Genomic DNA, 224,863 nt, shown 5'->3' with positions numbered 1-224,863 from the left:
CGCTCGCAATGTCTTCATAACTAAGACCATCAAATTCGCGCAGTGTTAGAGCCGTACGCAAATCTTCTGGCAAAAGTTGAATGGTTCGATGAACGGTATCTTCTATCTCATCCCTGAGCAGCGAGCGTTCCGGTGACTCGATGTCCTTGAGGGCGTGATCGCCTTCGTAGAACTCGGCATCCTCAGAGCTCACATCACTGTCCGGCGGACGCCTTCCGCGCGCCACCAGATGATTCTTCGCCGTGTTGATGGCGATGCGGTACAGCCATGTATAAAAGGCGCTGTCCCCGCGAAAATTGGCGAGTGCGCGATAGGCTTTGATAAACGCCTCTTGCGCGACGTCCTGAGCTTCGTGGGAGTCATGTACGAACCGTACGATCAACCCAAGGATCTTGTGCTGGTACTTCATTACCAGCAGATCAAACGCCCGCTTGTCCCCACGCTGCACTCGTTCAACCAGTTGCTGGTCCTGCTCCTGAGTCAGCATGAACGCTCCTCCTTGTCGGAGCAGCGTCGCTCACACCAGTGAACCGACCTGCCAGAATAGACCCGGGCTTTACGCAAAAGTTCTCCCCCCCTCCTAGCAAGCTATCCTGCAATACCTGACGGCGATTGCACCACAGCGTTGCGCCAGATTTGCTGACGACGCCGTCCTGGTGTCCATAGCAAACTCGCACCGCCCATTCACGATGGCCAGCTGGTTTGCATTCATAACTGCCTATTGAGCTGTCCGCAGAGGAAAAAGTTCCGCTCGTTAGAAGACAACTGCACAGTCATCTATTTTGGCGCTACATCCCGTCTATATACTAGGGTTCGTTTTTCCGCGGAAATGGACATGAACCAGGTTCTTCGATACGACGTGCTGGTCATCGGCAGCGGTGCCGCCGGCCTTACCCTCGCGCTCAATCTTCCGTCCGACCTGCGCATTGCGGTACTGAGCAAGGGTGACCTGTCCAATGGCTCCACCTATTGGGCTCAGGGCGGAGTCGCTGCGGTCCTGGACACCACCGACACCGTGGAATCCCATGTCGCCGATACGCTGGTGGCTGGCGGCGGACTGTGCCGTGAAGACGCCGTACGCTTCACCGTCGAACACAGCAACGAGGCGATCCAGTGGCTGATCGAGCAGGGCGTACCCTTCACACGCGACGAGGGCCCTGACCGCGAGGATGGCGGATTCGAGTTCCACCTGACTCGCGAAGGCGGCCATAGTCACCGGCGGATCATCCATGCCGCCGACGCCACTGGTGCCGCCATCTTCAACACCCTGCTCGGCCAGGCCAGGCAGAAGGACAACATCGAACTGCTGCAGCAGCGTGTCGCGGTCGATCTGATTACCGAGCACAAGCTGGGCCTGCCGGGCAGGCGTTGCCTGGGTGCCTATGTGCTCAACCGCAACACGGGCGAGGTCGAAACCTTTCAGTCTCGCTTCGTCGTGCTGGCCACGGGCGGTGCCGCGAAGGTCTACCTGTACACCAGCAACCCCGACAGCGCTTGCGGCGACGGCATCGCCATGGCCTGGCGCGCAGGTTGCCGAGTAGGCAACCTGGAATTCAACCAGTTCCATCCCACCTGTCTCTATCACCCACAGGCCAAGAGCTTCCTGGTTACCGAAGCGCTGCGCGGCGAAGGCGCACTGCTCAGGCTGCCCAATGGCGAGCGCTTCATGCCCCGCTTCGACCCCCGCGAAGAACTGGCTCCGCGCGACATCGTCGCGCGCGCAATCGACCACGAGATGAAACGGCTAGGTATCGACTGCGTCTATCTGGACATCAGCCACAAGCCCGCCGACTTCGTCAAAAGCCACTTCCCCACCGTCTACGAACGGTGCCTGGAATATGGTATCGACATCACCACCCAGCCGATCCCGGTCGTTCCGGCGGCGCACTACACCTGCGGCGGCGTGGTCGTGGATCAGGCCGGCCGCACCGACATTCCCGGGCTCTACGCGATCGGCGAAACCAGTTTCACCGGCCTGCATGGCGCCAATCGGATGGCCAGCAACTCGCTGCTCGAGTGCTTCGTCTACGGCCGCGCCGCGGCGCAGGACATCGTGCGCGAGCTGCCCCAGATCACCAGCACGGCGACCCTGCCCGCCTGGGATGCCAGCCAGGTCACCGATTCCGACGAAGACGTGATCATCGCGCACAACTGGGATGAGCTGCGGCGCTTCATGTGGGACTACGTCGGCATCGTGCGCACCACCAAACGCCTGATGCGTGCCCAGCATCGCGTGCGCCTGCTGCTGAGCGAGATCGACGAGTTCTATAGCAACTACAAGGTCAGCCGCGACCTGCTCGAGCTGCGCAACCTGGCGCTGGTGGCGGACCTGATGATCCGTTCGGCGATGGAGCGCAAGGAAAGCCGCGGCCTGCATTACACCCTCGACTACCCCAACCTGCTTCCCGAAGCCATCGACACTATTCTGGTGCCGCCCACCTACGTCGACTGAATTTCAGACACAGCCGCAGGCGGCGATGCTGCTCGTGCGGCAGTGCATCACAAGGCACGCAGACACTGCTGGCAAGGCGTCGCCCAGGCAAACGAAAGCGCAACACCACCACCAACGGCAGCGCCAGGCTGTCGGGCAGTAACTGAACAGCCTGCCAGCCGTGCCGCTCGCTCCAGAGATGCCAGCCTTGCCCATCATGACGCAGACCGCGCCAGGCATTCGGGTCGGACAACAGGATGTGGCGCGGCAGCGCGAACCAGGCATGCGTCAGACACAGCAGCAGGCAGACCAGCCGTACCGCAGGCGGCGCGCCAGACAGCAGAATGGCCGTGAGCGCGCATGCCTGAACGGCCTGATAGAACGCCAGCAGCAGACCGGACGGCCGCCAGTGGCACTCGAAAGGCGGATTACTTGGGCTGGACACGATCGAGGATCATGCGAACCATGCGGCGCAGATCCTCGTCCTCGGGCTCTTCGCGCTGCATGAACCAGCCGAACATGTCCTGATCCTCGCAGCTGAGCAGCTTGCGATAACGACGCTGGTCTTCTTCGTCGAGGCCCGGATACACCTCCTTGACGAAAGGCACCAGCAGGACATCCAGCTCCAGCATGCCGCGACGGCTTTGCCAGAACAGACGATTGAGTTCGGATTGCTCGGCCATACATCGGCTCCTTTTGAGAAGGCGCGCATTATAACGACTGCGTTGCGCTGATCAGCCGCTTTTTTCGCCCCGCGGCGAACCCGCCCCACGCAACCGTTTTCGCCAGCCTGCTATGATGCCCACCCGGATTCTGACGACGACTGATCATGACCGACACAGCTTATTTCTGCGTTCTGTCGCATGAAGGCGTCCTTGCCGTACGCGGCCCGGATGCCAGCAAGTTCCTCCAGGGTCAGCTGACCTGCAATCTCAACTACCTCGATGCGCACACCTCCAGCCTGGGAGCACGCTGCACGCCCAAAGGCCGCATGCAGTCGAGTTTCCGCATCGTGCCGGAGGGTGACGGGTACCTGCTGGCGATGGCCGGCGAACTGCTGCAACCGCAGCTGGCCGACCTCGCCAAGTACGCGGTTTTTTCCAAGTCTCGCCTGAGCGACGAAAGCGCTGACTGGTGCCGATTCGGCATCGCTGGCGGAGATGGCTCGCTGGTCAGCCTGGGGCTGGATCTATCCCAGGCAGCGGACAGCATCGTGCGCGGCAATGGCCTGATCGCCATCCGACTGCCCGATGGCCGGGCCGAACTCTGGGCACCGAAAGCAGAAGCCGAGCAGGTTCGCACCCGCCTGAGCGCGCAGCTTGGCGAGGTGCCGGTCAACCGCTGGCTGCTCGATCAGGTCCGCGCCGGGATTGGCCAGGTCTTCGGCAGCACGCGCGAGCTGTTCATCCCGCAAATGATCAATCTGCAGGCACTCGGCGGCGTGAGCTTCAAGAAGGGCTGTTATACGGGCCAGGAAATCGTGGCTCGCATGCAGTATCTCGGCAAACTCAAACGACGCCTGCAGCACCTGGCCGTCGAAGGTGAACCGGGTGAGCTGCCGGCGCCGGGTGTGGAACTGTTCTCACCTGTCCATAACTCCAGCGTCGGCGAGGTGGTACTGGCGGCGACCAGTGCCGATGGCATCGAATTGCTCGCCGTGGTGCAGGAAGACGCTGCCGCTGACGGCCGACTCTACCTCGGCTCGCCGGATGGCTTGCCGCTGAGCCTGCTCGAGCTGCCCTACAGCCTGAATCCCGACCAGGAAATCCAGCGCTAGTGCGAACCGGAGCCAGAAAGCATTCACCAAAGAGGCGCACCATAGCGGCATGCCAGCCGACAGACAGAAGCGCCCAAGCGACACTGACCGACACATAAAGGAATGACATGAGCACCCTTGCCGAGAAAGTCCAGCGTGAGCTGACCCTTGCGATCGAGAACGATGAACTGGTCCTGCCTACGCTGCCGGAAGTGGCGTTGCGCGTGCGCGAGGCTGCCGAAGACCCCAACATCAGCATTCCCGCGCTGAGCAAGGTGATCGGGAACGATGCCGCCGTTACCGCGCGCATCATCAAGGTGGTCAACAGTCCGCTGCTGCGCAGCAGCCGAGAAATCGACGACCTGCAGATGGCCATCAGCCGTCTGGGCATTAACTACACCTGCAACCTCGCCACGGGCCTGGCGATGGAGCAGATGTTCCAGGCCACCACCGACGTGGTCGACCGAAAGATGCGCGAAGTCTGGAACAAGAGCACCGAGGTCGCGGCGATCAGCCATGTGCTCTGCCGCCACTACACCCGCCTGATGCCAGACCAGGCGACGCTCGCCGGCCTTGTCCACCAGATCGGCATCCTGCCCATCCTGACCTACGCAGAAGAGCACAGCGCGCTGCTGGCGGATTCCTTCAGCCTCAACCATGTGATCGACAAGATCCATCCCAGCGTCGGTGAGAAAATTCTGCGCACCTGGGATTTTCCGGATGCCATCGCCTCGGTCGCCGGCCAGTACACGAATTTCCAGCGCGACTCGGACAAGGTCGATTACGTCGACATCGTGCAGGTGGCCACCCTGCAGAGCTACATGGGTACGCAGCATCCCTATGCGCAGCTGGACTGGAGTAGCGTCCCGGCGTTTTCCAAGCTGGGGCTCGACCCAAGCGAGCTGATGCAGGAAGACGAGGACCTGTCCGCGGCCATGGATGCGGCAATGACCATGCTGCAGTAACTCTCTTCACCGCGCCGTTCGCCTGAAAGCGAGGAACCGTCCCCTAGGCACCTAGTCACAAAAAGGGACGGCAATTTCGCCGCATCGCGCCTTGTGCCCCGCCTGCCGGCGGGCATGAGCCAGGTGACGTAGGAGAACGGCAATGAACAAAACAACCAAGACAATCTTCTCAGGCGCTTTCGCCTTGCTCGTCGGGCTGGCAGCCAACATGGCTCTGGCTGCGGAAGGCGACAACTTCGTCGATGAAGCCTCTGCCAAAGGCATCGCGGAAATCGAGACAGCCAAGATGGCGCTGGAAAAAGGCACATCGGAGGATGTGAAGCAGTTTGCCCAGAAGATGATCGACGACCACACCAAAGCCAATCAGCAGCTCGCACAACTGGCGCAGCAGAAAGATCTCGAAATGTCGGACGAGGCCACGCTCATGGACAAGGCCAAGGCCATGATCCTGAAACTGCGCGACGGCGAGAATTTCGACAAGGCCTACGCCAACAACCAGGTCGTCGCCCACGAGCAAACCATCGAGCTGTATCGGGACTATGTAGAGAGCGGCGAGAACGCCGATCTGAAACAGTTCGCTCAGCAGACGCTGCCCAAACTGGAAGAACACCTGACGCACGCCAAGGAGCTGCAGGCCAAGCACGGCGAGCGCAACTGACCCGTCAGACCCGGTGCCCGCCGTGCAGGCATCGGGTCACACCTGCGCCGGAAGCTGCCAATCGATAGGCTGCATGCCCTGCTGCCGAAGGAACTGATTGGCGCGACTGAAGTGACCGTTGCCGATGAAGCCGCGGTGCGCCGATAGCGGCGACGGATGCACGGATTTCAACATCAGATGCCGAGTCGCATCGATCAGCTTCGCCTTCGACTGAGCGTGCGCTCCCCAAAGCATGAACACCAGGTGCGGTCGCCGTTCGCCGACTACCTCGATGATGCGATCAGTGAACTGCTGCCACCCCGCCTTGGCATGCGATCCCGCCAAACCCCGCTCCACCGTGAGCGAGGTGTTGAGCATTAGCACTCCCTGTTCTGCCCAGCGCTGCAGGTAGCCATGCTGCGGAATGTCCAGATTCAGGTCGCGCTTGAGTTCCTTGAAGATGTTCTGCAGTGACGGCGGCGGCGCCACTCCGGGCTGCACGGAAAAGCACAGGCCATGCGCCTGCCCCGGCCCGTGATAGGGATCCTGACCCAGGATGACCACCTTGACCTGCTCGAGCGGCGTCGAATTGAGCGCGTTGAAGATCATCGGCCCCGGTGGATAGATCGTCTTGCCAGCGGCTTTCTCGCGCCTGAGAAAGGCACCGAGTTCGACCATGTAGGGCTTGTCGAACTCCTCGCGCAGCGCATCCTTCCAGCCTGCCTCGAGCCTGATGCGATCGTCTTGAGTCATGGTCGATTTCCGGTTGGCCAAGCCGCCGAACCCTAAGAAAGCTCGGGGGGGGTTGTCAACGACAAAACCGCTCAATCGTTGCGTTGCCGCAATATCAGCCCCCCTCCTTTAGTCATAATCGCGCCTGGCTCACGTACTGACGCAGGCATGGCTTTCGAGCCTCACATAAAGAGTGACGCAAGCCCCAGCCGCAAGGTAAAAAAGCCCACTGCCAATAAACCAATAACAAAAGCGATAACAAGGAACATGCTATGAACCGGATTACCCTTCTGGCACTAGGGCTGGGGTTCTGTCTTGCGGCTCAGGCAGCCGACCCCATCACGCTTGGTCTCAACTATCCCCGTACCGGAAGCTACAAGGAAGAAGGCCTGGCGCAGATGCGCGGTGCGCTGCTGGCCATCGACGAGATCAACCAGGCCGGCGGCGTGTTGGGTCGCCCGCTGCAGTTGATCAGCCGGAACACTGCCTCGCGCCCGGACAAGGCCATCGCCAACGTCGACAAGATGGCTGATGAAGGCGTTGCGATGCTGTTCGGAGGCGTATCCAGCGCGGTGGCAATTGCCGCCAGCAAGCGCGCCAAGGAGCGGGGCCTCCTCTATTTCGGCACGCTGACCTACTCCAACGATACCACCGGCAAGGATGGGCACCGCTACATGTTCCGCGAGTGCAACAACGCCTGGATGAGTGCACGGGTGCTGGGGCAATACCTGAACGAGAACATGCCGGGCAAGACCTACTTCTACATCACCTCCGACTACACCTGGGGCCACACCAGCGAGAGCTCGCTGCGCCAGGCCACCGGCACCGTCGATACCAGCAAGCACCAGGGTGTGCGCACCGCCTTCCCAGGCGCACGCCTGTCGGACTACCGCGCCGCGCTCGAGAAGGCTGCCAACAGCGGCGCCGAGGTTCTGGTGCTGGTACTGTTCGGCGAGGACATGGTGCGCGCCATGCGCATCGCCGACGAACTCGGCCTGAACAAGAAGATGCAGATTGCCGTCCCCAACCTGACCTTGTCCATGGTCGAACTGGCCGGCCCGGACATCATGCGCGGCGTGCTCGGCACCGAGCCCTGGACCTGGCGAGTGCCCGAGCTGGAAGGCTCCGAGCGCGGCAAGGCCTTCGTGCGCAACTTCGGCGAGCGCTACCAGACGCACCCCTCCAGCTCGGCCGCATCGGCCTACAGCATCGTCTACCAATGGGCGGATGCGGTCAGCCGCGCCAGGACCATCGCCAGTGAGCCGGTCATCGCAGCCCTGGAAAACCACAGCTACAGCCTGCTCAAGGGCCAACAGCAGTGGCGAGCGTTCGATCATCAGAACGTCCAGACGGTCTACGCCGTGCGCGTGAAGCCCCGTGAGGAAGTACTCAAGGATCGCTTCAAGCAGGACTACTTCGAGATCGTCCATCGCCTGTCCGGCGAACAGGCGGCGCCTACGCTGGCCGAATGGCAGGAAGAGCGCCGCGCGGCCGGCCAGCCAGCTAGGCTACAGTGAGAGAACCACGGTGCGCACTGGCCCCGCCCAGGCGCACCGTGCCGGTTTCGTGACCGCCCGGAACGCTGCAACCTCGCTGCACTGAAGGACTCTGAAGAGGTGCGACGTACTCCGTCGCCTGTCAGCGGAGCCCAGAACCGCCACGAGGATTCGACCATGAGCACTGCCGTAGAGCCCTACCAGGCTGGCGTCTTCGACCTGACCCACAAGCTGACCGTGGAAAAGCACGGCCACACCGCGCTCATCACCATCAACCATCCGCCCGCCAATACCTGGGACCGCGAGTCGCTGATCGGACTCAAGCAGGTCATCGACCATCTCAACCATGATGACGACATCTACGCACTGGTGATCTGCGGCCAGGGTGAGAAGTTCTTCAGCGCGGGGGCGGATCTCAAACTGTTTGCCGACGGGGATCGCAACCGGGCCCGCGAAATGGCCCGGCGCTTCGGCGAGGCATTCGAAGCGCTACGCGACTTCCGCGGCGTGTCGATTGCCGCGATCAACGGTTTCGCCCTCGGCGGAGGCCTGGAATGCGCGCTGGCTTGCGACCTGCGGATCGCCGAACAGCAAGCGCAGATGGGGCTTCCGGAAGCCTCGGTCGGACTGCTGCCCTGTGCCGGTGGCACCCAGGCATTGGCCTGGCTGGTGGGCGAAGGCTGGGCCAAACGCATGATTCTCTGCGGCGAGCGCATCACTGCGGACACCGCACTGCGCATCGGTCTGGTGGAACAGGTGGTGGAGCAAGGGCAGTCACGCGGCCACGCCCTGCTGCTCGCCTCCCGTGTCGCTCGGCAGAGTCCGGTGGCCGTACGCGCGATCAAGCCCCTGATCAATGGCGCACGCCAACGCATCCCGGACACCTTCGCCGCCGCCGAGCGGGAAGCCTTCGTCGAGCTGTTCGAAGCCGAGGACACGCTTGAGGGAGTCAATGCCTTCCTGGAAAAGCGCGACCCACGCTGGCGCAACCGATAATCCACGGCAACCCCGCAGGCGACGAGGATCCCCATGAAGGTCACGTTCGAAGATCGCCCGGCGCTGCACGGAACGCGGATCGCCATCGCCACTCTGGACGCCCCACGGCAACTCAACGCGCTGAGTCTGCCGATGATCGAAGCCCTGCTCGACCAGTTCCATCGCTGGGCAACCGACCCCGCCGTGGTCTGTGTACTGCTGCGTGGCAACGGCCCGAAAGCCTTCTGCGCCGGTGGCGATGTGCGCAAGCTGGCGGAGGCATGCCGATCCGAGCCCGGCACGATACCGTCGCTCGCCGAACGCTTCTTCGCCGACGAGTACCGTCTGATCCATCGAATGCATGACTACCCCAAGCCGCTGATCTGTTGGGGCCATGGCTATGTCATGGGCGGCGGCATGGGCCTGCTACAGGCCGGCACCTTTCGCATCGTCACACCGGACAGCCGCCTGGCGATGCCGGAGGTTTCCATCGGCCTGCACACGGATGTCGGCGCCAGCTGGTTCCTGCCACGCCTGCCCGGCCGGCTGGGCCTGTTTGTCGCCCTCACCGGTACACAGATCAACGCGCGCGATGCGCTGGACCTCGACCTCGCCGATCGCTGTCTGCGCGAAGATCAGCAGACCGAGCTGCTGGACGGCCTGGTGCAGATCAATTGGCAAGAGCAGGCCGACAGCCAGCTGCACAGCCTGCTGCGAGCACTCGGCCGACAGGCCGCCGAGCGGCTGCCGGATGCCCGTTTGCTGCCACGGCGCACACGGATCGACGAGCTGCTGGACGTGGCTGAACTACCCCATGCGTGGCAGGCATTGACCGCCCTCCAGAGCGACCCCGACGAGCTGCTCGCCGAATCCGCCCATGCTCTCAGCACGGGCTGCCCCCTTAGTGCTCATATTGTCTGGCAGCAACAGCGGCGTGCCCGGAAACTGTCGCTGAGCCAGGCGCTGCAAATGGAATATGCACTCAGCCTCAACTGCTGCCGTCACCCCGAGTTCGCCGAAGGCGTTCGGGCGCGCCTGATCGACAAGGACCGGCAACCGCACTGGCGCTGGCCAGACGTCCACCAGGTGCCGCAGGCAGCGGTCGACGCCCACTTCGAGCCGACATGGAGCGGTGCGCACCCGCTCCTGGATCTGCCCTGAAGCACACTCAGCGCCGATACTGCTGGTAGCGCCCGTCCCGCTCGTAGTGCGGCCGCAGCCGATAGTCGCGGCCATCACGAATGACGTGTGGCCGCTGATGGCGATGCTCCTGACGCCAGTGGTCGCGGCGCTCGAAGCCGCGATGACGGTCGTAATACTGCGGTGGCAGCTGGCTCTGATAGCGCGGCGGCAGGTTGCGCGGGTACTGCGGATAGTGCGAATAGGGGCTGCGCGGATCGTACTGATGCGGACGGCTTTCGTGCCGATAGCCACGGCTGTACCCCTGGCCGTAACCCGCACTGTAACCCTGGTTGTAATAGCGGGGGCTTTCGGCCTGGAACACCCAGACGCCGCCTCGCCGATCCGCCTGTGCCTGCAGGCTCGTCCCAAGGCCGAGGCACAGCAGGACCAACAGCGATCGAATGCTCATGAGAACACCTCCGATGGTGTCGCGGGCTTCAGCTCATCAGACCACAACCAGCGGCCAGCTGCTGAAACGGCGGACAACCGGCAGTCATGTCCTGCCCTTGGACTGCTCCGGATGTCGCCGGATCAGCGCGACCGGCTGCCGCAGCTTGTATGCCCGCCGCCGCTTCCCGATAATAGCGGCCCTTTAGCCCCACGGCTCTCGCAGAGCGCGACGGAACGGGAACAGACCCTAGATGACCGAACTCGCCCTGATCATGGTTAGCGCCATTCTGGTCAACAATTTCGTGCTGGTGCAGTTCCTCGGTCTGTGCCCGTTCATGGGCGTGTCGAAGAAGATCGAGACGGCCATCGGCCTGTCGCTGGCGACCACCTTCGTGTTGACCCTGGCAGCGATGTGCAGCTATCTCGTTCAACAGTACGTGCTCAAGCCGCTGGACCTGGAATTCCTGCGCACCATCAGCTTCATTCTGGTGATCGCCGTAACCGTTCAGTTCACCGAGATGGTGGTAAACAAGACCAGCCCGCTGCTCTATCGCGTGCTCGGTATCTTCCTGCCGCTGATCACCACCAACTGCATCGTCCTAGGCGTGGCCCTGCTCAACGCCAACAAGGCCGAGTTCACCTTCCTAACCGCCACCGTGAATGGCTTCGCCGCGGGACTGGGCTTTTCCCTGGTGCTGGTGCTGTTCGCCGCCATGCGTGAGCGCATCGCCATTGCCGATGTGCCCAGATCGTTCCAGGGCGCGGCGATCGGCATGATCACCGCCGGCCTCATGTCGCTGGCCTTCATGGGCTTCACCGGACTGATCAAGCTATGAGTGCGGTTCTCATCGCAGTGCTTGCACTGCTCGCCCTGTGCCTGCTTGGCGGTGCCATCCTCGGTTTCGCCGCCGTGCGCTTTCGCGTCGAGGGCGACCCCATCGCCGAGCAGATCAATGCCTTGCTGCCGCAGACCCAGTGCGGCCAATGCGGCTACCCGGGCTGCAAGCCCTACGCCGAGGCCATCGCCGGCGGCGACAAAATCAACAAGTGCCCGCCGGGCGGCGAAGCGACCATCCAGGCGCTGGCCGACCTGCTCGATGTCGAGCCGGAACCGCTGGATGCCGAAGGCGGCGAGAAACCGCAGATGGTCGCCTATATCCGCGAAGCCGAATGCATCGGTTGCACCAAGTGCATCCAGGCCTGCCCGGTGGACGCCATCGTCGGCGCCGCACGGCAGATGCACACCGTCATCATCTCCGAGTGCACCGGCTGCGACCTCTGCGTCGAGCCCTGCCCGGTGGATTGCATCGACATGATCGAGGTCGGCAGCAACCTGCAGAGCTGGAAGTGGAACCGGCCGCTGGCGCCCGGCCAGCTGATCGCGACTGACCGGGAGCAGGCGGCATGACCTCACTAAAGGTATGGGACATCCACGGCGGCATCCATCCGCCGGAGCACAAGGAGCTGTCCAACCGCACCCCGATCCAGCCGGCGCCACTGCCCAAGCGCCTGATTCTGCCGCTGGCGCAGCACCTTGGCGCGCCCGCCGAACCCTGTGTGGCGCTCGGCGAGCACGTGCTCAAGGGCCAGCAGATCGCCGTCGCCAGCGGCTTCGTCAGCGCCGCGCTCCATGCGCCGACATCCGGCGTGGTCAGCTTCATCGGCCCGCAGCCCTACCCACACGTTTCAGGCATGCTCGCCAATGCGATCGTCATCGATAGCGATGGCGAGGACCGCTGGATCGAGCTCGAGCCCCACCTCGATTATCGTGCGCTGGAGCGTCCGGCGCTGCTCGAGCTGATTCGTCAGGCTGGTATCAGCGGCCTCGGCGGTGCAGGCTTTCCGACGGCAGTCAAGCTGACCCCGCCACCGACACAGCGCATCCGCACGCTGATCATCAACGGTACCGAGTGCGAGCCGTACATCACCGCCGACGATCTGCTGATGCGCGAGAAAGCCGCCGAACTGGTGGCGGGTATCGAAATCCTCGCGCACCTGATCCAACCGCAGGACGTGCTGATCGGCATCGAGGACAACAAACCCGAGGCCATCGCCGCGGTGCGCGCCGCCATCGGGGAGCGCCCCTTCGTGCTCAAGGTCTTTCCGACCAAGTACCCCTCCGGCGGCGAGAAGCAGCTGATCCAGATCCTCACGGGTGAAGAGGTGCCCAGCGGTGGCCTGCCGGCGGACATCGGCATGCTCTGCCAGAACGTTGGCACCTGCGTTGCCATCCATGACGCCGTGCTGCTCGGCAAGCCGCTGATCTCGCGAATCACCACCCTCACCGGCGAAGCATTGGCACGCCCGATGAACGTCGAGGCGCTGATCGGTACACCGGCCGGAGAACTGCTGGCGTTCGCCGGACTCGAGCAGAACAGGCTCAACCGTCTGATCATGGGGGGGCCGATGATGGGCTTTACCCTGCCGTCCCTCGACGTGCCGGTGATCAAGACCACCAACTGCTTGCTCGCCAGCACGCTCGAGGAGCTGCCTCCGCCGCCACCAGCGCTGCCCTGCATCCGCTGCGGCGAGTGCGCCGAGGCCTGTCCGGTGAGCCTGCTGCCGCAGCAGTTGCATTTCTTTGCACTGGGCCAGGAGCATGAGCAACTCAAGGCCCACCATCTGTTCGACTGCATCGAGTGTGGTGCCTGCGCCTACGTCTGCCCGTCGAGCATCCCGCTGGTGCAGTACTACCGCGCCGCCAAGGCCGAGATCCGCGAGCTGGAGCAGAAGCAGCAGAAGGCCGAGCATTCCAAGCAGCGCTTCGAACTGCGCCAGGAGCGTCTGCGCCGTGCCGAGGAACAGAAGGAAGCCGAGCGCAAGGCCCGCGCCGAGCGCGCCGCACGCGCCAAGGCGGCGCAGGGCGAAAGCGCGCAGGTGGTCTCTGATACCACCGCTGCGACCCCGAGCGCAGCGCCCAAGTCGGGGCTCTCGGAGACCCAGAAGAAACTGAAGATCGAAGCCAGCATGGCTCAGGTCGCACTGAAGAAGGCCGAAAAGCAGCTCGCCGCACACGACACGCCCGAACTGCAAGCCCAGGTCGCCGATCTGCGCAAAGCCGCCGAAGCGGCGCAGCAGGCACTCGATGCCGTCATGCAGGAGAATGCCAGCGCAGCACCTACCGTCAGCCCAGCGGACGACGAGGCGCTGAAAAAGGCCAAGATCGAAGCCGCCATGCTCAAGGCGCAGATCCGCAAGCTGGAAAAGCTCGAAGCGCCGGACGACGACCAGCAGGCCGAGCTCGCTCGTCTGCGTCAGCAGCTGCACGAAGCCGAACAGGCCTTGGCAGCCGCGCAGAGCGCCGCGCCCGCTCCCGCCGCCAAGCCAGCGGATGACGAGGCGCTGAAAAAGGCCAAGATCGAATTGGCGATGAAGCGCGCCGAATTGAAGAAGGCCGAGAAGGCCGGCGCGCAAGAGGCGGAACTCAGCCGCCTGCGCGACGCGCTGCAGGCGGCCGAACAAGCCCTGCATGCGGCCGAAGACGCATCGCACAAGCCCGCTCCGGAATTGGTGCGTACCAGCAAGCCCGGTATCGATGAGCGCCAGCGTGAACTGAAGACCGAGGTTGCCTTCGCCCGCGCCGATCTGCGCAAGCTGGAGCGAGATGAACAGACCGAGCCTACGACACTGGAAGCCGCTCGCCTGCGACTCAGCGAAGCCGAACGGCAGCTGGCGGACTATCAGCAATCGTGAGAAATGACCGCTGCACCGGTGTGCTGGTGTAGTCGCTCGACAAGTCAGAGAGATTCGAGGAAGTGGCCCAGGCCACGCCCCAAGACAACGCCTTCACCGGAGAGCCAATGGCCCTGCCCCGCATCACCTCGCCCCACGCCAAGGGCGCCAACCGTACCCAGCGAGTCATGCTGCTGGTGCTCGCGGCCACCCTGCCCGGCGTGGTCGTGCTGACCTGGCTCTACGGCGCCGGCACGCTGATCAACCTCGCCTGGGCATCGCTCGCCGCACTTGCCTTCGAAGCGGCGATTCTCCACCTGCGGCAGCGGCCGGTGGGCTTCTTTCTGCGCGACGGCAGCGTGCTGGTCACCGCGGTGTTGTTGGCCTTGGCGCTGCCGCCCTATTCGCCCTGGTGGCTGACGCTGATCGCCACCGGCTGCGCTGTGGTGTTCGGCAAGCAGCTGTATGGCGGCCTGGGCCAGAACCCCTTCAACCCGGCGATGATCGGGTACGTGGTGGTACTTATCTCCTTCCCGGTGGAGATGACCACCTGGCCGGTGCCGCACAGTGTCGGGCTGAGCGCCGGTCTGCAGCATATCCTCGGTATCGCTTCGCTTCCCGACGGCTGGACCCAGGCCACCGCCCTGGATGTGCTCAAGGTGAACAAGAGCCTGACCATCGACGAACTCTGGCGCAACCCGGCCTTCGGCCACTTCGGCGGCATCGGCTCGGAAGTGGTGAACCTGGCGTTTCTCGCTGGCGGCCTGTTCCTGCTGCATAAGCGGCTGTTCAGCTGGCACGCGCCAGTCGGCATGCTCGGCGCGCTGATGCTGATGAGCCTGGTGTTCTGGAACGGCTCGGGTTCGGATAGCAACGGTTCGCCGCTGTTCCATCTGCTCAGCGGCGCCACCATGCTCGGCGCTTTCTTCATTGTCACCGACCCCGTCAGCAGCGCCACCAGCCCACGTGGACGCCTGATCTTCGGTGCTGGTGTCGGTGTGCTGGTATACGTCATCCGCGCCTGGGGCGGCTATCCGGACGGTGTCGCCTTTGGCGTGCTGTTGATGAACCTTGCCGCTCCCACCATCGATTACTACACCCGCCCGCGCACATACGGCCATCGCAAGGCCGAGCGCGGCTTCAAGCTGGGCGAATGACATGATAGTTCCGGAAATCAGCCGTTCGATGCTGAAGAACGCCACGGTGCTGGGCTTGTTCGCCATCGTCACCGTGGGCGCGGTGACTCTGCTGCAACAGGGCACTGCCGAGCGCATCCAGGCCGCTGAACGCGCCGCCCAGGTACGTGCGCTGGGCGAGATCCTCCCGACTGGCAGCTATGACAACCATCTGCTCGATGACAGCGTGCTGGTTCAGGATCGCCTGCTTGGCAACCGAAGCCCGTTGCCCGCCTATATCGCCATCAAGGATGGGCGCCCCTCCGCAGTGATCCTCCAGGCCATCGCTCCGGACGGCTACAGCGGCGCCATTCATCTGCTGGTGGGCATCCATGCCGACGGCCGGGTGGCTGGCGTGCGAGTCATCGGCCACAGGGAAACACCCGGGCTGGGCGACAAGATCGAGCTCGCAAAGAGCCCCTGGATTCGAAGTTTCGACGGCAAGTCGCTAACGAACCCGGCGGCCGATGGCTGGGCGGTGAAGAAGGATCGCGGTGAGTTCGACCAGTTCGCGGGCGCCACCATCACACCACGCGCGGTGGTCGGCGCAGTGCATCGTGCCTTGCAGTACTTCGATGCACACAAGGCCGAACTACTGGCAGCCGAAGGAGCGACGGCCGACGCGGCCGGGAACGCCCTGGAAGGTCGCAGCGAACCAGACGAAGCCACCGTGCATTCGCGGGCCGGCAGCGCCGCCACGCGCGACGAATTGCGCACCACCGAGCCGGCCGCCAAGCCGCAAGGGGATCAGCCATGAGCACACCCAGCTACCGCGAACTGACCGTCAACGGCCTGTGGAAGAACAATCCGGCGCTGGTGCAGCTGCTCGGTCTCTGCCCGCTGCTCGGCGTCAGCAACTCGGCGGTCAACGCCCTCGGCCTTGGCCTGGCGACCATGCTGGTACTGACCTGTTCGAATATCGGTGTCTCGCTGGTGCGAGGCGTGGTCAACACCGCGGTGCGCCTGCCGGCGTTCGTGATGATCATCGCCGCGCTGACCACCTGCATCGAGCTGCTGATGCAGGCCTTCACCTATGAGCTGTACCAGATTCTCGGCATCTTCATCCCGCTGATCACCACTAACTGCGTGATCCTCGGCCGCGCCGACGGCTTCGCTGCGAAGCACAATCCGCTGATCGCCGGCTTCGACGGCCTGGTGATGGGTATCGGCTTCTGTCTGGTGCTGGTGGTGCTGGGCGGTCTGCGCGAGCTGTTCGGCACCGGCGCGCTGTTCGCCAACATGCACCTGCTGTTCGGGCCGGTCGCCAGCGACTGGCAGATCACCCTGTTCAGCGACTACAAGGGCTTTCTGCTGGCCATCCTGCCGCCTGGCGCCTTCATTGTGCTCGGCCTGCTGATCGCCCTGAAGAACCGTATCGACCAGCACCTCGCCGAACGCGCTAGCGCCGCGCAGCCAGTCGCGCCTGCGGCCAGCCGCCGAGTGCGGGTGACCGGTGTGATCGAGTGAGTGCACCGCGATGAATGCCGAGAAACGCCGGGAAATCTTTCGCCGCTTTCATGAAGACAATCCGGAGCCGAAGACCGAGCTGGCCTACAGCACACCCTTCGAACTGCTGATCGCGGTGATCCTCTCGGCTCAGGCCACCGACGTCGGCGTGAACAAGGCCACCGCCAGGCTGTTCCCGGTGGCCAATACCCCGGAAGCCATCTATGCCCTCGGCTACGATGGCCTGTGCGAGTACATCCGCACCATCGGCCTGTACCCGAGCAAGGCGAAGAATGTCATCGAAACCTGCCGCATCCTGATCGAGCAGCATGGCAGCCAGGTACCGGACACCCGCGAGGCACTGGAAGCGCTGCCAGGGGTGGGTCGCAAGACCGCCAACGTGGTACTGAACACCGCCTTCCGCCAGTTCACCATGGCGGTGGATACGCATATCTTCCGGGTCAGCAACCGCACCGGCATCGCGCCCGGCAAGAACGTGCTGGAGGTCGAGCGCAAGCTGATCCGCTTCGTGCCAAAGGAATATCTGCTGGACGCGCATCACTGGCTGATTCTGCATGGTCGCTATGTCTGCAAGGCGCGCAAACCACAGTGTGGCAGCTGCAGGATCGAAGACCTCTGCGAGTACAAGCACAAGACATCTGACGATTGAGCGGATAGCAGAAAAGCTCGCCCCGTGATTGAAAAAAACTTTTTTACCGGCCCCGAATTTGCCGCTATAAGGTGCGCCAAGAGCGCCCCGTAGCCTTGGAGTGAACAAGTGGCCGAGAAAGAAGATATCCAGATCGAAGACGATTTCATCGCCGAAGATGACGACGAGAGCAGCGAAGCCCCTGTCGAGGTCGCCAAGACCAATCTGACCAAGCGCCGGATCATCGACAACCTGCTCGAGGAACGACGTCTGCAGAAAGAGTTGAACGACTTCGACTTCGATCTGTAAAAAGAAAAAGCCCCGAAAGGGGCTTTTTCATGCTTGCCGCTCAGTCGGCCCGAGTCGGCGATAGAAGCTCGATCTTGTAGCCGTCCGGGTCCTCGACGAAGGCCAGGATGCTGGAGCCATGCTTCATCGGCCCAGGCTCACGGGTGATCTTGCCGCCACGTGCGCGGATGTCTTCGCAGGCTTTGTAGACATCTTCGACTTCCAGGGCGATATGTCCGTAGCCGTCGCCCAGCTCGTACTTTTCCACGCCCCAGTTGTGGGTCAGCTCGATCACGCTGTTGTGCGCCTCGTCGCCGTAACCGACGAAGGCCAGGGTGAATTTGCCTTCCGGATAATCCTTGCGGCGCAGCAGGGTCATGCCCAGCACTTCGGTGTAGAAGGCGATGGACTTCTCCATATCGCCGACACGCAGCATGGTATGCAGCAGTCTCATGATTCAGGTCTCCTCGTTCGGCAGCGCTTGTGGCAGTGCAGAAAGTACAACCCCGGCACATGGCCGGGGTCGGTTGGCTCAGGCGCGTCAGCTTATCAGAACTGGGTGCGGCCCTTGCCCGCGGCGATGCGCATGCGCAACGCATTGAGCTTGATGAAGCCGCCAGCGTCGGCCTGGTTGTAGGCGCCGCCGTCTTCTTCGAAGGTCGCGATGTTGGCATCGAACAGCGAATCGTCCGACTTGCGGCCGACCACGATGACGTTGCCCTTGTACAGCTTCAGGCGCACCACACCGTTCACGTTGACCTGGGAGGCATCGATCATCTGCTGCAGCATGCTGCGCTCGGGGCTCCACCAGTAGCCGTTGTAGATCAGGCTGGCGTACTTGGGCATCAGCTCGTCTTTGAGGTGCGCCACTTCGCGGTCGAGGGTGATCGACTCGATGGCGCGGTGGGCCTTGAGCATGATGGTGCCGCCAGGGGTCTCGTAGCAGCCACGGGACTTCATGCCGACATAGCGGTTCTCGACGATGTCCAGGCGGCCGATGCCGTTCTCGCCACCGATACGGTTCAGCTCGGCCAGAACCTGAGCTGGCGTCATGTCCTTGCCGTCGATGGCGACGATGTCACCCTTGCGGTAGGTCAGCTCGATGTAGGTCGGGGTGTCCGGCGCGGCTTCCGGGGACTTGGTCCAGCGCCACATGTCCTCTTCGTGCTCGGTCCAGGTGTCTTCCAGCACGCCACCCTCGTAGGAGATGTGCAGCAGGTTGGCATCCATGGAGTACGGCGACTTCTTCTTGCCGTGGCGCTCGATCGGGATGGCGTGCTTCTCGGCGTAGTCCATCAGCTTCTCGCGGGACAGCAGGTCCCACTCGCGCCACGGAGCGATTACCTTTACGCCGGGCTTGAGTGCATAGGCGCCCAGCTCGAAACGCACCTGGTCGTTGCCCTTGCCGGTCGCACCGTGGGAGATGGCATCGGCGCCGGTCTCGTTGGCGATCTCGATCAGTCGCTTGGCGATCAACGGACGGGCGATGGAGGTACCCAGCAGATACTCGCCTTCATAGACGGTGTTGGCACGGAACATCGGGAAGACGAAATCGCGGACGAACTCTTCGCGCAGGTCATCGATGTAGATTTCCTTGACGCCCAGGGCTTGAGCCTTGGCGCGGGCCGGCTCGACCTCCTCGCCCTGGCCGAGGTCGGCGGTGAAGGTCACCACTTCGCAGTTGTAGGTGTCTTGCAGCCACTTGAGAATCACCGAGGTGTCCAGGCCACCGGAATAGGCCAGAACTACCTTCTTAACGTCCGCCATGCCATCAGCTCCACGGGTTATACGGAAAACCTGCGATTCTACCGGTCGCGGGGCTGCTTTTACAGGGGCGCGGCGGTCGCGCGGTCAGGAAGATGGCGCCGCTGTTTCGGTCGAGTTCGCCGCGGCCGCTGCCTCGCGCTCCAGACGCAGGGTGACTCGCCGGTTCTTGGCCCGGCTGGCTTCGCTGCTGTTGGCCACCAGCGGATAGCGCTCGCCATGGAAGCGCACGGTGATCTGCTGCTCCGGCACGCCATTGGCGATCAGGTACTCCTGCACCGCCAGCGCCCGGCGTCTCGACAGGTCACGATTGACCAGCCGATTGCCGCTGTTGTCGGAATGGCCGTCCAGCTGGATACGATTCACGCTGGGATCGGCACGCAGGTACTGCAGGATGATGTCCAGCTTGGCACGCCCCAGCGCATCGAGCGCTACGTCGCTGCTGGGGAAGCCGATCTGCGATTGGCGCACCTGATCGAAGTTGACCGGCAGCAATTTCGCCGTGCAGGCGCGGTAGTCTTCGTAGGCCTTGGCGAAACGCGCCGGCAGCAGGCGGATCTCCAGCGCATCGCCGCGATGCAGCGTGCGATGGCGCACCACCGGGCTACGACCTTCGAGCAACCCGCTGAGCAGCCGTCCGGCCTGCGCCTGGGTGCTGTTGAACGGGATATCGCCACCGCCCACCGACACAACCCCCAGATTGATATCGCTGCGTGAAGGCTGCCACGGCGCGGCAGCGGCCAGCAGCGTCGCCGAACCGGTACTCAGCCAGCGTTCCGGGGAATGCAGGCGGAAAATTGCCTGCTCGCCGGCCCGACGCACGAACTGGCCGCTGCCAAAACCGGCGATGGGCTGGATCAGCCGACACTCGAACTGATCGCCCTCCACCTGCCACTGCACCCGCTCCAGCCGAGTCTGGAATGTCAGGGCGTTGGCCGGTGAAGCGAGCAGGCACAACAGTACGAGGGGGCGCAGGCGCACGGTGGGCTCCGGGAGGATGCTGGTTCCATCTAGGTATCGGTGCCCGGTCAGCAAACTTGAGCGTTGGGCGGTGAGGGTCGACCGCCGCAGACGAAGGCAAGGTGCCCCGCCCGGGCTTTTCCGGTAGCATTCGCGCACGTTTCACCCGCCTGGAAAGCCCCGCATGTCCGACCGACTCACCCTGCTGCGCCCCGACGACTGGCACATCCACCTGCGCGACGGAGCCGCCCTGCCCCATACCGTCGCGGATGCGGCTCGCCAGTTCGCCCGCGCCATCATCATGCCGAACCTGGTGCCGCCGGTGCGCAATGCCGACGAGGCAGAGGCCTATCGCCAGCGCATTCTCGCGGCCCGCCCCGCGGGTAGTCGCTTCGAACCGCTGATGGTGCTCTACCTCACCGACAGTACAACTCCGGACGACATCCGCCGCGCCAAGGCCAGCGGCTTCGTCCACGCAGCCAAGCTGTACCCGGCGGGCGCCACCACCAACTCGGCCTCCGGCGTCACCGCCATCGACAATATCTTCGGCGTGCTGGAAACCATGGCCGAAGTCGGTCTGCCGCTGCTGGTGCACGGCGAAGTCACCCGCAGCGAGATCGACATTTTCGATCGCGAGAAGTACTTCATCGACGAGCAGCTGAGCCGCGTCACCGCTCGCTTCCCGACCCTGAAGGTGGTCTTCGAGCACATCACCACGCGTGATGCCGTGCAGTTCGTGCAGGCGGCCGGAGCCAACGTCGGCGCCACCATCACCGCGCACCATCTGCTCTACAACCGCAACCACATGCTGGTGGGCGGAATCCGCCCGCACCTGTTCTGTCTGCCGGTGCTCAAGCGCAACCTGCACCAGGAAGCCCTGCTGGACGCCGCCACCAGCGGCAGCCCGAAGTTCTTTCTCGGAACCGACTCGGCACCCCATGCGCAGCATGCCAAGGAAGCCGCCTGCGGCTGCGCCGGCTGCTACACCGCGTTCGCGGCCATCGAGCTGTATGCCGAAGCCTTCGAGCAGCGCCAGGCGCTGGACAAGCTGGAACCCTTCGCCAGCCATTTCGGTCCTGATTTCTATGGCCTGCCGCGCAATACGGATGAGATCACGCTGGTGCGCACGGAGTGGAACGTCCCGGCCAGCCTGCCGTTCGGCGAACAGGTCGTGGTCCCGTTGCGCGCGGGCGAACGCCTGCACTGGCGCCTGGAGAGCAATGCATGAGCGAGGAACACTTCGAAGACGAACTCGAGGAGCACCTGCCCGGCAAGCCCCGCTCGCCCATGGCGCGGCGCTTCCGCGGCTTCCTGCCGGTGGTGATCGATGTCGAGTGCGGTGGATTCAACTGCGCGACCGATGCACTGTTGGAGATCGCCGCAGTCACCATCGGTATGGACGAACAAGGCCTGCTTTACCCGCAGGACACGCTGTTCTACCGGGTCGAGCCCTTCGCCGGCGCCAATATCGAACCGGCCGCGCTGGAGTTCACCGGCATCAAGCTCGATCACCCGTTGCGCATGGCGGTACCCGAACAGCAGGCGCTGACCGACATCTTCCGCAGCGTGCGCAAGGCGGTGAAGTCCGCCGGCTGCAAGCGTGCCATTTTGGTCGGGCATAACAGCAGCTTCGACCTGGGCTTCCTGAACGCTGCCATTGCCCGCTGCGAGATCAAGCGCAACCCCTTCCACCCCTTTTCCAGCTTCGATACCGCCACCCTCGCCGGCCTCGCCTACGGCCAGACCGTGCTGGCCAAGGCCTGCCAGGCCGCGGGCATCGATTTCGACGGTCGCGAGGCGCATTCGGCCCGCTACGACACCGAGAAGACCGCCGAGCTGTTCTGCGGGATCGTCAATCGCTGGAAGGAAATGGGCGGCTGGGAAGAGTTCGACGACTAGCACCGCCCGATGCCGATGTGCGAGGCGACGTTTGTCGCTCGCCCCACTCTAGAACGAAAAAGGCCAGTCACATGACTGGCCTTTTTTACATCACCGTCCCTTAGAGCGGCTTGCCGCGATTGCCGTGCTGGCCGACGAAGGCCTGCACCGCCTTGAGCTCGTTTGGCAACACCGTGCACCGCTCGCTGCGCTCGAACAGGTCGGCAAGGTGCGCCGGCAGCGCCAGCGCCTGACCGATACCGGCCTTCTCCACCGCATCCGGGAATTTCACCGGATGCGCGGTGCCCAGCGTGACCATCGGGATGCTCAGGCTACGACGGCATTCACGAGCGGCGTGCACGCCGATGGCGGTATGCGGATCGAGCACCTCACCGGTCTCCTTGAACACCCGGGCGATGGTCGCGCAAGTCTGCTCGTCGTCCACCGCCAGCGAATCGAAGAGTCGACGCGCTTCGGCCCAGCGATCCTCTTCCACCGAAAGTCTGCCGCTGGCGCGGAAGCCATCCAGCAGATCGGCTACGGCCTTGCCGTTGCGACCGTGCAGGTCGAACAGCAGGCGTTCGAAGTTGGAGGACACCATGATGTCCATGGACGGCGACAGCGAGGGATGCAGCGTGTCCTTGTCGTAGTGATTGCCGGACATGAAACGGTGCAGGATGTCGTTGCGGTTGGTGGCAACGATCAGCTGATTGATCGGCAGCCCCATGTTGCGCGCCAGGTAGCCGGCGAAGATGTCACCGAAATTGCCGGTCGGGACCGAGAAGGCGACCGAACGCGCCGGGCCGCCCAGCTGCAGTGCGGCATGGAAGTAGTAGACGATCTGGGCCATGATCCGCGCCCAGTTGATCGAGTTGACTGCCACCAGGCGGGTGCCCTTGAGGAACCCCTGGTCGGCGAAGCTGGCCTTGACCATCTCCTGGCAGTCATCGAAATTGCCTTCGATGGCGATGTTATGGATGTTGTCGCCGAGGATAGTGGTCATCTGCCGGCGCTGCACTTCCGACACGCGCTGATGCGGGTGCAAGATGAAGATATCGACGTTCTCGCAACGGCGGCAGCCTTCGATGGCTGCCGAACCGGTGTCACCGGAGGTGGCTCCCATGATCACCACGCGCTCGCCACGCTTGGCCAGCACGTAGTCGAGCAGACGGCCGAGCAGCTGCAGGGCGAAATCCTTGAAGGCCAAGGTCGGACCGTGGAACAGCTCGAGTACCCACTCGTTGCCGTTCAGCTGGCGCAGCGGGGCAATGGCGCCATGGGCGAAAACGCCATAGGTCTCTTCCAGGATTTTCTTGAAGTCGGCATCCGGAATGCTGCCGGCAACGAATGGTCGCATGACCCGGAACGCCAGTTCGTGATACGGCAGGCCGGCCCAGGAAGCGATTTCCTCTACGGTGAAGCGCGGCAGGTTCTCCGGCACGTAGAGGCCGCCGTCGCTGGCCAGACCGGCCAGCAGCACATCTTCGAAATTCAGGGCCGGTGCCTGGCCGCGGGTGCTGATGTAGCGCATTTTTCTCAACCTTCGATTTGGGCCTGGACGCCTGAAGCCGCTGGGCCTCCCGGCGCTCGCTCGGCTCCTGTTAATTCAGCTGTTCGACGCGGATGCGTACGACCTTGTCCACCACGTCATCGAGCCGCTCGAGCGCAGCGATGGCGTCGTCAATGCGCTGCTCCACGACCCGATGGGTCACGAGGATCACCGGAACCAGGCCGTCCTGGACCTCGGCTTCCTTCTGCATGATCGACTCGATATTGATGCCGCGCTCGGAAAGGATGGTCGCCACCTGTGCCAGCACGCCCGGATGATCCTTGGCCTGGATACGCAGGTAATAAGCGCTTTCGCAGGCGGTGATCGGCAGGATCGGATGATCGGAAAGCGAGTCCGGCTGGAAGGCCAGGTGCGGCACGCGATTGTTCGGGTCGGTGGTCAGCGCACGAGTGACATCGACGACGTCAGCAACAACGGCCGAGGCAGTCGGCTCCATACCGGCTCCGGCGCCATAGTAGAGAGTACTGCCGACGGCATCGCCATTGACCATCACGGCGTTCATCACGCCATTGACATTGGCGATCAGGCGGTCTGCCGGGATCAGCGTGGGATGCACGCGCAGCTCGATACCTGCCTCAGTGCGACGAGCGACGCCCAAGTGCTTGATGCGATAGCCCAGGGCCTCGGCGTAGTTCACATCGGCGGTGGTCAGGCGTGCAATGCCCTCGGTATAGGCCTTGTCGAACTGCAGCGGAATGCCGAAGGCGATGGATGCCAGGATGGTGAGTTTGTGGGCAGCGTCGATGCCTTCCACGTCGAACGTCGGATCGGCCTCGGCATAGCCGAGCTCCTGGGCTTCCTTGAGCACGTCCTCGAAGGTGCGGCCCTTCTCTCGCATCTCGGTGAGAATGAAATTGCCGGTGCCGTTGATGATGCCCGCCAGCCAGTTGATGCGGTTGCCGGCAAGGCCTTCGCGAATCGCCTTGATCACCGGGATACCGCCAGCCACCGAAGCCTCGAACGCGACGATGACGCCCTTTTCGCGCGCCTTGGCGAAGATCTCGTTGCCGTGCACAGCGATCAGTGCCTTGTTCGCAGTGACCACATGCTTGCCATTCTCGATGGCCTTGAGCACCAGTTCCTTGGCTACCGTGTAGCCGCCGATCAGCTCGACAACGATGTCGATTTCCGGGTTGTTCACGATATCGAAGATGTCGGCGGTGATAGGGGTCGAACCGGTGTCGCACTTGGAATTAGGGTGACGAGTGGCAATCTGCGCAACCTCGATTCCACGCCCGGCACGGCGGGCAATCTCCTCGGCGTTGCGTTTGAGCACATTGAAGGTACCGCCACCGACGGTTCCCAGCCCACAGATGCCAACTTTCACCGGTTTCAAGCTGAACTCCCCATTCACAGCGAAACGACCGGACCTGCCGATCGACAAAAGAGTCGCACATTACGAAGGGAGCAGCTTTTAGTCAATCAGCCACGGCTAGCGCTACGGCCGTCCAAGCCCCAGCCGCTCATGCCACTGCGCGAGGGATTCGTCCGGGTACTCGGCGAAACAGCGGTCCCCGGCCTGTATATGGGGCTCGACCCAGCCAGCCTTGGAATCGAGCATCAGATGCGTATGCTCCGGCGGCACCGGCAAGTCGCTGTCGATGGCCGAGGCGAACGGATGCACCAGGTCCGGCCAGCTCGGGTCCCACAACCACAGTGCGCTACCACAAAGGCGGCAGAAATGCCGGCGCCCTTCGCTGACGCGCGTTCCGCCGTCCGCATCGGTCAGCCTCGCCCGATAGATGCCGAGGTGTTCACGCCCTTCGATCTGGAGCGTGCGATAGTCGCCACCCAGATTGATGGCGAAGCCGCCGCCTCCTGCCGTCTTGCGGCAGATCGAGCAATAGCAGCGCATGAAAGGATAGGGCTGTGCGGATTCGAGCGTGAACCGCACGGCCTGACAGTGACAGGAACCTTCGAGCTTCATCGCGACCACCTTCGTTCAGTACCGAAGGGTTTGAACGCGGTCAGCTGCTCAGTTCCGCTGCCGATCGTCGGACCGGCGCAACCGGACCGATGGGTGGGATCGATTACTTGGCCGCAGCGAGCGCCACCTCTGCAAGCTGCGCCGCTGGCTGGTAGCCGGGGATCATTTGACCGTTGGCGAGAATGATGGCCGGCGTACCCTGCACACCGATCATCTGCCCCAACTGGTATTGCTTGGCGATCGGGGTATCGCAACTGGCTGCCGGCAGATCTTCACGAGCCTTGGCCTTGTTCATGGCATCCTGACGGTCCTTGGCGCACCACACACTGGTCAGGGTATTGGCACCGTGGCTGCCCATCCCCTGGCGCGGGAACGCCACATAGCGCACCTCCACACCGAGACGGTTGAGCTGAGGCACTTCGCTGTGCAGCTTCTGGCAATAGCCACAATCGGTGTCGGTGAACACGGTGATATGGGTTTTCGGCGCCTTGGGTGCGAACACCACCATCTCACTCGCCGGAATGGCGTTGATCTGCTTGGCCACCGATCGGCTCTGCGCCTGCTCGGTTAGGTTGACCGCCTGCCCATCCTTGAACTGGTAGAGATAACCCTGAATGACAAACTGACCGTCAGCACTGGCATACAGCTGCCGCCCGCCTTCCAGCTGAACCTGATACACCCCCGGCATCGGGCTCTCGGCTACCGCCTCGATCGGCATGTCGGGCTGAATTTTCTGCAGCGATTGACGTATTGCCTGATCCGGATCGGCGGCCATTGCAACGGTGCTGACCAGACCAACTGTGGCGGCAGCGAACATACGAATCACGCCCATGGGAACTCCTGGCAGCGACGATCAAGGAAAGGCGCAAAGCCTACCATAGCCAAGTGCTGCAAACTGCCACAGGCCTCTCCACTACGTTGTGCAGCCGATCGTTCGATGCGACTGCTCCGGCGGCATCATGAGCAGCCAATCCACCGCTGGCTAGCCTCGCGGATGATGCGTCGCATGCAGCTCCTGCAGCCGCGCGCGTGCGATGTGCGTGTAGATCTGTGTCGTAGACAGGTCGCTGTGGCCAAGCAGCATTTGCACGGTACGCAAGTCCGCCCCATGGTTTAGCAGGTGCGTTGCGAACGCGTGACGCAGGGTGTGGGGCGAAATGCCGGTCGCGATACCTGCGACCCGGGCGTGCAGCTTGATACGGTGCCAGAAGGTCTGGCGGGTCATCTGCTCGCCGCGCTGGCTCGGAAAAAGCACGTCACTGGGCCGACCTGCCAGCAGTTGATCTCGAGCATCCCGCTGGTAACGCTGCAGCCAGTGCAGCGCTTCTTCGCCGAGCGGAACCAGACGCTCCTTGTTGCCCTTGCCGAAGGTTCGCAACACGCCCTGGCGCATGCTCACCTGCTCCAGGGTCAGACTGATCAGCTCGGTGACCCGCAAGCCGCAGGCATAGAGCACCTCGAGCATTGCCCGATCCCGCAACCCAAGCGGATCACCCGTATCGGGCGCCGCCAGCAAGGCCTCCACGTCCGCTTCGGACAATGCCTTGGGTAGCGGCCGCCCCAGGCGGGGCAAGTCGACACGCAATGTCGGATCGAGCGAAATCTCACCCTCACGCAATAGGTAGCGGTAAAAGCCGCGCAGCCCGGAAAGAAAGCGCGCCGTGGAGCGCGCCTTGTAGCCATTGTTCAGGCGCCAGGCGAGGTGATCGAGAATGATCTCCCGCCCCGCCGCCGCCAACCGAACGCCTCGCTCCTGCAACCAACCGTTGAATGAGGCGAGGTCGTTGCGATAGGCCTCCCGACTGTTATCGGCCAGGCCCTTTTCCAGCCAGAGGGCATCGAGGTAACGGTCTATTACGGGATCGTCGAGCGTGGGCATGGCGGTACGAATCGGATCGGGCCCGACAGTGTTCCACAGCCGGCCGAGGCGGGCCAGGGCCTCGGCAAGCGCAACCCGGCCTGCGTTGACCGCCTGTAGTCACCGCAGCGCGATGCTTCGAGGCTGCAGAAACGAAAAAAGCAGCCCGAGGGCTGCTTTTTCGATTCGCGGAAAGGAGGTCTTAGACCAGCTTTTCCTTGATGCGGGCGGCCTTGCCGGACAGCGCGCGGAGGTAGTACAGCTTGGCCTTGCGCACGTCACCGCGACGCTTGACGCTGATGCTGTCAACCATCGGGCTGTAGCTCTGGAACGTACGCTCGACGCCAACGCCGTTGGAGATCTTACGAACGGTGAAAGCGCTGTTCAGGCCGCGGTTACGCTTGCCGATTACCACGCCCTCGAAGGCCTGCAGACGCTGACGGTCGCCTTCCTTCACCTTCACCTGAACGATGACGGTATCGCCCGGCGCGAACGGCGGGATTTCTTTGGTCATCTGCTCGGCTTCGAGCTGCTGAATGATCTTGTTGGTCATGCTGTTTGCTCCTAAGGTCAACCCGCCGGGTTGCCATCGATACGTTAACTATCGTTCCGCTGACGGATGTATTCCGCCAGCAGCTTTTGTTCTTCTCCAGAAAGCGAGCGGCTATCCAGAAGATCAGCGCGTCGCTCCCAGGTCCGCCCAAGGGACTGCTGCAAGCGCCAACGCCGGATGTGTTCATGGTTGCCGCTGAGCAGCACCTCAGGAACACATTTACCCTCATACACCTCAGGACGCGTGTAATGCGGGCAGTCGAGCAGGCCGTCGGTAAACGAATCCTCCTCGGCGGAACCAGCATGCCCCAGGGCGCCCGGAAGCAACCTGGTCACGGCATCGATCAGCACCATTGCCGGCAGCTCGCCGCCGGACAGCACGTAGTCACCGATCGACCATTCCTCATCCACGTGCGCTTCGATGAAGCGCTCGTCGATACCTTCGTAACGACCGGCAATGAGGATCAACGCCTCCTCATTCGCCAGCTCGCGGACGTCGGCCTGTTTCAGCTGACGCCCTTGTGGCGAAAGGTAGATGACCTTCGCCTTCCCGCCCGCGGCACGCTTGGCATCAGCCAGCGCCAGCTCGAGCGGCTTGATCTTCATCACCATGCCGGGGCCACCGCCGAACGGGCGGTCATCCACCGTCTGATGACGGTCCTCGGTGTAGCTCCTGGGATTCCAGCAATTCAACTGGAGCAACCCCTGCTTCACCGCACGACTGGTAATCCCATATTCGCTGATGGCTGCGAACATATCCGGGAACAGACTGATGACCTCGACGCGCAAGCCGGCCATGCCGTTCAGAAATCCGCGTCCCAGTCGACCTGCATCTCGCCCGACTCCAGGTCCACTTTCAAGACACAGTGATCCGTATAGGGCAGCAGTCGCTCGCGATCATCCAGACTTCCGGCGCAAGGCTTTACGACCAGAACATCATTGGCTCCGGTCTCGAGCAGGTGATCGACCTGACCGAGCAACTGCCCGGCCTGATTGAGCACCTTCAAACCCTGAAGCTGGTACCAGTAGTATTCGCCGTCATCCAGCGCGGGCAGTTCGCTGCGTGGAACGCAGATCTCGAAGTCGGCGTACGTACGCGCCACCTCGCGATCGGTCAGTCCTTTCAGCGAAGCCACCAGGATCTTGCCCTGGAGGCGCCCTTTGACCAACTCGACCTGCTTGACCTCATCACCTCGCCTCAGCGTCCAGCGACGATAGTCCAGCAGGTTGTCGATTGGATCGGTGAAGGAATAGACCTTCACGTCACCGCGCACGCCATGCACCGAAACGATCTTGCCGATGACGACCAGCTCATCGCTCGGGGCGGACATTGCGCTCATAGGGTTCAGGCAGCGGCCTTGGCAGCTTCCTTCAGCAGCTGAGCAACGCGCTCAGACGGCTGTGCGCCCTGGCTCAGCCAGTAAGCAGCGCGCTCCTGATTCACAGAGAGCTTCACTTCCGCACCAGTGGCGATCGGATTGAAGAAACCGATGCGCTCGACGAAGCGACCATCACGCGGATTGCGGCTGTTGGTCACGGTCAGGTGGTAGAAAGGGCGCTTCTTGGAGCCGCCACGGGCGAGACGAATAGTTACCATGTGAACATCGTTCCTGTAGTCGGTGCTAACTTAAGGCACACACTTAAAATGGGCCTAGGCCCGAAAGGCCGCACATTTTAAGGGATGCCGGGGATTTTGCAAACTCTTTTGCTAGAGGCGCGCAGCCGTCCAGCGCGCCGGACACAGGCGCGCGCCCGTCCTGGCGCCAAACCTGTGCAATCGCAGCCGCGGGACTAGAACTTGGGCATCCCGCCACCCGGGAACATGCCGCCCATACCGCGCATCATCTTGGCCATGCCACCCTTGCCGGTGACCTTCTTCATCATCTTCTGCATCTGCTTGTGCTGCTTGATCAACCGCCCGATATCCTGCACCTGGGTGCCTGAGCCCATGGCGATACGCCGCTTGCGCGAGCCGCTGATGATATCGGGGTTGCGTCGCTCGGCTGGCGTCATCGAATTGATGATCGCTTCCATCTGCTTGAACTGCTTTTCCGCCGCGCCTTGCGCGTGCCCCATCTGCGACAGGTTGACGCCACCGATGGAGGGCAGCTTGTCCATCAGGCCGCCAAGACCGCCCATATTCTTCATCTGCTGCAGTTGATCGCGGAAGTCTTCGAGATCGAAGCCCTTGCCCTTCTTAAGCTTCTTGGTGAGCTTCTCGGCCTTTTCACGGTCGAGGGTCTGTTCGGCCTGCTCGATAAGGCTGAGCACGTCGCCCATACCAAGGATACGGGAGGCGATTCGGTCCGGATGGAAGGGCTCCAGCGCATCGCTCTTCTCACCCATGCCGAGGAACTTGATCGGCTTGCCGGTGACATGCCGCACCGAAAGCGCCGCACCACCCCGGGCGTCGCCATCGACCTTGGTCAGCACCACGCCGGTCAGAGGCAGTGCATCGCCGAACGCACGGGCGGTGTTCGCCGCATCCTGACCGGTCATGGCGTCGACCACGAACAGCGTTTCCGCCGGCTTGATCGCCGCGTGAACAGCCTGAATCTCGGCCATCATCTCGGCGTCGATCGCCAGCCGACCAGCGGTATCGACCAGTACCACGTCAATGAACTTGAGCTTGGCTTCGCGGATCGCGGCCTGAGCGATATCCACCGGTTTCTGGCTGGTGTCGGAGGGGAAGAAGGTCACGCCGACTTCGCCGGCCAGCGTCTCGAGCTGCTTGATCGCCGCTGGACGATAGACGTCGGCAGACACCACCAGCACCGTTTTCTTCTTGCGCTCTTTGAGGAAGCGCGCCAGCTTGCCCACGGTCGTGGTCTTACCCGCACCCTGCAGGCCCGCCATCAGCACCACGGCCGGAGGCGTGACATTGAGCGCCAGATCCTCGTTGGCGGCGCCCATCAGCTCTTCCAGCTCGGCGCGAACGATCTTCACAAACGCCTGGCCCGGGGTCAGACTCTTCGACACCTCGGTACCAACCGCGCGCTCCTTGACCCGATTGACGAAATCCTTCACCACCGGCAGCGCGACGTCGGCCTCGAGCAGCGCCATCCGCACTTCACGAAGGGTGTCCTTGATATTGTCCTCGGTCAGCTTGGCCTTGCCGGTGACATGACGAAGCGTTTGAGAGAGACGATCGGTTAGGTTTTCGAACATGAGCCATTCCACGCTGGATGTGCTGAGGGGCGCGATTATAGAAGGTGCGGACGCCCCGCCGGTACCCCGCACACGTCGCTTTTCTCAGCAGACGCGATCCATGCCGCCGATCCGCCCTGCCGAAGGTGCGGCGACAGCCTTCCCACACGAAGCAGTTCCCAACCACGAGCCGCGTAACCTTGCCGCAGCTTTTGTGCCTCGGGCGTTTGTGCCACACTCACGACCTTTCGAGCCCGTTAGCGGAACCTATGCACCCTCTGTTACCCAGCCTTGCCGCCGCCATTCTCTACGCTGGCGTCACGGGTTACCAAAGCTTGCGACTGGCACAACGCACCGTGCCGGACAAACGCCTGCTGCTGGCCGTGGGCCTGCTCGCATTGCTTGCCCACGGGGTCAGCCTCTTCATTCAGCTGCTGTCGCCCAGCGGCCTGCACCTGGACTTCTTCAACGCATCGAGCCTGATCGCCGCCGCCGTCATCCTGCTGATACTGCTGGCGCTGTACCGCATGCCCGTGGAAAACCTGCTGCTGCTTCTGTTTCCCCTGGGCTGCCTGACGGTGCTCTTCGCAGAATTCGCCCCATCCGGCACCGCACCGGCTATCACCGAGGAGCCGGGCATCCTCGCGCATATCCTGCTGTCGATCCTGGCCTACGGCATGCTAACCATTGCGGTATTCCAGGCGCTGCTGCTGTTGCTGCAGGACCACCACCTCAAGCACAAGCACCCTTCGGGGCTGATCCGCAACTTCCCGCCGTTGCAGACCATGGAAAGCCTGCTGTTCGGCTTCCTCTGGGCAGGCTGGGCACTGCTCTCCGCATCGCTGCTGTCGGGCTGGCTGTTCCTCGATGACCTTTTCGCCCAGCATCTGGTCCACAAGACACTGCTCTCGGTGGTCGCCTGGGTCGTATTCGGCTTGCTGCTGTGGGGCCGGCACCAACTCGGCTGGCGCGGTTACAAGGCCATCCGCTGGACGCTGGCTGGTTTCTGCCTGCTGATGCTGGCGTACTTCGGCAGCAAGCTGGTCCGCGAATTCATCCTGCATATCTGAAGCGAACAGGCTAACTCGTGGAAAATCTACACCCCGGCTTTCTCGTCGGCCTGCTGGTCTTTCTGCTGCTGTGCTCGGCGTTCTTTTCCAGCTCCGAGACCGGCATGCTCAGCCTCAATCGCTACCGCCTCAGACATCAGGCCAAGGAGGGCCATCGTGGCGCCCGCCGTGCCAGCGAGCTGCTGGCGCACCCCGACCGCCTGCTGGGCACCATTCTGGTCGGCAACAACTTCGTCAACATCCTTGCTTCATCCATTGCCACAGTGCTGGCGATGCAGCTGTGGGGCGAAGCAGGCATCGCCATCGCAACCATCGGCCTGACGATCATCCTGCTGATATTCGGCGAGATCACACCCAAGACGCTGGCGGCGCTGCGCCCGGAGATCATCGCCTACCCGGTCAGTCTGCCACTGAAGATGCTGCAGAAGGTGCTCTACCCCCTGGTCGCCATGCTCAGCTGGGTGAGCAACGGTCTGCTCGGGTTGCTCGGCGTCGACCTGTCCAACAAGGGCAATGACAGCCTGTCCACCGAGGAACTGCGCAGCGTGGTGCGCGAATCGGGCAGCGACCTGCCCCTCAATCGCCAGAGTATGCTGCTGGGCATTCTCGACCTGGAACGAGTGACGGTCGACGACATCATGATTCCGCGCAACGAGGTCGCCGGTATCGACCTCGATGACGATCTGGAAGCGATCATCAGCCAGTTGCGCACCACTCCGCACACGCGCCTGCCGGTGTTCCGCAACGACATCAACCAGATCGAGGGCATCGTCCACATGCGACAGATCGCCCGCCTGCTCAGTCACGACCAGCTGACCAAGGAAAGCCTGCTTGCCGCCTGTACCGAGCCCTACTTCGTGCCGGAAAACACGCCGCTTTCCACCCAGCTGCTGAACTTCCAGAAACAGAAGCGCAGGATCGGCATCGTCGTGGACGAGTACGGCGACGTTCGCGGCGTCGTCACGCTCGAGGACATTCTCGAAGAGATCGTCGGCGAATTCAGCAATCAGGATACCCTGCGCAGCCCCGACATCCACCCGCAGGAAGACGGCACGCTGGTCATCGATGGCGCGGCCTATATCCGCGAGGTGAACCGTGCGCTGGACTGGCACCTCCCCTGCGACGGGCCCAAGACGCTCAACGGGCTGATCACCGAGGCCCTGGAGCATATCCCCGATAGCGGCATCTGCCTGCAGATCGGCAACTATCGCCTGGAGATCCTCCAGGCAGCCGACAATCGGGTAAAAAGCGTGCGTGCCTGGACCGTGAGCGCGACGCCATCGACTGAGCAGCAAGTGGGCTAGAGCCGACCCAGAGCCGGCTCCGCTGCACTCAGAGCTCGATCTTCACCGCTGCCGCGGCGCGTAGCGCCTTCTGCCGCGCAGCATCAATGGAAGTGTCTCGTGCCAGCGCCACGCCCATGCGCCGCTGACCGCTGACGCCAGGCTTGCCGAACAGGCGCAGCGCGGTATCGGGCTCGGCCAGCACTTCCGCGAGGTTGCCAAAGCTCACCTGAGTCGACTCCCCCTCCACCAGCACCACGGCCGACGCCGCGGGCCCCAGCTGGCGAATGACCGGAATCGGCAGGCCAAGGATGGCCCGCGCATGCAAGGCGAATTCCGACAGATCCTGCGAGACCAGCGTGACCAGACCGGTGTCGTGCGGCCGCGGCGATATCTCGCAGAACCAGACCTGTTCGCCCTTGACGAACAGTTCGACCCCGAAGATGCCACGCCCGCCCAGCGCATCGGTGACCGCCAGCGCGATGCGCTTCGCCTCGGCCAGCGCCGCCGGTGCCATGGGCTGCGGCTGCCAGGACTCCTGATAGTCGCCTTTCTCCTGGCGATGCCCTACCGGCTCGCAGAAGCTGGTTCCGCCGGCATGACGCACCGTCAACAGAGTGATCTCGTAATCGAAATCGATGAAGCCTTCGACGATGACCCGCCCGCGACCGGCGCGGCCACCGGCCTGCGCATATTCCCAGGCCGCATCGATGTCCGCGTCGCTGCGCAGCACCGACTGCCCCTTGCCAGAGGAACTCATTACCGGCTTGACCAGACACGGGAAGCCCAGCGCCATGGCGGCGGCGCGGCACTCGTCCAGCGTGTCGGCAAAGCGATAGGGTGAGGTCGGCAACCCCAGCTCCTCAGCAGCCAGGCGGCGGATGCCTTCGCGATTCATGGTCAGTTGGGCAGCCCTGGCGGTCGGGATCACCGTATAGCCTTCACGCTCCAGCTCGACGAGGGTCGCAGTGGCGATCGCCTCGATCTCCGGCACGATGTAGTGCGGACGCTCCTGCTCGATGACGGCACGCAGCGCGGCGCCGTCGAGCATGTCGAGCACATGGCTGCGGTGCGCCACCTGCATGGCTGGCGCATTGGCATAACGGTCCACGGCGATCAATTCGACGCCGAAGCGCTGCAGCTCGATGACCAGTTCCTTGCCCAACTCGCCGCAGCCGCAGAGCAGGATACGGGTCGCACTGGGCGACAGCGGAGTGCCTATTCTTGGCATGGGATTCCTCGTTACGGTTGAAAACACGAACCGGGTAAGGCTACGTCTTACATCAGCTGGCCGCCGAGACGGGCCCTTTCGCCGCAACGCTGCAGTACCAGGCGACGCTCCTCGTTGTTCATCTGGCCCCAGCGGCGAATCTCGTCAGCACTGCGCTGGCAGCCGACGCACAGGTCGTCTTCGTCCAGCGCGCAGAGGCTGACACAGGGGGAAGCGACAGGTTTTTCCGCGACACTCACTCGTCTGGCTCCAGATCACGCGCGTAGCGCTGGGCGTTGTGCACGTAGTGAGCGGCGCTGGCCTCGAGCATTTTCTTCTGCTCCTCGCTCAACTCGCGGACCACCTTGCCGGGCGAGCCCACCACCAGCGAGCCATCGGGAATTTCCTTGCCTTCGGCAATCAGCGTATTGGCGCCGATGATGCAGTGCTTGCCGATCTTCGCCCCGTTGAGCACCACCGCATTGATGCCGATCAGGCTGTAGTCACCCACCGTGCAGCCATGCAGCATGGCGTTGTGACCCACCGTCACGCCAGTTCCCAGCGTCAGCGGATGGCCCATATCGGTGTGCATCACGCTACCGTCCTGCACATTGCTGTTCTCGCCGATATGAATCAGCTCGTTGTCGCCGCGCAGCACCGCACCGAACCACACACTGGCACCAGCATCGAGACGAATCTTGCCGACCAGCGTGGCATTGGGCGCCACCCAGCTTTGCGGATGTGCATCGACTCGCGACTCTCCCAGACGGTATTTCACGCAGACACCTCTTGTTGTCGGATGATGGACGCCGGGACGCCGACGGCGTCACCGGCGTGGCTCAGGGTTTGCCGCGCCCGGACAGGTCGACGAACGCAGCGGGTGCACGGCGCATTTCGATGCCGGCGTCGTACACCACGTTGACCAGCTCGACGATCATGATCGCCGTCAGTCCCCATATCTGGTATTCGCCATAACGGTAAGACGGGATGTACCAGCTCTGGCCCTGGTAGTCGATGCGATGGGTGACCTCACGCGGGTCCTGGCAGAAGAACTCCAGCGGCACCGAAAACACCGAGGCGATCTCGGCGTCATTGGCGCGGTACTCCACGTAGTCGGGAACCAGTCCGACATAGGGCGTGACTTGGATCCCATGCACCGATACCAGACTGCTGAGCGGGCCGACGACCTCTACCATGCCAGGCGCTAGCCCGACCTCCTCCTCGGCCTCGCGCAGCGCAGTCTGCAGCAGATCGCGGTCTTCCGGATCGCGGCGACCGCCAGGGAATGCGACCTCCCCGCCATGGGTGGACAGGCCGGCCGCTCGGAGTGTGAGTACCAGTTCCGGCGACTCGCTGCGAGTGATCGGCATCAACACGGCCGCCTCGGGCAGGCGGTCCTCCGGCGCCAGGAGATGCGGGCAATGGCCGCGCACCCGTCGGAGTATTGTGTCCAGCATGAATTTTCTCGTTTCGTCTTTGACCGGCATCATGGCATGAAAGGCGCAGTCGCCCAAGACCTCGGAAAGCCATAAGAAGCGGACGAACACCGACATGCGCGGTCGGTCTCACTGAGGTCCGCGGCTTCCTTGCCGAATCATCGCGAACGGACCAAGATTTGCCGGAATCGACAGGAATTCGTCCATGAAGTACTGCAACCAGTGTGGCAACCCGGTACTGATCCGCATCCCGGACGGTGACAACCGCCCGCGCTTCGTCTGCGGCAGTTGCCACACTGTGCACTATGAAAACCCGCGAATAGTCGCCGGGTGCGTGCCAATCTGGGGCGACCAGGTGCTGCTCTGCCGACGGGCCATCGAGCCACGTCGTGGTTACTGGACCTTGCCGGCAGGCTTCATGGAGAACGGCGAAACCCTGCAGCAGGCAGCGGAACGCGAGACGCTCGAAGAAGCCTGCGCCCGTGTCACGGACCTGCAGCTCTACACCTTGTTCGATCTGCCACACATCAATCAGGTGTACATGTTCTTTCGCGCTCAGCTGGTGGATCTGGAGTTCTGTGCCGGTGCCGAGAGCCTGGAGGTGAAGCTCTTCGAACAACAGAGCATCCCTTGGTCCGAGCTGGCTTTTCCGACCATCGGCCGTACCCTAGAATGCTTCTTCGCCGACCGGGTGCAGCAGACCTTCCCGGTGCGCACCGAGGCCGTGACGAGCTATCGGAACCGCCAGCCGCAAAACGCTCGGGCAGACTGAGGCGGCGACGGGTCACAGGTCTGATGAAGTTCGACAGGAAAGCCCCATGCGTTGGCTGCTCGCTCTGCTCTGCCTCACTTTTACCGCCTTCTCCCACGCCAATGCCACACCCAGCCTGGGCGGTTCGCCCATCGACAAGGTGCTGGTCATCAAATCCGAGCGCAAGCTCCATCTGGTCAGCGCCGGGCAGACGCTCAAGAGCTATCGCATCTCCCTCGGAAAACAGCCGAACGGTGCCAAGCAGCGCGAGGGCGACATGCGCACGCCGGAAGGCTTCTACTGGATCGACTGGCGCAAGACCAGCGACAAGTACAACCTTTCGGTGCACATCTCCTATCCCAACGCGCGCGACCTGGCGCGCGCGCAACAGGAAGGCGTGGCCCCGGGAAGCATGATCATGCTGCACGGCACGCCAGTGGATGAAGAGTATCCCGAATGGTTCTTCCATACCCTCGACTGGACGGAGGGCTGCATCGCGCTCACCAACAGCGACATGCGGGAAATCTGGGGATTGGTGAAGGACGGAACCCTGATCGAGATACGCCCCTAAGCCGGGAAGCGCCTGCCGGCCACGCCAGCAGGCCATCGAATCAGAACTGCATGTCCGATAGACGCCAGACGTCGAAGGCCGGCGTTTCGTAGGGGTGGGCCTTTTTCATCGCCTTGACGCTGTCATGAATCAGCTCGTCGGCAACCACCATCTCCACTTTCCACTCCGGCACGTGTTGCACCTGCCCGGTTTGCCCGAGAAAGGGCTGACTGCCTTCCAGCGGACGATACTGTCCCTGCCCCAGCACCTGCCAGCAGCAGCTGTCGTAGGCACCGATCCGGCCAGCGCCAATCGCAAACACTGCTTTCTTGACCGCTTCCAGATGGCTGTCCGGAACATAGAAACACAGCTTGTACATCGAACTCTCCATGCAGGTGAACCCGGCGGGCGCCAGGCAGTGAGGTGGCAGCTTGCCATCAACGCAACTACCAAACGGTGCGGTGCGTCATAGCTGAGACGACAGCCGAGGCGCGCGGTTCATGGAACGGGTTCACAAAGGAAAAAGCCCGCTGACGCATGCGTCGAGCGGGCTATCTGGTAGCGCTCAGCAGGACGCTCAGTCGACCCAGACCCGGGCGTTGCGGAACATGCGCATCCAGCCGCCGTCTTCCTGCCACTCGTCAGGGCGCCAGGAGTTGGTCACGGCGCGGAACACCCGCTCCGGGTGCGGCATCATGATGGTCACGCGACCGTCACGACTGCACAGACCGGTGATACCGCGCGGCGAGCCGTTCGGGTTGGCCGGGTAACGCTCGGTGACCTTGCCGTGGTTATCCACGAAACGCAGCGCCACGGTGCCGGACAGATCGGCCTGTAGCATGGCTTCCTCGCTCTCGAACTCGGCATGACCTTCGCCATGGGCGATGGCGATCGGCAGGCGCGATCCGGCCATGCCCTGCAGGAAGACCGACGGCGAGTCCTGCACCTGCACCATCGCCACGCGCGCCTCGAACTGCTCGGAGCGGTTACGCACGAAGTGCGGCCAGTTCTCCGTACCCGGGATCAGCTCGTGCAGGTTGCTCATCATCTGGCAGCCATTGCACACGCCGAGGGCGAAGCTGTCCTTGCGTTCGAAGAACGCCTGGAAACCGTCCCGCGCGCGGGCATTGAACAGAATCGACTTGGCCCAGCCCTCGCCAGCGCCGAGCACGTCGCCGTAGGAGAAGCCGCCGCAGGCGACGATACCCTTGAATTCGTCCAGATTGACGCGGCCGGAAAGGATGTCGCTCATGTGCACGTCGACCGCTGCGAAGCCGGCGCGATCGAACGCGGCGGCCATCTCCACCTGGCCGTTGACGCCCTGCTCGCGCAGCACCGCCACCTGGGGGCGCACGCCGCGCTTGATGAAGGGCGCGGCGATGTTCTCGTTGACGTCGAAGCTGAGCTTGGCGCTCAGGCCTGGGTTGTCCTCTTCCAGCAGTGCATCGAACTCCTGATCGGCGCACTCGGCGTTGTCGCGCAGACGCTGGATCTGATAGCTGGTCTCGGCCCACTGGCGCTGCAGCAGACGGCGCTCGCCAGCGAACACTTCATTCTCGCCGTGCCTGATCGACACATGGCCATTGTTCACCGGCTGCCCGATCACCGCGACGCAATCGCCCAATCCGGCCGCGCTGAACTGCGCCAGCACGATCTCGGTGTCATCCTGGCGCACCTGGAGCACCGCACCGAGTTCCTCGTTGAAGAGCAAGGCGGCGATGTCGTCGGCGCTGTCCAGCAGGCCGTCGAGATTCAGGTTCAAGCCACAATGACCGGCGAAGGCCATCTCCAGCACGGTGGTCAGCAGACCACCGTCGGAGCGGTCGTGATAGGCCAGCAGCAGACCGTCGGCATTCAGGCCCTGGACCACGGCGAAGAACGCCTGCAGATCCTCGGCGTCATCGACGTCGGGCGCCTGACGGCCGATCTGGCCGTACACCTGAGCGAGGATCGAGGCACCCATGCGGTTCTGACCACGGCCCAGATCGACCAGGATCAGGTCAGTGGCGCCCTTGTCCAGGCGCAGCTGCGGAGTCAGTGTCTGGCGGATGTCGGCGACCGGAGCGAAACCGGAGACGATCAGCGACAGTGGCGAGGTGACGCTCTTCTCGCCCCCCTCCTCCGACCAGCGCGTCTTCATCGACATCGAGTCCTTGCCCACCGGAACGGTGATGCCCAGTTGCGGGCAAAGCTCCATGCCGACGGCGCGAACGGTGTCGTACAGCCGCGCATCCTCGCCCGGATGACCGGCTGCGGCCATCCAGTTGGCCGACAGCTTGATGTCGGAAATCTTCTCGATCCGCGCAGCGGCAAGGTTGGTCAGCGTTTCACCAATGGCCATGCGGCCCGATGCCGGGGCGTCCAGCAGTGCCAGCGGCGTGCGCTCGCCCATCGCCATGGCTTCGCCGGTATAGACGTCATAACTGGTCGCGGTGACGGCACAGTCGGCCACCGGCACCTGCCACGGACCGACCATCTGATCGCGCGCCACCTGACCGGTAATGCTGCGATCGCCAATGGTGATCAGGAAGCTCTTGCTGGCCACGGCGGGATGGCGCAGCACGCGAGTCACGGCCTCGGCCAGATCGACCGAAGCGGCGCTGAAGTCGTCACCCAGCTCGGCTTCGCGGCTGGCAGTGCGGTGCATGCGCGGCGCCTTGCCGAGCAGCACGTTGAGCGGCATGTCCACCGGCTTGTTGCCGAAATGGCTGTCGGCAACGGTCAGATGCGGCTCCTCGGTGGCCTCGCCGACCACCGCGAACGGGCAGCGCTCACGCTCGCAGATGGCCTTGAAGCGCTCGAAATCGGCCGCATCGACGGAGAGCACGTAACGCTCCTGGGACTCGTTGCACCAGATCTCCAGCGGCGCCATGCCCGGTTCGTCGTTGGGGATGTTGCGCAGTTCGAAACGACCGCCACGGGCACCATCGTTGACCAGCTCCGGAAACGCATTGGACAGGCCGCCGGCACCGACGTCGTGGATGAACTTGATCGGGTTGTGCTCGCCCAGCTGCCAGCAGCGGTCGATGACCTCCTGACAGCGACGTTCCATTTCCGGGTTGTCGCGCTGTACCGAGGCGAAGTCCAGGTCCGCCGAACTGGTGCCGGTGGCCATCGAGGATGCCGCGCCACCACCCAGACCGATCAGCATGGCCGGGCCGCCGAGCACGATCAGCTTGGCGCCGACCGAGATCTCGCCCTTCTGCACATGCTCCTCGCGGATGTTACCCATGCCGCCGGCGAGCATGATCGGCTTGTGATAGCCCCGTACTTCCTCGCCACGCGGCGTGTTGATCGCCTGTTCGAAGGTACGGAAGTAGCCAGTCAGCGCCGGACGGCCGAATTCGTTGTTGAACGCGGCGCCACCCAGCGGGCCCTCGATCATGATGTCCAGCGGCGTGACGATGCGCTCGGGCTTGCCGTACGGCTTCTCCCAGGGCTGCTCGAAGCCGGGAATGTTCAGGTTGGATACGGTGAAACCGGTCAGGCCAGCCTTCGGCTTGGCGCCGCGCCCGGTCGCACCTTCGTCGCGGATCTCGCCGCCCGAGCCGGTGGAAGCACCAGGGAACGGAGCGATGGCGGTCGGGTGGTTGTGGGTTTCCACCTTCATCAGAATGTGCACCGGCTCCTGGCTCGCGGCGTACTCGCGCGTCTCGGGATTCGGATAGAAGCGACCGGCGACGTTGCCGACGATGACCGCGGCATTGTCCTTGTAGGCCGACAGCACGCCTTCGCTGTGCAGCTGGTAGGTGTTCTTGATCATGCCGAACAGGGATTTTTCCTGGCTCTCGCCATCGATATCCCAGCTGGCATTGAAGATCTTGTGCCGGCAGTGTTCGGAGTTGGCCTGGGCGAACATCATCAGTTCGATGTCGTGCGGGTTGCGTCCCAGCCCGCTGAAGGCCTGCACCAGGTAGTCGATCTCGTCCTCGGCCAGGGCCAGGCCCAGCTCGACGTTGGCCTTATCCAGCGCGGCGCGACCGCCGCCGAGTACGTCCACCGCCGTGAGCGGCTTCGGTTCGGCATGACTGAACAGGTTGGCGGCTTCCTCGAACCGACCCAGCACCAGCTGCGTCATGCGGTCATGCAGCGCGGCAGCGACAAGCTGAGCATCGCTGTCGGACAACTCGCCCTGCACGTAGTAGGCGATACCCCGCTCCAGCCGCTGGATCTTCTCCAGGCCGCAGTTATGCGCGATGTCGCTGGCCTTGCTCGACCAGGGCGAGATGGTGCCGAAGCGCGGCACCACCAGGAACAGCCGACCGGCCGGCTCCTGCACCGGTACGCTGGGGCCATACTTCAGCAGACGGGTCAGTACGTTCTGCTCATCCGCGCCAAGCGTGCCGGAAACCTCGGCGAAATGGGCGAACTCGGCATACAACCCGCTGACGGCGGGAACCTTTTCGGTCAGTTGTGCCAGGAGCTTGCCGTGACGGAAGGCGGAAAGAGCGGGAGCACCGCGCAGGATCAACATCGTCGGAACAGCCTCGGAGGGGGGAGCAGTCGGGGCGCGTATTCTAGCCCATGACGGCCAGCCGAAGACAGCCGAACGCCTTCCGCCCCGACGGTCTCCCCTTCGGCCTCGCTCAATGCAGGATCTGACTGAGGAACAGCTTGGTCCTGTCGTTCACCGGGCTGGTGAAGAACACCTCCGGCTCGGCCTGCTCGACGATTTCACCCTTGTCCATGAAGATCACCCGGTCGGCCACCGTTCGGGCGAAGCCCATCTCGTGGGTCACACAGAGCATGGTCATGCCGCTTTCGGCAAGGCTGACCATGGTGTCCAGCACTTCCTTGACCATTTCCGGATCGAGGGCCGAGGTCGGCTCGTCGAACAGCATGATCTTCGGCTTCATGCACAGGGCGCGGGCGATCGCCACGCGCTGCTGCTGGCCACCGGAAAGCTGCCCGGGATACTTGTTGGCCTGCTCAGGAATGCGTACCCGCTCCAGATAATGCATGGCGACCTCCTCGGCCTGCCGGCGTGGCAGCTTGCGCACCCACATGGGCGCCAGCGTGCAGTTCTGCAGCACTGTCAGGTGCGGGAACAGGTTGAAATGCTGAAAGACCATGCCGACTTCGCTGCGAATCGCCTCGATCTGCTTGAGGTCGCCGGTCAGCTCGACGCCGTTGATGACGATGCGCCCCTGCTGATGCTCCTCCAGGCGGTTCAGACAGCGGATGGTGGTGGACTTGCCCGACCCGGACGGCCCGCACAACACGATGCGCTCGCCCTGCCGCACGGACAGGTTGATGTCCTTGAGCACGTGGAACTGCCCGAACCACTTGTGCACGCCCTGCATGCGGATGACCGGCTCGCTTGCCTGCCCGGCCTGCGCGATTGAATCATTCATATCTCACTCCTAACGCTTGTGGCCGGTGTCCAGCTTGCGCTCCAGGCGCATGGAATAGCGGGACATGCCGAAACAGAACATCCAGTACACCAGCGCGGCGAAGACATAGCCTTCGGTGGACATACCCAGCCAGGCCGGGTCCGCCGTAGCGCGCTTGATGCTGTTGAGGAAGTCGAACAGGCCGATGATGATCACCAGGCTGGTGTCCTTGAACAGGGCGATAAAGGTATTGACGATGCCCGGAATCACCAGCTTCAGGGCCTGCGGGAGAATCACCAGCAGCGTGCTGCGCCAGTAGCCCAGACCCATGGCGGCCGCCGCCTCGTACTGCCCTTTGGGGATCGCCTGCAGGCCGCCGCGTACCACTTCGGCGATGTAGGCGGCCTCGAAGAACACCACCATCAGCATCGCCCGCAACAGCTTGTCGAGGTTCATGCCTTCGGGCAGGAACAGCGGCAGCATCACAGACGACATGAACAGCACGGTGATCAGCGGTACGCCGCGCCAGAACTCGATGAAGGTCACGCAGAGCACCCGGATGGCCGGCATGTCCGAGCGTCGTCCGAGCGCCAGCAGGATGCCCAAAGGCAAGGCGCCGGCAATGCCCACCGCGGCGATCACCACCGTCAGCATCAAGCCGCCCCACTGACTGGTCGGCACCGTCTGCAACCCGAGGAATCCGCCATGCAACAGCCAGTAGGCCAGCAGCGGATAGACCAGCAGGTAACCGATGCCGTAGCGCAGCTTGTGCGGCATCTGCCGCAGAAACAGTGGCGCCGCGCCGATGATCGCCAACCATGCCGCCGCATCGACCCGCCAGCGCAGCTCCGTGGGGTAGAAGCCGTACATGAACTGGCCGAAGCGAACCTGCACGAACACCCAGCAGGCGCCTTCGCGGCTGCAATCGGCGCGGGTGTCGCCGGTCCAGTCAGCCTTGAAGATCGCCCATTCCAGTACCGGAGGCACGATCAGCCAGAGCAGATAGAGCCCGACCAGGGTCAGCAGCGTATTGATCCAACTGGAGAAGAGATTGGCCCGCAGCCAGCCGAGCGCACCGATGCTGATCGTCGGCGGCGGCAGGTCGGGCTTGAAGGAATGAATGGTCATGCGCTCACCGCTCGATCAGCGCAATGCGCTTGTTGTACCAGTTCATCAGCAGCGAGATGCTGATGCTGATGGCCAGATAGACACTCATGGTGATGGCCATGGTTTCGATGGCCTGCCCGGTCTGGTTGAGCACCGTACCGGCGAACAGCGAAACCATGTCCGGATAGCCGATCGCCGCTGCGAGCGACGAGTTCTTCGCCAGGTTCAGGTACTGGCTGGTCAGCGGCGGCACGATCACTCGCAAAGCCTGCGGCACGATGACCAGCCGCAGGACCTGCCCCGGACGCAGGCCGAGCGATGCGGCCGCCTCGGTCTGGCCGTGGCTGACCGACTGGATGCCCGAACGCACGGTCTCTCCGATGAAGGCGGCGGTATAGACCGAAAGCGCCACCACGATCGACACCAGCTCCGGTATCACCACCCAGCCGCCGCGGATGTTGAAGCGTTGCAGCTCCGGTACCTCCCAGCTGAACGGTGCCCCGGCAACGAGCGTCACCAACCAGGGTATGGCGATGAACAGCCCGAGGCTCGTCCAGAACACCGGGAACATGCGTCCCGTTGCATGCCGTCGCGCCCGCGCCCAGCGGTGCAGCATTACCACGGCGACCAGAGCGACCAGCAGCGCCAGCCAGAACGCCCAGAAGCCATCAGCGGCACTGGGCGCCGGCATCTGCACGCCACGATTGTTGACGAACACCGCATCCCACAGGCTCAGGCTGTTGCGCGGCCCCGGCAGCGGGCTGATTACGGCGAAATAGACGAAGAAGATCAGCAGCAGCGGCGGGATATTGCGGAAGATCTCAATGTAAAGCGTCGCCAGCTGGCGGATCAGCCAGTTGCTGGAGAGGCGCCCCACGCCGAGGATGAAGCCCATGATGGTGGCCAGGACGATCCCAATTACGCTGACCAGCAGGGTGTTGAGCAGACCGACCCAGAAAACGCGCCCGTAGCTGTCGCTTTCGCTGTAGTCGATCAGATGCTGGGAAATGCCGAAGCCGGCGGCGTTGTTGAGAAAGCCGAATCCGGACGTGATGCCGCGATGGGCAAGATTGTTCTGGGTGTTATGAAACAGGTACCAGCCGAACGCCACCACTGCCAACACTGCAATCACTTGGAAGACCCAGGCGCGTACTCGTGGATCGGTCAGCAGCGAACGTCGGGGCGCGGTGCCTCTGGCGATCGAACGCATCGAAAATCCTCATACCGCACGGCCGACCCTCGCGGATCGGCCGTACTCATCCATGAAACGAGCCGGCACGAGGCCGGCCACGGAGGCTCAACGCACCGGCGGCGCGTACTGCAAACCACCTTTGTTCCACAGGGCATTGAGGCCACGCTCGATCTTCAGCTCACTGCCGGCACCCACGTTGCGATCGAAGATCTCGCCATAGTTGCCTACCTGCTTGACGATCTGGACGGCCCAATCCTTCGGCAGTCTGAGATCCTTGCCGTATTCGCCTTCGGCACCCAGCAGACGCGCCACGTCAGGATTCTTGGTGCTCTTAGCCATCTCCTCGACGTTGGCCGAGGTCACGCCGAGCTCTTCGGCATTGAGCATGGCGAACAGCGTCCAGCGCACGATATCGAACCACTCCTCGTCACCCTGGCGAACGGCCGGGCCGAGCGGCTCCTTGGAAATCACTTCAGGCAATACGACGTAGTCGTCAGGCTTGGCCAGCTTGATGCGCTGTGCGTAGAGCTGGGACTGGTCCGAGGTTAGCACGTCGCAGCGGCCGGACTCCAGCGACTTGGCGCTTTCGTCCGAGGTGTCGTAGGTGATGGGGGTGTACTTGTGGCCATTGGCGCGGAAATAGTCGGACAGGTTCAGCTCCGTGGTGGTGCCGGCCTGGATGCACACCGTGGCACCGTCCAGCTCCTTGGCCGAGGACACCCCAAGCTCCTTGTTCACCAGGAAGCCCTGTCCGTCGTAGTAGGTCACGCCGGTGAAGTTCAGCCCCATCGCGGCGTCCCGCGAGCTGGTCCAGGTGGTATTGCGCGACAGCACATCCACTTCCCCCGACTGCAGCGCGGTGAAGCGCTCCTTGGCGGTCAGCGGGCTGTACTTGACCTTGGTAGCATCGCCGAACACGGCTGCGGCGACCGCGCGGCACACGTCCACGTCGATCCCCTGGAATTGCCCCTTGGCATCGGCGAACGAGAAGCCCGGAAGGCCATCGCTGATACCGCACTGCACGAATCCTTTCTTCTGCACCGCATCCAGGGTCGCCCCTGCCTGCGCCAGCCCGCTGATGCCCAGCAGTGACGCAGCACCCAGCGCAGCCAGTGTGGATTTCACCCTAATCATCGAAACCTCCAGTTTGCTTTCTTATTCTCGGGTTCGGGCCTGGCGCTTCGATGCCTTGACCAGCGAAGCGGCCGCAGCCTGACCTGAGTCTAGTCGTCCGTTTATGATCGGCAATGTTCTTTATTTCACTGCCTCGGCCCCGCTCGCCAGGGCCGTTCCGTTCAGAGCCAGGCAGCCAAAGCAAGCGGCATACCAGCTCGATGCGACGCCGCCCGCCACGCTCTAGGGCGGGTTCAATCCGGTCGCAGGAGCGAGTACCCTCGCGCTATTTCCTCGCCCGCCTGCCCCAAGACGAGGCGACTTGCCCTGAACTGGAGCCGATCCATGAGCGAACCGCTGATCCTCGAACCCACCGCCAGCGCAGACGCCTGCGTCATCTGGCTGCATGGCCTGGGCGCAGACCGTTATGACTTCCTGCCGGTGGCCGAGGCCCTGCAGCAGCGCCTGCACAGCACACGCTTCGTGCTACCCCAGGCGCCGACACGGCCGGTGACCATCAACGGCGGATGGAGCATGCCGAGCTGGTACGACATCCTCGCCATGAGCCCAGCCCGCGCGATCGATCGCGAGCAGCTGGAGGCTTCGGCACAGCAGGTCATCTCGCTGATCGAGGCGCAACGTGACGCAGGAATCGATCCGGCACGCATCTTCCTAGCCGGCTTCTCCCAAGGGGGCGCGGTTGTGCTGCACACCGCGTTTCTGCGCTGGCAGGGGCCGCTGGGTGGCGTCATCGCGCTTTCGACCTATGCGCCTACCTTTACCGAGCCGCCGGCGTTCTCCCCGACCGCGCTGCGGTATCCGGTGCTATGCCTGCACGGCAGCCGCGACGATGTCGTGCCCATGGTGATGGGCCATGCGGCCTATCAGGCTCTGCAGGGCGCCGGCGTCGCCGCGACCTGGCGCGATTACCCGATGGGCCATGAGGTACTGCCGGAGGAAATCCGTGACATCGGCGCCTGGCTCACCGAACGCCTTGGCTGACCCGGCGCATCGAGCGCAAGCCAGGCGTGCGGCAATCGTGGCAGGCGGCGCGCCGCGCCACGCCTGCCTTCGTCGACCGGTGCCACCGCGCCGGCCGACCCCGCCGGGGCGGGAGGCTTCGCCAGGTTTGCGTCTTGCATTACACTGACGCGCGATTCTTTCCCAATTCGACGACGAGAAGACCGTGCTCAAAGCACTCAAGAAAATCTTTGGCAAGGCCCCGGACGAGCGGGCCGGCATACCCACCGGCGCCCCATCTGCCACTACCGAACGGCAACCCGACCCCGTGACGCAGCCGGGCGCGACGGACGAAACCCAGTCCAAGCCGCAACCCTCCCAGCGCAGCGCCGACAAACCGCGTCGCCAGCGCAGCAGCAAACCGCCGAAACCCGCCGCGCCGGCCTGGAAGCTGGAAGACTTCGTGGTCGAGCCGGCCGAAGGCAAGACCCGCTTTCATGACTTCAAGCTCGCACCGGAGCTGATGCACGCGATCCATGACCTGGGCTTCCCCTATTGCACACCGATCCAGGCACAGGTGCTGGGCTACACGCTCAAGGGCCGCGATGCCATCGGCCGTGCACAGACCGGCACAGGCAAGACGGCGGCCTTCCTGATCTCGACCATCACCCAGCTGCTGGAAACACCACCGCCCAAGGAACGCTACATGGGCGAGCCGCGTGCCCTGATCATCGCTCCGACTCGCGAACTGGTGGTGCAGATCGCAAACGATGCGCTGGACCTGACCAAGTACACCGGACTCAACGTGATGAGCTTTGTCGGCGGCATGGATTTCGACAAGCAGCTCAAGCAGCTGGAGTCGCGCTACTGCGACATCCTGGTGGCCACCCCCGGCCGGTTGCTGGACTTCAACCAGCGCGGCGAAGTCCACCTGGACATGGTCGAGGTGATGGTTCTCGACGAAGCCGACCGCATGCTCGACATGGGCTTCATCCCGCAGGTCCGCCAGATCATCAGGCAGACGCCACCCAAGAGCGAACGCCAGACCCTGCTCTTTTCCGCCACCTTCACCGACGACGTGATGAACCTGGCGCAGCAGTGGACAACCAACCCCGCCGTGGTCGAGATCGAACCGGAGAACGTGGCCAGCGATACCGTCGAGCAGCACGTCTATGCCGTTGCCGGCAGCGACAAGTACAAGCTGCTGTACAACCTGATCACCCAGAACGACTGGACGCGGGTAATGGTCTTCGCCAATCGCAAGGACGAAGTACGACGCATCGAAGAGCGCCTGACCAAGGATGGCATCAGTGCAGCGCAGATGTCCGGCGACGTCCCGCAGCACAAGCGCATCCGCACGCTGGAGGGCTTTCGCGAGGGCAAGATTCGCGTGCTGGTCGCCACCGACGTCGCCGGTCGCGGCATTCACGTCGATGGCATCAGCCATGTGATCAACTTCACCCTGCCAGAAGACCCGGACGATTACGTGCACCGCATCGGTCGGACCGGCCGCGCCGGCACCAGCGGCACCTCCATCAGCTTCGCTGGCGAGGACGACGCCTTCGCTCTGCCGCCCATCGAGGCACTGATCGGCCGCAAGATCCAGTGCGAGATGCCGCCGGCGGAACTGCTTGCGCCCGTCCCTCGCTCGCGCTGAACCCCTTGCTGCCCGGAGCCTGCCCAGGCGCGCCGGTCGACTGGCACCGATGACCTGGGTCAAGCCGCTTCTGACTCGAAGCGACTAAAGTAGTACCCAGGTATCGAATCAGGAGGATCACCGATGGACAGCATGCACTGGTTATTGACCCTCATCGTCGTCGGTTTTGTCCTGCTCTGCGTGGGCTTCAACTACCGGGACAAACAATGGGGCGTCGGACTGCTGAGCCTAGGCATCCTCACCATGTTCTCGACGCTGGCCTTCAAGATGTACATCACCTTCTATTGAAGGCTCAGCTCTTCTCGTTCCAGCGCTCGACTGCCAGCTGATCGCTGGCACGGCCCTCGACCCAGCGTGGCCCGGCTGCGGTGCTTTCCTTCTTCCAGAACGGCGCGCGCGTTTTCAGGTAGTCCATGACGAAGCGACAGGCATCGAAGGCGGCATCGCGATGGGCACTGGCCGCACCGACGAACACGATCGGCTCGCCAGGCTCCAGCGATCCAACGCGGTGCAGCACATCCAGGCGCAGCAGTGGCCAGCGATGCTCGGCCTCCTGCACGATCTTCTCCAGCGCCCTCTCCGTCATGCCGGGGGCATGTTCGAGAAACATGCCGGCCACGTCCTGTCCGTCATTGAAGTCCCGCACATAGCCGACGAAGCCGGCCACCGCACCGATGCCCAGGTTGGCGGCGTGCAGCGCGTTAAGCTCCGCGCCCGGGTCAAACGAGGCCTGTTGAACACGAACCGCCATGCTCAACCTCCGGTCACGGTAGGAAAGAACGCCACCTCGTCGCCATCGGCAACGGCTTCTTCTAGGCCACACAGTTCCTGATTGCGCGCGCACATCAGGTTCTGCTCGCCGAGCACCTCCCAGACGCCGCCGCGCGCCAACAAATGTCGGCGGACGTCATCCACGCTGCCGAGCGACTCATCCCATTGGATGCGCTCGCCATCGCTGCCGAGGGTTTCCCGATATCGGGCGAAGAACTGAATCGAAATCATGCCTGCACCTGCCAATGTCCGCTCTTGCCGCCGAGTTTTTCCAACAACCGCACCCCTTCGATCACCATGCCGCGGTCCACGGCCTTGCACATGTCATAGATGGTCAATGCGGCGACGCTCGCAGCGGTCAGCGCCTCCATCTCCACGCCCGTCTGGCCCGCCAGCTTGCATACCGCTCGGATCAGGACGCTGTCTTCGCCATCGGCCTGGAGCTCGACCTTGATGCTGGTCAGCAGCAGCGGGTGACAGAGCGGAATCAGTTCATGGGTTTTCTTCGCCGCCTGGATGCCGGCGACGCGTGCCACGGCGAATACGTCGCCCTTGGGATGGCCACCCTGCTGAATCATCTGCAGGGTCTGCGGCAGCATGCGCACGCGTGCCTCCGCCACGGCCTCGCGCGCCGTCACGGCCTTGTCGGTGACGTCGACCATGCTGGCGCGGCCTTGGGAATCGAGATGGGTGAGCATTTGGCGCTCCTGAGCTGAAAATCAGGAGTCTACCCCAGCCGCTGGCGATGGACCCGCCTCGTAAGAGGTACTCCGGGCATCGCCAGCCTCGAGCCCTCTACATGTGCGCTTCGGCGTATTCAGCCAGTACCGAGCGCGGCACGCCCTGCAGGGTGATATGCACGCCGTGGGAGAAGTCCTTGAAGCGTTCGGTGAGGTAGGTCAATCCGGAACTGGTCGCGGACAGATAGGGCGTATCGATCTGCGCCAGGTTGCCCAGACACACCACCTTCGAACCGTTGCCCGCACGGGTGATGATGGTCTTCATCTGGTGCGGCGTCAGGTTCTGGCACTCGTCGATCAGAATCAGGCTCTGCTGGAAGCTACGGCCGCGGATGTAGTTCAGCGATTTGAACTGCAACGGTACCTTCTGCAGGATGTAATCGATGCTGCCGTGGGTGTTCTCGTCGTCCATGTGCAGCGCTTCGAGATTGTCAGTGATCGCCCCCAGCCAGGGCTCCATCTTCTCGGCCTCGGTGCCGGGCAAGAAGCCGATGTCTTCGTCCAGCCCCTGCACGCTGCGGGTGGCAATGATGCGCCGGTAGCGCTTGCTGACCACGGTCTGCTCGATGGCCGCCGCCAGCGCCAGAATGGTCTTGCCCGAGCCGGCAGCGCCGGACAGGTTGACCAGATGGATATCCGGATCGAGCAAGGCGAACAATGCCAGCGCCTGATGGATATCACGCGGGCGCAACCCCCAGGCTTCCTGGTGCAGCAATGGCTCCTGATGCAGGTCGAGCAGCAGCAGCTCATCGGCCTTGATGCCCTTGATCCAACCCACGAAGCCCTGCTCGTCGATGATGAATTCGTTGATGTGCACCGCCGGCAGGTTGTCGATCAGCTGGACGCGATGCCAGGTGCGCCCATGGCCCTGGTGGGTCTCCACCTTGCTCACCCGGTCCCAGAAGGAGCCACTAACACTGTGATAGCCCCGCGACAGCTGGCCGATGTCGTCGACCAGTTGATCGGTATGGTAATCCTCGGCCGCCACCCCGCAGGCTCGCGCCTTCAGGCGCATGTTGATGTCCTTGGTCACCAACACCACGGGGACCTCGGGCCGCTGTTTGCTGAGCCTGACCACCTGATTGATGATCTTGTTGTCGTTCAGGTCTTCCGGGAGTGCGATGGAGTCGCCGCCCTTGCTCATCAGGATCGAAAGGCTTCCGGATGGGCCGCTCTTGCCACGTTGGATCGGCACACCCAACTCGACTTCTTCCGGCGTGGCATCGCCCAGTAGCTTGTCGATCAGGCGGATCGCCTGGCGGCACTCGGCCGCCACGCTGTGCTTGCCGGTCTTGAGCTGATCGAGCTCCTCCAGCACGGTCATGGGAATGGCGACCTGGTGTTCCTGGAAATTCAGCAAGGCGTTGGGATCGTGTATCAGGACGTTCGTGTCGAGGACGTAGAGCGTGGGCTGGGTGGCGCGAGATCTGCCGTAGTCATCCATACCGATCACCTTCTTCTAGGGTCAGAAGCGAAGCGGATAAGCGCTCCGCCGCAGAGTGACCGCCGTGCGATTGGGGGTGAGCGGACGAGGGAAGCCGGTGGATTCGGGGCTGCCCAGGAGCCGCCACCTGTGTCGCAGGGTTCGGCGGTCTGAACTTGGTAATACCGTAAAACTTATGACAGGCAAAAGACTTTTCCGTTGAACACGGCTTTTTTTCACGAATCGACCACAGGGCCTTGGCTCGCGGCTTTCCTGCGCGTTATTGTCGAGAATCAAGGTGCGCGCTTTCGCCGCAGCGATTCACTTCGGCGGTGATGTGCACCAGCTGCGCAAAGGGTTGCAGCGCCGCCTTGTAGCGGTCGGCCGTGTGGGGCTGATGCGTCACCACGCTCAGGATGCAGCTGTACTGCGATCGCCCCACACGCCACAGATGCAGGTCGGTGACCTCCGTGTCGGGCACCCGCTCAAGCGCCTCGCGCACCTTGCCCACCAGCGGGTCATCCATCTCACGGTCCAGCAGCGCCTTGGCCGTATCGCGCAACAGACCGCGGGCCCAGACGAGAATCACCAGGGCGCCGATGATGCCCATCGCCGGGTCAAGCCAGCCCCAGCCGAAGAGCTTGCCGCCCAGCAAGGCGATGATGGCCGCCACCGAGGTCAGGGCATCGGTCAACACATGGATGAAGGCTGCATGGCGGTTGAGGTCCTTGCCTGGCGCACCGTGTGCGTGCGCATGACCCCGCTCAGCATGGCTATGGGCATCATCGCCGTGGCCGTGGCCGTGGCCGTGGCCGTGGCCGTGATCATGCTGGTCCCGCAGCAACCAGGCCGATAACAGATTCACCAGCAGGCCGACGACCGCAACCACCAGCGCCTCATCGAAGCCGATCGCCGCCGGCGCCCAGAAGCGCAGCAACGACTCACCGATCATGAACAGCGCCACCACCACCAGCAGCAGCGCGCTGGCGAAACCGGCCAGCACCTCGATCTTCCAGGTGCCGAACGCGAAACGATGGTCCGCCGCATAGCGCCGCGCCAACAGATACGCGAGCGCGGCGAGGCCTATGGCGACCATGTGCGAGGCCATGTGCCAGCCATCGGCGAGCAATGCCATGGAGTTGAACCAGTAACCGGCGACGATCTCCAGCAGCATCGTCAGACCGGTGAGAATCACCACCGCCCATGTTCGCCGTTCCGAGCGGCGCTCGAGCGGGCGGTAATCATGTGGCGGTTGCCATTGCGCGTGATTGCAGTCAGACATACGAACTCCTAACTCGACTGGCACTAGCTTGCGCCTTGCCCCACGGGCAAGGTCAACACCAGAGGCTATGACGCCCATAGCTGGAGACTCGCCGGCCGTGCCCCTACAATCGCGCCATCAGAAAGGAGACCTTGCATGCTGATGGTGATTTCCCCGGCCAAGACACTCGATTACGACACGCCCCCGATAACCGAACGCTTCACCCAGCCCCAGTACCTCGACCACTCACAGCAGTTGATCGAATTGCTTCGTCGCTACTCGCCGGCGCAGATCAGCGAACTGATGCACCTCTCCGACAAGCTGGCAGCGTTGAACGTTGCTCGCTACGGCAGTTGGACACCGGCGTTCACCCCGAGCAACGCCAAGCAGGCGCTGCTCGCGTTCAAGGGTGACGTCTATACCGGACTCAACGCCGATGACTTCACCGAAGACGACCTGCTGTTCGCGCAGAAGCACCTGCGCATGCTCTCTGGACTCTATGGCCTGCTGCGGCCGCTGGACCTCATGCAGCCCTATCGCCTGGAGATGGGCACCAAGCTGACCAATCCCCGCGGCAAGGACCTATACGCGTTCTGGGGCGAACGTATCAGCGACTGGCTGAACGAAGCGCTCGCCGATCAGGGCGACGACGTGCTGCTCAACCTGGCGTCCAACGAATACTTCAGCGCGGTCAAACGCAATGCGTTGAATGCCCGCATCATCAATGTCGATTTCAAGGACATGAAGAACGGCCAGTACAAGATCATCTCCTTCTATGCGAAGAAGGCACGAGGCCTGATGGCTCGCTGGATCATCAAGGAGCGCATCAGCACCCCCGATCAGCTGTCGGCCTTCGACTACGAAGGCTACCGCTACAGCGCGAACGACTCCTCTGCCGATCACCTGGTTTTCCTGCGCGACGCCAGCGACCAGTAATCCGGCTTCAGTGGATGGCGCGACGTCACGCCATCCATCTCCCGCGCCGCCCTCCTGCATCCCAGCCAGCCCCTCTCGCAGGTCCGTCGAGTCCAGCCCCGCCGTCGATCACATACCGAGAACCCGTCGAAAAAACTCACCGATCAACGGTAGTCGGCGCGGGAACTATCGAGCACAGCTGGCAATCATAAGCGCGTACCGACAATTCCAGGTGGAAAGGGACGTCGCACATGAACGTGCATAGGGTAATCAGACTTGCAAACCGCTCCGTTCCCGGTCGCAGCGCGACCCCGGCGGTAGCGCAACCTCGAGCAGCGATGCTGCCGGGCATCAGGCCAATGGCCGAGGCGTCGAGCAGTGCCAACGCGGCACCTCGCATGACAAACGCCGAGCAAGGCACGAACAGAGGGTTACGGCCATGCAAACGCACCGCCCCTATTGGACGCGCAACATACGCCACGCACCACTCCCGACGATGGCGTCAATCAACTCGTCATTGGTCGGCCACAGGCACGCATCAACTGGCAGCGCGCAACAGATAGCCACGGCCTGAGCGCGATGGTCCGGTAACTCAGCGAACCAATGAATACAGATTTCCAATCCCGGAGCAGCGCTTCGGGACAGAGCGGATTTCGTTCCGGCGATTCCTTCGCGAATGAACACGAAACGAGCGGTGCAGCCAGATGGGCTGCCCCATCGAACAAGTAGAACGACCTTCGAAACGATTCAGGAGAAGCAATATGATCCCGGTTATTCTTTCAGGTGGTAGCGGCTCCCGACTGTGGCCCCTCTCCCGCAAGTCGTTCCCCAAGCAGTTCCTTGCACTGACTGGCGAACAGACATTGTTCCAGCAGACTGTCGAGCGCCTGGCCTTCGACGGCATGCAGCAGCCTTTGCTGGTGTGCAACAAGGACCATCGCTTCATCGTCAAGGAGCAGCTGGCGGCTCGCAAGCTGGGCGTCCAGGGCCTGCTGCTCGAGCCTTTCGGTCGCAACACGGCACCCGCCATCGGCATCGCCGCGATGAAGCTGATCGAGGAAGGCCGCGACGAGCTGCTGCTGGTCCTGCCGGCTGACCATGTGATCGAAGACCAGAAAGCCTTCCAGCGCTCCCTGGCGCTGGCCACCAATGCCGCCGAGAACGGTGAGATGGTGCTTTTCGGCGTGCCGCCGACCCGTCCCGAAACCGGCTACGGCTACATCCGTGGCAGCCAGGACGCCAATACCGGTCTGCCGGATGGCATCAAGCGCGTCGCCCAGTTCGTCGAGAAGCCGGACGAAGCGCGCGCCCAGAGCTATCTGGAGTCGGGCGACTATTACTGGAACAGCGGCATGTTCCTGTTCCGCGCCAGTGTCTTCCTGGATGAACTGAAGAAGCACGACCCGGACATCTACGACACCTGCTGGGTCGCGCTCGAGCGCAGCGTGAAGAACGGCGACGAAGTGCTGATCGATCCGGCCACCTTCGCCTGCTGCCCGGACAACTCCATCGACTACGCCGTGATGGAAAAGACTCAGTTGGCCTGTGTGGTTCCGATGTCCGCCGGCTGGAGCGATGTCGGCTCCTGGTCGTCGATCTGGGACGTGCACGAGAAGGACCAGAATGGCAACGTGCTCAAAGGCGACGTGATCGCCGAGGACTCGCGCAATTGCCTGGTCCACGGCAATGGCAAGCTGGTCACGGTGCTGGGTCTGGAAGACATCGTGGTCGTGGAAACCAAAGACGCCATGATGGTTGCGCACAAGGATAAGGTGCAGGACGTCAAGAAACTGGTCAGCAAGCTCGACGCCCAGGAGCGCAGCGAGACCAAGAACCACTGCGCCGTGTACCGCCCCTGGGGCTGGTACGACTCGGTGGACATGGGCGGTCGCTTCCAGGTCAAGCGCATCTGCGTGAATCCGGGCGCCAGCCTCTCGCTGCAGATGCACCACCACCGTGCCGAGCACTGGATCGTGGTATCCGGCACCGCTCAGGTAACCTGCAACGACAAGACGTTCCTGCTCACCGAGAATCAGTCGACCTATATTCCGATCACTTCGGTGCATCGCCTCGCCAACCCGGGCAAGATTCCGCTGGAAATCATCGAAGTCCAGTCCGGCAGCTATCTGGGTGAGGACGATATCGAGCGCTTCGACGATGTTTACGGACGCGCCGAACAGAGCAACGAGGCCAAAGTGGCGCGATAGTTGTTCTCGGTGCATTGAGGAAAACCCGCTTCGGCGGGTTTTCTTTTTCCTGGCCCGGTAAAGGATAGCGAGGCATACTTCGCAACTCATCGGCATGACGTTTTTTTCGAACCAGTCCTCGCTTTTGCCGCTTGCTCCGCAATTGTTTAAATCTTTTAAATTGACCTCATTTCTTGCAGGCATATGCTGGCCATGCAGCCGGCAAACAGTGGTTACAAACTGGCCATGCAATCATTTGCTGACTGCCACGTCTCAATTCAAATCATCCAACACAGGTTTTATTACGTGACCAAAGACGAACTGCGCGCAGAACTCGAGCGCCAGGCTCAGCGTTTTACCAATATCTACGGTGGTGAAATAACGACTTACGCCGCTGAACGCGAGCCCGAACGCAAACCGTGGCGAAAGAAGCCCACCGTGCTCGATCAGGTTTTTCAACAGGAAGTTCAAAAGCTGGAACAGGCGAAGCGTGCCGATTGTGACGGCGCAATTACACCGCCGGCCTAACCGCAGCATCTGAAGCGTACGAACATACGCAGTGCGTCAATTGCGGCTGGAACGAAACCGTCAGCGCTTGCCGCCCCATAAAGAGCCCAGCAAACCTCTGGCCAACTGCCGCCCCAACTGGTTCGCGGCCTGGCTCAGCGCACTCTTCACTACACGGCCAGCCAGATCACTCAATTCACTGCCAGTCTTGTTCGTCTCGCGACGAGGCTTGTTTGCAGTTTCACGCTCCTGCTCGACGTTCTGCGCTGCCCGGGCACTCAGCATCTCGTAGGCCGACTCCCGATCGAAGGGCTTGTCGTAGCGACGCCCAAGATCGGAGCGCGCGATAAGTGCCGCGCGTTCGGGCTCGCTCAGCGGACCAATGCGCGACTGCGGCGGTGCGATCGCGACGCGCTGCACCATCGCTGGGGTTCCCTTTTCCTCGAGACCACCGACCAGCGCTTCGCCGATTCCAAGCTGGGTCAGCACATCGAGCGTCGAGAATTCCGGGTTGGCGCGAAAGCCGTCCGCCACCGAGCGCAGCGCCTTCTGCTCCTTGACCGTGAACGCCCGCAGCCCGTGCTGGATGCGCAGCCCCAGCTGAGCCAGCACCGTATCCGGAAGATCGGCCGGAGACTGCGTAACGAAGTAGACGCCCACGCCCTTCGAGCGAATCAGCCGTACCACCTGCACCAGGCGCTCCTGCAGTGCTTTTGGCGTATCACCGAACAACAGGTGCGCCTCGTCGAAGAACAGCGCCAGCACTGGTCTATCGGCGTCGCCCCGCTCCGGAAGCTGCTCGAACAGCTCGGCCAGCAACCAGAGCAGAAAGGTCGCGTAAACCTTGGGCGCCTCGTGAACCAGCGTGCTTGCATCGAGCAGATGGATGACACCGCGTCCGTCGGGCGCCGGCTGCAGGATATCTTCGAGCTGCAATGCAGGTTCGCCGAACAAGGCTTCAGCACCCTGCTGCTCCAGCGTCGCCAGGCGCCGCAACAAGGCCTGCGACGAGGCCGCGGTGAACAGCGCGCTGTCCTCGCCCAGCATCTGTGGTTCAGCCTTGAGGTGGGCGAGCAGCGCCTTGAGGTCTTTCAGGTCGAGCAGCAACAGCCCTTCGCGATCCGCCACCTTGAAGGCCGCAAAGAGCGCCGATTGCTGACTATCGGTCAGTTGCAGCAGATTGCCGAGCAGCAGCGGCCCCATTTCGCTCAGCGTAGTACGCAAGGGATGGCCGCTACGACCATGTACGTCCCACAGGGTGACCGGGTACGCCTGCGGACGATGATCGAGCCAGGGCATGCTGGCGATCCGCTCGGCGATCTTGCCTTGAGGCGAGCCCGCGGCGCCCAGCCCGCACAGGTCACCCTTGATGTCCGCGGCGAAGACCGCGACCCCGGCATCGCTGAACTGCTCGGCCAGCCGTTGCAAGGTCACCGTCTTTCCGGTGCCGGTGGCGCCGGCGATCAGGCCATGCCGATTGGCAAGACGCAGGGACTGCACGCTGGGTTCGCCGTTGGCGTCCGCCCCCAGCAGCAGATGATCGATCAATGCGTGCATCCGTCAGCTCCCAATCGCCAGCTACTGTTCAGGTTCGCTTTCGCCATCTTCGGTTTTGCCTGAATCGCACGGCACCTGCTCACGGCGCAGCTGTGCCCATAACTCCACCGCCCCAGCGAATTCCGTGCCCTGCTCGGGCGATAACGCCTCCGGGTCGTAGCGCTGGGTGCAACCACTGCCGATGACCGGCGGCGCCTTGGCCACGACACGCTCGAAAGGATCTGCCACGGCGCCTCCGGACTGTCAGTTGAACACGAGGGTCTTGTTGCTGTGTACCAGCACGCGATCTTCCAAGTGATAGCGCAGGCCGCGGGAAAGCACCATCTTCTCCACGTCCTTGCCGAGGCGAACCATGTCCTCGATGCTGTCGCGATGACTGACGCGGACCACGTCCTGCTCGATGATCGGCCCGGCATCGAGCTCCTCGGTGACATAGTGACAGGTCGCCCCGATCAGCTTCACACCCCGCAGCGAGGCCTGGTGATACGGCTTGGCGCCGACGAAAGACGGCAGGAAGCTGTGGTGGATGTTGATCACCCGCTGGGCGAATTCGTCGCACAGTTCGGCAGGCAGAATCTGCATGTAGCGCGCCAGCACGATCACATCGGCACGCTGTTCGCGCACCAGGCGCGTCACTTCAGCGAAGGCCTCCTGCTTGTTGGCAGGATCGACGGGGACATGGAAGTATGGAATCCCGTGCCACTCGACCATGCTGCGCAGATCGTCATGGTTGGAAATCACGCAAGGAATGTCGCAATCCAGCTCGCCGCTGTGCCAGCGATGCAGCAGGTCGGCCAGGCAATGCGATTCACGGCTCGCCATCAGAACCACGCGCTGGCGCCGCTCGGAGTCGGTGATACGCCACTCCATGGAAAACTCGCGGGCAATCGGGGCAAAGGCCTGACGGAACCCGTCGAGGTCGAACGGAAGCGAATCAGCGCGGATTTCATGGCGCATGAAGAACCAGCCGCTCTGGTGGTCGGAATGGTGGTTGGCTTCCGTGATCCAGCCATTGTAGGTGGCGAGAAAGTTACTGACCTTGGCAACAATGCCAACGCCATCGGGGCAGGCAATCACCAGCCTGAAAGTGCGCATTAACGGTTACTCCGACACGAAGGAAACGCGGCATTCTATCCCAGCAGACAACAGCACAGCCATCGCGTTAACGCCGGCGCTCGATTCAGAAGCCACGCAACCCGCCGGCACGATTCAGCTGTCCGGTTATTTGGACACGCCTTGGAAACAATCGAAAAAACTTGCCCGATAAAACAGAAATTACGTTTGTTTAAGCTTGTCGAAAGCTGTCCGCGCTGGCCCTTCGGTACGCATGAAATATCCCTACAAAAAGTGCCCCGCTTTTTTATCCATCTATATTTACTTGCCCATTACGCAGGACTATGATTGCTGACACTTGCGTTCAAACCTAATCCAAGGAAGTCACATGTCACTGATCAACGAGTATCGCGCCACTGAAGAGGCCATCAAGGAACTTCAGGAGCGACTGAAGTCCCTTTCCGAAGATGACAAACTGAAAAAGGAACTGGAGTTCGAAGGCAAGCTGCGCGAACTCATGGGCGAATACCAGAAGTCGCTGCGCGACATCATCGCCCTGCTCGATCCGGATGCCTCCCGCAACAGCAAAACTCCACGTGCGGCGAAAGCGCCGGCCACCAGCAAGCGCGCACGTCGCGTCAAGCAGTACAAGAACCCGCACAGCGGTGAAGTGATTGAAACCAAAGGTGGCAACCACAAGACGCTGAAAGAATGGAAAGCCCAATGGGGCTCCGACACCGTGGAAAGCTGGGCCACTCTTCTGGGCTAAGCAATACCAGGGTTATAAAGAACGCCGCTTCCCGACGTTATTGATCGACGTCGACAAGCGGCGTTTTTTATTGCGCGCTTCCCACCCGTAACAGCCGCTGCTCTTTTTCGATAGCCAACCGGGCCGGACGCGCTAGTTGCACCCGTAACGCTCACCCAAGGCGCGCCCGTATTCACGCCACTGCTGCAATAGCTGCTGCTGCGCCGGGGTGGCAGTGAGCATGAACTGTTGTATATCCGCCTCGAACTGCGCAAGGGTATTGGGCGCGCCGGCTATCTCGCCGCTAAGGCGCTGTTGGCAGAACCGTTGCCACCTCACCCGCTCTTCAGCCGATAACGCTTCCGGAAAGTTGCGCGCGCGATAACGGAACAGCAATTCCTCTAACCGTACATCATCGAAGTGGCACTGTTGCCGAGCGAGCTCTGCCGGCGCCATCTCGCGAATCCGATCGCACAGCCGCCGATCGCGCTCGCCCAGAAAGCCGTCATAGAGTTGCTGTTCCGGATCGTCCACACCGATGAACCCCTCTTCGCGGTACACCTCGTCCAGCTTTGGGCTCCACACGTGGCGCTGTTCGCGTAGCGCGTCAGCACGTTCGTGGCACGCAGGCAAGTCCAGCTCCAGACGCTGGATATCCGCCTCGCGCAAGACCTTGAGCGGCGCCAGGACCGGGCACTTGTTGATGTGCACGAGCTTCAGCGGGACCGGTAATTCGCCCTCGGCCAGCTCGTCGCGACGCGTGTAGAGCCGCTGTCGCAGCGTTTCCGCGCTTTCCAGCCATAACGGCCGCACCTCGGCTTGCAGATCGCAAACGATCAGCGCATTGCGGTTGCGCGGATGCCAGGCCAGCGGCAGCACCACGGAGAGGAAATGCCGGGCAGCCGAGAAGCGTCCGGACACGTGCACCAGCGGCTCCAGCAGGGTGACCTGCTCGAGCACCGCATGTTTGCGACGCAGATTGAAGAGATATTCGTACAGACGCGGCTGCCGCTCACGAATGAGCCTGGCGAGGCCAATGGTGGCGCGCACATCGGACAGCGCGTCGTGGGCGTTCAGATGTTCCAGCCCATTGGCGGCACTCAAACGCTCGAGCTTGAGCGTCACCCGCCCGTCGTCTTCCGGCCAGCCAATTCCTTCCGGGCGCAGCGCATAGGCGGTACGCACCAGATCGATCAGATCCCAACGGCTGTTGCCGCCCTGCCATTCGCGTGCATACGGATCGTAGAAATTGCGGTACAGGCTGTAGCGGGTCACTTCGTCGTCGAAACGCAGGCTGTTGTAGCCGGCGCCGCAGGTTCCGGGAGTCGACAATTCCCGATGCAGATGATGAACGAACTGGGCCTCGCACATCCCCTTCTGCTGCAGAACTGCAGGCGTGATTCCCGTGACCAGGCACGCGGCGGGATGGGGAAGGATGTCGTCGCCGGGTCGACAGTAGATGTTCAGCGGCTCGCCGATTTCCTCGAGCGCCTCGTTGGTGCGGATACCGGCAACCTGCAAGGGGCGGTCGCGGCTGGGCGATATGCCTGTGGTTTCGAAGTCGTACCAGAAGATGCTTGGAGTCACGGGAGAGTCCTTCTCGATCAGCACAGCAGTCTAACAGCTGCGACATGGCCATCGCGGTGAGTCCAAGAAGGTGCCCCGCTCTGCGAACGGCATCCTGCAAGGAAGCAGGCATTTCGCCATAATCCGTCCCACTTTCGGCGCCCGGCCGGTCATCTGACCATCGCGCGCATTGCCGCAGCCGTGCTTGCCGCATAGCATCAGCTTCTGCCTGACCCTAGACGACCTTGCCCTTGCCATCGAACATCGACCGCCAAGCCCTGCTCGACACCAGCCATCGCGTGGAAACCCCAGAGGGCATCGACCTGGTGTTGCGCCCGGCCGGTCTCGTTCCGCGCGCGCTCGCCTTCACCATCGACCTGGGTATTCGCGGCGCCCTGCTACTGATCCTCTTCTTTACGCTCGGACTGCTGGGCAAGTTCGGCATGGGGCTGGGCGCACTGCTGCTGTTTCTCGTCCAGTGGTGGTACATGGTGCTCTTCGAAGTTCTGAATCAGGGCCGCACGCCGGGAAAATACTGGCTGGGGCTGCGCGTCGTGCATGACGACGGCACGCCGGTGGGCTGGACGTCCTCGCTGACGCGCAATCTGCTGCGTTTCGTCGACCTGCTGCCGTTCGGCTATTTCCTGGGCGCATTGAGTTGCCTCGCAAACCCTGCCTTCAAGCGACTCGGCGACCTGGCAGCAGGCACGTTGGTGGTCTATCAGGAAAAACCCGCTGTGCGCCCAGCACTGCCGGATGCGGAAGCCGTCACGGCTCCGTTCAAACTGACCCTCGACGAGCAGCGCGCGCTGATCGCCTTTGCCGAACGCCAGGCCAGCCTTTCCGCCGAGCGCCGCCTCGAGCTGGCTTCGATCCTGGCCGAACCGCTGGCGACCTCGGACCAGGAGGCCGAGGCGAAAATTCACGGCATCGCCCGTTCGCTAATGGGTGCAGCATGAAGCAGGCCGCATTCGAACGCCTGCATCAGGCGCGCTGGCTCGAATTCGCAGCGCAGCTGGACGCGCTCGAGCGTGGCAAGGCCAGCGCGCAACAGGCCGACGCCTTCCCTGCCGCCTACCGCCAGCTCTGCCAGCAGCTCGCCATTGCCGAATCCCGCGGCTACAGCAGCCAGTTGGTCGAGCAGCTGCAACGGCTGGTCCTGCGTGGCCATCAGCAGTTCTATCGCCACCGCAGCCCGTTGCTCGGCCGCATGCTCGGCTTCATCACTGGCGGGTTCGCCCGCGCCGTGCGCCTCCAATGGCGCTACGTGCTGGCGGCCAGCCTGCTGTTCTACGGCAGCCTGCTCGGCATGGCTGCGCTGGTATACGCCTTTCCGGACCTCGTCTACAGCGTGCTGCCGGCCGACCAGGTCGCGCAGATGGAGCAGATGTACGACCCCGATGCCAGTCGCCTGGGCCGTTTTGCCGAGCGCGGAGCCGGTGACGACTGGCTGATGTTCGGATACTACGTGATGAACAACATCGGCATCGCCTTCCAGACGTTCGCCAGCGGGCTGCTGTTCGGCCTGGGGACCTTGTTCTTTTTGCTCTTCAACGGCCTGACCATCGGCGCAGTGGCCGGCCACCTGACGGGCATCGGCTACCACCAGCCATTCTGGTCGTTCGTCATCGGCCATGGTGCGTTCGAGCTGACGGCCATCACCTTCGCCGGCGCGGCCGGGCTGCAGCTCGGTGCAGCACTGTTGGCGCCGGGCTGCCGAACTCGCGCGCAAGCACTGCGCCTGGCAGCCAAACACGGCATCCAGCTGGTCTGCGGCGCAACCGCCTTCCTGCTGATCGCCGCGTTCGTCGAAGCCTATTGGTCCTCCATGACGCTGACGACGCCGACCATCAAATACATCGTCGGCGCAGCGCTGTGGCTGCTGGTGGGCGCCTACTTCATGTTCGCCGGGCGGGGTCGTTATGCAGCTGACTGAAGCCAGCGTCTCGATACGCCCGCGCAGTTCATGGGAGGCGCTGGATCTCGGCATCCATCTGGCCCGGCGCCACGCCAGACTGCTGATGCTCAGCTGGGCAGCCGTCACGCTGCCGGTTTTCGGCTTGTTCAGTCTGCTGCTGTGGCAGCACCCGAGCGTCGCGCTGCTGCTGTTCTGGTGGCTCAAGCCGTTGTTCGAGCGGCTACCGCTGCACATCCTGTCCAAAGCCCTGTTTGGCGAGACGCCCTCCCTGCGCGAAAGCCTCAAGGCCTTTCCTGGCCTGTTGCGCCAGCAATGGCTAGCCAGCCTGACCTGGCGCCGGCTGATCACGACGCGCAGCTTCGACCTGCCTGTGCAGCAGCTCGAAGGCCTCGATGGCCGGGCCCGCAAGCAGCGCCTGGTGACACTGAGCCTGCGCAACGGTCGCGCGGCCAGCTGGCTGACCGTGGTTGGCGTACATCTGGAAGGCGCGCTCTGGCTCGGCCTGCTGGGCCTGCTGTATTTCTTCCTGCCGGCACAGCTGGTTCAGCGCTGGAACTGGGAGGACCTGCTCGGGCTGAGCGGCGAGTGGCTCTGGCTCGAGCATCTGTCGAACCTGCTCTACGCGCTGGTGCTGGTCGTCTGGGAACCGATCTACGTCGCCTGCGGCTTCAGCCTCTATCTCAACCGACGCACCCACCTTGAAGCCTGGGACATCGAACTCGCCTTCCGCCGCCTGCGTCAGCGCCTGCTCAGTACCATGCCAGCGGTTCTGCTCGCCGTCAGCCTGTTGTTCTGGCCGGCGGACAATAGCGCCTGGGCGGCACCCGCTGCGCAAGCCGACACCACCCAGCCGGGACCGGAGAGCGAACGACTGCTCAACCAGCCACTGACCAGTGACGCAGCACGGAAACGAATCGATGCGCTGCTAGACCAGCCGCCGTTCCAGCATCGCGAAACCGTGACGCGCTGGCGCTTGGGCGATGGCCAAGCGTCCGAGCGACCGAGCACCCTGGCACGCCTGCTCGAACGCCTGCTGCAGGGCGGTTCGCTGTGGCAAGGGCTGGAGCGCCTGGCACAGATCCTGGAAGTGCTGCTGTGGACGCTGCTGGCCTCGGTGGTGGCGATTGTGTTGTGGCGCTACCGCGAGTGGCTGCAGGTTTTCGCCGGGCGCCTGCGCATGCCCAAGCGACGTACCGCCGTAGCGCCCACCCAGCTGTTCGGCCTCGATGTCGCGCCCGAGAAGCTGCCAGCCGACATTGCCGGCGAAGCCGAACGGCTCTGGCAGACTGACCCACGTGCGGCACTGGCACTGCTCTATCGCGGCCTGCTCAGCCGCCTGCTGCACGACTTCCAGCTACCCTTGAACGCAGCACACACCGAAGGTGAAGTGCTGCAGCAGGTGCGTCAGCTGCAGCACGAGTCCCTGGCCGGCTTCGCCGAGCGCCTCACCCGACATTGGCAGGCGCAGGCGTACGGGCACCGACCCGCCGAAACGGAGGCCCGCGATGCGCTGTGTGCCGATTGGCGCGGACTGTTCGGCCAGCAGGTGCAGGCATGAGTCGCCTGCATACGCGTGCGCTGGCCGCCGTGGCGGTGCTGCTGCTCGGCCTGTTGATCATCTGGCTGGCCAGCCAGCTGCAACCTTACGAGGATGTGGTCGAACATGGGCCGGCCCCGGAAGCACGCAGTAACCCTTATCTCGCCGCGGAGCTGTTCCTGCGCGGCCTCGGCCTCACGGTGGAACATCACGAAGGCATCGGCAGCGTCGAGACGCTGCCAAGCGAGGGCCGGACCCTGCTCCTGCTGGGTGACCGGCGCAACCTGACGCCACGGCAGACCGAACGCCTGCTCGATTGGGCGGCCGCCGGCGGCCATCTTGTGGTGGTGGCGGAGCGGCTGTGGGACGAGAAAGCAGGCAAAAGTGGCGACCTGCTGCTCGACCGGCTCAATCTGCAGCAATACGCAACGGAGGAACTGGACGAAAGCAGCCAGACGCCGCAGTCCTCAACCGCCGAAGAGCATCCGCAGCTGACCAAGCTCTATCTGGAGAACGAGCGCGCACCAGCGTTCATCGCCTTCGACACCGACTTTCATCTGTACGACGCCGATAATCGGGCCCACGCCTGGGCCAACAGCGCCGGTGCCACGCATATGCTGCAGCTGCAGCACGGCGACGGGCTGATCACTGCCCTGACCGATAGCTGGATCTGGCAGAACCGCAAGATCGACGATTACGACCACGCCTGGCTGCTGTGGTATCTGACCCAGGACAGCGCAGTGACGCTTGTGCACCGCAGCGAGCACGACGGGCTGTTCACGCAGCTGCGCCGGTATTTTCCGCAACTGCTGGTCGCCCTGGGACTGCTTCTGGTGCTCGGGCTCTGGCACGCCGGTCAGCGTTTCGGGCCGATATTGCCTGCCGCCAGCCCGGCGCGCCGGCAGCTGCAAGAGCACCTGCACGGCTCGGCGGAGTTCCTCATGCGTCACGGCAATCAGGCCCGGCTGCTGCAGCAGCTGCAGCTGGACATCCGCTGCCGCGCCAGCCGCCATCACCCCGGCTTCGAACAGCTCTCGGCCGGTGCGCAACTGCCCCTGCTCGCCCGCCTCACCAATCTGCCACCAGGCCGTGTCGAGCAGGCCATGCGCCCAGTGCCGGCGCAGCGCCTGTCGGCCATCGAATTCACCCGCCAGGTCGCCGACCTGCAAAGCCTCAGGAATGCGTTATGAGCGAACAGATCCCCGATTCGAGCAGCCCCGCCCCGACCGCCAGCCCCATCAGCCAGCGCGCACGTGCCGCCCAGCTGGCCCAGGCGCTGCGCGATGAACTGCACAAGGCGGTGATCGGCCAGGACGAGGTCATCGACGGCGTTCTGACCGCGCTGATCGCCGGTGGCCACGTGCTGATCGAAGGTGTCCCCGGACTGGGCAAGACGCTTCTGGTGCGTGCCTTGGCGCGCTGCTTCGGTGGCGAGTTCTCGCGCATCCAGTTCACGCCGGACCTGATGCCCAGCGACGTCACCGGCCATGCGGTCTACGACATGCAGAGCGAGCAGTTCAAGCTGCGCAAGGGGCCGGTATTCACCAATCTGCTGCTGGCCGACGAGATCAACCGCGCACCAGCCAAGACTCAGGCGGCACTGCTCGAAGTGATGCAGGAGCGGCAGGTGACCCTCGAAGGCCGGGCATTGGCAGTGCCGCAACCGTTCATGGTCATGGCGACGCAGAACCCCATCGAGCAGGAAGGTACCTACCCGCTGCCAGAAGCCGAACTGGACCGCTTCATGCTCATGTTGCGCATGGATTACCCGCAAGCGGATGAAGAGCTGGAGCTGGTCCGTCAGGTCAGCCGTTCGGCACGCGCCGACATGCTCGACGTCAGCGCACTGCGCCAGCTGGTGCAGGCACGCGACGTGCAGGCGCTGCAGAAGATCGCCAGCGAGCTGCCGCTGGATGAGCAGGTGCTGGACTATGCCGTGCGCCTGGTGCGCAGCACGCGCAGCTGGCCAGGCCTGGCGCTGGGTGCTGGCCCCCGTGCCTCGATCGCCCTGGTACGCGGCGGACGTGCCAGGGCGCTGCTGCGCGGCGGCGAGTTCGTCACCCCGGATGACATCAAGGATTGCGCGCGGGCCGTGCTTCGCCATCGCGTACGGCTTTCGGCGGAACTGGATATCGAGGGGCTTTCGGTGGATCAGGTCCTGCACCAGCTACTCGATCAGGTCCCGGCGCCGCGCGCATGAGTCCATCCCGTCGCCTGCTCGTTGCGCTGGCCGCCGTGGCGCTGCTGGCCCTGGTCATCGGCGTAATGGCCGCGCTGCAGCTGGAACTCGCAACCAGCCTGCAGCCGGTCTGGTGGGGGCTGCTGCTGGCATTGCTGGCCACGGCACTGTTCGATGTCTACAGGTTGCGGCGCCTGCCGACACCCGAGGTGCAACGTAGCCTGTCGGGCAGCCTGCCGCTGGGCCACTGGAGCCCGGTGCAGCTTACGGTGAGCAATCGACAGCCCGCCCCGCTCGAGCTGGAGCTGTTCGATCACGTCCCGCCCGGCATGACCGTAGAGCAGCTGCCGCAGCGGGTGCGTCTGCAATCCGGCGAACATTGCCGTCTCGACTACCGCGTGCAGCCGAACCAGCGCGGACAGGTAATGTTCCAGCGTTGCGATGTCCGCCTGCTCAGTCCGCTGGGCCTGTGGCGCAGTCGGCGACCGCTGACGTTGTTCAGCGAGACGCGCGTCTACCCCGACTTCGCTCAACTGCATGGCGCCGGACTCAAAGCCATCGACCTGTGGCTGAACCGCCTTGGCGTGCGCCAGCAACCACGTCGCGGGCTCGGCCTGGAGTTTCACCAGCTACGCGAGTTTCGCGAAGGCGACACCCTGCGTCAGATCGACTGGAAGGCCACCGCACGCGCCCGTACACCGATCGCCCGCGAGTACCAGGACGAGCGCGACCAGCAGATCATGCTGATGCTCGACTGCGGCCGCCGGATGCGCAGCCAGGATGGCGACCTGTCGCATTTCGACCATGCGCTCAACGCCAGCCTGCTGCTCGCCTATGCCGCGTTGCGGCAAGGCGATGCGGTCGGTGCCTGCACCTTCGCCAGCCACGCGCAGCGCCATGTGCCGCCAGCGAAGGGCCAGCAACAACTGCGCCTGCTGCTCAATAGCCTCTATGACCTGCAACCGACCCAGCAGCCGGCCGACTACAGCGCGGCCGTCGAGCAATTGCTGGCACGCCAGTCACGCCGAGCGCTGGTCATCGTGCTGAGCAATCTGCGTGACGAGGATGACGTCGAGCTGCACTCGGCCCTGCAGCGCCTGGCCCGTCGGCATCGCGTCCTGCTGGTGAGTCTGCGTGAGAAAGTGTTGGATCAGCTGCGCCAGCGGCCGGTGCAGAGTCTGGATGACGCGCTCGACTACTGCGGCGCACAGGAATACCTCAACGCCCGCCAGCAACTGCACCGTCGTCTGAGCGCCAGCGGCCTGCCGGTGCTCGACGTCCAGCCCAGCGACCTCGGGCCGGCGCTGGTCGGCCGTTATCTGGCCTGGAAGAAAACCGGGTCGCTGTAAGGCTGGCCAAGGCACTCCATCACAGGTCTAGACGCCGTGACAGCAGTCCTTGTCGGTAAAGCGGTCCGAGGGCGGGCAGGTCTGATGCGCCAGCGGCACATGCAGCATCGGCTGGAAGCTGAAATAGTGATGCAACGCGGCGATCATCTCGCGGATCTCGCCTGGCGGATCGATCAGCGAGAAGCCGGTGTCGTAGCTGCCCGGCGTCACGTCTTCGCTTGACCACAGGCTGAAGGCGCTGAAGTCCACATGGCGCAGCTGGCCGGTCTGGCCGGGGATTTTCAGGCGCATCTCGAAGCGTACCCCGAGCATCATCGGATAGGGGCTGATCAGCATCAGTCCGCCCTCGGACAGATTGCCGATGAAGCCCAGCGGCTTTTCCGTGAAACGGTTGAATACGTTGAGGTAGTACGGCAGCTGATGCCGCTGAATACGACGCTGGTTCGCCATGTTCATGTCGTCCAAGCCTTCTACCTTAGCCCTGCGATCGAGTCCCTTCGGCTCAGTTGCAGACCTGGCTGATGCGCGCCGCCAGGCGCTGTCGAGCCGCCTCTAGTTCACTGTCACTGTAGTAGACGCGCTCTCCGGCTGCATCGTTACGGAAGAAGCGTCCGCCGAGCTGCAATTGCGACAACTGGCTGCGCAGGCCCTGGCATTCCTGCTCTCGAGCAGCCCGTGTCTGGCTGGCCTGCTCGCGCGCCGCCTGCTGCTCCTGGCGGCGCGCATCGAAGAAACGCTCGCTGCGCGCCTCGCGCTCGCGGGTCTGGTCGTCGCGTTCGACGACCTGCGGACGCACCTCGATCTGCTCGGCGCCGGCGGGCGGACGCTGGCCGAAATGGACGCGCCCTTCGGCATCGGTCCACCGGTAGATCTGCGCGGATGCCAGCGCCGGCATCAGTATCAGGGTCAGAAGCAGCGCTCGCATGTTCCCTCACATGAACGGTGTGGTGTTCAACGCCTGGCCGGCTGTGCCACCGGCTGCGCCTCGCTGTGATAGTGCCCCAGCTGACGCAGAGTCTCCAGTCGGGCGCGGGCGCGGTAGGCGTATTCGCTGGCAGGGAATCGCTCGATGATGAAGCGGTAGGTTTCCGCCGCGTCGACGAACAGCCCCTGCCGCTCCAGGCACTGGCCGCGCAGCAGCGAGATCTCCGGCTGCGCCTGGCTACGCGGTTTGCTGCGACGCTCCGCCTGCGACAGCGACTGCATCACCCGCTCGCAATTATCAGCCTCGTAATGCCGGTATGCCTCGTCCAGATGGCGATCGGACGCGTGGCGGGCACTACAGCCCACGGTGAACAGGGTCAGAAAAACGATGATCAGGGTACGCATGGGTTCCTCCGTAATGCTCCTGTATCGACCGCGCCGGAAAAACCTGCAGACAGCCCGTCAGATGCGCCGAAAGAGTAGTGGCCGCCGGGCGATGACTACAACGGTCGAGCATAGTAGCCTCGCAGCCAGCCAGAAGAAGGAGCCATTTGAATGATTCAGCGTCGCACCAAGATCGTCGCCACCCTGGGCCCGGCCAGCAGTTCGCCGGATGTGCTGGAGAAGATGATCATCGCCGGGCTGGATGTCGCCCGCCTGAACTTCTCCCACGGCAGCCCCGACGAGCACCGTGCCCGGGCCGAGCTGGTCCGTGAGATCGCCGCTCGCCATGGCCGCTTCGTCGCACTGCTAGGCGACCTGCAGGGCCCGAAGATCCGCATCGCCAAGTTCACCGACAAGCGCATCGAGCTGAAGGAAGGCGACCAGTTCCGCTTCTCCGTCACCCACCCGCGCGACGCCGGCACCCAGGAAGTCGTTGGTATCGATTACCCGGATTTGGTCAAGGATTGCGGTGTTGGCGACGAGCTGCTGCTGGACGATGGGCGCGTGGTAATGCGCGTGGACAACGCCACGGCCGATGAACTGCACTGCACCGTGCTGATCGGCGGCCCGCTGTCCGACAACAAGGGCATCAACCGTCGCGGCGGCGGTCTGACCGCACCGGCGCTGACTGCCAAGGACAAGGCCGACATCAAACTGGCCGCCGACCTGCAGCTGGATTACCTGGCCGTTTCCTTCCCGCGCGATGCGGCTGACATGGACCTGGCCCGCCGCCTGCGCGACGAAGCCGGCTCCAGCGCCTGGCTGATCGCCAAGATCGAGCGGGCCGAAGCGGTTGCGGACGACGAGGCACTGGACGGCCTGATCCGCGCCAGCGACGGCGTGATGGTGGCGCGCGGCGACCTCGGCGTGGAAATCGGCGATGCCGAACTCGTGGGCATCCAGAAGAAGATCATTCTGCACGCGCGTCGCCACAACAAGGTGGTGATCACCGCGACCCAGATGATGGAGTCGATGATTCACAGCCCGATGCCGACCCGTGCCGAAGTGTCCGATGTAGCCAACGCGGTACTCGACTACACCGACGCGGTGATGCTGTCGGCGGAAAGCGCCGCAGGCGAATACCCGATCGAAGCGATCAAGGCCATGGCGCGCGTCTGCTGCGGTGCGGAAAAGCACCCGACCAGCACCAAGTCCGGTCACCGCCTCGGCCAGCAGTTCGAGCGCTGTGACGAAAGCGCGGCCCTGGCGGCGATGTACACCGCCAACCACTTCCCCGGCGTCAAGGCGATCATTGCCCTGACCGAAAGTGGCTACACGCCGCTGATCATGTCGCGCATCCGCTCCTCGGTGCCGATCTTCGCCTTCTCGCCGCACCGCGAAACCCAGGCACGGGTTGCGCTGTTCCGCGGCGTGCAGACCATTCCGTTCGATCCGGCAGCTCTGCCGGCGGACAAGGTCAGCCAGATCGCGGTGGAAGAGTTGCTCAAGCGCAACATCGTGCAACCGGGCGACTGGGTGATTCTGACCAAGGGTGACAGCTACCACGACAGCACCGGCGGCACCAACACAATGAAGATCCTGCGCGTCGGCGATCAGTAATCGCGCCAGCGCATCAACACAAAGGCCGGCATCTTGCCGGCCTTTGTGCTTTCAGGAGACGCCGGCTTGGTTGGCGCTGATAAAGGCATCGCCGAATATCTGCCCGCGCGGCAGACCAGCGAGATACAGACGCCGGGCGCAGGCGTCGACGAACGATGGACCGCCGCAGACCAGCGCGACATCACGGCGCGATGTGGGCCGCAGCGTACTCAGCATGCGATCCCGCTCTTCATGGCTGATCCATTCCAGTTGCAGGTTGTCATGCGCCCGCGCCAAGGCCTGCAGAGGCTCCTTCAGGTAATGCCCCTGACGGCAGACATGCAACAACCGGATCGGCCCGCGATGGCCCTGGCGCAAGCTCTCGCGCAACAGACTCCAGAGGGGTGCCAGTCCGGTTCCGGCCGCCAGCAACAGCAAGGGTCGCTCGCACCATTCCGGCTCGTAGTCCAACGCGCCTCCATGCAGTTCGCCCAGCCGCAGCAAGTCGCCGGGACGCAATTCACGCGCGAAGTCGCAGAAGGCCCCGGGTCGGCTGCTGTCGATATGAAACTCCAGCCAGGGATCCTCGTTGGGAAGGCTGGCCAGAGAATATGGCCGGGCCACCCCTGCCGCCGTCCAGAGCAAGAGATGCTGACCAGCCCGATAGCGCAGCGGCCGCTCCGGCAACAGACGCAGCCGCAGCACATCGGCGCCCAACCGCTCCAGCCTTTGCACCCGCGTGGCCAGCCCGTCGCGACGAGGATCGAACACCTCCACGCTCAGATCGCCGTCGACCCGGCACTGGCAGGCGAGCCGCCAGCCGGCCTCGCGCTGCTCGGGTCGCAGCAGCTCCGGCTGCAGGTCACGCGGCTCCCCTGCCACGCATCGCACCAGGCAGGCATGGCAGCTTCCGGCGCGACAGCTGGAGGGCACCGTCACGCCAGCCAGCGTCAGCGCGTCGAGCAGATTGCTCTCGGTTGGTACGGTCCAACGACGTCCGGCGCAGCGGAGTTCAGGCATCGCAGGTATCCCATGCCGCCTCGCAGCGATTGCGCCCGGCCCGCTTGGCTCGATAGAGCGCCTCGTCCGCCCGCTGCAGGGCGGCATCCAGCTCATCCCCGGCGTTCAACAGGGTCAGACCGATGGACAGGCTGAGATGGCCGGCCGCGATCTCGGCATCCTCCGGCTCGGCACTGGCGAAGGCTTCGCGCAAACGCTCACAGCAGGCACGGAACTGCTCGGCATCGGTTTCCGGCAGCAGCAGGACGAACTCCTCGCCGCCGTAGCGGGCCAAGACATCGTCGTCACGCAGGCAGGAGCGGGCCACCTTGGCGAAGGTCTGCAGCACGCGGTCGCCAGTGGCATGGCCGTGGATATCGTTGATCCGCTTGAAGTGATCGAGGTCGATCAGCGCGAGGCCCGATTGATGCCCCTTGCGCAGACGACTCAGGTCGCCCTCGGCGATGCGCAGGAAACGTCGACGGTTGTACAGCCCAGTCAGCTCATCGGTGGAGGCCAGGTCCTCCAGCTGCCGCATCATGCCGCGCAGGGTGTCCTGGTGCGCCTGCAGCGCATAGCGACGTTGGCGCATGCGCTGGCGCAGGCGATATACGTGACCGGCGAACAGGCACATCCAGATCAGCGTCACCAGCAGCACGCTGGCCTGTAGCGCGAGCGCCGTGGTGTCCATCGGGCGCTCGAGGTAGTAGTCCAGCGCGGCCAGGCCGACAAAGCTGAGAAATGCCAGGGAGGCGTAGCGGATGAAGATCTTGGGCGGCAGAAAGACCGCGAACATCAACACCAGCAGATAGAGCACGAGCAGTGAGCCCCGTGCGCTCCCCAGGTTGAAGAGGAAATAGGTCAGCCAGATCAGTCCCACCAGCACCTGTGGCTCGGTCAGGCTGGGATCCTTGAAGCGCAGATTGATGCCTCGGTGGAACAGCCAGAAGAACATCAGCTGACTCACCACGATCAGCGCCGAATGCACCACCGCGCTGGCGATCGGCGCCTCGTAGAAACCACTCGCCACGGCCACCCAGGTCAGCAGCAGGGCCAAGCCATAGGTGACGGACGCCATTGCGAATCGCCGAGTGACCAACTGCTGCAGCGATCGCTCATCGGTCTCGTAACGCATCGCACTCATAGGGATCCATCCCACTGTGGCAATTTGCCGCACTCTACGCTTACCGAAAACAAAAACCTAGCCGGCATTCCCATCGCTCCTGGTCCGTCCGTGTACCGCGCAGTCTGACGCGTTATACTGCCGCGCATTTTTTCGCGGCGCGTCGACTGCCACTCCCGACGCGCCTCTTACCGCCCCGCCATGAGGACGCGCTGCATGACCGTGATCAAGCAAGACGACCTGGTTCAAAGCGTCGCCGACGCTTTGCAGTTCATTTCTTACTACCATCCCGTGGATTTCATCCAGGCGATGCACGAAGCCTACCTGCGTGAAGAATCCCCGGCCGCCCGCGACTCCATGGCGCAGATTCTGATCAACTCGCGCATGTGCGCCACTGGTCACCGCCCGATCTGCCAGGACACCGGCATCGTCACCGTCTTCGTCCGCGTCGGCATGGACGTGCGCTGGGATGGCGCCACCATGAGCCTGGACGACATGATCAACGAGGGCGTACGCCGCGCCTACAACCTGCCCGAAAACGTGCTGCGTGCTTCGATCCTGGCCGACCCGGCAGGTTCCCGCAAGAACACCAAGGACAATACCCCGGCTGTCATCCATTACTCCATCGTCCCCGGTGACAAAGTCGAGGTGGATGTGGCCGCCAAAGGCGGTGGTTCGGAAAACAAGTCGAAGATGGCCATGCTCAACCCGTCCGACTCCATCGTCGACTGGGTGCTCAAGACCGTTCCGACCATGGGCGCCGGCTGGTGCCCGCCGGGCATGCTCGGCATCGGCATCGGCGGCACCGCGGAAAAGGCCGCGGTGATGGCCAAGGAAGTGCTGATGGAGCCGATCGACATCCATGAGCTCAAGGCCCGCGGCCCGCAGAACCGCATCGAGGAGCTGCGCCTGGAGCTGTTCGAGAAGGTCAACCAGCTGGGTATCGGAGCCCAGGGCCTGGGTGGCCTGACCACCGTACTCGACGTGAAGATCATGGATTACCCGACCCACGCCGCCTCGCTGCCGGTGTGCATGATCCCGAACTGCGCCGCCACCCGTCACGCCCACTTCGTGCTCGATGGCTCCGGCCCGGCCAGCCTGGAAGCGCCGCCACTGGACGCCTACCCGGAAATCGTCTGGGAAGCCGGCCCGAGCGCCCGCCGCGTCGATCTGGACAGCATCACGCCGGAGGAAGTGCAGAGCTGGAAGCCGGGCGAGACCATCCTGCTCAACGGCAAGATGCTCACCGGCCGCGACGCCGCGCACAAGCGCATGGTCGACATGCTGAACAAGGGCGAAGAGCTGCCGGTGGACCTCAAGGGACGCTTCATCTACTACGTCGGCCCGGTCGATCCGGTCGGTGACGAAGTGGTCGGCCCGGCTGGCCCGACCACGGCGACCCGGATGGACAAGTTCACCCGGCAGATCCTGGAAAGCACAGGCCTGTTGGGCATGATCGGCAAGTCCGAGCGTGGCCCGATCGCCATCGAGGCGATCAAGGACAATAAGGCCGTGTACCTGATGGCCGTCGGCGGAGCCGCCTATCTGGTGGCCCAGGCGATCAAGAAGTCCAAGGTGCTGGCGTTCGCCGAACTGGGTATGGAAGCGATCTACGAGTTCGAAGTGAAGGACATGCCGGTCACCGTCGCGGTCGACACCAACGGCGAGTCCGTGCACATCACCGGTCCGGCGATCTGGCAGAAGAAGATCGCCGACAGCCTGGCGGTCGAGGTGCAGTAAGCATCTGCGCGGAAACGAAAAGCCCGGCCTAGTGCCGGGCTTTTCGCTTTCACACCGCCTGATCAGCCGCGGCGGCGCAACTGGACGAACAGCGCTTCGACTTTCTGCCGCGCCCATGGCGTCTTGCGCAGGAATTTCAGGCTCGACTTGATGCTCGGTTCGCTCTTGAAGCAACGGATATCGACGCGCTGGGCCAAGCCGTCCCAGCCATAGTGGGCATGCAGCTCGGTGAGCATGGCTTCAAGGGTGATGCCATGAAGGGGATCGTTGGGAGTGGCAGACACGAATGGCACTCTTGCTGAAGCGGCACGAGCCGCGGGGTCGTCATGCGTGCCGCCCGGCAAATGCGAGACGGCACGCAGGGCATCCTACAGCTTTATCTCGGTGCCGAGCAGCTTGAGAAAGCCCGCCAGCCAGGCGGGATGCGCCGGCCAAGCCGGGGCGCTGACCAGATTGCCTTCGGTGTGCGCCTGGTCCACCGGGATGTCGACATAGTCGCCGCCGGCCAGCTTCACCTCCGGTGCGCAGGCTGGATAGGCGCTACAGGCGCGGCCCTTCAGCACGCCAGCGGCGGCCAGCAGCTGTGCGCCGTGACAGACGGCAGCGATCGGCTTGCCGGCTTCGTCGAAGGCCCGTACCAGCGCCAGCACCTGCTCGTTCAGGCGCAGATACTCCGGCGCGCGGCCGCCAGGAATCACCAGCGCGTCATAGTCCTCGGCACGCACCGCGGTGAAATCGAAGTTCAGCGCAAAATTGTGGCCCGGCTTCTCGCTGTAGGTCTGGTCGCCCTCGAAATCATGGATCGCGGTGCGCACGGTGTCGCCGGCCTTCTTGTCAGGGCACACCGCATGCACGCGATGGCCAACCATCTGCAGGGCCTGGAACGGCACCATGGTTTCGTAATCCTCGGCGTAGTCACCCACCAGCATCACAATGTTCTTTGCTGCCATTGCATCGTCCTCTTTCGCGCGGGTCTGGAGCCTTTGCTCCGGTACACAACGACCGTCAGCCGTTGCGGTTGAAAATGTTCACCAGCAGACGGTCCATCGCGCCCCACAGGCGCTGATAGAGCCGCAGATGCAGCGGCCTGGCGTACCAGCTGGCCAGATCGATCTCGCTGCTGTCCTGAAAGTCGCGCTCGAAACTCCGCTGGACCTGGGCGCTGAGTGAAGCGTCGATCGCTTCGAGGTTGGCCTCCAGGTTCCAGCGCAGGTTCCAATAGTCGAAGTTGCATGAGCCGACGCTGACCCAGTCATCGACCAGCACCATTTTCAGGTGCGAGAAGTGTGGCTGATATTCATAAATCCGCACGCCGGCACGCAGCAGGCGTGGGTAGAAGCGCTGACCGGCATAGCGCACCGGTGGATGATCGGTGTTGCGACTGGTGAGCAGAAGGCGCACGTCGACGCCACGGCGTGCCGCCCGGATCAGCGCGCGACGCACCTTGCCGGTGGGCAGGAAATAGGGTGTCGCCAGCCAGATACGCGTCTGTGCCCGGCGCAGGTTGCGCAACAGGCTGAGCAAAATGTCGCGATGCTGACGCGCTGCGGCATAGGCGACGCGACCCAGGCCCGGCCCCTCGGGCACCTGAGGAATGCGCGGTGCACGGCTCGGCAGGGGCAGTTGCCAGATCCGCCGCCTCAGGCAGTGCACCCACTGGCTGTCGAACAGTTCCTGCCAGTCCTGCAGCAGTGGGCCGAACATCTCGACCATCACCTCGTGCCAGTGCACGGCAGGTTTGCGCGGGTTCCAGAATTCGTCGGTGATACCGGTGCCACCGACGAAGCCGACGCCACCGTCCACCAGCAGCAGCTTGCGATGATCGCGATGGAGGTTGCGCAGCTTGAGGCGCAGCGACAGCGGGTTGTACAGCCGCAGCTCGATCCCGGCGGCAGTCATGCGGTCGCGATTGGCCTGGCTCATCTTCAGGCACCCGAAACCGTCGAACAGGCAGCGCACGCGCACGCCCCGCTCCGCCGCACGCACCAGCGGCTCGAGCATGCGTTCCAGGCAATGGCCGTCCTCCACCAGATACAGCTCGAGATCGATGCGCCGCTCTGCGCGCTCGATCGCTTCGATCATGGCGGGAAAGAACTGCGGCCCGTCGATCAGCAGACGGAAGCGGTTGTCGCTGCGCCAGGGAAATACGGCACCGGCCAGCATCACCAGGCATCACCCGGGTTGAACGCGCCGGCAGCCCGGCGAAGCGACATGGCAGAGCAACAACGATACGACATGAAATCCCTTTTTCCGGTCGACATCCCGAAGCAAACGCAGAAGGCTGCGTCGATCCGCGCAAGACGGACGCAGCGCGGTAGCTTACCCGCGCGCCTCGGCAAGGCAATGGCTGGCGTGGCAGGCGCCGGCGCAAACGGGTGATCCCTATAGGCTCGCCACGGGCAGACAGAGTTCCCGCCAGCAGGCTTTTAGCCCAGCCCGAGCGCGCGGCAGGCCTGCTCCAGGCGGCGCGCCTGTGCATCTCGCGCCAGCGCCAGCACGCCTCGATCGCGCTGCCAGAGCGCCGCGACTTCGCCGCGAGCCATGACCGAGTCGAGTCCCCCTTGCAGCGCAGCGAACTGCTCGAGCTGTGCGGCCAACAGGAGGTGCGTGGCGGGCTCGTCGGCTGGCAGTCGGGCCACTTCCGCCGCGCCGCCCAGGATTGCCAGCAGGCGAAGCTCCAGGTCGCGCGGCCACTGCTCGCGCAGCGCCACACCATAGAGCCAGGCGGTCAGCGCGGCCAACACGTGCAGATCCTCATGGGTACGGAAAGGTTTGACGTAGTCACTCCAGCCATCGCCGGCCAGGCGCTTCGCCGGCGCGCCAGCCAGCTGGAGACGGGCATGAGGGATGTCGGGAACGATCGGCAGACTCGGGCCCGGGGTCAGCGCTACGCCAGCAGCGGTCGGCTCGACGGCGAACAGGCCGAGGCGCGGCGGCTCGTCGGCACCCTCCTCCCGGGCCGAGACCAGCAGCCACTGCACCGCATCGCCTGTGGTCACGAAGTCCTTGCTGCCATTGAGCTGCACGCCGTCCCAGCGCGTGGTCATGTCGGCGGGGCGCAGCCTGCGTCGTTCAGTGGTGCAAAGCGCCCCCAGCCCTGCCGGCGCCTCGGGCCACAGCGCCCGCAGCGCTGCCTGATAGCCGGCAAGAAAGGCCAACCCTGGCGTCGCCGCCAGGCGCCCACCGTGTACCGCCAGGCCCAGCGTGCCCGAGCGGCCAGCCGCTGCGCACAGATCTTCATACCAGCCGCTTAGCCCGGCGCTAGCCGCGATGGGCTGCAGCGGCCCGATCAATTCTGCCCACGACATGCTCATCTCCAAGGTTTCACGCCGTCATCCAACCATCATCCGTTCGTCACAGCGGCGACATGCCCGGCCCCTAGCCTGATCCAGCCAGACCAGGCGAGCCCAACGATAACAACCAGACGCTCGCGATGCATCGCCAACCCGCCACTGCCACGGCGGACAAGGAGACAGAGCATGAATGCCATCGTCGACCGCAGTACACGTCAACTTCAAGCCGAACGCCTGCAAGGTGAAGATGCCCTGCGCGAAGCCCAGGCCCTGCGCTATCGCGTATTCAGCAGCGAGTTCGAGGCTCGGCTGCAGGGCGCCGAACTGGGCCTGGACATGGACGATTTCGATAGCCACTGCCGGCATATCGGCGTGCGTGACCTGGCCAGCGGCGAACTGGTCGCCACCACCCGCCTGCTGGATCACCTTACCGCTCGCCAGCTGGGCCGCTTCTACAGCGAAGGCGAGTTCGCCCTGCATGGCCTGGCGCAGCTGGACGAGCCGGTACTGGAGATCGGCCGCACCTGCGTGGCGCCGGCCTATCGCAACGGCGCGACCATCGCCGTGCTCTGGAGCGAGCTGGCCGAGGAACTCAATCGGGGCGGTTACCGCTACCTGATGGGCTGCGCCAGCATCCCCATGCGCGACGGCGGTATCCAGGCCCACGCCATCATGCAGCGGCTGCGCGACAGCCACCTCAGCACCGAGCTGCTGCACGCCGAGCCGCGTACGCCGCTACCCGCACAGGAGCTGCCGGAGAACGTCACCGCCCAGCTGCCACCGCTGCTCAAGGCCTACATGCGCCTCGGCGCGAAGATCTGCGGCGAGCCCTGCTGGGATCCGGAATTCCAGGTGGCCGACGTGTTCATCCTGCTCAAGCGCGAAGAGCTCTGTCCGCGCTACGCACGCCATTTCAAGGCAGCGGTGTAGATGCCGCGCATGCGCCTGTACTGGCGTCTGCTGCGGGTTGCCGGGGTGGTTCTGAGCGGCCTGATCGTGGCGGCCGCGCTGGGGCTTGCCGAACGCGGCGCGGTGCCCGTCTCGGCCCTGCGCAAGCAGCAGCTGACCCGGTGGTTTCTCGCCCGACTGGCGGCCACTCTGCCCTTTCGCGTGCGCGTCACGGGCGAGCTGCCGGCGCAGCCGATGCTGTGGGTGGCCAATCATGTCTCCTGGTGCGATATCCCGCTGCTGGGCATGCTCGCGCCGCTGTCCTTCCTGGCCAAAGCCGAGGTCCGCGCCTGGCCCGCGCTGGGTTGGCTCGCCCAGGCGGCCGGCACGCTGTTCATTCGCCGTGGAAGCGGCGACGCGGCGTTGGTCAATCGGCAACTGACCACGCACCTGCTCCAGGGGCGCCATCTGCTGATCTTCCCCGAAGGCACCTCCACCGATGGCAAGGAAGTGCGCACCTTCCATTCTCGGCTCTTCGCCTGCGCCATCGATGCAGGGCGCGCGGTGCAGCCGGTTGCCATCCGTTATCGACGCAACGGCGAACGGGACACCATCGCACCCTTCATCGGCGACGATGAGTTGCCCGACCATCTACATCGCCTGCTGACGAGCGATAGCTGCGACGTGGAAATCCGCCTGCTGCCGCCGATCGATACGCGCACGCTCGACCGCAAGGCCATCGCCACCGCCGCGCAGCACGCGATCGCCGACGCGCTGCGGCCCGAGTCGCGCGGGCAGCTGCGCGAGGCAGCCTGAGGCGTCCCAGGACACGGTAGCTGCGCTAAGCTTCGCCCATGAACTATCTCGCACACCTTCACCTCGGCGGCCCGCAGCCGGGCGACCTGCTCGGCAGCCTCTACGGCGACTTCGTCAAGGGACCGCTACAGGGTCGCTGGCCGGCCGAGATCGAAGCCGGCATCCGCCTGCATCGCCAGATCGACGCCTTCACCGACAGTCATCCGCTGGTTCTGCAGGCCAAAAGCCGCTTCCCCAGCGAACGACGCCGCTATGCCGGCATTCTGATAGACCTGTTCTTCGATCACTGCCTGGCGGCCAACTGGGCGGACTATTCGAGCGAGCCCCTCGAGCGCTTTACCCAGCGCGTCTACGGCGTACTGGCTGCCGAACCCGAGCTGCCAGGCAAGCTTGCGGTGATCGCGCCGCACATGGCCGCGCACGACTGGCTGGGCAGTTATCGCGAATTCGAGGTACTGGAACGGGTGCTGGCCAACATGAGCCGGCGCCTGAGCCGACCGGATGGCCTGGCCGGCGGGCTGGCGGAGTTGGAGCAGCTGTACGAACCGCTGCTCCAGGATTTCCGCGACTTCTATCCAGCGCTTCAGCAATTCGCCAGAACGGCCTGAGGCGCTTGTGCCTCAGGCATCGTAACCGGGGCTTTGCACATCCAGCTTGCGCAGCAGGGCCGGCCAGGCCAGCGCGCCACCCATGCCCGAGCGGGTTCGGGTCACCCCGGCGGCCATGGCCTTGGCACCGGCCAGGATCTGTTCCGGAATGGCGATCAGTTCGCTGCCACCGGCCTGTGCCATGACCTGGATTTCGCAGGCGCGCTGGAAGATGAACATCATCAGAAAGGTGTCGGCGATGCTGCCGCCGCAGGTCATCAGGCCGTGGTTGTGCAACAGCATGAAGCCGGCCTCGCCCAGGTCGGCTTGCAGTCGCGCCTTTTCCTCGTGGTTCAGTGCGACCCCCTCATAACCGTGCGTCGACAGGCTGGCCAGGACGAACAGCGACTGCTGGCTGATGGGCAGCAACCCCTGACGCTGCGCCGACACGGCGACCCCGGCGGCGGTATGGGTATGCATGACGCAGCCGACGTCGTGGCGAACCTCATGCACCGCGCTGTGGATGGTGTAGCCGGCGGGATTGATCTCGTAGGGGGTGTCCATCACCTTGTTGCCGGCCAGGTCGACCTTGACCAGGCTCGAGGCGGTGATTTCATGGAACATCAACCCGTACGGATTGATCAGGAACTGCTCGGTGTCGGGAATCTTCGCCGAGATATGGGTGAAGATGAGGTCATCCCAGCCGTGTAGCGCCACCAGTCGGTAGCAGGCGGCGAGGTCCACCCGCGCCTGCCATTCGGCGGGGCTGACCTGGGGCTGAAGCGAAGGCAGGGTGTGCAGCGCAGTCATCGAGGGCACCTCTTGTTATTGTCGTGAAGGTGCCATCGATTCTAGCCAGCCGCCGACAGGGCGGCAGTTGCCCTTGCAGCCAGGCCGTTGGCCCGGCGAGCCAGGATCAGCCGCGCAGGGCTGCAGCGAATGCCTCCAGCCAGGGCTCGGCATCGCTTTCCGGGGTGACCGTCTCACTGGCATCGAGACGCAGCATCTCCACCACTTCACGCACGCCCAGTTCGGCGTACAGCTCGCGGATCAATTCACCACCGCCACAGAAGGTGTCGCCGTAGCTGGCGTCGCCCAACGCAATGACGGCACCAGGCAGGCCGCTCCAGGCCGGAAACCGATCACGAATGGCGGTGTACAGGGGAATGAAGCTGTCCGGCAGCTCGCCCATACCGGTGGTGGAGGTCACGACCAGCAGCGCGTCGGGCGCAAAGTCGAGAATCTGCTGCAGCTGGGCGCGGGGATCGTGCCAGGCGTCGAAGCCGGCGGCCTTCAACTGGCGTTCGGCATGGCGGGCTACGTCTTCAGCCGTGCCGTAGACGCTTCCGGAAAGAATGGCGACTTTCATGCTGCGCTCCGAGGCAATTCAAAGCCGCGCATTATGCCGCAATCTCCACACTGCGACGCACAACCAGGAAGCACCAGCGATACGGAACTAAACTTCGCACAGGCGATCGAAGGCCCGATTGCCACAATGAATGCGGCCATACCGGTCGCAGGCGAAAGCGGCCACGACCGCGACGCCAGATCGAGGGAAGGCCGGCGCCTTCCGAGGGTATCCGCAATGGCGGAAGAGACCATACTCAGCAAAGACGAGCTGACCTTCATCCGCCAGCTGATGCAGCGCAACGGCGGCAGCGGCAACGAGCGCTCCACGGGTTTCCGGATCGATGGCGGCGCGCGTTCCAACGAGCTGCTGATGCAACTGGCCGCCCGCGCCAACCTGTCGCTGCAGGCCGAGTTCGAGGACTTCCGCATGTCCTTCCCGCTGCAGCTGCGCGAAGACGAGCTGCACAGCCTCGATCTGCAACTGGCGCCACCGGTCATCTACGAGCGCGGCCCGACGACTCGTGCCTGGCGGTTGCATCTGGACGAACCGCTGCCGTTACTGGAGAGCGACGGCGGCGAGAGTCCGCTGAGCGTGCATGAACTCTCCCCCCACGGCCTGCTGGTAGAAGCCGGCAAGCATCGCAAGCCTCCCAAGCATTTCCATCTGCGCCTGGCCTTGCCTGACGATACGCCGCTGGAAATCGACGCCCACCGGGTACGCGAACTGAACGGCGGCCGGGCCGCCTATGAAGTCGAGTTCGCCCGGGAAAAGGACGCCGAGCGCATCCGCTCCTTCCTCTATCGCCAGCACCAGCGGCTGCACCCCGATTTGCAACCTGAGCTGCCGGCTGATCTGGTGTAAGCTCCCACGCCATTAGCGACGGCCCGCGCCTGCGGGACGTCCGCCCACTTCCGGCAGTGGATACTCATGCATCAGGCCCCGATTCTCATCACCGGAGCCAGCCAGCGGATCGGGTTGCATTGCGCCGAACGCCTGCTGGATGACGGTTACCCGGTCATCATCAGCTACCGTCGCGAGCGCGACAGCGTAGCGCGGCTGCGTGCCCGCGGAGCGCAGGTGGTGCAGGCGGACTTCAGCGATGAAGCCGGCATTCATGCCTTCATCACTGCCATCCGGCAACTGACCGGCAGCCTGCGGGCGATCGTGCACAACGCCTCGCAATGGCGCGCCGATACGCCCGGGCAGGAAGCCGACGCCTTCCGCCAGCTGTTTCAGATCCACATGCTCGCGCCCTACCTGATCAACCTGCGCTGTGCCGATTTGCTGCGCTACGGCGGCCCGGCGGATATCGTGCACATCGGCGACGATGTCACCCGCAAGGGCAGCAAGAAGCACATCGCCTACGCCGCGAGCAAGGCCGGCCTGGACAGCCTGACGCTTTCCTTCGCCGCCAGCCTGGCCCCGCAGATCAAGGTCAACGGCATTGCGCCGGCGCTGATCCAGTTCAACCCGGACGACGACGAGGACTATCGCCGCAAGGCATTGGCCAAGTCGGCGCTGGGTATCGAGCCCGGCGCCGAAGTGATCTACCAGAGCCTGCGCTATCTGCTCGACAATCCCTACGTCACCGGCACCACACTGACCGTCAACGGCGGTCGCCATCTGATCTGACACGACAAGGAGACGACATGCCCAGACTGGAACCCGCGATGGCGCGCATCCGCGTCAAGGACCTGCGACTGCGCACCTACATCGGCATCAAGGAAGAGGAAATCCTCAATCGCCAGGACGTGCTGATCAACCTGACCATGCTCTACCCGGCCGCCGAAGCGGTACGCGAGAACGACATCGAACAGGCGCTGAACTACCGCACCATCACCAAGGCGATCATCCAGCATGTCGAGGACAACCGTTTCGCCCTGCTCGAACGGCTGACCCAGGAAATCCTCGATCTGGTGATGCAGTATCCGCAGGTGCGCTATGCCGAAGTGGAGGTCGACAAGCCTCATGCGCTGCGCTTCGCCGAGTCGGTATCGATCACCCTGGCAGCCCATCGGGATTGACGCGGAACAAGGCTGGTTCGCTCAACGAGGCGAGGTTATGATCCGGCCGACCTCAGCCAACGCCGAGACCCGAGAGATGAACGACCAAGAACGCACTGAACTGGAAGCCGCCGCCTTCCGTCGCCTGGTCCAGCACCTGCGCACCCGCCCTGATGCGCAGAATATCGACCTGATGAATCTGGCCGGTTTCTGCCGCAACTGCCTGTCGAAATGGTACAAGGCCGCCGCCGACGACCTGGAGGTCGAACTGACCATCGACCAGGCGCGCGAAGAGGTGTACGGCATGCCGTACAGTGAATGGAAAAAACGCTATCAGAAGGAAGCGACCGCCGAGCAACAGGCCGCTTTCGACAAGGCACAGAAATAATGACAGACCTGAAGGACTTCCGCGCGAGCCTGCGCAACCGCAACCACGCGTTCAGTGACACCCTCGCCTTCATCGCCAGCAACTACGACTACCAGCCGAGCCGTTTCGTCAATGGCACGCTGGAGAATGCCGCCGGCGAGAACGAGGGCTCCTGCAAGACGCTCGGCCTGGCCCTGCTGGAGGGTTTCAGCACGGAAGAGGCTCTGCTCGCGTTCGGCGAACACTACCAGGCGGTGCTGGCCAACCCGAACGGCAGCGACCATCGCAACATCCGCGCGCTGATGGAGACGGGACTGCCGGGCGTGCGCTTCGACAGTCAGCCACTCCACCGCAAGTAAGCCGCGTTGCGGCAAGAGCCGGCCCGCCCGGCTCGACCGAAGAAAAAGGGTCATCCAAGCACTTGGGGAAGGCTTAAGGAGCGGATGACCCGAAAAGCGATGGGCACCACCTTACCCATGCCGCAGCGCGGCGGATAATTCAGCTTTCGCATCCCGCCCATAGTCGTGGGCTATCCCTCTTCCCGTCACGACAATGCCTCACAGGAGATGCCATGCCCGTATCCGCTCTTTCCGGCCCGCAGTACCTGCGCGAAGGTCTGCGCCTGGTGCTTAGCCCGGGGCTGCGCCTGTTCGTGATCCTGCCCCTGACCGTGAACGTGCTGCTGTTCTTCGGCCTGATCTGGCTGGCCGTGGGCCAGTTCAGCGGTTGGGTCGACACCTTCATGCCGAGCCTGCCGAGCTGGCTGGCCTTTCTCGAATACCTGCTCTGGCCGTTATTCGTTGCGCTTGTGGTGCTGATGGTGTTCTTTACCTTCACCATGCTGGCCAACATCATCGCCGCGCCCTTCAACGGCTTTCTCTCAGAGAAGGTCGAGGTGGTGGTACGCGGAGAAGACGCCGCACCGCCCTTCAGTTGGGCCGAGCTGCTTGCCATGCTGCCCCGCACCATCGGCCGTGAATTGCGCAAGCTGGCCTACTTCGCACCGCGTGCACTCGCCCTGCTGGTGCTCTCGTTCATCCCGGTGCTGAACCTCGCAGCCGCACCGTTATGGCTGCTGTTCGGCGTATGGATGATGGCGGTGCAGTACATCGATTACCCGGCGGACAACAACAAGCTGAGCTGGGCCGACATGATGGTCTGGCTGCGCCAGCGTCGCTGGCAGAGCCTGAGCTTTGGTGCGGTGACCTATGCGGCGTTGCTGGTACCGGTGCTGAACCTGCTGATCATGCCGGCAGCGGTCGCAGGAGCCACGTTGTTCTGGGTCCGGGAAGGCGGGCCGAATCGGCAGCTCGATCGGCCAGCATAGGCGCTTGGCGTCTCGTTCGGCGGCTAAACAGCGCGGCGGCCCGGAGCGCCGCCGCGGCGGGGGCAGCGGCAGCCAGATGGCTCTGGCTGCCGCCCTCACTCACGCCAGCGTCTTCAACGCCTCGCGGCTGAACGGCAGAATGTCCTGCATCCGCCCCTCGCGCACCTTTACCGCCCATTCCGGATCGCAGATCAGCGCACGCCCCACCGCCACCAGATCGAACTCGGCCTTGTTCAGCCGCTCCAGCAGGCCTTCGATGTTGGCCGGCTGCGCCACCTTGTCGGTCTTGACCATGAACTGCAGGAATTCGCCGTCCAGGCCGACGCTGCCCACGGTGATGGTCGGCTTGCCGGTCAGCTGGCGGGTCCAGCCGGCCAGGTTGAGTTCCGAGCCCTCGAACTCCGGTTCCCAGAAACGACGCGTCGAACAGTGGAAGATGTCCACCCCGGCGTCGGCCAGCGGTGCAAGGAACTCGCCGAGCGCTTCGGGCGACGGCACCAGCCGTGCGGTGTAGTCCTGCTGCTTCCACTGCGAGAAGCGGAAGATGATCGGAAAGTCAGGCCCGACCGCCGCACGTACGGCCTGCACCAGCTCGATGGCGAAGCGCGAGCGGTTGGCCAGGCTGCCGCCGTACTCGTCGGTGCGCTGGTTGCTGCCTTCCCAGAAGAACTGGTCGATCAGATAGCCATGGGCACCGTGAATCTCCACGCCGTCCATGCCGATCGCCTGCGCGTCGCGGGCAGCCTGGGCGAAGGCTTCGATCACGTCCTGAATGTCCTGCTTGGTCATGCCATGAACGACGACCTGCCCGTCCTTTTGCTTTTCCATCGGCCCGTAACCTGGCACGTCCGGCTCCGGCTCAGTGCCCTTGCGACGCACGTTACCCACGTGCCAGAGCTGCGGGACGATCTTGCCGCCAGCGCCATGCACCGCCTCGACGACAGCCTTCCAGCCGGCCAACGCATCCTCGCCATAGAAGCGCGGAACATGCGGGTAGCCGTTGGATGCCGCGTGATTGACCGTGGTGCCCTCGGTGATGATCAACCCGACCCCGGAAGCGGCACGCCGACGGTAGTACTCCACCACATCGGCGGTGGGTACGCCGTTGGGCGAGAACGACCGGGTCATCGGCGCCATGACCACACGGGTCGGCAAACGAAGGGCGCCCAATTCGAAGGGCTCAAACAGGGCTTGTACGCTAGCGGTCATCGATGCGACTCCTTTTTATTCATCTGGGCAAGGCAACCGAGCGCTCGTGGCTCGGCAAACGAGGCGCAGCCGGCGCCAACAGGCGCTCGAGCTGCTGGAGGAAAACCTTTAGCGGGGCGACGCTGCCGCTCACTTTCATGCGCAGCAGCGCGCCTTCCCAGGCGTTGCTGATGAACTCGGCAACGGCCCGACAGTCGCTGTCCGGTGCAAGCGCACCAGCGCTGCGCCCCTGCTCCAGGCAGTGCGCGAGCAGCTCGACGGAGCGCGTCAGAATCTCGCTGAGCCGGGTTGCGATCGGCGGACAGAGTTCCGCCATCTCGAAGCTCAGGCTACCGATGAAGCAGTGATACTCCGGCCGTTCCTGACGGGCGAAGTGCGCTACGAGATCGGCGTAGTAATCCAGGATGCGTTGCACGGGTGGCAAGGAGGCATTGCTCAACGCCAGCCGATAGCGCTCCAGCCGCGGCGCATAGATGTACTCCAGCGCCTGCAGGGCGAAATCTTCCTTGCTGGCGAAGTAGTGATAGAACGAGCCCTTGGGGATCCCTGCGGCCTGGACGATTTCCTGCACCCCGGTCCCGTGATAGCCGCGGCGGGTCATCACCTGGGCGCCTTTGGACAGGATCAGGTCGCGCTTGTCGTTGCGTGCTGGATTGCTCATGCACCGAGAATATGACCGGTCGTCTCGCCGGCACAGCATCATCCATGGCGCTTATCCAGCCGCAACCATGGCAGCGATGGCACAACACGCAAGGCGGGAAAAAGAAGCGCGACCGCGGCTGCGGTCGCGAGAGGCGGGATCAGGCCAGAGCGCTTTCGATCGCCTGGATCAGGGCGGGATCGTCCGGCGCGGTGCGCGGCGAGAAGCGCGCCAGGACGCGACCGTCCTTGCCGACGAGGAACTTCTCGAAGTTCCAGCTGATGTCCCCGGGGAAATCGGCGCCCTCACCCGCCAGCAGCCGATACAGCGGATGACGCTGCGGTCCATTGACTTCGAGCTTGCCACTCAGGGGGAAGCTGACGCCGTAATTCAGCGTGCAGAACGAGCGGATCTCATCGTCGCTGCCGGGCTCCTGCGCCGCGAACTGATTGCATGGCACACCCAGCACACTGAAGCCTCGAGCGGCGTACTGCTGCTGCAACCGCTCGAGGCCGGCGTACTGCGGCGTCAGTCCGCACTGGGAGGCGACATTGACCACCAGCGTGATCCGATCGCCGAACTGCGCCAGCGGCAATTCCTCGCCGCCCAGGCCTGGCAACACCAATTGATGGAATGCGCTCATGACATCTCTCCTGACAAAAAAACGCCCCGGCACACGACCGGAGCGCTCTCTTTTTCGATCGGCACGGCAGCCGTTCCTGCCGCCGTGTGTGCGGTCGCCGTTATGGCGGCCGGATCAGTGGTGGTGACCACCCTCGCCATGGATATGGCCGTGGGCCACTTCTTCGTCGCTGGCGTCACGCACGCTGACGACCTTGACGTCGAAGTTCAGGCGCTGGCCGGCCAGCGGGTGGTTGCCGTCGACGATCACGTCGTCGCCTTCGACGTCACGGATGGTGACGATCTGCATGCCGCCGTCCGGACCGGAGGCGTGGAACTGCATGCCGACTTCGAGTTCGTCGACGCCTTCGAACATGGCGCGATTCAGCGTAGCGACCAGCTCCGGGCTGTACTCGCCGTAAGCGTCCTGCGGCTCGATGGAAACCTGGATCTGGTCGCCGCCCTGCTTGCCCTCGAGGGCCTTTTCCAGGCCGGGGATGATGTTGCCGGCGCCGTGCAGATAGACCAGCGGCGCGCCGCCGGCCGAGCTGTCGATCACCTCACCGGCGTCGTTGGTGAGTGTGTAGTCGATGGAGACAGCCTTGTTAGCGGCAATCAGCATGGGGCAGAACCTTTGCTTGAGAGAATGGATATCGAAGTTTAACCATCCACCGCGCCGATTGCGAACCGGGCATGGATGAACGGGCCCGCGCCGCCCGTCGCCAGCGGCCAGGATGTAGTCCCATTGAACGTGGGACTACAACCTTTGGATGGCATCGCTTTCATGGACGATGTGCAAGAATCCGCGAAAAGTATCTTTGGCACCCATTTCAATAACATTAGAGATCCAAGGAGCACCGATGTCGGCTCGTAACATCCTGGTGATTAACTGTGGCAGCTCGTCGATCAAGTTCGCCCTGGTCAACGAAGCGCAAGCGACCTTCCCGCTACAAGGCCTGGCCGAGTGCATCGGCAGCCCGGAGGCCGTCATCCACTTCGAGAGCGCCGCTGGCAAGGAAAGCGTCAAGGTGCCCAACGCCGATCATCAGGCTGCTCTGGCCCAGATCCTGCCGCGCGTCGAAGACGCCGCCGGTGGCCATCTGGACGGCATCGGCCACCGCGTGGTGCACGGTGGCGAGAAGTTCTTCGCCTCGACGCTGCTCAACGACGAAACCCTGGCCGGCATCGAAGCCAACATCCAACTGGCGCCGCTGCACAACCCGGCCAACCTGAGCGGCATCCACGCCGCCATCAACCTCTTCCCGGAACTACCGCAGGTCGGCGTCTTCGACACCGCCTTCCACCAGACCATGCCCGAGCACGCCTACCGCTACGCCGTGCCGGACGTGCTCTACAAGGACCATGGCGTGCGCCGCTACGGTTTTCACGGCACCAGCCATCGCTATGTCAGCAAGCGCGCCGCCGAGCTGGCCGGTGTACCGGTCGACAACAGCAGCTGGCTGGTCGCTCACCTGGGCAACGGTTGCTCCACCTGTGCCGTGGTCAATGGTGAAAGCCGCGACACCAGCATGGGCCTGACCCCGCTCGAAGGCCTGGTGATGGGCACCCGCAGCGGCGATGTCGACCCGAGCCTGCACAACTTCCTGCACAAGACCCTGGGCTGGGACCTCGCCAAGATCGACAACATGCTCAACAAGGAGAGCGGCCTGAAGGGGCTGTCCGGTCTGTCCAACGACATGCGCACCCTGGCCGAAGCGCGTCAGGCCGGGCATCCGGGCGCCGTGCTGGCCTTCGAGGTGTTCTGCTATCGCCTGGCCAAGTCGCTGGCCGCCATGTCCTGCGCCCTGCCGCAGCTGGACGGTCTGGTCTTCACCGGCGGCATCGGCGAGAACTCCTCGGCCGTACGCGAGCGCACCCTGGAGCACCTCAAGCTGTTCGGCTTCAAGCTCGATGCCGAAGCCAACGCCCGCTGCACTCGTGGTGTCGCCGGCGAAATCCAGGCTCAGGGCAGCCCGCGCGTCATGGTCGTGCCGACCAACGAGGAGCGCCAGATTGCCCTCGACACGCTGGCCCTGCTGGACGCCTGAGCGCAAACAGGCAAGCAGCGATAGCGAAACCCGACAGGCCATGCCGTCGGGTTTCCGCTCTTGAGCGCCGCGGCAATCCGGCAGTTTCCGCCCTCGGGCGAGTCGCCTAGCCTAGCCGCCGCCCGGCACCCGTTACCCGAGCACCCTGTCCACTAGGAGATGCCATGCACACACTCTTCCTTGCCCCTACCGGTTTCGGCGGCGGCCTCAATTCCATCAGCCTCGGCCTGATCCGCGCGCTGGAAAGCGCCGGGCTGAAGGTCGGTTTCTTCAAGCCGATCGCCCAACCCTTCCCGGTCGACCAGGGCCGCGAGCGCTCCTGCATCCTCGTCGAGCGCACGCTGAACCTGACCTCTCCCGAACCGCTGCCGCTGGAACAGGTGGAGCGCCAGCTCGCCGATGGCGAGATCGACCTGTTGCTCGAGGACGTGGTCAGCCGCTTCCAGCAAGTCGCTGTGGGCAAGGACGTGGTCATCGTCGAAGGCATGGTGCCGACCCGCGAGTCCAACTACACCCAGCGCATCAACACCCAGCTCGCCAAGAGCCTGGACGCCGAGGTCATCCTCATCGCGGCCCAGGGCAGCGACAGCCTCAAGCGTCTGGCCGAGCGCATCGAGATTCAGGCCCAGCTGTACGGCGGCGCCAAGGATCCCAAGGTGCTCGGCGTGATCCTCAACAAGGTCAAGACCGAGGAAGGCCTGCCGGCTTTCGTCGACAGCCTCAAGCAGCACCTGCCGCTGCTGGGCAGCGCCGACTTCCAGCTGCTCGGCACCATCCCGTTCTCCGAGGAACTCAACGCCCTGCGCACCCGTGACATCGCCGAACTGCTCGGCGCCCAGGTGCTCAACGCCGGCGAGGCCGACCAGCGCCGCGTGAACAAGATCGTGCTCTGCGCCCGCGCCGTGCCCAACACCGTGCAACTGCTGCGCTCCGGCGTGCTGGTGGTGACCCCGGGCGACCGCGACGACATCATCCTCGCCGCCAGCCTGGCCTCGCTCAATGGCGAGAAGCTCGCCGGACTGCTGCTGTGCAGCGACTTCGCGCCGGACCCGCGCATCCTCGAGCTGTGCAAGGCCGCGCTGGACGGCGGCCTGCCGGTGATGACCGTCGAGACCAACTCCTACGACACGGCCAACAACCTGTTCGGCCTGAACAAGGAAACCCCGGCGGACGACATCGAGCGCGCCACCCGCGTGACCGACTTCATCGCCAAGCACCTGCACCCCGAATTTCTCCACACCCGCTGCAGCGTGCCGCGTGGCGAGCTGCGCATGTCACCGGCGGCGTTCCGCTATCAGCTGGTCAAGCGCGCGCAGGACGCCAACAAGCGCATCGTTCTGCCGGAAGGCAACGAGCCGCGCACCATCCGCGCCGCCGCCATCTGCCAGGAGCGCGGCATCGCCCGCTGCGTGCTGCTGGCCAAGCCGGAGGAAGTCCAGCAGGTCGCCCGCGAGCAGGGCATCACCCTGCCGGCCAGCCTGGAAATCCTCGATCCGGACAGCATCGCCAACCGCTACGTCGAGCCGATGTGCGAGATGCGCAAGGCCAAGGGCCTGACGCCCGACGATGCCCGCGAGCAGCTGAAGGACACCGTGGTCCTCGGCACCATGATGCTGGCGCTGGACGAAGTGGACGGCCTGGTTTCCGGTGCCGTGCACACCACCGCCAACACCATTCGCCCGGCCCTGCAGCTGATCAAGACCGCGCCGGGCTACAGCCTGGTGTCTTCGGTGTTCTTCATGCTGCTGCCGGATCAGGTGCTGGTCTATGGCGACTGCGCGGTGAACCCGAACCCGAGCGCCACCGAACTGGCCGAGATCGCTCTGCAGAGCGCCGAGTCCGCCGTGGCGCTGGGCGTCAATCCGCGCGTGGCGATGATCAGCTACTCTACCGGCAGCTCCGGCAGCGGTGCGGAAGTCGAGAAAGTCGCCGAAGCCACCCGCATCGCTCAGGAGCGTGCACCGGACCTGCCGATCGACGGCCCCCTGCAGTACGACGCCGCTTCCGTGCTCAGCGTCGGCCGGCAGAAGGCGCCGAACAGCAAGGTGGCCGGCCAGGCCACGGTGTTCATCTTCCCTGACCTGAACACCGGTAACACCACCTACAAGGCCGTTCAGCGCAACGCCAACTGCCTCAGCGTCGGTCCGATGCTGCAAGGCCTCGCCAAGCCGGTGAACGACCTGTCGCGCGGCGCCCTGGTGGACGACATCGTCTTCACCATCGCCCTCACCGCCCTGCAGGCCGCCAACCAGAAGGGCTGATCGGCCTTCTGACGATGGCTGCCGCCGCGCCTGCGCGTCGGCGGCAGCCATTGCCACTACTCTCGATAGTTGCAGTTCAGCGCATAATCGCTACTCTTGGCGCCTCGAATCAGCCGTATCGATGAGAATTTCATGCTGAGCTTCCTCCCCGCCCCACTGCGCGGCAGCCTTGCCGCCCTGCTGCTGGCGCTCAATACCCTGTTCTGGTGCTGGCCGCTGTTCGCCCTGTCGCTGCTCAAGTTGGCGCTTCCCGTTCCAGCGGTACAACGCAGCCTGCGCTTCGGCATGCACTGGATCGCCGAGTCCTGGATCGCGATGAACAGCTTCTGGATGGATCTGGTTCGCCCGATCCGCTGGGACGTGCAGGGCCTGGATCAGGTCGACATGCATCACTCCTACCTGGTGACCAGCAACCACCAGAGCTGGGCGGACATTCTCGTGCTGCAATACCAGCTCAACCGGCGCATGCCGTTCCTCAAGTTCTTCCTCAAGCAGGAGCTGATCTGGGTGCCGGTGATCGGCCTGTGCTGGTGGGCGCTGGAGTTTCCCTTCATGAAGCGATTCAGCAAGGAATACCTGGCCAAGCACCCGGAAAAGCGCGGCGAGGATCTGGCCAGCACGCGCCGGGCCTGCGAGCGTTATCGGACCAACCCGGTGTCGGTGTTCAATTTCCTGGAAGGTACCCGCTTCACCGAAGACAAGCACGCCGAGCAGGCCTCGCCCTATCGACATCTGCTCAAGCCGAGGGCCGGCGGCATCGCTTTCGTCATCGACGCCATGGGCGAGCAGCTGTCCGCGCTGATCAACATCACCATCCACTACCCGGACGGTCGCCCCAGCTTCTGGGACCTGTTGGCCGGCAATATCCCTCGGGTCGTGGTACGGGTCGAGGCACAGCCGATCCCTGCCGAGTTCCTGCGCCGGAACTACGATCAGGACGAGTCCTACCGCCTGGCCTTCCAGCAGTGGGTCAACCAGCTGTGGACCGAGAAGGACGCACAACTGGCCCAGCTGCATCAGGACTACCCGACGCGGCGCTGACCGTTCAGAGCGCGCCCCAGGACACGCTGGCCGGAAACGCCCGGGCCTGCTCGGCTGTCACCGCCGGTGACACCAGGAAGCCCTGCATGACGTCGCAGCCGTTGTGCAGCAGCCAGTCACGCTGCGCCAGGGTTTCCACCCCTTCGGCCACCACTTCCAGGCCGAGGTTGCGCCCCAGGTCGATAATGGTGCTGACGACCGCCGCATCGCGCGGAGAGTCCAGCATGTTGGCGATGAACAGCCGATCGATCTTCAGCGTATCCAGCTCGAAGTGGCGCAGATACGCCAGCGACGAATAACCGGTGCCGAAGTCGTCGATGGCCACCCGCACGCCGAGCTTGCGCAGCTGGCGGAGCTTCTCGCAGCTCTGTTCCAGGTCCTGCATCAGCGTGCCTTCGGTGACTTCCAGTTCCAGCTGCGCAGGGTTCAGCTGGTACTCGTCGAGCAGCCGTCGCAGCACGTCGAACAGTCCCGCGCGGCTGAACTGAACCGGGCTGACGTTCAGGCTGAGGATCAGGTCGCTGCCGAATGCGGGCAGCCACCGGCAGTACTGGTCCATGCCCTCGCGCAACACCCATTCCCCCACCCGCTCGATCAGCCGGGTTTCCTCCAGCAGCGGAATGAAATTGCCCGGCTGGTTCTCGCCGGCATCGCCCTGCGGCCAGCGCAGCAGCCCTTCGAAGCCCCGGAGCTTGCCGCTGGCCAGCATCACCTGCGGCTGGAAGAGCAGTTCGAAGTCATTGCGTTCGGTGGCGCTGCGCAGGTTCTCCTCCATCATCAGCCGCGCGTGGGCACGCTCGTTCATGTCGCTGGAGAAGAAGCGATACTGGCGGCGACCGGCACGCTTGGCCTCGTACATGGCCATGTCCGCCGAGCGCAGCAGTTGGTCGACGCTGACGCCGCAATCCGGAAAATGGGCAATGCCGATGCTCGCACCAAGGGTCACCTCGGTGCCGTCGATCTTGTGTCGCACAGAGATCAGTTCGATGAGCTTTTCTGCCACCCGTGCCGCGTCTTCCGGATGATCGAGCGAATCGAGCAGCGCGGTGAATTCGTCCCCGCCCATGCGCGCGATGATGTCGTAGGGGCGCATACAGGTTTCCAGCAGACGCGCCACCTTGCAGAGGATTTCATCGCCCGCGTCGTGGCCGAGGGAGTCGTTGATGCGCTTGAAGCCGTCCAGGTCGATATAGAGGATGGCCATCCGCTTGCCGTTGCGGTCGACCCGCGCCAGCGACGACTCCAGCGCCTGATGGAAGCCGCGGCGATTGAGCAGCCCGGTGAGCGAATCGGTCACCGCCTGGGTTTCCAGCTGCGTATGGAGATTGCGCACCACCGACATGTCCAGCGCAATGACCACCATTGAACGCTGCTGGCGTGGCAGCGGCGAGCTGGACAGCGCCACCGGCAACGGCGTGCCGTTGGCAGTGTGCAGCTGCGCCTCGTGCAGGCGATAGGTCGAACCACTGCGCCAGTAGCGATAGAAGTCCGATTCGTGCCAGCTGTCGGGCATTTCCGGCGCCGCCAGATGCGACAGCAGGGGCGTACCCTGCAGGTCCTCTACGCGGGTGTGCAACATGCCGGCGATCGCCGGATTGGCGAAGCTGATGTAGCCATCCTCGGCGACCACCAGGATGCCTTCGGCCGCGTTGCTCAGCACCGAGGCATTGAACGCGCGGGCGCTGTCGAGTTGCTGGGTGAGCAGCTGCAGGTCGCGGCGATTGTGCTCGTGGGCCAGCAGCGTGTTGATCTTGTGCTTGAGCACCTGAGGGTCGAACGGCTTGAGGATGAAATCCACCGCCCCGGTGGCGTAACCGCGCAGCACCGAGTCGCGGGTATGCGCGATGGCCGAGACGAAGATGATTGGCGTGTAGCGCGTGTGTGGGCTGCCGCGCATCAGCCGCGCAACCTCGAAGCCATCCATGCCGGGCATCTGCACGTCCAGCAGCACCAGCTCCACGTCCAGTTCGAGCAGCGCCTTGAGCGCCGCCTCGCCGGAGTTGACGGTATGCACCTGCCAGTCACCGTCGCCGAGCAGAGCCTCCATCGCCACCAGATTGGCTTCGCGATCGTCCACCACCAACAGCGTGCGGCTGCGTGGCTTGGCCTTAAGCTGCGTCTGACTCATCGCCAACCTCCGAGCCAACCTTGCCGAGCGGTTGGCAACAAGCATGTTCGCCAGCCATCGACCGCGTCGGGCGATATCGGTCGGGCTTCGTTTCCACCACAGCCATGTTCAGCGCGCACTTCTCGCTCACTCCTCTCCAGCATCAGCCGCACCCACTGCCAGCCCCAACCATTGACGCAGCAACGCCGCCAGTGCCGGGGTTTCGACCGGTTTGAGCAACAGGTCGTCGGCCCCCGCGGCGATGCAGCGCTCGCGCGTCTCGGCATCGGCCACGGTTACCAGGGCTACGATCGGCGCCTGGCAGTCATGGTCCTGTTTGAGTCTTCGTGCCAACTCCGGACCTTCCGCTCCGGGTTGGCTCATGTCCAGCAGTACCAGATCGAAGGCATCCTCTTCGAAACGTTCGACCGCCTCGTCGGCGCTGGTTGCCGGCACCACCGGCAAACCCAGCTCGTCGAGCTGGGCCGTCAGCGAATAGATCAGCCGCACATCCTCGTCCACCAGCAGCACACGCTGCCCGGCGGACGCCACCTGTAGCGAGGCGGCCGGGCTCGGCGACGCCGCCGCCGGCTCCGGTCGTATCAATGCTCCCATGCGTTCCACATCTTCCTCCTTGGACAGCGTCATCGCCGAATAGCGGCGCAAGCGTTGCATTTCCTCGTCCGACAGCGGCTGTCGGCTGTTCAGCAGCACCGTGATGCCACGCAGCGAGCGCAAGCGTTCGAGGGCATCGAGCAGGTCGAGGCCGGTGTCATCGCTCAGCTCATGGTCGACCACCACCACGGGGAACGTCTGTTCGGCATAGGCCAGCCTGGCCGCCTCGGCCGTCGCAGCCAGGGTCACGCTGTACCCTAACCGCTCGAAATAGTCGCGGATCAGCATGCGGCGGCGCGGATCGGTTTCCACCAGCAGCAGACGCAGCGGGTTGTGCTCATGGCGGGCCAGCTCGATGAAAATGCGCTCCAGCTCGGCCTGTGCCACGGGTTTGACCAGATAGCGCGAACCGTCGTCGTGCCAGTCATGCGGCTGCGGCACGCAGGAGATGATGATTACCGGCATGCCCTGGTGCCGCTCGTCGGCACGCAGCTCACGGTGCACCTGCCAGCCGCTGATGTCCGGCAGCAGGATGTCGAGAATCACTGCGGCGAAATGCTCACGGCGCAGCGCCTCCAGACCCTGCTCGCCGGTGCTGCAGATCAGGCTGGTAAAGCCATGGTTCTGCCCGACCTCGGCCACCACCGAGGCGAAATCGGCATCGTCCTCGACGATCAGCAACCCCGGTCCGCGCCCGCGCCGTTGCGGTTGGCGAGGCAGCTGGGCCTGGGTCGCCGCGGGTGCGTCCGAGACGACCGGCAACAGCACGGTGAAGGTCGCCCCTTGTCCCAGTTCGCTGTTGACCATTACCTGGCCGCCCAACACTTCCACCAGTTGCCGCGTGATCGCCAGCCCCAGGCCGGTGCCGCCGTAATGCCGACTGATCGATCCATCGATCTGCTGGAAGGCCTGGAAAATGCGCTCCTGCTGATCCTTGGCAATCCCGATGCCGCTGTCGCGGACCTGCAGCTGCAGCATCTGCCGCCCGTCCTGATCGGCGGGCAGAAGACTGGCCGTCAGCTGGACCTGGCCCTTCTCGGTGAACTTCAGCGCATTGGTCAGCAGGTTGTTCAGGATCTGTTGCAGGCGAGCGCGATCGGAGTTCAGTGTCAGCGGTACCGCAGGATCGACCTCCATGGTCAGGCTCAGCCCCTTCTGCGCGGCCATGCTGCCAAGCGAGGCTTCCAGGTCTCTGAGCAGATCGCGCAGGTTCAGCGGTTCCAGCTTGAGCTGCATGTGGCCGGATTCGATCTTGGCCAGATCCAGCACGTCGTTGATCAGCTGCAGCAGCTCGTGCCCGGCCCGATGGATGATGTCGGCATGCCGGACCTGTTTGTCGTTGAGGTTGCCGGCGCCGTTCTGTCGCAGCTGATCGCTGAGGATCAGGATGCTGTTGAGCGGCGTACGCAGCTCGTGGGACATGTTGGCGAGGAATTCCGACTTGTAGCGGTTGGCCACCGCGAGCTGATCGGCCTGTTCGCGCAACCGCCGCTCGGCAGCCTTGCGATGGCTGATGTCGATGATCACTGCCTGCAGCAGCTGTTCGTCGCCGCTGCGCAAGGGCGACAGACCGATCTCCACCGGCAACGCGCTGCCGTCACGGTGAAGACCGAACAGCTCGCGGTTGCTGCCCATCCGTCGCGGCTCGGGATGTTCCGTATAGCCCTGTCGCAAGCCTCGGTGCGCGTCGCGCAGTGCCTCCGGCAACAGCAGCTCGACCGGCTGGCCGAGCAATTCCTGGCGCGTGTAACCGAACAGCAGCTCGGTCTGCCGATTGACCATCACGATGCTGCCCTGCGTGTCGACCAGGACGAAGGCATTGGGCGAGGCTTCCACGACGTTGCGGAAGCGCTCGTCGTCCCGCTTGCGGGCCTGCAGATCGAGCAGGTTGATGACGTAATACAGCGCATCGTCGTGGCGGAAGCTGGTCAGGCTGACGGCCACCGGAATCGGCGTGCCATCTTCGCGCTGCGCCTGCAGCTCAAGCTGAGTGGTGTCGCGCAGTTGCCGGAGGATCTGCTCCCCGAGCACACCTGGCACATAGCGGCTGACCCGTTCGCCGGCAAGCAGATCGGCCGGCCCGCCCAGCAGCTGCCCTGCGCTCTGGTTGGCCAGTTCGATGCGCCCACCCGCGTTGCACAGTAGCGTCGCCACCGGCAGCTGCTCGATCAGCTGGCGGAACCGCGCTTCGCGCTCCTGCAGTTGCAGGCTGAGCGCCTGACTGCTGCGCAGCGCCCGCTCGCGCAGGTATAGATAGCCGCCCACCAGCAGGGAGAACAGCACCGCGGCGGTCAACGCCGCGGCAAGGTTGAACGCCCGGTTGTTATCACGCAGCACCGCCTCGTATTCCGGCGTGCTCGCCACCTGTAGCTGCCAGCTACGGCCATACATGTAGATGTTGCGGATGCGCTGGAACTTGGCATCGGCGCTGACCTGGGCACGCCCCGTCAGCAGCGGCGAATCGGGGCTGGCTGCATCGAACAGCTGCAATTGCAGCATCCGGCTGCGCGAACCCAGGATGCCTTCCATCAGGTCGGTCAGGCGAAAAGCGCCATGCAGGGTGCCGATGAACGCGCGCTGACGCTCGTCTTCGGTGGTCACCGGGGCAGCCTGCGCATAGAGCGGGAAGAACAGCAGCACGCCAGACTGCACATTCTGGTCGGTTTCCTGCTTGAGCCGCAGCGGGCCGGTAAGCACCGGGTTGCCACTGTCGCGGGAGCTGATGATGGCCTCGCGACGGGTCGCTTCGCTGAACAGGTCGAAACCGAGCACGCGTCGATTGCGCCAGTCGGTCGGGTGGATGTAGTCGGTCACCACGTACTCGTCGCGCTCACCCGACGGGTACATGCGGAAACGCTCGCGGCCGGAGGCGCGAATCTGCGCGATCAGGTCAGGCAGGGTCTGCGGCGTCGCATGGCGGGCCAGCGCAACCGCCTGGATACCGGGATAGAAGTCCTGCAGCTGCAACTGGTCCGCGGCACGCGCCCAGTCGTCGGCCTTGACCTCGTCGCTGCCAGCCACAACGCCAGCCAGCCCACGTAGCACCATCTCGTAGGCACGCATCCGCTCGCGGAGGGTGTGATCGATGTCATCGACGGCAAACGTGAAGCGCTGCTCCTGCTCGACCTTGCTGCGCTGCTCCTGGACGTGCCATTGCCAGCCAATCCATCCTCCCAGGCCCGCCATCAGGGCCAGTGCGACCAGAACTGGCAGCCAGGACCTACGGGAATGGAGAGCGGGACGATCATCCATTCGACCTCCTCTGTGCCAACCGGCGTGCTATCGAAGGTCAGATTCGAATAGCGCAGAGAGGTTCCATGGCGGAAGGGTCTAGCAGATTAATGGCGTCTGAATTTCGGCAGTTGCAGGGCCATTGCAGCCCTGCAACCTATGACACGATTACAGCGGACGAAGGTTGATCTCGACGCGACGATTCTGTGCGCGGCCGGCGGCCGTATCGTTGCTGGCGATCGGCTGGCTCGGGCCGGCGCCGTAAGAAGAGATACGCGCCGGAGCAACACCGTTGGCGATCAGGTAGGACGCGACGCTCTGCGCGCGGCGGTTGGACAGGTCCTGGTTCAGTTGCAGCGAACCGGTGCTGTCGGTATGGCCGACGATGTCGACGCCGTTCTTGTTGAACTCCTTGAAGACCTGCACCAGCGAGTTCAGCGTCGGGTAGAAGCTGCTGGAGATGTCCGCCGAGTTGCTGGCGAAAGTGATGTTGCCCGGCATGATCAGAGTCAGGTTGTCGCCATTGCGCTGAACCTGAACACCGGTGCCCTGCAGCGTCTGGCGCAGCTTGGCTTCCTGGGTGTCGACGTAATAGCCATAGCCACCGCCCGCCGCACCACCGACCGCGGCGCCGATCAGCGCGCCCTTGGTACGGTCCTTCTTGCTCGAGGTCGCGGCACCGATGACCGCGCCGCTGACAGCGCCGATACCGCCATAGACGCCCGCCTTGCCGGCCTGCTGTTCGCCGGTGTAGGGGTTGGTGGTGCAGCCGACCAGCAGAGCGACACTTGCAGCCAGGGCGGTCATGTTCAGCATTTTCATAATCACTTCCTTCTCTCGTCAGTTGCCAGGACCGTCCCTTCGCTCGCCGAGCGCAGCCCTGAATGCGGCGCTAGATTACCATCGACCATGCGCGAGAATAGGAACCGTGCGGCAGAACCCGTCCAACGGCTCGGCACATCAGGCACGCACGAAGGGGTTTTCCCGCATCTCATCACCCAGGCGGGTATCCGGGCCGTGTCCGGTCACCACCGTGGCGTCTTCGTCGAGGGCATAGAGCCGCTGCCGGATGGACCGCTCGATGCTGGCGTAGTCGCCGCCCCACAGATCGGTGCGCCCGATTCCGCGGCGAAACAGCGTATCGCCAGCGATCAGCAGCTTGGCGTCGGCGAACCAGAAGCTCATCGAGCCTGGCGTATGCCCAGGGGTATGCAGCGCCACGCCGCAGCCGCAGGCCAGCTCCTCGTCATCGGCCAGCCACCGGTCGGGCGCCGGCACTGGCGTGTAGGGCACGCCGAACATGCGGCACTGCATTTCCAGGTTGTCCCAGAGGAACTGGTCGGCCTTGTGCAGATGCAGCGTGGCGCCGGTCCGCTCCTTCATCTTGCCGGACGCGAGGAAGTGATCCAGATGCGCATGGGTGTGGATGATGCTGACCACCTTCAGACCATGGGCCTCCAGCCGCGCCATGATGAGTTCTGGGTCGCCACCCGGGTCGACCACGATGGCTTTCTTGCTCAGCGGGTCGCCGATGATGGTGCAGTTGCACTGCAAGGGGCCGACGGGAAAGGTTTCGCGGATCAGCGTTGTTTGGGTGGCCGCCATGACGTCCTCGATTGGGCTGTTTCACTGCGCCGACGGCGCGGGACGAACAGATTGCCGCCTGCACGGGTGGCAGGCAATCCTGCGCACCGCCCACGACCGCCGGGCAATTTTCCGGCCCCGATGGAGTCATTGAAAAGGCATGCGCATTAGGCGCACCCCAACCGAGGGAACTGATCGTTATGCATGACCTGCAGGCAATCATCGACGGCCTGCCCGGCATTTATCTGATCGTGGCGGCGGATGCCGAATACACCATGGTTGCCAGCAGTGACGAGCGCTTGCGCGTCACCATGACTCGCCGGGAAGACGTGATCGGCAAGCCGCTGTTCGAGGTATTCAGCGACCATGAGCCGGAGAAGCCGAGCTCCGGCGCAGCGACGCTGCGTCGCTCCCTGGAGGATGTCATCGCCACCGGCCAGACCCAGCGACTGAGCCAGGTGCGTTATGCCATCCGGCGCCCCGAAGCCAGTGGCGGCGGATTCGAGGAGCGCTTCTGGAACGTGGTCAACGCGCCGGTGAAGGACGACCGCGGGCGGGTGCGTTATGTCATCCATCGGGTCGAGGACGTTACCGCCCATTTGCATGCCCAGGAGCTTGCCCGTGCGCAGCTGCAGGAAAGTGACGAACGCCTGAATGCCGCGCTGCTGGTCTCGGGCACGGGGACCTTCTATTGGCAGCTCGCGAGCCAGCGGATCGACATGGACGCCGCCATGTTGCGCCTGGTGGGCATGGAGGGCTTCGGCGAGATCCACCTGAGCGACCTGCTCGAGCGCATGCACCACGACGACCGCGAACGCCTGGTGCTGTGGGCGAACGCTGCGCCAGGAGTGGTGACGATTTCGAAATGCACTTCCGCGTGCTGCTGGGCCAGGGCGAGCGCTGGCTGTTCGGGCGGGCGATGAACGTGCGTGACCAGGCCGGGCGGCCATCCTACCTGGTCGGCGCGTGCATCGATGTCACCGAGCACAAGCGCACCGAACTGGCCCTGCAGCGCCTGAACGACACGCTGGAAAGCCGAGTCGATGAGGCCATTGCAGCCCGCGCAGCCGCCGAATCGGCACTGCACCAGGCACAGAAGATGGAAGCGGTCGGTCAGCTCACCAGTGGCCTCGCCCATGACTTCAACAACCTGCTGGGCGGCATCGTCGGCTCGCTGGGCCTGCTCGAACGTCGCCTCGATCAGGGCCGCCACGATGACCTGCGACGCCATCTCGTCAATGCCCAGAGCTCGGCAGACCGGGCGGCTGCCCTGACCCATCGGCTGCTGGCCTTCTCCCGGCGCCAGCCGTTGCAGATGCGGCCGACCGACGGCAACGCGCTGGTCAGCAGCATGCGGGACCTGCTGCAACGCACCATCGGCCCGCTGGTGGCGTTCGAGCTGATGCTCGCCGACGACCTCTGGCTGACCCGTTGCGATGCCAATCAGCTGGAGAACGTGCTGCTGAACCTGGCGCTCAACGCCCGTGACGCCATGCCCAACGGCGGCCGTTTGCGCATCAGCACCGCCAACCGGGAGTTGGACGACGCAGCAGCGGCCCGTTTGGGCATGTCCGCCGGCAGCTATGTGCTGTTGTGCGTCGAAGACAACGGCAGTGGTATCGCACCGGAAAAGCTGCCCTATGTGTTCGACCCCTTTTTCACCACCAAGCCGCTGGGCGCCGGAACCGGTCTGGGCCTGTCGATGGTCTACGGGTTCGCCCGGCAATCGGGCGGCAGCGTGCAGATCGACAGCACGCCCGACCAGGGCACCTCGGTCTGCCTGTATCTGCCACGCTACCGAGGCGCCCTGCTGGAACAGCCGGAGCAGGCCGCACCGCGCCAGCGGCCGAATGCCCCAGCCGGCCGTCGCGTGCTGGTGGTGGACGACGAGGACAACATCCGCACGCTGGTATGCGAGGTGCTGGAAGAAATGGGCCACCGGACGTTGCAGGCGGCCAATGGCGTCACCGCCCTCGACCTGCTGGCGAAGACCGACCCGATAGATCTGCTGATCACCGATATCGGCCTGCCCGGCGGCATGAACGGGCATCAGTTCGCCGAGCGGGCCCGCCTGCAGCTGCCGGACCTGAAGGTGCTGATGATCACCGGCTATGCGGAGGAAGCGCTGATCGCCGCACGACCCTCGACGCAAGCCGAGGACCTGCTCGGCAAGCCCTTCACACTGGACGTCCTGCAAGAACGGGTGCAGACCCTGCTGGAGTCCGCCCCCGCGTAACCGAACGCCTTCAGCGCGAAGCCTGCTGCGCGACGCCCTCCGTCTGCCAGCGGGCAAGCTCACTGCGGATGCGCTTCTTGTCCAGCTTGCCGACACTGGTCTTGGGAATCTCGGTGACCACGGCGATCTGCTGGGGAATCGCCCACTTGTTGATATGGCCTTCGGCAACCGCCGGCTCGAGGAAGTTACGCAGCTGTTCGGCATTCAACTCTTGGCCTTCGCCCAGCACCACCAGTGCGAAGGGCCGCTCACCCCAGCGCTCGTCCGGCACCCCCACCACGGCCACGTCACGCACAGCCTCGTGGCGGCTGATCAGTCCCTCCAACGTCAGTGACGACAACCACTCCCCGCCAGTCTTGATCACGTCCTTGATGCGGTCGCGGATCTCGATATTAGCCATCTCGTCGATCACCGCGACGTCACCGGTATGCAGCCAGCCGCCGGCCCAGAGCTCCTCGCTCTTCTCCGGCTCGTTGTAGTAGCCCTGGGTCAGCCAGGGCGCCCGCAGTACCAGCTCGCCCTGAGAGGCGCCATCCGCCGGCAGGAAACTGCCATCGGCGGCCTGGATCGCCGCGTCCACCAGCACCACCGGCACACCCGCCTTGAGGTGGAAGGTGCTGCGCGTGTCCTCGTCGGCCTCCAGCAGTTCGTCGTTGATGTGCGCCCCGGAGATCAGCGGGCAGGTCTCGGACATGCCGTAGGCGGCGATCAGATTCATACCGGACGCCTTTGCCTGGTCGTAGAGGCCGCGGGTCAGCGCGCTGCCGCCGATGGTGATCTTCCAGCCCTTGAAGTCGGTGCCCTGGGCCGCCTTGGCGTTGAGCAGCATCTGCACGATGGTCGGCACGCAATGAGAGAAAGTCACCTGCTCACGGCGCCAGAGGTCGATCAGGTACTCGGGGTCGTAGCGGCCCGGATAAACCTGTTTGAGGCCGAGCATGGTGGCAACGTAGGGCAGCCCCCAGGCATGCACGTGGAACATCGGTGTGATCGGCATGTAGACGTCGTCCGAGCCCATCAGCCGCGGATTTTCCCGACAGCCGACGGTCACCGCCGCGGCCAGGGTGTGCAGCACCAGCTGGCGATGGGTGAAGTACACGCCTTTGGGGTTACCGGTGGTGCCGGTGGTGTAGAAGGTCGTGGCGACCGAATCCTCGTCGAAGTCCGGGAAGTCGTAGCTCGGCGCGGCGTCGGCCAGCAGGCTTTCGTACTCGCCGACGCAGTCCGGCAAGCCAACATCGTGCGCATCGCTGTCGGTGAGCAGCAGGGTCTTCTGCACGGTGGTCAGCTGGCCGGCGATCGCCTGGTACAGCGGTACGAACTCGCTGTTGACCAGCACGAAGCGGTCGTCGGCGTGGTTCATGGTGTAGAGGATCTGATCCGGCGACAGCCGCACGTTGATGGTGTGTACCACCGCGCCGATCATCGGGATGGCGAACATGCATTCGAGGTAGCGATGGCTGTCCCAGTCCATCACCGCCACCGTATCGCCCGGCTTGACCCCGGCCGCGGTCAGCACATTGGCCAGCCGCGCCACACGCTGGGTGAGGGTGCGGTAGTCGTAACGCAGCTGGTCGCGGTAGACGATTTCCCGGCTGCGCTCGTAGCGCACGCCGGACAGCAGCAGGCGCTTGATCAGCAGGGGATACTGGTAGGCGTTCGCCGCGGGCTTGATGACACGGGTCTGCAGCATGGAGGGCATCCTGTTCTTGTTGGACTTGTACGCTGCACTCTAGAGCGTCGCCCCCCGGGCAAAATCAGTCCAAAGGATTATTTTCCCCGCACCTCGTTTCAGCGTGTTAACCGATCTCGCTCAGGGCCAGGCGAGCGCCGAGGCCGATCAGCACCGCCCCCGTCAGCCGATCGAACCAGTGCCCCATGCGCGCAAAGCCAGCACGCACGCGGCCTCGGCTGAACAGCCAGGCCACCAGCAGAAACCACAGCGCGGTCGCACCGGCGAGGTAGAGACCGTAGCCGGCCTGCACCAGCAGCGGTGTATCGGGGCTGATCACGACGGTGAATAGCGAGAGGAAGAACAGCGTGGCCTTGGGGTTCAGGCCATTGGTGACGAAGCCGATCACGAACGCCCGCCACGCGCTTCGCGCCACCGGCGCGTTCGTCCCGTCGATCGCCTCCAGGCTCATCGGCCGAGCCCGCAGCGCTCGCCAGCCGAGGTACACCAGATAAGCGGCCGCCAGCCACTTGAAGAGGTTGAACAGCACAATCGACTGCGAGACGATCAGGCCGATGCCGAGCAGGGAGTAGGCGACATGGACGAATATTCCGCAGCCGACTCCCAGCGCCGTCCAGCTACCCGCACGCCGGCCCTGCGCCACGCTTTCGCGCACCACCACCGCGAAATCCGGGCCGGGGCTCGCCACCGCGAGCAGATGCACCAGCGCCACGGTCATAAATTCCATCCAGTACACAATCCGCTCTCCACGCCTAAGCCCAGGTTGGCATTGTCGACCAGCCCTGGCGACTTCGAAAGGTACAGTTGATGCCCAATCGCGCCGTTTTCCTCGACCTCTCCCCGCTCGACCAGGGCGACCTCGACCTCGCCCCGCTGCGCAGCGCCTTCGACGAGCTGGTCTGCCACGACCTGAGCACGCCGGAACAGGTCGTCGAGCGCCTGCGCGGCGCGCAGGTTGCCATCGTCAACAAGGTGGCCCTGGATGCGCAAACCCTCGCCGCCTGCCCGGAACTCAAGCTGATCCTCGTCTCGGCGACCGGCGTCAACAACATCGACCTGCAGGCCGCCCGTGAACGCGGCATCGCCGTCAGCAATTGCCAGGCCTACGGCACCCCAACCGTCGCCCAGCACACCCTGATGCTGCTGCTGGCCCTGGCCACGCGGCTGCCCGACTACCAGGCTGCCGTCGCCCGCGGACGTTGGCAGGAAAGCGGACAGTTCTGCCTGCTCGACTTCCCGATCGTCGAGCTGGACGGCAAGACCCTCGGCCTGCTCGGGCATGGCGAGCTGGGCAGTGCCGTGGCGAAGCTGGCCGAAGCCCTGGGCATGCGGGTGCTGGTCGGCAACCTGCCGGGACGGCCGAAGCGCCCGGATCGCCTCGACCTGGACGAGCTGCTGCCACAGGTCGATGCACTGACCCTGCATTGCCCGCTGACCGAACAGACGCTCAATCTCATCGGTGCCCGCGAGCTGCAGCTGATGAAGCCGACCGCCTTCCTGATCAACGCCGCCCGAGGCGGGCTGGTGGACGAACAGGCACTGGCCGATGCCCTGCGCCGAGGCCACCTGGGCGGTGCTGCCACCGATGTGCTGACCAGCGAGCCGCCACGCGATGACAACCCGCTGCTCGCCCCGGACCTGCCGCGTCTGATCGTCACCCCGCACAGCGCCTGGGGCAGCCGCGAGGCTCGCCAGCGCATCGTCGCTCAGCTGGCCGAGAACGCCACGGCGTTCTTCGCCGGCAGCCCACTCCGCCAGGTCAACTGAGCCGGGCAACTGCGGCTTGCGAGAGAGGCCGCCGAGCCCCTAAGCTCCCGGCCTTTTTCAGGGAGACGCCAATGGACCCGCGAAGCGAAGTGCTGCTGCGTCAAGCCGAGCTGTTCGGCGGCCGGGCATTGCTCGCCGGCCTGCCGGCCGACGACCTGCTGGGACAGCTGGCGGGCGCCACCGCCTGGAGCTGGCACGCCGGCGAACAGCAGCAGCTGGACAAGCGCTTCGGCGGGCGCTGCTCCTTCGGCGTCGCCCCGCCGCAGGGGGTGTTCGACACGGCGGTGCTGTTCCTGCCGAAGTCCCGCGAGCTGACGGACTATCTGTTGCAGACCCTGGCGGCACGTTTGCCCGGCCGACCGCTATACCTGGTGGGCGAGAAGCGCGGCGGCATCGAGCGCGCCGCCAAGCAGTTGGGCAGCTTCGGCCGTGCGCGCAAGCTTGACAGTGCCCGCCACTGCCAGCTCTGGCAGGTCGAGATCGAGCAGGCGCCCGCCGCGCCGGATCTCGATGCCCTGGCCAGCCATATCACCCTTCAGCTGGCTGACGGGCCGCTCGAGGTGGTCAGCCTGCCGGGTGTGTTCAGCCATGGTCGGCTGGATCTGGGCAGCGCCCTGCTGCTCGAGCACCTCGATAACCTGCCCGGGGGCCGACTGCTGGATTTCGGCTGCGGTGCCGGCATTCTCGGTGCCACGCTGAAGCGCCGTTATCCGCAAAGCGAGCTGGTGCTGCTGGACGTCGACGCCTTCGCCGTCGAAAGCAGTCGCCGGACGCTCGCCGCCAACGGGCTCGAAGCTGAAGTCATTGCCGGCGATGGCATCGACGCTGCGCCTCGGCAACTGGCGGCCATCATCAGCAACCCACCCTTCCACCAGGGCGTGCACACCAGCTACCAGGCCAGCGAAACGCTGATCGAGCGCGCCGCCGAGCATCTGCAGGCGAGTGGCGAGATGCGTATCGTGGCCAATGCCTTTCTGCGTTACCCGCCGCTGATCGAGCGCCATCTCGGCGCCTGCCAGACGCTGGCCGAACGCGACGGATTCCGCATCTACCGCGCCGAGCGGCGCTGAGGCCGGCGACGAGCGGTTGCATCCACCGGCCGGGTGCGGCAAACTCGCCGCCGTCCTTGGGGGAGTAGTCTCCGACGAGCGCCCTGCTCGTCCGGCATGCGTCAACACACTTGGTCCGCAGACCATGGCGCATGCGACCGGCCAGCCTAGCAATAGCGCATGGCCCGGTTTGACAAGACCCATGACATGTACACCTGACCCGGGCGGGCAGGCTGCGCATGTCATGGTGAATCTGTCGACCCGCCCTGTAAGGAATGCCGCTTGGAATCGTTCTTCGTTCCCACCCTCATCGTTGCCCTCGCCGAAATCGGCGACAAGACCCAATTGCTCGCGCTTCTGCTGGCGGCCCGCTATCGCCGCCCCTGGCCGATCATCTGGGGCATCGTCGTGGCGACACTGGCCAACCATGCCGCGGCCGGTGCCGTGGGCAGCTGGGTATCAAGCCTGTTCTCGCCGGTCGTGCTGAGCTGGATTCTCGCCGCGAGCTTCGCCGCCGTGGCGCTGTGGACGCTGGTGCCCGACAAGCTCGACGATGACGATGCCAGGCTCGGTCGCCCCTATGGCCCCTTCGTCGCCACCACAATCGCCTTTTTCATCGCCGAGATGGGCGACAAGACCCAGGTCGCCACAGTGATGCTGGCTGCGCAATACCCCGAGTTCGTGTTGGTCATTCTCGGCACCACGGTCGGCATGCTGCTGGCCAACGTTCCTGTGGTGCTGGTGAGCCATTTCGCGGCCGATCGCCTGCCGCTGACGCTGATTCGCCGGGTCGCGGCCGGCGGTTTCGCCGCTCTCGCCGTCTACGCCGGTTATCAGGCTGTGACCATGAGCACGATTGTCTCAGGCTGATACGCAGCGCAAATCTGCGCGCCGACGGAGCTGATAGAGTGCGCTACCGCAGCGCACCACCAGCGCCCCGAGGAGACCGGCTGCATGTCAGCGGATGGACGCAAGAAACGAGTCTGCAACCATATCGATCTGAGCTGGAACAAGGGCCGCCTGGCCCTTTCCGAACAGATGCAGAGCAAGTATTTCGCCTACAAGGGCTCATTCATCAGCCAGCCGCTGAACAGCGCAGGCTTCGCCGAACTCGTGCGCAACGTGCGTGCGGCCATGCCGGACCTGGAAGTGGTGGTGGATGAGTGCATCTGCGAGGGCCACAAGGTGGTCACCTCGAGCACGGTGATGGGTACGCTGGCCACGCCCCTGTTTGGCTATTCGGTCACCGACAAGATCCTCGCCATCGCCGCCATGAGCGTCTGGACGCTCAATCCTGCCGGCGACATCGAGGAGGTCAACACCCTCATCGATCTCGAGGGTGTGCACCAGCAGCTGGGTATCGAAACGCCTCTCTCGACCCTACTGTCGCCGACCTGAGCGGTCGGCGACCATCTTCGTCAGCGGCCGCCGCGAGCCTGCTCGTAGAGCGGCATCACCTTCGGAATGTTGGCACGCAGCGCCGCCGTGCGAGTCGCCGAGGACGGGTGGGTGCTCATGAACTCAGGCGGAGCCGAGCCACCGGCCGAGGCCATCTTTTCCCACAGCGTGATCGCCGCGTTCGGGTTGTAACCGGCACGGGCGGCCAGCTCCAGGCCGATCAGGTCGGCTTCGTTCTCGTTGCCACGGCTGTTGGGCAGCGTCATCAGGTACTCGACGCCCATGTTCGCCAGCTGCAGTCCGCCAGTGCCGACACCCATCGCCGAGCCCAGTTGGGTGGCCATCTGCACGCCGTAGGCCTTGGACATGGCCTCGCGCCCGTGCTCACGCAGCGCGTGGGCGATCTCGTGGCCCATCACCGCGGCGATCTCGTCGTCGGTGAGCTTCAGCTTCTCGATCAACCCGGTATAGAAGATGATCTTGCCGCCCGGGCCGCAGTTGGCATTCAGCTCGGGGCTGTCGATGACATTAACTTCCCAGGCCCACTGCGCGGCATCCGGGCGGAATACGCCGACCTTGGCGATCAGCCGCTCGGCGATGCCATTGACGCGCTTGGCAATCGCCGTGTTCTTTTCCAGCACGCCCTTGCTTGCGGCAGCGCTGAGCGTTTCCTGATAGGACTGGGCATACATCTGGTTGACCTGGTCGGTCGACAGCATGCTGAACATGTACTGCTTGCGGTCGACCCCCACGGCCCCACCGCTGGTGGTGTTGACGGCCTGACAGCCGGCCAGCGCGGTGGCGGCGATCAGCATGGATAACGTGCGCGGCTTGAACATCGAGTCTCTCCGGAAAACCTGCACCGTATCCTAGATCGGGCCTATCGGGCAGGCAACCGGCCGCCCCGCTGCAGTTGTCGCAAATCCTGCCGATAAGGTGGCTATCCGCTGCGCAACTGGAGTAACGCCATGTTCCGATCCATCCAGACCGCCTTCGCCGCACTGGCCGGCGCCTGCACCCTGACCGTCATCGCGGCGCTGTTGCTCTATGCACTGGCGGCGGGCGTGCGCAGCCAGGCGCTGGTCGAGGAGCGGACTCGCGCGCTGATCGACGGCATGGTGGAGCAGCGCGTCACCGCCCTGGCTCAGGCACAGGTCAACCGCATCCAGGCACAGCTGCAGGCACCCCTGCAGATCGCCACCAGCCTGGCCAGGGTGCATACGCTCACCGCACTGACCGGTGATGACGGCATGCCGATGGCCAACCTCAGGCGCGAGGAGCTGATCAATCTCGCGCGCCAGACGTTGATCGAGAACCCCGATCTCACCAGCACCTATATCGCCTGGGAACCGAACGGCGTGGATGCGAACGACCTGATGTATCGCGGCGACGAGCCGGGCATGCTCGACGGTCGCTTCGCCAGCTGGATCTACCGCGATGGCAGCGGCCAAATGAAGATCGACCGCCTCTCCGACATCGAAGACACCAGGCTGCTCGACACCGGGATACGCGCCGGCGAGTACTACCTGTGCCCGCGCGAACAGCTCAAGCCGTGCGTCGGCGACCCGGCACCGTATGACATGAACGGCCAGACCTACCTTCTTTCCTCGTTCAATGCCCCCATTCTGGTCGATGGCAAGTTTCACGGCATCGTTGGCGCGGACATCAGTGTCGACTTCATCCAGCAGTTGCTGAGCAACGCCAACGCGCAGCTCTATGGCGGCGTCGGCGAGATCGCGCTGATTTCCAACAACGGCCGCCTGGCTGCCTACAGCACCGACAAGAGCCTGATCGGCAAGCCTGCAGCACAGATTCTCGATGCCGAGGAGCAGGTGCTGGTCCAGCGCCTGCCAGCCGGGCAGAGCCATTACCAGATCGACCAGGCAGGTGGGCACGTCGCATTGTTCCTGCCGTTCTCCTTCGAAGGTACCGACGCGCGCTGGGTCCTGATGCTGCAGCTGCCGATCGCCGAGGTGATGAAGGATCTGGATCAGCTGATGGCGGCACTCGGCGCGGAAAGCCGCAGCAGTCTGACCACCATGTTGATCATCGGCGTGCTCATCGCCGTTGCCGGTCTGCTGGCCATCTGGCTGATCAGCCGGCGCATCACCCGTCCGCTGCGCGACATGGTGGTGATGCTGGACAACATCGGCCAGGGCGAAGGTGACCTGACCCAGCGCCTGCATATCGACAGTCGCAACGAGCTGGGCCAGATCGCCACCGGTTTCAACACGTTCCTGACACGCCTGCAGGGCATGATCAGCGAGGTGGTCGGCTCGGTGCAGAAGGTCAGCGATGCGTCCGAGCACACCGCCGACATCGCCATCCGTACCGACAAGGGCGTGCAGACGCAGCTGGCCGAGATCGAACTGGTCGCCACCGCTGTGCACGAGATGACCGCCACGGCGCAGGACGTGGCGCGCAATGCGACCCAGGCCGCGGAGGCTGCCAGCCATGCCGACCGCGCGGCCAATCAGGGCCGGCATATCGTGCAGGATACCGGCGCCACCATCACCGAACTGGCCGGCGAAATCGGCCGTGCCGTGGACGTTGTGCAGACCCTGGCCCGCGACAGCGAGAACATCGATGCCATCCTGGTGACCATTCGCAGCATTGCCGAGCAGACCAACCTGCTGGCCCTGAACGCGGCGATCGAGGCTGCCCGTGCCGGTGAGCAGGGCCGCGGCTTCGCCGTGGTGGCCGACGAGGTCCGCAATCTGGCGCAGAAGACGCAGCAGGCCACCGGTGAGATCCAGCAGATGATCCAGCAGCTGCAGAACGGCACGCGGGACGTGGTACAGGTGATGGAACAGAGCCAGAGCCGCACGCAGCGCAGCGTCGAGCAGGCCGATGCGGCAGCCGAGGCGCTGCAGGCAATCACCCAGGCGGTTTCGCTGATCAACGACATGAACAACCAGATCGCCAGCGCCGCCGAGGAACAGAGCGCGGTGGCCGAAGACATCAACCGCAATGTCACCAACATCGGTCAGGTCGCCCAGGACGTCGCTGGCGGCGCCGAGGAAGCCAGCCAGGCGAGCGCCGGCCTGACGCGTCTGGCCGAGCAGCAGCGCCGGCTGATCAATCAGTTCAAGGTCTGACGCAGACGCTCCGAAGGCCCCGCCTCAAGCCGGGGTGAGGCATTCGGGCGCATCGAGGCGCGGATCGTTGACCAACGTCGCCAGCGGCCGTTCGCGCAGTGCCGGGCTCGGCTGCAGCAGCAACTGCTGCAGCGTTTCGAGCGGCGTGGCGGGGTCGAGCCAGGCCGCCTGTCGGGCCTCGTCGAGGATCAATGGCCGGCGTAGCGTCGCCGCCGGCTGGGTCACGACAGCTGCGCTGAGATAGGTGTGCCCCTGCACCGGATAGGCTTCCCAGAGCGCCGCGAAATAGGCGAGCGAGCCGTCACAAGTCATCCAGTACGGGCGCTTGCGGGCCGAGCCGCGCCACTCATAGAAGCCGTTGGCCGGCAACAGCCCGCGACGCAGGCGAAAGGCTTCGCGGAACATGGGCTGCTCGGCCAGGGTTTCGGCCCGGGCCTGGGCCGGTGTGCGGGTCAGGTCAGTCAGCCAGGCAGGCGTCAGCCCCCAGCGCACCCGGTCCAGCTGCAAGCCTCTGTCGGCCTGGCGCAGCAGCAGCACCGAAGCGCCCGGCGCGAGACTCCAGTGCGGTCTTTGATCGGAAGGAAAACCGGGCAAGGCGGCGAAATCCTGGCTCCAGCGGAAAAGGGCGTAGCGGCCGCACATAAGGGAACTCGTCAGCAGATCAGTTCGCCGGGATAGCTCTCCGGTTCATCGCCCGGCACCGGCTCGGCGCCATTGTACGCAGCGATCAGCTGGCGCGCGCGTTCGGCATCCTCGTCCGGCACCATCAGACCGAGCAGCCCCGCTGCGGGCAACTCACCCATGGCGCCGATCAGGTGGCTACCGGCAAGGAATGCCTCGATGCCCTCGGCCACCAGCATGCCGCTGAGCATTTCCGCTTCCAGCAGGTCGCGCGGCTCGTAGATGCGACGCATCATTCGTCCTCCCTGAAGACCTGTAGTTGCCAGTCGACACCATCGGTACGCAGGTCGAACTGCACCGGGCGGCAGCACACCGCGCAGTCCTCGATGTACTGCTGATCACCGGCACTGAGATCGAGCGTGGTCTCTACCGCCTCGCCGCAATACGGGCACTGATAGACCTGTGTCTCGAGCATCAATCCTCCACGTGACTTGTCGCTATAATCGCCGTCTTCAAAGGTTGTCGATTCGCACCTTTTGAGAAGACCGACCCGGTGCGCCTCGCAGTGACACCTCTGGGTCGCAGGCATCGGCAGACGATCAGGCGAAACGGCATCCGAACTCCATGAGTATGAGCCAGCCGGCTCCGGTCCGTTCCGCAAATCGCCCTGCCCTGTGCTGCAGGCCCGTTCCTCATTTCCTTTACAGAGAGCATGATGGACGAATTCGAAGCCATCCGACCCTACGCCGACGCCGAAGTACCGACTGTCATGGCGCGCCTGTTCGCTGACCGGGAGTTTCTCGACATTCTGGCGCACTTCCGCTTCCCGCGCCTGGCCGACAGCATGGGCTGGCTGATCAAGCCGGTGATCTCGCGCCGCCTGCGCAAGCAGTTCGCCAGCATCCATACAGTGGATGCCCTGCAGCACAAGATCGAAGCCTATATCGACCGGACCATCGAGCGCGCCACCGACGGCGTGACCTTCTCCGGACTGGAGCACCTGCAGAAGGGCCGCGCCTACCTGTTCCTGGCCAATCACCGCGACATCGTGATGGACCCGGCCTTCGTCAACTACGCGGTCTACCAGGCCGGCATCCGCACACCGCGCATCGCCATCGGCGACAACCTGCTGCAACGCCCCTTCGTCAGCGACCTGATGCGCCTGAACAAGAGCTTCATCGTGCGCCGTTCCATCACTGGCCGCCGGGAGAAGCTGGCCGCCTATCAGGTACTCTCGGCGTACATCAATCACTCGATACGCAACGACGGCGAGTCGGTCTGGATCGCCCAGGCCGAGGGCCGCGCCAAGGATGGTGACGACCGTACCGATTCGGCCATCCTCAAGATGCTGCACATGAGCCGCAAGGACGAAGCCTTCGCCGAGGCGCTGGAGGCGCTGCGTCCGGTGCCGGTATCGATCAGCTACGAGTACGACCCCTGCGATCAGGCCAAGGCCCGGGAGCTCTACATCCGCGCCACGACCGGAACCTACAGCAAGGCTCCGGGCGAGGATGACACCAGCATCGCGTTGGGTATCACCGGCTATAAAGGCCGCGTACACATTGCCTTCGGCTCGCCGATGGAAAGCGTGCCGGACGACGCCAAGCAGATGGCCATAGCGGTGGATCGGCAGATTCTCGGTAGCTACCGGCTGTTTCCGGTGCACTACCTGGCCTACCGGCTATGGGACGAGCAGGACCCGGAAATCAAGGTGCCCAGTGCCGCCGAACTGTTCAGCCGCGAGGAAATCGAGCGGGCCGAAGCCGAATGGAGCAAACGTCTGGCTGCCTGCCCGAGCGTGCAGCAGCCGTACCTGATCCAGCAGTACGCGACCCCGGTGCGCAACCAGTACCGCCTGCTGGCTGGGTTGGAGCCCTGAACAGTCCGCTCAGAGCATCCGCGAGGCCATGGACAGGCCGAGGGCGAGCGCCAGCCCGCCTGCACCGAAACGGTAGAAGGCCAGGTTGACCCGCGCGGTTGCAGCTGCGCGAGTCAGCAGCACCGACGAACCGACCGCGGCCTGACCGCGCGAACCGGCCCGTGCGGCCCGCCACTGGGTCGCCGCCAGCAGCCATCCGCCGCATAGCGCGCATACCAGCGCTAGTACATTGAGAAGCAACGCCGGAGCCAGGATCAGCTCGGTCTGCGCATGAAACAGCATCGGGATTCCTCGATTACATGTCGACCGGCCGACGCCGGACAGCCGCCCAGTTTACCTGTGCAGCCCTTCCTTCCCCGGCAAAACCGACGAAATGGCGCGCGCCGGCACCATCATCACCCCGGATTATGACGCCATCTTCACCGGTCGGCCTTGACTTATGACCGGCCCCACCTTCACCCTCGGCATACCTCGAAACGGCGAAATAGAGCGTGTGCGGGGGTCGACAGCGACATCCACGGCATCACCCGGAGCCGCTGCCGGCACACATCGCTACGCCGATCACTTGGCGCCGCTTCGGCTGCGCCACGGGGAATCAGTATTCAGAACCACAGGACGAAATAATGAAAACAACAATGTTCACAACCGGAGCCTTAACCCTATCGCTGCTGGCCAGCAGCGCCATGGCCGCGGTATCCCAGTCCGAGGCGGCACGCCTGGGCAGCGAACTGACCCCGGTCGGCGCCGAGAAGGCTGGTAATGCGGCAGGCACCATTCCCGCCTGGACCGGCGGTCTGGCGCAGGATGCCGCTCCGGTTTCGCCCGATGGCTTCGTCGGCGATCCCTATGCCGGCGACAAGCCGAAGTTCACCATCACCGCGCAGAACTACGAGCAGTACAAGGCCAACCTCACGCCCGGCCAGATCGCCATGTTCAAGCGTTACCCGGACAGCTACCGGCTGCCGGTGTACGAGACCCGGCGCAGCGCCGCCATGCCGCAGCACGTCTACGACGCGGCGGCCCGCAACGCCACGCAGACCCAGCTGGTTCGCGGCGGCAACGGCCTGGAGAACTTCGAGAAGGCCATCGCCTTCCCGATTCCCAAGGACGGTCTGGAAGTCATCTGGAACCACATCACCCGCTACCGTGGCGGCTCGGCGCGTCGCGTCGTCGCCCAGGCCACGCCGCAGGTGAACGGCAACTTCAGCCTGGTGAAGTTCGTCGACGAGGTGGTCTACACCGACACCCTCACCGACTACAAGCCGGAGAAGCATGGCAACGTGCTGTTCTATTTCAAGCAGCAGGTCACCGAACCCTCCCGCCTGGCCGGCAACGTGCTGCTGGTGCACGAAACCCTGGACCAGGTGAAGGAACCGCGAATGGCGTGGATTTACAACGCCGGCCAGCGCCGCGTGCGCCGCGCCCCGCAGGTCGCCTATGACGGCCCGGGCACCGCAGCGGACGGCCTGCGTACCTCCGACAATCTGGACATGTTCAACGGCGCGCCGGACCGCTACGACTGGAAGCTGATCGGCAAGAAGGAGCTGTACATCCCGTACAACGCCTATCGCCTGGATTCGCCGCAGCTCAAGTACAGCGACATCATCAAGCCCGGCCACATCAACCAGGATCTGACTCGCTACGAGCTGCACCGCGTGTGGGAAGTGGAAGCGACCCTGAAGACGGGTGAGCGCCATATCTATGCCAAGCGCCACTTCTTCATCGACGAGGACACCTGGCAGGCCGCAGTGGTCGATCATTACGACGGTCGCAATCAGCTCTGGCGCGTGGCCGAAGCCCACGGCCTGCACTTCTACAATGTGCAGGTTCCGCTGTACTCCATGGAGACCCTCTACGACCTCATTTCCGGCCGCTACCTGGTCATGGGCATGAAGAACGAAGAGAAGAACCCCTACACCTATAACTACAAGGCCAACTCCAACCAGTACACCCCGGCAGCCCTGCGCAGCTCCGGCGTACGCTGACAGCCTGCTCGCCACCGACGCCCCGCCTCGGGCGGGGCGTCGTCGTTATGGCAGGGGCAAAAAGAAACCCCGCCACGGACAGCCGTGGCGGGGTTCGGGTGCAGCACGTACGTGGTATCGCGGGCCGGCTTACTGGGCCAGCAGGCGGCCGATGTTGTCGTCGCGGAATACCCGGGTCAGCGCATCGCTCAGCACATCGCTGACCAGCTTGGTGTTGGTCTGCTCGTTTGGCGCCATGCCGAAGCGCTGGTTCAACGATGCACCATAGCGGCCGTTGTAGCGCTTGCCGGCGTTCTGCACCTCGATCTTAAGCGTTGCGCCGATATTCGCCTCGGTGACGTACAGCCCCTCCTTCGGCGACTGATACTTCAGCTCGGCCAAGGTCAGCGTCAGCTGCGGCGCGTTATAGGCGTTCGGCGATGGCGTGAAACCGAGCAGTCGCACGGCGGCTTCGGTCTGGGCCTGCAGCTTGGGGATGACCTTGGCACTCGGCACGATCACAGCGCTGGTTTCCGGATACAGGCCGCCACGAGTGCCGAGGGTCGGCGACGGGCGCGCATCGACCACCCGTACGACCACGGGCTGCCCCTGGCCAACGGGATTGATGGTGCCGTTGAGTTTGGGGTTCGGGTCGAGCTGCTGCGGGCTGTGGGCACAACCGACCAGACTCATTCCAAGAACGGTGACAAGACCGAACAACAGGCGTTGCAGCATGCTGTTTTCTCCAGGGTTAGGGGCGATGAATGCGGCGCAGTATACCCACCGGCACGACGCGCCGACAGTGATGCGATTCAGACCGGCGGCGCCACTGCCGCGTTCCTTTTCACGCAGTTGTCACAGGACTTTGCGATAACGACGAGACGCCAATCACCATGAGTGCAAACCATCATGCGACAGCTGATTTCCCTGTTGCGCCGCCGCCCCGCTCGCCACTTCGCGCTGCTCGATGAACATGGCCGGTGCCGCATGCTGCTCAGCAGTGCCTGCAAGCCCGCAGGCGCCGCCTGGGTCGAGGTGGAGGAAGTTCGCCTGAGCTGGATTGGCCAGCCGCTTCCCGCCGAGAGCCTGCGCGCGGCGTGATGCGCAGGTAGAACCGGAGGCACAAAAAAGCCCCGTACGTTCGGTACGGGGCTTTTTCGCTTCAGCGCAGCTGATCAGTAGGTCAGGCCGAGGCGCTTGTCCGCCATCTGGCTGATCTCACGATAGGCTGCCGCGTCGTTCTGCAGCGTGGCTTCGCGCGCCGGGAACATTTCCTGCAGCTTGCTCGACCAGGCCTGCGAGCGGTACTGCTCGGGGAAGCAGCGCTCGAGCAGATCGAGCATGATGGAGACAGTCACCGAAGCACCCGGCGATGCGCCGAGCAGTGCGGCGATGGTGCCATCCTTCGCTGCGACCAGTTCGGTGCCGAACTGCAGGATGCCACCCTTCTTCGGATCCTTCTTGATGATCTGCACGCGCTGACCGGCGATCTCCAGGCGCCAGTCTTCGGCCTTGGCCTCCGGATAGAAGCCGCGCAGCGTTGCCAGGCGATCCTCCATGGACTGCATCACTTCCTTGATCAGGTAGCGGGTCAGGTCCATGTTGTCGCGAGCGACGGCCATCATCGGGCCGATGTTGCTCGGGCGAATCGACAGCGGCAGGTCCATGAACGAACCGCGCTTGAGGAACTTGGTGGTGAAACCGGCGTAGGGGCCGAACAGCAGAGACTTCTTGCCATCGACCACGCGGGTATCGAGGTGCGGCACCGACATCGGCGGTGCGCCCACCGCGGCCAGGCTGTAGACCTTGGCCTGGTGCTGCTTGACGATTTCCTGGTTGTCGCAGCGCAGCCACTGACCACTGACCGGGAAACCACCGAAGCCCTTGCCCTCCTCGATGCCGGACATCTGCAGCAGCGGCAGCGCGGCACCGCCAGCGCCGAGGAATACGAATCCGGCTTGCACCTGACGCGAGCCACCGGTGCGGGTGTTCTTGATGTCGACCTTCCAGCCGCTGGCGGTACGGTCGAGACCGGTGACCTTCTGGTTGTAGGAAATCTTGACCCCGCCACTGCGCGCGAGGTAACCGAGCAGCTGGCTGGTCACCGCACCGAAGTTGACGTCGGTGCCGTTCATGGCGCGCGTCGCGGCGATCGGCTCGCTCGGATCACGGCCCGGCATCATCAGCGGCATCCACTCGGCGAGGGTCGCGCGATCCTCGCTGTACTCCATGTCGGCGAAGGCGTGATGCGTCTTCAGCGCGTCGAAGCGGCGCTTGAGATAGTCGATGTTCTTGCTGCCGCGCACGAAGCTCAGGTGCGGAACAGGATTGATGAAATCGCGCGGGGAGCCGAAGCCTTCGCGGTCGGCCAGGTAGGCCCAGAACTGCTTCGAGACTTCGAACTGGGTGTTGATCAGCACGGCCTTCTTGATGTCGATCGTGCCGTCTTTGCTGTCAGGGGTGTAGTTCAGCTCGCAAAGGCCCGCGTGGCCGGTACCGGCGTTGTTCCACGGGTTGGAGCTTTCGATGGCTCCGGATTCCTGCAGCTCGACGATTTCCAGCTTGATATTGGGATCGAGTTCCTTGAGCAGTACCGCCAGGGTCGCACTCATGATGCCGGCTCCCACCAGCACCATATCCACTGCTTCGCTATCGTGTTGCGTCATCAACGCGTTCTCCAGAATCACAGCATTAAACTGTCGTGACCGCAGTACGCGGCCCCGTAAAACCCACCAGCCAGACGGTCAGGAACGGAGCATGTGCCTGGACCGCTGCTCGGGAACATGTGCCCGAGAACAGGCAACCACAGGCTGCCTGCCAGCTTCGGAAGGTCGGCTTTTGGCCTCCTCCCTCTCGCTGCGATCCCTCCGGAGCGGGCCTGGCCCGGTGCTCGACGGTGGACGCTGCGAGGAAAACGATTGCGAATCATGTTGCCGAGTTCGATCACAGCGCGCGGCTCGCAGTACGCGCGCTGCCGATTGAATCCGATGCGTTCGATACGAAATGGCGACCCGCAGTTCAGCCGCGCCGGGCCTCGATCAGCTCGATATAGGGCGCGGCCTGACGCTGATCGGCGATCAGATCGACAAAGCTCTGCCCTTTGCTGTTCCTGGCGTCGAGATCGTAGCCGGCAGCCACGAAGAAGCCGAGAAAGCGCTCGAAGTCATCGATGCGAAGGCCGCGGTAGGCCTTGATCAGCTTGTGCAACGAAGGTGGGGTGTCGTCAGCCGGTTCAGGCTGCAGAAACAGCTTGATCGACTCATCCCCGATCTCGTCGCCAATCACCTGCTTCTTGTCTTTACGCATGCCGCCTCCGGTCCACGGGGTCTCACGGGGGCGGCAGTTTACTCCTCGCAGGCGGCTCACTCAACGCGCCAGGACCGCTTGCGACCAAGGTCGTACATCGCCTGGCCGCGATCACAGGCGATTGTTCGGCACAAATAACAAGCGGTGTCTGGCGCCTATAATGGCGCCTTCGCCTACAAGGAGCGTTCCAGGCATGAAGTTACCCCCTCTGTTCGCGGCATGGCGGCAGGCCTTGCACCTGGGTTACGGAGCCCGCGCATTGCGCGGCGACATCAGCGCCGGATTGACCGTTGGCATCATCGCCATCCCCCTGGCCATGGCACTGGCCATCGCGGTCGGCGTGGCGCCCCAGCACGGGTTGTACACGGTACTCGTGGCGGCTCCGCTGATCGCCCTGACCGGGGGCTCACGCTTCAACGTTTCCGGGCCGACGGCGGCGTTCGTGGTGATTCTGTTACCGATCACCCAGCAGTTCGGCCTGGGCGGACTGCTGCTGTGCACCATGCTCGCCGGCCTGATTCTGATCACCCTCGGCCTGCTGCGCGCCGGCCGCCTGATCGCCTTTATCCCCTACCCCGTGACCCTCGGTTTCACCGCGGGCATCGGCATCGTCATCGCCACCTTGCAGATCAAGGACCTGTTCGGCCTGACCCTCTCCGAGCAACCGCAGCACTATGTCGAGCAGGTCGGCCTGCTTTTGCGCTCGTTGCCCAGCGCGCATCTGGGTGACGCCCTGGTGGCCGTGATCTGCCTCACCGTGCTGATCGTCTGGCCACGCTGGGTGCCCAAGATCCCGGGACATCTGGTGGCGCTGACGGTCGGGGCGGTGGCAGGGGCACTGCTGGAGTCTTCAGGGCTGTCGGTCGCAACCCTTGGTGAACGCTTCAGCTACACCCTGGATGGCGTCACACACCCGGGCATTCCGCCGTTCCTGCCGGATTTTGCCTGGCCGTGGCTGTTGCCCGGTCCGGACGGCCAGCCGCTAGAGCTGAGCTACGAACTGTTCCGCCAGCTGCTGGCACCGGCTTTCGCCATTGCCATGCTCGGCGCCATCGAATCGCTACTCTGCGCCGTCGTCGCCGATGGCATGACCGGCAGCAGCCACGAGCCCAACGGCGAGCTGATCGGCCAGGGGCTGGGCAATCTGGTCGCGCCACTGTTCGGTGGCATCACCGCGACCGCCGCCATCGCCCGCAGCGCGACCAATGTCAGGGCCGGCGCGTTTTCGCCACTGGCCTCGATGATCCACGCCGGCGTCGTGCTGGTCGCAATACTCTGGCTGGCGCCGCTGTTCAGCTATCTGCCAATGGCAGCACTGGCGGCGTTGCTGGTGATGGTGGCCTGGAACATGAGCGAAGCACCGCACGTGATGCACGTGTTGCGCATCGCCCCGCGCAGCGACGTGCTGGTGCTGCTGACCTGCCTGATCCTCACCGTGCTGTTCGACATGGTGTTGGCGGTAGGCGTCGGGCTGCTGCTGGCGGCCGGGTTGTTCATCAAGCGCATGAGCGAGCTGACCGACACCACCGCCCTCTCCCGGGAGCAGCGGCGCATCCTCCGGGACATGCCCGAGCATGTGGCCACCTATGCGATCCGCGGGCCGCTGTTCTTTGGCGCCGCGGAAAAGGCTCTGGGCGCGCTGCGGCGCTTCAACCCCGAGGTCAAGGTGGTGATCGTCGACATCAGCGCGGTGCCAATGATGGACATGACGGCCCTGGCATCGCTGGAGAACGTGCTGGTGGATTACCGCCGCCTGGGCGTCACCCTCATTCTCAGTGGCAGCAGTGCGCAGGTCCGGCTGAAGCTGCGCCGTGCCGGCATCCATCGCCTGCAGGGGCATCTGCTCTACGTACGCAATCTCACCCAGGCGCGGGAAAAGGCGCTGCGCCTGTTGCGACCGGAGCCGGATCCGGCTCCGGTGTGAACGCTCCGCCGGCCATGCCGGCGGAGCGCCAAGCGGCAGGAGGTATCAGCCGGCATGCTTCTGCAGGTTGGCCATCATCTCCTTCAGCGCCTCGATGTTGTCGGCCGGATGCGCAGCATTCTCGAAATTGCAGATCTGCTGCCACTGCGCCGCAACATCCTCGGCATCGAACCCGGCCTTGGGGTCGAAGCCCACGCCGAGACTGCGCTCCCAGCGCACCTTCCCCATCCAGCCGCCGCCCACTTCGAACAGCCCGCCGGTGTCCTGGCATTGCTCGCTTCCCAGGTAGACGACCAGCGGGCTGACCAGCTCCGGCTTCAACTGCTCGAACACCTGCGGCGGGATCAGCCCCTCGGTCATCCGCGTGCCGCCCGTGGGGGCGATGGCATTGACCAGCACGTTGTTCTTGCGCCCTTCCAGCGCCAGGGTACGTGTCAGCCCGTACAGGCCAAGCTTGGCCATACCGTAGTTGGACTGGCCGAAGTTGCCGTAGATGCCGGAGGTCGAGGCAGTGAAGATCACCCGGCCAAAGCCTTGTTCACGCATGTGCGGCCAGGCGGCGCGGGTCACCTTGTAGGAGCCCTCGACGTGCACGCGGTAGACCAGGTCCCAGTCGGCGTCTTCCATCTTGTGAAAGGTCTTGTCGCGCAGGATGCCCGCGTTGTTGACCACCACATCGATGCGCCCGTAGGTGTCCAGCGCCTGCTGAACGATACGCGCGCCGTCGGTCACCGAGTCATGATTGGCAACCGCCTGGCCACCGGCCTGGCGGATCTCCTCCACCACCCGGTCGGCTGCGGAACTGTTCGCGCCCTCGCCCTGGGTGCTGCCACCCAGGTCGTTGACCACCACTCTGGCGCCATGGTGGGCGAACAACAGGGCATGGGCACGCCCCAGTCCGCCGCCGGCCCCGGTCACGATCACGACCTTGTCTTCGAAGCGGATGGCATCAGTCATATGCGAACTCCCTCAGCGATTCTTGTTGGATGAGATTCAGGGACCGGAGTGTTGAACAGGCCTCGGCGTCCCCACAAGCAAGCGGCCAGAAATGAATGCCGCGGCATAAGGGCCGGGGATGACCCTTGCCCATTCGCGGAGCCTGGGCGGATTTCGCGCAACACCCGGCCGGCCGCGCCATTGGCTGCCTGCAGAAGTCTTTGCCCAAACAACTCACAGAGTTTTCCACAGCTTTCGTGGATAAATAGGGCAGTCACTATCCTCGGCAGTCTGACTGCTGCAATCCCGACGCATGCCCGTCAACCCTTCTGGGATGCGGCCTGCCGCCGCACGATTGGCAGCCGCACAAAAAACATACAAGGTTCGCCACTCCCCACGGCGCTTCGCTTGCGGGCAGTCTTCCCAAGGTTATCCACAGAGTGGCGCACACAATTCGGGGACAACGACACAACGACTCGTAGGCGCGGCGCTATCGAGGCGATGTTCAGAAACTAACGGCAGCGCCGCGGCATCGGCCGTAGCATGGGGCTATCAACGACGAGGGAGCCCATCATGTCCAGCCATAGCCTGTTCGAGCGTCTGTTCGCTAATTACGCCTCGGCTGCCGCCGGGTGCTGAGCGAGCGCGATAAGCCGGCGCTCAGTCCAGGGACATTGCCTCCCTTGGCCGGTGAGGCGTGGCGGCGTAACCTTCGCTGCCAGCCCAACCAGCGGAGTAGCCGATGTCCCTGCGTTCCATCTGCGTTTTCTGCGGCGCCAGCCGCGGTACCAATCCCGTTTATGAACAAGCCGCCCAGGATCTCGGTCGCACCCTGGCCGCCAACGGTATTCGCCTCGTCTACGGGGGCGGCGCCGTAGGCCTGATGGGCGTGGTGGCGGATGCCACCATGGCCGCCGGTGGCGAGGTCATTGGCATCATTCCTCAGAGCCTGAAGGACGCCGAAGTCGGCCACACCGGCCTCACCCGATTGGAAGTGGTCGACGGCATGCATGCGCGCAAGGCGCGCATGGCGGAGCTGGCGGACGCCTTCATTGCCCTGCCCGGTGGGCTGGGTACGCTGGAAGAACTGTTCGAAGTCTGGACGTGGGGCCAGTTGGGCTATCACCCCAAGCCGCTCGGCCTGCTGGACGTCAATCACTTCTACAGCAAGCTCAGCCACTTCCTCGATCATCTGGTTGAAGAGGGCTTCGTCCGCGCGCAGCACCGCGAGATGCTGCAACGCAGCGATCAGCCGCAGAGCCTGATCAGCCTGCTTGAAGCCTGGCAGCCGCCCGCTCACAGTCGCTGGGCCAAGACCGCGCCGCAATGACCCGACACAGCTGATCAATTTTTGCTCTGCGTGCTGCACGCCGCACCGCTGGTGGCCTGCAGCACGCCTCCCCCACGTTATCCACAGCCACGTCCACAGGAGTCGGGGATAACCATCCCGCGCAGCAGCATCGGCGCAAACATAATTCCTCCCGCGGACTGGTCCGGGCGCTCCAAGGCTAACTGATCAAAAGCGGACCAGAGCCGCCACGCCTTAGTCCCATAAGGCCTAGCGACCGAAGTCCAGCGGTTATCCACAACAACACTCACAGCTGTAGTGGATAAACGAGCGAACCATTTAGCCGGCCCGGGCTCACAATCAGAGCAACAACGCTTCGATCAAAGACCGATGACGGAGGCAACCCAATGAGCTGGCTGGCATTGACGCTGGTAGCGTTCGTTTGCTTCGTGCTGGTGTTCTTCATCAAGAATCGCCAACTCAACCACCCGGCGCTGCAATACCCCTATCGACTCAAGGTGCCTCTGTTCGCTTCTGCCGAGCGCGAACTGCTGGAGCACTTGCAAGGAACGTTCGGCGAGCGCTACCTGGTGCTCCCCAAGGTGAGCGTCGCCGATGTCATCGAAGTCACCGCCATCCCCCGGCGCGCCTATTGGTACCAGGCCAGCAACCGCATCGCAGCGGCGCGCTTCGATTTCCTCCTGTGCACGAAGACGGACCTGCAGCCCGTTTGCGTGATCAATCTGGACGAACCCGAAGCCGAGCAGGATTTCATGGACCGTCTCTGCGAAACGGTTGGTCTGCCGCAGGTTCGGCTGGCACCGGACAAGGTGCACGCCTACACCCTCGTTCGCGAAGCCGTCGAGGCGGCAATCGGGCAATCGACCACCGGCCGCGAATAAGCGGAAGGCGACGAGGTCACATCCCCTGCACACCGTGCAGTACCGCTGCGGCGCCGCTCCGCAATTCACCCACCGGTTACGAGTGACACGATGAAATACGCCCTGCCCCTGCTATTTGCCCTTTCCCCTGTTGCAACCCTGGCGAACGAACAGGCCTGCCAGCCTATCGACGAGGCCGAGGTCGCCGCCCTGTTCGACCGCTGGAATGCCGACGTGCAGACGGGCGATCCGCAACGGGTCGTGGAAAACTATGCTCACGATTCGATGATTCTCCCCACGGTATCCAACACCCCACGGCAAACGCCTGAGGCCAAGCTGGACTACTTCCAGCACTTCCTGGCGCTCAAGCCGAAGGGCGAGATCGTCTCGCGCATGGTCATGATCGACTGCAACAGCGCGCTCGACACCGGCCTGTACAGCTTCCATTTCGCCGACGGGGCCACTGTCCCCGCGCGTTACACCTTCACCTACAAGTGGTTTGCGGATGCCGGGCAGTGGCTGATCACCAGCCATCACTCGTCCGCGATGCCGGAGCAGACCGACGTAGCGCAGCAGGTTCCGCAGGCCGACCACTGAGCGCCGCCCATTCGCCTGGTGCCCCACACGGGAGCTCCAGGCTAGCCGGCAGGCATCACGTCACCGCCGATGCCGTGTGCACGGCAGCCTTGCTTCTGCCGCTCACTGCTCGATACTCGTAGGCAGTACCACTGCCCGTAGCCGGACCGCCTCAACATGCAACTCAAGCCACTGCTGTCGCGCCTGTTCGAGCTGGGCAGCAATCTGATCCGACGCTACCCCGGCACCGTTGCGCTGTTCGGATTCATCTCCGGCGTCGCCAGTTTCGTGCTGGTGGAACGCCACGCCGGGCTGGCCAAGGTGGTCGCGCTGGTCATGCTGGTCAGCTGGCTCTGGCTGGTGCTCGAATCCAGCCTGCGCAGAAGCCTGCAGCGCTGGTTCGGCTGGCAAGTGCCGCAACCGCTGCTGCGCTATGCCACGCAGATGGTTCATCAGGAAAGCCTGTTCTTCATCATTCCGTTCTTCGCCATAACCACCACCTGGAACAGCGGCCAGGCGCTGTTCACCGGGCTACTGGGGCTGGCGGCGCTCGTCTCGCTGATCGACCCGCTGTACTACAAGTGGCTGGCGCCGCGCCGCTGGGTCTATCTGGGCTTCCATGCGCTGACCTTGTTCGCGGTACTGCTCACGGCCCTGCCGATCATCCTTCACCTGTCCACCCCGCAAAGCTACCAACTCGCCCTGGGCGTCGCCGTGCTCCTGGCATTACCCAGCCTCAGCGGCCTGTTCCCGCGTCTAGGCTGGCGCACCATACCGGGCGTCCTGCTGCTGGCGGTGGCACTGGGTGCCGCCGGCTGGTTGGGACGGACCTGGGTTCCGCCGGCGACGCTCTGGCTGACGGATGTCGCCGTGACCATGAGCCTCGACGACCGTCAGCGCAAACCCGGCAGAGGGCTGCGCGAGCTGAGCAGCGCCGAGCTGCAGGCCAACGGGCTGTATGCCTATACCGCGATCAACGCACCGCGCGGGCTGAAAGAGCGCATCTACCACGAGTGGACGCATAACGGGCGGCGCGTCGATCGTATCGCGCTGGACATCAGCGGCGGTCGCGAAGCCGGTTACCGGGCCTGGACGCACAAGCGCAACTTCCCCGCGCAGCCCGCGGGGCGCTGGCGCGTTCGCGTCGTCACCGAAGCCGGGCAGATGATCGGCATGCTGCGCTTCCGAGTCACCGAGTAGCGAACCCCCGGCCGCTGCCGCGACTCCATATCTGGACCAGCCTGGCATGGAGAAGGACATGGAATGGTGGGCGATCATCTCCAGTACCGTGACCGCGGAGTTTTCCGATATCACCGACCTGGAAGATGCGACGCGGGTCAGCAGCCGCTTGCTGATCGCAACGATTCTCGGCGGCCTGCTGGGCTATGAACGCGAGCGCAAACGCAAGGCGGCCGGATTGCGCACGCATATGCTGGTGGCCCTTGGTGCGGCGCTGCTGGTACTGGTGCCGGTGCAGGCCGGCATGAGCCTCGAGGACATTTCCCGGGTGATCCAGGGCCTGGTCACCGGCATCGGCTTTCTTGGCGCAGGAACTATTCTGAAGGGCAGCTCGGTGGAGAATGTGAAAGGCCTGACGACTGCCGCCGGAATCTGGCTTACCGCAGCCATCGGTGTGGCCGTTGGCCTGGGGCATGAAGCCACCGCTGTGCTAAGTACGCTGCTGGCTCTGGCCATCTTCGTGCTGATGCCTCGGCTGGAGCGTCACACGGCGCTGCGCGCAGCACGCAAGCGGCGCGAGGCCAATCGCGCGCCCTGATCGAACCATCGTTCATCCGAGGGTCATTCCATGCTGTGCCATACACGGATCGTCACGCTGCTTCTCGCCGCGCTGCTTGCCCTTGGCGGCTGCAGCGAAACCGCCAAGCTGCCGGTGGAAAGCGGTTATGGCCCGACACCTGCCCTGCCCGCGCCGAACAAGACGCTGCTGCCCACGGTTCATATCGCCACGGCCAGAGGCTGGCCACCCGGCGCCAAGCCGCAGGCCGCGCCCGGTCTGCGCGTAGAGGCATTCGCCACGGACCTGGACCATCCACGCTGGCTGTATGTGCTTCCCAATGGGGATGTACTGGTGGCCGAAAGCGACGCCCCGCCGAAGCAGGAGAACCAGGGCCTGCGCGGCTGGATCGCGAAGAAGCTCATGGCGCGTGCAGGCTCGGGCGGGCCAAGCGCCAATCGCATCACCCTGCTGCGAGACGGCGACGGTGACGGCGTGCCGGAAGTGCGCACCACCTTCCTCGAAAACCTAAATTCGCCGTTTGGCATGGCGCTGATCGGCGACAGCTTCTATGTGGCCAACACCGATGCCCTGCTGCGCTACCCCTACGAACAGGGTGCTGACCGCATCACAGCGCCCGCGCAAAAGGTAGTGGACCTGCCGGCGGGGCCGATCAACCATCACTGGACCAAGAACGTCATCGCCAGCCGGGATGGCTCGCGGCTATACGTTACCAGCGGCTCCAACAGCAACGTGGCGGAGAACGGCATGGCCGCCGAGGTCAACCGCGCCGCGATACTGGAGGTCGATCCGCAGGCCGGCACGCTGCGGGTGTTCGCCTCCGGCCTGCGCAACCCCAACGGCCTGGCCTGGCACCCTGATACCGGCGACCTCTGGACCACCGTCAACGAGCGCGACGAGATCGGCAGTGACCTGGTACCGGACTACATGACCTCGGTCCGGGACGGCGGCTTCTACGGCTGGCCCTACAGCTACTTCGGCCAGCATGTCGATATTCGGGTCAAACCGCAGCGACCGGATCTGGTCGAGCGCGCCATCGTTCCGGACTACGCACTGGGCGCGCACACCGCTTCCCTCGGACTCGCCTTCTACGAGGGCAGGCTGCTGCCGTCACGCTACCTCCACGGCGCGTTCGTAGGGCAGCACGGTTCATGGAACCGCAGGCCCCGTAGCGGCTACAAGGTGGTGTTCATTCCCTTTCGCGATGGCAAGCCGGCCGGGCAGACGGAAGACGTGCTGAGCGGCTTCGTCAATGCTGCGGGCGAAGCCATGGGCCGGCCCGTCGGCGTCGCGGTGGATCGGCACGGCGCGCTACTGGTTGCCGATGACGTGGGTGATGTCATCTGGCGTGTCACTCCAGACGACCGCCGAGCCGCCGGCGCTTTGCCACGTTGAACCTTGCGAGCCGCCTGATGGCCATAAAAGCATGACCGTCCGGCATGAGGATCTCACATGTTCAAGCGCACCCTTTTTTTCATCGCTCCGCTGGCTCTGTTGATCGGCTGCTCCAGCAACGTGCAGAACCCCGTCGACCGAATCACCTATCGCGACGAGCCGCTGGTACGGGACGTGGAAACCGGCATGACGCAGGCGCGCGTGCTCAGCATCGGCGGTGAACCGTCCCGGGCTACGGCACGCACCGTGGTACCGGGTCTGTGTCACGACTACATCCTCAACCGGGACGGCAAGCAGCAGCCCTATTACGTCAGTTTCGACAGTGCCGGCCGGGTGGATGGCCAGGGTTTCCTGACCTGCAAGCAGCTCGAGGAAAACCAGCGCAACCTGCGTCGCTGAGGCTCGCATTCACGTCCAAGCACAGTGGTAGATGCCAGAGGAGGTTTCACCATGCCCCGTGGAGACAAATCCAAGTACACCGACAAGCAGCAGCGCAAGGCTGAGCACATCGAGGAAAGCTACGAGGAGCGTGGCGTCTCGGAGAAAGAGGCCGAAGCACGTGCCTGGGCCACGGTCAACAAGCAGTCCGGTGGCGGTGAACGCAAGGGCGGTTCCGGCAAGGGCAAGAGCGAAACGGCCAAGCGCGCCGACCGCAAGGATTCGGCCCATCGCGCCGCAGATGCGCGCAAGGGCAAATCGCCCAACAAGGGCTCGGCACGCGGCTCAGGTTCGTCCAGCACCAGCCTTGCCGACATGACCCGCGACCAGCTGATGGAAAAGGCTCGCGAGCGCGACATTCGTGGCCGCTCGAAGATGCGCAAGGACGAGTTGCTGAAGGCGCTAAGCTGATGATCTCAATCGAGACCAGCCAACAGCCTCCAGTGCCGGCACCGGGCAATCCCAAGCGCGAGGACCCAGACGAGCCGGTGCCCATCGACGAGCCCGGCCCTGGCCAGTCCGAACCGGAGCGTCCGCCACCGGAACAGGTGGCGGGCTAAACTTTTCGCCAGCATCCCGATCTCAATTGGCGAACCGTGAAGCACTGCACAGGGTGCATAGACCAGGAGATGGCGATGAGTTACGTACAACTGAGCGACAAACAGAGCCTGCGCGAACGGGCCCGTCAACACGTCGAGAATGGCGCGGTCACCGAGAGCTATTCGGCCGACCGCGAGGTGGTGATCAACCTGCTGAACGAGGCGCTGGCCACCGAGCTGGTCTGTTACCTGCGCTACAAGCGTCACTACTACATGGCGACCGGGCTGAAATCCAGCGTCGCCGCCGCCGAGTTCCTCGAGCACGCCAATGAGGAGCAGGAACACGCCAATCGCCTGGCCGAGCGGATCGTTCAGCTGGGTGGCGAGCCCGACTTCAACCCCGACAGCCTCACCGAACGCGCCCATGCGCAGTACGCCGAGGGCAACGGCCTGCGCGACATGGTCTTCGAAAACCTGGTGGCCGAACGCATCGCCATCGACAGCTATCGCGAGATCGTCCAGTACATCGGCGACAAAGACCCCACCACCCGGCGCATCTTCGAAGACATCCTGGCGCAGGAAGAAGAGCACGCCGATGATCTGGCCGGCCTGCTGGATGGCATGAACTGATGCGGAATCAGCCGGCTCTGCTACGGAATAAAAAAAGGCCACCCGAGGGTGGCCTTAAATCTAGGAAGAGAGGTACAGCTTAGCCGGCTGCCACCGGACGCATGTAGGAGATCGGTGCGGTCTGCGGGTCATCGAAGGTCACCAGTTCCCACGCATCCTTCTGTGCCATCAGGGTGCGTAGCAAACGGTTGTTCAACGCGTGGCCGGATTTATAGCCGCGGAATTCGCCGATCAGACTGGTGCCCAGCAAGTACAGATCACCGATGGCATCGAGAATCTTGTGCTTCACGAATTCGTCCTCGTAACGCAGGCCGTCTTCATTGAGCACACTGGTTTCGTCCACCACGATGGCGTTCTCAACGCTGCCGCCCAGAGCCAGGTTGTGCGAGCGGAGAAACTCGATGTCACGCATGAACCCGAAGGTCCGTGCACGGCTGACTTCCTTGACGAAGGAAGTGCTCGAGAAGTCCACACTGGCAGTCTGGGTGCGACCCTTGAAAACCGGGTGATCGAAATCGATCTCGAAGCTCACCTTGAAGCCGTCGAAAGGCAGGAAGGTCGCGCGCTTGTCGCCCTCCTCGACCGTCACTTCACGCTTGATGCGGATGAACTTCTTGTGGGCGTCCTGCTCCTGCAGGCCGGCGGATTGAATCAGGAATACGAAAGGCCCAGCGCTGCCGTCCATGATCGGCACTTCCGACGCGGAGAGTTCGACGTAGGCGTTGTCGATCCCCAGGCCGGCCATTGCCGAAAGCAGATGCTCCACAGTGTCGACCTTGACGTCACCGTTGACCAGCGTCGTGGACATGGTGGTTTCGCCAACATTCTCGGCCCGCGCGGGAATCTCCACAGGCGGGTTGAGGTCGGTGCGACAGAACACGATCCCGGTGTCCACCGGTGCCGGTTTCAGGGTGAGATAAACCTTCTCTCCCGAATGCAAGCCGACGCCGGTGGCGCGAATGATGTTCTTCAGGGTGCGTTGTCTGATCATGGCCTTTTGCTTCGCTGTAGCACTAGTTGCGAATAGTTTTCAACAATTGGCGGCGATAATAGCAGATGCCAACTTTGCTGAACACCAATCACACCAATACTCCTGATAACTTCAATCAATCGGCCTGACGACGCAGGAACGCCGGAATATCCAGATAATCCAGATCCTCCTGCGGATTCAGCTTGGCAGCGGTGGCCGCTGCATGGGCCTGGTTGCGCATGACGGTCGGGCGCTCCAGATCGCGGTAGTTCACGGCAGCCTGCTCCTGCTGGCGCGGGGCCGGAGCGGCAGCGGCGACGGTCTGCACGGTATTGTCGATGACCTTGACCGGCTTTTCGTTGCGCGGACCCAGGCCGGTGGCGACCACGGTGACATGCAGCTCGTCAGCCATGTCTGGATCGATCACGGCACCAACCTTGACAGTGGCTTCATCGGAAGCGAAGGCCTCGATGATCTCGCCCACTGCGGCGTACTCGCCGAGCGACAGGTCCAGACCGGCGGTGATGTTGACCAGAATGCCGCGTGCACCCTGCAGGTTGACGTCTTCCAGCAGCGGGTTGCGAATGGCCGCTTCGGTCGCTTCACGCGCGCGGTTCGGGCCGGTGGAGCAACCGGTGCCCATCATGGCCATGCCCATTTCGCCCATGACAGTCTTCACGTCGGCGAAGTCGACGTTCATCAGGCCCGGACGCTGCATGATGTCGGAGATGCCGCGCACCGCGCCGGTCAGCACGTCGTCAGCCTTGGCAAAGGCGGCCAGCAGGCTCGCGTCCTTGCCGAGGATGGTCAGCAACTTCTCGTTGGGAATGGTGATCAGCGAGTCGACACATTCGGACAGTGCGCGGATACCCTCGTCGGCAACCTGCATGCGGCGGCGGCCTTCGAAGGGGAACGGCCGAGTGACCACGGCGACGGTCAGGATGCCCATTTCCTTGGCGACCGAAGCGATGATCGGTGCGGCACCGGTACCGGTACCGCCACCCATGCCAGTGGTGATGAACACCATGTCAGCGCCTTCCAGCACTTCGGCGATGCGCTCGCGGTCTTCCATCGCAGCCTGACGGCCGATGTCCGGATTGGTGCCGGCGCCCAGGCCTTTGGTGATGGCCGAGCCGAGCTGCAGCACGGTACGCGCCTCGACCTTTTTCAGCGCCTGCGCATCGGTGTTGGCGCAGATGAATTCGACGCCTTCAACGTTGTTGCGAACCATGTGGTTCACGGCATTGCCGCCGCCGCCACCAACGCCGATGACCTTGATGACTGCACTTTGCGGGGTATGATCTACGAGTTCGAACATTTCCCTCTCTCCTTCCAGCTTTCTAGTTTTGGTTTTACAGCGCACTGCTTAAAAATTGCCCTGGATCCAGCCCTTGAGCCGATCCAGAACAGACGCCTTTGATTCGTCGGCAAAGCTGCCGAGTCCAGGCACGGGAACGCCGTCGGCCTGCTTGTGCAGTCCGTACAGCAGCAGGCCCACGCCCGTCGAATAGATTGGATTGCGTACTACGTCGGCCAGTCCCTTGACGCTGTGCGGCACGCCAAGGCGCACCGGCATGTGAAAGATTTCCTCGGCCAGGTCGACGGCTCCTTCCATCTTCGCTGTACCGCCGGTGAGAACGATCCCGGCCGGGACCAGATCCTCGTAACCGCTGCGCCGCAGCTCGGCCTGGATCAGGGTGAAGAGCTCGTCGTAACGCGGCTCTACCACCTCTGCCAGGGCCTGCCGGGACAGTTCACGCGGAGGGCGATCGCCAACGCTGGGGACCTTGATGGTCTCGCCCGCGCCAGCCAGCTTGGCCAGCGCGCAAGCATAACGAATCTTGATCTCCTCGGCATACTGGGTCGGCGTACGCAGGGCCATCGCGATGTCGTTGGTGACCTGGTCGCCAGCGATCGGGATCACGGCCGTATGGCGGATCGCGCCCTCGGTGAAGATGCAGATGTCGGTGGTGCCCCCGCCGATATCCACCAGGCAGACGCCCAGCTCCTTCTCGTCATCGGTCAGCACGGCGTGCGCCGAAGCCAGTTGCTCGAGAATGATGTCGTCCACTTCCAGACCGCAGCGGCGCACGCACTTCTCGACATTCTGCGCGGCGTTCACCGCACAGGTGACTACGTGCACCTTGGCCTCCAGACGCACGCCGGACATGCCCAGCGGTTCACGCACGCCCTCCTGGTTGTCGATCACGTAGTCCTGCGGCAGGGTGTGCAGCACGCGCTGATCGGCAGGAATGGCAACCGCCTGCGCCGCGTCGAGCACACGCTCCAGATCGGCGGTACTCACTTCGCGGTCGCGGATGGCCACGATGCCGTGGGAGTTCAGGCTGCGGATGTGATTGCCGGCCAGACCGACGAAGGCTGAATGGATGCGGCAGCCAGCCATCAGCTGGGCTTCTTCGATGGCGCGCTGGATCGACTGCACGGTGGATTCGATGTTCACCACCACGCCCTTCTTCAGGCCGCGCGAAGGATGGGTACCGATGCCCACGATTTCCAGTTCACCATCGGCGGTCACCTCGCCCACCAGCGCCACCACCTTGGAGGTGCCGATGTCCAGGCCGACGATCATCTTGCCGCTTTGCACGCTCGACATGTGTTTCATTCCTCAATTCTTCGCAGCGACGGTCGTATCCGTCGCAGTCGGGATCGGCTCATGCCAGGCGACTGCCAGGCCGTTCGCATAGCGCAGGTCGATCCGTGCGATTTTCTCGCTTTCCTGCTCCAGTGCCTTTTGATAAATGGCAGTGAAGCGACGCATTTTTTCTACTACCTGGTCCCGCCCCAGCAACAACTCGATGCCCTGGTTGGTGGTCAGGAACCAGCTTCCACGTTCACGCAGCTCGAGACGGGAAATGGAGAACCCCAGCGGGCGCAGCATCTGGCTGAGCATCTGGTATTGCTGCATGACCCGCTGTTGGGCCCGCTTCGGACCATACAAATGTGGCAAGTGTTCATATCGGCTCAGGTCATCCGGCGAGAAAGCCTGGCCTTTATTGTTAAGCAATGCTTCGCCCCCCCAACGGGCAATCGGCAATTGCTCATCCAGATGCACCATCACCTGATCCGGCCAGACGCGGCGAACCTCGACATGGGCAATCCATGGCATCTGTTCGAGTTGGTGGCGCATGCCGTTCAGATCAACCTTGAAGAAGCTCTGCTCGACGAAAGGCGCGATGCGCTGCTGAACCGCCTCGCGGCTTACGTAACCCAGCTCGCCCTGAACGCTGACCTTGGCGATCGGCCGGTCGGCATAGGGCAGCAGGCGCTCGCCCAGTTCGTACAGCCCGACCGCCAGGCCGACCAGCAGCACTGGCCAGACGAAACGCTTCAGACCGGCAAGGCTGGGCCTGGGCAGGCGCTGCGACAGCGGCTGCGGCGTCACCAGGCGGCTCGCACCCCGTTGCACGGGCTTGCGCGAGGCACGTCCGTTGCCGGGTTGCGAATGACGCAGCGTGGTGATCATGGCTCAGTTCCCCGCCTCGAGGCTGTCGTCGAGAATGCTCAGCACCAGCTGCTGGAAATCCAGCCCGGCGGCACGCGCCGCCATCGGCACCAGGCTGTGATCGGTCATGCCCGGCACGGTGTTCACTTCCAGCAGCCAGAAGTTGCCCTCGGCATCCTGCATCACGTCCACCCGCGCCCAACCGCGAATACCCACCGCCTCGCAGGCACGCGCCGAGAGCACCTTGAGTTCTTCTTCGCGGGCCGCGTCCAGCCCGCAGGGGATGCGGTACTGGGTATCGGAGGCCAGGTACTTGGCGTCGTAATCGTAAAAGGTATGCGGCGTGCCCAGGCCAATCGGCGGCAGGACCTCACCGTGCAGCACCGCCACGGTGAACTCGGGGCCCTGGATCCACTGTTCAACCAGCACCTGCGCGTCATAGGTGCTCGCTGCGCGCCAGGCGGCGATCAGCTCGGCGACATCGCCAACCTTGGCCATACCGATGCTCGATCCCTCGTGCGCCGGCTTGACGATCAGCGGAAAGCCCAGCATCTGGGCCGCGGCCTGGCAGTCGGCTTCGCTGGCCAGCACCGCGTGCCGCGGCGTTGGCAGGCCTAGGCTCTGCCAGACCTGCTTGGTGCGCAGCTTGTCCATGGCCAGCGCCGAGGCGAGGATGCCGCTGCCGGTGTAAGGAATGCCGGCACACTCCAGCAGCCCCTGCATGCTGCCATCTTCGCCACCGCGGCCGTGCAGGACGATAAAGGCACGGTCGATCCGCTCGCTGCTCAGGCGCTGCAGCAGGTCATCACCGGCATCGATACCGAAGGCATCCACACCCGCCGCCTGCAACGCGGCGAGCACGGCAGCGCCGGACTTGAGGGAGACCTCGCGCTCGGCGCTCCTGCCGCCGAAGAGCACGGCGACGCGGCCGAATTCCTTGGGGTCGCGCGTCGATTGCAAAGCCATCATTTGGTTTTCCTTGCGGCGTCATCGCCACCGAACAGGGGACTCTTGAGAAGTTGCGGAGCCAGCCCGCCGATATCACCAGCGCCCTGGCAGAGCAGGATGTCACCGGCACGCAGCAGCGGCTTGACCAGCGGCGCCAGATCGACGCCACGCTCGACATAGATGGGGTCGAGCTGACCGCGCTGGCGGATGCTGTGGCACAGCTGACGACTGTCGGCACCGGGGATGGGCTCTTCACCGGCCGGGTAGACCTCCATCAGCAGCAGCACGTTGGATTCGCCGAGCACCTGCACGAAGTCGTCGTAGAGGTCCCGGGTACGGCTGTAGCGGTGTGGCTGGTAGACCATCACCAGGCGCCGCTCCGGCCAGCCACCACGTACCGCCTTGATCACCGCAGCGACCTCCCGCGGGTGGTGGCCGTAGTCGTCCACCAGCATCACGCTGCCGCCGTCCACCGGCAGATTGCCGTAGACCTGGAAACGGCGGCCGACGCCGGCGAACTCGGCCAGGCCCTGGACTATGGCTTCGTCATCGATGCCCTCGTCGGTGGCGATGGCGATGGTGGCCAGGGCATTGAGCACGTTGTGGTTGCCGGGCATGTGCACCGAGACGTCCAGCGGTTCGCAGCCGTCGCGCAGCACGGTGAAATAGGTGCGCATGCCTTCCTGACGAACGTTGATGGCACGCACGTCGGCGTCTTCACTGAAACCGTAGGTGGTAGTCGGACGGCCGATCTGCGGAATGATCTCGCGCACCACCGGATCGTCGACGCAGAGCACCGCCAGGCCGTAGAACGGCAGGTTGTGCAGGAACTCGACGAAGGTCTTCTTCAGCTTGCCGAAGTCGCCGCCATAGGTGCTCATGTGGTCGGCGTCGATGTTGGTCACCACCGCCACCATCGGCTGCAGGTGGAGGAAGCTGGCGTCGCTTTCGTCCGCTTCGGCGATCAGGTAACGGCTGCTGCCCAGCTGCGCATTGGTACCAGCCGCGGTCAGACGGCCACCGATGACGAAGGTCGGATCGAGCCCACCTGCCGCGAACACCGAAGCCAGCAAGCTGGTGGTGGTGGTCTTGCCATGGGTTCCGGCGACGGCGATGCCATGCCGGTAGCGCATCAACTCGGCGAGCATCTCGGCCCGCGGCACCACCGGGATGCGCTGTTCCAGGGCCAGGGCCACTTCCGGATTGGCCGAATTGATCGCGCTGGACACCACCAGCACGTCGGCACCGGCGACATTGCCGGCCTGGTGGCCGATGAAGATCTGTGCGCCGAAGCTCTGCAGACGCTCGGTACTGGCCGACTCCTTGAGGTCCGAGCCGGACACCTCGTAGCCGAGGTTGAGCAGCACTTCGGCGATGCCGCACATGCCGACCCCGCCGATGCCAACGAAATGAATGCGGCGGATGCGCCGCATGCGGCGTACTTCGGCTTTCACCGCAGCGGGCGACTTAGCCATGGGCCACCTCCAGGCAGATATCGACCACGCTGCGGGTGGCGTCGGGCCGGGCCAGGCGGCGCGCGGTGGCCCCCATGGCCTTGAGTTTTTCCGGCTGCATCATTACCTCGGTCAGCTGAGCGGCGAGCGCGGCCGCGTCAGTCTTGGCTTGTGGCAGAAGGACGGCAGCACCCTCCTTCGCCAAATATTCGGCATTGCGGGTTTGGTGATCGTCGATCGCGTGAGGCAACGGCACCAGGAACGACGGCAGCCCGGCGGCGGCCAGCTCACACACGGTGAGTGCGCCGGCGCGGCAGATCACCAGATCGGCCCAGGCGTAAGCCCGCGCCATGTCCTTGATGAAGGGCGCAACCTCGGCCTCGACGCCCGCCTCGGCATAGCGCTGCTCGGTGATCTCGGCGTGCTGTTTGCCGGCCTGGTGGAACACTTCCGGCCGCAGTTCGGCGGGGACCTGCGCCAGCGCTGCGGGCAACAGCTTGTTCAGCGGTTCGGCACCCAGGCTGCCACCCAGCACCAGCAGACGCGGCCGACGATGAGCCAGGCTGTCGCGCGGGGTTTCCAGAAACAGTTCCTCCCGCACCGGGTTGCCGGTGGTCCGGCGCTTGGCGCTGGAGCTGAAGGTATCCGGGAACGCCTCGCAGACCCGGCTGGCCAACGGCACCAGGCTACGGTTGGCGGTACCGGCCACGGCGTTCTGCTCGTGGATCACCAGCGGCACGCCGGCCAGTTTGGCCGCCAGCCCGCCGGGACCTGTGACGTAGCCGCCAAGCCCCAGCACACAGACCGGACGCAGCTCACGGATGATGCGGCGCGCCTGGAACAGCGAGCGAACCAGCTGCAGCGGAGCCTTGATCAGCGACGCCAGACCTTTGCCGCGCAGTCCACTGACCTGAATCAGATGCAATGGCAGCCCGGCAGCAGGCACCAGTTCGTTCTCGATGCCACGCGGCGTGCCGAGCCAATGCACGGCATAGCCACGCGCCTGGAACTCGCGCGCGCAGGCCAACGCAGGGAATACGTGCCCACCGGTACCGCCGGCCATGATCAGGACATTAGCGGCCATGAGCGACCTCCTTGGCCGAGGGCTCGGCAAAGTCGGACTCGTCGAACTCGGTGTCCTCGCTGCCCAGTACGGTGCGGCTTTCCCACTCGATGCGCAGCAGCAGCGCCATGCTCGCGCAGGTCACCACCAGCGAGCTGCCGCCGTAACTGAGGAAGGGCAGCGTCAGGCCCTTGGTCGGCAACAGGCCGACATTCACCCCGACGTTGATCAGGAACTGACCGAGCCAGAGGAACGCCAGACCCCAGGCGACATAGGCGGCGAAGAACTGCCGAGCCTTCTCTGCCCAGAGTCCGATGTAGAGGGCACGCACGCCGACGAAGGCAAACAGGGCGATGGTCGCCAGCGCGCCGATCATGCCCAGCTCTTCGGCAAGTACCGAGAACACGAAGTCGGTGTGCGCTTCGGGCAGGTAGAACTGCTTCTGTACGCTGTTGCCGAGGCCGACGCCGAACCATTCGCCACGCCCGAAGGCGATCAGCGCCTGGGTCAGCTGATAGCCGGCACCATACTGGTCGGCCCAGGGGTCGGTAAAAGTGATCAGGCGCTGCAGGCGGTATTCCTGAGTCTGCACCAGGACCACCACTGCGCCGACCGCGGCGATCACCAGCAGGCTGAAGCGGATCATCCCGACCCCGCCGAGGAACAGCATGGCCACCGCAGCGCCCATCATCACCACCGTCGCCCCGAAGTCGGGCTCCAGCAACAGCAGGAACGCCATTGGCAGCAGCACCAGGAACGGCTTGGCGAAGCCCCACAGGCTCTCGCGAACTTCCTCCTGCCGGCGCACCAGATAACCGGCCAGGTAGATCACCACGAATACCTTGGCCAGCTCCGACGGCTGCACGTTGAACGCGCCGAAGCCGATCCAGCGCATGGAACCATTGACCTCGCGACCGATGCCCGGCAGCAGCACCAGGATCAACAGCCCGAAGGCCGCCAGGAGCAGCATCCAGTCCATCCGCTGCCAGAACGAAAGCGGTACCAGCAGCATCGCGGCGCCGGCACCCAGCCCCAGCACCACATAGATCAGGTGGCGAATCATGTGGTACAGCGGATTGCCGGAGTTGACCGCCGCCACCTCGGACGACGCCGAGGTGATCATCACCAGGCCGAGACCAAGCAGCGCCAGACAACCGGCCAGCATGGGGAAGTCCAGGTCCACACCACGGCGGCCGTACAGGGGCGAAGGGGCTTGGCGCAGGAAGGCGAGCATCAGTCGAGCGCCTCCACCGCAGCGGCGAAGAGACGACCGCGCTCCTCGAAGTTCTTGAACATGTCCAGGCTGGCGCAGGCCGGCGAAAGCAGTACCGCATCGCCCGACTCCGCACATTCGGCGGCGCGCTGTACAGCCTCTTCCAGGCTGGCGACGCGGATCAGCACCGTCGCTTCGCCCAGCGCCTCGGCCAGACGCGGGGCGTCGCGACCGAGCAGCACCACGGCTCGGCAGTAACGCGCCACGGGAGCGCGCAGCGCGGAGAAGTCGGCGCCCTTGCCGTCGCCGCCGGCGATCAGCACCAGCTTGCCGTCGATGTCGGCGCCGAGGCCTTCGATCGCTGCCAGCGCAGCACCGACGTTGGTGGCCTTGGAGTCGTCGTAATAGCTGACACCGGCACGCTCACCGACCCACTGGCAACGGTGCGGCAAACCGGTGAAACGACGCAGCGTATCCAGCATGGGGCCGAACGGCAGCCCCACCGCGTGCCCGAGTGCCAACGCAGCCAGGGCGTTGGACTGATTATGCGCACCGCGCATCTTCAGTTCGCGCACCGGCATCAGCGCCTCGAACTGGAACGCCAGGTACTTCTCGCCTTTTTCCTCGAAGAGCCCGAAGCCCTTGAAGTCCGGCTTGCCGAGCCCGAAGGTCCAGGTCGGCACATCCTCACCCACCAGCGGCCGGCTCAGGCGGTCATCCCGATTGACCACCACCTGACGCGCGCCACGGAAGATGCGGTGCTTGGCCTGGTGATAAGCCGGCAGCCCACTGTAGCGGTCCATGTGGTCTTCGCTGATGTTCAGGCAGGTGGCCACTTCGGCATTGAGCTGCTCGGTGGTTTCCAGCTGGAAGCTGGAAAGCTCCAGTACGTAGAGATCGACTTCATCGGCAAGCAGATCGAGCGCTGGCGTGCCCAGATTGCCGCCGACCGCCACGGTACGCCCGGCTGCCGCGGCCATCTCGCCGACCAGGGTGGTCACAGTGCTCTTGGCGTTGGAGCCGGTGATCGCGACGATGGGTGCCTTGGCTTCGCGGGCGAACAGTTCGATGTCCCCCGACAGCTTGACGCCCCGTGCCGCGGCTTCCTGCAACGCCGGCGTGCTGACCGCAAGCCCGGGGCTCACCAGCAGCTCGCTGGCGGTACAGAGGAAATTCACATCCAGTTCGCCGCAGCGTACCTGCACATCCGGGTACTCGGCCTTCAGCGTGGCCAGTTCCGGCGGGTTCGCACGAGTGTCCACCACGGCAAACGGCAGCCCGCGGCGCGCCAGGTGGCGAACCAGGGACATGCCGCTCTTGCCGAGGCCGACAACGATGCGGAACTGGTCGGAAGCGATGAGCACTCTCGGTTACCTCAGTTTCAGGGTGGCAAGGCCGACGAGCACCAGGATCACGGTAATGATCCAGAAGCGCACGATCACCCGGGGTTCGGGCCAGCCTTTGAGTTCGAAATGGTGATGGATCGGCGCCATGCGGAAAACGCGTTTGCCGGTGAGCTTGAAGCTGGCGACCTGGATCATCACCGACAGCGTTTCCATCACGAACACGCCGCCCATGATGAACAGCACCACTTCCTGGCGGACGATCACGGCAATGGTGCCCAGCGCTGCGCCCAAGGCCAGCGCGCCGACGTCGCCCATGAAGACCTGCGCCGGATAGGTGTTGAACCAGAGGAAGCCGAGGCCGGCACCGATCAGCGCGCCGCAGAAGACGATGAGTTCTCCGGAACCGGGGATGTAGGGGATCAGCAGATACTCGGCGAAATTCACGTTACCGGAGAGGTAACAGAAGATGCCCAGACCGCCGCCGACCATCACGGTCGGCATGATCGCCAGGCCGTCGAGGCCGTCGGTGAGGTTGACCGCATTGCTCGAACCGACGATGACGAAATAGGTGAGAATCACGAAACCGATGCCCAGCGGGATCTCGATGTTCTTCAGCAGCGGCAGGATCAGCGTCGTTTCAACCGGCGTCTGCGCAGTCATATAAAGGAAGATCGCCGCACCGAGGCCGAACACCGACTGCCAGAAATACTTCCAGCGGCTTGGCAACCCGCGCGAGTTCTTCTCGATCACCTTGCGGTAGTCATCGACCCACCCGATGGCGCCGAACAGCAATGTCACCGCCAGCACGACCCACACGTAGCGGTTGGCCAGGTCGGCCCAGAGTAGCGTGGAAATGCCGATGGCACTGAGGATCAGCGCGCCACCCATGGTGGGCGTGCCGGATTTCGACAGATGCGACTGCGGTCCGTCGGTACGCACCGCCTGGCCGATCTGGCGCAACTGGAGGGTGCGGATCAGCCACGGGCCCATCCACAGCGACAGTACCAGCGCGGTGAGGACGCCGAGGATTCCACGCAGCGACAGGTACTGGAAGACCGCGAAGCCCTTGTGGAACTGTTGCAGATACTCGGCGAGCAGCAGCAGCATCAGTGTTTCTCCATGGATGGCCCAGCGAGCGCATCGACGACTTTGTCCATCGCCGCGCTACGCGAGCCCTTGATCAGAATGGTGGTGCCGCTGCCCTGCTCGGCACGCAGGCTTTCGATCAGGCTGGCCTGATCGGCGAAATGCCGGGCACCCTGCCCGAAAGCGGCGACCGCATGGGCCATCAGTGGCCCAACGGCATAGAGGGTGTCGACCTTGCCCGCCGCGTAGGCACCGACATCGCGATGCCCCTGCTCGGCCCACTCGCCCAGCTCACCCATGTCCCCCAGGACGAGAATGGTGCGCCCGGCGAAACTGGCAAGCACGTCGATCGCGGCGCAGATCGAAGCGGGGTTGGCGTTGTAGCTGTCGTCGATGAGACGCACACCATTGGCGAGCATCTGCGCCACGGTACGCCCCTTGACGGGTTGCAGGCCCTGCAATCCGGCCACGACAGCCTCGGCGGTGATGCCCAAGGCGTGGGCGGCCGCGGCGGCAGCCAGCGCATTGGCCACATTGTGGCGGCCCAGCAGGTTGAGCTGCACGCGCAGGTTGCCCAGCGGGCCGGTCAGTACGAAATTTGGGCAACCGCGCTGGTCGTAGGCGATCGAACCAGCGGAAAAATCGGCAAGCGGGTTGTCCAGACCGAACGACACGATGCGCTTGCCAGCCACACGCTCGGCCCAGATCGGGTAGGCCTTGTCGTCACGATTCAGCACGGCGGTGCCGGTTGCGCTCAGGCCGTCGAGAATCTCGCCCTTGGCCTGAACGATCTTTTCCGGGCCGCCGAATTCGCCGACATGGGCGGTTCCGGCGTTGGTGATCAGGCTGACATCCGGGCGCACCAGGCTGACGGTGTAAGCGATGTCACCCACTCGCGAGGCGCCGAGCTCGATGACCGCGCTGCGGTGTTCGGCGCTCAGTTCCAGCAGCGTCAGTGGCGCACCGAGGTCGTTGTTCAGATTGCCGCGCGTAGCCAGCACGGCGTCGTGCCCGTGAGCACTGCGCAGAATGCTGGCGAGCATTTCCTTGACGCTGGTCTTGCCACTCGAGCCGGTGATGGCGGCGACTGGCCCCTTGAAGGCCTCACGGTTGAGCGCCCCCAGACGCCCCAGCGCCAGGCGAGTATCGGCGACAACCAGCTGCGGCAGCGGCGCGCCCTCGACTTCGCGTGCGACCAGAGCCGCCACCGCGCCTTTGGCGGCCACCTCGGCGAGATAGGCATGACCATCGAAGCGCGGACCGGTCAGCGCAATGAACAGCTGCCCCGGCTGGGTCGCCCGGCTGTCAGTGCTGACCGCAGAGAAGCTGGCATCGGCCCCCACCAGACGGCCGGACAACGGCAGCTGCAGCTCGCTCAGTCGCATGGCTTCAAGCATCGGGCTTCTCCCAGGTGGACAGTGCGGTACAGGCTTCCTCGATATCGGAGAACGGCAGCCGCTCGCCGCGAATGTCCTGATAGTCCTCGTGGCCCTTGCCAGCGAGCACTACCACATCGCTGGCATTGGCGGCCGCGATGAGCCGGGCAATCGCCTGGGCGCGACCCTGCACAAAGGTCACCGCTTCCGGATTGACGAAGCCGCTGCGGACATCGTCGAGAATGCGTTCCGGCGCCTCGTTGCGCGGGTTGTCATCGGTAACCACAACCCCATCGGCCAGCCGCTCGGCGACCTCGGCCATGAGTGGGCGCTTGCCGGTGTCACGGTCACCACCGCAGCCGAACAGGCAGAGCAAGCGACCACGTGCGTGCGGACGTAGTGCAGTAAGCACCTTTTCCAGAGCGTCGGGGGTATGGGCGTAATCGACCACCACCAGTGGCCGGTCGCCGCCGCCCAGACGCTGCATGCGGCCGGCCGGGCCTTCAAGCTCCGGCAGCACGGCGAGGATCTCGTCCAGCGGGTAGTCCATACCGAGCAAGGCGCCAACGGCGGCGAGCACGTTGCTGACGTTGAAGCGGCCCAGCAGCGGGCTGCGCAGCGAGCGCTCACCCTGCGGGGTGATCAGCCGCGCATGAATGCCGTCATCGTCGAGCTGCGCCTCGGGGCAGTACAGGTAGGCAGAGGCGTCTTCCAGGCTGTAGCTGATCAGCCGCGATTCGCGCTCCTCACCGGCTAGCGCACGGCCGAAGCCATCGTCGAGATTGATCACCCGACAGCTCAGACCAGGCACGCCGAACAGCCGAGCCTTGGCAGCGCCGTAGGCTTCCATGGTGCCGTGGTAATCGAGATGGTCGCGCGACAGGTTGGTAAAGACAGCGACGTCGAACTCCAGCGCGGCGACGCGGCCCTGATCGAGGCCATGGGACGACACCTCCATCGCCACGGCGCGCGCGCCTTCCTGCTTCAGCTGAGCAAGGGTCGCCTGAACGCCGATCGCATCCGGCGTGGTATGCCGCCCCATTTCCAGCTGACCGTAGAAACCGGTGCCCAGGGTGCCGATGATCCCGCAGGGTTCGCCGAGACGGTCGAGGGCCTGGGCGATCAGCTGGCTGACGCTGGTCTTGCCGTTGGTTCCGGTGACACCGACCAGACGCAGGTTGCGGCTGGGCTCTCCGTAGAAGCGCCCGGCTATGGCCGAGAGCTGACCGGCCAGGTGATGCACCGGCACCATCACCGCGGCACCGGTCAGCGCCTGATCCAGCCCTTCGGATTCGTAAGCGACCGCAGCGGCGCCGCGGGCAATGGCGTCCTGTACATGATCGCGCCCGTCATGCTGCAGCCCCGGCACCGCCAGGAACAGGTCGCCGCCACGAACCTTGCGGCTGTCGAGCGTCAGCTCGCGGATCAGGACGTCACTGCCGGCGTGTGGCAGCAGGTGATTCAATGGCATCGGCATCAGCTGCGCCCTCCCTTGCCTTTGGCCGCTTCCGCGGTCTGCAGCTCGGCGGGCGGCGGCAGATTGTCCGGCGCGACATTCATCAGGCGCAGTGCGCGCGCCATGACCTTGCCGAACACCGGAGCGGCCACCAGACCACCGTAGTACTGACCCTTGCTCGGCTCGTCCACGACGACCACCGCGGCGATTCGCGGGTTGGAAAGCGGCGCGACGCCGGCGAAGAACGAACGGTAAGCATCCTTGGTATAGCCACCGGTACCGGAGATCTTCTTCGCGGTACCGCTCTTGCCGCCGACGTGGTAGCCCGGCACCTTGGCCCGCGCGCCACCGCCGCCTTCCTCCTCGACCACCGCCCGCAGCATCTGCAGCACGGTGCCGGAAATCTGCTTGTCGATGACTTGCACGCCGTCCTGCGCGCGATCCAGGCGCAACAAGGAGAGCGGCACGTTGGTGCCTTGGTTGCCCAGCACGGCATAGGCGTGCGCCAGCTGTACCGCCGTCACGGAAAGGCCATAGCCGTAGGCCAGGGACGCGGTTTCCGCATCCCGCCACTTGCGATGGTTGGGCAGGTTGCCGACGCGCTCGCCAGGGAAGCCCAGGCCGGTGTCCTGGCCGAAGCCGGCCTGCTGCATCACCGCGTAAACCGGCTCGGCACCTATATCCAGGGCGATCTTGCTGATGCCGACGTTGCTCGACTTCATCAGGATTCCGGTCAGCGACAGCATGCCGCCGCGGGACACGTCGCGGATGGTGTAGCGGCCGATTCGCATCCAGCCCGGCAGCGTGTTGACCACCGAATCCGGCTGGTACTTGCCGGTCGCCAGTGCCGCCGCGATGCTGAACGGCTTGACCGTCGAGCCCGGCTCGAAGACGTCGATCATGGCGCGGTTGCGCATCGCCGCCGGCTGCAGGTTGCGGCGGTTGTTCGGGTTGTAGGTCGGCTGGTTGGCCATGGCGAGGATCTCGCCAGTCTTGACGTCCACCATCACCAGGCTTGCCGCCTTGGCACCGTATTCATGCACGACGTTGCGCAGCTCACTGTGGGCGAGGTACTGCAGGCGCAGGTCGATCGACAGCGCCATGGCCTTGCCGGGCTTGGCGTTCTTGGTGACCTGGACGTCCTTGATCAGGCGCCCGCGGCGGTCCTTGAGCACCTGGCGCTTGCCCGGGACACCGGCCAGCCACTCGTCATAGGCCAGCTCCATGCCTTCACGACCGCGATCGTCGATGTCGGTGAAGCCGACTACGTGCGCTGCCACTTCGCCTGCCGGATAGAAGCGACGGAACTCCTCCTGCGCGTAAACGCCGGGAATCTTCAGGTCGAGAATTTCCTGGCCCTGCTCCGGCGTCAGGCCGCGCACCAGGTACATGAATTCGCGCGAGGCTTGCGATTGCAGCCGTTCGCTCAGCACCGCTGCGTCCTGCCCGAGCGCCTTGGCGAGTTCTGGCCAGCGGGCGCGCGCGGCCTGTAGTTCCTTGGGGTTGCCCCAAAGAGTGGTCACAGGCGTGCTCACGGCGAGCGGCTCGCCGTTACGATCGGTGATCAGACCCCGGTGCGCGGGAATCGGAATATGGCGAACGCTGCGCGCGTCGCCCTGGCCTTTCAGGAAGCCCTGATCCATGACCTGCAGATCGACGATGCGCCAGGCGATCACGCCCACCAGCAACGCCAGCAGCGCGAGAACGATGCGAAAGCGCCAGGGATAAAGCGCGCCCTGAAGACTCATCATGGCTTCACCAATCGGACGTCTGCCGCCGCAGGAATGTGCATGCGCAGCTGCTCGGTAGCCAGCGTCTCGATGCGGCTGTGCGCCGTCCAGGTGCTTTGCTCGAGAATCAGTCGTCCCCATTCGGCCTGGGCCTTGTCACGCACGCTGAGTTCGCCATACAGCTCGTTCAACAGCTGACGGTTCCAATGCGCGCAGTAGGCAACCGCGATCGCCGACAGGAGAACGCTGACGAACAGCACCAGCATCAGCAGGCTGCCGTTGGGCATGGCACGCAGCACGCGGCTCATCGCACTTTCTCCGCGACACGCATGACAGCGCTGCGCGAGCGTGGATTGGCTTTCACTTCCGCTTCGGATGCGTATTGCGGCTTGCCGATCAGCTTCAGACGCGGCTCGAAGGCCTTCGGGATGATTGGCAGGTCACGCGGCAGCTTGTCTGCCTCGCCCTTGGCGTGCCGACGCATGAACTGTTTGACGATGCGATCTTCCAGCGAATGGAAGCTGATGACGACCAGGCGACCGCCCACTTCCAGCGCTTCCAGCGCTGCGTCGAGACCACACTCCAGATCGCCCAGCTCGTTGTTGATATGAATGCGCAGCCCCTGGAAGGCCCGTGTTGCCGGGTTCTTGCCTTTCTCCCAGGCTGGATTGGCGTCGGTCAGCACCTTGGCCAGATCGGCGGTTCGCTCGAAGGGTGCCTCAGCGCGCCGCTGCACCACTGCACGAGCCATACGTTTGGCGAAACGCTCTTCACCGTAGTCCTTGAACACCCGTGCGATCTCGTCCTCATCGGCCGAGGCAATCCATTCGGCCGCACTCACGCCACGACTCGGATCCATGCGCATGTCCAGGGGGCCGTCGTTCAGAAAACTGAAGCCGCGAATGGGGTCGTCCAGCTGAGGCGACGACACGCCCAGATCAAGCAGAATGCCGCTCACACCCCCCGTCCAGCCGCGTTGCGCGACTTCATCACCGAGCTCGGCAAAACTTCTCTGCACAACGACAAAGCGGCCGTCCTCGGCCGCCAGCGCTTGTCCCGTAGCGATAGCTAATGGGTCCTTGTCGAATCCTAGCAACTGGCCATTAGGACCGAGCTGTTGCAGAAGTAGCCGGCTATGGCCGCCCCGCCCGAAGGTCCCGTCCAGATAGCGACCATCGGCGCGCACGTTCAGCGCCGCGACGGCTTCGTCGAGCAACACGGTGATATGTCGCAGGCTGCTGATCTGGCTCACAGGATAAGGTCACGTAGTTCTTCCGGCAGACCGCCGGGTTGCTTGATGGCCGCCAGGTCCGCGTCAGAAATCGCGTTCCAGTCGTCCTCGTTCCACAGTTGAAACTTGTTGAGTTGCCCCACCAACATCGCGCGCTTGTCCAGCCGGGCGTATTCACGCAGACGCGGCGGCACGACCACTCGACCGCTGCCATCCATTTCCAGGTCGACCGCGTTGCCGATCAACAGACGCTGCAGGCGGCGGGCCTCTTCTCGCAGGGAAGGCAACTCACGAAGTTTTGCCTCGATGAGTTCCCACTCGGGCAGCGGATATATGCACAAGCAGCGGTCCACGGCATCGATCGTGATGATCAGCTGGCCATCGCCACGGGAATTCAGCTCGTCACGATACCGGCTGGGCATGGCTAGCCGGCCTTTGGCGTCGAGACTGATGGCGTTAGCTCCGCGAAACACGCTTGCGCTTCCCCTGAATTAGCTATCCGTGCCCATATCTACCCACTTTCTGCCACTTCCTACCACTTGTGCGCACTATAGAAACGCAGCCGCCCCACCGTCAAGGCGAGCCCAGCGGGAAAAAGCCTTACGGAGCGGCAATTTAGCGATGTCAGGTGGGGATAAATGGGGAAAAGCGGGCAGCCCGAGAATGGCTTTTTAAGGACAACAAGGAGTTACTCAACAAAGTTAAAGTACTTTGTTAAGAGCAAGAATCTTTCGGAATTAAAAGCGGACATTACGGAAGGAAGAAACGGAGAGTCGATCTGTAAGCCGGGTTCTGTCGAGGACAGCCATTCCTCTACGACAGCCATCACTGACTGCCTCTAGCAACCTACCCGGATCCAGCGCGGGCCACGCCAATGGATCCCTATTTGGTCTTGCTCCAAGTGGGGTTTACCTAGCCACGGACTGTTGCCAGCCGTGCGGTGCGCTCTTACCGCACCTTTTCACCCTTACCGGCGCCGAAGCGCTTAGGCGGTTATTTTCTGTGGCACTTTCCGTAGGCTCACGCCTCCCAGGCGTTACCTGGCACTTTGCCCTATGGAGCCCGGACTTTCCTCCCTCCCTTCTTGCCGGAACAAAAAGAGACAGCGACTGTCCGATCGACTCTCCGGGCGCCAGAGTACCGTCGCGCGCACCATGCCGCAAGCGAAACGCCGGCAGGGCGCCTTGCTACTTGCGCTCTAGCGCCGCCTGATACAGCAGATTCTTGCGCACGCCAGTGATGTCAGCCGCGACGGCAGCAGCGCGCTTGAGCGGCATTTCTGCCAATAACAGATCGAGCACCCGCAGCGCTTCGGCACTCACCGCGCTCTCGCCTTGCGGCGCCTCCCACCCTTCCACCAGCAGCACACATTCGCCTCGCTGCTGGTTGCTGTCCGCCTCGACCCAAGCGCGTAAAGCCCCCAACGGCAAGCCCTTCAAGGTTTCGAAGGTCTTCGTCAGCTCGCGCCCAAGCACCGCCATGCGCTCACCACCGAACACATCCTCGAAATCTCCCAGCGACTCAAGTATGCGATGCGGGGCTTCATAGAAGATCAGCGTACGCGGCTCCTCCTTCAGCGCCTCGAGACGTGTACGTCGCGCAGCCGCCTTAGCGGGAAGAAACCCCTCGAAGATGAAACGGTCCGACGGCAAACCCGCCGCCGAGAGAGCGGCTATCAGTGCGCAGGCCCCCGGCACCGGGACGACAGCCACTCCTGCCGCCCGGGCCTGACGCACCAGATGGTAGCCAGGATCGGAGATCAAGGGCGTGCCGGCATCGGAGATCAGCGCCACGTCATCCCCTGCCTGGAGTCGCTCGATGAACCGCCCCCCTTCGTTGCGCTCGTTATGCTCATGACAAGCAGCCAGCGGCGTCTGGATACCGAAGTGCGCCAGCAGCCGCGAGGAGTGGCGAGTGTCCTCGGCGGCGATAAGCGCCACCTCGCGAAGTACACGCAGCGCCCTGGCGCTGATGTCCTCCAGATTGCCGATCGGCGTGGCGACGACATAAAGCGTACCCACTCCGGAATTCGCACCACCGCTGGCAGTCACAGGGCTTACCTCAAATAGGAAATGCGCATTGTAGCCCGATTCACCGCCGCAACATCGCGGCCCCTTCGGTGGTTGGGTACAATCGGCCGACACTCGCAGTGCTTTCAGGAACGATTAACCAATGGCTTGCTTACGCCCCCTCCTTCTCCTCTGCGTCGCCACCCTGCTCGCAGCCTGCTCCAGCTCCCCCTCGTCCACGCTCGGCGAACTGCCCCGGACGCCGCAGGCATCCACTCAGCAACTGTTGAAGCAGGCTGAGCAGAGCGACGCCGAACAGGCCACCCAGCTGCGCCTGGCAGCTGCCGACCAGAGCATTCAGCAGGGCAACCGCGCGCAAGCCCGCAGCATTCTGCAGCAGGTTCAACTGGACGCACTGAAGCCTGCGCAGCAAATTTTCGCACTGACGCTGCAGGCCGAAATCGCACTCGCCGACGGGGAGCCCGAAAAGGCAGAACAAGCGCTGCAGCACCCGTCATTCGAGCGTCTGGGCGAGCTTCCCGTCAGCCAGCAGATTCGCAGCCAGCTCGCTCGCGCCCAAGCACTGGAGGCAAACAACAAGCCTTTAGCAGCCGCCCGTGAGCGCGTATTCACTGCGCCACTGCTGAGCGGCGAGCAGGCGCAGGCCAACCACGAAACCATCTGGAAACTCCTGTCCGCCCTTCCCGAGCAGCAACTGCAAGGCGCCGCCGATACCGATCTGGCCGGCTGGCAAGCCTTAGCGCTTTCGCTCAAACGCGCCGGTACCATCGCGCAGCAGCAACGCGCTATCGACGACTGGATCGCGCAGAACCCTCAGCACCCCGCCGCGCAGCAGCTCCCGGAGTCACTGCAGAAGCTGCGTGAACTCGCCGACCAACCGCTGAATCACGTAGCGCTGCTTCTTCCTATGGAAGGCCAACTGGCGAGCGTTGCTCGTGCCCTTCGCGACGGTTTCCTGGCTGCTCATCTGCACGCACAGCAGGCCGGTGCCGAACTGCGCATCGAGCTGTATGACAGCTCGCGGATGAAGTCCATCGACGACTTCTATCGCCAAGCCCAGGCCGCTGGCGTACAGCTGGTGGTCGGCCCGCTCGAAAAGGACCTGGTGCGCCAGCTCGCGGAACGCGATCAGCTACCTATCACCACATTGGCGCTCAACTACAGCGACGCCGGACAGCGCACACCACCTCAGCTCTTTCAGTTCGGCCTGGCTGCGGAAGATGAAGCACGCGAAGTCGCTCGCCGCGCGTGGGCGGACGGCCATCGCCGCGCAATCGCGCTGGCGCCTCGCGGAGAATGGGGCGCAAGGATTCTGGAAGCCTTCCGCCAGAGCTGGCAGGAAGCAGGCGGAACGCTGGTCGCATCAGAGCCACTGGCCGAACCCGTCCAGCTGGCCAACCAGATCGCCGATCTGCTGCAGCTACGCAACAGTGAGCAGCGCGGACAACGCGTAAGCAGCATCACAGACGCATCCACCGCCAGCCAGCCAACACGTCGGCAGGACGTCGATTTCATCTTCCTGGCGGCCACACCACAACAGGCCCAGCAGGTCAGGCCGACCCTGATCTTCCAGTACGCGGGTGACCTGCCGGTATACGCCACATCCCACCTGCACGCGGCCAATCATGACCGCACGCAGTACCTCGACCTTGAAGGGATCCGCTTTGCCGAGACGCCATGGCTGCTGAACGACCAGCTGCCCCTTCGACAGGAAGTCGAGCAGAAATGGCCGCAAGCGGGCGGAAGCCTCGGCCGGCTCTATGCCATGGGTGCCGACGCCTACCTGCTGGCACCCCGACTCAATCAGTTGCTGGCCCTTCCGGACACTCACCTCGATGGGCTTTCCGGTACCCTCAGCCTGAACCCACAGCAGCGAATCGAGCGCCAGCTGCCCTGGGCACAGTTCCGCGATGGCGCCGTAGAGCGGCTGGACGAGCCGCAGTAATGAGCGAAAGCCAGAGCAGCGGACGCTCTGCCGAAGCACTGGCCCTGCAGCATCTCAGCGACAGCGGCCTGCGCCTACTCGAACGCAACTGGTCGTGCCGCAGCGGCGAGCTCGATCTGGTCATGCTCGACGGCGATACAGTAGTATTCGTCGAAGTCCGCTACAGGCGGCATACCGCCTGGGGCGGCGCCCTGGAAAGCGTCGATGTGCGCAAGCAGCAAAAGCTGATCAAGGCTGCCCAGTTGTTTCTGCAGGCACATGGCCGCTGGGCCAAGCACCCTTGCCGCTTCGACGTAGTCGCCATCACCGCGCCAGGCCAAGCAAAGGACCTGAACTGGATCCGCAACGCATTTGAAAGCTGAACGAAACACTGCGCGGCGACCGCTGCGCGATGCCGTCCGGCCCTAGCGAACCGCAAGTGCATCGTCCGACCGCTTTTTCGGGCGAGCCTGCCACCTTGAAGGTCAACCACCAATGGACATGCAAACCCGAATCCGCCAACTCTTCCAGGCCAGCATCGAAACCAAGCAGCAGGCCATGGAAGTGCTAGCCCCCAGCATCGAGCAAGCCGGCCAAGCGATGGTTAATGCACTGCTCAGCGAAGGCAAGATCCTGACCTGCGGTAATGGCGGTTCAGCCGGCGATGCCCAGCACTTCTCCTCGGAACTGCTGAACCGCTTCGAGAGAGAGCGCCCAAGCCTTCCGGCCATCGCACTGACCACCGACAGCTCCACCATCACCTCGATTGCCAACGATTACAGCTACAACGAGGTGTTCTCAAAGCAGATCCGCGCGCTGGGACAACCCGGGGACGTGCTGCTCGCCATCTCCACGAGCGGTAACTCCGCCAACGTGATCCAGGCGATCCAGGCTGCCCACGACCGGGAAATGCTGGTAGTTGCCCTCACCGGCCGCGATGGCGGCGGGATGGCCTCGCTGCTGCTGCCGGAAGACGTTGAAATCCGCGTACCGGCAAAAGTGACCGCACGCATCCAGGAAGTCCATCTCCTGGCGATCCACTGCCTCTGCGACCTGATCGACAATCAACTGTTTGGGAGTGAGGAATGAACCGTTTCCGCTTGCCTGCCATCGCCCTGGGAATTTGCCTGGCCGTCACCGGCTGCAGCTCGGTGTTGACGGCCACGCGCGACGACCCGATCGCCGACAATCGGGGCACACGGACCATCGGCAGCAAGATCGACGACTCGCTGATCGAGACCAAGGCAGCGGTCAACATTGCCAAGGCCCATCCGGACCTCGACCAGCGTAGCCACATCGTGGTTGCCAGCTACAACGGCGTCGTGCTGTTGGCCGGGCAGACGCCTCGCGAAGAACTCAAGCAGATGGCAGAACAGGCAGCCAGCGGCGTGCAACGCGTCAAGCGCGTACACAATGAGCTACAGATTCTGCAGCCCTCATCCGCACTGGCGCGCAGCAACGACTCCTGGCTGACCACCAAGATCAAGACGCAGATGCTCGCCGACAACAGCGTGCCTGGCTCGCGAATCAAGGTGATCACTGAGAACGGGATCGTCTATCTGCTAGGCCTGGTCACACGCCAGGAAGGCAGCCGCGCGACTAACCTTGTCCAGGGCGTCGCCGGGGTACAGCGGATCGTCAAGCTGTTCGAATATATCGACTGATCGGTCAGCGGCGCCCTGTCACCGGGCGCCGCATCACCTCATTTTACGACCTTCAGACTCGGGCGACCGCCCGGTCGCGGCCCCTCTCCTCCAGCAGCGCCACCAGCATCGCTCGGCGCGTCATCGTCCGGTGGAGTCGGCTCGATCTCGAACACCATGCCTTGCCCGTTTTCCCGGGCATAGATCGCCATGACCGCGGCGGACGGCACGTTCAATGAATGAGCTACGCCACCAAAGCGCCCCTCGAAACTGATCGCCTCGTTATCCATATGAAGATGCCGCACGGCGCTGGGGGCGACGTTCAATACGATCTGACCATCGCTGGCGTAGCCTGCCGGCACCTGCACCCCCGGATAATCGACATTCACCAGCAGGTGCGGCGTGCAATCGTTGTCGACGATCCACTCGTAAAGTGCTCGTACCAGATACGGGCGACTCGAATTCATTGATGACCTCGCTTAGCGCATGTTGCGCTCGACGGCGGAAAGACTGGCCTGGAAAGCCTCGCGAGCGAAATTGCGCTCCATGTAATCGAGCAGCGGCTTGGCCGCTCGAGGCAACTCGATACCGAGTCTGGGCAAACGCCAGAGGATAGGCAACAGACAGCAGTCGACAAGGCTGATCTCGTCACTCATGAAGTAAGGCTTTTCCGCGAATATCGGCGATACACCGATCAGGCTTTCACGGAGCTCCTTGCGTGCCTGAGCGCGCTGAGCCTCCGCGACGCGCTGGTCCAGAATGCGGTCGGCCAGCGAACACCAATCACGCTGGATACGATGCACCAACAGACGCGTATTGGCGCGCGCCACCGGATAGACCGGCAGCAACGGTGGATGCGGATAGCGCTCCTCCAGATACTCGAGAATCACGCCGGGCTCGTATAGCGCCAGATCTCGATCCACCAGTGTGGGCACGCTGGCGTATGGATTCACCTCGGCCAACTTGACCGGACACTGGCCCGCTTCGACATCAACGATGTCCACGCTAACCCCTTTCTCGGCGAGAACAAGGCGAACGCGATGACAGTAATGATCGGCAGGATCGGAATAGCAGCCCAACCGGTTGGTCGCAGCCATAGGGCCTTCCTCACTATATCTCGAGGCAGAAAAAACACGCGCGCCCATTGGGCGCGCGCAAGGTACAACGATTACCGCGAAGTGCTTAGTGAACGTCTTTCCAGTACTCGCGCTTGAGCAGGTAGGCGAACACGAAGAACACAGCCAGGAACAGCAGCACGTAGGTACCGATGCGCTGGCTTTCCAGCTTGACCGGATTGGCCGAGTACGCCAGGAAGGTCACCAGATTCTTGATCTTCTCGTCGTACTCAGCCTCGGAGAGCGACCCAGTACCAGGCTCGACAACCATCTGGTCACAGGCTTCCTGAGTGATCGGTGTGCCGGTCAGCGGATCGAACTGCTTGCGGCCATTCTCGACCACTTGGACCTGCTTACATCCGACAACCCGGCGACCCTGGAGCGGAGCCAGAACATGCGGCATACCAACATTGGGGAACACGCTGTTGTTGACGCCGTACGGACGCGCCGGATCTTCATAGAAGCTGCGCATGTAGGTATACAGCCAGTCGTTGCCACGAACACGAGCAACCAGGGTGAGATCCGGCGGAGCGGCGCCGAACCAGACTTTGGCGTCTTCAGGCTTCATACCGATCTTCATGTGATCACCAAACTTGGCGTCCGTGAAGACGATATTGTCCATCATCACCTCTTCCGGGATACCCAGATCGGTGGCGACGCGCTCATAGCGCTGATACTGCGCACCATGGCAACCCATGCAATAGTTGGCGAAGGTCTTCAGACCATCCTGCATGGCCGCCTTGTCGGTCAGGTCGATATCGACCTTATCCAAATGTACCGCCGGGCCGGCCGCAAAAGTGAAGGCCGGCAGAATTGCAAGAATCAATGCAGCAAATTGCTTTTTCATCAGCCATCCACCCTTTCCGGAACCACTTTGGTCTTCTCGAGCTTGGTGTAGAACGGCATCAGGATGAAGTATCCGAAGTAGATAGCAGTACAGATCCGCGACACCAGAGTACGCTCAGGCGTCGGCGACAGTACGCCCAGTACACCGAGAATGATGAAGGAGATGCAGAACGCCAGCAGCGCGATCTTGCTCATCCAGCCCTTGTATTTCATGGACTTGACGGGGCTGCGATCCAGCCACGGCAGAACGAACAACACTGCGATAGCGGCCCCCATGGCGATCACGCCGAGCAACTTGTCAGGTACCGCACGCAAAATCGCGTAGAACGGAGTGAAGTACCAGACAGGTGCGATGTGCTCAGGCGTCTTGAACGCGTTCGCCACTTCGAAGTTCGGCTTCTCGAGGAAGTAGCCGCCCATTTCCGGGAAGAAGAATACAACCGCGCAGAAGACGAAGAGGAACACCACAACCCCGACGATGTCTTTCACGGTGTAGTACGGATGGAAGGGAATGCCATCGAGCGGCACACCGGCTTCATCCTTGGTCTTCTTGATATCCACGCCCAGCGGGTTGTTCGAACCCACTTCGTGCAGCGCCAGAATGTGCAGGACGACCAGACCGAGAATCACGATCGGCAGCGCAATCACATGCAGCGCGAAGAAGCGGTTCAGGGTGATGCCCGAGATCAGGTAGTCACCACGGATCCACTGGGTCAGATCGTCGCCGATGACCGGAATGGCACCGAACAGCGAAATGATCACCTGCGCACCCCAGTAGGACATCTGGCCCCACGGCAGCAGGTAGCCCATGAAGGCCTCGGCCATCAGCGCGAGGTAGATCATCATACCGAAGATCCACACCAGCTCACGCGGCTTCTGGTAGGAGCCGTAGAGCAGACCGCGGAACATGTGCAGATACACCACCACAAAGAAAGCCGAAGCGCCGGTGGAGTGCAGATAGCGGATGATCCAGCCGTACTCGACATCACGCATGATGTACTCGACGGAGGCGAACGCACCTTCAGCCGACGGCTCGAAGCTCATGGTCAGCCAGATACCGGTAAGAATCTGATTGACCAGCACGAGCAGCGCCAACGAACCGAAGAAGTACAGGACGTTGAAGTTCTTGGGGGCGTAGTACTTCGAGAGGTGATCTTCCCACATCTTGGTAGCGGGGAAGCGGGCGTCAACCCATTCCATGAACTTGCTCATCAGGCGTTCTCCTGGTCCACACCGATGATGATGACATTATCGGTCTCGTACGAGTGCGGGGGCACCGGCAGGTTCAAGGGAGCAGGCTGCGCCTTGTAGACGCGACCGGCCATATCGTATTTGGAGCCGTGGCAAGGGCAGAAATAGCCACCCAACCAGTCGGCGCCGAGATCGGCCGCAGCCACCTCGGGACGGAACGAAGGCGAACAACCCAAATGAGTGCACAGCCCTACGACCACAAGAAGCTCGGGCTTGATAGACCGGTTCTTCGGGTCGACATATGCAGGCTGGTCGGACTCCTTGGACTCAGGATCGGCCACCTGGGCAGCGACCTTCTCAAGATTCCCGAGAACCTCGTCGGTTCGACGCACAATAAACACCGGCTGACCACGCCATTCAGCAACCATTTGCTGTCCAGGCTCGATCTTGCTGATATTTACCTTTACCGGCGCACCGGCAGCCTTGGCCTTGGCACTTGGGAACCACGATCCCACGAACGGGACCGCAGCACCCACCGCTCCTGCAGCGCCCACCACCGAAGTGGCGGCCACAAGGAAGCGACGCCGGCCTGCATTCACGCCGTCATTGCTCATTCAGTCGTCTCCCATCAGCTTCTTATGGCCTGCCGTGAAGCAGGCATGTACTACGTAAAATTGAGCCGCGAAAAATTCGCCAAATGGTAAAGAAAAGACCCTCTTCTGACAAGGTAATAGCCTGTCACAATGCCTTTACCCTCAGGCAAACCAAGCCCTCCAGCACGCGACACACTGTCGCACCAAAACAAAAGTGCAAGGCAAAAAAAAGGTTCATCGCGCTTTCCCGGGGAAGGCGGCCTTGATTTTCAGGAAGAAGTACTCCGAGTCCCGGAATCCATAGGCCATGCGCTTGATTACCTTGATGCGGTTGTTAACACCCTCAAGGACGCTGGTATGCATGTGGAAGTGAGCACTGGCAAGGATGCCTCGCGCGTATTTGCGCAGGTTGCGAGCGAAGCGTTGCAGCGGCGCGAGGTCGCTCTCGCGAGCATGTCGCAGCCAGGTTCGCCAGCGTCGCCAACCCTCTCGTACGCTGGGGGCGTACCAAACATCCTTCAGCGCATCCTTGAGCACATAGACCGTAGCCAACGGCTGGTTGGCAGCAAGCAGCTCCTGTAACTGCACGGCCTGTCCGTCCTTCAGGTTGTCGCGGTTGCGCAGCAGCAGCCAACGACTCTGCTTGACCGCCTTTCGTGCCGGCTTGTCTTCGCGCAGAAGGTTGGCCTGGTCGACCCGGATTCGGTCGATCACATCCCGACCGTAGCGCGCGACGACGTGAAACAGGTCGTACACCACTTCGGCCTGCGGGCAATGCTTCTTCACCTCCAGGTCGAAAGCCGTGTTCATGTCCATGGCCACCGCCTCAATCTGCTGGCAGTGCTCGCCGAGCAATTCAAAGAACGGGCGGATCGCCTCACGGCTGTTGCCGTGGCCGACCCACAGCACCCGTGTTCGCTCGGCGTCCATGATGACCGTGGCATAGCGATGCCCCTTGTGCAGGGCGAACTCGTCCATCACCAGGCGGCGGACACCGCTTGAATAGAAGGTGCCTACCTCGGCTTGCAGGCGGCGCTTGTCGAGCGTCTTGAGGGTGTGCCAGTGCAGGCCGGTGAGCTGGCTGACGTGGCTGATCGGCAGCAGCCGCAGCAAGCTTTCGAGCCAGACCTGTAACCGCCGGGTCAGGCGAGATGCAGGCTCCAGCCAGTCGATCCGCTCGGTCACCCGACCACAGTTCAGGCAATCGACTCGGCGCACGGGTAGTTGAAGCAAGACGCGCTGATCGAACAGATCACGATCGCGCACCAGACGAATTCGGCGCTCGTGAATCAACGGACTGAGCTGACCACAACGCCCGCACTTGGGCACTGAACCGGCTTGAGGCTCGAGCTCAATCAGAAGGGAGTTGTTGGCGGATGAACGGCAGGCAACGGCGTCATAGCCTGGCCAGAACGAGGCAAGATCAATAGGATGCACGGCGACAGCAGGGACAGGTGAAGGGTGTGTTTGGCGACTGCCAATTTACCTGCTTCCCTGACTGTCAACTCGCTCTTCCCCCAGAGTCCGCGAAGAACCAAAAAAAACGCCCAGCTCCGAACGAAACTGGGCGTTTCTTTGAAAGCGCGAATTAGCGCTTGGAGTACTGCGGACGCTTGCGTGCTTTACGCAGACCGACCTTCTTACGCTCGACTTCGCGGGCGTCACGAGTGACGAAGCCAGCCTTGCGCAACGGGCTACGCAGGCTCTCGTCGTAGGAGATCAGCGCACGAGTGATACCGTGGCGGATAGCACCAGCCTGACCACTGACACCACCACCCAGAACAGTGACGTAGATATCGAACTTTTCGACGGTCTCGGTCAGCTCCAGCGGCTGACGCACGACCATGCGAGCAGTTTCGCGGCCAAAGAAATTATCCAGCTCACGGTTGTTGATGGAAATCTTGCCAGTGCCCGGACGCAGGAAGACGCGTGCGGTTGCAGTCTTGCGACGGCCAGTGCCGTAATTTTGAGTCGCCGACATAATTGAACTATTCCGTTAAATCTTCAGTTCTTGGGGCTGCTGAGCGGTGTGCGGGTGATTGGCACCCTTGTAGACCTTCAGCTTACGATACATGTCGCGACCCAGCGGGTTCTTCGGCAGCATACCCTTGACCGCAGTCTCGATCACGCGCTCAGGCGCCTTGGCGATCAGCTTCTCGAAGTTGATCGACTTGATGCCACCCGGGAAACCGGAGTGAGAGTAGTACATCTTGTCGCTGGTCTTGGCACCGGTAACACGCACTTGCTCAGCATTGATCACGACGATGTAATCGCCAGTATCGACGTGAGGGGTGTATTCCGGCTTGTGCTTGCCACGCAGGCGGCTGGCGATTTCGGTTGCCAGACGACCCAGGGTCTGGCCGGCAGCGTCGACGACGAACCAGTCGCGCTTGACGGTTTCCGGTTTAGCAGTAAATGTCTTCATTCGTTATAGCCTCAGGGGCCGCCCTGAAAATAAGACGGCGAATCTTACTGAATAGTGCTCGCCCTGACAAGAACAGGGCAGCCGGAAACAGACGCTATCGGGGGCTCGGGTCAGCGCGTCCGCCACGGCAGTGGTTCGGTAGGCTAGGCATCCCCTACCATTGGCTTGCGTCGACGGGCTAGGCATCCCCGCCGACAGGCTGCGGAATTATCCTGATTGCCAGAAAAATAGCAACCAACATTTATCCTCTCGGAGTTCCAAAGCGCCCGTCGTCTCAGCAAGCGCCGGCGTGCATGCACCGCGCTATATGCCAGAGCCTCATCGGCACTTCGGGCGGTCGCGATCACTCTCATGTCATCTATTGGGCGAATTTCGTTAATCTCGCATCCCTAAAACTTTCGCCAGCCCGGAGGCACTCCATGGAATTTCGTCCGCTCGGCCGAACCGACCTGAACGTAAGCTCACTCTGCCTCGGCACCATGACATGGGGCGAGCAGAACACCGAGGCTGACGCCTTCGCTCAGATCGACATGGCCAAAGCCGCTGGCATCAACTTCATCGATACTGCGGAGATGTATCCCGTTCCGCCGCGCCCGGAAACCTACGCCACCACCGAGCAGTACATTGGCACCTACTTCAAGAGCCGCGGCGATCGAGCCGACTGGATACTCGCAACCAAGATCGCCGGCCCTGGCAACGGCATCAGCCACATTCGCAACGGCCGTCCGCGATTCAACCGTGAGCACATTCGCACCGCCCTTGATGACAGCCTGCGCCGACTGCAAACCGACTGGATCGACCTTTATCAGCTGCATTGGCCGGAACGCAGCACGAACTTTTTCGGGCGTTTGGGCTACCAGCACCTGCCGGACGACGATTTCACACCTCTGGAAGAAACGCTTGCCGCCCTTGATGACGAAGTCAGGGCCGGTCGAATCCGCCACATTGGCATTTCCAACGAGACCCCCTGGGGCGCCATGAAGTACCTGCAACTGGCCGAGACGCACAAATGGCCGCGCGCCGTCTCGATACAAAACCCCTACAACCTCCTCAACCGCAGCTTTGAGGTGGGCCTGGCGGAGATCAGCATGCGTGAACAGTGCGGACTGCTGGCATACTCGCCACTGGCGTTCGGCATGCTGAGCGGCAAATACGAAAACGGCGCCTGCCCGGCGAATGCGCGACTTTCACTATTCCAGCGCTTCGCACGCTACAACAACCCACAGGCACGAGCCGCCTGTTCCCGCTATGTCGCCCTGGCCCACCAGCATGGCCTGGAGCCCGCGCAGATGGCCCTTGCCTACGTAACATCCCGGCCCTTCGTCACCAGCAATATCATCGGTGCCACGACACTGCAGCAGCTCGAATCCAATATCGGCAGCCTTGATCTGACACTGTCGAACGAAGTCTTAGCAGCCATCGACGCCATTCATACGGCGCAACCGAATCCGGCCCCCTGACACAGAAAAAACGAGCCATCAGCAGTTTCAGGTAACGACACACAGGATCCGACAGGATGATCGCCGCGCATCTCCTAGCTCCCTCCACCCTTGTCGCAGGTTGGCTGATCTATTCGCTTGCCTTGCTCTGGGCGGCGTGGCGCGCCCCCTGGGTCGAGCTCTTCAGCGATGCGCGACGGCAACACCTGCTGTTCGGAGCGATGCTGGCCATCTTTCTGCTGTGGTTGGTTCGCCGGGACTTCGACTCCGGTCTTTCATTCCACTTCATCGGACTGACGGCAGTTACTCTGCTGCTCGACTGGCCGCTGGCGATCATCGCAGCTCTGGCAGCCCAGCTGGGCCTGACCCTTACCGGCCATCAGCATCTCACCGCCCTGGGGACCAACGGCGTGCTGCTGGTGTTGATCCCGGTCTTTGTCACAGTCATCTGCGCCCGCCTGGTGGAGCGATCCCAGCCGCGCAACCTCTTCGTCTTCATCTTCTTTGCGGGCTTCTTTCCAGCGGCACTCGCCGCCCTGGCCTGCATCCTGGCATCCCTCGGCATACTGCTGATCGATGGCCGCTACCCGATGCCGCCCTGGCTGGAAGACTTTGCCGGCTACATCTGGCTCGTGATGTTTCCCGAGGCGTTCATCAACGGCACGGCAATCACGGCGCTGGTCGTCTTCTATCCGGACTGGATGGAAAGCTTCAACCAGAGCCGCTACCTGCAGGCGCCCTGGAAAGAAGATAAATGAGAAAGCTGCGAGTCAATGCTCGCGGGGCGGCAGATCACCGGAAAACAGCTCATCCTCCAGATCGCTTCCGGGAATGGCGTGCTCCTCCGCAGCCCAAGCCCCAAGATCGATGAGCTTGCAGCGCTCAGAGCAAAACGGCCGACTTGGGCTCTGAGGCCCCCACTCCACTGGCGCCCCGCAGGTGGGGCACTCGACTACAGTCGCGGTCATTCCTGGCCTCCTCGCAATGTCAGATAGAAGCGGTGCAAACGCTCGACTTCCGATTTGAGCCACGCCAGATCACGGTCATTTACAAGGACATCGTCCGCATGCCGCAGGCGCTCCTCCCGCCTGGCCTGGACCTGAATAATCGCCCGCACCTGCTCTTCAGTTGCCTGATCACGGGCCGCGGTACGAACGACCTGGAGAGTATCTGGCACATCGACCACCAGTACACGCTCCACCTGGCGATACTGCCCGGTTTCTATAAGCAACGGAGACACCATGATGGCGTAAGGAGACGTCGCTGCCGCCAGGTGCTGCGCAACCTCGGCGCGAATCATAGGATGCAAAAGGCTTTCGAGCCATTGGCGCTCAGCCGTATTCGCAAATACCCGCTCACGCAGCGCAGCACGATCCAAGCCGCCCTCTGGCAGCAGTACGGCATCGCCGAAATGCTCAGCAATCTGCCGCAACGCCGGGCGACCGGGCTCAACGACCCAACGCGCCGCTTCATCGGCATCGACTACATGCACGCCAAGATTTGCAAACTGGTTTGCCACTGCAGTCTTGCCACTGCCAATACCGCCGGTCAACCCGAGAACCCAAGGCTTCATCCGTCTAATATCCCAGGCCAAATAAGACGCGCGCAGTAGTAACCACTCGGCGAGCTGTGCGCAAGCCTCAGCGTTCGAAATGGGACGACAGAGAAAAGCTGATCGTGACAGGTCGACCGACCGAGCGCAGTTAGAAGCGAGCGAACTGGAGGTAGCTTTCGGTAATTCGGTCGCCCCAAAGCAACGCAATCCACCCCGCTATCGCCAGATACGGCCCGAACGGAATGGGCGTACTGCTTTCAGCCCGCTGCACCCTCAGCAAAATACTGCCAAGCACGGCGCCGACCACCGAAGACAGCAAGATAGTGAGCGGCAGAACCTGCCAGCCGCCCCAGGCACCAAGCATCGCCAGCAGCTTGAAATCGCCGTAGCCCATACCCTCTTTGCCTGTGACCAGCTTGAACAGCCAATAAACGGACCATAGGCTCAGGTAACCGGCTATCGCCCCCCACAGCGCATCCTCGAGAGAGGCGAACAGAGTAAAGTTGTTGGCAATCAACCCTAACCACAAGAGCGGCAGCACGAGCGAGTCAGGCAGCAACTGATGATCGACATCGATCATGCTCATCGCCAGCACCCCCCAGGTCAGCAGAAGCATCGCCCCTGCCTGCCAGGAAAAACCGAAATGCCATGCCACGTATCCGGATAGCACGCCACACGCCAGCTCAACCAACGGATATCGACAGCTGATCGGCGCCTGACAAGACGAGCACTTTCCACGCAGCGCCAGCCAGCTGACCAAGGGAATGTTCTCCCAGGCACGGATACGATGACCGCAGTGAGGGCAGCGTGAACTCGGCACCAGTAGATTGAAACGCTCCCCAATTGGCTCGGGCGGATACTCCAAATATTCCCGCGCCTGCATGCGCCATTCGCGCTGCATCATTATTGGCAAACGGTAAATCACGACATTGAGAAAGCTGCCAACCAGCAGACCGAGCACTGCAGCAGACAAAACAAAGGCCAGCACGTGGCTGGCCAAATAATCGAGCAGCCCCATGCTTAGACCACAGCGCCCAGTTGGAAAATCGGCAGGTACATGGCAATGATCAAACCGCCGACCAGCACGCCAAGCACCGCCATGATCATTGGCTCCATCAGGGCAGTCAGCCCGTCGACCATATTGTCAACTTCGTCTTCATAGAAGGTCGCGACCTTAGCTAGCATTTCATCCAGCGAGCCGGATTCCTCGCCAATGGCAGTCATCTGGATCGCCATGCTCGGAAAAGTACCCGTCGTGCGCATGGAGAAGTTCAGCTGCATACCGCTAGAAACATCGCTCTTTACCTTCAGCGTGGCGTTACGGAAAACCACGTTACCTGTCGCGCCCGCAACTGAATCTAACGCGTCCACTAACGGCACGCCTGCGGCAAAGGTCGTAGCTAAGGTGCGAGCAAAACGCGCAACAGCAGATTTATAGAGAATATCTCCGACAATCGGCATTTTAAGAAGAAACCTGTCAAACGAGTTACGAAAGCGCTCGGACTTGCCGTGAGCAGTCTTGAAGGCATAGGCAGCACCGACCAACGCCAGCAAAACCAGATGCCACCAAGCCTGAAGCGCTTCGGATATGCCAATCACAAACAATGTGAATGCCGGAAGCTCTGCACCGAAGTTCGCGAATACATCCTGAAACTGTGGAACCACCTTGATCAGCAGAATCGCCGAAACGATGATTGCAACCAGCACCACGGCAATGGGGTAATTCATCGCCTTCTTGATCTTGGCCTTCAGGGCCTCGGTCTTTTCCTTGTAGGTTGCCACCCGATCAAGCAGCGTTTCTAGCGAACCGGACTGCTCGCCTGAGTCAACCAGATTGCAATAGAGATCATCGAAGTATTGAGGCTTCTTGCGCAGTGCGGTTGCGAAGCTATTACCCGCGGCGACCTCCTGTTTCAGATCATCCACCAGTTTGCGCATATTCGGATTGTCAAAGCCCTCACCGATGATGTCGAAGGACTGCAATAGCGGCACACCTGCTTTCATCATGGTTGCCATCTGGCGAGTGAAGAGGGCGATGTCCATCGGCTTGATCTTTTTGCCAGCACTGAACAACGAGGCCGACTTCTTGCGCACCTTCTGAGGGTTAACACCCTGCTTGCGCAGCTGGGCCTTGACCATCGCCGGGCTCACGCCGCTGAGCTCGCCCTTTATCTTCGCGCCCTGCTTGTTGGTGCCTTCCCAGGTGAACACGCTGGTTTTTATCGCTTTCTGCGCCATGTTAGTCCTTGGTCACCCGGTTCACTTCTTCCAGGCTGGTCACGCCCTGCATGGCCTTCACTAGGGCCGAAGTACGCAGATCGTTGAAGCCGTCTTTACGCATCTGGGTGGAAATGTCGATGGAATTGCCGTCCTCCATGATAATCCTCGCCAACGCCGGCGTGTTTTTAACCACTTCATAAATACCGACACGACCTTTGTAACCGCCTTTGCAATTGTCGCAACCAACCGGACCATAGATCTTGAAGGTTCCAATCTTGTCGGCGGGGAAGCCCTCTTCCAACAGAGCCTCGCGCGGCAGATCGATCTCTTTCTTGCAGCTATTGCAAAGCTTTCGCGCCAGACGCTGAGCAATGATCAGGTTCACGGAGGTCGCGATATTGAACGCAGGCACCCCCATGTTGCGCAGACGCGTCAGGGTTTCCGCAGCGCTATTGGTATGAAGTGTCGACATTACCATATGGCCCGTCTGCGCCGCCTTGATCGCAATCTCGGCGGTCTCCAGATCGCGGATCTCGCCCACCATAATGATGTCCGGGTCCTGACGTAGAAAGGCACGGAGGGCCTGAGCGAAGTCCATACCTTGGCGCGGGTTTACGTTGACCTGGTTAATACCCTCCAGATTGATCTCCACTGGGTCTTCCGCGGTGGAGATGTTCACGTCCACGGTATTGAGGATATTCAGACCGGTATACAGCGAAACCGTCTTGCCCGACCCAGTCGGGCCGGTAACCAGGATCATGCCTTGTGGCTGGCGCAAGGCATTCATGTAGAGCTCTTTCTGTTCTTCCTCGTAACCCAGGGCATCGATCCCCATCTGCGCACTGGACGGGTCGAGGATACGCATCACGATTTTCTCGCCCCATAGGGTGGGTAGCGTATTTACGCGGAAATCGATGGCCTTGGTCTTAGACAGCTTCATCTTGATCCGGCCATCCTGCGGCTTACGCCGCTCGGAGATATCCAGCCCGGCCATGACCTTTAGGCGCGCAGAAATTCGCGGTGCAAGCTGAATCGGCGGACGCGCGACCTCATGCAGGATGCCATCCGTGCGAAGCCGCACGCGGTAGGCTTTTTCGTAGGGCTCGAAGTGCAAATCGGACGAGCCACCACGAATGGCGTCGAGCAGCATCTTGTTGACGAAGCGCACTACAGGGGCGTCGTCAGCAGCCTCTCCGCCTTCCTCAGCTTTTCCATCTTCGGTGACGGACTCGACATCGACCCCATCCAGATCGACTTCGCCCAGCTCCTCTAGTCCGGTGGCGCCGCTTTCGTACAGTTTGTCGATGGCCTCGCCCAGCTTGTCGTCTTCCACCAGAATCGACTCGATGCTCAGCCCGGTACTGAACTGGATATCGGCAATCGATTGATGATTAGCCGGATCGGAGATGGCGACATAAAGCTTGGTGCCGCGCTTGGAAAGCGGCAGCACCCGATGTTGGCGGGCCAACTTCTCACTGATCAGATCCTTGGGCAGCGACTCCTTGTTCAGCGCAGACAGGTCCAGCAGCGCTACACCGAATTGATCGGAAGCAAGCTCGGCTATGGCGCGGCCTTTGGCCAACTTGTTCTGCACTACATAGGTGACAAAGGGTGTTTTGCCGCGAACGGCTTGAGCCTGCGCCTGCTGGGCCGTTTTTTCGTCCAACACGCCGGCCACGACCATCTGCCGTGCCAGCCCGGATAGGGAAATGTTTTCGCTCATGGCGGCCTCGCTCCAATCTATGCCCGCCTTATAGCGTAGATGCCGGTGGCTGCAAACAAGGGCGGCGGCAAGTGACGTTATTGGTCACATATAGCCCGCAAAGAGTCCAGGTTGAAGTGCAATATCGCGGCTTGGTATCGGTACATGGGGCCAAGGAAAGCGGGTTGCGCTCGGGGTACAGCTCTCAGTGGCAGCAAGAGGTTGAGGCACTTCACAGTATTGGCCGCTGCGCTCACGACGAACGAGAGCTGGCACGCCAACTGCTTTAGCTCTGTCAGGCTCACAGCCTTAACACTTAAGGAGATACAAATGAAAGCTCAGATGCAGAAGGGTTTTACCCTTATTGAATTGATGATCGTTGTGGCGATTATCGGGATTTTGGCTGCGGTGGCGTTGCCGGCTTATCAAAATTACACGGCACGTTCTCAGGCGGCCGCGGCGCTTGCCGAGATCACACCCGCAAAAGTAAATATTGAAGCAAAGCTAGCAGAGGGCATTTCTGCAGCAGATGCAACAGCAATGTCTGGCGCTACAGATGCACATGTGTTGCTGGTTGGTCTAAGCAAAGCGTCGACAACCCGTTGTGATATCACAACTAGTGTTGCAACCACTGGGCAGTCAACTGTGACTTGTGCGCTCAAAGGTAATCCTCAGGTCAACGGTCGGAGCATTCAATGGGCTCGCGCTGCTGATACGAACGCCGGAGTAACCGGTACGTGGACTTGCAATACCAATGTGGACAATGATCTCAAGCCAAAAGTTTGTACTGGTACAATCTCCGGCAGCTAACATCCACACGACCGCGGTACGGCGGATCAACGCGGTAAGGCGGATCAATTCGTAAGATGGATTAGCGAAGCGTAATCCGTCGTTCACCGCGAACCTACTGCATCCGCCATTGCAAACTAAACGCCTCGCCTTCGTGCGGGGCGTTTTGCTGTTTGGAGGTGGCGAATCGATGCATCGCGGTATGACGGATCGCTTTCCGTATGATGGAATCGCCGAAGGCGCTTCCGTCGTTTGCCACGAAACGGCGATATCCATCGTCCATCGCGGTATGGCGGATCACTTTCCGTATGATGGAATCGCCGAAGGCGCTTCCGTCGGTTACCGCGAATCGGCTGCATCCACCGCCCAACACCGCAACCGCACCCACCCACTCGAATGTCGGATTACGCCTTCGGCTAATCCAACCTACGTTGGCTGGACATCGCGGATCGACGCATCGCTTTTCGTATGATGGAATCGCCAAAGGCGCTTCCATCGGTTACCGCGAACCAACTGCATCCACCACCCAACACCGCAACCGCACCCACTCACTCGAACGTCGGATTGCGCCTTCGGCTAATCCAACCTACGTTGCCTGGACATCGCGGAGCGGCGAAACGCTTTCCGTATGATGGAATCGCCGAAGGCGCTTCCATCGTTTACCGCGAACCGGCTGCATCCACCACTCAACACCGCAACCGCACCTACCCACTCGAACGTCGGATTACGCCTTCGGCTAATCCAACCTACGTTGCCTGGGCATCGCGGGCGGCGAACCGCTTTCCGTAATCGCGGTATGGCGGATCACTTTCCGTATGATGGAATCGCCGAAGGCGCTTCCGTCGGTTACCGCGAATCGGCTGCATCCACCGCCCAACACCGCAACCGCGCCAACCCACTCGAACGTCGGATTACGCCTTCGGCTAATCCAACCTACGTTGACTGGGCGTCGCGGATCGTCGGATCGTTTTTCCGAACCGCGGTACGGCGGTGGGCATCGCGGTACGGCGGTTCACCTTCGTATGATGGAATCGCCAGAGGCGCTTCCGTCGTTTGCCGCGAACCGGCTGCATCCACCGTCCAACACCGCAACCGCACCCACCCTCTCGAACGTAGGATTACGCCTTCGGCTAACGCGGTAAGGCGGATCGATTCGTAAGGTGGATTAGCCCTGTAATTCGTAAGATGGATTAACGAAGCGTAATCCGTCATTCATTGCGACCTACAGCACCCGCCATTGCAAACTAAACGCCTCGCCTTCGTGCGGGGCATTTTGCTGTTTGTGGCCACCCGCGGTGCGGCGGATCGCTTTTCGAATGATGGAATCGCCGGAGGCGCATCCGTCGGTTGCCGCGACATAGGCCACGTCCTCTCGGCCAAACACCTCACCGCGGTACGACCCTCCCGAACGTCGGAATACGCCTTCGGCTATTCCAACCTACGTTGACCGGGCGTTGGTTGCGGTTCGTATGGCGCTTCCATCGGTTGCCGCGGCATGGGCCACGTCCGCCCGGCCAAGCACCTCCATCGCCCGGACCCTCTCGAACGTCGGATTACGCCTTTGGCTAATCCAACCTACGTTGGCTGGGCATCGCGGGACGGCAAATTGGCTTTCGTAGGATGGAATCGCCAAAGGCGCTTCCGTCGTTACCGCGAATGGGCCACATCGCTGCCGATTGATCCCGCCTACACTTCGGGTCCATGAATATGTCGGAGAGGCAAGGATGCCTAACTATCGTCGAGCCCTGGCTCCAGGCGCGAGCTGGTTTTTCACCGTCAACCTTTTGCAGCGCCGCGGTAATGATCTACTGGTCCGGCATATCGATCTGCTTCGAACTTCGGTCCGACGCGTGCATCGACTCCATCCGTTTACCATCGATGCCTGGGTGGTACTGCCCGAGCATATGCATTGTGTCTGGACACTGCCGCCGGGTGACGCGGCCTATCCCCTGCGTTGGCGCTTGATCAAGACGTTCTTCAGCCGCGCCTTGCCTCCTGACGAATATCGGTCAGCCGTGCGCCTGCAGCGAGGCGAGCGTGGAATCTGGCAGCGGCGTTATTGGGAACATCTCATCCGTAACGAAACCGACCTCCGGCGTCATGTGGATTATGTGTATGTAAATCCACTCAAACATGGCCTGGTTCGACGCGTAGGGGACTGGCCCTATTCGAGCTTTCATCGTGACGTGCGTGCTGGGCTGTACCCTGCAGATTGGGCGGGCGACGCGAAGCTTCTCGTGCCGGGAAATGAGCGAGGTATGGCGGATCGCTTTTCGTAGGATGGAATCGCCAGAGGCGATTCCATCGTTACCGCGAATGGCACGCCCTCCGGCCGATACCATAACCGTACCCGCATTTCGAACGTCGGAATTCGCCTTCGGCTATTCCAACCTACGCCTGCTTGGCATTTGCGGGGAGGCGGTAACCGACTCAAACAAAAACGCCCTGCAGGGGCAGGGCGTCATCGTTTCCACAGATTGCTCGCTTAGATAGCGCCACGCTTGCGCAGCAGATCAATCACCTGTTTGGCACTTTCTTCCACCGTAAGCGACTCCGTGTCGATCACCAGATCAGCATTCACCGGCACATCATAGGGGAAGGACTCGCCCGGGATGTTGTCGCCGCCTGCCGCGTACAACCCCTGCGGATCGCGCTGCTGGCAGGCCTGCGGTGAAGCCTGGACATAAACGGTGATAGCCCGATCGGTGCCGATCAGCGCCTTGGCCTGTTCGCGACCTTCGGCATCTGGAGCGACAAATGCGGCGAGCGTTAGGAGGCCTGCCTCGTTGAACTGACGTGCCACATTGGCGGCACGGCGCCAGTTTTCGGTGCGGCCGGCGCGATCCTGCGGCAGGCCTTTGTTCAGGTCGTGGCGCAGGTTCTGGCCGTCGAGGACGTAAACCGCACGCCCCATATCGAACAACTTGCGCTCCACCGCATAGGCCAGGGTGCTCTTGCCGGCGCCGGAAAGCCCGGTGAACAGCACGGTTGCCGGCTGCTGACCGAAGCGTGTGGCGCGCTCTTCCGTTGAAACATGCGCCAGCGCACCGTGATGACCGCCCGATCCATGGGCAACCGGGTCGGCGATGATCATGCCGGCGCCGACGGTGCCATTAGTGAGGCGATCGATGACGATGAAGGCACCGGTGGTGCGGTTCTGTGCGTAGCCGTCCAGAGCGATCGGCGCGTCCAGGCTGACCTTGACCTTGCCGATCTCGTTGAGCTGAAGGCTACTCGCAGCGCCCTTCTCCAGCGTGTTCACATCCACCTTATGGCTGATGCTTGCGATGGAGCCCGGCACGTAACTGGTAGCGCGCTTGATGTCGTATTTCTTGCCCGGCAGCATCGGCTCTTCGCCCATCCACACCAGCATCGCCTCGAAGCTGTCGGCGATACGCGGGCGGCTGTCGGCATGCACCAGCATGTCGCCGCGGGAAACGTCGATCTCGTCTTCCAGCGTCAGGGTGACAGCCTCGCCAGGGGTCGCCTGCTCGAGTTCACCATCGAAGGTGACGATGGACTTGACTCGACTGGTCTTGCCGGACGGCAGCACGGCGATCTCGTCGCCCTTGCGCACGATGCCGCTCGCCAGGGTCCCGGCGAAACCGCGGAAGTTGAGGTTGGGGCGATTGACGTACTGCACCGGGAAGCGCAGATCATCGAAGTTGCGGTCCCCTGCGATCTCGACACTCTCGAGAATCTCCATCAGCGACTGGCCCTGGTACCAGGGCGCACGCTCGCTGCGATTGACCACGTTATCGCCCTTGAGCGCCGACATCGGCACGAAGTGCAGGGACGACGGCTTCAGCTCGATACGCTCGGCGAATGCCAGGTAGTCGGCCTTGATGCGCTCGAACACGTCCTGATCGAAGTTCATCAGGTCCATCTTGTTGATGGCGACGACGATGTGCTTGATGCCCAGCAGCGAGGTGATGAAGCTGTGACGCTTGGTCTGGGTCTGCACGCCATAGCGCGCATCGACCAGAATGATCGCCAGGTCGCAGGTGGACGCGCCGGTGGCCATGTTGCGGGTGTACTGCTCGTGGCCAGGAGTATCGGCAATGATGAACTTGCGCTTGGCGGTGGAAAAATAACGGTACGCCACATCGATGGTGATGCCCTGCTCGCGCTCGGCCTGCAGGCCATCCACCAGCAGCGCCAGATCGACGTCTTCGCCGGTAGTGCCGACCTTCTTCGAGTCGCGGGTGATGGCTTCGAGGTGGTCCTCGTAGATCATCTTCGAGTCGTGCAGCAGGCGGCCGATCAGCGTGCTCTTGCCGTCATCGACGTTGCCGCAGGTCAGGAAACGCAGCAGTTCCTTGCGCTCGTGTTGCGCCAGGTAGGCGAGGATGTCCTCGCTGATCAGATCGGATTGGTGACTCATGATGCGTTTCCTTAGAAGTAACCCTGGCGTTTCTTTTCTTCCATCGAGCCCGTGGCGTCGTGGTCGATGACGCGGCCCTGGCGTTCGGAGGTCCGGGTCAGGAGCATTTCCTGGATGATCTCCGGCAGCGTGGTTGCGGTGGACTCGACCGCACCGGTCAGCGGGTAGCAGCCGAGGGTGCGGAAACGCACCATCTTCTTGTGGATGCTCGCCTTCTGTTCGGGCGTGAGGTAGCTGAGGATTCGCTCGTCATCGATCATCACCAGGGTGCCATTGAGCTCGACCACTTCGCGCTCGGCAGCGAAGTACAGCGGCACGATCGGGATCTGCTCCAGATAGATGTACTGCCAGATGTCCAGCTCGGTCCAGTTCGACAGCGGGAACACACGGATGGACTCGCCCTTCTTCACCTTGCCGTTGTACAGGTTCCACAGCTCGGGGCGCTGATTCTTCGGGTCCCAGCGGTGCTTGCTGTCACGGAAGGAGTAGACGCGCTCCTTGGCGCGGGACTTTTCCTCGTCGCGGCGAGCACCACCGAAGGCGGCGTCGAAGCCGTACTTGTCCAGCGCCTGCTTGAGGCCCTCGGTCTTCATCACATCGGTGTGCTTGGCGCTGCCATAGGTGAAGGGGTTCATGTCCTGCGCCACACCGTCCGGGTTGATGTGGGTGATCAGGTCCAACCCCATCTCGCTGACCATCTTCTCGCGGAAACGGTACATCTCCTGGAATTTCCAGCGTGTATCGACATGCAGCACAGGAAACGGCAGCTTGCCCGGGAAGAAGGCCTTGCGCGCCAGGTGCAGCATCACGGCCGAATCCTTGCCAATGGAATAGAGCATCACCGGGTTGCCGAACTCCGCAGCAACCTCGCGAATGATATGGATGCTTTCCGCCTCCAGCTGTTTCAGATGCGTCAGTTTGTCGACCATGGCTACTCACGATTTTGCAGGTTGACGGCCAGACGGCCGTGAATTGGGCGCAACTCTAACACGGCCATAGATTCTAATCAGGCCGCCTTTTAGACCTAAAAGCTATAGATTTATACCGACTCGAAGCCGCTCCGACGCAGGCAAATGGCAGGCGCCGGAAGCACGGTGATGCGACAGTGCGGATCGGCTCAGGCCGGATTGTCGCAATCGATGAAGCGGTGCTCGATGCCGAAATGCCGGGCAAGGTACTCGCCCAGCGCACGCACCCCGTATCGCTCTGTGGCGTGATGACCGGCGGCGAAGAAGCTGAGGCCGTTCTCCCGCGCGACATGTGCGGTGGGCTCGGAAATCTCTCCGGTGATATAGGCATCCACCCCGGCGGCCACTGCCTGCTCGATATAACCCTGGGCCGCGCCGGTACACCAGGCCACGCGCTGGATCGGCCTGTGCCCGTCGACCATCAGCGGCTCGCGGCCCAACGCCTGTCCGATCCTCGCCTTGAACTCGCCCGGTGCCAGCGACTCGGGCAGCGAGCCGACCAGGCCGACCGACCGCGGATTACCGGGCTCCAGCGGCCCCTCGACGCTCAGACCAAGCAGGGCGGCCAGCTGCACGTTGTTGCCCACATCAGGATGCACATCCAGGGGCAGATGGTAGGCCAGCAGCGAAATATCGTGGCTCAGCAGGGTTTTCAGGCGGCGCTGTTTCATGCCCACGACACGGGCGTCCTCGTTCTTCCAGAAGTAGCCATGATGCACCAGCACCACATCCGCCTGTGCTTGGACCGCAGCGTCCAGGAGTGCCTGGCTGGCGGTCACGCCGCTGACGATCCGGGCGACCTGCGGCCGCCCTTCGACCTGCAGTCCGTTGGGGCAGTAATCGGCGATCCTGGCGGCATCGAGAAACCGGTCCGCCTCCTGTACCAGGGTGGTGAGTGCTACTGGCATGGGTTCCCCTTCGTCGCAGCCGGCGCGCAGCAGTCGAACAGCGCGACCGAATCGATCTTACGGATGAAGCTGCATTTCGGTCACAGCTTCGTATAATGCCGCCACCTTAAGGGGCACTCCCCATGCCCGCAACTCTGTCCGGACTCCCGCGCGATGTTCAATGCCCTGCGTTTCCTCGGCTGGCCGCTGCTGGTCGGTCTACTCGTAGCACTGCTGATCATCCAGCGTTATCCGCAGCTGGTAGGACTCAAGGAGCACGACCTCGGCCTGCAACAGGCGCCGCTGGTGGCCGCCGCGCCGCAGCAGGGTCCGTACTCCTACGCCAATGCCGTGGCCGGGGCCGCACCGGCCGTTGCCAACCTGTACACCACAAAGGTTATCGAAAAGACCGAGCAGCAGCCGCCGCTATCCAAGGATCCCCTGTTCCAGCGCTTCTTCAGCGACAACCTGCCAAGGCAGCGGCGGATGGAGTCCAGCCTCGGCTCAGCGGTGATCATGAGTTCGGAAGGCTACCTGCTCACGAACAACCATGTGACGGCCAACGCTGAGCAGATCGTGGTAGCGCTCAAGGACGGCCGCGAAACCTTGGCCCGGGTGATCGGCAGCGATCCGGAAACCGACCTCGCCGTGCTCAAGATCGACCTGGCCGACCTGCCCGCCATCACGCTCGGCCATTCCGACCGCATTCGCGTAGGCGACGTCACCCTGGCGATAGGCAACCCCTTCGGCGTCGGGCAGACCGTCACCATGGGCATCATCAGCGCCACCGGTCGCAACCAGCTGGGCCTCAATACCTACGAGGACTTCATCCAGACCGATGCTGCGATCAACCGTGGCAACTCGGGTGGCGCGCTGGTGGATGCCGGAGGCAACCTGATCGGCATCAACACCGCCATCATTTCCGAGTCCGGCGGTTCGCAGGGCATCGGATTCGCCATCCCGGTGAAGCTTGCGCTGGAGGTGATGAAATCGATCATCGAACACGGCCAGGTTATTCGCGGCTGGCTCGGCGTGGAGGTGCAATCGCTGACCCAGGAGCTTGCCGAGTCGTTCGGCCAGGAAGGCCGCCCGGGCATCGTCGTCGCGGGCGTTTACCGCGACGGTCCGGCTGCTCGTGCCGGGCTGCAGCCGGGCGACCTGATCCTGAGCATCGACGGCGTACAGTCGGCCGACGGACGCAGCTCGATGAACCAGGTTGCCCGCGCCCGCCCAGGCGAGAAGATCGATATCGACATTCTGCGCAACGGCAAACCGCTGACGTTGACGGCGGAAGTGGGCATGCGCCCGCCAGTGGCGCCGAAGTAACCCGGGACGCCCCCGAAAAACCACCGGAGGACGCGCCCGCCCTGCGTTAGCCGAGCGCCTCGAGCAGAGCCTGGTTCTGTTCCGGCGTGCCGATGGTGATGCGCAGGAACTGCTCGATTCGCGGCTGCTTGAAGTGACGCACGATCACGCCCTGCTCGCGCAGCGCTGCGGCGATGGCGGCGGCGTCGCGCTGAGGGTGACGCGCGAAAATGAAGTTCGCCGCCGACGGCAGCACCTCGAAGCCGCGCTCGTGAAGCGCCGCCACCACCGCCTCGCGGCTGGCGATGACCTGCCGGCAGGTCTGCTCGAAATACTCACGATCCGCGAACGCTGCAGCCGCGCCGGCGATGGCGATGCGGTCCAGCGGGTAGGAGTTGAAGCTGTTCTTGATCCGCTCCAGCGCCTCGATCAGGTCCGGATGTCCTACCGCCAGGCCGACCCGCAGGCCGGCCAGCGAGCGTGACTTGGAAAGCGTCTGGGTGACCAGCAGGTTCGGGTAGCAATCGACCAGCGCAATCGCCGACTCGCCACCGAAGTCCACATAGGCCTCGTCGACCAGCACGACGGACTCGCTATTGGCCTGCAGCAATCGCTCGATAGCCTCAAGCGGCAGCAGGCAACCAGTCGGGGCGTTCGGGTTGGGAAAGATGATGCCGCCGTTCGGCCGCTGATAATCCGCCACGTCGATCTGGAACTGCTCGTTCAGCGCAACGGCTTGGTAGTCGATGCCGTACAGGCCGCAATAGACCGGGTAGAAGCTGTATGTCACGTCCGGAAACAGCAGCGGGCGGCCATGCTGGAACAGGCCGTGAAAGGCATGCGCCAGCACTTCGTCCGAGCCGTTGCCGACGAACACCTGCGCCATCTGCACACCGTAGTAGTCCGCTACAGCCTGCTTCAGGCGCTCGCCGTTGGGGTCAGGATACAGCCGCAGGCCGTCGTTGATTTCCGCCTGCATGGCGGCGATTGCCCGCGGCGACGGGCCATAGGGATTCTCGTTGGTGTTGAGCTTGACCAGCTTGCTCAACTTGGGCTGCTCGCCCGGCACATAGGGCACCAGGTCCTTGACGAAGGGGCTCCAGAATTTGCTCACCGCCCTTCTCTCCTCGAATTCGATCTGCTTGGCGTAGGGTGGAAATCGCGTGACGCTTTCCACCAGTGACATCAGGCGGAAGGGGCCGGCGGCCTCGCTCCCACCTTACGGCTTACTTGATCCGGTACTCGGCGCTGCGCGCGTGAGCGGTCAGCGATTCACCACGGGCCAGAACCGATGCCACCTTGCCCAGCGCCGAAGCGCCCTCGGCCGAGCAATTGATGATCGACGAGCGCTTCTGGAAGTCGTAAACGCCCAGCGGCGAGGAAAAGCGCGCGGTGCCGGAGGTCGGCAGCACGTGGTTGGGCCCTGCGCAGTAATCACCCAGCGCCTCGGCGGTGTAGCGTCCCATGAAGATCGCACCGGCATGACGAATCTGCGGCAGCCATTGTTCCGGCTCGGCGACCGAAAGTTCCAGGTGCTCAGGGGCGATGCGGTTGGCCACCTCGATGGCCTGCTGCATGTCGGCCACCTGGATCAGCGCGCCGCGGCCCTCGATGGAGGTGCGAGCGATGTCGGCGCGCTCCAGGGTCGGCAGCAGACGGGCAATGCTCTCGGCGACGCGATCGAGGAAAGCGGCGTCCGGGCTGACCAGGATCGACTGCGCATCCTCGTCGTGTTCGGCCTGGGAGAACAGGTCCATGGCGATCCAGTCCGGATCGGTCTGGCCATCGCAGACCACGAGAATTTCCGACGGCCCGGCGATCATGTCGATGCCGACCTTGCCGAACACGTGGCGCTTGGCCGTGGCGACGTAGATATTGCCCGGGCCGACGATCTTGTCCACCGGCGGTACGCTCTCCGTGCCATAGGCCAATGCTGCGACGGCCTGCGCACCGCCAATGGTGAAGACGCGGTCTACGCCAGCGATGCAGGCAGCAGCCAGCACGAGCTCATTGACCTCGCCGCGCGGTGTGGGCACCACCATGACCACCTCGGGCACGCCGGCGACCTTGGCCGGGATGGCATTCATCAGCACTGAAGATGGGTAGGAAGCCTTGCCGCCCGGCACGTAGAGGCCGGCGCGATCCAGCGGGGTGACCTTCTGACCGAGCACCGTGCCGTCGGCCTCGGTGTAGGTCCAGGAGTCCTGTTTCTGCCGCTCGTGATAGCTGCGTACGCGCTCGGCGGCGATCTCCAGGGCCTCGCGCTGCGCTGGCGTGATCCGCTCGAGCGCCTGCTCCAGGCGCGCGCGCGGCAGGATCAGGTCCGCCATGGAGGCGACTTCCAGAGCATCGAAGCGCTGGGTCAGCTCGACAACCGCTGCATCACCACGCTCGCGCACGGCCTTGATGATCTCGAGGACCCGCTCGTTCACACCGTCATCAGAAACACTTTCCCAGCTCAGCAGATGGTCCAGATGACGGGCAAAGTCGGCATCGGCAGCGTTGAGTCGGCGAATGGCGGAAGGAGCGGTCATGGTGGGCCTCATGGTTGGCTGGGCTTCGGATCGACAAACTGGCTTTCGAGACCTGTGCAGCGTCTCGCGCGCTAAAGCAATGCTGGGCAGAACTGGCGAGGAGGCGCACCTTTAATGAGCTGTTGAGCTGTAGATGGGCCTTCCGAGCCTGCTCCCATGGCCGCAGTACCGACGCACCGTCGTCCTTCGGCCAGGTTCTCAGGCGCCGCTAGAATATCAAGCCCACCGTGCGGGCACCCGAGAATTTCAGCTATGGCACGAATAGGCAGGCGCGGTGAAGACCGCGAGGCGCATCAATGCTGATGCTGCTCGACCGCCGCGTGCAAGGTGTCGATCAGCGCCTGGATACGCGCATGCTGCATCTTCATCGAAGCCTTGTTCACGATCAGACGCGAACTGATGGTGGCGATCAGCTCCTGTGGCTCCAGACCGTTGGCGCGCAAGGTGTTGCCGGTGTCGACCACGTCGATGATCTTGTCGGCGAGCCCCACCAGCGGGGCCAGCTCCATGGAGCCGTACAGCTTGATGATGTCGACCTGGCGGCCCTGCTCGGCGTAGTAGCGCTTGGCGACATTGACGAACTTGGTAGCCACGCGCAGACGCCCCTTGGGCTCCGGCGCGCCGACCTTGCCGGCGGTCATCAGCTTGCAGTTGGCAATCTTCAGATCGAGCGGCTCGTACAAGCCCTGGCCGCCGTACTCCATCAGCACGTCCTTGCCAGCGACGCCGAGGTCAGCCGCACCATGTTCGACGTATGTCGGTACGTCGGTGGCGCGAACGATCAACAGCCGCACGTCATCCTGGGTGGTTGGAATGATCAGCTTGCGGCTCTTGTCCGGGTTCTCGGTGGGTACGATACCCGCAGCAGCCAGCAACGGCAGGGTGTCGTCGAGGATGCGGCCTTTGGACAGGGCGATGGTGAGCATGGAGCGTTTTCCTTGAACGGCAACGGCCAACCTTGATGGGACGACCAAATAACCAACGGCGTTCTTGCGAACTGAGTCATGCAAGGCGCAACGACCACCGAGAGTAACAGCCGAAGGCTGGTCCGAAGGGTGAGCGCCAGCGAGTCAAACAGGCGAGGAAGCAGAGTGTACTAGCTGTAAATGAGCAATTCCGAGCCTGTTTTTAACGCAGCATGACCGACGCGCAGCAGATCGCTATCAGCCGGGAACGCGGCGAATCTTCGCCCCCAGCAACTGCAGCTTCTCCTCGATGCACTCGTAGCCACGATCGATGTGGTAGATGCGGTCGATCAGCGTATCGCCTTCGGCCACCAGACCGGCGATCACGAGGCTCGCCGACGCACGCAGGTCGGTCGCCATGACCGGGGCACCCTTGAGGTGATCGACGCCCGTGACGATGGCGGTATTGCCCTCGACGAGAATCTGCGCACCCATGCGATTCATCTCGTAGACGTGCATGAAGCGATTTTCGAAGACCGTTTCGATGACCGTGCCGGTGCCCTCGGCGATGGCATTCAGGGCGATGAACTGCGCCTGCATGTCGGTGGGGAATGCCGGGTACGGCGCGGTGCGCACATTGACCGCCTTCGGCCGCTTGCCCTTCATGTCCAGCTCGATCCAGTCACTGCCGGTATCGATATGCGCGCCAGCCTCCACCAGCTTGTGCAGCACGGCCTCGAGCAGCGTCGCGTCGGTATCCTTCAGACGTACACGCCCGCCAGTCGCCGCAGCGGCGACCAGATAGGTTCCGGTCTCGATACGGTCGGGCATCACGCTGTAGCGACCACCACCGAGGCGCTTGACACCATCGATGACGATGGTATCGGTGCCGGCGCCGGACACTTTGGCGCCCATGGCGTTGAGGAAGTTGGCCAGATCGACCACCTCCGGCTCACGCGCGGCGTTTTCCAGCACGCTGCGGCCGTTCGCCAGCGCAGCGGCCATCATGATGTTCTCGGTACCGGTCACGCTGACGGTGTCGAAGAAGAAGTGCGCGCCACGCAGGCCGCCGGCCGGCGCCTTGGCCTTGATGTAGCCGCCCTCGACGTCGATCTGCGCGCCCATGGCCTCGAGTCCGCGGATGTGCAGGTCGACCGGACGCGAACCGATGGCGCAACCACCGGGCAGCGCGACCTCCGCCTCGCCGAAACGCGCAACCATCGGGCCGAGCACCAGGATCGACGCACGCATGGTCTTCACCAGTTCGTACGGCGCCACCAGAGTCTTGATGCTGCTGGCGTCGACTTCGACGCTGAGCTTCTCGTCGATGATCGGCTGCACGCCCATGCGGCCGAACAGCTCGATCATCGTGGTGATGTCGTGCAGGTGCGGCAGGTTGCAGACGGTAACCGGGGTGTCGGCCAGCAAGGTGGCGGCCAGGATCGGCAGAGCGGAGTTCTTCGCGCCGGAAATGCGAATCTCGCCATCGAGGCGAATGCCGCCGGTAATGATCAGTTTGTCCATGGATATACCCGTAAGCCGGAGGCTCGAAGCACTGTCGAAGGGGGCGGCGCGGTCATCGAGACGCGCTCTGCCTGGAATGATTGGTTGCGCGGGCCTGAGCGATCAGGCGCGCGCGGCCCAGTCTGTGCGACTGAAGAACTTCATGGTGACGGCGTGGATGCTGCCGTCGGCGATCCATGGATTGAGATGAGCGTAGATCTGCTGCTGACGCTTCACCGGGCTCAGGGCGGCCAGTTCATCACTGATCACATTGAGCTGGAAGTTGCAGCCTTCGCCTTCCACTTCCACCTGGGTTCCCGGAATCTTCGCTTCCAGGAAATTCTTCACTTCTAGGGCCTGCATGTTCTACCTCGATCGGGCGCAGGACGCGCACGGGCCGGCCATCATACAAAAAAGCCCGAAGGCTGCGAACCCCGAACCTCGCGCACAGATCTCAATCCAGCGTTTCGGCCCCCTGATCACGCTCGCGCCGATGCCGGGACAGCCCGCTGTCGCTCTGCACGGCAGGGAAGCGCGAGGAGGCGAAGCGCACCACCAGGATCGCCAGCGCCAGCAGCAGGATCGCGCCGGACACATAGACCACGCCCATGTCCGGACGGTGGTGATGGGAAATATCGGAAATCAGCAGGCGGGTCAGCGCGGTGATCGCCACATAGATAAGGAAGCGCACCGGCATGTGGTTGGTCTTGAAATAGATGCCAACCATCGCGCCCAGCTCGAGATAGATGAACAGCAGAAGAATGTCATCGATCGTGATATGGCCCTTCTCGACCATGCCGAGAAACGCCATGACTGCCGCCCAGGCCGTCACGGCGCCGATGGCGAACAGCGCCAGGTAGTGAAAACTCTCGACCAGCAGATTGCCGAGGGACTCGGCCAGCTCGTGCAGGCTATCGCGCAGATTTTCCGCCCAGCGCAGTTTCATACGGCATCCTTTTCTAAACCCGGGAAGCTTCCAGCGGCAGGATATCCAACAAGCCGGACACCTTGGCAATCTTGTACATATCGCCTGGCAATGCACTGACGCGCAGATCGATGCCCGCAGCCTTGGCATCGCGCATGAAGGCCAGCAGCAGCGACAGCCCGACACTGCTGGAACGCTCGACCGCCGAGCAGTCCAGCGTCAACGGCGCCCGGCTGCCGGCGATGAGCGCCCGACCAGCCTCACGCAAGGCCGGGCCGCTGCGGTAATCCAGCACGCCGATCAGGCGCAACTCGCCTTCTCCACCGCGCTCGATCCGGGCCTCACTCATCGCCGACTGCCTGCTGTCCAGCCTCGGTGTCCTTGGCACGCGCCACGACCTCGGCCCAGCCATCGATGGTTTTGTCCAGATCACCGCCGTTGCGCTGCATAGAGTCGGCGAACTGGTCGCGGAACAGCTTGCCGATGTTGATGCCGTTGATGATCACGTTGCGCACGCGCCATTCGCCGTCATTGACCATGGTGTAGGACACCGGATAGATCTCGCCCTGGCGCCCCACCACCTCCATGCCGACGCTGGTGCGCTTGGGGTCCTGCTTGCCGCTGGGCGGCAATACGCGGATCTGCTGGTTGTTGTACTCGAGCAGGGCGTTGCCATAGAACTGCATCAGGCTGCGCTTGAAGTTCTCCTGGAAGCGCTTCATCTGCTCGGGACTGGCGTTGCGCGAATACTTGACGGTCATGATGCTGCGCGAGATCCCGTCGGCATCGACCACCGGACCGAGAATCTCGTTGAGCGAGTCATAGAAGGCCGCCGGATCGCTGCGGTACTGCTCCTTGTTGGCCTTCAGGTCGGCCAGCAACTCGTCGGTGGTCTTCTGGATCACCTGATGCGCGGTCAGCGCGGCATGGGAGAACAGGGGCAACACGGCCAGCAGAACCAGCAGACCGCGACGCAGGGCAGTGATCATGAATGTCTCCTTCAATCTTTATTCACAGAATTGAGCAGGAACTTGCCGATCAGATCCTCGAGTACCAGCGAAGACTGGGTGTCCTGAATGGTGTCACCATCCTTGAGCACTTCGTCGTCGCCGCCCACGCTGATTCCGACATATTTCTCGCCCAGCAGACCAGCCGTCAGGATCGACGCCGTGGAGTCAGCCGGCAGGATGTTCACGTCTTCCTGGATTTCCAGGGTCACCCGACCGGTGTAGCTGTCGCGATCGAGGTCGATCGCCGTGACCTTGCCGATGGTCACACCCGCCATGGTCACCTTGGATCGGACAGTCAAACCGGCAATATTGTCGAAATAGGCATACAGCTTGTAGGTATCGGCACTGCCAACGCTCAGTCCGCTGACGCGCAGCGACAGCAGCAGCAGGGCCAGCAGGCCGGCAAGCAGGAACAGGCCGACACCCATTTCCAGTGTGCGGATACGCATCAGAAATCTCCAAACATCAACGCGGTCAGAATGAAATCGAGGCCGAGTACTGCCAGCGAGGCATACACCACGGTCCGGGTGGTGGCACGACTGATCCCCTCGGAAGTCGGTTCGCAGTCGTAGCCCTGGAACACCGCGATCCAGGTCACGACCAGTGCAAAGACGACGCTCTTGATCACGCCGTTGAGCACATCCGAATGGAAATCGACACTGTTCTGCATGTTGGCCCAGAACGACCCTTCGTATACGCCGAGCCAGTCCACGGCGACCATCGCTCCGCCCCAGATGCCGACCACATTGAAGATCAGCGTCAGCAGTGGCAGGGAAATGAAGCCGGCCCACAGACGCGGCGCGATGATGTACTTCAGCGGATCGACGCCAATCATCTCCAGGCTCGACAGCTGCTCGGTGGATTTCATGTTGCCGATCTCGGCCGCCAGTGCGGAGCCTGCGCGACCGGCGAACAGCAATGCGGTGACCACCGGGCCGAGTTCGCGCAGCAACGTCAGCGCCACCATCTGCCCGACCGCCTGCTCGGAGCCATAGCTGCTGAGGATGTTGTAGCCCTGCAGCGCCAGCACCATGCCGATGAAAATACCGGACACGACGACGATCGCCAGCGACAGCATGCCGACCGAGTACAGCTGCTTGACCAGCAGCGAAAAGCCGTTGCGCAAGCCGCTGCGGCCAAACAGTGCATGAACGAGGAAGATCGTCGAGCGCCCCAGCGCCGCCAGCACATCCAGGCCGGCACGCCCGAGCAGGGCGATCCGGTCCATCAACGAACGCTTACGCATCGGCGCCTCCGAGCAGGTCATCGGCGTAGGCTGGCGCCGGAAAGTGGAAGGGCACCGGGCCGTCCGCCGAGCCTTTCATGAACTGCCGGATGCGTGGATTGTCCGACTCCATCAGCTCGGCCGGCGTGCCCTGGCCAAGCACCTGAGCATCGCCGACCACATAGATGTAATCGGCGATGGAGGCGGTTTCGGCCAAGTCGTGGGACACCACGATACTGGTAATGTCCAGCGCATCGTTGAGCAAACGGATCAAGCGGACCAGCACGCCCATCGCGATCGGGTCCTGACCGGCGAACGGCTCGTCATACATGAGAATCTGCGGATCCAGCGCGATGGCCCGCGCCAGCGCGACACGCCGCTTCATGCCACCGGACAGTTCGTCGGGCATCAGCTCGATGGCGCCCCGCAAACCCACCGCCTGCAATTTCATCAGCACGATGTCGCGGATCATTTCGTCAGGCAGCCGGGTATGCACGCGCAGCGGAAAGGCGACGTTCTCGAACACGTCGAGATCGGTGAACAGAGCTCCGCTCTGGAACAACACGCCCATCTGCTTACGCATGTCGAACAGCTCGCTGCGCGAGAGGCTCGGCAGGTTGTTGCCCGCCACCCAGACCTCGCCGCGTGCAGGCATCAGCTGCGCAGCGATCAGCCGCAGCAGGGTCGTCTTGCCACAGCCGGACGGCCCCATGATGGCCGTGACCTTGCCTCGCGGGATCGCGATGTCGACGTTATCGAAAATACTGCGCTCGCCGCGCTTGAAGGTTACTCCCTTCAGCTCGACCGCGTAGTCGTTGCAGGCGCTCATCTGGTCTCCTTGCATGCAGTCTGCGAAACAGACGGCTCCCGATGACGCCGGGATACTTCTGCCTGACCGTTTTCGGGCGCGCACTATAGCACCGCGCCAGGGGCCGCCCAACCAATGAGCGTTTCAGCAGATGACCAGCGAGACGCCTGTTCAGCCAGGGTTCAGCTTGGTGATGTACACAGCGCTGGGGGCGCCGCCCTGGCACCTGCCACATTTTCCATGAGCCACAAGTCGAATCTCGCTATAATCCTCGCCTTTTAATCGGACGACCTCGCCAGCCATGAGCCAAAGCAGTCAATTGATCGAAACCGCGCAGCGCACCATTCGCCTGGAAATCGAGGCAGTTGAGCAGCTGAACGCGCGTATCGATGCCAGCTTCGTACAAGCCTGCGAATTGATCCTCGCCTGCAAGGGCCGTGTCGTTGTGGTCGGCATGGGCAAGTCGGGGCATATCGGTCGCAAGATCGCTGCCACCCTGGCCAGCACCGGCACCGCCGCCTTCTTCGTGCACCCCGCCGAGGCCAGCCACGGCGACATGGGCATGATCACTCCGGACGATGTGGTACTGGCGCTTTCCAATTCCGGCACCACCAGCGAGATCGTCACCCTGTTGCCGTTGATAAAGCGCCTGGGCATCACCCTTATCAGCATGACCGGCAACCCCAGCTCGGTACTGGCCAAGGCTGCAGCAGTGAACCTGGATGCCAGCGTGGCTATCGAGGCCTGCCCGCTGAACCTCGCACCGACCTCCTCCACCACCGCCAGCCTGGTGCTCGGCGATGCCCTGGCGATTGCCCTGCTCGAGGCTCGCGGCTTTACTGCCGAAGACTTCGCCTTTTCCCATCCCGGTGGTGCCCTTGGCCGACGCCTGCTGCTCAAGGTCGAACACGTCATGCACACTGGCGAACGTCTCCCCAGCGTGCTCCGCGGCACCTCGCTGCGCGATGCCCTTCTGGAAATGACGCAGAAAGGGCTGGGCATGACCGTGATCGTCGAGACCGACGGGCGCCTGGCCGGGATTTTCACCGATGGCGACCTGCGTCGCGCCCTGGACAAGGGCGTGGACGTGCGCCAGACCCGCATCGACGAGGTCATGACCGTTCATGGCAAGACCGCCAATGCCGAGATGCTGGCTGCCGAGGCACTGAAGATCATGGAAGACCACAAGATCAGCTCACTGGTAGTGATCGATGAACAGGAGCTGCCCATCGGCGCCCTGAACATGCACGACCTGCTGCGTGCGGGGGTCATGTAATGCACGAACATCTTCTGCAGCGCGCACGTGACATCCGCCTGGCCATCTTCGATGTGGATGGCGTACTGACCGACGGTCGCCTGTACTTTCTCACCGACGGCAGCGAATTCAAGACCTTCAACACCCTGGACGGCCACGGCATCAAGATGCTGATCAACTCCGGCGTGCGCACCGCTATCATCAGTGGGCGCAAGACGCCAGTGGTCGAGCGCCGCGCGCAGAACCTCGGCATTCAGCACCTGTATCAGGGGCGCGAAGACAAGCTGGTGGTTCTCGACGAGCTGCTGGCCGAACTCGGGCTGAGCTACTCTGAAGTGGCCTATCTCGGTGACGACCTGCCTGATCTGCCGGTGATCCGCCGCGTCGGCCTGGGCATGGCGGTCGCCAGCGCCGACGCCTTCGTGCGCGACCACGCTCACGGCGTGACCCAGGCACGCGGCGGCGAAGGCGCGGCACGTGAGTTCTGCGAATTGATCATGCGCGCCCAGGGCACCCTGGCAGCCGCTCAGAACGCCTATCTGTAGAGGTCTGGATGCTCCGCAAACTGCGCTTTCCCGCCCTGCTCACGCTGATCGCTGCCGTTCTGGTGGCCATCGGCTACTGGAACATCCGTCCGGAGAGTTTCATGCAGCAGCCAACCGTGGCCAGCGGCGAGACACCGGATGTGGATTTCTATGTGATCAATTCACGTACGGTCCAGTACCAGGCGGATGGCAAGCGCAACTACGAGATGACCGCGGAGAAGGTCGAACACATCAAGGCCAGCGACGTCAGCCTCTTGACCAAACCCGACCTGCTGTCCTACCGCGGCGGCGAGCACCCCTGGCATGTGCGCAGCGAGCGCGGAGAGGTTTCGGCGGAGGGTGACGAGGTCCTGCTGATCGACAAGGTCCGGGTCGAGCGGACCGACGCCAAGGGCCGTCCGACGATTCTCACCACCAGCCGGCTGACGGTGTGGCCGGACAAGGATTATGCCGAGACCAATCAAGCCGTTAGAATCGACGCCGCCAATGGCGTGACCACGGCGACCGGCATGAAAGCGTATCTGGATGACGGCAGGATGCTCCTGCTGTCCAACGTAAGAGGCCAGCATGAGCTGCGTTAAGACTCTCCCCCTCCTGCTCGGTTTGAGCGCATTCTGGCTCGGCGCCAGTGCCTGGGCGCTTCCCGAGGATCGTGAACAGCCCATCCGCGTACAGGCTGACTCGGCCGAACTGGACGACCGACAGGGCGTGGCCGTGTACCGCGGCGATGTGGTGATCACCCAGGGCACCATGAAGATCACCGGCGACACCGTCACCATCACCCAGGACAGCAATGGCGATGTGGAAGTCTTCACCTCCATCGGCAAGCCGGCCTACTACGAGCAGAAGCCGGCCGTGGACAAGGAGATCGTCAAGGCCTACGGCCTGACCATCCAGTACTTTGCCGCCAACGAGCGCATCGTGCTGCTCGACCAGGCCAAGGTCGTCCAGGAAGGCAACACCTTCGAAGGCGAGAAGATCGTCTATGACACCCGCCGCCAGATCGTCAACGCCGGCCGCGCCACCAATACCGACGTCAGCACGCCGCGTCCGCGGGTCGACATGGTCATCCAACCACGCAAGCGCGAGCAGGCCGCGGAGCAGCCCCAGTAATGGCCGTCCTCAAAGCCCAGCATCTGGCCAAGAGCTACAAGAGCCGGCAGGTCGTTCGCGACGTCAGCCTGTCTATCGAGAGCGGGCAGATCGTCGGCCTGCTTGGCCCGAATGGCGCCGGCAAGACTACCTGCTTCTACATGATCGCCGGACTGGTGAATGCCGATCAGGGTCGCGTGCTGATCGACCAGAACGACGTGACCCACCTTCCGATGCATGGCCGGGCCCGTGCCGGCATCGGTTACCTGCCGCAGGAAGCCTCGATCTTCCGCAAGCTGTCGGTCGCCGACAACATCATGGCGATTCTCGAGACCCGCAAGGATCTGGACCGCGGTGGCCGCCAGCAGGCACTGGAAGGCCTGCTGCAGGAATTCCACATCAACCATATCCGCGACAGTCTCGGCATGAGCCTGTCCGGCGGCGAGCGCCGTCGCGTGGAAATCGCCCGCGCCCTGGCTACGGCGCCGAAGTTCATCCTGCTCGACGAACCCTTCGCCGGTGTCGACCCGATCTCGGTGGGCGACATCAAGCAGATCATCCACCACCTCAAGGCCAAGGGCATCGGGGTGCTGATCACCGACCACAACGTTCGGGAAACTCTGGACATCTGCGAGACGGCGTACATCGTCAACGACGGCCAGCTGATCGCCGAAGGCGATGCCCAGAGCATCCTCGCCAACCAGCTGGTCAAGGAAGTCTACCTGGGCCACGAATTCCGACTGTAAGAGCGGATTTTTTGCTCGGCTCGGCAAATCGCCTCTAGGCAAAGGCTTCGTCGGCAGGCATATAATTTGCTTTCATCGGCGCCTCGAGCGCCGCATGTCGGAACAGGCGCGGTTGCGCCGGCATACAAGGTTCGAAGTCCTCTGCCATGAAACCATCGCTAGTCCTGAAGATGGGCCAGCAGCTGACGATGACACCGCAGCTGCAACAGGCCATACGGCTCCTCCAGCTTTCCACCCTCGATCTGCAACAGGAGATCCAGGAAGCGCTGGACTCCAATCCCATGCTCGAGCGTGAAGAGGACGGTGACGACTTCGACGGCTCCGACCCCATGGCCAAGGCCGTCGATCGTTCGAGCGACGCTGGTAGCGAAAAGATCAGCACTCAGGAAAGCACCTATGAAGAGCCTTCGCACAGCGGCGAAGGCCTCGACGAGGCCGACTGGGGTGAGCGCATTCCCAGCGAGCTACCCGTCGACACCGCCTGGGAAGACATTTACCAGACCAGCGCCAGCAACCTGCCGAGCAACGACGACGACGAATGGGACTTCACCAGCCGTACCTCCAGCGGTGTCAGCCTGCAGAGCCATCTGCTGTGGCAGCTCAACCTCGCCCCCATGAGCGACACCGACCGCCTGATCGCCACCACACTGATCGACTGCATCAACGATCAGGGCTATCTCGAGGAGTCTCTGCAGGAAATCGTGGACAGCTTCGACCCGGAGCTTGAAATCGAGCTCGACGAGGTCGAAGTCGTGCTGCGCCGCGTACAGCAGTTCGAACCTGCCGGTATCGGCGCACGGGATCTGCGCGAATGCCTGCTCCTGCAGCTGCGCCAGCTCCCTGACCGCACCCCTTGGCTCAGCGAAGCCCAGCGGCTGGTGAGTGACCATCTGAACCTGTTGGGTAGCCGCGACTACAGCCTGCTGATGCGCCGCATGAAGCTCAAGGAAGACGAGCTGCGCCAGGTCATCGAGCTCATCCAGAGCCTCAACCCGCGCCCGGGCTCGCAGATCGAGGCGAGCGAGCCGGAGTACGTGGTGCCGGACGTCATCGTACGCAAGCACAACGATCGCTGGTTGGTGGAGCTCAACCAGGACGCCATGCCCCGACTTCGCGTCAATGCCCAGTACGCCAGCTTCGTAAAGCGCGCCGATTCGAGTGCCGACAATACCTTCATGCGCAACCAGCTGCAGGAAGCGCGCTGGTTCATCAAGAGCCTGCTCAGTCGCAACGAAACACTGATGAAGGTCGCCACCCAGATCGTCGAGCACCAGCGTGCCTTCCTCGAACACGGCGACGAGGCGATGAAGCCGCTGGTGCTGCACGACATCGCCGAAGCCGTGGGGATGCATGAGTCGACGATTTCCCGCGTCACCACGCAGAAATACATGCATACGCCGCGTGGCATCTACGAACTCAAATACTTCTTCTCCAGCCACGTCAGCACGGCGGAAGGCGGCGAATGTTCGTCCACCGCGATCCGCGCGATCATCAAGAAGCTGGTCGCCGCGGAAAACCCGAAAAAGCCGTTGAGCGACAGCAAGATCGCTGGTTTACTGGAGGCGCAGGGCATCCAGGTGGCCCGCCGCACCGTTGCGAAATACCGCGAGTCGCTCGGTATCGCACCGTCCAGCGAGCGTAAACGATTGCTGTGATCGGCCACTGGTCGAACTGTCCCGGCGGCAGGCCTCAAGACCTGCTCTTCGCACAAGGCAAAGGAGATAGCAGTATGCAAGTCAACATCAGCGGTGTTCATCTGGAAGTTACCGATGCCCTGCGTGACTACATCGAGGAGAAATTCGACCGACTGGCCCGTCATTTCGACCGCATCATCAGCGTCCAAGTGGTCCTGCAGGTCGAGAAACTCAAGCAGAAAGCCGAAGCCACCCTGCACGTCGCCGGTCGCGAAGTGGTGGGCAATGCCGAACACGAAGACATGTACGCTGCCGTGGACCTGCTGGTCGACAAGCTCGACCGTCAGCTGATCAAGCACAAGGAGAAGCAGCTCGACCACACCCAGGGTGCCGTCACCCGCTGACGCTCATTATGATCCGACTCGAAAACATCCTGACCCCCGGACGTTCCCTGGTGAACGTCCCGGGCGGTAGCAAGAAGCGCGTCCTGGAGCAGATCGCCAAGGTGATCGCCCAGGACCTTTCCGACCTCGACTCCCAGACCATCTTCGAAAGCCTGATCGCCCGTGAAAAGCTGGGCTCGACCGGCTTCGGCAATGGCATCGCCATTCCGCACTGCCGCATGGTCGGCTGCAATGCCCCCGTGAGTGCCGTGCTGCGCCTGGAAACGCCGGTGGACTTCGACGCCATCGATGGCGCCCCGGTCGATCTGCTGTTCGTGCTGCTGGTCCCGGAGGCGGCCACCGACGAGCACCTCGAGTTGCTGCGCCAGATCGCCAGCATGCTCGACCGTGAAGAGGTACGGCAACGTCTGCGCGAGGCACCCAGCAACGACAGCCTGTACCAGGTCGTCGTGGATGTGCAGAACGGTGGCTAGCGCGATGGGGTACAGATGCGACTGATCATCGTCAGTGGGCGTTCGGGCTCGGGCAAGAGCACCGCGCTGAACGTACTCGAAGACAACGGGTTCTACTGCATCGACAACCTGCCCGCTGGCCTGCTGCCCGAGCTTGCCGAGCGCGCCCTGCTGCACACCGAACTGCTGCACCCACAGGTTGCCGTGTCGATCGATGCGCGCAACCTGCCCAGCCAGCTCAAGCGTTTTCCCGAACTGCTCGAAGAGGTTCGCGCCCGGCATATTCAGTGCGACGTGCTGTATCTGGATGCCGACGACGAAACCCTGCTCAAGCGCTTCTCCGAAACCCGTCGGCGCCACCCGCTGACCAACGAAAGCCGTTCGCTGGCCGAGGCGATTCGTGACGAGGAGCTGCTGCTGGCGGCAATCATCGATCATGCCGACCTGAAGATCGACACCACGCACCTGAACCTCTATCAGCTGCGCGACATGCTCAAGCTGCGGCTGCTCAACAAGCCTGAGCCAGGCACGGCCTTTCTCATCGAATCGTTCGGATTCAAGCGCGGCATGCCGGTCGATGCCGATCTGGTATTCGACGTGCGCTGCCTGCCCAACCCGTACTGGAAGGCCGAATTGCGCGACTTCTCCGGGCTCGATCAGCCGGTGATCGACTATCTGGCCGCCCAGTCCGATGTGGAGGAGATGTTTCAGGACATCCACGCTTACCTGAGCAAATGGCTGCCACGCTTCGCCGCCAGCAACCGAGCGTACGTCACCATCGCCATCGGCTGCACCGGAGGCCATCACCGCTCGGTGTACCTAGCCGAGCGACTCGGTCTGGCGCTCAAGGAGCCGCTGAAGAACCTGCAGGTCCGTCACCGGGATCTCGCCTAGGAATACGTAAACCCATGCCCGCCCGCGAAGTCACCATCATCAACAAGCTTGGCCTGCACGCGCGTGCGGCGGCCAAGTTCGTCGCCGTCGCCAACCGCTTTCCCTGCAAGATCCGGGTGGGCCGCTGTCCCGCCACGCTGGTCGACGGCAAGAGCATCATGGCCGTCATGATGCTGGCCGCCAGCAAGGGCACTACGGTGCATCTGCATGCCGATGGCGAGCAGGAAGAAGAAGCCCTGGACGCCCTCGTGGCGTTGATCGACGACTACTTCGAAGAAGGCGAATAGCCGTCCGCCCATTCGGGCGTGCTCGCAGCGAGCACGCCACACCCTCCCGCTTACTTCCCGGCCACCATCATTCGCTCGATCAGCACCGAGCCGGTCCGCACGTTGCCGCGCGTCTCGATGTCGCAACCAATGGCGACGATCTGGCGGAACATGTCGCGCAGATTGCCGGCGATGGTCACCTCCTGCACGGGGAACTGGATCTCGCCGTTCTCCACCCAGTAGCCGCCGGCGCCGCGTGAATAGTCACCGGTGACCAGATTCAGTCCCTGCCCCATCAGCTCGGTCACCAGCAGGCCGCGCCCCATGCGTCGCAGCAGGGCAGCCTGATCTTCCTCACCGTGGCTGACGAACAGGTTGTGCACGCCACCCGCGTTGGCAGTGCTCGGCATGCCCAGCTTGCGCCCGGAATAGGTCGAAAGCACATAGGAAATCAGGCGGCCGTTTTCCACGAAAGGCTTGGCGTAGGTCGCCAGGCCATCGCCATCGTAGCTGGCGCTGCCAAGCGCACGCGGGATATGTGGGCGTTCGTCGAGACTCAGCCATTCGGGGAACAGCGTCTGGCCCAGTGCGTCCTCCAGATAGGAGGCCTTGCGATACAGGTTGCCGCCGGAGATGGCGGCGATGAAATGGCTAAACAGCCCCGTCGCCAGCTCCGGCGCGAACAACACCGGCACCTCGCAAGTCGGGATCGGTCGCGCGCCCAGGCGCCGCACTGCACGCTCGGCTGCGCGCCGGCCGATGGTCTGTGGATCGATCAGCGCCTCGCCGATACGGTTGACGTCGTAGAAGTAGTCGCGCTGCATCTGGCCTTCGCTTTCGGCGATCATCACGCAGCTCAGACTGTGCCGTGTGCTGCAATAACCGCCGATAAAGCCATTGCTGTTGCCGTAGGCACGGCAGCCCTGATGGGTGTTGAGACTGGTGCCGTCGGCGTTGCGGATGCGTGCATCGAAGTCGAACGCCGCGCTTTCACAACTCAGCGCCTGCTCGATCGCCTGCTCCGGGGTAATCGACCATGGATGGTAGAGATCCAGATCGGGAAGCTCCCGAGCCATCAGCGTGGCGTCGGCCAGGCCGGCAAACTCGTCCTGCGAAGCGTGCCTGGCGATGGCCAGCGCGGCGGCCACGGTTTCCCGGATGGCCTCGTCGCCGCTGCCGGTGGTGCTGGCCGAGCCCTTGCTCTGGCCGACATAGAGGGTAATGCCGAAACCCTGGTCCCGATTGAATTCGACCGTTTCCACTTCACCCTGGCGCACCGTCGTGGACAGCCCCTGCTCCATGGAGACAGAGACCTCGCTGGCGCTGGCGCCCTGCCGCCGCGCTTCCTCGATGATGCGCTCGACCTTCTCGCGCAAACCGGGCAGCGCATGCGGACCGATGCCGTCTACTTCACTCATAAGCACTCCCAAAACAACACCTGCACTCAAATCAATTGCAGCCCGGCGCGGCCAGTCGGGAGCCTGCTGCCAGGGCTGCTGCTATCATGGCGGCATTTCCTAGTGGACCATCCCCATGTCTGAACACTCCGACGTCGATGATTTCGACGAAAAAAGCAAATCCCAGGTCAAGCGCGAACTGCTCGCCCTGCAGGAACTCGGCGAACGCCTGACCACGCTCAAACCCGACCTCATCGCCCGGCTGCCGCTCAGCGACGCGCTGCACAAGGCCCTGGCCGACGCCCCGAAGCACAAGGCGCATATCGCCCGCAAACGGCACATCCAGTACATCGGCAAGCTGATGCGTGATCAGGATGTCGATGCCATCGTCGCCCTGGTCGATCAACTCGACGCCTCGACCCGCCAGTACAACGAACGCTTCCACGCCCTCGAGCGCTGGCGCGACCGGCTCATCGCCGGCAATGACGAGACGCTGGAAGCCTTCGTCGTCGAATTCCCCGAAACCGACCGCCAGCATCTGCGCGGGCTGATCCGCCACGCCCAGCATGAAGCGGCGCGCAACAAGCCGCCGGCTGCCAGCCGCAAGATCTTCAAATACATCCGCGACCTGGACGAGACCAAGCGCGGCCTGCGATAAACAGGTCCTTTCTCATGTGCCGGCTGACCCCGAGTCGGCACCTGATGACCGGCAGCGTCAAGCGCCGGTCCCCCCCACCGTGATTTCGTCGATCTTCAGCGTCGGCTGGCCGACGCCGACCGGCACCGATTGGCCATCCTTGCCGCAGGTGCCGACTCCGCTGTCCAGTGCCAGGTCGTTGCCCACCATGGACACGCGATTCATCACCTCCGGACCGTTGCCGATCAGCGTCGCACCCTTGACCGGCGCAGTGATCCTGCCGTCTTCGACCAGATAGGCCTCACTGGTGGAGAAGACGAACTTGCCGCTGGTGATGTCCACCTGGCCGCCGCCGAGGCTGGCGCAGTAGATGCCCTTCTTCACCGAGCGGATGATCTCCTCGGGGTCGCTTTCGCCGGCCAGCATGTAGGTGTTGGTCATGCGCGGCATGGGCAGATGCGCGTAAGACTCGCGGCGACCATTGCCGGTCGGTGCGACGCCCATCAGGCGCGCATTGAGCTTGTCCTGGATATAGCCCTTGAGGATGCCGTTCTCGATCAGTGTGGTGCACTGCGTCGGCGTACCTTCGTCGTCGACGCTGAGCGAGCCGCGGCGGTCGGCCAGGGTGCCGTCATCAACTATGGTGCACAGCTTCGACGCGACCTGCTGGCCGATGCGGCCGCTGTAGGCTGAGCTGCCCTTGCGGTTGAAGTCGCCTTCCAGGCCGTGGCCGACGGCCTCGTGCAGCAGCACGCCGGACCAGCCCGGCCCCAGCACCACCGGCAGCGAACCGGCCGGCGCTGGCACCGCCTCGAGATTGACCAGCGCCTGGCGCAGCGCTTCGCGGGCATAGCCCATGGCGCGGTCTTCGCTGAGGAAGTACTGATACCCGGTGCGCCCGCCACCGCCCTGCCCTCCGCGCTCCCGGCGGCCGTTCTGCTCGACGATCACACTGACGTTGAAGCGCACCAGCGGGCGGATATCCGCCGCCAGTCCGCCATCCATGGCAGCGACGAGAATATGTTCCCATACGCCCGCCAGGCTCACCGTGACCTGCTTGATGCGTGGGTCCAGCGCACGGGTGGCTACGTCGATGCGCTTGAGCAGGTCCACCTTCTCGGCGCGGCTCAGGCCATCCAGCGGATTATCCTGATGATACAGCGGCGCGAAGGCCGCCCTGCCGAGCACCTTGACCTGCCCCTGCTGCCCGCTACGGGCGATGGAGCGGGCGGCCTGCGCGGCCTGACGCAGGGCATCGGCAGTGATCGCATTGCTGTAGGCAAAGCCGGTCTTCTCCCCCGACAGCGCCCGTACGCCCACGCCCTGCTCGAGGTGGAACCCGCCTTCCTTGACGATGCCATCCTCGAGCACCCAGGACTCGGATACCTGGTCCTGGAAATACAGGTCCGCGGCATCCACGCCGGGGCCGGCGAGCTCACCCAGCAAACCGGGCAGATCGTCGAGTCCCAGACCTCCGGGGGTCAGCAGTCGCTCGGTGACGGGTAACAGCAGTTCACTCATATCTACTCCAAAGGTTCCGTGCCCAGGCACGGTACGGAAAATCGGCGGTGACGTTGCACCAGCATGCGTTGGCGGATAGCGGCCTGCTCGATTGCGTCTCGCTCGGCAAGCAGAGCCGCCTCACCGCTCGGCTGCTCGCACAGCAGCCGGCCCCATGGGTCAACGATAGACGAATGCCCATGGGTGATGCGACCACCAGGGTGCTCGCCGCCCTGTGCCGCCGCCAGGACATAGCACTGGGTCTCGATGGCCCGCGCGCGAATCAGCGCGGTCCAGTGGGCCTCGCCGGTCACCGCGGTAAACGCCGAGGGCACGCTGATCAATTCCGCGCCCGCCGCCCGCAAAGCGGTATACAGCTCGGCAAAGCGCAGGTCGTAACACACGCTCATGCCCAGCCTTCCGAGCGGCGTATCGGCCACCACCACCTGACTGCCCGCCGCATAGTCATCGGACTCGCGATATCGGCCGCGGCTGTCGGCGACATCCGCGTCGAATAGATGCAGCTTGTCGTAACGCGCCACCCGCTGCCCCTGCTCGTCGATGAGCAGCGAGCAGGCGTTGGGCTTGCCCTGCGGGCAATCGTCGGGCGGTAACGGCAGGGTCCCGGCGACTATCCACAACCTGAGGTCGCGGGCGGCTTGTTTCAACCACGGCAGGATCGGGCCCTCGCCCATGGCCTCGGCGCGGCCGAGGCTCGGCAGATCATTGCGGCCCATGGCAGCGAAGTTTTCCGGCAGCACCGCCAGACGCGCACCGGCCTCCGCCGCCTGTTCGAGCAATTGCCGCGCCTGGGCCAGGTTGTGCGCGACCTCGGCCCCGGTGGCCATTTGAATCACGGCTAAGGACATAGGCTCCCCGCTAGTGAGATGCGAAGCCCGCTGCGAACCCGGCTCAGTTGGGCTTCTCGAAAGGTTTGTCGAAACTGATCTTCGGCGACTGCCACGGCCCCTTGACGTCGTACTGCACACTGGCGAAGCGCGCGACGCGATCACCCAGCAGCTTGTCAGCCACGAACAGCGCGCCGCCGATCGCTGGCGCACCGACGATCAGCGCTGCCAGCGGCAGGTTGTTGCTGATCGGCAACGTAACCAGCAGCTTGGCGTCGATCTCGTCGCGCGCCATGTCGAGCGTGCCATCCAGCTCCAGATTGCTCGACGGCCCGCTGACGGTGATCGGTTCGCGGGTAGTGAAAACGCCAGCATCGGCCTGCAGGCTGCCGTCCAGCCGGTCGTAGCTGAGGCCCTTGCCGAACAGATCGGAGAAATCCAGCCGTAGCCGGCGGCCGATGGAGTTGAAATTCAGCACGCCGAACACCCGCAGTGCCTGCGCGCTGCCGTCCACCTCGACGAACTGCCCCTTGCGCAGTCGGGGCTGCATGCTGCCGGAATAGCGCGCCATGGCGAACCAGGCTGGCGAGCCCGGCCAGCGCCCGTCGGCATCCAGGCGGAAGCTTTCGCTGGTCACCGAGGGCGCAAAGCCCCAGGCCAGCAGCACGTCGGCCAGGTTGCCGCCTTCCAGCCGACCCTTGTACCAGCTCTGCCCGGCGCCCCAACCTCCGTTTCCGCTGATCCTCAACCCCTTGAGCTGCAACGCGAGATCGCGAAACTCCACACCAGTGCCGACTGGGCGCAGCTTGAGCGCCCAAGCGCCGAGCAGATCGTCACCAAGGGAAACCCGCTCGATGGCCAGGTCCATCGCCGGCAGGCTTTGCGGATCCACGTCGGCCAGGGGATCCGACCGCGCACTGGCGGCTTCGCCAGGCTCTGCCGCCGGCAGGCGCAGGTGGGTCAGGTTGGCTACGATGATGCCGTCATCGGCGTCCGGCAGACGCACCGTGCCGCCGACGAGCGAACTGCGCAGGCCGAGGGACCAGGCAGCAGAACCGCGTTGCAGGTCGATGCCCAGCCTGTCGATACGGGTGCCGAAGCCCTCGAAACGATCGATATCGACCTGCACCTGCCGCAGCAGCGAGCCGGTCGTCTGCTGCGTGTCGCCCTTGCCATGCTGATCAAGCACGGCACGCCAGGCATTCCAGTCCAGCTCCGGCAGGCGCCCCTTGACGTACAGCCCGGGTCGCCCTGGTAGATTCGCCGCACCGCCACCCAAGCGCAGCTCGCCGCGTCCCTGCGCCCAGGCATCAGGGGGCGCGACGAAGACCAGCGCGGCCAACTCGTCATGCCGTATGGAATAGCGTCGCTCCGCACCCTGCAGGGACATGCGCAACGTGCTGTCGCGCCGCACGCTGGCAGCCTTGCCGAACGGCGCCGGGAGGTCGATGCGCAGGCCCTGGAGCGACGAGTCGATCTGCAACTGGCTGCTTTCGGCCGCCAGTTCCAGGCGCAACTGATAGGGCAGTTCGCCGCTGGCCGGCACCGGCTGCTTGACGTCGAGCCATTCCAGCAGCGGTTTGAGTGCCACGCTGCCCCGCGCCTCGATGCGCGAGGCCGGCTTGCCGACCGAACCGGTCGCAACCGCCTTGCCGTTGACGGCGCGCCCGAACAGCCGTGCCTGAATCTCGTCGGCGCTCAGCCCACGCGCGGTGTCGTAGCGAAATCGGCCGCTGAGCCGCTCGAACGCCAGCGCTGGGTCCTTGATCTGTAGCGCCGCATCGCTGCTGGCAAAATCCACGACGACCCGTGGCGTGCCCTTGCCCAATGGAATCTGCAGATCGAGCGCACCATCCAGTTCGCCCTGCCCTTGCCAGCCGGCGAAGGTCTCGCCGGTCCCGATCGGTGCCTCCTGCAGCAGGCGCAGCGCATCTGGCAGGCTGCTGCTGACCTGCCCCTTGATCGCCAATTGCGGCACCTGCCCGCTGCCGACATGAGCCACTTCCGCCGTCACGTCATGCACGCGGCTGTCGAGAATCCGCCCTTCGGCAAGGCGCACACGGACGCCGCTGTCTTCCACCAGGACCTCGCCGCGCCCCTGCTGCAGGGCCGGCCAGCCCGGCTGGAAGGCCAGCTCGGCGTCACGCACCTTGAAGTACAGGCTGATGCTGCGAGCACTGTCGGGGGCACCTTTGTTCAACGCACCCTGATACTGGAAGTAGCCCTGCTCGACGGTGCCCGCGCGAATCGCATCCTTGAGCCAATCGACCAGCGCCGGGCTCAACGCCGGCGATTTCGTCGGCAGGTACTTCTCGGTGTAACGTGCATCACCCTCGCTGAGGCCGACGCGCAGGTCCATGTAGTCCTCGACTTCGGGATCGCGCGCGAGGCGAATCAGGAAATCGCCGGCGATCCTGCCCTCCTCTCCATCGACGCGCAGATAGGGGGCGGCGAGGGTGAAAGCCTGCTCATCCAGAGTCCAGGTCAGCCGGCCGGCGCCGTGCCGATAGTGCCAGGGTTCAGGATAAAGAGGCGCCAGATGCAGGCTGAAATCATCGCTGTCCAGGCGTAGCTCACCGCTGGCCAGGTCACCCTGGATGCTGCCGCTGCCATTGCCTACTGCGGGAATCCAGTTCTGCGCGCTGAAGCTGATCCGCTCCAGGTTGGCCGCAAAGCGCAGTCGCTGCGGCGAATCCATCTGGGGGTAGAAGTCCGCGCGCAGATTGCGCAGCGTTCCGCTGGGCTGCAGCGCGCCCAGCGTTTCCACCGCCGTCTCGGGCAGCGGCGCCAGCGCACGCGCAAGGTTGGCGATCGGCGCGACGTTCAGCCGATCGGCCTGCAGTCGCCAGTGCTGCTCGGCCCGACTCTCCTGCAGCAGCAGGCGCGCGTCGCCCCAGCGCTCACCTTCAAGGTCGAAAGCCAGGCGGTCGAGCAGCAGCCGATAACCCTGCTCGGTCAGGTCGACGTAGGCGTCGACCGCCAGATCCTCCAGCTGGACCGGCGGATGCTCGGCATAGGCGGCACGCAGCCGCGGCGCGTTCAACCGCAGCACGGCACGCTCGAGCTGCTGCGCCTTCCAGCGCAGCCAGAGCTCTCCCCCCAGCTGCGCCGTCTGCAGTTGCCAAGCGCCGGTCAATCGGCCTGGCAACCAGGCGGCCCAGTCGCTTTGCGGCAGGCTCAGATACAGCTGCGCCTCAGCCTGCGCCCAACGCTGCGGCTGCACGCGCGCGTTCAGGCGCAGGGCCAGCGGCTGGCCATCCGGCAGCACACTGCGCCCGTCCAGTCGCAAACGATTGCCATCGGCGCGTAGCGAAAGGTCCGTGTAGCTAAGGGTCAGCGGTGAATCACCGAAGGGCTCCAGGGTGATCTGGCTGTCGAGCAACGCCAGGCCACGAATATGCTGGAGCGCCTCGAGTATTTTCTGCGGATCGGGCGGCGGCGCATCGTCGCGCTCTGGCAGGCCCTTGACCTGCCATTCGCCATCTTCGCCCTCTAGCACAGACAGGTGCACGCCGCTGAACTCCAGCGAACTCAGCCGCCATGAGCGTGCCCAGAGGCTGCCGGCCAGATCGGGCACGACGGCGATGCGATCCAGACGCATCGCACTGTCGCCCTCGCCCAGCAGCACGTCATGCGCCAGCAGGCGCGGCGCAAGACCCTCCCAACGCCCTTCCAGGCGCCCCAATGTCACCGGCATATCGAGGGCGGTGCGCACCCTTTCCTGCAGTTCCGTGCGGTATTCGGCAACCAGCGGCACCAGCTGCCGGCCCAGGCTGACATAAAGCGCAGCCAGAATCAGGCCGAACGCGGCCACCCAGAACAACTGGCGCGACAGCGTGACGAGAAAGGCGGCGAGGCGGTTCATGCCGATGCGCTCCGGTTATCCCGGCCCTGGCGGTCTGGTGTACCTCTGTTCAGAGCAGCACCACGTCGTACTGTTCCTGGGAATACATGCTTTCCACCTGGAACTTGATGGAGCGGCCGATGAAAGCCTCGAGATCGGCGACATTGCCCGACTCCTCGTCCAGCAGGCGATCGATCACCTTCTGGTTGGCGAGCACCCGATAACCCTCGGCCTGGTAGGCGCGGGCCTCGCGCAGGATTTCGCGGAAGATCTCGTAGCAGACCGTCTCCGGCGTCTTCAGCTTGCCGCGACCCTGGCAGCACATGCATGGCTCGCAGAGCACCTGTTCGAGACTTTCGCGGGTACGCTTGCGGGTCATCTGCACCAGGCCGAGCTCGGTGATGCCGATGATGTTGGTCTTGGCGTGGTCGCGCTCCAGCTGCTTCTCCAGGGTGCGCAGCACCTGCCGGCGATGCTCCTCGTCCTCCATGTCGATGAAGTCGATGATGATGATCCCGCCCAGGTTGCGCAGCCGCAGCTGGCGGGCGATGGCAGTGGCCGACTCGAGGTTGGTCTTGAAGATGGTTTCCTCGAGGGTGCGGTGACCTACGAAGGCGCCGGTGTTGACGTCGATGGTGGTCATCGCTTCGGCGGGGTCGATGATCAGGTAGCCGCCGGACTTGAGCATCACCTTGCGCTCCAGCGCCTTCTGAATCTCGTCCTCGACGCCATAGAGATCGAAGATCGGGCGTTCACCGGGGTAATGCTCGAGTCGGTCACCCAGTTCGGGCATCAGTTCGCCGACGAACTGGCTGACCTTCTGGAAGTTTTCCCGCGAGTCGATGCGGATCTTCTCGATCCGCGGATTGACCAGGTCGCGCAGGGTGCGCATGGCCAATGACAGGTCCTCGTAGATCACCGTCGGGGCGGCGGCGGTCTTGATCTGGCCCGCGATCTGCTCCCAGAGTCGGCGCAGGTAGCGGATATCCATGAGGATTTCGTCGCGGCCCGCACCCTCGGCGGCGGTGCGCAGAATGAAGCCGCCGGCCTCCTGGATGCCTTCGGCCGCCACGCATTCGGCAACCACCTGCTTGAGCCGTTCGCGCTCGGCTTCGTCCTCGATGCGCAGGGAAATGCCGACATGGCTGGTGCGCGGCATGTAGACCAGATAGCGCGACGGGATCGACAGCTGGGTGGTCAGGCGCGCGCCCTTGGTGCCGATCGGGTCCTTGGTGACCTGGACCACCAGGCTCTGCCCCTCGTGTACCAGCGCATTGATCGGCTCGACCGCGTTGCCTTCGCGCGCGGAAATCTCCGAGGCGTGGATGAACGCCGCGCGGTCCAGACCAATATCGACGAAGGCCGCCTGCATGCCGGGCAGCACCCGCACCACCTTGCCTTTGTAGATACTGCCGACGATGCCACGGCGTTGCGTGCGCTCGACATGCACCTCCTGCAGCACACCGTTCTCCACCACCGCCACCCGCGATTCCATGGGGGTGATGTTCATCAGGATTTCTTCGCTCATTGTTGTTCTCGGCGGTGGCTTGATGGGCAGCTCTGGCTGCGGGTCCTGGACGATTCTAACCGGCCTGCGGGCCGAAGCCGCAAGGCTCTAGCGTGAGGCTTTGGTCCAACGCGCCAGGCCGAACGCATCGAGCAGCTGCGCGGTTTCGCACAATGGCAGGCCGACCACCGCCGAGTAGCTGCCATGCAGTTGACTGACGAATACCGCCCCCCAACCCTGAATGGCGTAGCCACCCGCCTTGTCCAACGGTTCGCCGCTGGCCCAGTAGCGTTCGGCCTCGTCATCGCTGATGGTGCGGAAGGTTACTTCGCTGATTACGGTGCGCACTTCGCAAGCCTCGCGGCTGGCCACGGCCACTGCCGTCATGACCCGGTGGGTACGCCCGGACAGGGCCACGAGCATGGCCAGACCATCGGCACGATCGACCGGCTTGCCCAGAATGTGCTGATCGAGCACCACGCTGGTGTCGGCGCCCAGCACGCAGCCCTGGCCATCGCCCAGGTTCGCCAGTCCGGTCAATGCCTTGTCTCTCGCGACGCGCTCGACGTAGGCCTCAGGGGTTTCGGTCGGTGATGGCGTCTCGTCGACGGATACGCTGAGCAGGGAAAACGGAACGCCGATCTGCGCGAGCAGCTCGCGGCGACGGGGTGATGCCGAGGCAAGAAACAAAGCGCCCATGGCGGGTCCTCAACGATAAATAAGCGACAGCGTCGCATATCCGGGTACGTCGAGGAAGGCGCAGAGGCCGGCGTAAAGGCTACGCCGGCCGGGATGACTCAGAATCGGAAGTTGACCACCTGGTCGCCCTTGAGCGACAGCGTGCGCTTCTGGGTCGTGCCACCGGAAGTGATCTGAATATCGTAGATGCCTCCGTCGAGCATCAGCGAGACCGGCGTTGCGCCATGGTCCTGATCATTGATGCGCACCCGATCGTCGTACTTGTTGCTGCGTACGATCAGCGAATACATCTTGCTGTCGCACTGTTCGAACGGCACGTCGAGGATGGCGCAGGGCATCATCTGCTTGGCGCTGATGGTGGCCTCGACATTCATCAGAGCCTGAACGGTACCGTCCAGGCTCATGCTCGCCTGAGCGAACTCGGTACGGGTGCGGTAGCGATACCAGCTGGGATCCATCCTCAGCTCGGTAACCTGCTCACGAATGTCGTCGGCCAGGACGCGCTGGTAGTTCTCCAGCACCCACTGCGACATCTGACCATCGTTGCGGTGCTCGGCGAGGCACGCGGCCAGGCTCTTGCTGGCCGAGCAACGGAAGGACACCGGCTGTTCGAAGCGGATGGTCTTGTCCAGCTTGCGCGCGATGCTCTGAATCTTCTTGCTGTTGCGCTCACGGATTTCAGCCGCCAGTTGCGACTTGAGGCGTTCGACGTCGCGCGCGGCGAGAGAAAACTTCAGGTGCTGGCTGCCCAGGTCCTTTTCCAGCGCCTCGACACGCCCGGAAATGGCCGCCACAGCCTCTGCATTGCGCTTGTGCTCGTCGAGCAGCTCGTCGAGGCGCTTGCGCTCGGCGCTCTGCCCGAGAAACTCGTCTACCTCCATGCGAATCAGCTTCTTGCTGTTCGCCATTTGCAATTGCGCAGCCGCCAGTTCGCTCTTCTCGGTGCGGAGGGCATCTTCGAGCTTCTGTTTATCGAGAAGGATGGCGTCGAGTTCGGCGATCTTGCTGCTCAGCTGCTCGGCACGCGGCGATTCGGCGGAGGCTTCAACGGCGGTGGTACCGCCCGCAGCAGGAGATTCGGGTGCCGCCGGGGTGGATAGCTGTGATGCCTGCGGGGCAGCGTCGGCCTGGGTGTAGCTGCTGTTCATGCCCAGCGCCAGCAACGCTCCGACTGCGCTGATTGCCAGCAGAACGCGCGGAGCGCGAGTGCCTTCGGCCTTGGAAAAAATCGAAATGCCAGCTTCCATACTCGTCGCCCGTGCTGTTGTGCTTATCGTGGTCTGAAGCGGAACAGGTGATGGCTGAACGCCATCCCGGCGCGGATGATTTCAGAAATGCCATACATCATCAAGGCACGGCCCGTGCCGAGCGACACAAACCCACACAAAACAGCAGACTTTTGACCGGATGCGCAGCGCGCGGAGGATCAGTAAACGGCAAACCGCTGGCGCATTCCCTGCAACGCCACGTAGACCCATGGCCAGAGCAGCGCGCTGATGGGCACCGGCACCAGGAACAGCAAGGTCGGCGGACGATTGCCGGTCAGCGTGTTGAGCCTGAGCTGGACCAGCTGCGCGAGGCCAAGCACGACCAGCAGCACCATGCTTTGCTGCCACAGGGGAAACATGCGCAGACGCTGCTGCAGGCTCAGCACCAGAAAGGCGATGAGAATCAGCGGCAACGCGCTCTGGCCGAACAGGGTGCCGGCGAGCACGTCCTGCGCCAGCCCGAAGCAGAAGGCTGCACCCAGACCGCCGCGATGCGGCAACGTCAGCGACCAGAAGGCAATCACCAGGCCCAGCCACAACGGCCGGGCGATTTCCGCACTGCCGGGCATCGGCGCGACGCTGAGCAACAGTGCGAGCGTCAGACTGAACCAGATGACCCAACCGTTGTTCGGACGCCCACTGATCATTGTCCCGCCTCCTGGGCTGGTGCCGCCGGCGCGGCACCGGCGGCCGGTTGTGCGCCTTCGGCAGCGCTGCCGGACTCGCCAGGCGCCTGGCTCGCCGCGGCCCCTTCGGCGGCAGCTTTCTGATCGGCGTCGGCCTGCGCTTCGGCGGCAGCGGCCGCGCGCTCTTCGGGTGTCCGCGAATCACTGAAGACCAGCATCAGGTAGCGGCTACGATTGAGCATCGCCGTCGGCACCGCACGCACGATGGCGAAAGGCTGACCGGAACCGTGCACCACCTCGGTCACTTGCGCCACCGGGTAACCGCTGGGAAAACGCTGCCCAAGCCCGGAGCTGACCAGCAGGTCGCCGGCCTTGATGTCGGCGGTCTCGGCCACGTGGCGCAGCTCGAGGTAGTCCGGATTGCCGGTTCCGACCGCAATGGCGCGCAGGCCGTTGCGGTTGACCTGGACCGGAATGCTGTGGGTGACGTCGGTCAGCAGCAGGACCCGCGCGGCGTACGGCAGCACTTCGACCACCTGCCCCATCAGGCCGCTGGCATCGAGCACCGGCTGCCCCATGAACACGCCGTCCTTCTCGCCCTTGTCGATCAGGATGCGGTGGGTGAAGGGGTTGGGGTCCAGGCCGATCAACTCGGCAACCAGCACCCGGTCGTCGACCAGCGCCGAGGAGTTGAGCAGCTCGCGCAAGCGCACGTTCTGTTCGGTGAGCGTGGCCAGCTTCTGCAGCCGCCGCTGCATCAGCAGCGCCTCGGCCTTGAGCCGCTCGTTCTCTGCCATCAGGCTGTTGCTGGTGGCTATCTGGGCTGTTGCCCCGCGCCAGATACGCACCGGCATATCGGCGACCCAGTAGAACGGAGTCAGCACCAGGCCCATCTGGCTGCGGACGGTCTTCAGCGCGTCGAAGCGGGCATCCACCACCATCAGCACGACACAAAGCACGACGAACACCAACAGGCGTACGCCGAGCATGGGTCCTTTGGCAAATAGCGGCTTGATCGCGACTACCTCTTGGCTGATGGCTGGGGCTAAACGCGACAAGCCGAAAGCCGGCGCAACCGGAGCTTTCGGCTTGTCATGAGCGACGAAGCGCTAACTCACTCAGTGGACAGCAGGTCCATGGCGTGACGATCCATCATTTCCAGCGCACGACCGCCGCCACGGGCAACGCAGGTCAGCGGCTCTTCGGCAACGATCACCGGCAGACCGGTTTCCTGGGCCAGCAGCTTGTCCAGATCACGCAGCAGCGCGCCGCCACCGGTCAGTACCAGACCGCGCTCGGCGATATCGGAGGCCAGTTCCGGCGGCGACTGCTCCAGGGCACTCTTGACCGCCTGAACGATGGTCGCCAGGGATTCCTGCAGGGCCTCGAGCACCTCGTTGGAGTTCAGCGTGAAGCTACGCGGCACGCCCTCGGCCAGGTTGCGGCCGCGCACGTCCACTTCACGCAACTCGCCGCCCGGGAAGGCGGTACCGATTTCCTGCTTGATGCGCTCGGCGGTCGATTCGCCGATCAGGCTGCCGTAGTTGCGCCGCACGTAGGTCACGATGGATTCGTCGAAGCGATCGCCACCGACCCGCACGGATTCGGCGTAGACCACGCCGTTGAGGGAGATCAGCGCGATCTCGGTGGTGCCGCCGCCGATGTCCACGACCATCGAGCCACGCGCCTCGTCCACCGGCAGGCCGGCGCCGATGGCTGCGGCCATGGGTTCTTCGATCAGGAACACTTCCCGCGCACCGGCACCGAGAGCCGACTCGCGGATCGCGCGACGCTCGACCTGGGTCGACTTGCAGGGTACGCAGATCAGCACACGTGGGCTGGGCTGCAGAAAACTGTTCTCGTGCACCTTGTTGATGAAGTACTGCAGCATCTTTTCGCAAACGCTGAAGTCGGCAATCACACCATCCTTCATCGGGCGGATCGCATTGATGTTGCCCGGGGTACGGCCCAGCATGCGCTTGGCCTCGGTGCCTACGGCGACGACGCTTTTCTGGTTGCCGTGGCTACGGATGGCGACCACCGACGGCTCGTCGAGAACGATACCGCGATCGCGCACATAAATAAGGGTATTGGCAGTGCCCAGGTCGATCGACAGATCACTGGAAAACATGCCACGCAGTTTCTTGAACATGGGAAAAGGGCCCTGGGGCAAACGCGTGGGGAAAAAAGTGCCGCAAACTCTAACAATGGTGCGAACTTAGGGCAAGGCGCGAGTCCGCCCGCGTAGCGCCAGACGTGAGCCATTACGCGCTAGGCCGCAACATGGCGCCACAAGGGGCGCGCATTGGCCGCAGTGCCCTGCGCACGCTACCGATAAGCGCCTGGGGCATGTAAGATTGACGGCTTTTCCGGGCCCGAAAGCCCATTGCTGCGGCCAAACCAGCGCCGCCACGCGCCCCGTCAATCGACGGAAGGTGCAGCCCGATTCGCTTTCCGCTGGAGATACCCGATGGCGCTTGAACGCACCGAGGTGGAAAAGATCGCTCACCTGGCCCGACTGGGCCTGTCTGAAGCCGACCTGCCCCGCACCACCGAGACCCTCAACAATATCCTCGGCCTGATCGATCGCATGCAGGCGGTCGACACCACCGGCATCGAGCCTCTGGCTCACCCGCTGGAAACCACCCAGCGCCTGCGCGCCGACGTGGTCACCGAACGCAATCAGCGCGACGCCTACCAGGCCATCGCACCGGCCGTGGAAGAAGGCCTGTATCTGGTTCCCCGGGTGATCGAGTGATGAAGGACACCGCCATGCACAACCTGACGCTCGCCGAGATTGCCCGCAACCTCGCGGAGAAGCGCTTTTCTGCCGAAGAGCTGACACGCACCCTGCTGGCGCGCATCGAACAGCTCGACCCGCAACTGAACAGCTTCATCAGCGTCACCGATGAACTCGCCATCACCCAGGCGAAGGCCGCCGATGCGCGTCGCGCCGCCGGCGAGAACGGTGCGCTGCTCGGTGCGCCAATCGGTCACAAGGACCTGTTCTGCACCCAGGGCATTCGCACCAGCTGCGGCTCGAAGATCCTCGACAGCTTCAAGGCGCCCTACGACGCCACCGTGGTGGAACGCCTCGCCGCCGCCGGCACGGTCACGCTCGGCAAGCTGAACATGGACGAATTCGCCATGGGCTCGGCCAACGAGTCGAGCTACTACGGCGCGGTGAAGAACCCTTGGGACCTGTCCCGCGTACCGGGCGGTTCCTCCGGCGGTTCCGCAGCGGCCATTGCGGCACGTCTGCTGCCAGCTGCCACCGGAACCGACACTGGCGGCTCGATCCGCCAGCCGGCCGCGCTGACCAACCTCACCGGTCTCAAGCCCACCTACGGGCGCGTCTCGCGCTGGGGCATGGTGGCCTACGCCTCGAGCCTCGACCAGGGCGGCCCGATGGCGCGCACCGCTGAAGACTGCGCGCTGCTGCTCTCGGCCATGGCCGGCTTCGACCCGAAGGACTCGACCAGCGTCGAGCAGCCGCTGGATGACTACCTCGCCGCCCTTAGCCAGCCGCTCGCCGGCCTGCGCATCGGTCTGCCGAAGGAGTACTTCGGTGCCGGCCTCGACCCGAAGATCGCCGATGCCGTCATGGCGTCCGTCGAGGAGCTGAAGAAGCTCGGCGCCACGGTCAAGGAGATCAGCCTGCCGAACATGCAGCATGCGATTCCTTCCTATTATGTGATCGCGCCGGCCGAGGCCTCTTCCAACCTCTCGCGCTTCGATGGCGTGCGCTTCGGCTATCGTTGCGAGAATCCGGTCGATCTGACCGACCTCTACAAGCGCTCGCGCGCCGAAGGCTTCGGCGACGAGGTCAAGCGGCGCATCATGGTCGGCACCTATGCGCTGTCGGCCGGCTACTACGATGCCTACTACCTCAAGGCTCAGAAGATCCGCCGCCTGATCAAGCAGGACTTCGTCGCGGCCTTCGAGCAGGTCGACCTGATCCTCGGCCCGACCACGCCGAACCTGGCCTGGAAGCTGGGCGAGAAGAACGCCGATCCGGTTTCTGCCTATCTGGAAGACATCTACACCATCACCGCCAATCTCGCGGGCATACCGGGCCTGTCGATGCCGGCCGGCTTCATCGACGGCCTGCCGGTGGGCGTGCAACTGCTCGCCCCGTATTTCCAGGAGGCGCGCCTGCTCAACGTGGCGCACCAGTATCAGCAGGTCAGCGACTGGCACCTGCGCGCCCCGGCCGGATTCTGAGGAGATCGAACAGATGCAATGGGAAACCGTGATCGGGCTGGAAATCCACGCACAGCTCAGCACCCAGTCGAAGATCTTTTCCGGCAGCGCCACCACCTTCGGCGCCGAGCCCAACACCCAGGCCAGCCTGGTCGATCTCGGCATGCCCGGCACCTTGCCGGTGCTCAACGCCGTGGCCGTGCGCATGGCCTGCAAGTTCGGTCTGGCCATCGATGCCGAGATCGCCGAGAAGAACGTCTTCGCGCGCAAGAACTACTTCTACCCCGACCTGCCCAAGGGCTACCAGACCAGCCAGATGGATCATCCCATCGTTGGCAAGGGCCACCTGGACATCACCCTGGAAGACGGCAGCACACGTCGCATTGGCATCACCCGTGCGCACCTGGAAGAGGATGCCGGCAAGAGCCTGCATGAAGACTTCCATGGCATGAGCGGCATCGACCTGAACCGTGCCGGCACACCGCTCCTGGAGATCGTCTCGGAACCGGACATCCGCAGCGCCAAGGAGGCCGTCGCCTACGTCAAGGCGATCCATGCGCTGGTGCGCTATCTGGGCATCTGCGACGGCAACATGGCCGAAGGTTCGCTGCGCTGCGACTGCAACGTTTCCGTGCGACCCAAGGGCCAGGCGGAGTTCGGCACCCGCGCCGAGATCAAGAACGTCAACTCCTTCCGCTTCATCGAAAAGGCGATCAACCACGAGGTGCAGCGTCAGATCGAGCTGATCGAGGACGGCGGCAAGGTGGTGCAGGAGACCCGCCTGTACGACCCGAACAAGGACGAGACGCGCTCCATGCGCAGCAAGGAAGAAGCCAACGACTACCGCTACTTCCCCTGCCCAGACCTGCTCCCGGTGGTGATCGAGCAGAGCTTCCTCGATGAAGTGCGCGCCAGCCTGCCCGAGCTGCCTGGCCAGAAGCGCGAACGCTTCGAGCGCGAGTTCGGTCTGTCCACCTATGATGCCAGCGTGCTCTCGGCCAGCCGCGAGATGGCCGACTACTTCGAACAGGTCAACGCCACCTGCGGCGATGCCAAGCTCGCCGCCAACTGGGTGATGGGCGAGCTGTCCAGCCTGCTCAACAAGGAAGGCCTGGAAATCGAGCAGTCGCCGGTAACAGCCGAACAGCTGGGCGGCATGATCCTGCGCATCAAGGACAACACCATCAGCGGCAAGATCGCCAAGATGGTCTTCGAGGCCATGGCCGCCGGTGAAGGCTCGGCTGACGAGATCATTGAGAAGAAAGGCCTCAAGCAGGTCACCGACTCCGGCGCCATCGAAGCCATGCTGGACGAAGTGCTGGCGGCGAATGCCGAGCAGGTCGAGCAGTACCGCGCCAGCGATGAAGCCAAGCGCGGCAAGATGTTCGGCTTCTTTGTCGGCCAGGCGATGAAGGCGTCCAAAGGCAAGGCCAACCCCGGTCAGGTGAACCAACTGCTGAAGAAGAAACTCGAAGGCTAAGCTGAGCGAAGCGACGCCACGGTTGCAGCCCCTGCAGCCGTGGCGTCGCCGCATCGAGCCCTCGGCGCTGCCCGAACTTCGCCATGCCTGCCGCGGGCTTTCGCCGCTCGAGCGATCGACCCAACGGAAGGATTCCCCATGCGACTGACTCGCTTCACCGCCCTGCTGGTTCTGGCCCTGCTGGCCAGCGGCTGCGCCGAGCGTCAACCGACGCAACCACCGCAGGCATCACCCCCGACACAGGAACGCTTCACCCAGAGCGGCAAGGCCTCCTATTACGCGCGCATGCATCATGGGCAGCGCACGGCCAATGGCGAGACCCATGATCAGAATGCACTGGTCGCCGCCCATCGCAGCCTGCCGTTCGGCACGCGCGTGCGAGTGACCAACCAGCAGAACGGCAAGCAGGTAGTCGTGCGCATCAACGACCGCGGACCGTTCCGTCGTGGCCGCATCATCGATGTCTCCCGCGCCGCGGCTGCGCAACTGGACATGCTGGACCGCGGCGTGGTCCGCGTACGTATCGAAACCCTTCCATGAATGAGCCGATCTCGCCCCTGAACCCGATGACGACCACAGAATCCATTTTTGCCCCCACCGGAGCGCATGCATGTCGCTGATCACCTTCGCCTACCTCATCGGCGGCCTGGTGCTGCTGGTTGTCGGCGCCGAAGCGTTGGTCCGCGGCGCCGCCCGACTGGCCAGCCGCTTTGGCATTCCACCGCTGATCATCGGGCTGACCGTGGTCGCCTTCGGCACCAGCGCACCGGAAACGGCAGTCAGTGTGCAGGCCTCCCTGGGCGGCAGCGGCGACATCGCCGTGGGCAACGTGATCGGCAGCAATATCGCCAATATCCTGTTGATCCTCGGCCTCTCGGCGCTCATCGCACCGCTGGTGGTGTCCCGCCAACTCATCCGGCTTGACGTGCCAGTGATGATCGGCGCCGGCCTGCTCTGCTACGCGCTGGCCTGGAACGGCAGCATCAGCCGCCTGGATGGTGCCCTGCTGCTGATCAGCCTGATCGGCTACACACTGTTTCTGGTGGCCGCCAGCAAGCGCGAGAAGGCGCCGGCCGGAGACGATGAGTTCGCCACGGAGTTCGGCCCGGACGAGAGCGACAAGCCCTTCGCCTGGGTGTTCCAGCTGTTGCTGATCCTGCTCGGCCTCGGCCTGCTGGTCGGCGGCTCGAATCTGCTGATCGAAGGCGCGGTCGGCCTGGCGCGGGCACTGGGCCTTTCGGAGCTGGTCATCGGCCTTACGGTGGTAGCGGTCGGCACCTCGATGCCGGAGCTGGCGACCTCGGTGCTCGCGGTGATCAAGGGTGAGCGCGACATCGCGGTGGGCAATGTGGTGGGCAGCTGCATCTTCAACCTGCTGCTGGTGCTCGGGGCAGGAGCGGCGGTCGCGCCAGGTGGCCTGTCGATTTCGCCCAACGCACAGTCGTTCGACTTTCCGGTGATGCTGGCGGTATTCGTCGCCTGCCTGCCGATCTTCTTCTCCGGTTACTGCATCCGTCGCTGGGAGGGGCTGCTGTTCTTTGCCTATTACGTGGCCTACACGCTCTATCTGGTCATGTTCGCCACCGGGCTCGGCGCCATCGACCTGTTACGTGATGCAATGCTCTGGTTCGCCTTCCCCTTGACGGCCGTCACGCTTTTGGTGATCTTCCTGCGCGCTTGGCGCCACCAGCGCTGAACCCCGATCCTTTTCCTTAGTGGAGCCCTCTATCGTGACCCTGATGACCTTCGTCTATCTCATTGCCGGCCTGGTGCTGCTCGTTGCCGGCGCGGAGGTACTGGTACGCGGCGCAGCCAGGCTCGCCGCGCAGTTCGGCATTTCGCCGCTGGTCATCGGCCTGACCGTGGTCGCCTTCGGCACCAGCGCACCGGAAACGGCGGTCAGCGTGCAGGCTTCGCTCAATGGCAGTGGCGATATCGCCATTGGCAACGTGGTCGGCAGCAACATCGCCAACGTGCTGCTGATCCTCGGCATGACGGCGCTGGTTGCGCCGCTGGTGGTGTCGCGCCAGTTGATCCGCCTCGACGTGCCGATCATGATCGGCGCCAGCCTAGTCACCTTCGGCCTGGCCTGGGATGGCCAGCTCAGTCGCATCGACGGCGCCATCCTGTTCAGCGCCGTGGTGATCTACACCCTGTTCCTGGTGATCAGCAGCCGTCGCGAGAGCGCGGCCGCTGCCGATGACGAGTTCGCCAAGGAGTTCGGTCTCGACGAACCGGCCAAACCCCATGCCGGCCTGATCAATGCCGGCCTGGTGCTCGCTGGGCTGGTACTGCTGGTCGTCGGGTCCAACTTCCTGGTCGAGGGTGCCGTCGCGCTGGCACGCGCGCTCGGCCTGTCGGAACTGGTCATCGGCCTCACCGTGATCGCGGTCGGCACTTCGCTGCCGGAACTGGCCACATCGATCATGGCGGCCTTCCGCGGCGAGCGTGATATCGCGGTGGGCAACATCGTCGGCAGCAACATCTTCAACCTGCTCTGCGTGCTAGGCCTGGCCTCGCTGGTTTCGCCGCAGGCGATCGGCGTGTCGTCCAACGCACTGGCATTCGACTTCCCGGTAATGATCGCGGTCGCCGTGGCCTGCCTGCCGATCTTCTTCGCCGGCTACTGCATCAAGCGCTGGGAAGGCGCGCTGTTCCTCGCCTACTACGTGGCGTACACGCTGTACCTGGTACTGACCAGCACCGGTCGACCGTTCGCCGAGACCTTCGGCGATGCGATGATCGGCTATGCCCTGCCGCTGACCGCCATCACCCTGCTGGTCATCGCCGCCCGCGCCTGGAAGGTCCAGCGCTAACGCAGAGGACGCCTGGGCGGGCCGGAGCGGCCCGCCCGTTCAGCCTTCGCGCACCTGCGGCCGAGGCAGTTCGAGCACCTGCGCCGTTTCCTCTTCCTCCCCCATACGACTGAGGGTGCCATCGACCACGGCGCCATTTTCCATGCTCAGCTGGCGATAGCGGATATTGCCGCGAACCTGCGCATTGGAATGCAGCTCCAGCAGATGCTCGACAACAAGATCGCCAACGATGGTGCCGTCGATCAGCGCATCGTAGCTGCTGACATTGCCCTCGATCCAACCCTCGGCGCTGAGTGCGAGCAGGCTGTGGGTGCCAGCCTTGTGGCGAACATTGCCTCGCACCTCGCCACTTACCTTCAGCCCTTCTTCGAACGTCACGTCGCCGACCAGCGACAGGTTGCCGGAGATCAGGCTGGAAAACTGGTCAATGGTGACGCGCGCCACCGGCTTCTTCTTGTTGAACATCACTCACTCCAGAAAGTTAACGAGCCTTCTTCTGTTGCCGGAAGAAGGCCAGGTCGGTCTGCAAGCGCTCGACCTGCGCGGAAAGGGTGGCGATACGCCGTAACAGCTGCTCCTCGGTGGCCTGGGCTTCCTGCCGCTGCAGCCGGGCATGCTCCAGCTCGGCACTGAGCGTCAGGTTTTGCTGATGCAGCACTTCGATCTGCCGCGCCTGAGCCGCCTGTTCGTCGAGCCGCAGGTACAGCAGTGCGCCGATCACGCAAAGCAAGGCGAGGATGATCAGGCGCCCCGCGCGAGCGCCGCGTGCTGCCTGCAGCCGATGTTCGGCACGTACCAGCTCGCGCGTGGACGGCCGCCTAGTCTTCAGCCAGGCCATCGCTGGCGCGCTCCAGATCGCCCAGTGCCAGAAAACGCTGTGGATCGACGAAGCGCCCCTTGTGCAGCACTTCGAAGTGCAGATGCGGGCCGGTCGAACGCCCCGTCGACCCCACCGCCCCGATACGCTGCGCCGGTGTGACCACCTCACCCTGGCGTACATCCAGCCGCGACAGATGAGCGTACCGCGTGACCAGCCGGTTGCCATGATCGATCTCCACCAGCTTGCCGTATGCGCCACGGTAGCCGGCGAAGCGCACCCGACCGCCGGCGGCCGCAACCACATCGGAGCCGCTCTTCAGCGCGAAGTCCACGCCAGAATGAAAGGCCAGGGTCTTGCGGAAGGGATCGATGCGATTGCCAAAGGCAGAGCCCAGGCGCGCCTCGCCCACCGGCCGCCGGGATGGGATCGCCATCAGTGCCGCATTGCGCTCGGCCACCCGCTGCATCAGGCCATCGAGCAGCACGCGCATGCAGCGCGCCGAGGTCTCGCTGCGCCGCAGATCGGCCAGGGTCAGCGTCTCGCCATCCTGCGACAGCTCGCCGGCGCAGCCGCGGGGCGGCAACAGCACACCGCCCTGCCCTGCGCCGACGGGACGTTCCGGCGCCAGCACCGGCAGCAATGTCGGATCCAGCGCTGACAGCTGACCGTGCAGCTCACGCTGCTGGTCCAGCATCTGCTGCAAGGCGAGCAGATCGGACTCGAGGGATTTCAACCGGCCGACCACCTCGCCGACACGCGCAATGGCGAAGCGGCCCTCATCGGCGAGAGCAGGCTCGTCCAGCTGGACGCTCTCCTGCGGGCGCAGGTCGCTGCCAACCCAGACGCCGCCGGCGAAGCTGCCCAGACTCAGGCCCAGCACCAGAACAAGGCCCGGCACTGCCAGCCGCCGCAGATTCACCACGCGGATATCGTCACGCGTCAGCGACCGGTTCGAAGGTGTGAAAAATGCCATGAAAGATTTCCTGGAACACAAACCGGCTGCCTTGCTGGCATGCCGTCGAACGTTCCGGGCAATTTGACGGAAACGCGGTTTTTTTTCTGAGGTCTGATGACCGATTACGACCATGGCGCAGTGATTCTTAAGCCATAAAGCCGATATCGATCACATTGACGATAAACGGTAGCCGTCGCACCGTACTGATGGACGACTCAGGTCCAGCCCAGCCATCCCAGCACGAACAACCCGGCATTGATGCTAAGGGCCGCCATCAGTGTGGTGATAACGATGATGGTGGCGGCAAGCTGGTGATTGGAGTTGACGGCACGCGCCATGACGAAGCTCGCCGCGGCCGTAGGGCTGGCGAAATAGAGAAACAGGATGCCCAGTTCGGCGTTGCGGAACCCGCAGGCCCAGGCACCGAGCGTTGCAAGCGCCGGAAGCCACACCATCTTCATCAGGCTCGAGCTCAGCGCGCTGCCGCTGCTGGTACGCAGGGCGTCGAGCGACAGCGTGGCACCAATGCAGATCAGCGCCAGCGGCAGCGTCATCTGGGCGAAGTACTGCCCGGACGTCATCAGCCACCCCGGCAAGGCGATCTGCCAAAGGGCGAACGGCACCGCGGCGACAACACCGATGATCAAGGGATTGCGCAGGATGCTGAGCAGGATGTCCTTCGCCCCGACCTGGCCGTTCGGACTGTAGATGGCCAGGACCATCGCCGAAAGGCTGTTGTAGACCAGGATCACCACACCGGCCAGCACTCCGCCGACCGAGAGCCCGTAGTCGCCGTAGAGGCTGCTGGCCAAAGCCAGCCCGACGATGCCGTTGTTGCCGCGAAAGGCGCCCTGAACGTACACGCCCCGGTCGGACACGGGGCAGCGCCACAGCGCCCAGAGCCAGGCGACGAAGAACGTGGCTATCGTGGCGACGACGAAGTACAGCAACAGCGCAGGCTGAAGCGCCGCATTCAGGTCGGCCTTGATGATGGAGATGAACAGCAGGGTCGGCATGGTGCCCTTGAACACCAGTGCCGACGCGGTATAGACGAATGCCGAGTCGATCCAGCCGAGGCGCTTGAGCGCGACGCCGAGAAACAGCATGGCAAACACCGGAGCGGTAACGCTCAGGGTCTGCAGGATGAGGGGAAGCATGGATGACGCCTGCGACTACGGAAGCGCAAGCATAAAGCATGAGCGCCGCCCGGGCCCAACCGCCACAGAGTGGACGGTCAGCCCCTGACGCTCACCAGGCGGGCGTGCCTGGCGCTGGTGCGTTGGCTCAGCGACGAACCGGTCGCTTCTGCAGCTTGCGTTGCAAGGTCCGCCGATGCATCCCCAGCGCACGCGCAGTGGCGGAGATGTTGCCGTCGTGCTCGCTCAGCACGCGCTGGATATGCTCCCACTGCAGGCGATCGACCGACATCGGGTTTTCCGGCACCAGACTGTCGAGGTCGGCATGCTGCGACAGCAGCGCGGCCAGCACATCATCCGCATCGGCGGGCTTGCACAGGTAATTGCAGGCGCCGCGTTTGATGGCTTCCACCGCCGTGGCGATGCTGGAGTAGCCGGTCAGGATCAGCACCCGCATCTCCGGGTCGAGCTCGAGCAGCTTGGGCAACAGCACCAGGCCCGAATCACCCTCCATCTTCAGGTCGAGGACCGCGTAATCGGGAACGTCCTGCTTGGCCAGCGCCAGGCCCTCTTCGGCCGAACCGGCGATACTGACCTGCAGTCCGCGACGGCTCATGGCGCGCGCCATCACCCGGGTGAACGTGGGGTCGTCATCCACCAGGAGCAGATGAGGCTGTTCCTCACCCTCTTGCTGCAACTCGTCGGTCATCTGTGCATTTCCTCGCATTGGTCACGATCAGGTTCACGCGCGTACCGAGCCGTGCGGCAGGCGTAGCTCGGTCAGTGTGCCACCTTCTTCGTGATTGTAGAGCTTCACCGTGCCGCCAGCGCGGGTGACGCTGGCCTGACTGAGAAACAGACCAAGGCCGAAACCTTTGCCCTTGGTCGTGATGAAGGGGCGGCCAATCTGCTCGGCAATGGCCAGCGGCACGCCGGCGCCATGGTCGCGAATGGTCAGCCGGATCCACTGCGCATCCCAGTCCAGACGAATCTCGAGATCTTCCGGGCTGGCATCGGTGGCATTGTTCAACAGGTTGAGCAGCGACTGGCTGAGGTCCGCCGGTGGCATCAGCTTGGGCGCGCTGCCAAGGCCCACGCAGTGGAAGCGGTAGGTGGCCTCGGGACGCATGAGATGCCAGCGCTGCAGCACCGATTCGACCCACTCGCGCGCCGTCTGCTCGACCACGGCCTGCCGCCGGTCCGCCTCGGCGGCGCGAACCAGCTGGCGCAGGCTTTCCTTGCAGAGCTGGACCTGCGACTGCAGCAGGCCGAGATCCTCGTTCAACTGCGGGTCGTTGTATTCCTGGCGCAACTCCTTGAGCAGCACGCTCATGGTCGCCAGCGGCGTGCCCAGCTCATGGGCGGCACCGGCGGCCTGGGTCGCCACGGCCAGCAGCTGCTGGTCACGCATGCTCTCCTCACGTCGCTGGGCCTGCTGCTGCTCCTGACGGCGCAGTTGCTCGGCCATGCGCGCGACGAAGAAGGTAATCAGCGCCGCCGCCAGGGCGAAGCTCAGCCACATGCCGTAGACCTGCAGCGTGGCGCGCTCGAACGGCGGCAGGGTGAGCGGGTCGTACCACACCAGCATCAGCGTGTAGCCCAGCAGCGCCAGCCCGGAAAGCACGATGGAATACAGCCAGGGCAGTGTCGCCGCGGCGATGGTCAGCGGAACCAGGTAATAGGAGACGAAGGGGTTGGTCGAACCACCGGAGTAGTAAAGCAGGGCGCTGTGGATCAGCAGGTCGCAGCCCAGATGCACCGCATATTCGAGCTCGGTGACCGGCCAGGGCCCGCGCAAGCGCAGCGCCGTTCCCAGGCAAAGCACAGCGGACACCGCCAGGGTGATTCCCAGCGCCAGCCAGGGCAGCGTCAGCAGCTGGGTTGCGTAGGCCACACCCACGGCACCGGACTGTGCGGCCAGCACCACGATGCGAATTAGGGTCAGAAGCCGAAGGTTCTGCCGGCTGGCGGACAGCAGCGGGACGGATGCGTACATGGAGTCTCCAACAATTCGGCGGAGTATAACCAAGCCGTTCGCAAGCCAGCCCAAAATGCGGCAACTCGACGCACGGACTGCTGCACACATTCGCTGGCGGAGTTAGAGTCTTGAGCTACCGCACCGCACCGGTGCCCATGCCAAGGACCCGTTATGCACCCATCCCTCCTCCGCCGCGCAGCCTTCGTCGCCGTGCTCGCGAGCGCTACCAGCCTGCCCGCCATGGCCGAAGAGGCCCGCTACAACCAGGTCGCCCTGCGCGCCGAAGTCAGCAGCGAAGTGGCCCATGACCGTATGCACGTCACGCTCTACAGCGAAGCACAGCACAGCGACCCCGCCGAGCTCGCGGCGCAGACGACTCGCGCGTTGAACCAGGCGCTGCAGACCGCTCGCCAGAACAAGGACGTGATCGTCAGCCAGGGCAGCCGCAACAGCTATCCGGTCTACGACGACAAGGGTCAGCAGATCACCGGCTGGCGAGAGCGTGCCGAGCTGCGCCTGGAAAGCGGCGATTTCGCCAGCCTGTCGAAACTGACTGCCGAACTGATGAAGAGCCTGAAGATGGGCGGCATGTATTTCAGCGTCTCCGATCCGATCCGCAAGCAGAACGAGGACGCTCTGCTCAAGGATGCCGTAGCCGCGTTCCAGGCCCGCGCCCAGCTGGCGACCGAAGCCCTGGGCGGCAGCGGCTACAAGCTAGTGAGCCTCAACCTCAACGGCGGCGGCTTTCAGCCGGTCATGCGTAGCAGCGCGATGAAGATGGACATGATGGAATCAGCACCGGTACCGGAGATCGAGGCAGGCACTCGCCAGGTCACGATCAACGCCGACGGCGTCATCGAAGTTCAGATGCCATGACCGAAACTGACCGTTCGGACCACTTTTAAATATCTGCTTACAAATGGCCAGCCCGCGCCATGCAAGGGCTGGCGACCGATTGGACATCACAAATGAGAACTTAATGCAGTAAAGCGTAAATTCTCGTTTACGAATGATTATCATGCTGGCGCCAACGAGACGGCTACAAGGAGCCCGCATGTCTACCCCCTTCGCACGTACTGCCCTGTCCTGCGCCATGATCGGCTGCAGCTGGACGGCCCTGGCCCAGAACGCGCCTGTCACGCTCAACGACACGGTCGTCAGTGCCGCAGGCTTCGAACAGAAGATCACCGAAGCACCGGCGAGCATCAGCGTCATCAGCCGTGAAGATCTGCAGCAAAAGCGCTACAACAACCTGGCGCAGGCTCTGGGCGACGTGGAAGGCATCGACATCGGCCAGGGCACGGGCAAGACCGGCGGATTGAATATCAGCATCCGCGGCATGCCGAGCCAGTACACCCTGATCCTTATCGACGGGCGCCGTCAGAACGCGGCGGGCAATGTCACGCCCAACGGCTTCAACGAAACGTCCACCAGCTTCATGCCGCCACTCTCTGCCATCGAACGTATCGAAGTCATCCGCGGCCCGATGTCGACGCTTTATGGTTCTGACGCCATGGGCGGCGTGATCAACATCATTACCCGCAAGGTGGCCAAGGAATGGACCGGATCGCTGACGCAGGACTACACCTACCAGGAAGACCGCGACTTCGGCGATACCCGCAACACCAGCATCTACGCCAGTGGCCCGCTGGTCGATGGCTTGCTGGGCCTGCAGCTGCGCGGAAGCCTGTTCGATCGTGAAGCGTCCGATCTGGAGATTGCTCCTGGCGTACCCATGAGCCGCCGTGGTGGCTCTGCGGTCGAGGGCGGCAATCACACCATAGGTGGCCGTCTGACCCTGACGCCCAACGATAGCCACGACATCTCATTGGACGTTGAGCGTGGCCGGCAACGTTACGAGAATGACGACTGCCAGCTCGGAACTCTTGATGGCCAGGGCAGCGGCGCTGCGGATACGGGGTGCAGCGTCAACCAGCCAACACAGGCCAATGGCTACGCCGACAAGCTGCGTTTCGAGCGTGATCAGTACGCACTGACTCACACAGGCCGCTTTGGCTTCGGCACAGTCGACAGCAGTCTGATGCGAAACACCACTGAAACCATTGGCCGCACCATTCCCGGCGGCACCTTCGGCCGTCCCGGTTTCCTCCCAATCGGCGCCCCGTACCCCAACTTCCCCTCTATCATCGTCGGCGACGACCGCGAGCTCAAAACAACGAATACTGTTTTGGACAGCAAACTCACCACTCCGATTGGAGACGCCAACATCGCTACGGTAGGGCTCCAGTGGTGGAAAGCGGAGATGACCGACAGCCTCGCTGGGGAGGATTTCGAGCAAACGACCAAAGCAGTCTTTGCAGAAAATGAGTGGCGTATTCGCAACGATCTGGCACTGACCGTCGGCGGCCGATATGACGACCATGAAACCTTCGGTGGCCATTTCAGCCCCCGCGCGTATCTAGTGTGGAATACCACCGATCACTGGACGCTCAAAGGTGGCGTCAGCCGTGGTTACAAAGCGCCAGACCTAAATGATCTGCACGATGGCATCAATGGAGTTACCGGGCAGGGCTCGACCACGACCATCGGTAATCCCGACCTGAAACCGGAAACCAGTACGACGACCGAACTCGGCGCTTACTACGACAGCCTTACGGGCTTTAGCGCGAACGCCACGCTGTTCCATAACAAATTTAAGGACAAGATCGCCTCTGGTGACCCGGTAGCAAATCCTCTGTGCGCCAGCAACCCCGGCTCCGGCAGCACCCCACCGGGAACCTGCCCACGCAACATCAACATCGACGATGCGACCACCAAGGGCATCGAGCTGGCTGCCAGCTGGAACTTCGCTCCCGCCTGGACGTTGAGCGGCAATTACACCTACACCGATAGCGAGCAAAAGAGTGGCAGTAACAAAGGCGAACCGCTAACCAACACGCCTGAACACCTGGCCAACGTTAAACTCGACTGGCAGACCTCTGAGCGCCTGGGCCTGTGGTTGAAGAGCGAGTATCGCGGGGAGCGTGCGCGCTTTACCTCCAGCTATGCCAACCTCGCGAATGCCGATGGCACCTACTCCACCAGCCAGTCGATCTACGACACGCTGGGCAAGAACACTAAGGCGTATACCCTGTTCCATCTTGGCGGGTCGTATCGAGCTGCCGAGAACCTGACTATCAACGCGACGATTTACAACCTGTTCGACAAAGACTTTGTCGACGGTAGTGCCTACACCACCTATTCAACTCCCCGTTATAACAGCGCAGGTGTTATTACTGCGCCGGGCGGAGTACCTGGCGACCCCGCTTACGGCACCGACTACAGCCACTTCGGTGCCGCCACTACTGGAATCGTGGAAGAAGGCCGCCGTCTGTGGCTGTCCGCCAACTTCACCTTCTGACCGCCCAGAAGACGACGAGCCGGGTTGGACCCGGCTTCGTTGTTTCCGGTACAGCCTGACAGCAAAGACGCGAATGTATGCTGTTTGTAAATCTTTAGCATCTCTGTGAGCAGGCACCCTAGAATTCGCCCCACTCTTCTCCAAGGTAAGAATCACCATGCGTCTGTGGCTCGGCACGTTGCGCCAATGGCACTGGATCAGCTCCGCGCTGTGCCTGGTTGGCATGCTGCTCTTCTCAGTCACGGGCATCACCCTCAACCACGCCGGCCAGATCGAAAGCAAACCGCAGGTGCAAAGCCGCGCTGCGCAGCTTCCCGAATCGCTGCTCGCCAAACTGCAAACCGAAACGCCCGAGTCGGGTCTGCCCGTCGAACTGCGCGCTTGGCTGGAGCAGACACTGGACATTCGCCTGGCCGGGCGTGAGGCCGAATGGAGCGATGGCGAACTCTATGTCGCCCTGCCGCGCCCCGGCGGCGATGCCTGGCTGAGCCTGAGTAGCGAAACCGGCGAACTGGAATACGAGTCGACCGACCGCGGCTGGATCGCCTACTTCAACGACCTGCACAAGGGCCGCCACACCGGTGAGGCCTGGAGCTGGTTCATCGACTTCTTCGCCGTTGCCTGTGTGGTGTTCAGCCTCACCGGCCTGCTGCTCCTGCAACGTCACGCCGGCAACCGGCCCAGCACCTGGCCGCTGGTAGGCCTGGGGCTGGTGATACCGCTGCTGCTGGCGCTGCTCTTCATTCATTAAGGACTGCCCATGCGTAAACGCCTGTTGTTGCCCCTCGCCCTGCTCAGCGCCCCGCTGCACGCGGCGGACCTGCAGCTGGACGTGGAAATCCCGCGTCTGGATGTCGCCGAGTACCACCGCCCCTATGTCGCCATCTGGCTCGAGCGACCGGACCAGAGCCATGTCGCCAATCTGGCGGTGTGGTACGACACCAAGCTCAAGGACAAGGAGGGCGAGAAGTGGCTCAAGGACCTGCGCCAGTGGTGGAGACGCAGTGGCCGCAGCCTGGAAATGCCGGTCGACGGTGTCAGCGGTGCCACCCGTGCCGTGGGCAGTCACAGGTTGCAGTTCTCCGACCGGCAGGCGCCACTCAAGACGCTGGAAGCGGGCGAGTACCGCGTCGTGGTCGAGGCCGCCCGTGAAGTCGGCGGCCGCGAACTGCTGCGTGTGCCGTTCAGCTGGCCGCCTAAACAGAGCGCCGAGCACCAAGCCCAGGGTCAGAGCGAACTGGGCGCAATCACCCTCAAGCTGACCCCATGAACAGGACCCACGCCATGAAACCCGTCATCAAATGGACCACCCTGGCGCTCGCCGTCTGTCTGCCGCTGTCGGCCCAGGCCCACCGCGCCTGGATGCTGCCCTCGGCCACCGTACTCTCCGGCGAAGAGCCATGGATCACCGTCGACGCTGCCGTTTCCAACGATCTGTTCTACTTCGAACACGTACCGATGCGCCTCAAGGGCATCGGCGAGGCAGCCCAGGCGCCGGCAGGCGGCCCGCCGGGCATGCGCCGGCCGGTTCCCGAACTGCAGATCATCGCGCCGGATGGCTCGAACGTGTCCGCGCAGAACGGCAGCATCGGCCGCTACCGCAGCACCTTCGATGTACAGCTGAGCCAGAAAGGCACCTACAAGCTGGCCGTGGCCAACAGTGGCCTGTTCGCCAGCTGGAAGGAAAACGGTCAGCCGCGCCGCTGGATGGGCACCGCGGAAAGCTTCACCAAGGACGTCCCGGCGAAGGCCGAAGGGCTCAAGGTCAGCCAGACCAGCAACCGCATGGAAGTGTTCGTCACCTCCGGCGCGCCATCCACCGAAGTGCTCGCACCGACCGGCCAGGGCCTGGAGCTCAAGCCCGTCACCCACCCCAACGACCTGTTCGCCGGCGAAGCGGCAGACTTCGTCTTCCTGCTCGACGGCAAGCCGGCCGCCGATGTCGAGATCAGCGTGATTCCGGGAGGCAACCGCTATCGCGACGAGCTCGGTGAGATAAAGGCGAAAACCGACAAGGACGGCAAGGTGAGCATTACCTGGCCAGAAGCGGGCATGTACTGGATGGAAGCCGAGCTGACCACCGACAAGGGCGTCAGCAAGCCGGCCACCGAGCGCCGCGCCAGCTACAGCGCAACCCTGGAAGTGCTGGCGCCCTGACGCGCCGACCAGGTCCGAGCCGTCGTAACGGCTCGGGCCAGCCTTTTCCCCCTCGTCGATGAGCCTTCCGTTGCACTCATCCCTCTTAGCGCTTCTGCGCGCCTGGCCGCTGTACAGCTGTATCGCCGTCGCGTCCTGCCTGCTCTGGTGGCAACCGGCGCGGGAGGTCAGCGCGGCAGTGGTGATCGCGCTCTATCTCGCGCTTTCGCTACGCTGCTGGCATGGACGGTTGCGCCCGCGCGCGGCCGTCGATGGCCCGGCACAGCTGGTGATCGCCTATGCCAGCCAGGGCGGTCAGGCACAGGACTTCGCCGAACGCAGCGCAGCGCAGCTGCGCGACGCGGGCCAGCAGACGCTGCTGCTGCCGCTCAATGCGCTGGACCCGAACCACTGGGCGGCCCCGCGCATCCTGTTCGTCGTCAGCACCTACGGCGAAGGCGAGGCACCGGACAATGCGGCCCGCTTCGAGCAGCGGCTCGCCGCCGATGGCATTCATGCGCAATCGCTGGAATATGCCGTACTGGCCTTCGGTGATCGCCAGTACCGGGATTTCTGTGCCTTCGGCCGCCGCCTCGACGAGCGTCTGCGCCAGCTCGGGGGCTTGCCGCTGTTCGACCGGCTGGAAGCCGATCGCGGCGATCCTGGCGTGCTACGTCACTGGCAACATCAACTGGCCCACCTGAGCGGCGACAGCCATTTCAGCGACTGGCTGCCGGCACCCTATCAACCCTGGCGCCTGACCGACCGGCATTGCCTCAACCCTGGCAGTTCCGGGGCGCCGGTACAGCTGCTGACCCTTGCACCGCCGAGCGAACAGACATCATGGCGCGCAGGCGATATCGTCGAGGTCGGCCCGCGCCATGCGCTCGCGCGCATCGAAGCCTTGTTGCTCGATGTGGGCCTCGATCCTCATGAATTGTTCGACGGCCAAAGCCTGGCCGCACAACTGTCCAGAAGGCATCTGCCCGCCACTGGCGACCTGCACGGCCTCGACGCCGAGGCGCTGCTGGCCTTGCCGCCGTTGCCACACCGCGAATATTCCATCGCCTCGATACCGGCGGACGGCGCCGTGCAGCTGGTGGTACGCGAAGCCTTCCAGGCCGATGGCACTCCCGGGCTCGGTTCCGGCTGGTTATGCCGCTACGCGGCCATTGGCGAAGAGATCGATCTGCGCATCCGCAGCAACCCCGCATTCCATGGCCCGGACGCCGCCACGCCACTCATCCTGATCGGCAACGGCACGGGCATTGCCGTACTGCGTGCGCACCTGCGCGAACGTGCCGCACATCCGGGCTCGCGCAACTGGCTGCTGTTCGGCGAGCGCAACGCGGCACACGACTTTCTCTTCCACGAAGAATTGGCACTGTGGCGTGAAAGCGGCCATCTGCAGCGGCTGGACCTGGCGTTCTCTCGCGACCAGCCTGAGAAGCGCTACGTGCAGCACGTCCTGCGGGATGCGGCAGACGACCTGCGCCACTGGGTCGCACAGGGCGCGGCGATCTATGTCTGTGGCAGCCTCGAGGGCATGGGCCAGGAGGTGCAGCAGATACTGCTGGGGCTGCTCGGCCAGACGCGACTGGAGCAGTTGAGCGAACAGGGACGCTATCGCCGCGACCTGTACTGACGCCTGATAACGACAAAGGCCGCTTCGAAGAGCGGCCTTTGTTCTTTCACGCCTGCGGATCAGAAGTGGAAATTGGTGCTCAGCAATGCGGTCCGACCGGCTGCGACATGAGCATAGTGGCTGCCGTAGACCTGATCGAAGTAGCGCTTGTCGGTCAGGTTCTGCACGTTCAGCTGCAAGTCCAGGTTCTTGTTCACGCGATAGGCCGCCATGGCGTCGTAGCGCCAGTACTCAGGCACTTCGATGTTATTGGCCGCATCGCCGAAGCGGGAGTCGACATAGGTGGCGCCGCCACCGATGGTCAGGTCCTGGGTCAGGTTGTAGGTGTTCCAGAAGCTGAAGCTGTGCTTCGGCGTGCTGGGCACCTCGTTGCCGTCATACAGGCCGTCGACGTAGATCGGGTTGGTCCGCGTGCCGATATTGGCGGCACCGGACTTGACCAGTTCGGCGTCCAGGTAGGTGTAGCTGGCGAACACCTGCCAGTTGCGGGTGAGTTGACCGGT

230 protein-coding genes, 1 other RNA gene and 1 riboswitch (2 of these 232 running past the window's edge) are annotated in these 224,863 nt (G+C 63.5%); of the genes, 102 read left to right on the top strand and 129 right to left on the bottom strand.

Going from position 1 to position 224,863, the window contains the following annotated elements:
* A protein-coding gene (gene rpoE, locus PSTAB_RS05640; RefSeq protein WP_003282114.1) for an RNA polymerase sigma factor RpoE/AlgU crosses the window boundary here: on the bottom strand, positions 1-487 show its 5' portion. 95 nt of this gene lie to the left of the window's left edge; the window shows 487 of its 582 coding nt (coding positions 1-487); its start codon is at positions 485-487; the stop codon falls past the left edge of the window.
* Between the two features lie 348 nt (positions 488-835).
* Here rpoE and nadB point away from each other — a divergent pair, with 348 nt between their 5' ends.
* The gene (gene nadB / locus PSTAB_RS05635; protein ID WP_013982075.1) at positions 836-2,452 is read left to right on the top strand and encodes an L-aspartate oxidase; all 1,617 of its coding nucleotides are present in this window, start codon (positions 836-838) and stop codon (positions 2,450-2,452) included.
* Here nadB and PSTAB_RS05630 read toward each other — a convergent pair.
* Positions 2,421-2,876 carry a protein YgfX gene (locus PSTAB_RS05630; protein WP_013982074.1) on the bottom strand — a complete coding sequence of 152 codons (456 nt, stop codon included), beginning with the start codon at positions 2,874-2,876 and terminating at the stop codon, positions 2,421-2,423. The two genes, nadB and PSTAB_RS05630, sit on opposite strands and share 32 nt — an antisense overlap.
* Positions 2,860-3,114 carry an FAD assembly factor SdhE gene (locus PSTAB_RS05625; RefSeq protein WP_011912402.1) on the bottom strand — a complete coding sequence of 85 codons (255 nt, stop codon included), beginning with the start codon at positions 3,112-3,114 and terminating at the stop codon, positions 2,860-2,862. Before PSTAB_RS05625 ends, PSTAB_RS05630 begins: the two co-directional genes overlap by 17 nt.
* A gap of 146 nt (positions 3,115-3,260) precedes the next feature.
* Between PSTAB_RS05625 and ygfZ the strand changes: the two genes are divergently transcribed.
* The 3 genes from ygfZ (at position 3,261) to PSTAB_RS05610 (ending at position 5,810) form a co-directional block, all read left to right on the top strand.
* Positions 3,261-4,208: a CAF17-like 4Fe-4S cluster assembly/insertion protein YgfZ gene (gene ygfZ / locus PSTAB_RS05620; protein ID WP_013982073.1), complete on the top strand. Its 948-nt coding sequence runs from the start codon at positions 3,261-3,263 to the stop codon at positions 4,206-4,208.
* Positions 4,209-4,315: 107 nt separating this feature from the next.
* Positions 4,316-5,152 (top strand): HDOD domain-containing protein, encoded by an 837-nt coding sequence (locus PSTAB_RS05615; protein ID WP_013982072.1) that lies wholly within the window; start codon positions 4,316-4,318, stop codon positions 5,150-5,152.
* 142 nt (positions 5,153-5,294) lie between these two features.
* Positions 5,295-5,810: a DUF4142 domain-containing protein gene (locus PSTAB_RS05610; protein ID WP_011912399.1), complete on the top strand. Its 516-nt coding sequence runs from the start codon at positions 5,295-5,297 to the stop codon at positions 5,808-5,810.
* 36 nt (positions 5,811-5,846) lie between these two features.
* Here PSTAB_RS05610 and ung read toward each other — a convergent pair whose 3' ends face one another.
* Positions 5,847-6,542: a uracil-DNA glycosylase gene (ung, locus tag PSTAB_RS05605; protein ID WP_013982071.1), complete on the bottom strand. Its 696-nt coding sequence runs from the start codon at positions 6,540-6,542 to the stop codon at positions 5,847-5,849.
* A 251-nt stretch (positions 6,543-6,793) separates the two neighbouring features.
* Between ung and PSTAB_RS05600 the strand changes: the two genes are divergently transcribed.
* The 3 genes from PSTAB_RS05600 (at position 6,794) to PSTAB_RS05590 (ending at position 10,153) form a co-directional block, all read left to right on the top strand.
* On the top strand, positions 6,794-8,038 hold the full coding sequence (locus PSTAB_RS05600) for an ABC transporter substrate-binding protein (protein WP_013982070.1): 1,245 nt from the start codon (positions 6,794-6,796) through the stop codon (positions 8,036-8,038).
* Between the two features lie 156 nt (positions 8,039-8,194).
* Entirely contained in the window at positions 8,195-9,013 is an 819-nt protein-coding gene (locus tag PSTAB_RS05595) for an enoyl-CoA hydratase (protein WP_013982069.1), read from the top strand.
* Between the two features lie 33 nt (positions 9,014-9,046).
* Positions 9,047-10,153, top strand: coding sequence for an enoyl-CoA hydratase/isomerase family protein (locus PSTAB_RS05590; protein ID WP_013982068.1), 1,107 nt, complete (start codon positions 9,047-9,049; stop codon positions 10,151-10,153).
* A gap of 7 nt (positions 10,154-10,160) precedes the next feature.
* Here the strand turns inward: PSTAB_RS05590 and PSTAB_RS05585 are convergent, their stop codons facing one another.
* Positions 10,161-10,583 carry a hypothetical protein gene (locus PSTAB_RS05585; protein WP_013982067.1) on the bottom strand — a complete coding sequence of 141 codons (423 nt, stop codon included), beginning with the start codon at positions 10,581-10,583 and terminating at the stop codon, positions 10,161-10,163.
* Between the two features lie 232 nt (positions 10,584-10,815).
* Between PSTAB_RS05585 and rsxA the strand changes: the two genes are divergently transcribed.
* From rsxA to PSTAB_RS05545, 8 genes are all read left to right on the top strand, one after another.
* Complete coding sequence (gene rsxA / locus PSTAB_RS05580; RefSeq protein ID WP_011912394.1) at positions 10,816-11,400, top strand: electron transport complex subunit RsxA; 585 nt, start codon at positions 10,816-10,818, stop codon at positions 11,398-11,400.
* Positions 11,397-11,972 (top strand): electron transport complex subunit RsxB, encoded by a 576-nt coding sequence (gene rsxB / locus PSTAB_RS05575; RefSeq protein ID WP_011912393.1) that lies wholly within the window; start codon positions 11,397-11,399, stop codon positions 11,970-11,972. The genes rsxA and rsxB overlap by 4 nt, the downstream gene beginning before the upstream one ends.
* On the top strand, positions 11,969-14,257 hold the full coding sequence (rsxC, locus tag PSTAB_RS05570; protein WP_013982066.1) for an electron transport complex subunit RsxC: 2,289 nt from the start codon (positions 11,969-11,971) through the stop codon (positions 14,255-14,257). The genes rsxB and rsxC overlap by 4 nt, the downstream gene beginning before the upstream one ends.
* A gap of 107 nt (positions 14,258-14,364) precedes the next feature.
* Positions 14,365-15,393 (top strand): RnfABCDGE type electron transport complex subunit D, encoded by a 1,029-nt coding sequence (locus PSTAB_RS05565; protein WP_013982065.1) that lies wholly within the window; start codon positions 14,365-14,367, stop codon positions 15,391-15,393.
* A gap of 1 nt (position 15,394) precedes the next feature.
* Complete coding sequence (rsxG, locus tag PSTAB_RS05560; protein WP_017244340.1) at positions 15,395-16,168, top strand: electron transport complex subunit RsxG; 774 nt, start codon at positions 15,395-15,397, stop codon at positions 16,166-16,168.
* Entirely contained in the window at positions 16,165-16,878 is a 714-nt protein-coding gene (locus tag PSTAB_RS05555; protein WP_013982063.1) for an electron transport complex subunit E, read from the top strand. Before rsxG ends, PSTAB_RS05555 begins: the two co-directional genes overlap by 4 nt.
* Before the next feature lie 10 nt (positions 16,879-16,888).
* On the top strand, positions 16,889-17,527 hold the full coding sequence (nth, locus tag PSTAB_RS05550) for an endonuclease III (protein ID WP_013982062.1): 639 nt from the start codon (positions 16,889-16,891) through the stop codon (positions 17,525-17,527).
* A gap of 108 nt (positions 17,528-17,635) precedes the next feature.
* Positions 17,636-17,815, top strand: coding sequence for a PA3496 family putative envelope integrity protein (locus PSTAB_RS05545; protein ID WP_013982061.1), 180 nt, complete (start codon positions 17,636-17,638; stop codon positions 17,813-17,815).
* Positions 17,816-17,855: 40 nt separating this feature from the next.
* Here PSTAB_RS05545 and gloA read toward each other — a convergent pair whose 3' ends face one another.
* The 3 genes from gloA to PSTAB_RS05530 all read right to left on the bottom strand — a co-directional run bounded on the left by gloA (position 17,856) and on the right by PSTAB_RS05530 (position 20,539).
* Positions 17,856-18,248: a lactoylglutathione lyase gene (gloA, locus tag PSTAB_RS05540; protein WP_013982060.1), complete on the bottom strand. Its 393-nt coding sequence runs from the start codon at positions 18,246-18,248 to the stop codon at positions 17,856-17,858.
* Between the two features lie 95 nt (positions 18,249-18,343).
* A complete protein-coding gene (locus PSTAB_RS05535; RefSeq protein ID WP_011912385.1) occupies positions 18,344-19,561 on the bottom strand; it encodes an argininosuccinate synthase in 1,218 nt (405 codons plus the stop codon).
* Between the two features lie 84 nt (positions 19,562-19,645).
* The gene (locus PSTAB_RS05530; protein WP_013982059.1) at positions 19,646-20,539 is read right to left on the bottom strand and encodes an OmpA family protein; all 894 of its coding nucleotides are present in this window, start codon (positions 20,537-20,539) and stop codon (positions 19,646-19,648) included.
* Positions 20,540-20,702: 163 nt separating this feature from the next.
* Here PSTAB_RS05530 and pyrC point away from each other — a divergent pair, with 163 nt between their 5' ends.
* Together pyrC and rnt are read left to right on the top strand one after the other, a co-directional pair.
* The gene (pyrC, locus tag PSTAB_RS05525; protein ID WP_013982058.1) at positions 20,703-21,746 is read left to right on the top strand and encodes a dihydroorotase; all 1,044 of its coding nucleotides are present in this window, start codon (positions 20,703-20,705) and stop codon (positions 21,744-21,746) included.
* Positions 21,743-22,417, top strand: a complete 675-nt coding sequence (gene rnt / locus PSTAB_RS05520; RefSeq protein WP_013982057.1) for a ribonuclease T — start codon at positions 21,743-21,745, stop codon at positions 22,415-22,417. Before pyrC ends, rnt begins: the two co-directional genes overlap by 4 nt.
* A gap of 100 nt (positions 22,418-22,517) precedes the next feature.
* Here the strand turns inward: rnt and thrC are convergent, their stop codons facing one another.
* The 10 genes from thrC to ffh form a co-directional block, all read right to left on the bottom strand.
* Positions 22,518-23,927: a threonine synthase gene (thrC, locus tag PSTAB_RS05515; protein ID WP_013982056.1), complete on the bottom strand. Its 1,410-nt coding sequence runs from the start codon at positions 23,925-23,927 to the stop codon at positions 22,518-22,520.
* 70 nt (positions 23,928-23,997) lie between these two features.
* Positions 23,998-25,302 carry a homoserine dehydrogenase gene (locus PSTAB_RS05510; protein WP_013982055.1) on the bottom strand — a complete coding sequence of 435 codons (1,305 nt, stop codon included), beginning with the start codon at positions 25,300-25,302 and terminating at the stop codon, positions 23,998-24,000.
* A gap of 102 nt (positions 25,303-25,404) precedes the next feature.
* Positions 25,405-25,893 carry a GFA family protein gene (locus PSTAB_RS05505; protein WP_013982054.1) on the bottom strand — a complete coding sequence of 163 codons (489 nt, stop codon included), beginning with the start codon at positions 25,891-25,893 and terminating at the stop codon, positions 25,405-25,407.
* A 103-nt stretch (positions 25,894-25,996) separates the two neighbouring features.
* Complete coding sequence (locus PSTAB_RS05500; protein WP_013982053.1) at positions 25,997-26,725, bottom strand: disulfide isomerase DsbC N-terminal domain-containing protein; 729 nt, start codon at positions 26,723-26,725, stop codon at positions 25,997-25,999.
* A gap of 150 nt (positions 26,726-26,875) precedes the next feature.
* A complete protein-coding gene (gene xerD / locus PSTAB_RS05495; RefSeq protein WP_013982052.1) occupies positions 26,876-27,772 on the bottom strand; it encodes a site-specific tyrosine recombinase XerD in 897 nt (298 codons plus the stop codon).
* A gap of 181 nt (positions 27,773-27,953) precedes the next feature.
* On the bottom strand, positions 27,954-28,304 hold the full coding sequence (rplS, locus tag PSTAB_RS05490) for a 50S ribosomal protein L19 (RefSeq protein ID WP_011912376.1): 351 nt from the start codon (positions 28,302-28,304) through the stop codon (positions 27,954-27,956).
* A gap of 44 nt (positions 28,305-28,348) precedes the next feature.
* Positions 28,349-29,101: a tRNA (guanosine(37)-N1)-methyltransferase TrmD gene (gene trmD / locus PSTAB_RS05485; RefSeq protein WP_011912375.1), complete on the bottom strand. Its 753-nt coding sequence runs from the start codon at positions 29,099-29,101 to the stop codon at positions 28,349-28,351.
* A gap of 5 nt (positions 29,102-29,106) precedes the next feature.
* Positions 29,107-29,643, bottom strand: coding sequence for a ribosome maturation factor RimM (gene rimM, locus PSTAB_RS05480; RefSeq protein ID WP_041771664.1), 537 nt, complete (start codon positions 29,641-29,643; stop codon positions 29,107-29,109).
* A 5-nt stretch (positions 29,644-29,648) separates the two neighbouring features.
* On the bottom strand, positions 29,649-29,900 hold the full coding sequence (gene rpsP, locus PSTAB_RS05475; RefSeq protein ID WP_011912373.1) for a 30S ribosomal protein S16: 252 nt from the start codon (positions 29,898-29,900) through the stop codon (positions 29,649-29,651).
* A 194-nt stretch (positions 29,901-30,094) separates the two neighbouring features.
* Positions 30,095-31,471 (bottom strand): signal recognition particle protein, encoded by a 1,377-nt coding sequence (ffh, locus tag PSTAB_RS05470; RefSeq protein WP_013982050.1) that lies wholly within the window; start codon positions 31,469-31,471, stop codon positions 30,095-30,097.
* Positions 31,472-31,719: 248 nt separating this feature from the next.
* Between ffh and PSTAB_RS05465 the strand changes: the two genes are divergently transcribed.
* Both PSTAB_RS05465 and PSTAB_RS05460 read left to right on the top strand, forming a co-directional pair.
* Positions 31,720-32,520 carry a cytochrome C assembly family protein gene (locus PSTAB_RS05465; RefSeq protein ID WP_013982049.1) on the top strand — a complete coding sequence of 267 codons (801 nt, stop codon included), beginning with the start codon at positions 31,720-31,722 and terminating at the stop codon, positions 32,518-32,520.
* 17 nt (positions 32,521-32,537) lie between these two features.
* The gene (locus PSTAB_RS05460; protein ID WP_011912370.1) at positions 32,538-33,824 is read left to right on the top strand and encodes an HlyC/CorC family transporter; all 1,287 of its coding nucleotides are present in this window, start codon (positions 32,538-32,540) and stop codon (positions 33,822-33,824) included.
* 28 nt (positions 33,825-33,852) lie between these two features.
* Here the strand turns inward: PSTAB_RS05460 and purT are convergent, their stop codons facing one another.
* From purT to PSTAB_RS05440, 4 genes are all read right to left on the bottom strand, one after another.
* Positions 33,853-35,034, bottom strand: a complete 1,182-nt coding sequence (gene purT / locus PSTAB_RS05455) for a formate-dependent phosphoribosylglycinamide formyltransferase (protein ID WP_013982048.1) — start codon at positions 35,032-35,034, stop codon at positions 33,853-33,855.
* A 47-nt stretch (positions 35,035-35,081) separates the two neighbouring features.
* Positions 35,082-35,273 (bottom strand): DUF1289 domain-containing protein, encoded by a 192-nt coding sequence (locus PSTAB_RS05450; RefSeq protein ID WP_011912368.1) that lies wholly within the window; start codon positions 35,271-35,273, stop codon positions 35,082-35,084.
* Positions 35,270-35,791: a gamma carbonic anhydrase family protein gene (locus PSTAB_RS05445; protein ID WP_013982047.1), complete on the bottom strand. Its 522-nt coding sequence runs from the start codon at positions 35,789-35,791 to the stop codon at positions 35,270-35,272. The genes PSTAB_RS05450 and PSTAB_RS05445 overlap by 4 nt, the downstream gene beginning before the upstream one ends.
* Before the next feature lie 61 nt (positions 35,792-35,852).
* Positions 35,853-36,470: a CoA pyrophosphatase gene (locus PSTAB_RS05440; RefSeq protein WP_041771924.1), complete on the bottom strand. Its 618-nt coding sequence runs from the start codon at positions 36,468-36,470 to the stop codon at positions 35,853-35,855.
* A gap of 184 nt (positions 36,471-36,654) precedes the next feature.
* Here PSTAB_RS05440 and PSTAB_RS05435 point away from each other — a divergent pair, with 184 nt between their 5' ends.
* Both PSTAB_RS05435 and PSTAB_RS05430 read left to right on the top strand, forming a co-directional pair.
* The gene (locus tag PSTAB_RS05435) at positions 36,655-37,221 is read left to right on the top strand and encodes an NUDIX hydrolase (protein ID WP_013982044.1); all 567 of its coding nucleotides are present in this window, start codon (positions 36,655-36,657) and stop codon (positions 37,219-37,221) included.
* Between the two features lie 46 nt (positions 37,222-37,267).
* Positions 37,268-37,771: a L,D-transpeptidase family protein gene (locus tag PSTAB_RS05430; RefSeq protein WP_013982043.1), complete on the top strand. Its 504-nt coding sequence runs from the start codon at positions 37,268-37,270 to the stop codon at positions 37,769-37,771.
* A 40-nt stretch (positions 37,772-37,811) separates the two neighbouring features.
* Here the strand turns inward: PSTAB_RS05430 and PSTAB_RS05425 are convergent, their stop codons facing one another.
* The 6 genes from PSTAB_RS05425 to PSTAB_RS05400 form a co-directional block, all read right to left on the bottom strand.
* On the bottom strand, positions 37,812-38,129 hold the full coding sequence (locus PSTAB_RS05425; RefSeq protein WP_013982042.1) for a YqfO family protein: 318 nt from the start codon (positions 38,127-38,129) through the stop codon (positions 37,812-37,814).
* A 198-nt stretch (positions 38,130-38,327) separates the two neighbouring features.
* Positions 38,328-42,224: a phosphoribosylformylglycinamidine synthase gene (gene purL / locus PSTAB_RS05420; RefSeq protein ID WP_013982041.1), complete on the bottom strand. Its 3,897-nt coding sequence runs from the start codon at positions 42,222-42,224 to the stop codon at positions 38,328-38,330.
* 112 nt (positions 42,225-42,336) lie between these two features.
* Positions 42,337-43,104, bottom strand: coding sequence for an amino acid ABC transporter ATP-binding protein (locus tag PSTAB_RS05415; RefSeq protein WP_013982040.1), 768 nt, complete (start codon positions 43,102-43,104; stop codon positions 42,337-42,339).
* Between the two features lie 9 nt (positions 43,105-43,113).
* Positions 43,114-44,211: an amino acid ABC transporter permease gene (locus tag PSTAB_RS05410; protein WP_013982039.1), complete on the bottom strand. Its 1,098-nt coding sequence runs from the start codon at positions 44,209-44,211 to the stop codon at positions 43,114-43,116.
* A gap of 4 nt (positions 44,212-44,215) precedes the next feature.
* On the bottom strand, positions 44,216-45,400 hold the full coding sequence (locus PSTAB_RS05405) for an amino acid ABC transporter permease (protein WP_013982038.1): 1,185 nt from the start codon (positions 45,398-45,400) through the stop codon (positions 44,216-44,218).
* Positions 45,401-45,487: 87 nt separating this feature from the next.
* A complete protein-coding gene (locus tag PSTAB_RS05400) occupies positions 45,488-46,516 on the bottom strand; it encodes an amino acid ABC transporter substrate-binding protein (RefSeq protein WP_013982037.1) in 1,029 nt (342 codons plus the stop codon).
* Between the two features lie 324 nt (positions 46,517-46,840).
* On the opposite strand from PSTAB_RS05400, the gene PSTAB_RS05395 reads away from it, so the two are divergent.
* The 3 genes from PSTAB_RS05395 to PSTAB_RS21760 all read left to right on the top strand — a co-directional run bounded on the left by PSTAB_RS05395 (position 46,841) and on the right by PSTAB_RS21760 (position 49,400).
* Positions 46,841-47,497, top strand: a complete 657-nt coding sequence (locus PSTAB_RS05395) for an alpha/beta hydrolase (RefSeq protein WP_013982036.1) — start codon at positions 46,841-46,843, stop codon at positions 47,495-47,497.
* 184 nt (positions 47,498-47,681) lie between these two features.
* The gene (rhlB, locus tag PSTAB_RS05390; RefSeq protein ID WP_041771663.1) at positions 47,682-49,112 is read left to right on the top strand and encodes an ATP-dependent RNA helicase RhlB; all 1,431 of its coding nucleotides are present in this window, start codon (positions 47,682-47,684) and stop codon (positions 49,110-49,112) included.
* 123 nt (positions 49,113-49,235) lie between these two features.
* Positions 49,236-49,400, top strand: a complete 165-nt coding sequence (locus PSTAB_RS21760) for a hypothetical protein (protein WP_013982033.1) — start codon at positions 49,236-49,238, stop codon at positions 49,398-49,400.
* Between the two features lie 4 nt (positions 49,401-49,404).
* Here the strand turns inward: PSTAB_RS21760 and moaE are convergent, their stop codons facing one another.
* The 5 genes from moaE to dmeF all read right to left on the bottom strand — a co-directional run bounded on the left by moaE (position 49,405) and on the right by dmeF (position 53,328).
* Entirely contained in the window at positions 49,405-49,863 is a 459-nt protein-coding gene (gene moaE / locus PSTAB_RS05385; RefSeq protein ID WP_013982032.1) for a molybdopterin synthase catalytic subunit MoaE, read from the bottom strand.
* Between the two features lie 2 nt (positions 49,864-49,865).
* On the bottom strand, positions 49,866-50,114 hold the full coding sequence (locus PSTAB_RS05380) for a MoaD/ThiS family protein (RefSeq protein ID WP_013982031.1): 249 nt from the start codon (positions 50,112-50,114) through the stop codon (positions 49,866-49,868).
* Complete coding sequence (gene moaC, locus PSTAB_RS05375) at positions 50,111-50,581, bottom strand: cyclic pyranopterin monophosphate synthase MoaC (RefSeq protein ID WP_013982030.1); 471 nt, start codon at positions 50,579-50,581, stop codon at positions 50,111-50,113. Before moaC ends, PSTAB_RS05380 begins: the two co-directional genes overlap by 4 nt.
* Before the next feature lie 97 nt (positions 50,582-50,678).
* Positions 50,679-52,067 (bottom strand): PhoH family protein, encoded by a 1,389-nt coding sequence (locus PSTAB_RS05370; RefSeq protein ID WP_011912354.1) that lies wholly within the window; start codon positions 52,065-52,067, stop codon positions 50,679-50,681.
* Between the two features lie 259 nt (positions 52,068-52,326).
* Positions 52,327-53,328, bottom strand: a complete 1,002-nt coding sequence (gene dmeF / locus PSTAB_RS05365) for a CDF family Co(II)/Ni(II) efflux transporter DmeF (protein ID WP_013982029.1) — start codon at positions 53,326-53,328, stop codon at positions 52,327-52,329.
* Between the two features lie 135 nt (positions 53,329-53,463).
* Between dmeF and yaaA the strand changes: the two genes are divergently transcribed.
* From yaaA to PSTAB_RS05350, 3 genes are all read left to right on the top strand, one after another.
* A complete protein-coding gene (yaaA, locus tag PSTAB_RS05360) occupies positions 53,464-54,243 on the top strand; it encodes a peroxide stress protein YaaA (protein ID WP_011912352.1) in 780 nt (259 codons plus the stop codon).
* A 740-nt stretch (positions 54,244-54,983) separates the two neighbouring features.
* Positions 54,984-56,429 (top strand): mannose-1-phosphate guanylyltransferase/mannose-6-phosphate isomerase, encoded by a 1,446-nt coding sequence (locus PSTAB_RS05355; protein ID WP_013982027.1) that lies wholly within the window; start codon positions 54,984-54,986, stop codon positions 56,427-56,429.
* Positions 56,430-56,714: 285 nt separating this feature from the next.
* Complete coding sequence (locus PSTAB_RS05350; RefSeq protein WP_014596020.1) at positions 56,715-56,936, top strand: hypothetical protein; 222 nt, start codon at positions 56,715-56,717, stop codon at positions 56,934-56,936.
* Positions 56,937-56,996: 60 nt separating this feature from the next.
* On the opposite strand, the gene PSTAB_RS05345 is transcribed toward PSTAB_RS05350, so the two are convergent.
* Genes PSTAB_RS05345 through purU form a run of 3 tightly spaced genes read right to left on the bottom strand, consistent with a single transcriptional unit; the run spans position 56,997 to position 59,567 of the window.
* Positions 56,997-58,472 carry a helicase HerA-like domain-containing protein gene (locus PSTAB_RS05345; RefSeq protein ID WP_013982025.1) on the bottom strand — a complete coding sequence of 492 codons (1,476 nt, stop codon included), beginning with the start codon at positions 58,470-58,472 and terminating at the stop codon, positions 56,997-56,999.
* A 21-nt stretch (positions 58,473-58,493) separates the two neighbouring features.
* Positions 58,494-58,700 carry a hypothetical protein gene (locus PSTAB_RS05340; RefSeq protein WP_013982024.1) on the bottom strand — a complete coding sequence of 69 codons (207 nt, stop codon included), beginning with the start codon at positions 58,698-58,700 and terminating at the stop codon, positions 58,494-58,496.
* Positions 58,701-58,715: 15 nt separating this feature from the next.
* Complete coding sequence (gene purU / locus PSTAB_RS05335) at positions 58,716-59,567, bottom strand: formyltetrahydrofolate deformylase (protein ID WP_013982023.1); 852 nt, start codon at positions 59,565-59,567, stop codon at positions 58,716-58,718.
* A gap of 346 nt (positions 59,568-59,913) precedes the next feature.
* Between purU and mvaT the strand changes: the two genes are divergently transcribed.
* Complete coding sequence (gene mvaT / locus PSTAB_RS05330; protein WP_013982022.1) at positions 59,914-60,294, top strand: histone-like nucleoid-structuring protein MvaT; 381 nt, start codon at positions 59,914-59,916, stop codon at positions 60,292-60,294.
* Positions 60,295-60,426: 132 nt separating this feature from the next.
* Here mvaT and sbcB read toward each other — a convergent pair whose 3' ends face one another.
* Complete coding sequence (sbcB, locus tag PSTAB_RS05325) at positions 60,427-61,860, bottom strand: exodeoxyribonuclease I (protein ID WP_013982021.1); 1,434 nt, start codon at positions 61,858-61,860, stop codon at positions 60,427-60,429.
* A gap of 230 nt (positions 61,861-62,090) precedes the next feature.
* Here sbcB and PSTAB_RS05320 point away from each other — a divergent pair, with 230 nt between their 5' ends.
* Genes PSTAB_RS05320 through PSTAB_RS05295 form a run of 6 tightly spaced genes read left to right on the top strand, consistent with a single transcriptional unit; the run spans position 62,091 to position 68,822 of the window.
* Positions 62,091-62,798 (top strand): RDD family protein, encoded by a 708-nt coding sequence (locus PSTAB_RS05320; RefSeq protein WP_013982020.1) that lies wholly within the window; start codon positions 62,091-62,093, stop codon positions 62,796-62,798.
* On the top strand, positions 62,795-63,775 hold the full coding sequence (locus PSTAB_RS05315; protein ID WP_013982019.1) for a stage II sporulation protein M: 981 nt from the start codon (positions 62,795-62,797) through the stop codon (positions 63,773-63,775). Before PSTAB_RS05320 ends, PSTAB_RS05315 begins: the two co-directional genes overlap by 4 nt.
* Positions 63,762-65,315: a DUF4129 domain-containing protein gene (locus PSTAB_RS05310; RefSeq protein WP_013982018.1), complete on the top strand. Its 1,554-nt coding sequence runs from the start codon at positions 63,762-63,764 to the stop codon at positions 65,313-65,315. Before PSTAB_RS05315 ends, PSTAB_RS05310 begins: the two co-directional genes overlap by 14 nt.
* Positions 65,312-66,484, top strand: a complete 1,173-nt coding sequence (locus tag PSTAB_RS05305) for a DUF4350 domain-containing protein (protein WP_013982017.1) — start codon at positions 65,312-65,314, stop codon at positions 66,482-66,484. The genes PSTAB_RS05310 and PSTAB_RS05305 overlap by 4 nt, the downstream gene beginning before the upstream one ends.
* The gene (locus tag PSTAB_RS05300; RefSeq protein WP_013982016.1) at positions 66,481-67,494 is read left to right on the top strand and encodes an AAA family ATPase; all 1,014 of its coding nucleotides are present in this window, start codon (positions 66,481-66,483) and stop codon (positions 67,492-67,494) included. Before PSTAB_RS05305 ends, PSTAB_RS05300 begins: the two co-directional genes overlap by 4 nt.
* Positions 67,491-68,822, top strand: coding sequence for a DUF58 domain-containing protein (locus tag PSTAB_RS05295; protein WP_013982015.1), 1,332 nt, complete (start codon positions 67,491-67,493; stop codon positions 68,820-68,822). The genes PSTAB_RS05300 and PSTAB_RS05295 overlap by 4 nt, the downstream gene beginning before the upstream one ends.
* Before the next feature lie 27 nt (positions 68,823-68,849).
* On the opposite strand, the gene PSTAB_RS05290 is transcribed toward PSTAB_RS05295, so the two are convergent.
* From PSTAB_RS05290 to PSTAB_RS05280, 3 genes are read right to left on the bottom strand one after another with little or no spacing between them, the layout of a single operon-like run.
* Complete coding sequence (locus PSTAB_RS05290; RefSeq protein WP_017244364.1) at positions 68,850-69,278, bottom strand: PilZ domain-containing protein; 429 nt, start codon at positions 69,276-69,278, stop codon at positions 68,850-68,852.
* Between the two features lie 46 nt (positions 69,279-69,324).
* Positions 69,325-69,747, bottom strand: coding sequence for a DUF4124 domain-containing protein (locus PSTAB_RS05285; RefSeq protein ID WP_013982014.1), 423 nt, complete (start codon positions 69,745-69,747; stop codon positions 69,325-69,327).
* 26 nt (positions 69,748-69,773) lie between these two features.
* Positions 69,774-70,151 (bottom strand): tetratricopeptide repeat protein, encoded by a 378-nt coding sequence (locus PSTAB_RS05280; protein ID WP_011912334.1) that lies wholly within the window; start codon positions 70,149-70,151, stop codon positions 69,774-69,776.
* A 150-nt stretch (positions 70,152-70,301) separates the two neighbouring features.
* On the opposite strand from PSTAB_RS05280, the gene pyk reads away from it, so the two are divergent.
* Positions 70,302-71,750 carry a pyruvate kinase gene (pyk, locus tag PSTAB_RS05275; protein WP_013982013.1) on the top strand — a complete coding sequence of 483 codons (1,449 nt, stop codon included), beginning with the start codon at positions 70,302-70,304 and terminating at the stop codon, positions 71,748-71,750.
* Positions 71,751-71,801: 51 nt separating this feature from the next.
* On the opposite strand, the gene PSTAB_RS05270 is transcribed toward pyk, so the two are convergent.
* Together PSTAB_RS05270 and PSTAB_RS05265 are read right to left on the bottom strand one after the other, a co-directional pair.
* Positions 71,802-72,749: an iron-sulfur-binding ferredoxin reductase gene (locus PSTAB_RS05270; protein ID WP_041771662.1), complete on the bottom strand. Its 948-nt coding sequence runs from the start codon at positions 72,747-72,749 to the stop codon at positions 71,802-71,804.
* A complete protein-coding gene (locus PSTAB_RS05265; protein ID WP_013982011.1) occupies positions 72,742-73,872 on the bottom strand; it encodes a GGDEF domain-containing protein in 1,131 nt (376 codons plus the stop codon). Before PSTAB_RS05265 ends, PSTAB_RS05270 begins: the two co-directional genes overlap by 8 nt.
* 195 nt (positions 73,873-74,067) lie before the next feature.
* On the opposite strand from PSTAB_RS05265, the gene PSTAB_RS05260 reads away from it, so the two are divergent.
* The gene (locus PSTAB_RS05260) at positions 74,068-75,591 is read left to right on the top strand and encodes a fumarate hydratase (RefSeq protein ID WP_013982010.1); all 1,524 of its coding nucleotides are present in this window, start codon (positions 74,068-74,070) and stop codon (positions 75,589-75,591) included.
* A 62-nt stretch (positions 75,592-75,653) separates the two neighbouring features.
* On the opposite strand, the gene PSTAB_RS05255 is transcribed toward PSTAB_RS05260, so the two are convergent.
* The 4 genes from PSTAB_RS05255 to PSTAB_RS05240 all read right to left on the bottom strand — a co-directional run bounded on the left by PSTAB_RS05255 (position 75,654) and on the right by PSTAB_RS05240 (position 78,905).
* Positions 75,654-75,875 (bottom strand): VF530 family protein, encoded by a 222-nt coding sequence (locus PSTAB_RS05255; RefSeq protein ID WP_013982009.1) that lies wholly within the window; start codon positions 75,873-75,875, stop codon positions 75,654-75,656.
* Between the two features lie 84 nt (positions 75,876-75,959).
* On the bottom strand, positions 75,960-76,541 hold the full coding sequence (locus PSTAB_RS05250) for a DJ-1/PfpI family protein (protein ID WP_013982008.1): 582 nt from the start codon (positions 76,539-76,541) through the stop codon (positions 75,960-75,962).
* 55 nt (positions 76,542-76,596) lie between these two features.
* Positions 76,597-77,754: a phospholipase D-like domain-containing protein gene (locus PSTAB_RS05245; protein WP_041771661.1), complete on the bottom strand. Its 1,158-nt coding sequence runs from the start codon at positions 77,752-77,754 to the stop codon at positions 76,597-76,599.
* Positions 77,755-78,017: 263 nt separating this feature from the next.
* Positions 78,018-78,905, bottom strand: coding sequence for an acyl-CoA dehydrogenase middle domain-containing protein (locus tag PSTAB_RS05240; protein WP_041771659.1), 888 nt, complete (start codon positions 78,903-78,905; stop codon positions 78,018-78,020).
* A gap of 165 nt (positions 78,906-79,070) precedes the next feature.
* Between PSTAB_RS05240 and olsB the strand changes: the two genes are divergently transcribed.
* Genes olsB through PSTAB_RS05225 form a run of 3 tightly spaced genes read left to right on the top strand, consistent with a single transcriptional unit; the run spans position 79,071 to position 81,196 of the window.
* A complete protein-coding gene (gene olsB / locus PSTAB_RS05235) occupies positions 79,071-79,814 on the top strand; it encodes an L-ornithine N(alpha)-acyltransferase (RefSeq protein WP_013982005.1) in 744 nt (247 codons plus the stop codon).
* On the top strand, positions 79,815-80,588 hold the full coding sequence (locus PSTAB_RS05230) for a lysophospholipid acyltransferase family protein (RefSeq protein ID WP_013982004.1): 774 nt from the start codon (positions 79,815-79,817) through the stop codon (positions 80,586-80,588).
* 38 nt (positions 80,589-80,626) lie between these two features.
* Positions 80,627-81,196: an acyl carrier protein phosphodiesterase gene (locus PSTAB_RS05225; protein ID WP_013982003.1), complete on the top strand. Its 570-nt coding sequence runs from the start codon at positions 80,627-80,629 to the stop codon at positions 81,194-81,196.
* A gap of 12 nt (positions 81,197-81,208) precedes the next feature.
* Here PSTAB_RS05225 and PSTAB_RS05220 read toward each other — a convergent pair whose 3' ends face one another.
* The gene (locus PSTAB_RS05220; protein WP_013982002.1) at positions 81,209-81,985 is read right to left on the bottom strand and encodes a class II aldolase/adducin family protein; all 777 of its coding nucleotides are present in this window, start codon (positions 81,983-81,985) and stop codon (positions 81,209-81,211) included.
* Positions 81,986-82,091: 106 nt separating this feature from the next.
* Complete coding sequence (locus PSTAB_RS05215) at positions 82,092-82,544, bottom strand: flavodoxin (RefSeq protein ID WP_011912321.1); 453 nt, start codon at positions 82,542-82,544, stop codon at positions 82,092-82,094.
* Positions 82,545-82,760: 216 nt separating this feature from the next.
* Here PSTAB_RS05215 and PSTAB_RS05210 point away from each other — a divergent pair, with 216 nt between their 5' ends.
* From PSTAB_RS05210 to cysZ, 6 genes are all read left to right on the top strand, one after another.
* Complete coding sequence (locus PSTAB_RS05210; RefSeq protein WP_011912320.1) at positions 82,761-83,387, top strand: PilZ domain-containing protein; 627 nt, start codon at positions 82,761-82,763, stop codon at positions 83,385-83,387.
* Positions 83,388-83,453: 66 nt separating this feature from the next.
* Complete coding sequence (gene folM, locus PSTAB_RS05205; protein ID WP_011912319.1) at positions 83,454-84,158, top strand: dihydromonapterin reductase; 705 nt, start codon at positions 83,454-83,456, stop codon at positions 84,156-84,158.
* Positions 84,159-84,175: 17 nt separating this feature from the next.
* Positions 84,176-84,550 carry a dihydroneopterin triphosphate 2'-epimerase gene (gene folX / locus PSTAB_RS05200; RefSeq protein WP_011912318.1) on the top strand — a complete coding sequence of 125 codons (375 nt, stop codon included), beginning with the start codon at positions 84,176-84,178 and terminating at the stop codon, positions 84,548-84,550.
* A 76-nt stretch (positions 84,551-84,626) separates the two neighbouring features.
* Complete coding sequence (locus PSTAB_RS05195; RefSeq protein WP_020306433.1) at positions 84,627-84,917, top strand: DUF1244 domain-containing protein; 291 nt, start codon at positions 84,627-84,629, stop codon at positions 84,915-84,917.
* Entirely contained in the window at positions 84,917-85,255 is a 339-nt protein-coding gene (locus tag PSTAB_RS05190) for a HopJ type III effector protein (protein WP_011912316.1), read from the top strand. The genes PSTAB_RS05195 and PSTAB_RS05190 overlap by 1 nt, the downstream gene beginning before the upstream one ends.
* A gap of 212 nt (positions 85,256-85,467) precedes the next feature.
* Positions 85,468-86,223: a sulfate transporter CysZ gene (gene cysZ, locus PSTAB_RS05185; protein WP_013982000.1), complete on the top strand. Its 756-nt coding sequence runs from the start codon at positions 85,468-85,470 to the stop codon at positions 86,221-86,223.
* A 99-nt stretch (positions 86,224-86,322) separates the two neighbouring features.
* Here the strand turns inward: cysZ and PSTAB_RS05180 are convergent, their stop codons facing one another.
* The 4 genes from PSTAB_RS05180 to PSTAB_RS05165 all read right to left on the bottom strand — a co-directional run bounded on the left by PSTAB_RS05180 (position 86,323) and on the right by PSTAB_RS05165 (position 89,315).
* Entirely contained in the window at positions 86,323-87,432 is a 1,110-nt protein-coding gene (locus PSTAB_RS05180) for an NADH:flavin oxidoreductase (protein ID WP_013981999.1), read from the bottom strand.
* A gap of 19 nt (positions 87,433-87,451) precedes the next feature.
* On the bottom strand, positions 87,452-88,093 hold the full coding sequence (locus PSTAB_RS05175) for a TetR/AcrR family transcriptional regulator (RefSeq protein ID WP_013981998.1): 642 nt from the start codon (positions 88,091-88,093) through the stop codon (positions 87,452-87,454).
* A 139-nt stretch (positions 88,094-88,232) separates the two neighbouring features.
* Complete coding sequence (locus tag PSTAB_RS05170) at positions 88,233-88,715, bottom strand: glutathione peroxidase (protein WP_011912312.1); 483 nt, start codon at positions 88,713-88,715, stop codon at positions 88,233-88,235.
* Between the two features lie 114 nt (positions 88,716-88,829).
* A complete protein-coding gene (locus PSTAB_RS05165; RefSeq protein ID WP_011912311.1) occupies positions 88,830-89,315 on the bottom strand; it encodes an FKBP-type peptidyl-prolyl cis-trans isomerase in 486 nt (161 codons plus the stop codon).
* Positions 89,316-89,553: 238 nt separating this feature from the next.
* On the opposite strand from PSTAB_RS05165, the gene PSTAB_RS05160 reads away from it, so the two are divergent.
* The 3 genes from PSTAB_RS05160 to PSTAB_RS05150 all read left to right on the top strand — a co-directional run bounded on the left by PSTAB_RS05160 (position 89,554) and on the right by PSTAB_RS05150 (position 94,043).
* Positions 89,554-90,741 (top strand): acetate kinase, encoded by a 1,188-nt coding sequence (locus tag PSTAB_RS05160; protein WP_011912310.1) that lies wholly within the window; start codon positions 89,554-89,556, stop codon positions 90,739-90,741.
* Between the two features lie 164 nt (positions 90,742-90,905).
* Positions 90,906-93,002: a phosphate acetyltransferase gene (gene pta / locus PSTAB_RS05155; RefSeq protein WP_013981997.1), complete on the top strand. Its 2,097-nt coding sequence runs from the start codon at positions 90,906-90,908 to the stop codon at positions 93,000-93,002.
* A gap of 132 nt (positions 93,003-93,134) precedes the next feature.
* Entirely contained in the window at positions 93,135-94,043 is a 909-nt protein-coding gene (locus tag PSTAB_RS05150; protein WP_013981996.1) for an acyltransferase, read from the top strand.
* 4 nt (positions 94,044-94,047) lie between these two features.
* Here PSTAB_RS05150 and PSTAB_RS05145 read toward each other — a convergent pair whose 3' ends face one another.
* From PSTAB_RS05145 to PSTAB_RS05130, 4 genes are all read right to left on the bottom strand, one after another.
* Positions 94,048-96,171, bottom strand: coding sequence for a two-component system response regulator (locus PSTAB_RS05145; protein ID WP_011912307.1), 2,124 nt, complete (start codon positions 96,169-96,171; stop codon positions 94,048-94,050).
* A gap of 126 nt (positions 96,172-96,297) precedes the next feature.
* Entirely contained in the window at positions 96,298-100,017 is a 3,720-nt protein-coding gene (locus PSTAB_RS05140) for a CHASE domain-containing protein (RefSeq protein ID WP_013981995.1), read from the bottom strand.
* 147 nt (positions 100,018-100,164) lie between these two features.
* Positions 100,165-100,818 (bottom strand): YiaD family glycine zipper/OmpA-like lipoprotein, encoded by a 654-nt coding sequence (locus PSTAB_RS05135; protein WP_011912305.1) that lies wholly within the window; start codon positions 100,816-100,818, stop codon positions 100,165-100,167.
* 138 nt (positions 100,819-100,956) lie between these two features.
* Positions 100,957-101,601: an MBL fold metallo-hydrolase gene (locus PSTAB_RS05130; RefSeq protein ID WP_011912304.1), complete on the bottom strand. Its 645-nt coding sequence runs from the start codon at positions 101,599-101,601 to the stop codon at positions 100,957-100,959.
* 179 nt (positions 101,602-101,780) lie between these two features.
* Between PSTAB_RS05130 and PSTAB_RS21875 the strand changes: the two genes are divergently transcribed.
* Together PSTAB_RS21875 and PSTAB_RS05125 are read left to right on the top strand one after the other, a co-directional pair.
* A complete protein-coding gene (locus PSTAB_RS21875; protein ID WP_013981993.1) occupies positions 101,781-102,503 on the top strand; it encodes a PAS domain-containing protein in 723 nt (240 codons plus the stop codon).
* Entirely contained in the window at positions 102,446-103,816 is a 1,371-nt protein-coding gene (locus PSTAB_RS05125) for an ATP-binding protein (protein WP_232243995.1), read from the top strand. The genes PSTAB_RS21875 and PSTAB_RS05125 overlap by 58 nt, the downstream gene beginning before the upstream one ends.
* Positions 103,817-103,826: 10 nt before the next feature.
* On the opposite strand, the gene PSTAB_RS05120 is transcribed toward PSTAB_RS05125, so the two are convergent.
* Together PSTAB_RS05120 and PSTAB_RS05115 are read right to left on the bottom strand one after the other, a co-directional pair.
* Positions 103,827-105,509, bottom strand: a complete 1,683-nt coding sequence (locus tag PSTAB_RS05120; protein ID WP_013981991.1) for a fatty acid--CoA ligase — start codon at positions 105,507-105,509, stop codon at positions 103,827-103,829.
* A 106-nt stretch (positions 105,510-105,615) separates the two neighbouring features.
* Positions 105,616-106,245: a LysE family translocator gene (locus tag PSTAB_RS05115; protein WP_013981990.1), complete on the bottom strand. Its 630-nt coding sequence runs from the start codon at positions 106,243-106,245 to the stop codon at positions 105,616-105,618.
* Between the two features lie 71 nt (positions 106,246-106,316).
* On the opposite strand from PSTAB_RS05115, the gene PSTAB_RS05110 reads away from it, so the two are divergent.
* The 4 genes from PSTAB_RS05110 (at position 106,317) to PSTAB_RS05095 (ending at position 109,723) form a co-directional block, all read left to right on the top strand.
* A complete protein-coding gene (locus tag PSTAB_RS05110) occupies positions 106,317-107,276 on the top strand; it encodes a 2-hydroxyacid dehydrogenase (RefSeq protein ID WP_013981989.1) in 960 nt (319 codons plus the stop codon).
* Between the two features lie 71 nt (positions 107,277-107,347).
* On the top strand, positions 107,348-108,346 hold the full coding sequence (locus PSTAB_RS05105) for a class I SAM-dependent methyltransferase (protein ID WP_013981988.1): 999 nt from the start codon (positions 107,348-107,350) through the stop codon (positions 108,344-108,346).
* 54 nt (positions 108,347-108,400) lie between these two features.
* Positions 108,401-108,517, top strand: a riboswitch (yybP-ykoY riboswitch).
* Positions 108,518-108,607: 90 nt separating this feature from the next.
* Complete coding sequence (locus tag PSTAB_RS05100) at positions 108,608-109,195, top strand: TMEM165/GDT1 family protein (RefSeq protein ID WP_011912298.1); 588 nt, start codon at positions 108,608-108,610, stop codon at positions 109,193-109,195.
* Between the two features lie 84 nt (positions 109,196-109,279).
* The gene (locus PSTAB_RS05095) at positions 109,280-109,723 is read left to right on the top strand and encodes an ester cyclase (protein WP_013981987.1); all 444 of its coding nucleotides are present in this window, start codon (positions 109,280-109,282) and stop codon (positions 109,721-109,723) included.
* A 20-nt stretch (positions 109,724-109,743) separates the two neighbouring features.
* Here PSTAB_RS05095 and PSTAB_RS05090 read toward each other — a convergent pair whose 3' ends face one another.
* A complete protein-coding gene (locus tag PSTAB_RS05090; protein WP_011912296.1) occupies positions 109,744-110,562 on the bottom strand; it encodes a M48 family metallopeptidase in 819 nt (272 codons plus the stop codon).
* A gap of 129 nt (positions 110,563-110,691) precedes the next feature.
* Between PSTAB_RS05090 and PSTAB_RS05085 the strand changes: the two genes are divergently transcribed.
* Complete coding sequence (locus PSTAB_RS05085; protein ID WP_013981986.1) at positions 110,692-112,821, top strand: methyl-accepting chemotaxis protein; 2,130 nt, start codon at positions 110,692-110,694, stop codon at positions 112,819-112,821.
* 24 nt (positions 112,822-112,845) lie between these two features.
* On the opposite strand, the gene PSTAB_RS05080 is transcribed toward PSTAB_RS05085, so the two are convergent.
* The 3 genes from PSTAB_RS05080 to PSTAB_RS05070 are packed head-to-tail and all read right to left on the bottom strand — an operon-like array spanning position 112,846 to position 113,917.
* Positions 112,846-113,463: an SOS response-associated peptidase gene (locus tag PSTAB_RS05080; protein WP_013981985.1), complete on the bottom strand. Its 618-nt coding sequence runs from the start codon at positions 113,461-113,463 to the stop codon at positions 112,846-112,848.
* 11 nt (positions 113,464-113,474) lie between these two features.
* Complete coding sequence (locus PSTAB_RS05075; protein WP_011912294.1) at positions 113,475-113,735, bottom strand: putative signal transducing protein; 261 nt, start codon at positions 113,733-113,735, stop codon at positions 113,475-113,477.
* Positions 113,735-113,917: a CPXCG motif-containing cysteine-rich protein gene (locus PSTAB_RS05070; RefSeq protein WP_013981983.1), complete on the bottom strand. Its 183-nt coding sequence runs from the start codon at positions 113,915-113,917 to the stop codon at positions 113,735-113,737. The genes PSTAB_RS05075 and PSTAB_RS05070 overlap by 1 nt, the downstream gene beginning before the upstream one ends.
* Before the next feature lie 237 nt (positions 113,918-114,154).
* Between PSTAB_RS05070 and PSTAB_RS05065 the strand changes: the two genes are divergently transcribed.
* Positions 114,155-115,321, top strand: coding sequence for a 1-acyl-sn-glycerol-3-phosphate acyltransferase (locus PSTAB_RS05065; protein WP_013981982.1), 1,167 nt, complete (start codon positions 114,155-114,157; stop codon positions 115,319-115,321).
* A gap of 9 nt (positions 115,322-115,330) precedes the next feature.
* On the opposite strand, the gene PSTAB_RS05060 is transcribed toward PSTAB_RS05065, so the two are convergent.
* Positions 115,331-115,603 (bottom strand): hypothetical protein, encoded by a 273-nt coding sequence (locus PSTAB_RS05060; protein ID WP_011912291.1) that lies wholly within the window; start codon positions 115,601-115,603, stop codon positions 115,331-115,333.
* A 353-nt stretch (positions 115,604-115,956) separates the two neighbouring features.
* On the opposite strand from PSTAB_RS05060, the gene PSTAB_RS05055 reads away from it, so the two are divergent.
* Entirely contained in the window at positions 115,957-117,306 is a 1,350-nt protein-coding gene (locus PSTAB_RS05055) for a DUF1329 domain-containing protein (RefSeq protein ID WP_041771658.1), read from the top strand.
* Positions 117,307-117,435: 129 nt separating this feature from the next.
* Here the strand turns inward: PSTAB_RS05055 and PSTAB_RS05050 are convergent, their stop codons facing one another.
* Complete coding sequence (locus PSTAB_RS05050) at positions 117,436-118,020, bottom strand: YajG family lipoprotein (RefSeq protein ID WP_011912289.1); 585 nt, start codon at positions 118,018-118,020, stop codon at positions 117,436-117,438.
* 174 nt (positions 118,021-118,194) lie between these two features.
* Between PSTAB_RS05050 and PSTAB_RS05045 the strand changes: the two genes are divergently transcribed.
* Positions 118,195-118,386, top strand: a complete 192-nt coding sequence (locus tag PSTAB_RS05045) for a hypothetical protein (protein WP_013981980.1) — start codon at positions 118,195-118,197, stop codon at positions 118,384-118,386.
* A gap of 74 nt (positions 118,387-118,460) precedes the next feature.
* Here the strand turns inward: PSTAB_RS05045 and mqo are convergent, their stop codons facing one another.
* Together mqo and PSTAB_RS05035 are read right to left on the bottom strand one after the other, a co-directional pair.
* A complete protein-coding gene (gene mqo, locus PSTAB_RS05040) occupies positions 118,461-119,972 on the bottom strand; it encodes a malate dehydrogenase (quinone) (RefSeq protein ID WP_013981979.1) in 1,512 nt (503 codons plus the stop codon).
* 331 nt (positions 119,973-120,303) lie between these two features.
* A complete protein-coding gene (locus PSTAB_RS05035) occupies positions 120,304-120,591 on the bottom strand; it encodes a PA4642 family protein (protein WP_011912286.1) in 288 nt (95 codons plus the stop codon).
* Positions 120,592-120,784: 193 nt separating this feature from the next.
* Here PSTAB_RS05035 and dauA point away from each other — a divergent pair, with 193 nt between their 5' ends.
* Positions 120,785-122,515 (top strand): C4-dicarboxylic acid transporter DauA, encoded by a 1,731-nt coding sequence (dauA, locus tag PSTAB_RS05030; protein WP_013981978.1) that lies wholly within the window; start codon positions 120,785-120,787, stop codon positions 122,513-122,515.
* A gap of 45 nt (positions 122,516-122,560) precedes the next feature.
* Here the strand turns inward: dauA and PSTAB_RS05025 are convergent, their stop codons facing one another.
* The gene (locus tag PSTAB_RS05025) at positions 122,561-123,472 is read right to left on the bottom strand and encodes an SDR family oxidoreductase (protein WP_013981977.1); all 912 of its coding nucleotides are present in this window, start codon (positions 123,470-123,472) and stop codon (positions 122,561-122,563) included.
* Positions 123,473-124,193: 721 nt separating this feature from the next.
* Between PSTAB_RS05025 and PSTAB_RS05020 the strand changes: the two genes are divergently transcribed.
* The 10 genes from PSTAB_RS05020 to PSTAB_RS04980 all read left to right on the top strand — a co-directional run bounded on the left by PSTAB_RS05020 (position 124,194) and on the right by PSTAB_RS04980 (position 130,954).
* Entirely contained in the window at positions 124,194-124,781 is a 588-nt protein-coding gene (locus PSTAB_RS05020) for an LOG family protein (protein WP_013981976.1), read from the top strand.
* A 365-nt stretch (positions 124,782-125,146) separates the two neighbouring features.
* Positions 125,147-125,641, top strand: a complete 495-nt coding sequence (locus PSTAB_RS05015) for a DUF2726 domain-containing protein (protein ID WP_011912282.1) — start codon at positions 125,147-125,149, stop codon at positions 125,639-125,641.
* Positions 125,642-125,731: 90 nt separating this feature from the next.
* Positions 125,732-126,217 (top strand): SgcJ/EcaC family oxidoreductase, encoded by a 486-nt coding sequence (locus tag PSTAB_RS05010; RefSeq protein ID WP_013981975.1) that lies wholly within the window; start codon positions 125,732-125,734, stop codon positions 126,215-126,217.
* Between the two features lie 156 nt (positions 126,218-126,373).
* A complete protein-coding gene (locus tag PSTAB_RS05005; RefSeq protein WP_013981974.1) occupies positions 126,374-127,396 on the top strand; it encodes a DUF5924 family protein in 1,023 nt (340 codons plus the stop codon).
* 58 nt (positions 127,397-127,454) lie between these two features.
* Complete coding sequence (locus PSTAB_RS05000; protein WP_011912279.1) at positions 127,455-127,973, top strand: MgtC/SapB family protein; 519 nt, start codon at positions 127,455-127,457, stop codon at positions 127,971-127,973.
* A gap of 30 nt (positions 127,974-128,003) precedes the next feature.
* Positions 128,004-129,347 (top strand): PQQ-dependent sugar dehydrogenase, encoded by a 1,344-nt coding sequence (locus PSTAB_RS04995; protein WP_013981972.1) that lies wholly within the window; start codon positions 128,004-128,006, stop codon positions 129,345-129,347.
* Between the two features lie 57 nt (positions 129,348-129,404).
* The gene (gene osmE / locus PSTAB_RS04990; RefSeq protein ID WP_013981971.1) at positions 129,405-129,746 is read left to right on the top strand and encodes an osmotically-inducible lipoprotein OsmE; all 342 of its coding nucleotides are present in this window, start codon (positions 129,405-129,407) and stop codon (positions 129,744-129,746) included.
* Positions 129,747-129,797: 51 nt separating this feature from the next.
* Positions 129,798-130,196, top strand: coding sequence for a Rho termination factor N-terminal domain-containing protein (locus PSTAB_RS04985; RefSeq protein WP_013981970.1), 399 nt, complete (start codon positions 129,798-129,800; stop codon positions 130,194-130,196).
* Entirely contained in the window at positions 130,196-130,345 is a 150-nt protein-coding gene (locus PSTAB_RS21755; protein WP_013981969.1) for a hypothetical protein, read from the top strand. Before PSTAB_RS04985 ends, PSTAB_RS21755 begins: the two co-directional genes overlap by 1 nt.
* 75 nt (positions 130,346-130,420) lie before the next feature.
* Positions 130,421-130,954: a ferritin-like domain-containing protein gene (locus tag PSTAB_RS04980; protein WP_013981968.1), complete on the top strand. Its 534-nt coding sequence runs from the start codon at positions 130,421-130,423 to the stop codon at positions 130,952-130,954.
* A 79-nt stretch (positions 130,955-131,033) separates the two neighbouring features.
* Here PSTAB_RS04980 and lpxC read toward each other — a convergent pair whose 3' ends face one another.
* From lpxC to rsmI, 18 genes are all read right to left on the bottom strand, one after another.
* Entirely contained in the window at positions 131,034-131,945 is a 912-nt protein-coding gene (gene lpxC, locus PSTAB_RS04975; protein WP_013981967.1) for a UDP-3-O-acyl-N-acetylglucosamine deacetylase, read from the bottom strand.
* Positions 131,946-132,060: 115 nt separating this feature from the next.
* Entirely contained in the window at positions 132,061-133,242 is a 1,182-nt protein-coding gene (ftsZ, locus tag PSTAB_RS04970; protein ID WP_011912274.1) for a cell division protein FtsZ, read from the bottom strand.
* A gap of 48 nt (positions 133,243-133,290) precedes the next feature.
* A complete protein-coding gene (ftsA, locus tag PSTAB_RS04965; RefSeq protein WP_013981966.1) occupies positions 133,291-134,538 on the bottom strand; it encodes a cell division protein FtsA in 1,248 nt (415 codons plus the stop codon).
* 12 nt (positions 134,539-134,550) lie between these two features.
* On the bottom strand, positions 134,551-135,408 hold the full coding sequence (locus PSTAB_RS04960) for a cell division protein FtsQ/DivIB (protein WP_013981965.1): 858 nt from the start codon (positions 135,406-135,408) through the stop codon (positions 134,551-134,553).
* A gap of 3 nt (positions 135,409-135,411) precedes the next feature.
* On the bottom strand, positions 135,412-136,356 hold the full coding sequence (locus tag PSTAB_RS04955; RefSeq protein WP_013981964.1) for a D-alanine--D-alanine ligase: 945 nt from the start codon (positions 136,354-136,356) through the stop codon (positions 135,412-135,414).
* Positions 136,353-137,810 carry a UDP-N-acetylmuramate--L-alanine ligase gene (murC, locus tag PSTAB_RS04950; protein ID WP_011912270.1) on the bottom strand — a complete coding sequence of 486 codons (1,458 nt, stop codon included), beginning with the start codon at positions 137,808-137,810 and terminating at the stop codon, positions 136,353-136,355. Before murC ends, PSTAB_RS04955 begins: the two co-directional genes overlap by 4 nt.
* Positions 137,803-138,873 carry an undecaprenyldiphospho-muramoylpentapeptide beta-N-acetylglucosaminyltransferase gene (murG, locus tag PSTAB_RS04945; protein WP_013981963.1) on the bottom strand — a complete coding sequence of 357 codons (1,071 nt, stop codon included), beginning with the start codon at positions 138,871-138,873 and terminating at the stop codon, positions 137,803-137,805. The genes murC and murG overlap by 8 nt, the downstream gene beginning before the upstream one ends.
* On the bottom strand, positions 138,863-140,086 hold the full coding sequence (gene ftsW, locus PSTAB_RS04940) for a putative lipid II flippase FtsW (RefSeq protein WP_013981962.1): 1,224 nt from the start codon (positions 140,084-140,086) through the stop codon (positions 138,863-138,865). Before ftsW ends, murG begins: the two co-directional genes overlap by 11 nt.
* Positions 140,086-141,429, bottom strand: coding sequence for a UDP-N-acetylmuramoyl-L-alanine--D-glutamate ligase (gene murD, locus PSTAB_RS04935; RefSeq protein ID WP_013981961.1), 1,344 nt, complete (start codon positions 141,427-141,429; stop codon positions 140,086-140,088). The genes ftsW and murD overlap by 1 nt, the downstream gene beginning before the upstream one ends.
* Before the next feature lie 6 nt (positions 141,430-141,435).
* The gene (gene mraY / locus PSTAB_RS04930; protein ID WP_011912266.1) at positions 141,436-142,518 is read right to left on the bottom strand and encodes a phospho-N-acetylmuramoyl-pentapeptide-transferase; all 1,083 of its coding nucleotides are present in this window, start codon (positions 142,516-142,518) and stop codon (positions 141,436-141,438) included.
* Entirely contained in the window at positions 142,518-143,894 is a 1,377-nt protein-coding gene (locus PSTAB_RS04925) for a UDP-N-acetylmuramoyl-tripeptide--D-alanyl-D-alanine ligase (RefSeq protein WP_013981960.1), read from the bottom strand. Before PSTAB_RS04925 ends, mraY begins: the two co-directional genes overlap by 1 nt.
* Positions 143,887-145,350, bottom strand: a complete 1,464-nt coding sequence (locus tag PSTAB_RS04920; protein WP_013981959.1) for a UDP-N-acetylmuramoyl-L-alanyl-D-glutamate--2,6-diaminopimelate ligase — start codon at positions 145,348-145,350, stop codon at positions 143,887-143,889. Before PSTAB_RS04920 ends, PSTAB_RS04925 begins: the two co-directional genes overlap by 8 nt.
* On the bottom strand, positions 145,350-147,077 hold the full coding sequence (locus tag PSTAB_RS04915) for a peptidoglycan D,D-transpeptidase FtsI family protein (RefSeq protein WP_011912263.1): 1,728 nt from the start codon (positions 147,075-147,077) through the stop codon (positions 145,350-145,352). Before PSTAB_RS04915 ends, PSTAB_RS04920 begins: the two co-directional genes overlap by 1 nt.
* Complete coding sequence (gene ftsL, locus PSTAB_RS04910) at positions 147,077-147,367, bottom strand: cell division protein FtsL (RefSeq protein ID WP_013981957.1); 291 nt, start codon at positions 147,365-147,367, stop codon at positions 147,077-147,079. Before ftsL ends, PSTAB_RS04915 begins: the two co-directional genes overlap by 1 nt.
* The gene (rsmH, locus tag PSTAB_RS04905) at positions 147,364-148,311 is read right to left on the bottom strand and encodes a 16S rRNA (cytosine(1402)-N(4))-methyltransferase RsmH (protein WP_013981956.1); all 948 of its coding nucleotides are present in this window, start codon (positions 148,309-148,311) and stop codon (positions 147,364-147,366) included. The genes ftsL and rsmH overlap by 4 nt, the downstream gene beginning before the upstream one ends.
* Positions 148,308-148,763 (bottom strand): division/cell wall cluster transcriptional repressor MraZ, encoded by a 456-nt coding sequence (gene mraZ, locus PSTAB_RS04900; protein WP_003281171.1) that lies wholly within the window; start codon positions 148,761-148,763, stop codon positions 148,308-148,310. The genes rsmH and mraZ overlap by 4 nt, the downstream gene beginning before the upstream one ends.
* A 292-nt stretch (positions 148,764-149,055) precedes the next feature.
* Positions 149,056-149,415: RNase P RNA component class A (rnpB, locus tag PSTAB_RS20945), an RNA gene on the bottom strand.
* Between the two features lie 62 nt (positions 149,416-149,477).
* The gene (gene rsmI / locus PSTAB_RS04895; RefSeq protein WP_013981955.1) at positions 149,478-150,341 is read right to left on the bottom strand and encodes a 16S rRNA (cytidine(1402)-2'-O)-methyltransferase; all 864 of its coding nucleotides are present in this window, start codon (positions 150,339-150,341) and stop codon (positions 149,478-149,480) included.
* Positions 150,342-150,462: 121 nt separating this feature from the next.
* Here rsmI and PSTAB_RS04890 point away from each other — a divergent pair, with 121 nt between their 5' ends.
* The 4 genes from PSTAB_RS04890 (at position 150,463) to PSTAB_RS04875 (ending at position 153,908) form a co-directional block, all read left to right on the top strand.
* A complete protein-coding gene (locus PSTAB_RS04890) occupies positions 150,463-152,265 on the top strand; it encodes a penicillin-binding protein activator (protein WP_011912258.1) in 1,803 nt (600 codons plus the stop codon).
* Positions 152,265-152,627 (top strand): YraN family protein, encoded by a 363-nt coding sequence (locus tag PSTAB_RS04885; protein ID WP_011912257.1) that lies wholly within the window; start codon positions 152,265-152,267, stop codon positions 152,625-152,627. The genes PSTAB_RS04890 and PSTAB_RS04885 overlap by 1 nt, the downstream gene beginning before the upstream one ends.
* Before the next feature lie 112 nt (positions 152,628-152,739).
* Positions 152,740-153,333, top strand: coding sequence for a phosphoheptose isomerase (locus PSTAB_RS04880; RefSeq protein ID WP_013981954.1), 594 nt, complete (start codon positions 152,740-152,742; stop codon positions 153,331-153,333).
* A complete protein-coding gene (locus PSTAB_RS04875) occupies positions 153,330-153,908 on the top strand; it encodes a BON domain-containing protein (RefSeq protein WP_013981953.1) in 579 nt (192 codons plus the stop codon). Before PSTAB_RS04880 ends, PSTAB_RS04875 begins: the two co-directional genes overlap by 4 nt.
* A gap of 38 nt (positions 153,909-153,946) precedes the next feature.
* Here the strand turns inward: PSTAB_RS04875 and PSTAB_RS04870 are convergent, their stop codons facing one another.
* The 8 genes from PSTAB_RS04870 to rplM form a co-directional block, all read right to left on the bottom strand.
* Positions 153,947-154,354 (bottom strand): ClpXP protease specificity-enhancing factor, encoded by a 408-nt coding sequence (locus tag PSTAB_RS04870; RefSeq protein ID WP_011912254.1) that lies wholly within the window; start codon positions 154,352-154,354, stop codon positions 153,947-153,949.
* A 12-nt stretch (positions 154,355-154,366) separates the two neighbouring features.
* Positions 154,367-154,984: a glutathione S-transferase N-terminal domain-containing protein gene (locus PSTAB_RS04865; RefSeq protein ID WP_013981952.1), complete on the bottom strand. Its 618-nt coding sequence runs from the start codon at positions 154,982-154,984 to the stop codon at positions 154,367-154,369.
* Positions 154,985-155,069: 85 nt separating this feature from the next.
* Positions 155,070-155,849: a cytochrome c1 gene (locus tag PSTAB_RS04860; RefSeq protein WP_013981951.1), complete on the bottom strand. Its 780-nt coding sequence runs from the start codon at positions 155,847-155,849 to the stop codon at positions 155,070-155,072.
* The gene (locus PSTAB_RS04855) at positions 155,849-157,060 is read right to left on the bottom strand and encodes a cytochrome b (protein ID WP_013981950.1); all 1,212 of its coding nucleotides are present in this window, start codon (positions 157,058-157,060) and stop codon (positions 155,849-155,851) included. The genes PSTAB_RS04860 and PSTAB_RS04855 overlap by 1 nt, the downstream gene beginning before the upstream one ends.
* Positions 157,060-157,653: a ubiquinol-cytochrome c reductase iron-sulfur subunit gene (petA, locus tag PSTAB_RS04850; protein WP_013981949.1), complete on the bottom strand. Its 594-nt coding sequence runs from the start codon at positions 157,651-157,653 to the stop codon at positions 157,060-157,062. Before petA ends, PSTAB_RS04855 begins: the two co-directional genes overlap by 1 nt.
* A 213-nt stretch (positions 157,654-157,866) precedes the next feature.
* Positions 157,867-159,069 carry an ISL3 family transposase gene (locus PSTAB_RS04845; RefSeq protein WP_003282047.1) on the bottom strand — a complete coding sequence of 401 codons (1,203 nt, stop codon included), beginning with the start codon at positions 159,067-159,069 and terminating at the stop codon, positions 157,867-157,869.
* Between the two features lie 151 nt (positions 159,070-159,220).
* On the bottom strand, positions 159,221-159,613 hold the full coding sequence (gene rpsI / locus PSTAB_RS04840) for a 30S ribosomal protein S9 (RefSeq protein ID WP_013981948.1): 393 nt from the start codon (positions 159,611-159,613) through the stop codon (positions 159,221-159,223).
* A gap of 15 nt (positions 159,614-159,628) precedes the next feature.
* Positions 159,629-160,057 (bottom strand): 50S ribosomal protein L13, encoded by a 429-nt coding sequence (rplM, locus tag PSTAB_RS04835; RefSeq protein ID WP_003287302.1) that lies wholly within the window; start codon positions 160,055-160,057, stop codon positions 159,629-159,631.
* 419 nt (positions 160,058-160,476) lie between these two features.
* Here rplM and PSTAB_RS04830 point away from each other — a divergent pair, with 419 nt between their 5' ends.
* Together PSTAB_RS04830 and PSTAB_RS04825 are read left to right on the top strand one after the other, a co-directional pair.
* On the top strand, positions 160,477-161,517 hold the full coding sequence (locus PSTAB_RS04830) for an NADP(H)-dependent aldo-keto reductase (protein WP_013981947.1): 1,041 nt from the start codon (positions 160,477-160,479) through the stop codon (positions 161,515-161,517).
* A gap of 56 nt (positions 161,518-161,573) precedes the next feature.
* A complete protein-coding gene (locus PSTAB_RS04825) occupies positions 161,574-162,254 on the top strand; it encodes an energy-coupling factor ABC transporter permease (protein ID WP_013981946.1) in 681 nt (226 codons plus the stop codon).
* 12 nt (positions 162,255-162,266) lie between these two features.
* Here the strand turns inward: PSTAB_RS04825 and yacG are convergent, their stop codons facing one another.
* The 5 genes from yacG to pilB form a co-directional block, all read right to left on the bottom strand.
* Positions 162,267-162,464, bottom strand: coding sequence for a DNA gyrase inhibitor YacG (yacG, locus tag PSTAB_RS04820; RefSeq protein ID WP_041771656.1), 198 nt, complete (start codon positions 162,462-162,464; stop codon positions 162,267-162,269).
* The gene (coaE, locus tag PSTAB_RS21095; RefSeq protein WP_013981945.1) at positions 162,461-163,069 is read right to left on the bottom strand and encodes a dephospho-CoA kinase; all 609 of its coding nucleotides are present in this window, start codon (positions 163,067-163,069) and stop codon (positions 162,461-162,463) included. The genes yacG and coaE overlap by 4 nt, the downstream gene beginning before the upstream one ends.
* Before the next feature lie 130 nt (positions 163,070-163,199).
* Positions 163,200-164,069 (bottom strand): prepilin peptidase, encoded by an 870-nt coding sequence (locus PSTAB_RS04810; RefSeq protein ID WP_013981944.1) that lies wholly within the window; start codon positions 164,067-164,069, stop codon positions 163,200-163,202.
* A 2-nt stretch (positions 164,070-164,071) separates the two neighbouring features.
* Complete coding sequence (locus PSTAB_RS04805) at positions 164,072-165,289, bottom strand: type II secretion system F family protein (protein ID WP_013981943.1); 1,218 nt, start codon at positions 165,287-165,289, stop codon at positions 164,072-164,074.
* A gap of 1 nt (position 165,290) precedes the next feature.
* On the bottom strand, positions 165,291-166,994 hold the full coding sequence (gene pilB, locus PSTAB_RS04800) for a type IV-A pilus assembly ATPase PilB (RefSeq protein WP_013981942.1): 1,704 nt from the start codon (positions 166,992-166,994) through the stop codon (positions 165,291-165,293).
* 309 nt (positions 166,995-167,303) lie between these two features.
* Here pilB and PSTAB_RS21090 point away from each other — a divergent pair, with 309 nt between their 5' ends.
* The 3 genes from PSTAB_RS21090 to PSTAB_RS21085 all read left to right on the top strand — a co-directional run bounded on the left by PSTAB_RS21090 (position 167,304) and on the right by PSTAB_RS21085 (position 170,041).
* Positions 167,304-167,783, top strand: coding sequence for a pilin (locus PSTAB_RS21090; protein ID WP_041771654.1), 480 nt, complete (start codon positions 167,304-167,306; stop codon positions 167,781-167,783).
* 109 nt (positions 167,784-167,892) lie between these two features.
* Positions 167,893-168,234, top strand: coding sequence for a hypothetical protein (locus PSTAB_RS21505; protein WP_148263409.1), 342 nt, complete (start codon positions 167,893-167,895; stop codon positions 168,232-168,234).
* A gap of 1,252 nt (positions 168,235-169,486) precedes the next feature.
* Positions 169,487-170,041, top strand: a complete 555-nt coding sequence (locus tag PSTAB_RS21085; protein ID WP_080564968.1) for an REP-associated tyrosine transposase — start codon at positions 169,487-169,489, stop codon at positions 170,039-170,041.
* 206 nt (positions 170,042-170,247) lie between these two features.
* On the opposite strand, the gene cysN is transcribed toward PSTAB_RS21085, so the two are convergent.
* From cysN to PSTAB_RS04775, 3 genes are all read right to left on the bottom strand, one after another.
* Positions 170,248-172,146, bottom strand: coding sequence for a sulfate adenylyltransferase subunit CysN (cysN, locus tag PSTAB_RS04785; protein ID WP_013981939.1), 1,899 nt, complete (start codon positions 172,144-172,146; stop codon positions 170,248-170,250).
* Between the two features lie 11 nt (positions 172,147-172,157).
* Positions 172,158-173,075 (bottom strand): sulfate adenylyltransferase subunit CysD, encoded by a 918-nt coding sequence (cysD, locus tag PSTAB_RS04780; protein WP_011912238.1) that lies wholly within the window; start codon positions 173,073-173,075, stop codon positions 172,158-172,160.
* 188 nt (positions 173,076-173,263) lie between these two features.
* Positions 173,264-174,022, bottom strand: a complete 759-nt coding sequence (locus PSTAB_RS04775; RefSeq protein WP_013981938.1) for a Nif3-like dinuclear metal center hexameric protein — start codon at positions 174,020-174,022, stop codon at positions 173,264-173,266.
* Positions 174,023-174,175: 153 nt separating this feature from the next.
* Here PSTAB_RS04775 and algW point away from each other — a divergent pair, with 153 nt between their 5' ends.
* Positions 174,176-175,327, top strand: coding sequence for a Do family serine endopeptidase AlgW (gene algW, locus PSTAB_RS04770; protein ID WP_011912236.1), 1,152 nt, complete (start codon positions 174,176-174,178; stop codon positions 175,325-175,327).
* 46 nt (positions 175,328-175,373) lie between these two features.
* On the opposite strand, the gene hisC is transcribed toward algW, so the two are convergent.
* The 11 genes from hisC to PSTAB_RS04715 all read right to left on the bottom strand — a co-directional run bounded on the left by hisC (position 175,374) and on the right by PSTAB_RS04715 (position 184,237).
* The gene (gene hisC / locus PSTAB_RS04765) at positions 175,374-176,420 is read right to left on the bottom strand and encodes a histidinol-phosphate transaminase (RefSeq protein ID WP_041771923.1); all 1,047 of its coding nucleotides are present in this window, start codon (positions 176,418-176,420) and stop codon (positions 175,374-175,376) included.
* Between the two features lie 112 nt (positions 176,421-176,532).
* Positions 176,533-177,840: a histidinol dehydrogenase gene (gene hisD / locus PSTAB_RS04760; protein WP_013981936.1), complete on the bottom strand. Its 1,308-nt coding sequence runs from the start codon at positions 177,838-177,840 to the stop codon at positions 176,533-176,535.
* Positions 177,841-178,133: 293 nt separating this feature from the next.
* Positions 178,134-178,766, bottom strand: coding sequence for an ATP phosphoribosyltransferase (gene hisG, locus PSTAB_RS04755; protein WP_013981935.1), 633 nt, complete (start codon positions 178,764-178,766; stop codon positions 178,134-178,136).
* 237 nt (positions 178,767-179,003) lie between these two features.
* The gene (gene murA / locus PSTAB_RS04750) at positions 179,004-180,269 is read right to left on the bottom strand and encodes a UDP-N-acetylglucosamine 1-carboxyvinyltransferase (protein WP_013981934.1); all 1,266 of its coding nucleotides are present in this window, start codon (positions 180,267-180,269) and stop codon (positions 179,004-179,006) included.
* A 102-nt stretch (positions 180,270-180,371) separates the two neighbouring features.
* Positions 180,372-180,611, bottom strand: a complete 240-nt coding sequence (locus tag PSTAB_RS04745) for a BolA family protein (RefSeq protein WP_013981933.1) — start codon at positions 180,609-180,611, stop codon at positions 180,372-180,374.
* Between the two features lie 91 nt (positions 180,612-180,702).
* Positions 180,703-181,194: a phosphate-starvation-inducible protein PsiE gene (locus tag PSTAB_RS04740; RefSeq protein ID WP_011912230.1), complete on the bottom strand. Its 492-nt coding sequence runs from the start codon at positions 181,192-181,194 to the stop codon at positions 180,703-180,705.
* 13 nt (positions 181,195-181,207) lie between these two features.
* Complete coding sequence (locus PSTAB_RS04735; protein ID WP_013981932.1) at positions 181,208-181,522, bottom strand: STAS domain-containing protein; 315 nt, start codon at positions 181,520-181,522, stop codon at positions 181,208-181,210.
* Positions 181,515-182,162, bottom strand: a complete 648-nt coding sequence (locus tag PSTAB_RS04730) for an MlaC/ttg2D family ABC transporter substrate-binding protein (RefSeq protein WP_013981931.1) — start codon at positions 182,160-182,162, stop codon at positions 181,515-181,517. Before PSTAB_RS04730 ends, PSTAB_RS04735 begins: the two co-directional genes overlap by 8 nt.
* Positions 182,163-182,173: 11 nt before the next feature.
* Positions 182,174-182,632 (bottom strand): outer membrane lipid asymmetry maintenance protein MlaD, encoded by a 459-nt coding sequence (gene mlaD / locus PSTAB_RS04725; RefSeq protein ID WP_011912227.1) that lies wholly within the window; start codon positions 182,630-182,632, stop codon positions 182,174-182,176.
* A complete protein-coding gene (mlaE, locus tag PSTAB_RS04720; RefSeq protein WP_013981930.1) occupies positions 182,632-183,429 on the bottom strand; it encodes a lipid asymmetry maintenance ABC transporter permease subunit MlaE in 798 nt (265 codons plus the stop codon). Before mlaE ends, mlaD begins: the two co-directional genes overlap by 1 nt.
* Positions 183,422-184,237: an ATP-binding cassette domain-containing protein gene (locus PSTAB_RS04715; protein WP_013981929.1), complete on the bottom strand. Its 816-nt coding sequence runs from the start codon at positions 184,235-184,237 to the stop codon at positions 183,422-183,424. Before PSTAB_RS04715 ends, mlaE begins: the two co-directional genes overlap by 8 nt.
* A 280-nt stretch (positions 184,238-184,517) precedes the next feature.
* Between PSTAB_RS04715 and PSTAB_RS04710 the strand changes: the two genes are divergently transcribed.
* From PSTAB_RS04710 to PSTAB_RS04665, 10 genes are all read left to right on the top strand, one after another.
* The gene (locus PSTAB_RS04710) at positions 184,518-185,492 is read left to right on the top strand and encodes a KpsF/GutQ family sugar-phosphate isomerase (protein ID WP_013981928.1); all 975 of its coding nucleotides are present in this window, start codon (positions 184,518-184,520) and stop codon (positions 185,490-185,492) included.
* The gene (locus PSTAB_RS04705) at positions 185,492-186,016 is read left to right on the top strand and encodes a KdsC family phosphatase (protein WP_011912223.1); all 525 of its coding nucleotides are present in this window, start codon (positions 185,492-185,494) and stop codon (positions 186,014-186,016) included. Before PSTAB_RS04710 ends, PSTAB_RS04705 begins: the two co-directional genes overlap by 1 nt.
* Positions 186,017-186,024: 8 nt before the next feature.
* Entirely contained in the window at positions 186,025-186,597 is a 573-nt protein-coding gene (lptC, locus tag PSTAB_RS04700) for an LPS export ABC transporter periplasmic protein LptC (RefSeq protein ID WP_013981927.1), read from the top strand.
* A complete protein-coding gene (gene lptA, locus PSTAB_RS04695; protein WP_019405607.1) occupies positions 186,584-187,129 on the top strand; it encodes a lipopolysaccharide transport periplasmic protein LptA in 546 nt (181 codons plus the stop codon). The genes lptC and lptA overlap by 14 nt, the downstream gene beginning before the upstream one ends.
* Positions 187,129-187,854 carry an LPS export ABC transporter ATP-binding protein gene (lptB, locus tag PSTAB_RS04690; RefSeq protein ID WP_013981925.1) on the top strand — a complete coding sequence of 242 codons (726 nt, stop codon included), beginning with the start codon at positions 187,129-187,131 and terminating at the stop codon, positions 187,852-187,854. The genes lptA and lptB overlap by 1 nt, the downstream gene beginning before the upstream one ends.
* Positions 187,855-188,000: 146 nt before the next feature.
* Complete coding sequence (locus PSTAB_RS04685; protein WP_041771652.1) at positions 188,001-189,509, top strand: RNA polymerase factor sigma-54; 1,509 nt, start codon at positions 188,001-188,003, stop codon at positions 189,507-189,509.
* Positions 189,510-189,583: 74 nt separating this feature from the next.
* Entirely contained in the window at positions 189,584-189,892 is a 309-nt protein-coding gene (gene hpf / locus PSTAB_RS04680) for a ribosome hibernation-promoting factor, HPF/YfiA family (RefSeq protein ID WP_011912218.1), read from the top strand.
* An 8-nt stretch (positions 189,893-189,900) separates the two neighbouring features.
* Positions 189,901-190,365 (top strand): PTS IIA-like nitrogen regulatory protein PtsN, encoded by a 465-nt coding sequence (gene ptsN, locus PSTAB_RS04675; protein ID WP_011912217.1) that lies wholly within the window; start codon positions 189,901-189,903, stop codon positions 190,363-190,365.
* Between the two features lie 15 nt (positions 190,366-190,380).
* The gene (gene rapZ / locus PSTAB_RS04670) at positions 190,381-191,238 is read left to right on the top strand and encodes an RNase adapter RapZ (RefSeq protein ID WP_013981921.1); all 858 of its coding nucleotides are present in this window, start codon (positions 190,381-190,383) and stop codon (positions 191,236-191,238) included.
* A 14-nt stretch (positions 191,239-191,252) separates the two neighbouring features.
* Positions 191,253-191,525: an HPr family phosphocarrier protein gene (locus PSTAB_RS04665; RefSeq protein WP_011912215.1), complete on the top strand. Its 273-nt coding sequence runs from the start codon at positions 191,253-191,255 to the stop codon at positions 191,523-191,525.
* 50 nt (positions 191,526-191,575) lie between these two features.
* Here PSTAB_RS04665 and pmbA read toward each other — a convergent pair whose 3' ends face one another.
* Positions 191,576-192,922, bottom strand: coding sequence for a metalloprotease PmbA (gene pmbA, locus PSTAB_RS04660; RefSeq protein WP_013981920.1), 1,347 nt, complete (start codon positions 192,920-192,922; stop codon positions 191,576-191,578).
* A gap of 115 nt (positions 192,923-193,037) precedes the next feature.
* Here pmbA and yjgA point away from each other — a divergent pair, with 115 nt between their 5' ends.
* Positions 193,038-193,559 (top strand): ribosome biogenesis factor YjgA, encoded by a 522-nt coding sequence (yjgA, locus tag PSTAB_RS04655; protein ID WP_011912212.1) that lies wholly within the window; start codon positions 193,038-193,040, stop codon positions 193,557-193,559.
* 57 nt (positions 193,560-193,616) lie between these two features.
* Here yjgA and tldD read toward each other — a convergent pair whose 3' ends face one another.
* From tldD to mreB, 9 genes are all read right to left on the bottom strand, one after another.
* Complete coding sequence (gene tldD, locus PSTAB_RS04650; protein WP_011912211.1) at positions 193,617-195,059, bottom strand: metalloprotease TldD; 1,443 nt, start codon at positions 195,057-195,059, stop codon at positions 193,617-193,619.
* Positions 195,060-195,061: 2 nt separating this feature from the next.
* Complete coding sequence (locus PSTAB_RS04645; protein ID WP_041771651.1) at positions 195,062-195,907, bottom strand: carbon-nitrogen hydrolase family protein; 846 nt, start codon at positions 195,905-195,907, stop codon at positions 195,062-195,064.
* Positions 195,908-195,950: 43 nt separating this feature from the next.
* Positions 195,951-199,751, bottom strand: coding sequence for a YhdP family protein (locus PSTAB_RS04640; protein ID WP_013981917.1), 3,801 nt, complete (start codon positions 199,749-199,751; stop codon positions 195,951-195,953).
* Positions 199,752-199,800: 49 nt separating this feature from the next.
* Complete coding sequence (gene rng, locus PSTAB_RS04635; protein ID WP_013981916.1) at positions 199,801-201,258, bottom strand: ribonuclease G; 1,458 nt, start codon at positions 201,256-201,258, stop codon at positions 199,801-199,803.
* A gap of 87 nt (positions 201,259-201,345) precedes the next feature.
* On the bottom strand, positions 201,346-201,936 hold the full coding sequence (locus tag PSTAB_RS04630; RefSeq protein WP_013981915.1) for a Maf family protein: 591 nt from the start codon (positions 201,934-201,936) through the stop codon (positions 201,346-201,348).
* A gap of 98 nt (positions 201,937-202,034) precedes the next feature.
* Positions 202,035-203,183, bottom strand: coding sequence for a PEGA domain-containing protein (locus tag PSTAB_RS04625; RefSeq protein ID WP_013981914.1), 1,149 nt, complete (start codon positions 203,181-203,183; stop codon positions 202,035-202,037).
* Between the two features lie 179 nt (positions 203,184-203,362).
* Positions 203,363-203,851: a rod shape-determining protein MreD gene (gene mreD, locus PSTAB_RS04620; RefSeq protein ID WP_013981913.1), complete on the bottom strand. Its 489-nt coding sequence runs from the start codon at positions 203,849-203,851 to the stop codon at positions 203,363-203,365.
* On the bottom strand, positions 203,848-204,819 hold the full coding sequence (gene mreC, locus PSTAB_RS04615) for a rod shape-determining protein MreC (RefSeq protein WP_013981912.1): 972 nt from the start codon (positions 204,817-204,819) through the stop codon (positions 203,848-203,850). Before mreC ends, mreD begins: the two co-directional genes overlap by 4 nt.
* Before the next feature lie 125 nt (positions 204,820-204,944).
* Positions 204,945-205,982 (bottom strand): rod shape-determining protein MreB, encoded by a 1,038-nt coding sequence (gene mreB / locus PSTAB_RS04610; protein WP_003292433.1) that lies wholly within the window; start codon positions 205,980-205,982, stop codon positions 204,945-204,947.
* Between the two features lie 318 nt (positions 205,983-206,300).
* On the opposite strand from mreB, the gene gatC reads away from it, so the two are divergent.
* The 6 genes from gatC to PSTAB_RS04580 all read left to right on the top strand — a co-directional run bounded on the left by gatC (position 206,301) and on the right by PSTAB_RS04580 (position 212,329).
* Entirely contained in the window at positions 206,301-206,588 is a 288-nt protein-coding gene (gene gatC, locus PSTAB_RS04605) for an Asp-tRNA(Asn)/Glu-tRNA(Gln) amidotransferase subunit GatC (protein WP_011912202.1), read from the top strand.
* A gap of 14 nt (positions 206,589-206,602) precedes the next feature.
* A complete protein-coding gene (gene gatA, locus PSTAB_RS04600) occupies positions 206,603-208,054 on the top strand; it encodes an Asp-tRNA(Asn)/Glu-tRNA(Gln) amidotransferase subunit GatA (protein WP_041771922.1) in 1,452 nt (483 codons plus the stop codon).
* Positions 208,055-208,067: 13 nt separating this feature from the next.
* Complete coding sequence (gatB, locus tag PSTAB_RS04595) at positions 208,068-209,513, top strand: Asp-tRNA(Asn)/Glu-tRNA(Gln) amidotransferase subunit GatB (RefSeq protein ID WP_013981910.1); 1,446 nt, start codon at positions 208,068-208,070, stop codon at positions 209,511-209,513.
* A gap of 138 nt (positions 209,514-209,651) precedes the next feature.
* Positions 209,652-210,053 (top strand): septal ring lytic transglycosylase RlpA family protein, encoded by a 402-nt coding sequence (locus PSTAB_RS04590; RefSeq protein WP_013981909.1) that lies wholly within the window; start codon positions 209,652-209,654, stop codon positions 210,051-210,053.
* A 70-nt stretch (positions 210,054-210,123) separates the two neighbouring features.
* On the top strand, positions 210,124-211,209 hold the full coding sequence (locus tag PSTAB_RS04585) for a calcium/sodium antiporter (protein WP_011912198.1): 1,086 nt from the start codon (positions 210,124-210,126) through the stop codon (positions 211,207-211,209).
* Positions 211,210-211,243: 34 nt separating this feature from the next.
* Positions 211,244-212,329, top strand: coding sequence for a calcium/sodium antiporter (locus PSTAB_RS04580; RefSeq protein WP_013981908.1), 1,086 nt, complete (start codon positions 211,244-211,246; stop codon positions 212,327-212,329).
* A 39-nt stretch (positions 212,330-212,368) separates the two neighbouring features.
* On the opposite strand, the gene PSTAB_RS04575 is transcribed toward PSTAB_RS04580, so the two are convergent.
* The 6 genes from PSTAB_RS04575 to PSTAB_RS04550 form a co-directional block, all read right to left on the bottom strand.
* Positions 212,369-212,794, bottom strand: coding sequence for a bactofilin family protein (locus PSTAB_RS04575; protein ID WP_013981907.1), 426 nt, complete (start codon positions 212,792-212,794; stop codon positions 212,369-212,371).
* Between the two features lie 16 nt (positions 212,795-212,810).
* Positions 212,811-213,167 carry a hypothetical protein gene (locus PSTAB_RS04570; protein WP_013981906.1) on the bottom strand — a complete coding sequence of 119 codons (357 nt, stop codon included), beginning with the start codon at positions 213,165-213,167 and terminating at the stop codon, positions 212,811-212,813.
* Positions 213,148-214,122, bottom strand: a complete 975-nt coding sequence (locus PSTAB_RS04565; protein ID WP_013981905.1) for a M23 family metallopeptidase — start codon at positions 214,120-214,122, stop codon at positions 213,148-213,150. Before PSTAB_RS04565 ends, PSTAB_RS04570 begins: the two co-directional genes overlap by 20 nt.
* A gap of 197 nt (positions 214,123-214,319) precedes the next feature.
* A complete protein-coding gene (locus PSTAB_RS04560; RefSeq protein ID WP_013981904.1) occupies positions 214,320-215,261 on the bottom strand; it encodes an AEC family transporter in 942 nt (313 codons plus the stop codon).
* 127 nt (positions 215,262-215,388) lie between these two features.
* Entirely contained in the window at positions 215,389-215,949 is a 561-nt protein-coding gene (locus PSTAB_RS04555; protein ID WP_011912192.1) for a response regulator transcription factor, read from the bottom strand.
* A 33-nt stretch (positions 215,950-215,982) separates the two neighbouring features.
* A complete protein-coding gene (locus PSTAB_RS04550) occupies positions 215,983-217,236 on the bottom strand; it encodes an ATP-binding protein (protein WP_013981903.1) in 1,254 nt (417 codons plus the stop codon).
* 153 nt (positions 217,237-217,389) lie between these two features.
* On the opposite strand from PSTAB_RS04550, the gene PSTAB_RS04545 reads away from it, so the two are divergent.
* From PSTAB_RS04545 to PSTAB_RS04520, 6 genes are all read left to right on the top strand, one after another.
* Positions 217,390-218,094 carry an SIMPL domain-containing protein gene (locus PSTAB_RS04545; RefSeq protein WP_013981902.1) on the top strand — a complete coding sequence of 235 codons (705 nt, stop codon included), beginning with the start codon at positions 217,390-217,392 and terminating at the stop codon, positions 218,092-218,094.
* Between the two features lie 178 nt (positions 218,095-218,272).
* Positions 218,273-220,579: a TonB-dependent receptor domain-containing protein gene (locus PSTAB_RS04540; protein WP_013981901.1), complete on the top strand. Its 2,307-nt coding sequence runs from the start codon at positions 218,273-218,275 to the stop codon at positions 220,577-220,579.
* A 157-nt stretch (positions 220,580-220,736) separates the two neighbouring features.
* Positions 220,737-221,330: a PepSY-associated TM helix domain-containing protein gene (locus PSTAB_RS04535; RefSeq protein WP_013981900.1), complete on the top strand. Its 594-nt coding sequence runs from the start codon at positions 220,737-220,739 to the stop codon at positions 221,328-221,330.
* Between the two features lie 9 nt (positions 221,331-221,339).
* A complete protein-coding gene (locus PSTAB_RS04530; protein WP_013981899.1) occupies positions 221,340-221,849 on the top strand; it encodes a DUF2271 domain-containing protein in 510 nt (169 codons plus the stop codon).
* Between the two features lie 14 nt (positions 221,850-221,863).
* Positions 221,864-222,736 carry a DUF4198 domain-containing protein gene (locus PSTAB_RS04525; RefSeq protein WP_013981898.1) on the top strand — a complete coding sequence of 291 codons (873 nt, stop codon included), beginning with the start codon at positions 221,864-221,866 and terminating at the stop codon, positions 222,734-222,736.
* Between the two features lie 70 nt (positions 222,737-222,806).
* Complete coding sequence (locus tag PSTAB_RS04520) at positions 222,807-224,360, top strand: sulfite reductase subunit alpha (RefSeq protein WP_013981897.1); 1,554 nt, start codon at positions 222,807-222,809, stop codon at positions 224,358-224,360.
* A gap of 59 nt (positions 224,361-224,419) precedes the next feature.
* Here the strand turns inward: PSTAB_RS04520 and PSTAB_RS04515 are convergent, their stop codons facing one another.
* Positions 224,420-224,863 carry the final stretch of a TonB-dependent receptor gene (locus tag PSTAB_RS04515; RefSeq protein ID WP_013981896.1) on the bottom strand. It continues 1,818 nt past the right edge of the window, so the window shows 444 of its 2,262 coding nt (coding positions 1,819-2,262); the start codon falls outside the window, past its right edge; it ends in the stop codon at positions 224,420-224,422.

This window comes from Stutzerimonas stutzeri (assembly GCF_000219605.1).
In the GTDB taxonomy this organism is placed as follows: domain Bacteria; phylum Pseudomonadota; class Gammaproteobacteria; order Pseudomonadales; family Pseudomonadaceae; genus Stutzerimonas; species Stutzerimonas stutzeri.
The sequence above is the reverse complement of the archived record's forward strand: the minus strand, read 5'-3'. Positions and strand labels throughout refer to the sequence as shown.

Coding starts and splice junctions, on each gene's coding strand:
- nadB (WP_013982075.1), top strand. CDS start 836: ATGAACCAGGTTCTTCGATACGACGTGCTGGTCATCGGCAGCGGTGCC.
- PSTAB_RS05625 (WP_011912402.1), bottom strand. CDS start 3,114: ATGGCCGAGCAATCCGAACTCAATCGTCTGTTCTGGCAAAGCCGTCGC.
- ygfZ (WP_013982073.1), top strand. CDS start 3,261: ATGACCGACACAGCTTATTTCTGCGTTCTGTCGCATGAAGGCGTCCTT.
- PSTAB_RS05615 (WP_013982072.1), top strand. CDS start 4,316: ATGAGCACCCTTGCCGAGAAAGTCCAGCGTGAGCTGACCCTTGCGATC.
- PSTAB_RS05610 (WP_011912399.1), top strand. CDS start 5,295: ATGAACAAAACAACCAAGACAATCTTCTCAGGCGCTTTCGCCTTGCTC.
- ung (WP_013982071.1), bottom strand. CDS start 6,542: ATGACTCAAGACGATCGCATCAGGCTCGAGGCAGGCTGGAAGGATGCG.
- PSTAB_RS05600 (WP_013982070.1), top strand. CDS start 6,794: ATGAACCGGATTACCCTTCTGGCACTAGGGCTGGGGTTCTGTCTTGCG.
- PSTAB_RS05595 (WP_013982069.1), top strand. CDS start 8,195: ATGAGCACTGCCGTAGAGCCCTACCAGGCTGGCGTCTTCGACCTGACC.
- PSTAB_RS05590 (WP_013982068.1), top strand. CDS start 9,047: ATGAAGGTCACGTTCGAAGATCGCCCGGCGCTGCACGGAACGCGGATC.
- PSTAB_RS05585 (WP_013982067.1), bottom strand. CDS start 10,583: ATGAGCATTCGATCGCTGTTGGTCCTGCTGTGCCTCGGCCTTGGGACG.
- rsxA (WP_011912394.1), top strand. CDS start 10,816: ATGACCGAACTCGCCCTGATCATGGTTAGCGCCATTCTGGTCAACAAT.
- rsxB (WP_011912393.1), top strand. CDS start 11,397: ATGAGTGCGGTTCTCATCGCAGTGCTTGCACTGCTCGCCCTGTGCCTG.
- rsxC (WP_013982066.1), top strand. CDS start 11,969: ATGACCTCACTAAAGGTATGGGACATCCACGGCGGCATCCATCCGCCG.
- PSTAB_RS05565 (WP_013982065.1), top strand. CDS start 14,365: ATGGCCCTGCCCCGCATCACCTCGCCCCACGCCAAGGGCGCCAACCGT.
- rsxG (WP_017244340.1), top strand. CDS start 15,395: ATGATAGTTCCGGAAATCAGCCGTTCGATGCTGAAGAACGCCACGGTG.
- PSTAB_RS05555 (WP_013982063.1), top strand. CDS start 16,165: ATGAGCACACCCAGCTACCGCGAACTGACCGTCAACGGCCTGTGGAAG.
- nth (WP_013982062.1), top strand. CDS start 16,889: ATGAATGCCGAGAAACGCCGGGAAATCTTTCGCCGCTTTCATGAAGAC.
- gloA (WP_013982060.1), bottom strand. CDS start 18,248: ATGAGACTGCTGCATACCATGCTGCGTGTCGGCGATATGGAGAAGTCC.
- PSTAB_RS05535 (WP_011912385.1), bottom strand. CDS start 19,561: ATGGCGGACGTTAAGAAGGTAGTTCTGGCCTATTCCGGTGGCCTGGAC.
- pyrC (WP_013982058.1), top strand. CDS start 20,703: ATGTCCGACCGACTCACCCTGCTGCGCCCCGACGACTGGCACATCCAC.
- rnt (WP_013982057.1), top strand. CDS start 21,743: ATGAGCGAGGAACACTTCGAAGACGAACTCGAGGAGCACCTGCCCGGC.
- thrC (WP_013982056.1), bottom strand. CDS start 23,927: ATGCGCTACATCAGCACCCGCGGCCAGGCACCGGCCCTGAATTTCGAA.
- PSTAB_RS05505 (WP_013982054.1), bottom strand. CDS start 25,893: ATGAAGCTCGAAGGTTCCTGTCACTGTCAGGCCGTGCGGTTCACGCTC.
- PSTAB_RS05500 (WP_013982053.1), bottom strand. CDS start 26,725: ATGGGCGTGATTCGTATGTTCGCTGCCGCCACAGTTGGTCTGGTCAGC.
- xerD (WP_013982052.1), bottom strand. CDS start 27,772: ATGCCCACGCTCGACGATCCCGTAATAGACCGTTACCTCGATGCCCTC.
- rplS (WP_011912376.1), bottom strand. CDS start 28,304: ATGACCAACAAGATCATTCAGCAGCTCGAAGCCGAGCAGATGACCAAA.
- trmD (WP_011912375.1), bottom strand. CDS start 29,101: ATGGCCGGCTTGCGCGTCGAGGTCATCAGTCTGTTCCCGGATATGTTC.
- rimM (WP_041771664.1), bottom strand. CDS start 29,643: ATGAGCGCAATGTCCGCCCCGAGCGATGAGCTGGTCGTCATCGGCAAG.
- rpsP (WP_011912373.1), bottom strand. CDS start 29,900: ATGGTAACTATTCGTCTCGCCCGTGGCGGCTCCAAGAAGCGCCCTTTC.
- ffh (WP_013982050.1), bottom strand. CDS start 31,471: ATGTTCGAAAACCTAACCGATCGTCTCTCTCAAACGCTTCGTCATGTC.
- PSTAB_RS05465 (WP_013982049.1), top strand. CDS start 31,720: ATGCACCCTCTGTTACCCAGCCTTGCCGCCGCCATTCTCTACGCTGGC.
- purT (WP_013982048.1), bottom strand. CDS start 35,034: ATGCCAAGAATAGGCACTCCGCTGTCGCCCAGTGCGACCCGTATCCTG.
- PSTAB_RS05440 (WP_041771924.1), bottom strand. CDS start 36,470: ATGCTGGACACAATACTCCGACGGGTGCGCGGCCATTGCCCGCATCTC.
- PSTAB_RS05435 (WP_013982044.1), top strand. CDS start 36,655: ATGAAGTACTGCAACCAGTGTGGCAACCCGGTACTGATCCGCATCCCG.
- PSTAB_RS05430 (WP_013982043.1), top strand. CDS start 37,268: ATGCGTTGGCTGCTCGCTCTGCTCTGCCTCACTTTTACCGCCTTCTCC.
- PSTAB_RS05425 (WP_013982042.1), bottom strand. CDS start 38,129: ATGTACAAGCTGTGTTTCTATGTTCCGGACAGCCATCTGGAAGCGGTC.
- purL (WP_013982041.1), bottom strand. CDS start 42,224: ATGTTGATCCTGCGCGGTGCTCCCGCTCTTTCCGCCTTCCGTCACGGC.
- PSTAB_RS05415 (WP_013982040.1), bottom strand. CDS start 43,104: ATGAATGATTCAATCGCGCAGGCCGGGCAGGCAAGCGAGCCGGTCATC.
- PSTAB_RS05410 (WP_013982039.1), bottom strand. CDS start 44,211: ATGACCATTCATTCCTTCAAGCCCGACCTGCCGCCGCCGACGATCAGC.
- PSTAB_RS05405 (WP_013982038.1), bottom strand. CDS start 45,400: ATGCGTTCGATCGCCAGAGGCACCGCGCCCCGACGTTCGCTGCTGACC.
- PSTAB_RS05400 (WP_013982037.1), bottom strand. CDS start 46,516: ATGATTAGGGTGAAATCCACACTGGCTGCGCTGGGTGCTGCGTCACTG.
- PSTAB_RS05395 (WP_013982036.1), top strand. CDS start 46,841: ATGAGCGAACCGCTGATCCTCGAACCCACCGCCAGCGCAGACGCCTGC.
- PSTAB_RS21760 (WP_013982033.1), top strand. CDS start 49,236: ATGGACAGCATGCACTGGTTATTGACCCTCATCGTCGTCGGTTTTGTC.
- moaE (WP_013982032.1), bottom strand. CDS start 49,863: ATGGCGGTTCGTGTTCAACAGGCCTCGTTTGACCCGGGCGCGGAGCTT.
- PSTAB_RS05380 (WP_013982031.1), bottom strand. CDS start 50,114: ATGATTTCGATTCAGTTCTTCGCCCGATATCGGGAAACCCTCGGCAGC.
- moaC (WP_013982030.1), bottom strand. CDS start 50,581: ATGCTCACCCATCTCGATTCCCAAGGCCGCGCCAGCATGGTCGACGTC.
- PSTAB_RS05370 (WP_011912354.1), bottom strand. CDS start 52,067: ATGGATGACTACGGCAGATCTCGCGCCACCCAGCCCACGCTCTACGTC.
- dmeF (WP_013982029.1), bottom strand. CDS start 53,328: ATGTCTGACTGCAATCACGCGCAATGGCAACCGCCACATGATTACCGC.
- yaaA (WP_011912352.1), top strand. CDS start 53,464: ATGCTGATGGTGATTTCCCCGGCCAAGACACTCGATTACGACACGCCC.
- PSTAB_RS05355 (WP_013982027.1), top strand. CDS start 54,984: ATGATCCCGGTTATTCTTTCAGGTGGTAGCGGCTCCCGACTGTGGCCC.
- PSTAB_RS05345 (WP_013982025.1), bottom strand. CDS start 58,472: ATGCACGCATTGATCGATCATCTGCTGCTGGGGGCGGACGCCAACGGC.
- purU (WP_013982023.1), bottom strand. CDS start 59,567: ATGCGCACTTTCAGGCTGGTGATTGCCTGCCCCGATGGCGTTGGCATT.
- mvaT (WP_013982022.1), top strand. CDS start 59,914: ATGTCACTGATCAACGAGTATCGCGCCACTGAAGAGGCCATCAAGGAA.
- PSTAB_RS05315 (WP_013982019.1), top strand. CDS start 62,795: ATGAAGCAGGCCGCATTCGAACGCCTGCATCAGGCGCGCTGGCTCGAA.
- PSTAB_RS05310 (WP_013982018.1), top strand. CDS start 63,762: ATGCAGCTGACTGAAGCCAGCGTCTCGATACGCCCGCGCAGTTCATGG.
- PSTAB_RS05305 (WP_013982017.1), top strand. CDS start 65,312: ATGAGTCGCCTGCATACGCGTGCGCTGGCCGCCGTGGCGGTGCTGCTG.
- PSTAB_RS05300 (WP_013982016.1), top strand. CDS start 66,481: ATGAGCGAACAGATCCCCGATTCGAGCAGCCCCGCCCCGACCGCCAGC.
- PSTAB_RS05295 (WP_013982015.1), top strand. CDS start 67,491: ATGAGTCCATCCCGTCGCCTGCTCGTTGCGCTGGCCGCCGTGGCGCTG.
- PSTAB_RS05290 (WP_017244364.1), bottom strand. CDS start 69,278: ATGAACATGGCGAACCAGCGTCGTATTCAGCGGCATCAGCTGCCGTAC.
- PSTAB_RS05285 (WP_013982014.1), bottom strand. CDS start 69,747: ATGCGAGCGCTGCTTCTGACCCTGATACTGATGCCGGCGCTGGCATCC.
- PSTAB_RS05280 (WP_011912334.1), bottom strand. CDS start 70,151: ATGCGTACCCTGATCATCGTTTTTCTGACCCTGTTCACCGTGGGCTGT.
- pyk (WP_013982013.1), top strand. CDS start 70,302: ATGATTCAGCGTCGCACCAAGATCGTCGCCACCCTGGGCCCGGCCAGC.
- PSTAB_RS05270 (WP_041771662.1), bottom strand. CDS start 72,749: ATGCCTGAACTCCGCTGCGCCGGACGTCGTTGGACCGTACCAACCGAG.
- PSTAB_RS05265 (WP_013982011.1), bottom strand. CDS start 73,872: ATGAGTGCGATGCGTTACGAGACCGATGAGCGATCGCTGCAGCAGTTG.
- PSTAB_RS05260 (WP_013982010.1), top strand. CDS start 74,068: ATGACCGTGATCAAGCAAGACGACCTGGTTCAAAGCGTCGCCGACGCT.
- PSTAB_RS05250 (WP_013982008.1), bottom strand. CDS start 76,541: ATGGCAGCAAAGAACATTGTGATGCTGGTGGGTGACTACGCCGAGGAT.
- PSTAB_RS05245 (WP_041771661.1), bottom strand. CDS start 77,754: ATGCTGGCCGGTGCCGTATTTCCCTGGCGCAGCGACAACCGCTTCCGT.
- PSTAB_RS05240 (WP_041771659.1), bottom strand. CDS start 78,905: ATGAGCATGTCGTGGGCAGAATTGATCGGGCCGCTGCAGCCCATCGCG.
- olsB (WP_013982005.1), top strand. CDS start 79,071: ATGAATGCCATCGTCGACCGCAGTACACGTCAACTTCAAGCCGAACGC.
- PSTAB_RS05230 (WP_013982004.1), top strand. CDS start 79,815: ATGCCGCGCATGCGCCTGTACTGGCGTCTGCTGCGGGTTGCCGGGGTG.
- PSTAB_RS05225 (WP_013982003.1), top strand. CDS start 80,627: ATGAACTATCTCGCACACCTTCACCTCGGCGGCCCGCAGCCGGGCGAC.
- PSTAB_RS05220 (WP_013982002.1), bottom strand. CDS start 81,985: ATGACTGCGCTGCACACCCTGCCTTCGCTTCAGCCCCAGGTCAGCCCC.
- PSTAB_RS05215 (WP_011912321.1), bottom strand. CDS start 82,544: ATGAAAGTCGCCATTCTTTCCGGAAGCGTCTACGGCACGGCTGAAGAC.
- PSTAB_RS05210 (WP_011912320.1), top strand. CDS start 82,761: ATGGCGGAAGAGACCATACTCAGCAAAGACGAGCTGACCTTCATCCGC.
- folM (WP_011912319.1), top strand. CDS start 83,454: ATGCATCAGGCCCCGATTCTCATCACCGGAGCCAGCCAGCGGATCGGG.
- folX (WP_011912318.1), top strand. CDS start 84,176: ATGCCCAGACTGGAACCCGCGATGGCGCGCATCCGCGTCAAGGACCTG.
- PSTAB_RS05195 (WP_020306433.1), top strand. CDS start 84,627: ATGAACGACCAAGAACGCACTGAACTGGAAGCCGCCGCCTTCCGTCGC.
- PSTAB_RS05190 (WP_011912316.1), top strand. CDS start 84,917: ATGACAGACCTGAAGGACTTCCGCGCGAGCCTGCGCAACCGCAACCAC.
- cysZ (WP_013982000.1), top strand. CDS start 85,468: ATGCCCGTATCCGCTCTTTCCGGCCCGCAGTACCTGCGCGAAGGTCTG.
- PSTAB_RS05180 (WP_013981999.1), bottom strand. CDS start 87,432: ATGACCGCTAGCGTACAAGCCCTGTTTGAGCCCTTCGAATTGGGCGCC.
- PSTAB_RS05175 (WP_013981998.1), bottom strand. CDS start 88,093: ATGAGCAATCCAGCACGCAACGACAAGCGCGACCTGATCCTGTCCAAA.
- PSTAB_RS05170 (WP_011912312.1), bottom strand. CDS start 88,715: ATGAGCGCATTCCATCAATTGGTGTTGCCAGGCCTGGGCGGCGAGGAA.
- PSTAB_RS05165 (WP_011912311.1), bottom strand. CDS start 89,315: ATGCTGATTGCCGCTAACAAGGCTGTCTCCATCGACTACACACTCACC.
- PSTAB_RS05160 (WP_011912310.1), top strand. CDS start 89,554: ATGTCGGCTCGTAACATCCTGGTGATTAACTGTGGCAGCTCGTCGATC.
- pta (WP_013981997.1), top strand. CDS start 90,906: ATGCACACACTCTTCCTTGCCCCTACCGGTTTCGGCGGCGGCCTCAAT.
- PSTAB_RS05150 (WP_013981996.1), top strand. CDS start 93,135: ATGCTGAGCTTCCTCCCCGCCCCACTGCGCGGCAGCCTTGCCGCCCTG.
- PSTAB_RS05145 (WP_011912307.1), bottom strand. CDS start 96,171: ATGAGTCAGACGCAGCTTAAGGCCAAGCCACGCAGCCGCACGCTGTTG.
- PSTAB_RS05140 (WP_013981995.1), bottom strand. CDS start 100,017: ATGGATGATCGTCCCGCTCTCCATTCCCGTAGGTCCTGGCTGCCAGTT.
- PSTAB_RS05135 (WP_011912305.1), bottom strand. CDS start 100,818: ATGAAAATGCTGAACATGACCGCCCTGGCTGCAAGTGTCGCTCTGCTG.
- PSTAB_RS05130 (WP_011912304.1), bottom strand. CDS start 101,601: ATGGCGGCCACCCAAACAACGCTGATCCGCGAAACCTTTCCCGTCGGC.
- PSTAB_RS21875 (WP_013981993.1), top strand. CDS start 101,781: ATGCATGACCTGCAGGCAATCATCGACGGCCTGCCCGGCATTTATCTG.
- PSTAB_RS05125 (WP_232243995.1), top strand. CDS start 102,446: ATGCACTTCCGCGTGCTGCTGGGCCAGGGCGAGCGCTGGCTGTTCGGG.
- PSTAB_RS05120 (WP_013981991.1), bottom strand. CDS start 105,509: ATGCTGCAGACCCGTGTCATCAAGCCCGCGGCGAACGCCTACCAGTAT.
- PSTAB_RS05110 (WP_013981989.1), top strand. CDS start 106,317: ATGCCCAATCGCGCCGTTTTCCTCGACCTCTCCCCGCTCGACCAGGGC.
- PSTAB_RS05105 (WP_013981988.1), top strand. CDS start 107,348: ATGGACCCGCGAAGCGAAGTGCTGCTGCGTCAAGCCGAGCTGTTCGGC.
- PSTAB_RS05095 (WP_013981987.1), top strand. CDS start 109,280: ATGTCAGCGGATGGACGCAAGAAACGAGTCTGCAACCATATCGATCTG.
- PSTAB_RS05090 (WP_011912296.1), bottom strand. CDS start 110,562: ATGTTCAAGCCGCGCACGTTATCCATGCTGATCGCCGCCACCGCGCTG.
- PSTAB_RS05085 (WP_013981986.1), top strand. CDS start 110,692: ATGTTCCGATCCATCCAGACCGCCTTCGCCGCACTGGCCGGCGCCTGC.
- PSTAB_RS05080 (WP_013981985.1), bottom strand. CDS start 113,463: ATGTGCGGCCGCTACGCCCTTTTCCGCTGGAGCCAGGATTTCGCCGCC.
- PSTAB_RS05075 (WP_011912294.1), bottom strand. CDS start 113,735: ATGCGTCGCATCTACGAGCCGCGCGACCTGCTGGAAGCGGAAATGCTC.
- PSTAB_RS05070 (WP_013981983.1), bottom strand. CDS start 113,917: ATGCTCGAGACACAGGTCTATCAGTGCCCGTATTGCGGCGAGGCGGTA.
- PSTAB_RS05065 (WP_013981982.1), top strand. CDS start 114,155: ATGATGGACGAATTCGAAGCCATCCGACCCTACGCCGACGCCGAAGTA.
- PSTAB_RS05060 (WP_011912291.1), bottom strand. CDS start 115,603: ATGCTGTTTCATGCGCAGACCGAGCTGATCCTGGCTCCGGCGTTGCTT.
- PSTAB_RS05055 (WP_041771658.1), top strand. CDS start 115,957: ATGTTCACAACCGGAGCCTTAACCCTATCGCTGCTGGCCAGCAGCGCC.
- PSTAB_RS05050 (WP_011912289.1), bottom strand. CDS start 118,020: ATGCTGCAACGCCTGTTGTTCGGTCTTGTCACCGTTCTTGGAATGAGT.
- PSTAB_RS05045 (WP_013981980.1), top strand. CDS start 118,195: ATGCGACAGCTGATTTCCCTGTTGCGCCGCCGCCCCGCTCGCCACTTC.
- PSTAB_RS05035 (WP_011912286.1), bottom strand. CDS start 120,591: ATGCGTAAAGACAAGAAGCAGGTGATTGGCGACGAGATCGGGGATGAG.
- dauA (WP_013981978.1), top strand. CDS start 120,785: ATGAAGTTACCCCCTCTGTTCGCGGCATGGCGGCAGGCCTTGCACCTG.
- PSTAB_RS05025 (WP_013981977.1), bottom strand. CDS start 123,472: ATGACTGATGCCATCCGCTTCGAAGACAAGGTCGTGATCGTGACCGGG.
- PSTAB_RS05020 (WP_013981976.1), top strand. CDS start 124,194: ATGTCCCTGCGTTCCATCTGCGTTTTCTGCGGCGCCAGCCGCGGTACC.
- PSTAB_RS05015 (WP_011912282.1), top strand. CDS start 125,147: ATGAGCTGGCTGGCATTGACGCTGGTAGCGTTCGTTTGCTTCGTGCTG.
- PSTAB_RS05010 (WP_013981975.1), top strand. CDS start 125,732: ATGAAATACGCCCTGCCCCTGCTATTTGCCCTTTCCCCTGTTGCAACC.
- PSTAB_RS05005 (WP_013981974.1), top strand. CDS start 126,374: ATGCAACTCAAGCCACTGCTGTCGCGCCTGTTCGAGCTGGGCAGCAAT.
- PSTAB_RS05000 (WP_011912279.1), top strand. CDS start 127,455: ATGGAATGGTGGGCGATCATCTCCAGTACCGTGACCGCGGAGTTTTCC.
- PSTAB_RS04995 (WP_013981972.1), top strand. CDS start 128,004: ATGCTGTGCCATACACGGATCGTCACGCTGCTTCTCGCCGCGCTGCTT.
- osmE (WP_013981971.1), top strand. CDS start 129,405: ATGTTCAAGCGCACCCTTTTTTTCATCGCTCCGCTGGCTCTGTTGATC.
- PSTAB_RS04985 (WP_013981970.1), top strand. CDS start 129,798: ATGCCCCGTGGAGACAAATCCAAGTACACCGACAAGCAGCAGCGCAAG.
- PSTAB_RS21755 (WP_013981969.1), top strand. CDS start 130,196: ATGATCTCAATCGAGACCAGCCAACAGCCTCCAGTGCCGGCACCGGGC.
- PSTAB_RS04980 (WP_013981968.1), top strand. CDS start 130,421: ATGAGTTACGTACAACTGAGCGACAAACAGAGCCTGCGCGAACGGGCC.
- lpxC (WP_013981967.1), bottom strand. CDS start 131,945: ATGATCAGACAACGCACCCTGAAGAACATCATTCGCGCCACCGGCGTC.
- ftsZ (WP_011912274.1), bottom strand. CDS start 133,242: ATGTTCGAACTCGTAGATCATACCCCGCAAAGTGCAGTCATCAAGGTC.
- ftsA (WP_013981966.1), bottom strand. CDS start 134,538: ATGTCGAGCGTGCAAAGCGGCAAGATGATCGTCGGCCTGGACATCGGC.
- PSTAB_RS04960 (WP_013981965.1), bottom strand. CDS start 135,408: ATGATCACCACGCTGCGTCATTCGCAACCCGGCAACGGACGTGCCTCG.
- PSTAB_RS04955 (WP_013981964.1), bottom strand. CDS start 136,356: ATGATGGCTTTGCAATCGACGCGCGACCCCAAGGAATTCGGCCGCGTC.
- murC (WP_011912270.1), bottom strand. CDS start 137,810: ATGGCTAAGTCGCCCGCTGCGGTGAAAGCCGAAGTACGCCGCATGCGG.
- murG (WP_013981963.1), bottom strand. CDS start 138,873: ATGGCCGCTAATGTCCTGATCATGGCCGGCGGTACCGGTGGGCACGTA.
- ftsW (WP_013981962.1), bottom strand. CDS start 140,086: ATGCTCGCCTTCCTGCGCCAAGCCCCTTCGCCCCTGTACGGCCGCCGT.
- mraY (WP_011912266.1), bottom strand. CDS start 142,518: ATGCTGCTGCTGCTCGCCGAGTATCTGCAACAGTTCCACAAGGGCTTC.
- PSTAB_RS04925 (WP_013981960.1), bottom strand. CDS start 143,894: ATGCTTGAAGCCATGCGACTGAGCGAGCTGCAGCTGCCGTTGTCCGGC.
- PSTAB_RS04920 (WP_013981959.1), bottom strand. CDS start 145,350: ATGCCGATGCCATTGAATCACCTGCTGCCACACGCCGGCAGTGACGTC.
- PSTAB_RS04915 (WP_011912263.1), bottom strand. CDS start 147,077: ATGAGTCTTCAGGGCGCGCTTTATCCCTGGCGCTTTCGCATCGTTCTC.
- ftsL (WP_013981957.1), bottom strand. CDS start 147,367: ATGAGCCGCGTGCTGCGTGCCATGCCCAACGGCAGCCTGCTGATGCTG.
- PSTAB_RS04890 (WP_011912258.1), top strand. CDS start 150,463: ATGGCTTGCTTACGCCCCCTCCTTCTCCTCTGCGTCGCCACCCTGCTC.
- PSTAB_RS04885 (WP_011912257.1), top strand. CDS start 152,265: ATGAGCGAAAGCCAGAGCAGCGGACGCTCTGCCGAAGCACTGGCCCTG.
- PSTAB_RS04880 (WP_013981954.1), top strand. CDS start 152,740: ATGGACATGCAAACCCGAATCCGCCAACTCTTCCAGGCCAGCATCGAA.
- PSTAB_RS04875 (WP_013981953.1), top strand. CDS start 153,330: ATGAACCGTTTCCGCTTGCCTGCCATCGCCCTGGGAATTTGCCTGGCC.
- PSTAB_RS04870 (WP_011912254.1), bottom strand. CDS start 154,354: ATGAATTCGAGTCGCCCGTATCTGGTACGAGCACTTTACGAGTGGATC.
- PSTAB_RS04865 (WP_013981952.1), bottom strand. CDS start 154,984: ATGGCTGCGACCAACCGGTTGGGCTGCTATTCCGATCCTGCCGATCAT.
- PSTAB_RS04860 (WP_013981951.1), bottom strand. CDS start 155,849: ATGAAAAAGCAATTTGCTGCATTGATTCTTGCAATTCTGCCGGCCTTC.
- PSTAB_RS04855 (WP_013981950.1), bottom strand. CDS start 157,060: ATGAGCAAGTTCATGGAATGGGTTGACGCCCGCTTCCCCGCTACCAAG.
- petA (WP_013981949.1), bottom strand. CDS start 157,653: ATGAGCAATGACGGCGTGAATGCAGGCCGGCGTCGCTTCCTTGTGGCC.
- rpsI (WP_013981948.1), bottom strand. CDS start 159,613: ATGTCGGCGACTCAAAATTACGGCACTGGCCGTCGCAAGACTGCAACC.
- rplM (WP_003287302.1), bottom strand. CDS start 160,057: ATGAAGACATTTACTGCTAAACCGGAAACCGTCAAGCGCGACTGGTTC.
- PSTAB_RS04830 (WP_013981947.1), top strand. CDS start 160,477: ATGGAATTTCGTCCGCTCGGCCGAACCGACCTGAACGTAAGCTCACTC.
- PSTAB_RS04825 (WP_013981946.1), top strand. CDS start 161,574: ATGATCGCCGCGCATCTCCTAGCTCCCTCCACCCTTGTCGCAGGTTGG.
- yacG (WP_041771656.1), bottom strand. CDS start 162,464: ATGACCGCGACTGTAGTCGAGTGCCCCACCTGCGGGGCGCCAGTGGAG.
- coaE (WP_013981945.1), bottom strand. CDS start 163,069: ATGAAGCCTTGGGTTCTCGGGTTGACCGGCGGTATTGGCAGTGGCAAG.
- PSTAB_RS04810 (WP_013981944.1), bottom strand. CDS start 164,069: ATGGGGCTGCTCGATTATTTGGCCAGCCACGTGCTGGCCTTTGTTTTG.
- PSTAB_RS04805 (WP_013981943.1), bottom strand. CDS start 165,289: ATGGCGCAGAAAGCGATAAAAACCAGCGTGTTCACCTGGGAAGGCACC.
- pilB (WP_013981942.1), bottom strand. CDS start 166,994: ATGAGCGAAAACATTTCCCTATCCGGGCTGGCACGGCAGATGGTCGTG.
- PSTAB_RS21090 (WP_041771654.1), top strand. CDS start 167,304: ATGAAAGCTCAGATGCAGAAGGGTTTTACCCTTATTGAATTGATGATC.
- PSTAB_RS21085 (WP_080564968.1), top strand. CDS start 169,487: ATGCCTAACTATCGTCGAGCCCTGGCTCCAGGCGCGAGCTGGTTTTTC.
- cysN (WP_013981939.1), bottom strand. CDS start 172,146: ATGAGTCACCAATCCGATCTGATCAGCGAGGACATCCTCGCCTACCTG.
- cysD (WP_011912238.1), bottom strand. CDS start 173,075: ATGGTCGACAAACTGACGCATCTGAAACAGCTGGAGGCGGAAAGCATC.
- PSTAB_RS04775 (WP_013981938.1), bottom strand. CDS start 174,022: ATGCCAGTAGCACTCACCACCCTGGTACAGGAGGCGGACCGGTTTCTC.
- algW (WP_011912236.1), top strand. CDS start 174,176: ATGTTCAATGCCCTGCGTTTCCTCGGCTGGCCGCTGCTGGTCGGTCTA.
- hisD (WP_013981936.1), bottom strand. CDS start 177,840: ATGACCGCTCCTTCCGCCATTCGCCGACTCAACGCTGCCGATGCCGAC.
- hisG (WP_013981935.1), bottom strand. CDS start 178,766: ATGCTCACCATCGCCCTGTCCAAAGGCCGCATCCTCGACGACACCCTG.
- murA (WP_013981934.1), bottom strand. CDS start 180,269: ATGGACAAACTGATCATTACCGGCGGCATTCGCCTCGATGGCGAGATT.
- PSTAB_RS04745 (WP_013981933.1), bottom strand. CDS start 180,611: ATGCAGGCCCTAGAAGTGAAGAATTTCCTGGAAGCGAAGATTCCGGGA.
- PSTAB_RS04740 (WP_011912230.1), bottom strand. CDS start 181,194: ATGAAACTGCGCTGGGCGGAAAATCTGCGCGATAGCCTGCACGAGCTG.
- PSTAB_RS04735 (WP_013981932.1), bottom strand. CDS start 181,522: ATGAGTGAGGCCCGGATCGAGCGCGGTGGAGAAGGCGAGTTGCGCCTG.
- PSTAB_RS04730 (WP_013981931.1), bottom strand. CDS start 182,162: ATGATCACTGCCCTGCGTCGCGGTCTGCTGGTTCTGCTGGCCGTGTTG.
- mlaD (WP_011912227.1), bottom strand. CDS start 182,632: ATGCGTATCCGCACACTGGAAATGGGTGTCGGCCTGTTCCTGCTTGCC.
- mlaE (WP_013981930.1), bottom strand. CDS start 183,429: ATGCGTAAGCGTTCGTTGATGGACCGGATCGCCCTGCTCGGGCGTGCC.
- PSTAB_RS04715 (WP_013981929.1), bottom strand. CDS start 184,237: ATGAGCGCCTGCAACGACTACGCGGTCGAGCTGAAGGGAGTAACCTTC.
- PSTAB_RS04710 (WP_013981928.1), top strand. CDS start 184,518: ATGAGCCAAAGCAGTCAATTGATCGAAACCGCGCAGCGCACCATTCGC.
- PSTAB_RS04705 (WP_011912223.1), top strand. CDS start 185,492: ATGCACGAACATCTTCTGCAGCGCGCACGTGACATCCGCCTGGCCATC.
- lptC (WP_013981927.1), top strand. CDS start 186,025: ATGCTCCGCAAACTGCGCTTTCCCGCCCTGCTCACGCTGATCGCTGCC.
- lptA (WP_019405607.1), top strand. CDS start 186,584: ATGAGCTGCGTTAAGACTCTCCCCCTCCTGCTCGGTTTGAGCGCATTC.
- lptB (WP_013981925.1), top strand. CDS start 187,129: ATGGCCGTCCTCAAAGCCCAGCATCTGGCCAAGAGCTACAAGAGCCGG.
- PSTAB_RS04685 (WP_041771652.1), top strand. CDS start 188,001: ATGAAACCATCGCTAGTCCTGAAGATGGGCCAGCAGCTGACGATGACA.
- hpf (WP_011912218.1), top strand. CDS start 189,584: ATGCAAGTCAACATCAGCGGTGTTCATCTGGAAGTTACCGATGCCCTG.
- ptsN (WP_011912217.1), top strand. CDS start 189,901: ATGATCCGACTCGAAAACATCCTGACCCCCGGACGTTCCCTGGTGAAC.
- rapZ (WP_013981921.1), top strand. CDS start 190,381: ATGCGACTGATCATCGTCAGTGGGCGTTCGGGCTCGGGCAAGAGCACC.
- PSTAB_RS04665 (WP_011912215.1), top strand. CDS start 191,253: ATGCCCGCCCGCGAAGTCACCATCATCAACAAGCTTGGCCTGCACGCG.
- pmbA (WP_013981920.1), bottom strand. CDS start 192,922: ATGAGTGAAGTAGACGGCATCGGTCCGCATGCGCTGCCCGGTTTGCGC.
- yjgA (WP_011912212.1), top strand. CDS start 193,038: ATGTCTGAACACTCCGACGTCGATGATTTCGACGAAAAAAGCAAATCC.
- tldD (WP_011912211.1), bottom strand. CDS start 195,059: ATGAGTGAACTGCTGTTACCCGTCACCGAGCGACTGCTGACCCCCGGA.
- PSTAB_RS04645 (WP_041771651.1), bottom strand. CDS start 195,907: ATGTCCTTAGCCGTGATTCAAATGGCCACCGGGGCCGAGGTCGCGCAC.
- PSTAB_RS04640 (WP_013981917.1), bottom strand. CDS start 199,751: ATGAACCGCCTCGCCGCCTTTCTCGTCACGCTGTCGCGCCAGTTGTTC.
- rng (WP_013981916.1), bottom strand. CDS start 201,258: ATGAGCGAAGAAATCCTGATGAACATCACCCCCATGGAATCGCGGGTG.
- PSTAB_RS04630 (WP_013981915.1), bottom strand. CDS start 201,936: ATGGGCGCTTTGTTTCTTGCCTCGGCATCACCCCGTCGCCGCGAGCTG.
- PSTAB_RS04625 (WP_013981914.1), bottom strand. CDS start 203,183: ATGGAAGCTGGCATTTCGATTTTTTCCAAGGCCGAAGGCACTCGCGCT.
- mreD (WP_013981913.1), bottom strand. CDS start 203,851: ATGATCAGTGGGCGTCCGAACAACGGTTGGGTCATCTGGTTCAGTCTG.
- mreC (WP_013981912.1), bottom strand. CDS start 204,819: ATGCTCGGCGTACGCCTGTTGGTGTTCGTCGTGCTTTGTGTCGTGCTG.
- mreB (WP_003292433.1), bottom strand. CDS start 205,982: ATGTTCAAGAAACTGCGTGGCATGTTTTCCAGTGATCTGTCGATCGAC.
- gatC (WP_011912202.1), top strand. CDS start 206,301: ATGGCGCTTGAACGCACCGAGGTGGAAAAGATCGCTCACCTGGCCCGA.
- gatA (WP_041771922.1), top strand. CDS start 206,603: ATGCACAACCTGACGCTCGCCGAGATTGCCCGCAACCTCGCGGAGAAG.
- gatB (WP_013981910.1), top strand. CDS start 208,068: ATGCAATGGGAAACCGTGATCGGGCTGGAAATCCACGCACAGCTCAGC.
- PSTAB_RS04590 (WP_013981909.1), top strand. CDS start 209,652: ATGCGACTGACTCGCTTCACCGCCCTGCTGGTTCTGGCCCTGCTGGCC.
- PSTAB_RS04585 (WP_011912198.1), top strand. CDS start 210,124: ATGTCGCTGATCACCTTCGCCTACCTCATCGGCGGCCTGGTGCTGCTG.
- PSTAB_RS04575 (WP_013981907.1), bottom strand. CDS start 212,794: ATGTTCAACAAGAAGAAGCCGGTGGCGCGCGTCACCATTGACCAGTTT.
- PSTAB_RS04570 (WP_013981906.1), bottom strand. CDS start 213,167: ATGGCCTGGCTGAAGACTAGGCGGCCGTCCACGCGCGAGCTGGTACGT.
- PSTAB_RS04565 (WP_013981905.1), bottom strand. CDS start 214,122: ATGGCATTTTTCACACCTTCGAACCGGTCGCTGACGCGTGACGATATC.
- PSTAB_RS04560 (WP_013981904.1), bottom strand. CDS start 215,261: ATGCTTCCCCTCATCCTGCAGACCCTGAGCGTTACCGCTCCGGTGTTT.
- PSTAB_RS04555 (WP_011912192.1), bottom strand. CDS start 215,949: ATGACCGACGAGTTGCAGCAAGAGGGTGAGGAACAGCCTCATCTGCTC.
- PSTAB_RS04550 (WP_013981903.1), bottom strand. CDS start 217,236: ATGTACGCATCCGTCCCGCTGCTGTCCGCCAGCCGGCAGAACCTTCGG.
- PSTAB_RS04545 (WP_013981902.1), top strand. CDS start 217,390: ATGCACCCATCCCTCCTCCGCCGCGCAGCCTTCGTCGCCGTGCTCGCG.
- PSTAB_RS04540 (WP_013981901.1), top strand. CDS start 218,273: ATGTCTACCCCCTTCGCACGTACTGCCCTGTCCTGCGCCATGATCGGC.
- PSTAB_RS04535 (WP_013981900.1), top strand. CDS start 220,737: ATGCGTCTGTGGCTCGGCACGTTGCGCCAATGGCACTGGATCAGCTCC.
- PSTAB_RS04530 (WP_013981899.1), top strand. CDS start 221,340: ATGCGTAAACGCCTGTTGTTGCCCCTCGCCCTGCTCAGCGCCCCGCTG.
- PSTAB_RS04525 (WP_013981898.1), top strand. CDS start 221,864: ATGAAACCCGTCATCAAATGGACCACCCTGGCGCTCGCCGTCTGTCTG.